General features: G+C 53.1%; 208 protein-coding genes and 12 pseudogenes (2 of these 220 only partly in view). 127 read left to right on the forward strand and 93 right to left on the reverse strand.

Translation table 11 applies throughout. The features are described 5' to 3' along the window. Nucleotides 1–223, forward strand: partial view of a hypothetical protein gene (locus tag K3T83_RS01400; protein ID WP_220201204.1) — the 3' portion only. Its footprint begins 77 nt before the window's first position; the window shows 223 of its 300 coding nt (coding positions 78–300); its start codon lies beyond the left edge, outside the window; it ends in the stop codon at nt 221–223. Between the two features lie 163 nt (nt 224–386). Here K3T83_RS01400 and K3T83_RS01405 read toward each other — a convergent pair whose 3' ends face one another. Further along, nucleotides 387–815 carry a PPOX class F420-dependent oxidoreductase gene (locus K3T83_RS01405; RefSeq protein ID WP_220201205.1) on the reverse strand — a complete coding sequence of 143 codons (429 nt, stop codon included), beginning with the start codon at nt 813–815 and terminating at the stop codon, nt 387–389. 156 nt (nt 816–971) lie between these two features. Between K3T83_RS01405 and K3T83_RS01410 the strand changes: the two genes are divergently transcribed. From K3T83_RS01410 to K3T83_RS01455, 10 genes are all read left to right on the forward strand, one after another. Next, nucleotides 972–1871, forward strand: a complete 900-nt coding sequence (locus K3T83_RS01410; RefSeq protein WP_220201206.1) for a LysR family transcriptional regulator — start codon at nt 972–974, stop codon at nt 1869–1871. An 83-nt stretch (nt 1872–1954) separates the two neighbouring features. After that, nucleotides 1955–2266, forward strand: coding sequence for a hypothetical protein (locus tag K3T83_RS01415; RefSeq protein WP_220201207.1), 312 nt, complete (start codon nt 1955–1957; stop codon nt 2264–2266). Continuing rightward, entirely contained in the window at nt 2241–3095 is an 855-nt protein-coding gene (locus tag K3T83_RS01420) for an IS630 family transposase (RefSeq protein WP_220201208.1), read from the forward strand. The genes K3T83_RS01415 and K3T83_RS01420 overlap by 26 nt, the downstream gene beginning before the upstream one ends. Before the next feature lie 319 nt (nt 3096–3414). Beyond that, on the forward strand, nt 3415–3666 hold the full coding sequence (locus K3T83_RS01425; protein ID WP_220201209.1) for a DUF5348 domain-containing protein: 252 nt from the start codon (nt 3415–3417) through the stop codon (nt 3664–3666). A 117-nt stretch (nt 3667–3783) separates the two neighbouring features. Beyond that, the gene (locus K3T83_RS01430; protein ID WP_220201210.1) at nt 3784–4185 is read left to right on the forward strand and encodes a PleD family two-component system response regulator; all 402 of its coding nucleotides are present in this window, start codon (nt 3784–3786) and stop codon (nt 4183–4185) included. 18 nt (nt 4186–4203) lie between these two features. Further along, entirely contained in the window at nt 4204–4887 is a 684-nt protein-coding gene (locus K3T83_RS01435) for a response regulator transcription factor (protein WP_220201211.1), read from the forward strand. 17 nt (nt 4888–4904) lie between these two features. Continuing rightward, on the forward strand, nt 4905–6539 hold the full coding sequence (locus tag K3T83_RS01440) for a sensor histidine kinase (RefSeq protein WP_220201212.1): 1635 nt from the start codon (nt 4905–4907) through the stop codon (nt 6537–6539). Further along, entirely contained in the window at nt 6523–6882 is a 360-nt protein-coding gene (locus K3T83_RS01445) for a response regulator (protein ID WP_220201213.1), read from the forward strand. Before K3T83_RS01440 ends, K3T83_RS01445 begins: the two co-directional genes overlap by 17 nt. A gap of 210 nt (nt 6883–7092) precedes the next feature. Next, nucleotides 7093–7674, forward strand: coding sequence for a TetR/AcrR family transcriptional regulator (locus K3T83_RS01450; protein WP_220201214.1), 582 nt, complete (start codon nt 7093–7095; stop codon nt 7672–7674). Nucleotides 7675–7736: 62 nt separating this feature from the next. Next, entirely contained in the window at nt 7737–8198 is a 462-nt protein-coding gene (locus K3T83_RS01455; protein ID WP_220201215.1) for a DUF1440 domain-containing protein, read from the forward strand. On the opposite strand, the gene K3T83_RS01460 is transcribed toward K3T83_RS01455, so the two are convergent. Beyond that, complete coding sequence (locus K3T83_RS01460; RefSeq protein WP_220201216.1) at nt 8180–8386, reverse strand: hypothetical protein; 207 nt, start codon at nt 8384–8386, stop codon at nt 8180–8182. The two genes, K3T83_RS01455 and K3T83_RS01460, sit on opposite strands and share 19 nt — an antisense overlap. A 274-nt stretch (nt 8387–8660) precedes the next feature. Here K3T83_RS01460 and K3T83_RS01465 point away from each other — a divergent pair, with 274 nt between their 5' ends. Further along, nucleotides 8661–9068 (forward strand): VOC family protein, encoded by a 408-nt coding sequence (locus K3T83_RS01465; protein WP_220201217.1) that lies wholly within the window; start codon nt 8661–8663, stop codon nt 9066–9068. Between the two features lie 281 nt (nt 9069–9349). Here the strand turns inward: K3T83_RS01465 and K3T83_RS01470 are convergent, their stop codons facing one another. The 4 genes from K3T83_RS01470 to K3T83_RS01485 form a co-directional block, all read right to left on the reverse strand. Then, nucleotides 9350–10528, reverse strand: a complete 1179-nt coding sequence (locus tag K3T83_RS01470; RefSeq protein WP_220201218.1) for a cytochrome P450 — start codon at nt 10526–10528, stop codon at nt 9350–9352. Nucleotides 10529–10584: 56 nt separating this feature from the next. Further along, nucleotides 10585–11454 carry an ABC transporter permease gene (locus tag K3T83_RS01475; RefSeq protein ID WP_220201219.1) on the reverse strand — a complete coding sequence of 290 codons (870 nt, stop codon included), beginning with the start codon at nt 11452–11454 and terminating at the stop codon, nt 10585–10587. A 61-nt stretch (nt 11455–11515) separates the two neighbouring features. Further along, nucleotides 11516–12373, reverse strand: a complete 858-nt coding sequence (locus tag K3T83_RS01480; RefSeq protein ID WP_220201220.1) for an ABC transporter permease — start codon at nt 12371–12373, stop codon at nt 11516–11518. A 5-nt stretch (nt 12374–12378) separates the two neighbouring features. After that, a complete protein-coding gene (locus K3T83_RS01485; protein WP_220201221.1) occupies nt 12379–13392 on the reverse strand; it encodes an ABC transporter ATP-binding protein in 1014 nt (337 codons plus the stop codon). Nucleotides 13393–13552: 160 nt separating this feature from the next. On the opposite strand from K3T83_RS01485, the gene K3T83_RS01490 reads away from it, so the two are divergent. Together K3T83_RS01490 and K3T83_RS01495 are read left to right on the forward strand one after the other, a co-directional pair. After that, nucleotides 13553–14257: a TetR/AcrR family transcriptional regulator gene (locus K3T83_RS01490; RefSeq protein WP_220201222.1), complete on the forward strand. Its 705-nt coding sequence runs from the start codon at nt 13553–13555 to the stop codon at nt 14255–14257. A 385-nt stretch (nt 14258–14642) separates the two neighbouring features. Then, the gene (locus K3T83_RS01495; protein ID WP_220201223.1) at nt 14643–16226 is read left to right on the forward strand and encodes a Na+/H+ antiporter; all 1584 of its coding nucleotides are present in this window, start codon (nt 14643–14645) and stop codon (nt 16224–16226) included. Here K3T83_RS01495 and K3T83_RS01500 read toward each other — a convergent pair. Next, a complete protein-coding gene (locus K3T83_RS01500; protein ID WP_220201224.1) occupies nt 16167–17666 on the reverse strand; it encodes a DUF2254 domain-containing protein in 1500 nt (499 codons plus the stop codon). The genes K3T83_RS01495 and K3T83_RS01500 overlap by 60 nt on opposite strands. Before the next feature lie 692 nt (nt 17667–18358). On the opposite strand from K3T83_RS01500, the gene nhaA reads away from it, so the two are divergent. The 6 genes from nhaA (at nt 18359) to K3T83_RS01530 (ending at nt 25302) form a co-directional block, all read left to right on the forward strand. Further along, entirely contained in the window at nt 18359–19723 is a 1365-nt protein-coding gene (nhaA, locus tag K3T83_RS01505; protein WP_220201225.1) for a Na+/H+ antiporter NhaA, read from the forward strand. Nucleotides 19724–19796: 73 nt separating this feature from the next. Beyond that, on the forward strand, nt 19797–20219 hold the full coding sequence (locus K3T83_RS01510; RefSeq protein ID WP_220201226.1) for a hypothetical protein: 423 nt from the start codon (nt 19797–19799) through the stop codon (nt 20217–20219). 239 nt (nt 20220–20458) lie between these two features. Next, nucleotides 20459–20905, forward strand: coding sequence for an HNH endonuclease (locus tag K3T83_RS01515; protein WP_220201227.1), 447 nt, complete (start codon nt 20459–20461; stop codon nt 20903–20905). A gap of 427 nt (nt 20906–21332) precedes the next feature. Further along, nucleotides 21333–22571, forward strand: a complete 1239-nt coding sequence (locus tag K3T83_RS01520) for a cation:proton antiporter (protein WP_220201228.1) — start codon at nt 21333–21335, stop codon at nt 22569–22571. Continuing rightward, entirely contained in the window at nt 22561–23139 is a 579-nt protein-coding gene (locus K3T83_RS01525) for a tetratricopeptide repeat protein (RefSeq protein WP_220201229.1), read from the forward strand. Before K3T83_RS01520 ends, K3T83_RS01525 begins: the two co-directional genes overlap by 11 nt. A 582-nt stretch (nt 23140–23721) precedes the next feature. Then, nucleotides 23722–25302, forward strand: coding sequence for an ammonium transporter (locus K3T83_RS01530; RefSeq protein WP_373324570.1), 1581 nt, complete (start codon nt 23722–23724; stop codon nt 25300–25302). A gap of 278 nt (nt 25303–25580) precedes the next feature. Here the strand turns inward: K3T83_RS01530 and K3T83_RS01535 are convergent, their stop codons facing one another. From K3T83_RS01535 to K3T83_RS01585, 10 genes and pseudogenes are all read right to left on the reverse strand, one after another. Beyond that, nucleotides 25581–26552, reverse strand: a complete 972-nt coding sequence (locus K3T83_RS01535) for an alpha/beta fold hydrolase (protein ID WP_220201230.1) — start codon at nt 26550–26552, stop codon at nt 25581–25583. Beyond that, complete coding sequence (locus tag K3T83_RS01540) at nt 26536–27081, reverse strand: SRPBCC family protein (protein ID WP_220201231.1); 546 nt, start codon at nt 27079–27081, stop codon at nt 26536–26538. Before K3T83_RS01540 ends, K3T83_RS01535 begins: the two co-directional genes overlap by 17 nt. Before the next feature lie 563 nt (nt 27082–27644). Further along, complete coding sequence (locus K3T83_RS01545) at nt 27645–28889, reverse strand: FAD-dependent monooxygenase (protein ID WP_220201232.1); 1245 nt, start codon at nt 28887–28889, stop codon at nt 27645–27647. A 181-nt stretch (nt 28890–29070) separates the two neighbouring features. After that, entirely contained in the window at nt 29071–31248 is a 2178-nt protein-coding gene (locus K3T83_RS01550; RefSeq protein WP_220201233.1) for a sensor histidine kinase, read from the reverse strand. Between the two features lie 39 nt (nt 31249–31287). Continuing rightward, nucleotides 31288–31962 carry a response regulator gene (locus K3T83_RS01555; RefSeq protein WP_220201234.1) on the reverse strand — a complete coding sequence of 225 codons (675 nt, stop codon included), beginning with the start codon at nt 31960–31962 and terminating at the stop codon, nt 31288–31290. A gap of 235 nt (nt 31963–32197) precedes the next feature. Beyond that, nucleotides 32198–32881: a hypothetical protein gene (locus tag K3T83_RS01560; RefSeq protein ID WP_220201235.1), complete on the reverse strand. Its 684-nt coding sequence runs from the start codon at nt 32879–32881 to the stop codon at nt 32198–32200. Nucleotides 32882–33354: 473 nt separating this feature from the next. After that, nucleotides 33355–33822: a winged helix-turn-helix transcriptional regulator gene (locus K3T83_RS01565; RefSeq protein WP_220201236.1), complete on the reverse strand. Its 468-nt coding sequence runs from the start codon at nt 33820–33822 to the stop codon at nt 33355–33357. 148 nt (nt 33823–33970) lie between these two features. After that, nucleotides 33971–34852: an SDR family oxidoreductase gene (locus K3T83_RS01570; protein ID WP_220201237.1), complete on the reverse strand. Its 882-nt coding sequence runs from the start codon at nt 34850–34852 to the stop codon at nt 33971–33973. Between the two features lie 67 nt (nt 34853–34919). Continuing rightward, nucleotides 34920–35615: pseudogene (locus K3T83_RS56080) on the reverse strand (transposase). A 273-nt stretch (nt 35616–35888) separates the two neighbouring features. Further along, nucleotides 35889–36656: a transposase gene (locus K3T83_RS01585; RefSeq protein ID WP_220201240.1), complete on the reverse strand. Its 768-nt coding sequence runs from the start codon at nt 36654–36656 to the stop codon at nt 35889–35891. Nucleotides 36657–37550: 894 nt separating this feature from the next. Between K3T83_RS01585 and K3T83_RS01590 the strand changes: the two genes are divergently transcribed. Beyond that, complete coding sequence (locus K3T83_RS01590; protein WP_373324390.1) at nt 37551–37961, forward strand: transposase; 411 nt, start codon at nt 37551–37553, stop codon at nt 37959–37961. On the opposite strand, the gene K3T83_RS01595 is transcribed toward K3T83_RS01590, so the two are convergent. Continuing rightward, nucleotides 37941–38774, reverse strand: coding sequence for an alpha/beta hydrolase (locus K3T83_RS01595; RefSeq protein WP_220201241.1), 834 nt, complete (start codon nt 38772–38774; stop codon nt 37941–37943). The two genes, K3T83_RS01590 and K3T83_RS01595, sit on opposite strands and share 21 nt — an antisense overlap. A 306-nt stretch (nt 38775–39080) precedes the next feature. On the opposite strand from K3T83_RS01595, the gene K3T83_RS01600 reads away from it, so the two are divergent. Then, nucleotides 39081–39926 (forward strand): phytanoyl-CoA dioxygenase family protein, encoded by an 846-nt coding sequence (locus K3T83_RS01600; RefSeq protein ID WP_220201242.1) that lies wholly within the window; start codon nt 39081–39083, stop codon nt 39924–39926. 705 nt (nt 39927–40631) lie between these two features. Here K3T83_RS01600 and K3T83_RS01605 read toward each other — a convergent pair. From K3T83_RS01605 to K3T83_RS01615, 3 genes are all read right to left on the reverse strand, one after another. Beyond that, on the reverse strand, nt 40632–40775 hold the full coding sequence (locus K3T83_RS01605) for a hypothetical protein (RefSeq protein WP_220201243.1): 144 nt from the start codon (nt 40773–40775) through the stop codon (nt 40632–40634). A 106-nt stretch (nt 40776–40881) separates the two neighbouring features. Then, nucleotides 40882–41592 carry a response regulator transcription factor gene (locus tag K3T83_RS01610; protein ID WP_220201244.1) on the reverse strand — a complete coding sequence of 237 codons (711 nt, stop codon included), beginning with the start codon at nt 41590–41592 and terminating at the stop codon, nt 40882–40884. Beyond that, nucleotides 41589–42902, reverse strand: coding sequence for a sensor histidine kinase (locus K3T83_RS01615; RefSeq protein WP_220201245.1), 1314 nt, complete (start codon nt 42900–42902; stop codon nt 41589–41591). Before K3T83_RS01615 ends, K3T83_RS01610 begins: the two co-directional genes overlap by 4 nt. Nucleotides 42903–43135: 233 nt before the next feature. Between K3T83_RS01615 and K3T83_RS01620 the strand changes: the two genes are divergently transcribed. The 6 genes from K3T83_RS01620 (at nt 43136) to K3T83_RS01645 (ending at nt 48215) form a co-directional block, all read left to right on the forward strand. Then, nucleotides 43136–43537 (forward strand): hypothetical protein, encoded by a 402-nt coding sequence (locus tag K3T83_RS01620; protein WP_220201246.1) that lies wholly within the window; start codon nt 43136–43138, stop codon nt 43535–43537. A gap of 192 nt (nt 43538–43729) precedes the next feature. After that, nucleotides 43730–44620: an alpha/beta hydrolase fold domain-containing protein gene (locus K3T83_RS01625; protein WP_220201247.1), complete on the forward strand. Its 891-nt coding sequence runs from the start codon at nt 43730–43732 to the stop codon at nt 44618–44620. Nucleotides 44621–44684: 64 nt separating this feature from the next. Then, entirely contained in the window at nt 44685–45932 is a 1248-nt protein-coding gene (locus tag K3T83_RS01630) for a serine hydrolase domain-containing protein (RefSeq protein WP_236064780.1), read from the forward strand. Between the two features lie 17 nt (nt 45933–45949). Next, the gene (locus K3T83_RS01635) at nt 45950–46636 is read left to right on the forward strand and encodes a DUF998 domain-containing protein (protein ID WP_220201248.1); all 687 of its coding nucleotides are present in this window, start codon (nt 45950–45952) and stop codon (nt 46634–46636) included. A gap of 54 nt (nt 46637–46690) precedes the next feature. Continuing rightward, a complete protein-coding gene (locus K3T83_RS01640) occupies nt 46691–47515 on the forward strand; it encodes an alpha/beta hydrolase family protein (RefSeq protein ID WP_220201249.1) in 825 nt (274 codons plus the stop codon). A 316-nt stretch (nt 47516–47831) separates the two neighbouring features. After that, a complete protein-coding gene (locus tag K3T83_RS01645) occupies nt 47832–48215 on the forward strand; it encodes a cupredoxin domain-containing protein (protein WP_220201250.1) in 384 nt (127 codons plus the stop codon). A 267-nt stretch (nt 48216–48482) separates the two neighbouring features. Here the strand turns inward: K3T83_RS01645 and K3T83_RS01650 are convergent, their stop codons facing one another. The 4 genes from K3T83_RS01650 to K3T83_RS01665 form a co-directional block, all read right to left on the reverse strand. Continuing rightward, the gene (locus K3T83_RS01650) at nt 48483–49586 is read right to left on the reverse strand and encodes a sensor histidine kinase (RefSeq protein WP_220201251.1); all 1104 of its coding nucleotides are present in this window, start codon (nt 49584–49586) and stop codon (nt 48483–48485) included. Continuing rightward, nucleotides 49583–50263: a response regulator transcription factor gene (locus K3T83_RS01655; protein ID WP_220201252.1), complete on the reverse strand. Its 681-nt coding sequence runs from the start codon at nt 50261–50263 to the stop codon at nt 49583–49585. Before K3T83_RS01655 ends, K3T83_RS01650 begins: the two co-directional genes overlap by 4 nt. A gap of 116 nt (nt 50264–50379) precedes the next feature. Next, nucleotides 50380–51096: a cysteine peptidase family C39 domain-containing protein gene (locus K3T83_RS01660; protein ID WP_220201253.1), complete on the reverse strand. Its 717-nt coding sequence runs from the start codon at nt 51094–51096 to the stop codon at nt 50380–50382. Nucleotides 51097–51200: 104 nt separating this feature from the next. Beyond that, a complete protein-coding gene (locus tag K3T83_RS01665; RefSeq protein WP_220201254.1) occupies nt 51201–52301 on the reverse strand; it encodes a M15 family metallopeptidase in 1101 nt (366 codons plus the stop codon). Nucleotides 52302–52571: 270 nt separating this feature from the next. On the opposite strand from K3T83_RS01665, the gene vanH reads away from it, so the two are divergent. The 6 genes and pseudogenes from vanH (at nt 52572) to K3T83_RS01695 (ending at nt 58089) form a co-directional block, all read left to right on the forward strand. After that, nucleotides 52572–53570, forward strand: a complete 999-nt coding sequence (gene vanH, locus K3T83_RS01670; protein ID WP_220201255.1) for a D-lactate dehydrogenase VanH — start codon at nt 52572–52574, stop codon at nt 53568–53570. 15 nt (nt 53571–53585) lie between these two features. Continuing rightward, nucleotides 53586–54665, forward strand: coding sequence for a D-alanine--(R)-lactate ligase (vanA, locus tag K3T83_RS01675; protein WP_220201256.1), 1080 nt, complete (start codon nt 53586–53588; stop codon nt 54663–54665). 30 nt (nt 54666–54695) lie between these two features. Further along, nucleotides 54696–55091: pseudogene (locus tag K3T83_RS01680) on the forward strand (GNAT family N-acetyltransferase); the annotation flags it as partial. 75 nt (nt 55092–55166) lie between these two features. Then, nucleotides 55167–56591 (forward strand): UDP-N-acetylmuramoyl-tripeptide--D-alanyl-D-alanine ligase, encoded by a 1425-nt coding sequence (locus tag K3T83_RS01685; RefSeq protein ID WP_220201257.1) that lies wholly within the window; start codon nt 55167–55169, stop codon nt 56589–56591. A gap of 78 nt (nt 56592–56669) precedes the next feature. Then, the gene (locus tag K3T83_RS01690; protein ID WP_236065095.1) at nt 56670–56966 is read left to right on the forward strand and encodes a hypothetical protein; all 297 of its coding nucleotides are present in this window, start codon (nt 56670–56672) and stop codon (nt 56964–56966) included. Between the two features lie 64 nt (nt 56967–57030). Next, nucleotides 57031–58089 carry a D-alanyl-D-alanine carboxypeptidase family protein gene (locus K3T83_RS01695; RefSeq protein WP_220201258.1) on the forward strand — a complete coding sequence of 353 codons (1059 nt, stop codon included), beginning with the start codon at nt 57031–57033 and terminating at the stop codon, nt 58087–58089. A 95-nt stretch (nt 58090–58184) separates the two neighbouring features. Here the strand turns inward: K3T83_RS01695 and K3T83_RS01700 are convergent. Continuing rightward, a pseudogene (locus K3T83_RS01700) lies at nt 58185–58668 on the reverse strand (nuclease/transposase family protein); the annotation flags it as partial. A gap of 226 nt (nt 58669–58894) precedes the next feature. On the opposite strand from K3T83_RS01700, the pseudogene K3T83_RS56085 reads away from it, so the two are divergent. After that, nucleotides 58895–59032: pseudogene (locus K3T83_RS56085) on the forward strand (IS5/IS1182 family transposase); the annotation flags it as partial. Between the two features lie 526 nt (nt 59033–59558). Further along, on the forward strand, nt 59559–60005 hold the full coding sequence (locus tag K3T83_RS01705) for a DoxX family protein (protein ID WP_220201259.1): 447 nt from the start codon (nt 59559–59561) through the stop codon (nt 60003–60005). Between the two features lie 133 nt (nt 60006–60138). Here K3T83_RS01705 and K3T83_RS01710 read toward each other — a convergent pair whose 3' ends face one another. Further along, entirely contained in the window at nt 60139–60837 is a 699-nt protein-coding gene (locus K3T83_RS01710; protein WP_220201260.1) for a B3/B4 domain-containing protein, read from the reverse strand. Nucleotides 60838–61502: 665 nt separating this feature from the next. Here K3T83_RS01710 and K3T83_RS01715 point away from each other — a divergent pair. From K3T83_RS01715 to K3T83_RS01725, 3 genes are all read left to right on the forward strand, one after another. Then, a complete protein-coding gene (locus tag K3T83_RS01715; RefSeq protein ID WP_220201261.1) occupies nt 61503–63395 on the forward strand; it encodes a hypothetical protein in 1893 nt (630 codons plus the stop codon). Between the two features lie 714 nt (nt 63396–64109). Beyond that, entirely contained in the window at nt 64110–64442 is a 333-nt protein-coding gene (locus K3T83_RS01720; protein WP_220201262.1) for a hypothetical protein, read from the forward strand. A 31-nt stretch (nt 64443–64473) separates the two neighbouring features. Continuing rightward, a complete protein-coding gene (locus tag K3T83_RS01725) occupies nt 64474–64875 on the forward strand; it encodes a transposase (RefSeq protein WP_220201263.1) in 402 nt (133 codons plus the stop codon). 23 nt (nt 64876–64898) lie between these two features. On the opposite strand, the gene K3T83_RS01730 is transcribed toward K3T83_RS01725, so the two are convergent. The 3 genes from K3T83_RS01730 to K3T83_RS01740 all read right to left on the reverse strand — a co-directional run bounded on the left by K3T83_RS01730 (nt 64899) and on the right by K3T83_RS01740 (nt 69473). Further along, nucleotides 64899–66128 carry an anaerobic sulfatase maturase gene (locus K3T83_RS01730; RefSeq protein ID WP_236064782.1) on the reverse strand — a complete coding sequence of 410 codons (1230 nt, stop codon included), beginning with the start codon at nt 66126–66128 and terminating at the stop codon, nt 64899–64901. A 6-nt stretch (nt 66129–66134) separates the two neighbouring features. Further along, nucleotides 66135–67505, reverse strand: coding sequence for an MFS transporter (locus K3T83_RS01735; RefSeq protein WP_220201264.1), 1371 nt, complete (start codon nt 67503–67505; stop codon nt 66135–66137). Nucleotides 67506–67634: 129 nt separating this feature from the next. Continuing rightward, complete coding sequence (locus K3T83_RS01740) at nt 67635–69473, reverse strand: sulfatase (RefSeq protein ID WP_220201265.1); 1839 nt, start codon at nt 69471–69473, stop codon at nt 67635–67637. A 206-nt stretch (nt 69474–69679) separates the two neighbouring features. Between K3T83_RS01740 and K3T83_RS01745 the strand changes: the two genes are divergently transcribed. Next, nucleotides 69680–70696 carry a LacI family DNA-binding transcriptional regulator gene (locus K3T83_RS01745; RefSeq protein WP_220201266.1) on the forward strand — a complete coding sequence of 339 codons (1017 nt, stop codon included), beginning with the start codon at nt 69680–69682 and terminating at the stop codon, nt 70694–70696. A 91-nt stretch (nt 70697–70787) separates the two neighbouring features. Here the strand turns inward: K3T83_RS01745 and K3T83_RS01750 are convergent. After that, nucleotides 70788–70940, reverse strand: a pseudogene (locus tag K3T83_RS01750) (IS6 family transposase); the annotation flags it as partial. A gap of 261 nt (nt 70941–71201) precedes the next feature. On the opposite strand from K3T83_RS01750, the gene K3T83_RS01755 reads away from it, so the two are divergent. The 3 genes and pseudogenes from K3T83_RS01755 (at nt 71202) to K3T83_RS01770 (ending at nt 74047) form a co-directional block, all read left to right on the forward strand. Further along, on the forward strand, nt 71202–72278 hold the full coding sequence (locus K3T83_RS01755; RefSeq protein WP_220201267.1) for an alcohol dehydrogenase catalytic domain-containing protein: 1077 nt from the start codon (nt 71202–71204) through the stop codon (nt 72276–72278). Between the two features lie 146 nt (nt 72279–72424). Then, nucleotides 72425–73587 (forward strand): annotated as a pseudogene (locus tag K3T83_RS01765) (IS3 family transposase). A gap of 154 nt (nt 73588–73741) precedes the next feature. Next, a complete protein-coding gene (locus K3T83_RS01770) occupies nt 73742–74047 on the forward strand; it encodes a helix-turn-helix domain-containing protein (RefSeq protein WP_220201269.1) in 306 nt (101 codons plus the stop codon). Nucleotides 74048–74117: 70 nt separating this feature from the next. On the opposite strand, the gene K3T83_RS01775 is transcribed toward K3T83_RS01770, so the two are convergent. The 3 genes from K3T83_RS01775 to K3T83_RS01785 form a co-directional block, all read right to left on the reverse strand. Then, nucleotides 74118–74333, reverse strand: coding sequence for a PLDc N-terminal domain-containing protein (locus K3T83_RS01775; RefSeq protein WP_220201270.1), 216 nt, complete (start codon nt 74331–74333; stop codon nt 74118–74120). 425 nt (nt 74334–74758) lie between these two features. Next, nucleotides 74759–75145, reverse strand: a complete 387-nt coding sequence (locus K3T83_RS01780; protein WP_220201271.1) for a VOC family protein — start codon at nt 75143–75145, stop codon at nt 74759–74761. Nucleotides 75146–75524: 379 nt separating this feature from the next. Beyond that, nucleotides 75525–75887: a hypothetical protein gene (locus tag K3T83_RS01785; protein WP_220201272.1), complete on the reverse strand. Its 363-nt coding sequence runs from the start codon at nt 75885–75887 to the stop codon at nt 75525–75527. Nucleotides 75888–75912: 25 nt separating this feature from the next. Between K3T83_RS01785 and K3T83_RS01790 the strand changes: the two genes are divergently transcribed. From K3T83_RS01790 to K3T83_RS56090, 4 genes and pseudogenes are all read left to right on the forward strand, one after another. Next, nucleotides 75913–76059, forward strand: coding sequence for a hypothetical protein (locus K3T83_RS01790; protein ID WP_220201273.1), 147 nt, complete (start codon nt 75913–75915; stop codon nt 76057–76059). 155 nt (nt 76060–76214) lie between these two features. Further along, nucleotides 76215–79367, forward strand: coding sequence for a winged helix-turn-helix domain-containing protein (locus K3T83_RS01795; protein ID WP_220201274.1), 3153 nt, complete (start codon nt 76215–76217; stop codon nt 79365–79367). 174 nt (nt 79368–79541) lie between these two features. Beyond that, entirely contained in the window at nt 79542–80999 is a 1458-nt protein-coding gene (locus K3T83_RS01800; protein WP_220201275.1) for a glycoside hydrolase family protein, read from the forward strand. 226 nt (nt 81000–81225) lie between these two features. Then, a pseudogene (locus K3T83_RS56090) lies at nt 81226–81802 on the forward strand (cytochrome P450). Between the two features lie 137 nt (nt 81803–81939). Here K3T83_RS56090 and K3T83_RS01815 read toward each other — a convergent pair. After that, on the reverse strand, nt 81940–84597 hold the full coding sequence (locus K3T83_RS01815) for a LuxR C-terminal-related transcriptional regulator (RefSeq protein ID WP_220201277.1): 2658 nt from the start codon (nt 84595–84597) through the stop codon (nt 81940–81942). A gap of 340 nt (nt 84598–84937) precedes the next feature. Then, nucleotides 84938–89905 (reverse strand): eCIS core domain-containing protein, encoded by a 4968-nt coding sequence (locus K3T83_RS01820; RefSeq protein WP_220201278.1) that lies wholly within the window; start codon nt 89903–89905, stop codon nt 84938–84940. 378 nt (nt 89906–90283) lie between these two features. On the opposite strand from K3T83_RS01820, the gene K3T83_RS01825 reads away from it, so the two are divergent. Together K3T83_RS01825 and K3T83_RS01830 are read left to right on the forward strand one after the other, a co-directional pair. Beyond that, entirely contained in the window at nt 90284–90598 is a 315-nt protein-coding gene (locus K3T83_RS01825) for an ArsR/SmtB family transcription factor (RefSeq protein ID WP_236064783.1), read from the forward strand. Continuing rightward, nucleotides 90595–91011 (forward strand): SRPBCC domain-containing protein, encoded by a 417-nt coding sequence (locus tag K3T83_RS01830; protein ID WP_220201280.1) that lies wholly within the window; start codon nt 90595–90597, stop codon nt 91009–91011. The genes K3T83_RS01825 and K3T83_RS01830 overlap by 4 nt, the downstream gene beginning before the upstream one ends. Nucleotides 91012–91281: 270 nt before the next feature. On the opposite strand, the gene K3T83_RS01835 is transcribed toward K3T83_RS01830, so the two are convergent. After that, nucleotides 91282–94077 (reverse strand): winged helix-turn-helix domain-containing protein, encoded by a 2796-nt coding sequence (locus K3T83_RS01835; RefSeq protein WP_220201281.1) that lies wholly within the window; start codon nt 94075–94077, stop codon nt 91282–91284. Nucleotides 94078–94553: 476 nt separating this feature from the next. Here K3T83_RS01835 and K3T83_RS01840 point away from each other — a divergent pair, with 476 nt between their 5' ends. The 5 genes from K3T83_RS01840 (at nt 94554) to K3T83_RS01860 (ending at nt 98515) form a co-directional block, all read left to right on the forward strand. Beyond that, nucleotides 94554–95513 (forward strand): NADP-dependent oxidoreductase, encoded by a 960-nt coding sequence (locus K3T83_RS01840; RefSeq protein WP_236064784.1) that lies wholly within the window; start codon nt 94554–94556, stop codon nt 95511–95513. Nucleotides 95514–95607: 94 nt separating this feature from the next. Then, entirely contained in the window at nt 95608–96510 is a 903-nt protein-coding gene (locus K3T83_RS01845; protein ID WP_220201282.1) for an SDR family oxidoreductase, read from the forward strand. A 135-nt stretch (nt 96511–96645) separates the two neighbouring features. Then, nucleotides 96646–97041, forward strand: a complete 396-nt coding sequence (locus K3T83_RS01850; protein ID WP_220201283.1) for a RidA family protein — start codon at nt 96646–96648, stop codon at nt 97039–97041. 94 nt (nt 97042–97135) lie between these two features. Next, nucleotides 97136–98083: an NADP-dependent oxidoreductase gene (locus tag K3T83_RS01855; protein ID WP_220201284.1), complete on the forward strand. Its 948-nt coding sequence runs from the start codon at nt 97136–97138 to the stop codon at nt 98081–98083. Nucleotides 98084–98188: 105 nt separating this feature from the next. Beyond that, entirely contained in the window at nt 98189–98515 is a 327-nt protein-coding gene (locus K3T83_RS01860; RefSeq protein WP_220201285.1) for a rhodanese-like domain-containing protein, read from the forward strand. Nucleotides 98516–99069: 554 nt separating this feature from the next. Here the strand turns inward: K3T83_RS01860 and K3T83_RS57720 are convergent. Then, nucleotides 99070–99231: a P-loop nucleotide/nucleoside kinase family protein gene (locus K3T83_RS57720; protein WP_220201286.1), complete on the reverse strand. Its 162-nt coding sequence runs from the start codon at nt 99229–99231 to the stop codon at nt 99070–99072. A 201-nt stretch (nt 99232–99432) separates the two neighbouring features. Between K3T83_RS57720 and K3T83_RS57100 the strand changes: the two genes are divergently transcribed. Beyond that, complete coding sequence (locus tag K3T83_RS57100; protein WP_268963424.1) at nt 99433–99567, forward strand: hypothetical protein; 135 nt, start codon at nt 99433–99435, stop codon at nt 99565–99567. A 278-nt stretch (nt 99568–99845) separates the two neighbouring features. Here the strand turns inward: K3T83_RS57100 and K3T83_RS01870 are convergent, their stop codons facing one another. The 6 genes from K3T83_RS01870 to K3T83_RS01890 form a co-directional block, all read right to left on the reverse strand. Further along, complete coding sequence (locus tag K3T83_RS01870) at nt 99846–101066, reverse strand: DUF4268 domain-containing protein (protein WP_220201287.1); 1221 nt, start codon at nt 101064–101066, stop codon at nt 99846–99848. 427 nt (nt 101067–101493) lie between these two features. Next, on the reverse strand, nt 101494–101616 hold the full coding sequence (locus K3T83_RS57105; RefSeq protein ID WP_268963425.1) for a hypothetical protein: 123 nt from the start codon (nt 101614–101616) through the stop codon (nt 101494–101496). Nucleotides 101617–101784: 168 nt separating this feature from the next. Then, on the reverse strand, nt 101785–102663 hold the full coding sequence (locus K3T83_RS01875; RefSeq protein WP_220201288.1) for an SDR family NAD(P)-dependent oxidoreductase: 879 nt from the start codon (nt 102661–102663) through the stop codon (nt 101785–101787). A gap of 63 nt (nt 102664–102726) precedes the next feature. Continuing rightward, nucleotides 102727–103368: a TetR/AcrR family transcriptional regulator gene (locus K3T83_RS01880; RefSeq protein WP_220201289.1), complete on the reverse strand. Its 642-nt coding sequence runs from the start codon at nt 103366–103368 to the stop codon at nt 102727–102729. Nucleotides 103369–103843: 475 nt separating this feature from the next. Next, complete coding sequence (locus K3T83_RS01885; protein WP_236064785.1) at nt 103844–104278, reverse strand: DUF4240 domain-containing protein; 435 nt, start codon at nt 104276–104278, stop codon at nt 103844–103846. Nucleotides 104279–104370: 92 nt separating this feature from the next. Beyond that, complete coding sequence (locus tag K3T83_RS01890) at nt 104371–104904, reverse strand: hypothetical protein (protein WP_220201290.1); 534 nt, start codon at nt 104902–104904, stop codon at nt 104371–104373. Between the two features lie 401 nt (nt 104905–105305). Between K3T83_RS01890 and K3T83_RS01895 the strand changes: the two genes are divergently transcribed. From K3T83_RS01895 to K3T83_RS01920, 6 genes are all read left to right on the forward strand, one after another. Then, nucleotides 105306–105449 (forward strand): hypothetical protein, encoded by a 144-nt coding sequence (locus K3T83_RS01895; RefSeq protein ID WP_220201291.1) that lies wholly within the window; start codon nt 105306–105308, stop codon nt 105447–105449. A 401-nt stretch (nt 105450–105850) separates the two neighbouring features. After that, complete coding sequence (locus K3T83_RS01900) at nt 105851–106408, forward strand: helix-turn-helix domain-containing protein (protein WP_220201292.1); 558 nt, start codon at nt 105851–105853, stop codon at nt 106406–106408. Nucleotides 106409–106441: 33 nt separating this feature from the next. Beyond that, a complete protein-coding gene (locus K3T83_RS01905; protein ID WP_220201293.1) occupies nt 106442–107599 on the forward strand; it encodes a pyridoxal phosphate-dependent aminotransferase in 1158 nt (385 codons plus the stop codon). A 558-nt stretch (nt 107600–108157) separates the two neighbouring features. After that, nucleotides 108158–108568: a transposase gene (locus K3T83_RS56095; RefSeq protein ID WP_236064786.1), complete on the forward strand. Its 411-nt coding sequence runs from the start codon at nt 108158–108160 to the stop codon at nt 108566–108568. Nucleotides 108569–109370: 802 nt separating this feature from the next. Beyond that, a complete protein-coding gene (locus K3T83_RS01915) occupies nt 109371–109532 on the forward strand; it encodes a hypothetical protein (protein WP_220201294.1) in 162 nt (53 codons plus the stop codon). A 417-nt stretch (nt 109533–109949) separates the two neighbouring features. Then, nucleotides 109950–110939, forward strand: coding sequence for a PLL family lectin (locus K3T83_RS01920; RefSeq protein ID WP_220201295.1), 990 nt, complete (start codon nt 109950–109952; stop codon nt 110937–110939). A 183-nt stretch (nt 110940–111122) separates the two neighbouring features. Here K3T83_RS01920 and K3T83_RS01925 read toward each other — a convergent pair whose 3' ends face one another. Next, nucleotides 111123–111398: a hypothetical protein gene (locus K3T83_RS01925; RefSeq protein ID WP_220201296.1), complete on the reverse strand. Its 276-nt coding sequence runs from the start codon at nt 111396–111398 to the stop codon at nt 111123–111125. A 735-nt stretch (nt 111399–112133) separates the two neighbouring features. Beyond that, nucleotides 112134–112910 (reverse strand): TetR/AcrR family transcriptional regulator, encoded by a 777-nt coding sequence (locus K3T83_RS01930; RefSeq protein ID WP_220201297.1) that lies wholly within the window; start codon nt 112908–112910, stop codon nt 112134–112136. Between the two features lie 139 nt (nt 112911–113049). Between K3T83_RS01930 and K3T83_RS01935 the strand changes: the two genes are divergently transcribed. Both K3T83_RS01935 and K3T83_RS01940 read left to right on the forward strand, forming a co-directional pair. Continuing rightward, nucleotides 113050–113523 (forward strand): nuclear transport factor 2 family protein, encoded by a 474-nt coding sequence (locus K3T83_RS01935; protein ID WP_220201298.1) that lies wholly within the window; start codon nt 113050–113052, stop codon nt 113521–113523. A 629-nt stretch (nt 113524–114152) separates the two neighbouring features. Then, complete coding sequence (locus K3T83_RS01940; RefSeq protein ID WP_220201299.1) at nt 114153–114407, forward strand: hypothetical protein; 255 nt, start codon at nt 114153–114155, stop codon at nt 114405–114407. On the opposite strand, the gene K3T83_RS57110 is transcribed toward K3T83_RS01940, so the two are convergent. Beyond that, complete coding sequence (locus K3T83_RS57110; protein WP_268963426.1) at nt 114404–114538, reverse strand: hypothetical protein; 135 nt, start codon at nt 114536–114538, stop codon at nt 114404–114406. The two genes, K3T83_RS01940 and K3T83_RS57110, sit on opposite strands and share 4 nt — an antisense overlap. Nucleotides 114539–114796: 258 nt before the next feature. On the opposite strand from K3T83_RS57110, the gene K3T83_RS01945 reads away from it, so the two are divergent. Further along, nucleotides 114797–115999 carry a cytochrome P450 gene (locus tag K3T83_RS01945; RefSeq protein ID WP_220201300.1) on the forward strand — a complete coding sequence of 401 codons (1203 nt, stop codon included), beginning with the start codon at nt 114797–114799 and terminating at the stop codon, nt 115997–115999. A gap of 234 nt (nt 116000–116233) precedes the next feature. On the opposite strand, the gene K3T83_RS01950 is transcribed toward K3T83_RS01945, so the two are convergent. Next, nucleotides 116234–116452 carry a hypothetical protein gene (locus tag K3T83_RS01950; RefSeq protein WP_220201301.1) on the reverse strand — a complete coding sequence of 73 codons (219 nt, stop codon included), beginning with the start codon at nt 116450–116452 and terminating at the stop codon, nt 116234–116236. Further along, nucleotides 116449–116784, reverse strand: a complete 336-nt coding sequence (locus K3T83_RS01955; RefSeq protein WP_220201302.1) for a hypothetical protein — start codon at nt 116782–116784, stop codon at nt 116449–116451. The genes K3T83_RS01950 and K3T83_RS01955 overlap by 4 nt, the downstream gene beginning before the upstream one ends. Before the next feature lie 89 nt (nt 116785–116873). Here K3T83_RS01955 and K3T83_RS58600 point away from each other — a divergent pair, with 89 nt between their 5' ends. Together K3T83_RS58600 and K3T83_RS01960 are read left to right on the forward strand one after the other, a co-directional pair. Next, nucleotides 116874–117125 (forward strand): PAS domain-containing protein, encoded by a 252-nt coding sequence (locus K3T83_RS58600; RefSeq protein WP_444544558.1) that lies wholly within the window; start codon nt 116874–116876, stop codon nt 117123–117125. A gap of 30 nt (nt 117126–117155) precedes the next feature. Further along, nucleotides 117156–119438, forward strand: coding sequence for a PAS domain S-box protein (locus K3T83_RS01960; protein ID WP_444544559.1), 2283 nt, complete (start codon nt 117156–117158; stop codon nt 119436–119438). Between the two features lie 467 nt (nt 119439–119905). Here the strand turns inward: K3T83_RS01960 and K3T83_RS01965 are convergent, their stop codons facing one another. After that, the gene (locus K3T83_RS01965) at nt 119906–120184 is read right to left on the reverse strand and encodes a hypothetical protein (RefSeq protein ID WP_220201303.1); all 279 of its coding nucleotides are present in this window, start codon (nt 120182–120184) and stop codon (nt 119906–119908) included. Between the two features lie 32 nt (nt 120185–120216). On the opposite strand from K3T83_RS01965, the pseudogene K3T83_RS57725 reads away from it, so the two are divergent. The 21 genes and pseudogenes from K3T83_RS57725 to K3T83_RS02060 form a co-directional block, all read left to right on the forward strand. Then, a pseudogene (locus K3T83_RS57725) lies at nt 120217–120342 on the forward strand (VOC family protein); the annotation flags it as partial. A 307-nt stretch (nt 120343–120649) separates the two neighbouring features. Beyond that, nucleotides 120650–121804 carry an NAD(P)/FAD-dependent oxidoreductase gene (locus K3T83_RS01970; RefSeq protein WP_220201304.1) on the forward strand — a complete coding sequence of 385 codons (1155 nt, stop codon included), beginning with the start codon at nt 120650–120652 and terminating at the stop codon, nt 121802–121804. Between the two features lie 607 nt (nt 121805–122411). Continuing rightward, nucleotides 122412–124625 carry an AAA family ATPase gene (locus tag K3T83_RS01975; RefSeq protein ID WP_220201305.1) on the forward strand — a complete coding sequence of 738 codons (2214 nt, stop codon included), beginning with the start codon at nt 122412–122414 and terminating at the stop codon, nt 124623–124625. 16 nt (nt 124626–124641) lie between these two features. Further along, a complete protein-coding gene (locus K3T83_RS01980) occupies nt 124642–125496 on the forward strand; it encodes a Pvc16 family protein (protein WP_220201306.1) in 855 nt (284 codons plus the stop codon). 26 nt (nt 125497–125522) lie between these two features. After that, nucleotides 125523–127481, forward strand: coding sequence for a phage tail sheath subtilisin-like domain-containing protein (locus K3T83_RS01985; protein ID WP_220201307.1), 1959 nt, complete (start codon nt 125523–125525; stop codon nt 127479–127481). A gap of 34 nt (nt 127482–127515) precedes the next feature. Beyond that, on the forward strand, nt 127516–127956 hold the full coding sequence (locus K3T83_RS01990; RefSeq protein WP_220201308.1) for a phage tail protein: 441 nt from the start codon (nt 127516–127518) through the stop codon (nt 127954–127956). A gap of 1 nt (nt 127957) precedes the next feature. Next, entirely contained in the window at nt 127958–128323 is a 366-nt protein-coding gene (locus K3T83_RS01995; RefSeq protein WP_220201309.1) for a hypothetical protein, read from the forward strand. An 8-nt stretch (nt 128324–128331) separates the two neighbouring features. Beyond that, a complete protein-coding gene (locus K3T83_RS57730; protein WP_373324571.1) occupies nt 128332–128466 on the forward strand; it encodes a DUF6760 family protein in 135 nt (44 codons plus the stop codon). Next, entirely contained in the window at nt 128463–129629 is a 1167-nt protein-coding gene (locus K3T83_RS02000) for an eCIS core domain-containing protein (protein WP_220201310.1), read from the forward strand. The genes K3T83_RS57730 and K3T83_RS02000 overlap by 4 nt, the downstream gene beginning before the upstream one ends. Before the next feature lie 8 nt (nt 129630–129637). Next, entirely contained in the window at nt 129638–130267 is a 630-nt protein-coding gene (locus K3T83_RS02005) for a CIS tube protein (RefSeq protein ID WP_220201311.1), read from the forward strand. Continuing rightward, nucleotides 130264–131892 (forward strand): phage baseplate assembly protein V, encoded by a 1629-nt coding sequence (locus K3T83_RS02010; RefSeq protein ID WP_220201312.1) that lies wholly within the window; start codon nt 130264–130266, stop codon nt 131890–131892. The genes K3T83_RS02005 and K3T83_RS02010 overlap by 4 nt, the downstream gene beginning before the upstream one ends. Nucleotides 131893–131919: 27 nt before the next feature. Next, nucleotides 131920–132282, forward strand: a complete 363-nt coding sequence (locus K3T83_RS02015) for a hypothetical protein (RefSeq protein WP_220201313.1) — start codon at nt 131920–131922, stop codon at nt 132280–132282. A 15-nt stretch (nt 132283–132297) separates the two neighbouring features. Further along, entirely contained in the window at nt 132298–132690 is a 393-nt protein-coding gene (locus K3T83_RS02020) for a GPW/gp25 family protein (RefSeq protein WP_220201314.1), read from the forward strand. A 2-nt stretch (nt 132691–132692) separates the two neighbouring features. Then, a complete protein-coding gene (locus K3T83_RS02025; protein WP_220201315.1) occupies nt 132693–134867 on the forward strand; it encodes a putative baseplate assembly protein in 2175 nt (724 codons plus the stop codon). A 24-nt stretch (nt 134868–134891) separates the two neighbouring features. Beyond that, nucleotides 134892–136547, forward strand: coding sequence for a phage tail protein (locus K3T83_RS02030; RefSeq protein ID WP_220201316.1), 1656 nt, complete (start codon nt 134892–134894; stop codon nt 136545–136547). Nucleotides 136548–136576: 29 nt separating this feature from the next. Continuing rightward, on the forward strand, nt 136577–139222 hold the full coding sequence (locus tag K3T83_RS02035) for an autotransporter outer membrane beta-barrel domain-containing protein (RefSeq protein ID WP_220201317.1): 2646 nt from the start codon (nt 136577–136579) through the stop codon (nt 139220–139222). A 47-nt stretch (nt 139223–139269) separates the two neighbouring features. Further along, the gene (locus tag K3T83_RS02040; RefSeq protein ID WP_220201318.1) at nt 139270–141045 is read left to right on the forward strand and encodes a hypothetical protein; all 1776 of its coding nucleotides are present in this window, start codon (nt 139270–139272) and stop codon (nt 141043–141045) included. Between the two features lie 27 nt (nt 141046–141072). Further along, on the forward strand, nt 141073–143220 hold the full coding sequence (locus tag K3T83_RS02045; RefSeq protein ID WP_220201319.1) for an autotransporter outer membrane beta-barrel domain-containing protein: 2148 nt from the start codon (nt 141073–141075) through the stop codon (nt 143218–143220). A gap of 28 nt (nt 143221–143248) precedes the next feature. Beyond that, nucleotides 143249–143533, forward strand: coding sequence for a hypothetical protein (locus K3T83_RS02050; protein WP_220201320.1), 285 nt, complete (start codon nt 143249–143251; stop codon nt 143531–143533). A gap of 65 nt (nt 143534–143598) precedes the next feature. Then, a complete protein-coding gene (locus K3T83_RS02055) occupies nt 143599–144756 on the forward strand; it encodes a M14 family metallopeptidase (RefSeq protein WP_220201321.1) in 1158 nt (385 codons plus the stop codon). Between the two features lie 34 nt (nt 144757–144790). Beyond that, a complete protein-coding gene (locus tag K3T83_RS02060; RefSeq protein ID WP_220201322.1) occupies nt 144791–146965 on the forward strand; it encodes an eCIS core domain-containing protein in 2175 nt (724 codons plus the stop codon). A gap of 41 nt (nt 146966–147006) precedes the next feature. Here K3T83_RS02060 and K3T83_RS02065 read toward each other — a convergent pair whose 3' ends face one another. Further along, a complete protein-coding gene (locus K3T83_RS02065; protein ID WP_220201323.1) occupies nt 147007–149526 on the reverse strand; it encodes a tetratricopeptide repeat protein in 2520 nt (839 codons plus the stop codon). Nucleotides 149527–149864: 338 nt separating this feature from the next. On the opposite strand from K3T83_RS02065, the gene K3T83_RS02070 reads away from it, so the two are divergent. Then, nucleotides 149865–152780 carry a tetratricopeptide repeat protein gene (locus K3T83_RS02070; RefSeq protein ID WP_220201324.1) on the forward strand — a complete coding sequence of 972 codons (2916 nt, stop codon included), beginning with the start codon at nt 149865–149867 and terminating at the stop codon, nt 152778–152780. A 592-nt stretch (nt 152781–153372) separates the two neighbouring features. Next, on the forward strand, nt 153373–153567 hold the full coding sequence (locus tag K3T83_RS02075) for a hypothetical protein (RefSeq protein ID WP_220201325.1): 195 nt from the start codon (nt 153373–153375) through the stop codon (nt 153565–153567). On the opposite strand, the gene K3T83_RS02080 is transcribed toward K3T83_RS02075, so the two are convergent. Then, nucleotides 153564–153860, reverse strand: coding sequence for a hypothetical protein (locus K3T83_RS02080; RefSeq protein ID WP_220201326.1), 297 nt, complete (start codon nt 153858–153860; stop codon nt 153564–153566). The genes K3T83_RS02075 and K3T83_RS02080 overlap by 4 nt on opposite strands. Before the next feature lie 197 nt (nt 153861–154057). On the opposite strand from K3T83_RS02080, the gene K3T83_RS02085 reads away from it, so the two are divergent. After that, nucleotides 154058–155368, forward strand: coding sequence for an MFS transporter (locus K3T83_RS02085; RefSeq protein ID WP_220201327.1), 1311 nt, complete (start codon nt 154058–154060; stop codon nt 155366–155368). A gap of 210 nt (nt 155369–155578) precedes the next feature. On the opposite strand, the gene K3T83_RS02090 is transcribed toward K3T83_RS02085, so the two are convergent. Beyond that, on the reverse strand, nt 155579–155815 hold the full coding sequence (locus K3T83_RS02090; protein ID WP_220201328.1) for a hypothetical protein: 237 nt from the start codon (nt 155813–155815) through the stop codon (nt 155579–155581). Between the two features lie 410 nt (nt 155816–156225). On the opposite strand from K3T83_RS02090, the gene K3T83_RS02095 reads away from it, so the two are divergent. After that, nucleotides 156226–156768, forward strand: a complete 543-nt coding sequence (locus K3T83_RS02095) for a dihydrofolate reductase family protein (protein ID WP_220201329.1) — start codon at nt 156226–156228, stop codon at nt 156766–156768. An 88-nt stretch (nt 156769–156856) separates the two neighbouring features. Further along, entirely contained in the window at nt 156857–158293 is a 1437-nt protein-coding gene (locus K3T83_RS02100) for an MFS transporter (RefSeq protein WP_220201330.1), read from the forward strand. Between the two features lie 9 nt (nt 158294–158302). Here K3T83_RS02100 and K3T83_RS02105 read toward each other — a convergent pair whose 3' ends face one another. Both K3T83_RS02105 and K3T83_RS02110 read right to left on the reverse strand, forming a co-directional pair. After that, nucleotides 158303–159358, reverse strand: a complete 1056-nt coding sequence (locus K3T83_RS02105) for an RNA polymerase subunit sigma-70 (protein WP_220201331.1) — start codon at nt 159356–159358, stop codon at nt 158303–158305. A 280-nt stretch (nt 159359–159638) separates the two neighbouring features. Next, the gene (locus tag K3T83_RS02110) at nt 159639–160148 is read right to left on the reverse strand and encodes a nitroreductase family deazaflavin-dependent oxidoreductase (protein WP_220201332.1); all 510 of its coding nucleotides are present in this window, start codon (nt 160146–160148) and stop codon (nt 159639–159641) included. Between the two features lie 38 nt (nt 160149–160186). On the opposite strand from K3T83_RS02110, the gene K3T83_RS02115 reads away from it, so the two are divergent. Next, entirely contained in the window at nt 160187–160345 is a 159-nt protein-coding gene (locus K3T83_RS02115) for a hypothetical protein (protein WP_220201333.1), read from the forward strand. A gap of 24 nt (nt 160346–160369) precedes the next feature. Here K3T83_RS02115 and K3T83_RS02120 read toward each other — a convergent pair whose 3' ends face one another. Both K3T83_RS02120 and K3T83_RS02125 read right to left on the reverse strand, forming a co-directional pair. Beyond that, nucleotides 160370–161296 (reverse strand): NmrA family NAD(P)-binding protein, encoded by a 927-nt coding sequence (locus K3T83_RS02120; RefSeq protein WP_220201334.1) that lies wholly within the window; start codon nt 161294–161296, stop codon nt 160370–160372. Nucleotides 161297–161481: 185 nt separating this feature from the next. Then, on the reverse strand, nt 161482–162018 hold the full coding sequence (locus tag K3T83_RS02125) for a GNAT family N-acetyltransferase (protein WP_220201335.1): 537 nt from the start codon (nt 162016–162018) through the stop codon (nt 161482–161484). A 65-nt stretch (nt 162019–162083) separates the two neighbouring features. Between K3T83_RS02125 and K3T83_RS02130 the strand changes: the two genes are divergently transcribed. Further along, entirely contained in the window at nt 162084–162362 is a 279-nt protein-coding gene (locus K3T83_RS02130; RefSeq protein ID WP_220201336.1) for a hypothetical protein, read from the forward strand. Here the strand turns inward: K3T83_RS02130 and K3T83_RS02135 are convergent. The 5 genes from K3T83_RS02135 to K3T83_RS02155 form a co-directional block, all read right to left on the reverse strand. Further along, a complete protein-coding gene (locus tag K3T83_RS02135; RefSeq protein ID WP_220201337.1) occupies nt 162357–163082 on the reverse strand; it encodes an SDR family NAD(P)-dependent oxidoreductase in 726 nt (241 codons plus the stop codon). The two genes, K3T83_RS02130 and K3T83_RS02135, sit on opposite strands and share 6 nt — an antisense overlap. An 18-nt stretch (nt 163083–163100) precedes the next feature. Continuing rightward, the gene (locus tag K3T83_RS02140) at nt 163101–164051 is read right to left on the reverse strand and encodes an LLM class F420-dependent oxidoreductase (protein ID WP_220201338.1); all 951 of its coding nucleotides are present in this window, start codon (nt 164049–164051) and stop codon (nt 163101–163103) included. A 275-nt stretch (nt 164052–164326) separates the two neighbouring features. Further along, nucleotides 164327–165124 carry an SDR family NAD(P)-dependent oxidoreductase gene (locus K3T83_RS02145; protein ID WP_220201339.1) on the reverse strand — a complete coding sequence of 266 codons (798 nt, stop codon included), beginning with the start codon at nt 165122–165124 and terminating at the stop codon, nt 164327–164329. A 242-nt stretch (nt 165125–165366) separates the two neighbouring features. Continuing rightward, complete coding sequence (locus K3T83_RS02150; RefSeq protein ID WP_220201340.1) at nt 165367–165765, reverse strand: ArsR/SmtB family transcription factor; 399 nt, start codon at nt 165763–165765, stop codon at nt 165367–165369. Nucleotides 165766–165850: 85 nt separating this feature from the next. Continuing rightward, nucleotides 165851–166297, reverse strand: a complete 447-nt coding sequence (locus K3T83_RS02155; RefSeq protein WP_308441706.1) for an SRPBCC domain-containing protein — start codon at nt 166295–166297, stop codon at nt 165851–165853. Between the two features lie 736 nt (nt 166298–167033). On the opposite strand from K3T83_RS02155, the gene K3T83_RS02160 reads away from it, so the two are divergent. From K3T83_RS02160 to K3T83_RS02200, 9 genes are all read left to right on the forward strand, one after another. Next, complete coding sequence (locus K3T83_RS02160) at nt 167034–167315, forward strand: helix-turn-helix transcriptional regulator (RefSeq protein ID WP_220201341.1); 282 nt, start codon at nt 167034–167036, stop codon at nt 167313–167315. Between the two features lie 613 nt (nt 167316–167928). Beyond that, a complete protein-coding gene (locus K3T83_RS02165) occupies nt 167929–169020 on the forward strand; it encodes a LacI family DNA-binding transcriptional regulator (protein ID WP_220201342.1) in 1092 nt (363 codons plus the stop codon). A gap of 28 nt (nt 169021–169048) precedes the next feature. Beyond that, nucleotides 169049–169870, forward strand: a complete 822-nt coding sequence (locus tag K3T83_RS02170; RefSeq protein WP_220201343.1) for a sugar phosphate isomerase/epimerase family protein — start codon at nt 169049–169051, stop codon at nt 169868–169870. Between the two features lie 64 nt (nt 169871–169934). Next, entirely contained in the window at nt 169935–170696 is a 762-nt protein-coding gene (locus K3T83_RS02175; protein WP_220201344.1) for an SDR family NAD(P)-dependent oxidoreductase, read from the forward strand. 1 nt (nt 170697) lies between these two features. Beyond that, nucleotides 170698–171426, forward strand: a complete 729-nt coding sequence (locus K3T83_RS02180) for an SDR family oxidoreductase (protein WP_220201345.1) — start codon at nt 170698–170700, stop codon at nt 171424–171426. Between the two features lie 116 nt (nt 171427–171542). Further along, nucleotides 171543–172829: an ABC transporter substrate-binding protein gene (locus tag K3T83_RS02185; protein ID WP_220201346.1), complete on the forward strand. Its 1287-nt coding sequence runs from the start codon at nt 171543–171545 to the stop codon at nt 172827–172829. A 19-nt stretch (nt 172830–172848) separates the two neighbouring features. Next, nucleotides 172849–173781 carry a carbohydrate ABC transporter permease gene (locus K3T83_RS02190; RefSeq protein ID WP_220201347.1) on the forward strand — a complete coding sequence of 311 codons (933 nt, stop codon included), beginning with the start codon at nt 172849–172851 and terminating at the stop codon, nt 173779–173781. Next, nucleotides 173771–174667, forward strand: a complete 897-nt coding sequence (locus K3T83_RS02195; RefSeq protein WP_220201348.1) for a carbohydrate ABC transporter permease — start codon at nt 173771–173773, stop codon at nt 174665–174667. The genes K3T83_RS02190 and K3T83_RS02195 overlap by 11 nt, the downstream gene beginning before the upstream one ends. A 47-nt stretch (nt 174668–174714) precedes the next feature. Next, the gene (locus K3T83_RS02200; RefSeq protein WP_220201349.1) at nt 174715–175749 is read left to right on the forward strand and encodes a hydroxyacid dehydrogenase; all 1035 of its coding nucleotides are present in this window, start codon (nt 174715–174717) and stop codon (nt 175747–175749) included. Nucleotides 175750–176018: 269 nt separating this feature from the next. Here the strand turns inward: K3T83_RS02200 and K3T83_RS02205 are convergent. The 3 genes and pseudogenes from K3T83_RS02205 to K3T83_RS02215 form a co-directional block, all read right to left on the reverse strand. After that, a pseudogene (locus K3T83_RS02205) lies at nt 176019–176237 on the reverse strand (DDE-type integrase/transposase/recombinase); the annotation flags it as partial. Nucleotides 176238–176774: 537 nt separating this feature from the next. Continuing rightward, nucleotides 176775–177731 carry an EamA family transporter gene (locus K3T83_RS02210; RefSeq protein WP_220201350.1) on the reverse strand — a complete coding sequence of 319 codons (957 nt, stop codon included), beginning with the start codon at nt 177729–177731 and terminating at the stop codon, nt 176775–176777. Nucleotides 177732–178096: 365 nt separating this feature from the next. Further along, complete coding sequence (locus tag K3T83_RS02215) at nt 178097–178654, reverse strand: cysteine hydrolase family protein (protein WP_220201351.1); 558 nt, start codon at nt 178652–178654, stop codon at nt 178097–178099. Between the two features lie 300 nt (nt 178655–178954). On the opposite strand from K3T83_RS02215, the gene K3T83_RS02220 reads away from it, so the two are divergent. The 4 genes from K3T83_RS02220 (at nt 178955) to K3T83_RS02230 (ending at nt 181249) form a co-directional block, all read left to right on the forward strand. Then, nucleotides 178955–179875 carry an MmyB family transcriptional regulator gene (locus K3T83_RS02220; protein ID WP_220201352.1) on the forward strand — a complete coding sequence of 307 codons (921 nt, stop codon included), beginning with the start codon at nt 178955–178957 and terminating at the stop codon, nt 179873–179875. Between the two features lie 550 nt (nt 179876–180425). After that, nucleotides 180426–180560: a hypothetical protein gene (locus K3T83_RS57120; RefSeq protein WP_268963429.1), complete on the forward strand. Its 135-nt coding sequence runs from the start codon at nt 180426–180428 to the stop codon at nt 180558–180560. Nucleotides 180561–180709: 149 nt separating this feature from the next. Continuing rightward, complete coding sequence (locus tag K3T83_RS02225) at nt 180710–180943, forward strand: serine hydrolase (protein ID WP_220201353.1); 234 nt, start codon at nt 180710–180712, stop codon at nt 180941–180943. 126 nt (nt 180944–181069) lie between these two features. Further along, entirely contained in the window at nt 181070–181249 is a 180-nt protein-coding gene (locus K3T83_RS02230) for a hypothetical protein (protein ID WP_220201354.1), read from the forward strand. A 311-nt stretch (nt 181250–181560) separates the two neighbouring features. Here K3T83_RS02230 and K3T83_RS02235 read toward each other — a convergent pair whose 3' ends face one another. From K3T83_RS02235 to K3T83_RS02245, 3 genes are all read right to left on the reverse strand, one after another. Next, nucleotides 181561–182949 carry an aminoglycoside phosphotransferase family protein gene (locus K3T83_RS02235; RefSeq protein ID WP_220201355.1) on the reverse strand — a complete coding sequence of 463 codons (1389 nt, stop codon included), beginning with the start codon at nt 182947–182949 and terminating at the stop codon, nt 181561–181563. Between the two features lie 67 nt (nt 182950–183016). Continuing rightward, the gene (locus tag K3T83_RS02240) at nt 183017–183370 is read right to left on the reverse strand and encodes a hypothetical protein (RefSeq protein WP_220201356.1); all 354 of its coding nucleotides are present in this window, start codon (nt 183368–183370) and stop codon (nt 183017–183019) included. Between the two features lie 269 nt (nt 183371–183639). Next, a complete protein-coding gene (locus tag K3T83_RS02245; RefSeq protein ID WP_220201357.1) occupies nt 183640–184038 on the reverse strand; it encodes a hypothetical protein in 399 nt (132 codons plus the stop codon). Nucleotides 184039–184346: 308 nt separating this feature from the next. Here K3T83_RS02245 and K3T83_RS02250 point away from each other — a divergent pair, with 308 nt between their 5' ends. Together K3T83_RS02250 and K3T83_RS02255 are read left to right on the forward strand one after the other, a co-directional pair. Then, on the forward strand, nt 184347–186908 hold the full coding sequence (locus K3T83_RS02250; protein WP_220201358.1) for a PAS domain-containing sensor histidine kinase: 2562 nt from the start codon (nt 184347–184349) through the stop codon (nt 186906–186908). A gap of 50 nt (nt 186909–186958) precedes the next feature. After that, nucleotides 186959–187159 carry a hypothetical protein gene (locus tag K3T83_RS02255; protein WP_220201359.1) on the forward strand — a complete coding sequence of 67 codons (201 nt, stop codon included), beginning with the start codon at nt 186959–186961 and terminating at the stop codon, nt 187157–187159. Nucleotides 187160–188152: 993 nt separating this feature from the next. On the opposite strand, the gene K3T83_RS02260 is transcribed toward K3T83_RS02255, so the two are convergent. The 6 genes and pseudogenes from K3T83_RS02260 to K3T83_RS57740 form a co-directional block, all read right to left on the reverse strand. Then, nucleotides 188153–192958, reverse strand: coding sequence for a cation-translocating P-type ATPase (locus K3T83_RS02260; RefSeq protein WP_220201360.1), 4806 nt, complete (start codon nt 192956–192958; stop codon nt 188153–188155). A gap of 179 nt (nt 192959–193137) precedes the next feature. Further along, nucleotides 193138–193533: a hypothetical protein gene (locus K3T83_RS02265; protein ID WP_220201361.1), complete on the reverse strand. Its 396-nt coding sequence runs from the start codon at nt 193531–193533 to the stop codon at nt 193138–193140. Nucleotides 193534–193536: 3 nt separating this feature from the next. Continuing rightward, nucleotides 193537–193779 (reverse strand): hypothetical protein, encoded by a 243-nt coding sequence (locus K3T83_RS02270; RefSeq protein ID WP_220201362.1) that lies wholly within the window; start codon nt 193777–193779, stop codon nt 193537–193539. 510 nt (nt 193780–194289) lie between these two features. Further along, nucleotides 194290–194606 (reverse strand): annotated as a pseudogene (locus tag K3T83_RS02275) (DDE-type integrase/transposase/recombinase); the annotation flags it as partial. A gap of 43 nt (nt 194607–194649) precedes the next feature. Continuing rightward, a pseudogene (locus K3T83_RS58605) lies at nt 194650–194703 on the reverse strand (hypothetical protein); the annotation flags it as partial. A gap of 81 nt (nt 194704–194784) precedes the next feature. After that, on the reverse strand, nt 194785–195093 hold the full coding sequence (locus K3T83_RS57740; RefSeq protein WP_373324393.1) for a tetratricopeptide repeat protein: 309 nt from the start codon (nt 195091–195093) through the stop codon (nt 194785–194787). Between K3T83_RS57740 and K3T83_RS57745 the strand changes: the two genes are divergently transcribed. Continuing rightward, nucleotides 195088–195393, forward strand: a complete 306-nt coding sequence (locus K3T83_RS57745; protein ID WP_373324394.1) for a hypothetical protein — start codon at nt 195088–195090, stop codon at nt 195391–195393. The two genes, K3T83_RS57740 and K3T83_RS57745, sit on opposite strands and share 6 nt — an antisense overlap. Nucleotides 195394–195489: 96 nt before the next feature. On the opposite strand, the gene K3T83_RS02295 is transcribed toward K3T83_RS57745, so the two are convergent. The 5 genes and pseudogenes from K3T83_RS02295 to K3T83_RS02315 form a co-directional block, all read right to left on the reverse strand. Further along, the gene (locus tag K3T83_RS02295; protein ID WP_220201367.1) at nt 195490–195879 is read right to left on the reverse strand and encodes a fibronectin type III-like domain-contianing protein; all 390 of its coding nucleotides are present in this window, start codon (nt 195877–195879) and stop codon (nt 195490–195492) included. 74 nt (nt 195880–195953) lie between these two features. Further along, a pseudogene (locus tag K3T83_RS02300) lies at nt 195954–196691 on the reverse strand (glycoside hydrolase family 3 protein); the annotation flags it as partial. A gap of 112 nt (nt 196692–196803) precedes the next feature. Beyond that, nucleotides 196804–197418, reverse strand: coding sequence for a maltose acetyltransferase domain-containing protein (locus K3T83_RS02305; RefSeq protein ID WP_220201369.1), 615 nt, complete (start codon nt 197416–197418; stop codon nt 196804–196806). A 77-nt stretch (nt 197419–197495) separates the two neighbouring features. Then, nucleotides 197496–198986, reverse strand: a complete 1491-nt coding sequence (locus K3T83_RS02310) for an MATE family efflux transporter (protein ID WP_236064788.1) — start codon at nt 198984–198986, stop codon at nt 197496–197498. A 125-nt stretch (nt 198987–199111) separates the two neighbouring features. Further along, complete coding sequence (locus tag K3T83_RS02315; protein WP_220201370.1) at nt 199112–199861, reverse strand: sugar phosphate isomerase/epimerase family protein; 750 nt, start codon at nt 199859–199861, stop codon at nt 199112–199114. A 187-nt stretch (nt 199862–200048) separates the two neighbouring features. On the opposite strand from K3T83_RS02315, the gene K3T83_RS02320 reads away from it, so the two are divergent. Beyond that, nucleotides 200049–200933 (forward strand): AraC family transcriptional regulator, encoded by an 885-nt coding sequence (locus K3T83_RS02320; protein WP_220201371.1) that lies wholly within the window; start codon nt 200049–200051, stop codon nt 200931–200933. Between the two features lie 590 nt (nt 200934–201523). On the opposite strand, the gene K3T83_RS02325 is transcribed toward K3T83_RS02320, so the two are convergent. Both K3T83_RS02325 and K3T83_RS02330 read right to left on the reverse strand, forming a co-directional pair. Continuing rightward, on the reverse strand, nt 201524–201832 hold the full coding sequence (locus tag K3T83_RS02325) for an SDR family NAD(P)-dependent oxidoreductase (RefSeq protein WP_236064789.1): 309 nt from the start codon (nt 201830–201832) through the stop codon (nt 201524–201526). 297 nt (nt 201833–202129) lie between these two features. After that, the gene (locus K3T83_RS02330) at nt 202130–202663 is read right to left on the reverse strand and encodes a nuclear transport factor 2 family protein (protein ID WP_220201372.1); all 534 of its coding nucleotides are present in this window, start codon (nt 202661–202663) and stop codon (nt 202130–202132) included. A 236-nt stretch (nt 202664–202899) separates the two neighbouring features. Between K3T83_RS02330 and K3T83_RS02335 the strand changes: the two genes are divergently transcribed. Beyond that, the gene (locus K3T83_RS02335; protein ID WP_220201373.1) at nt 202900–203784 is read left to right on the forward strand and encodes an MmyB family transcriptional regulator; all 885 of its coding nucleotides are present in this window, start codon (nt 202900–202902) and stop codon (nt 203782–203784) included. Nucleotides 203785–203895: 111 nt separating this feature from the next. Here the strand turns inward: K3T83_RS02335 and K3T83_RS02340 are convergent, their stop codons facing one another. Continuing rightward, the gene (locus K3T83_RS02340) at nt 203896–204645 is read right to left on the reverse strand and encodes an SDR family oxidoreductase (RefSeq protein WP_220201374.1); all 750 of its coding nucleotides are present in this window, start codon (nt 204643–204645) and stop codon (nt 203896–203898) included. A gap of 169 nt (nt 204646–204814) precedes the next feature. Between K3T83_RS02340 and K3T83_RS02345 the strand changes: the two genes are divergently transcribed. Both K3T83_RS02345 and K3T83_RS02350 read left to right on the forward strand, forming a co-directional pair. Further along, nucleotides 204815–205759: an AraC family transcriptional regulator gene (locus tag K3T83_RS02345; RefSeq protein WP_220201375.1), complete on the forward strand. Its 945-nt coding sequence runs from the start codon at nt 204815–204817 to the stop codon at nt 205757–205759. Nucleotides 205760–205774: 15 nt separating this feature from the next. Beyond that, nucleotides 205775–206080, forward strand: a complete 306-nt coding sequence (locus K3T83_RS02350) for an AfsR/SARP family transcriptional regulator (RefSeq protein ID WP_220201376.1) — start codon at nt 205775–205777, stop codon at nt 206078–206080. Nucleotides 206081–206225: 145 nt separating this feature from the next. Here K3T83_RS02350 and K3T83_RS02355 read toward each other — a convergent pair whose 3' ends face one another. After that, a complete protein-coding gene (locus K3T83_RS02355; RefSeq protein WP_220201377.1) occupies nt 206226–207023 on the reverse strand; it encodes an ISAs1 family transposase in 798 nt (265 codons plus the stop codon). Between the two features lie 309 nt (nt 207024–207332). Between K3T83_RS02355 and K3T83_RS02360 the strand changes: the two genes are divergently transcribed. Both K3T83_RS02360 and K3T83_RS02365 read left to right on the forward strand, forming a co-directional pair. Continuing rightward, nucleotides 207333–208415, forward strand: a complete 1083-nt coding sequence (locus K3T83_RS02360; protein ID WP_220201378.1) for an amidohydrolase family protein — start codon at nt 207333–207335, stop codon at nt 208413–208415. A 17-nt stretch (nt 208416–208432) separates the two neighbouring features. After that, the gene (locus tag K3T83_RS02365) at nt 208433–208843 is read left to right on the forward strand and encodes a Rieske (2Fe-2S) protein (RefSeq protein ID WP_220201379.1); all 411 of its coding nucleotides are present in this window, start codon (nt 208433–208435) and stop codon (nt 208841–208843) included. A 346-nt stretch (nt 208844–209189) separates the two neighbouring features. Here the strand turns inward: K3T83_RS02365 and K3T83_RS02370 are convergent, their stop codons facing one another. The 3 genes from K3T83_RS02370 to K3T83_RS02380 form a co-directional block, all read right to left on the reverse strand. After that, nucleotides 209190–209615 carry a DinB family protein gene (locus K3T83_RS02370; protein WP_220208149.1) on the reverse strand — a complete coding sequence of 142 codons (426 nt, stop codon included), beginning with the start codon at nt 209613–209615 and terminating at the stop codon, nt 209190–209192. 302 nt (nt 209616–209917) lie between these two features. Beyond that, the gene (locus tag K3T83_RS02375) at nt 209918–210460 is read right to left on the reverse strand and encodes an AAA family ATPase (RefSeq protein ID WP_220201380.1); all 543 of its coding nucleotides are present in this window, start codon (nt 210458–210460) and stop codon (nt 209918–209920) included. A gap of 449 nt (nt 210461–210909) precedes the next feature. Continuing rightward, entirely contained in the window at nt 210910–211644 is a 735-nt protein-coding gene (locus K3T83_RS02380; protein ID WP_220201381.1) for a class I SAM-dependent methyltransferase, read from the reverse strand. Nucleotides 211645–212137: 493 nt separating this feature from the next. Between K3T83_RS02380 and K3T83_RS02385 the strand changes: the two genes are divergently transcribed. Then, complete coding sequence (locus K3T83_RS02385) at nt 212138–212629, forward strand: DUF8810 domain-containing protein (RefSeq protein ID WP_220201382.1); 492 nt, start codon at nt 212138–212140, stop codon at nt 212627–212629. Nucleotides 212630–213075: 446 nt separating this feature from the next. On the opposite strand, the gene K3T83_RS02390 is transcribed toward K3T83_RS02385, so the two are convergent. Further along, nucleotides 213076–213576, reverse strand: a complete 501-nt coding sequence (locus K3T83_RS02390) for a ClbS/DfsB family four-helix bundle protein (protein ID WP_220201383.1) — start codon at nt 213574–213576, stop codon at nt 213076–213078. Between the two features lie 375 nt (nt 213577–213951). Beyond that, a complete protein-coding gene (locus K3T83_RS02395) occupies nt 213952–214920 on the reverse strand; it encodes an aminoglycoside phosphotransferase family protein (RefSeq protein WP_220201384.1) in 969 nt (322 codons plus the stop codon). 287 nt (nt 214921–215207) lie between these two features. Here K3T83_RS02395 and K3T83_RS02400 point away from each other — a divergent pair, with 287 nt between their 5' ends. From K3T83_RS02400 to K3T83_RS02445, 10 genes are all read left to right on the forward strand, one after another. Further along, a complete protein-coding gene (locus K3T83_RS02400; RefSeq protein ID WP_220201385.1) occupies nt 215208–215621 on the forward strand; it encodes a DUF6262 family protein in 414 nt (137 codons plus the stop codon). 158 nt (nt 215622–215779) lie between these two features. Further along, nucleotides 215780–216604, forward strand: a complete 825-nt coding sequence (locus K3T83_RS02405) for a MerR family transcriptional regulator (protein ID WP_220201386.1) — start codon at nt 215780–215782, stop codon at nt 216602–216604. Between the two features lie 281 nt (nt 216605–216885). Then, nucleotides 216886–217749 carry an SDR family oxidoreductase gene (locus K3T83_RS02410; protein ID WP_373324572.1) on the forward strand — a complete coding sequence of 288 codons (864 nt, stop codon included), beginning with the start codon at nt 216886–216888 and terminating at the stop codon, nt 217747–217749. Nucleotides 217750–218449: 700 nt separating this feature from the next. Next, a complete protein-coding gene (locus tag K3T83_RS02415) occupies nt 218450–219496 on the forward strand; it encodes a hypothetical protein (protein ID WP_220201388.1) in 1047 nt (348 codons plus the stop codon). Nucleotides 219497–219852: 356 nt separating this feature from the next. Continuing rightward, nucleotides 219853–220839: a hypothetical protein gene (locus K3T83_RS02420; protein WP_220201389.1), complete on the forward strand. Its 987-nt coding sequence runs from the start codon at nt 219853–219855 to the stop codon at nt 220837–220839. A gap of 283 nt (nt 220840–221122) precedes the next feature. Then, nucleotides 221123–221785: a TM2 domain-containing protein gene (locus K3T83_RS02425; RefSeq protein ID WP_220201390.1), complete on the forward strand. Its 663-nt coding sequence runs from the start codon at nt 221123–221125 to the stop codon at nt 221783–221785. A gap of 576 nt (nt 221786–222361) precedes the next feature. Continuing rightward, nucleotides 222362–223522, forward strand: a complete 1161-nt coding sequence (locus K3T83_RS02430; protein ID WP_220201391.1) for a DUF8189 domain-containing protein — start codon at nt 222362–222364, stop codon at nt 223520–223522. 659 nt (nt 223523–224181) lie between these two features. Next, complete coding sequence (locus tag K3T83_RS02435) at nt 224182–224844, forward strand: AAA family ATPase (RefSeq protein WP_220201392.1); 663 nt, start codon at nt 224182–224184, stop codon at nt 224842–224844. Continuing rightward, the gene (locus tag K3T83_RS02440) at nt 224841–226814 is read left to right on the forward strand and encodes a LuxR C-terminal-related transcriptional regulator (protein ID WP_220201393.1); all 1974 of its coding nucleotides are present in this window, start codon (nt 224841–224843) and stop codon (nt 226812–226814) included. Before K3T83_RS02435 ends, K3T83_RS02440 begins: the two co-directional genes overlap by 4 nt. Nucleotides 226815–227077: 263 nt before the next feature. Beyond that, a complete protein-coding gene (locus tag K3T83_RS02445) occupies nt 227078–227728 on the forward strand; it encodes an FHA domain-containing protein (protein WP_220201394.1) in 651 nt (216 codons plus the stop codon). On the opposite strand, the gene K3T83_RS02450 is transcribed toward K3T83_RS02445, so the two are convergent. The 5 genes from K3T83_RS02450 to K3T83_RS02470 all read right to left on the reverse strand — a co-directional run. Continuing rightward, entirely contained in the window at nt 227725–228009 is a 285-nt protein-coding gene (locus tag K3T83_RS02450; protein WP_220201395.1) for an ATP-binding cassette domain-containing protein, read from the reverse strand. The genes K3T83_RS02445 and K3T83_RS02450 overlap by 4 nt on opposite strands. A 179-nt stretch (nt 228010–228188) precedes the next feature. Then, nucleotides 228189–228869 (reverse strand): DUF998 domain-containing protein, encoded by a 681-nt coding sequence (locus K3T83_RS02455; protein ID WP_220201396.1) that lies wholly within the window; start codon nt 228867–228869, stop codon nt 228189–228191. 107 nt (nt 228870–228976) lie between these two features. Then, entirely contained in the window at nt 228977–229513 is a 537-nt protein-coding gene (locus tag K3T83_RS02460; protein ID WP_220201397.1) for a dihydrofolate reductase family protein, read from the reverse strand. 121 nt (nt 229514–229634) lie between these two features. Then, entirely contained in the window at nt 229635–230384 is a 750-nt protein-coding gene (locus tag K3T83_RS02465) for a DUF998 domain-containing protein (RefSeq protein WP_220201398.1), read from the reverse strand. Between the two features lie 284 nt (nt 230385–230668). Continuing rightward, on the reverse strand, nt 230669–230686 hold the final stretch of the coding sequence (locus K3T83_RS02470) for a winged helix-turn-helix domain-containing protein (RefSeq protein ID WP_220201399.1). Its footprint extends 2754 nt past the window's final position; only the last 18 of its 2772 coding nucleotides appear in the window; the start codon falls outside the window, past its right edge; the stop codon is at nt 230669–230671.

Genomic DNA, 230686 nt, shown 5'->3' on the forward strand with positions numbered 1-230686 from the left:
AAAAGGCGGTGGGATGCTCGCAAGTTTTTTTGCAGGGCAGGTCTTTGCAGGCTTCTCCGATCAGCTTGTGATCTCGTTGTTCGTGAGTAATGCGCTCTTTTTTCTCGTCTTGCGCATTCCACATACCCTTCATGAATACATCCTCTCGCCAACTGTTGCCGCTGGAGAAACCACTGCCCATGCTGTTAGTGCTATCGGCGGTCGTTTTGCCAACACACTCTAAGTACAAACGATCATAAGCGCTTTCCGGGTTTCCGCTCAAGTTGTTCAATAGTACTGGTCTCGCTGATCAGTTTGATACAGGTTGGGAGAAGAGAGGGAAGTGACAAATCCCTCTCTGTTGGAATTCTTGCAAGAGATGCCAGGGACACTGGTCCCTGGCATCTCTATTTTTCGTGTACCTTGCGACTGGAAAAATCTGTTCTGGCTTGACCAGGTTGAACGGTGTCGCTGCTCAAACCAAAAGAAATGATCCGTGTAGGGAGAATGCGCAACATCTCTGGCGAGAAGGTTTCCACAATCGCTTGACCGCCTTCCAGCAGTGCTTCAACTGTCCCACGTACTTCGATCATCCGCGTTTGCCCAGAGGGCAAAACATCATCAACAACAAAGGCCACACGCCCATGACGGACTGCATCACGATACTTCTTGGTTTGTCCCAGATCATGTCCGCCAATATCAATACTGTTTTCATCAGGGTTGTAGTGAAAGGTCACGGGTATCACATGGAGTTCTCCCTTCTCGCTGACGGTTGCCAGCCTGCCGAGGCGCTGACTTTGGAAATAGGCTTGTTCTTCTGTGGTAAAGGTGCTCATTGGTTGTTCTCTCTTCTTTCCCATCAAGACTTTTCATCTCGATGTTCCTCACTTTTTCCTGGTCTCTTCCCAGAGACGGTCAATTGCCAGGAGTATACCGGATCTGCTACAATGCACGCAAATCATCTTGACCATACCCTTATGAAAGTTGCCCATATGAACTTCTCACAACTTCAGTGTTTGGTAGCGCTTGTCGAAACAGGAAGCTTTACTGAAGCTGCCTATACGCTCGACTTGACGCAATCGACGGTGAGTCACGCCCTGGCTGCCCTTGAAAGCGAGTTAGGGGTGACTCTCCTGGAACGCAACCGCAAAGGGGTGGTCGCACTTACTCCCGCCGGTCAAAAGATCATTCCGCGTGTGCGTGCGCTCCTGGCACAGGCCGGGGCCATTGAACAAGAAGCACAAGTGCTTCGTGGCGAGATTTCAGGAAAACTTCGACTGGGGACCGTTCACTCCCTGTGTCCAGAGATCCTTGCCAGCATCTTGATGCGTTTTCGAGCCTTGTATCCCGAGATTGAAGTCGTCCTCTTTGAAGGCACCATGCAAGAGGTGAGCGAGTGGCTTGGAAACAGTGCCATTGATGTTGGCTTCGTGTTCCATTCCGCGTGTGGAATTGAGAGTACACGGATTGCGACTGACGAGTTATGTGTGATCGTTCCAGCAGGGCATCGTTTCCATACAGAAAACGCCGTGCATCCAGGGGAACTGCGTGGAGAAGAGTTGATTCTGGCAAAAGCTGGATGCGCATCTCAGTTGATGGAGATGAGGAGCTTTGAGATGAGCAGGGCCAGACTGCATGTCCGTTATCAAGCCAGCGACAGCGCCACCATCGTGGCAATGGTCCGCGAAGGTCTTGGCATCACGCTTTTGCCGCGTATGATGCTTCCGCGAAAGCTTGAAGGGGTCCTGGCCCTTCCGCTCAATCCTGCGCAAGATGTGCCGATTGGACTCGCCGTTCGCGAGCGTTCCACAGCCTCCCCAGGAACGCAGTTATTTGCCCAGGTGGCACTGACTTGGACGCAAGAACAGGCGGCATCGCTTCGAGAAATATAACGCTATTGCAAGCTACCGTCCATTTTTCCGAGTTTGACGAGGCCACTGAGAAAGGATAGGCTGGGTTTGGGAGGTAAAAGTCCATGCGAGGTCCCAAACCCGCTTATCCAATCGCGTTAACCGTCGAAGAAGCCCAGCAGCTTCAGCAACTTGTGCGAGCTCATCGCACCCCACAGACGCTGGCAATGCGAGCACGAATTATTCTGACAGCCCATGCCCATCCCGAACAGAGCAATCAACAGATCGCCGAAGCGGTGAGCACCACAGATCGCACGGTGCGTGCATGGCGCGGGCGCTGGGTCAAAACCCATTCCCTGGTTGATGCGCCTCGCAGTGGAGCCCCGAGGCGTTTTTCCCCCTCAGGTGCGCGTGCAAGTCACAGCCATCGCCTGTAGCTTGCCCAAACAGGAACAGGTGCCGCTCTCGCGCTGGAGCCGGGCTGACTTAGCTCGACGCGTCGCCCAAGATCCCACCCTGCCTCACATCTCGGCCAGTACGGTGGGTCGCTGGCTCAAAGCCGAACGGCTTCGCCCCTGGCGCTATCACGCCTGGCAGCACATTCATGATCCTGTCTCCTTCTTGCAACGAGCTCGTCCGGTCTTGCACAACTACGGCCAGGCCCAAGCCCTTTTGCGCCAGGGTATTTGGCTGCTCAGCCTGGATGAGAAAACGTCCATTCAAGCACGCGAGGGCGAGCAGCCTCCTCGTCCAGCGCGTCCTGGCAAGCTGGCGCTTCACGAAGCGCGCTATCATCGTCGTGGCGCACGACATTTGTTTGCTGGACTCTCTGTGGCTGATGGCAAAGTCTACGGAACCTGTCGAAGCCGCAAATGCTTTGTCGATTTCCAAACGTTTGTGCAACAGAAGATCATTCCCGAAGCGGCCCGTCGTCAGGTGCATACCGTGATTTTCATTCTCGACAATGGAACCACGCATGCCCCCAAGCGGTTAGAAGGCTGGCTCCGCGAGCAAGAACGTGTCGGTCAAGAGCAACTGCACTTCCAGGTACATTGGTTACCGCCTAATGCCTCCTGGTTGGATCAGATCGAAATCTGGTTCAGCCTGCTGCAACGCAAACATTTGCAGCCCAATCACTTTCCCAGCACTGACGCTCTGGAAGCTTCTCTTTATGAGTACATCGCTTACTACAACCAAACAGCCAAACCGATCAAGTGGACCTACACTGTTGAAAAGCTTGAGCAGAAACTCGGAAAGCACTTATGATCGTTTGTACTTAGGTAAAAACACACATGTTGTCTTTTCGCCACGAGATCTCTTCGACCGCCCCGTGGGTTTTGCCAATATCCCTTTACCATTTCTTTACTCTCTGCTTGTATACTGAGCCTCAACGGGATCATGTTTCCTCTGCGTGTGTGCTGCTGAGCAAAAGGAGCAAGACGATCTGGCTGCCGAATAAGGAGTCCTGATACAGCCTCCCAGATGAGAAATGCTTCTTTTGTAACCTCTTCTTCTACGAGATAAATAAAATGGTCTGATTGGGCACACATAAGACATACCATAACACTGAGGGGATTGTATAGATATGCAGGGCAGTGATTGGTTCTCTGGAGTTATTATCTGTACAGATGAATACCAATGGTTAGAGATCAGTGGGTCTCCCTTACAAATGAATGAGCAGATCGAAATTGCTGTGATGGGCTATTGGATTACAGGCTCCATCCAGCGAGATGCTGGCGGCTGGTACTTACTCACGGATGATGAGGTGGGCATTCGTTTGCGCACCGGATTGCGAGCGCGTCGCCCTCTGTTTCCTCCTTCGGCTCTCGTGGAATGATTCCCGTATCTTTTTTGAAAAGAGGGAACGAAGATGGCATTCTTCTGGAAACGCTTTTCTGAGAGGAGAGTGTTCTCTCTCCTAGTTACCGTTATGGCTGAATTGCAAGGAGCTTTTATGTTACACTCTCACGAGTCCTTTTCGCAAGAGAAGACGCGATCTCTGCATTTGATCTTGTTAGTCACAACTGATGTGCAGGTCGGCTCGTTTCTTCAACAAGTGATTGATAGAGAAACAAGACATCGTGTTCTTCTTGCCTTCCACGAACAACAGGCGTTGCGGGTCGTCGAGGAGGTCAAACCTGATCTGTTTCTACTTGATTATGAGCTGGTCGAAAAAAGCGGCTTTGCACTGTACGAGCAACTCCATACCGCAAGGAGATGTGCAGATATTCCTGCTTTTCTCAGTCCTTTGAGGAAGCGTTTTGCTCGTTATGTGAATCTTCCATCTCTAGAAGCGAGAGAGCTGTCATCTGAACTGGAGCGTTTTCTCTCGACGCTCGAAGAGTTGCTGGTGTAATGTGAGAGCGAGGAAGCTATGAAAAAGCACATACTGGTGGTAGAAGATGAACAACCTATTTTGCAATTTCTCCAGCGTGGCCTAAGCTATAAAGGGTTTGATGTGCTGACGGCAACGGCCGGAGCGGAAGTTCTTTCCCTGGTTGCCATGTATGGACCGGACCTGGTGTTGCTCGATATTCTCTTACCTGATATGAGTGGCATTGAGGTCTGTCGGGCGCTTCGCGTTGCTGGAAGAAGGAGCTTACCGATCTTAATGCTCACTGCCAAAGACGAGCGGAGCGATAAAATTCTGGGGTTAGAGAGTGGAGCAGATGATTATATCACCAAACCTTTCGATTTTGAAGAACTGGTCGCACGCATACGAGCAGCCCTACGTCGCGTCGAACGGACAGAGCATCTCTCAGTGCCCATCGAGATCGGGGATCTGGTGATTGATCCGGCTGAACAGAAGGTCTGGCGAGCAGGAGAACCGATAGCTCTCACCAGGCGCGAATACGAGCTACTCGAACTGCTGGCGCAGCATGCTGGTCATGTCTTAACGAAAGGACGGATTTTTGAACGGATCTGGGGCTATGATAACGAAGCTGGTCTTGAAGTCATCAAGGTCTATATTAACACACTGCGTTCCAAGCTAAATGCGGGAGGGAAAGCGGATCTTCTCCATGTAGTGCGCGGCGTGGGCTATCTACTCAAAGCGTGAAGGAGAGGAGAAGGATCATGACAAGGCAACTGTGGGCCATCTTTCGCGCACTTGCTCATATCAAGGCCCCTCGTTCCCTGCGGGTGAGACTGGCGCTCTGGAATGTCCTGATTCTCCTGTTGACCCTGCTCCTTCTTGGTGCCGTCGTCTATACCGTTGTGAGCTACAATCTGCAAAGCAGCCTGGATAAACGGCTGCTGACGCAAGGAGAAAAGCTGCAAGGAACAACGCGCATCTGGTTGCTTACAGGACACCCAATCAATCGGGATTTATTTGAACAACTGGCACAGGGCATGCAGCAGGATGAGTTTAGCAGCGATGATTTGTATATTAAGCTCTTTGATGTCAACACAGGAAAACCGTTGCAGTATTCTCCCAATTTGCAGCAAGTACGTATCCACTACACCCAGGAGGATTTTGAGGCCGCTGTTCACGGGCAAACCTTGTGGGCCACCTATCATGATCGAGCAGGCAATGCCGTACGGATTGTGACTATGCCTGTCCTCAACCTCGATCATCACCCAATCGCTGTGGCTCAGATCGGTCGATCTCTCGATGGAGTGCATCAGGTAGAAGTGTTGCTCGCGCTTGTCCTGTGTCTGGGAGGTGTATGCGCCCTGCTCATTGCCTATGCCATGAGTTTTGTGCTGACCAGCAGAGAGGTGCGGCCTTTAAGCTTGCTCAGTGCCCAGATGCGCACCTTGAGTGTGGGAGGATTGGGAGTCCGTCTAGAACCGAAAGGGCAGATGAGGGAAGTGCAACTGTTGACAGAAGCCTTTAATCAGATGTCCCAACGCTTAGAGGCCAGCTTTACCCTGCAACGCAATTTTGTGGCCGATGTCTCCCATGAGTTACGAACTCCTCTGACGGCACTTCGTGGACAAGTTGCGGTCTTGCTGATGAATCCGGACCTGGACAGCGAGGTCGGCCGTGATGTGCGACAAATCCACGCGGAACTGATCCGCCTCTCCCATCTGGTCAGTAATTTATTAGAGATGGCTCGGGTAGATGTCGGGATTATGCCACACGTCGCAGTTGAGAGCGCCCAGCGGGTGGAGTTGGATCTGCTGCTGGTGGAAATCGCGCGTCAGGCTAGATTTCTTAGTCAGCAGGTCACGGTGGAATTGGGGCAATTGCAACAGGTGTGGGTCAGAGGAGAAAGAGATCTCCTCAAGCAGATGCTGCTCAATATTGTCGATAACGCGCTGGTCTATACCCCCTCTGGAGGGCACGTGCGATTAGAAGTTACAGAGATTGAGGATATTCCGTTGGACGTGCAAGATCAGCAGAATGGGTGCCAGCGGCAATGGGCGATGATCTGCGTCACAGACACAGGTCCTGGGATTGCCCCCTCGGATATGCCCCATATTTTTGAGCGTCATTATCGTGCGGGATCAACCAGGTCACGAGGGAAGCTGGGAGCAGGCATCGGACTCTCGCTGGCACGCCTGTTTGCACAAGCGCATCAGGGAGAGATTACGGTGGCAAGTGAGATCAAAAAGGGAAGCTGCTTTCGTATCTGGCTGCCTTTCTCTCACGAGTCGAGCGAAACATCACATCTTAGGGAGGAGCGTATTGATGGGACAGCAACAGGGATTTGCACAGAAGGCTCAGAGAACATCGAGGAAAGAAATTGTGATCGTCGAGCGTGATGATGCCATTGCTGACTTCCTCCAAGAAGTGGTCTGGCAAGCAACTTCATGTAAGGTGTTTCGTGTCTCTACAGGAGAGCAGGCGCTTCGTATTGTGCCGCAGTTGTGCCCAGACTTGCTCATCATTGGCTTCCAATTGACTGATATGACTGGCATCGCCCTCCACGAGCGGCTTCATGCCATCGAAGAACTCTCCTCACTTCCAATGCTCCTGCTCAGAACCCATCAACTCTGGGTCCACAATGAACCCACGTCTTGTTTCTCGATTGAACATCCCTTTGACGTTGATGTTCTTCTTCAGACGATAGCGGTGGTCCTGGGAGACGATATCTGGATGGCATAATTTGGTCGTTCATTCTTACGTGGAGAAGGCGGCTTAGCATTTAGTCCTTTTTTGGGAAGTACTACCCTCTCTTTGTGATTATTACCGTCTTCTAACGAAGCCCCGATAGACTAAGACGGATGGTCATTCCTCTCAAATGGCCGCTTGACAAATCCGCCTTTTCTGCTTATTCTTATTCCAGAATACATATTCTGGAATAGGGAGCCAACCATGCCACGCAACAAAGAATTTGATCCCCAGGCGGCCCTGGATCGGGCGATGATGGTCTTCTGGGAGAAAGGCTTTACCGAAACCTCCTATGAGGATCTGGTTCAGGCCACCGGAGTCAACCGTTATGGGCTTTACAGCACCTTCGGCGACAAGCAGGAATTCTTTCTCAAAACGATAGATCACTATGCCAACACCACCATCACTGTCATGTTAGGGCCGATGGAGCGGTCAGATGCCTCAACACCAGCGATTAGCCAATACTTTGCGATGCTGCTCAACCGTCTGGGAACGCCGCAAGAGCACTTGGGATGTTTGATTGGCAACAGCGCGGTGGAGATAGCTGCACCAACCGAAGCGCTCGTTACACGGATGAACCATCACTTTGAGCGGATGCGGGCCGCCTTCAGGAACGCGCTCCGGGGCGCGCAAGAACGCGGCAAGATTTCCGTCGATCTGGACGTTGAAATGTATGCCGACTATCTGGTGGGGGTAGCCATGGGGTATGTGGTCTGTGTCCGGGGCGGCATGAAGGCCGAGCAGGTGAAGCGATTCATCGAGGTTGCGCTCATTCAACTGAACTGAACCAGCTTTTTTTTGAGGATATCAGAATTGAAATTCTGATTTATTGAAGGTAAAGGAGTTACATGATGATGTTTTCGGAGGTATTTATTGCTCTCGTGGCGGGCCTGGCCGGGACAACCTTGATGACTGGCATGATGCTTGGGGGGACACGAGCCGGGCTGCCCGCCATTGATGTACATGGGATCTTGGGCTATATCACCCGACCAGATCGCAGAACGGCTCTCGGCTACGTGATGCACTGGGCATTGGGAGCTGGCTTTGCCATCCCATATGTGATCGCGTTCAAGATCTTTCCAGGCAGTCCTGCCCTCCTCGGAGCGGCATTTGGCGTGGTCCACTGGCTGCTGGTTGGCGGGATGTTCGCTCTTGCGCCGATGGTTCATGCTGGTATGAGGGCTGGCACGGTCAAGGAGGCTGGCGCTTACATGATGAAATCGCTCGGCGTGATGGGTTTCTTCGGTGGGCTGATCGGACACATCGTTTTCGGGGTGACGGTTGGCCTGATCTACAGCTTGTTGAGGTGAATGAAGGAGTCAGGCGAGGCTCTCACATACTTGCCTGGCTCCTTACAACTCGGTCCTCTTCGCTCACCCGCAATATCAAGCCTGCGATGATCACTTTCCGGTCGGCTGAACTGCTGATCGGCGGGCAGATGCAACCGGCGCTGGATCTCCGGCTGCTTGAGTCCCGCGTATTGCTGGGCAGTTCGCACCTAATATGTCCACAAAGCCGTTAAAAAGCTCGTCGAACTGTTTATATTCTTTTGCGAAATTATAAGCCATCGACTGTTTTTGATAACCGACAGACGGCTCATGCTCACATGAAGTGAGCCGGATTATTTGAGCGGTGATTTCCACCCCACCTGTTGAAAAAGCCGCTGCGCTGTTGACATACTGTTGTCACTCGTCTAGGGTAGACTTCTCGTAAGAAAGCAATCAAGAGCCGCTGACGGGACAACGCCTCAGCATGGAAAGGAAGAAACGTACATGACAAAACTTCTCGGACCAGATTTTTTCAGCTTGCAGGTGCGCAACCTCTCCGCCTCGCGTGCATTCTATACCGAGGTTTTGGGCTTGTCTGTTGATGAGCGCTTCGACACTGCCGACTTTGTCCTCTTCGATACCAACTCGGTTCCCTTTGGTCTGAGTGCAGCAAGAATACACTTGGATGAAGCACCTTATCCGGGATGGGGTGTGACGCTCTGGATCGACTGCGATGATGTCGATGGGTTGCATGCCACATTGGAAGCGAAAGGTGCTCTCATCATCAAGCCGCCCTCTGATGGTCCTTTTGGGCGCAACTTCGTCTTTGCTGACCCCGATGGCTATCGCATTACGGCCAATCAGAACGCCTGGAATCGCTTTCCATTAGGCGGCAGGCAAGATGAGCAGTAGAGAAGCACTCGCCTGCCGTCTCGCAGCGCAGAGGTGCTGGTGCTACCTCACGTTTGATTGACAAGCACACCATTCTGCGACTGGCAACAGAGAGCGGGAATGCACCATCATTCCAGTTCTCTGCTGTCCATCACCCAATGTAAAACGCCTCTACGCACAACAGAGTACTGCCGACTATGTCGATGTCGTCTTGGCTGAATATACTCAACCGTTCAACAAAGGAGAGTCGTAAGGGCGACGAACAGCGGGATTGAAGCACCGCTGAATGGGCCTCTCTGGATTCATATGCCCCTCTTTTCTGCTTCTGTATCGAATTGCACTGGCAAATGCTTCAGGCCAAACACGAACTCCCCCTCAAACAGCTCTAGTGGCTTCTCCCGGATGACACGCACGTTGGGCAACTGCTGGAGGATCATTGGCAGAGCCACCATCGTTTCCATGCGCGCCAGCGGTGCTCCGAGACAGAAGTGGATGCCACGCCCAAAGGCGAGATGCCGATTCGGCGAGCGGGTGATGTCAAAACGCTCCGAGTCAGGAAACACCTCGGCATCCCGGTTCGCCGAGGCCAGCCAGGCAAAGACCAGCGTCCCTGCTGGGATCGTAGTGCCTGCCAGGCGCACCTCAGTCCTGGTCATGCGCGTCAGACGCCAGAACGGCGAGGCAAAACGCAACACTTCCTCGACGGCCCCAGGCAGCAACTCCGGCTGCTTGCGGACCTGCTCCAAAACGTCTGGATGCTCATCAAAGCAGCGGATCGCCTGACTGAGCAGATCGGTCGTCGTCACATGCCCGGCGACGAGGAGCAGCTTGCAGAACTCGATCACCTCCTCTCCGGAGAGCCGCTTGCCATCGGTCGAGGCTCGCAGCAAGACGCTTATCAGGTCGTCAAGTGGTGCGTGCGTGCGCTCCTCTAATAGCGCTATAAAGTAGTCCTGCATCTGTGCGTGGACCTGTCCGAGACGCTGGATTTCTTGCTCGTCGGGCTGAAACAGCCGGGCATCCGAGAGTTGCTGACCGAGCAGTCCATCGGCCCAGCGCTTGAACAGCGGTTGATCAGTCGGGGATACCCCTAACAGTTCAGCGATCACCGTCACGGGCAAGGGATAGGCCAATTCGGTGACGATATCCATCTCGCCCTTGTGCCGCGCCTCATCCAATAATGCTTGTGTGATCTCGGCCACGCGGCCTTTCAGGCGCTCAATTGTGCGTGGGGTAAAGGCGCATGTGATCAGATTCCGATAGGAACGATGTTGGGGTGGGTCCATCCCCAGAATGCTGTTGCACACGCCTTGCGAAGGAAACGAGCTAAAATCGGTAATGACGCGCTCAACCTCCACGTAGCGGAAGACATGAAAGGCTCCACTTTGCTCATCCAGCCAGACCGGCTGGGTCGCACGCATCTGCTCAAACCAGGCATAGCGTTCCTGAACGTCATCCAACGTTGAAAGTGTGTGTCCCATCGTATACTCCTTTTTCCCTTTTTTATGCATGAAGCATTGTAGTCTCCATACGCTTCTTAATATTGGCCCAGCGTGCCCAGGCGTTTCGCCATATGCTCACAGCAGCGAAAAACGATGATCCCCAGTCCCAAATAGGCGAGAGCATTCCCTATCAGCCAAAAGATGGTCCCATCGCTGGCCAGCGCCCCAAGGGAGCTTCCTGCCAGCAGTGTTTGCTGCAATCCCGCAATTCCTGGGGTAATAGGAAGGAAGCGTGCAATGATCGCCATCCACTGCGGCATGTGGGAAGGCGGGACGAACACCCCGCCGAAAAGGAACACAACACCCTGCACTAGTTCCTTGAGGATCTCCAGGCGCTTGAAGCGCAGGGTTAGCCCACCTACCATCAAGGAGTATCCAACACTCCCCACGACCAGCAGGATCAAGGGCAACAAGGCCGACAGCCGCAGAGGGATCGTCACCGGGACGACCAGGCGAATCAGCAGATACATCAGGACAGAGGTGATCAGCGCTTCCACGATGGATGCAACTGTCAGCCCCAACAGCAGCCCCCACGAAGGGAGTGGGCTTAGATACATCTGTTCGAGCGTCCCACTCTGGATTTCACCCAGCAGCCCCCAGAAGAGCCGGTTCGTTTGCATATGAAAGAAGAGGTAGCCGACGAAGCCGAGCAGCAACGGGGCAACGGCCACCTGGTGGAAGCTGCCTTTTCCCTGGGCAAACGTAATGACCAGGAAAAAGAGGCCGAAGGAGATCATTTCGAGCAACAAGGCGACTTTGCCCCGCCACAGATCGATCAAGCCTTTCGCGACCTCGTTGCCCAGCATGATCCTGAGCTTCTGGATTCCTATCTTTGCCTGGTGCCTGCGAGGCGGAAACGCGCCAGATAGGTGAGACGGCACCACATCGAGTCTCTTCGTGTCCATTAGTTAACTCCATACATTTCACACTGGCTCATGGGCCATGTCCGGGCCAGCTCTTCTTCCGCTAATGAGAGATGCCTCGTCGAAGCGTTCGCCGATCATTCAGCAAGAACACGAGCCAGCCCAGCGCTAAAAGCCCAACGGTGTAGACGATGAGCCACGGCAGGGTGCCATCAGCCCAGATAGCAGCCAACGACTGCTGTTGCAGAACCACCTTATCTGTGGCCTGGATGCCAAGCGTGGTGGGCAGGAAGCGAGCCAGCGCCTGTATCCAGGTGGGATACCAGGCCAGAGGAATCAAGGTTCCGTTGAGCAGGAAAATCAGTCCATTGAAGAGCGAGACGATGACCCCGGTCTGAGGAAGAGCGAGAGCCAGCCCCCCGAGCAAAAGCGCAAAGCCAATGATATCGACGATGGTCAGGGCAGCAGGCAACGCTCCCGCGAGCCTCAGCGGAATATGTACTCTCAGAACCCAGCTCATCAAGACGCCAATGATGGTGGTGATCACTACCCCTTCGAGCATCAGAACCACCAGCCGGCTCACGAACAGAGCGACAGGGGCAAACGGACTGAGGTGCATGTGCTCAAAGGTGCCGCCGTTGACCTCTTCACGCAGATCACCCACGAATTTGAAGGTCGTGACGAAGAGCAGTGGATAGGCCAGGAAGGCCAACAGCGTGGGGAGCACACGGGCTTGCTCGATTCCGCCATTTCCGATGAGGAATTGCAGGAGTGGGTAGAAGATGACCAGGGCAACGAACTCTGTGAGGAGGACGGCGCGATGTCTCCACAACAGCCACAGGCTTTTCTGCATTTCATTGAGCAGTGCGCGTGCCGCCGACACGAATCGGGGGTTGCCTTTTCTTGCGCTCTTCTTGATCGCGTGGATCTCCTGAGAAGACAGGGAGGTGGTTGGTCGCATCGTGTTTATTCCTCCCCGAGAATCTGAACAAAGACATCTTCCAGGTCCGGTTCGACTGGCTCAACGGCGAGCAGTGGTAGCCCCTGTGCGCGGCAGGCGGCGAGCAGATCATAGAGCTGGGCCTGATCGGCGATTGGCCCACGTATGCGGCTGCCTCCCTCATCTGAGGTGACCGAGAAGCCGTCGAAAAGGCGCGAGGCGAGAGCAGTGACGCTTCCCCCCAGACGGATCTCTATGAGATCCTGGCGAAAGCGAGCAAGCAATTCGCGTGTCGGCAGATCAGTCACGAGCTTTCCCTGGCGAATAATGGCCACACGATCACAGAGGTCTTGCGCCAGATTGAGCTGGTGGGTCGTGAGCACAATCGTCTTGCCCTGCTCATGTGCAAGTTGTGCAACCCACTCTTTGACTGTGCGTGCCGTCTGCACGTCCAGCCCGAGCGTTGGCTCATCGAGCAGCAGCAGTGGTGGGTCGGTGATAAGGGCTGAGGCAATCGCAACCTTCTGTTGCATCCCACGGGAGAAGCCGCTCACGGCCTGGTGCCGCTGTTCCCAGAGATCAAGGGAGCGCAACAGGAACTCGGCACGTGGGGCAATCTCCTTGCGGCGCAGTCCCTTGAGGCGTCCAAAGTAGAGCAAGTTCTGCCAGGCAGAGAGCGACCAGTAGACGTTGCGCGCTCCCTCCAGGACTGCTCCAATTTGCTGCACTGCCAGGGACCGCTCTCGCGCCACATCCACGCCTCCGAGCAACACGCGCCCGCTCGTCGGCGTCACCAATCCACAGAGCATTTTGATGGTCGTGGTCTTGCCTGCTCCATTGGGTCCCAACAACCCGAGCACCTGACCGACTGGCAGAGACAGGGTGAGGTTGTCAACGGCGTGAACCAGCATCCCCTTGCTTCGGTGGTAGATTTTGCTCAACGTGAGCAACTCGAATGCAAGCGGTTGGGGAGAATCCTCTTTGGGAGTGGACTTCTGATCTGGAGACTTTGCACTGTCCAGTCGATCGTTCCTGGTCATCTGAAACATAGTTCCTCCTTTCGCCCTCTGCGGCAATGTGGTACAATCAAGAACGCTGTATGTCTACACTGTAGACTAAAATACAGTGTAGACATACATTGTAGATTTGTCAAGAGGTGATCCTGCTATTGGTCTTGCAAAGAGGAGGAACAGTGCAATCATGACAGAGAGAAGAGAAACCGGGGAACCTGAGCGAGAGTCAGAGGAAATGGCACGTCAGCCGCTCACGGGTGAGCGTATTCTGCACACAGGTTTGCGATTGATCGATCAGCAGGGGTTGGAAGCCCTCACCATGCGCAAACTTGCGAGTGAGTTGGGCGTAGATCCAATGTCACTATATCGTCACTTCAAAAACAAAGAAGCCCTGCTGGATGGTGTCGCAGACATACTGTGGGGAGAAATTGTATTACCAGGGAGGGAGACTGGCTGGGAAGCCTTGCTCCGCTCCGTCGCCACCTCACTGTATGCCCTGGCTCATGCCCACCCCCGCGCCTACACCCTCTTGTTGAACCGCCAGATCTTGCCACTGAGCATGCTTCAACTCTCCGATGCCATGCGTGGGCGGCTCCAACAAGAGGGTTTTGAGCGCCAGCGCGCAGGAGAGGTCATCTGCGCGCTGTTCTCTTACGCGATTGGGTACGCAATGGTCGAGTTAGCCACGCTGCTGCCGCCGTCAGCAACACACGCAGAGGCGGAATCCATGACCGACATCACACGCCTCGCACACCTCATGCAACGTCTCCCTCGCGAAACACCCGCCCATACGGTAGAGGCTGCATATGCGTTGACCACGTATAAAGCAGATGCCCAATTCACCTTCGGCCTGGATCTGATGTTGATGGGTCTGAAATGCAAGGCGGGGTGATCCAATCGCTATTCTATTAGAAGGGTCAGAGCATACAAATCTGAAAACTGTACGCGAAAGTTTGAGTACTCTGACCCCATCTCCTCTCGATCTAAGCCTCTCTCAAGGAAACGCCGCTCTTCAGGCTTGCTACGACTTCACTTCTTGTTCAGTTAAACTCGTTGTGTCACCCTCCATGAGGTGCCTCCCTGATCCTCTTTCCGCGTTACCGCTAAGGATTGACATAGTGTCAAAGTCAAGAGACCTGCTCTCCACTTTTCATGAACACTTTACAAAGCAGAAACCTCACAATGGGGTGTGCTGGAAGTTTGTGGGCTTGAGCCGTGAGAGCATGCCGGCGTATACTACCGGTATATATTTTCTGAGAAAAGGGAAATCCCTCCTGATGACGGCAACCATAACACTCACGCTGGGTCTGCTGGTGGCAACGCTCGTCCTGGCAAGCCTGGCGACTCGTTTCCGCGTTCCCTACGCCATTCTGCTGGTGCTTGGGGGCGCACTGCTCGGTTTGGTCCCGGCTCTTCCTGAGATTGACCTGGACCCGGAAGTGATCTTGTTCCTGTTTCTGCCGCCCCTGGTCTACTCCTCGGCCTGGCAGACTTCCTGGCGTACCTTCCGCAGCAATTTACGTCCGATTCTGTTGTTGGCTGTTGGCCTGGTCCTCTTCACGACTGCCTGCGTAGCGCTGGTGGCACAACTGCTGCTCGGGCTCTCCTGGCCGGTGGCCTTTGTCCTGGGCGCGATCCTCTCACCGACCGACGCAGTGGCTGCCAGCGCCATCGCCCAACGGATGCACCTCTCAGCACGGGTGGTCACCATTCTGGAAGGGGAAAGCATGGTCAATGATGCGACCGGGTTGGTCGTCTACACGTTTGCGGTGGCGGCTGCCGTGAGTGGACAGTTTGCACTGGGGGAGGCGCTCTGGCAGTTCGTCCTGGTGAGCGCGGGTGGACTGGCGATAGGCTTGCTGGTGGGATGGCCGCTGGCCTGGCTCCACAGTCATATTGACGATGCCCCCATCGAGATTACTATGACCCTGCTCACCCCATTCGCCGCCTATCTGTTGGCGGAAGCGGCACACGTCTCAGGGGTACTGGCAACCCTGTCGGCAGGATTGTATTTGAGCCGCCACTCCTCGCGCTTCTTCTCTTCCACTACCCGCCTGCAAGCGAATGCCGTCTGGAACGTGCTGGTCTTCCTCCTCAATGGCCTGCTCTTTTTGTTAATCGGGCTGCAACTGCGGCACCTGCTGGCAACGCTCCTCGATGGCTCTGCGATGAGCATTGTAGGGCAGGCTATCCTTATCAGTCTGACAGTGATCCTCGTGCGCCTGCTATGGGTCTTCGCTAGTGCCTACCTCCCTCGTTGGGCATTGTCTGCCGTGCGCGCCCACGATCCCTATCCCAGCCCTCGTGGTCTGCTGGTGGTGGCCTGGACGGGGTTACGGGGAGGCATCTCCCTGGCAGCGGCCCTGGCCTTGCCGCTCACCCTGACAGGGGGAAAGGACTTTTCGGGGAGAGAACTGCTGATCGCGATCACCTTCGGGGTTATCCTGGTGACGCTGGTGGGGCAAGGACTGAGCCTCATTCCCCTTATTCGGTGGCTTGGAGCAACGGCTGATGACACCGCAGAACAAGAACGCCAGCGCGCCCGACTTGTAGCCGCCCGATCCGCCCTCGCTCGTTTGCGGGAACTCTCCGGAGAAGCATGGGTTCCCCAGGACCTTGTAGAGAGCATGCGCTCTCGCTATGAGGAGAAGGCTGCCCATGCCAACGAACACCTGGATGGCACTCTCCTGCCGCAGGAGGACACCTTCCTCACCTACCAGCGGCTCCAGCGCGAGATCATTGCAGCTCAGCGCAGCGCCGTGATTCGCTTACGGGATCAGGGGCAGATTGATGATGAGGTGCTACGCGCACTCGAACGGGAATTGGACCTGGAGGAGCAACGCTTTGCAGGTCAGGAGTAATGTGAGCCACCTCCTCTCCACCTCATCCTTTGGAGGCAGCAGGTGGCAAGAGCAGCCTTGCATTGAGACAGAGGTTTGCTCCCCGGCCCGGATCTGCTCAGAGCGAACACCTGTGAGCTGTTCGACCTGCTGGAGATGCTGCTCAAGCAAGGAACGGTCGTGCTGGGTGCGTGCGTCCTGGATAGCAGGGCGCGCAATGGCTTGTGCGAGAGCACCCAGGACAGGTAAGCGCTCTTGCCCTTGCTGGGTTGCGATGCGAGCCACCTGCTCCAGGGCCATCAGGAGTGCATTGGCCACCCGGGCATTGGTCGTACTGACACGCCCAAGTTCGACGAAGGCTTGCAGATATTCATGAAAGGTTCGGGTTCGCATGACCAATAGACTGCTGCCATCACCCAGGTGGTGAATGGCTGAGGGGAGGGTGCGGTGGGCAAGATGCTCGAAGATCGCTTGCAAGTACTCGATGCAATTGACGGCGGTGGTCGGATCGTTGACCGCCGGGGAGAGTGCACGTAAGGCGATATCCGTCAGTTGGCGGATCCCGAAGGCGGCATCCTGCACGATATCGCGTTGATTCACGACGACGACGCTGCGCCGAATGATCGAGATCGTGGCGTGTTCCAGTTCGCGCGGCACCCAGACATGCGCAATGCTCATCTCTGGGGTCACGAAGTCGCCGGGGCAGACGACCAGGTGCAGGCGTAGCCCCGGCCCAAGCCGTGTCGCAGCTCGCTGTAAGTGGTGGAAGGCGATGGACTGAACGTAACCCGAACGGGTGGGAGTGATCCGCTCGGGAAGGGCAGACGCTTCCCATTGTTCGAGCAAGATCGTCTCATCCTCGCCTGGGGAGCCGTTGCCCCAGGTGGGATAGAGGTGATCGATGGCTTGCATCGTTTCTTTGGCCAAGCGTGCGGTGATATTGTAAATTTGAATGGATTCGGCGGTGTGGTGAAAGAAGAGGAGTAAGAGCAGCAGGCCGAGGAAGGAGAAGCCAATGGCAACCGTAATGCTGATCGATGGGACAAATCCGGCATAACCTGACTCTGGCTCTCGCACGGCGGTGAGGACCAGCAAGGCATAGGCAAAAATGCCGAGAAAGCTCCCGGCAACGCTCTGAGTGAGGCGATCAGCCAGAAAGCCGCGCAAAGCTCTAGGAGTGTATTGACTGGTCACCAGTTGGAGCGTGACGATGGTAATTGAAAAGACCAGGCTCAAGGCAGCGATGAACGAGGCGGCGATAGCCGAGAGCATGCCGCTGGCCGCCGTCGCATTTCCGTTGAAGAACAGCGGTAGATGAGGGCTACCCACAGCATGATCGAGCCAAATGAAGAGCAGGCTTAACAACGGACCGCATAGCGCAATGAGTCCCGGGACGAGCCAGAAGCCGTTCACCACATCCAACCAGCGGGTTTTGATGGTCGTGAGTAGAATGCCCAACACATTTTCCTCCTGTCTGCGCATACAAGCTTTGAGGGTAACACGGGTCTGCACCTCCTGCGGATACAGCGGCATCGCTGGTGGGTGGCACTACCAAATCCACTTTCTTTAGCAGTGGTTCTCCCATCTTGTTCGCTCTGCCTGCCTTCCTGCTTGCGCATGATCTCTCCTGTTCTGATGAGTACCAGCCTCGCCCAGCGATCCAAGAGCAACAGTGAGCAGCAGCGGTGGCGTGTCGGACCACGAATGCTCTCTTGCTCATGTCCATCATGCGATAAGAGAGGCAAGGCGAGCAGCAAAAGCAGTCAATTTCTCTTGTCGCATCATAGGCATCTTTTGCTATGGAGGAAGAGGGTGTCGGCTCCTGGAGATGGGCGCGCATTGCTTCGTCGCTACTCAGGCCTGCTCGGTGCATACGCTCAGTAAAGAGCCTGTTGGGAGGTAATACAAGAAAGCCATTTGCACTCTTTCTTGGTGGTTCTCCATCTGCGAAAACAGAAGGGGCCATCTTGCCTTTCGGGAACCCACCACAGGAATAGATCCGCGCATCCCTCTTGCCAACCCCCCTTTGTTGCGAGTACAATAGAGCCTGCAAGGTGAGACGCGTGGCGTCTCACCAGGAGCGCCGGGAAGCCTGGTCGGCATCTGGTGCTTTTTTTGTGCCTTTTTTCTCTCCCGCCGAAAGGAGATACATCATGAAGACCCAACATCAGAGGAGCCAGAGCGCCCAGAACGCTCGGATCACGCGCCTGATCCTGCGTCCCTTCCAGGAATTTGTGCAGGCAGAAACGGCTAGTGGTCTGCTCCTGTTCATCTGCCTCCTCATTGCATTTCTCTGGGCCAACTCGCCCTGGTCCGCGAGCTACGCTCACCTGCTTGAGATCCACCTGACCATAGGCGTCGGGAGCCTCCTTCTGGACCATCCCCTGCATACCTGGATCAACGATGGCCTGATGGCGATCTTCTTTTTGCTGGTGGGCCTGGAACTCAAGCGGGAGGTGTTGGTTGGGGAACTCTCTTCGCCACGCCAGGCCACCTTGCCTCTCCTGGCCGCAGTGGGTGGGGCGCTCTTCCCGGCGATGATCTACCTCATCTGGAATGGAGGCACCGGCGGCGCCCGAGGGTGGGCTATTCCAATGGCTACTGATATCGCTTTTGCCTTAGCGATTCTGACCCTGATGGGTCGTTCCCTTCCGCCCGCCCTCAAGGTCTTTCTCAGCGCATTAGCAATTGCTGATGATCTCATTGCGGTGCTGATTATCGCCCTCTTTTACACGCAAGGACTCAACTGGATGGCCCTCGGTGTTGCGGGGGTCGCGGTCACAGGGTTGTTTCTGCTGAGGGGAATGCGGCAGCACCGACTGTTACCCTATGTGCTGCTCGGCTTCCTTCTATGGGCTGCGCTTTTTCACTCTGGGGTCCATGCGACCATTGCGGGCGTCGTGCTGGCATTCCTGCTGCCTGCTCGTTCCCGACTGGATCTGCCGACCTTTGTCGCGCAGGCACAAGCGTTGCTCTCTGTGGAGGCAGACGCTGTGCCCAGCACTCAACCACGACGATTGTTGGACGAAGAGCACCAGAGCGCGGTCCATGCACTCGAAACGGCATGCGAGGAGGTCCAGGCTCCTCTCGGGCGTATGGAGCACCTATTGCAGAGAAGTGTTGCCTTCGTCATTGTCCCGCTCTTTGCCTTTGCCAACGCTGGAGTTCACCTGGAAGGAACCCTGGATCAGCTCTTGACCCCTGTGAGTCTGGGAGTGGCTCTGGGGCTGCTGATCGGCAAGCCCATTGGGATTGTCTTCGTCAGTTGGCTGCTCAGTCGCTGTGGCCTCGCCCAGTTGCCAGAGGGGGTCAACTTCCGGCATCTGCTTGGCGTGGGGATGCTGGCTGGCATCGGTTTTACCATGTCCCTCTTTCTGGCAGATCTGGCCTTCGAGGACATCCAACCCCAGTTATTGACGCAGGCGAAGCTGGGTATTCTAGCGGCTGGCGTGCTTGCGGCGGGTCTGGGTGCACTGATCTTGCGGCTGCAACGGTCAGGACGGCTTGCCTCGGGCTGAACCTGAAACGTCGGCATCTCCCATACAAGACAGGGAAATGCACCTCTCGTGACAAACGAAAGGATGATCGTCTATGCCGATACCGGCCCTGGAGGGGTTTCTGATCCTCTTCCTGGTGATTGCGCTGCTCACCATCTTTGTGACGCAGTGGATTGCCGTGCCCTATACGTTAGGACTGGTGGTCGTGGGACACCTCTTGAGCATGGTGGGGCTGCTTCCAGAGGTTCATCTCACCCCGGAACTGGTGCTCTTTGTGTTCCTACCTGCCCCCTGCTCTTTGAAGGAGCCTGGTCGATGCGTTGGGATCTCATGGGTCTGGGCATCGCTGGCAGTACTCATGACTGCCTTACTTGCCTCTCTTTTTGGCTATCGTCACGTCATGGGGATGACCCTCACTCTGTTCGCTGTAGTGACTGGGGAAATCGCAGCGAATCTTTTCGTTTTACCTTTCACCCTCTCACCTTCTCATGTGTTCACTCAGCTCCCTTCCTTATAAACGGCACTCGCTATCGTCTCTGCTGCTTTCTTTTCCCTATTCAGAAGCGGTCGTCTCATTTCTTTGAAGGTGTCTGGAGAAATTATCCTTTCTTGTCAATTGCTTTATGTATCTTTTTTCTATAGGTATTTTTCCCGCCCTTGCACACAGACCCATCCATCAGTAATATGAAAAGAAGAAGAGTTCTCTCTTCTCGTAGAAAAGGCTGTCTGTGTTGTACTTGGAGGATAAAGTACTTCATGCTCGCAGAACAGGAACAATTTCTCCTGCACCTGGCTCACGTGATCTCTCAACAGGAGAGGAAGGTGGTGAGCAAGATCCGCGAACGTGCAGGCACAGAAGAAATGTATCTCATTTTTATCCGTGAATATGATCGTGTTCGCGGACAAATCATTCGAGCGCGCTACATCCGAGCTGAAGCCACCTTAACCCTCCCTGAGTGGTTGAGCATTCTGGCCTATTTTCAGTGGCGCTGCGCCTATTGTCAGAACAAGCCTTTTCAGGTCATGCATCATCTCATTCCCCGTCCACAAGGAGGGACGAGCGTAGACAACTGCGTTCCCGCTTGCTATCGCTGTCTCAAATTAAAAGCGCCTGATGATACCTGCATACAGGAGTATCTTGCCACGCTCAAACCACGCTCGCATTCCTGTGAACACACTCTTCTTCATGAGGAGACGTCGTAAGGACGAAAGGATGGAAGATGGAACACATCGTGTGTTCTTTTTGCTCAACAAAGAGAAGTAGAGAAGTGAGGAGGATTTGCACGTGTTCACCGTTGCTTCCTGTATGGATACTTTGCACAATATTTAGCTGTTTTTGAGAAAGTTTGTTGCGATTTTTGTTGGTTTTGAGATAATTATCGGGACTATGAGTTTTTATTTAGGCAAAACATACAAATCATGCCTTTCAATTTGTGATAATTCGTCTGTTCTTTTTTGCTCTATAGGTTTTTATACTAAAAAAGAACCACTCAATCAATACAGCGTTGTTTCTTCAATGGCCCAGTGACGGGAAGCCCTTTCTACATGCTGTTTTCTTTGCATACTCATAGGCGAGTCATGCATTGACTCTCTATTGGCTCTCATGTATCTAGAGCAGGAGTAATGATCCGTGTCTGTTCCATCATTTCTCGCCTTGACCGCATGTCTGCTTCTGGTGGCGAAGGGAGCAGGCTGGCTCTGTCAGCGCGTGCGCCTTCCCTCCGTTTTAGGGCAACTGCTGGTTGGTGTCCTTATTGGACCGTCGTTTTTGCATCTGGTTGCCCCTAATGAGCTCATCAGTTCGTTTGCCAATATCGGGGTGATTATCCTTATGTTCCTGGCGGGCATGGAAACCGATATGCAGCAAATGCGCCAGGTGGGAGTCGCGGCGTTTGTCTCGGCCTCGCTCGGGGTCATTGTTCCTTTTCTTGCTGGCACCTTTTTTTCGCTCGCGCTTGGCTATACACTTCCGGTCAGCCTGTTCCTCGGAACCCTGCTCACCGCGACCAGTGTCAGCATCTCAGCACAAACATTGAAAGATTTAGGCAAGCTCATTACCAAAGAGGGGGCAACCATTCTTGGGGCGGCCGTCATTGATGATGTGCTCGGGTTGATTGTCCTCTCGGTCATCCTGGCGTTTACTCTGGGACAGAACCCGACCTGGGGCATTGTCAAGATGCTGCTTTACTTCCCTATTGCCTATCTGCTTGGTCACTACGGTTTCCCGTTGCTCTCGCGCTGGCTGCCACGCCTGCTGGCCCTGGAAGCACGCATTGGTCTGGTACTGGCTCTCGTCTTGCTTTATGCCTGGTCCGCTGAGTCGCTGGGTAATGTGGCGGCCATCACTGGAGCCTATATCGCCGGGATTCTGGTCAGCCGGACCGACATGAAAGCGTGGGTTCATGACGGCCTCTCCAAATTGGGCTATGCCTTCTTTATTCCGCTCTTTTTCGTCTACGTTGGCATCGAGGCTAATTTCAACAGTATCGGCCAGATCGCCGTTTTGCCCTTGCTTGCCTTTATCGGGGTGGCCCTCATCACCAAAGTTCTCGGCTGTGGTGGAGGAGCACTCCTGTGTCGTTTCCGTCCTCACGAAGCCCTCGTGGTGGGTGTGGGGATGATCTCACGGGGCGAGGTTGCTTTGATCACCGCCACTATCGGGTTGCAGACAAAATTGATCGATACCTCTCTCTTTTCGGTGGTCATTCTGATCACGCTAGTGACTACGTTGGTGACACCTTTATTGCTCAAGCTCACCTATCTGCTTCCTGCTCACCAATCGTTCGACGATCCATTGTCTGCACTGAGTGAGCAATTGCTTCCTGGCCAGGAAGCGGTGGCATTGCAGGAGGAAAACCATGTCCACTGATCTGCTTGATGAGGGCTACGCGTGTTTGCGGCGCGGCGATCCCGAGGCGGCGCTCCGTCGTTTCCACAAGGCCATCGAGTCCCAGCCAACAAATCCCCAGGGCCATTTTGCGAGGGCCATGGCCTACCTGGATCTGGGATTGGGCGACAAGGTGATGCAGGCGCTCGATGCGACTCTCCAGGTTGATCCCACCTATGCTTCTGCTCGCGCCTTTCGTGGCATCGAACTGCTCAAGCGCTATGCTATTGATGCGGCGCAAGACGAATTGCAGCACGCGCTGCACGATGCGCCCACCAACTTACTTGTTCATCTCAAATATGCCGAATATTATTATCGCCTCGGTTTTTACCCCAATGCTGTCACCATGCTGGAAAAGGGGTTGAGCATACCTCACGGTGCTAATGAGCATCTGGTGGCAATGGCAAGGCAACTCCTTACTCAGTCCCGTCAGAAATGTAAAGGTCTTATCATCCGGCAGCCACCTGACCCACGACGATGGTTTCATCTGTTTGATCGCTTTCGACCAGCGCTGGCGAAGCGGGTGCCAACATCGCGTGAGGTGAGCTAAATTATATTCCATCATCTCTTTCTTTAATTGAATAAGGAGAGAAAGGACGGTCTTATGGCGGTCTATCTGTTAGTTGGATGTTTTTTCATCCTGATGTTGGTACGTATCGGTCTCCCCTTTGGCGTTCCGGCCTCCGGGAAACCTGTCACCTCCGTCGCCCTCTCGTTCCGTGAGCGCTTGGTGTTGCATCGTACTAATATGTATGCGCTGGGCGCGCTCTTGCTCCTGGCGGCCATTGGTCATTGGTTCTCATTACCAGTGGAAGTTGCTTGTATTTTCCTCGCCCTCGCACTTGTCAACCTTCCTATACGCTATCATTTCACCTCTGAAGGCATCGCCTGTAATAACGTGTCCTTCCGTCGGTGGAACGAATTCTCTTACGTTGGGGTGCACGGGGGACGCCTCACCTTGATGCCTCGTGCAGGATATGCTCCCTTGAGGCTGGTGGTGTTAGCTTCTCGCCAGAAAGAGGTGCTGCCCACGTTCCAGCGCTTCTTGCAGGTGCGTCACGAAGCTCCTCCTCCATCGGCCCTGGCGCTCTGGTTCCGCCGTCGCGTGCCAGCCCTCATTCTCAGTGGCCTGATGCTCTTTACCTTTGCCGTCGTGCTCAGTTCGTGTGGGGAAAACGCCGATCCCAGTGGTCTTTCCACCGCCAATCAGAGCAATCTCACCAAAGTCTCTGCCAATGGCACACCGATGACGCAGCAAGACCTGGATGCAGCTAAGACGAAAGAGCCGTTTGCCTACAACCTGGCGCTGCTGGTCGATGAAAACCGACTGGGCATCAACCTGACCTGGACGCTGGTCACTGGCTATCTGGTCATGTTCATGCAGGCAGGTTTCGCTCTTGTTGAGACGGGTCTCTGTCGCGCCAAAAACGCCGGGCATACGATGGCGATGAACTTTATGGTCTACGGCCTGGGCATGATCGGCTACTTCATCGCAGGTTTTGCTTTCCAGTTTGGCGGTATTGGCCTGGCTGGTGTTCCCAACCTCGGCGGGTTAGCGGCTCTCACCAACGAGGTGACGATCCCCATTGGCGGCGTCAACTGGGGTCTCATCGGCTATAAAGGCTTCTTCCTCAGCGATGGCACCTATGACGTGGGCATTGCAGTGATGTTCCTGTTCCAGATGGTGTTTATGGATACAACGGCCACCATCCCAACCGGAGCAATGGCCGAGCGCTGGAAGTGGTCGGCTTTCTGCGTCTACTCGCTGTTTGTCTCCACATTGGTCTATCCCGTCTTTGGCAACTGGGCCTGGGGTGGTGGCTGGCTCTCACAGCTTGGGTCGGTCGGTCTGGGCAAAGGCTATATCGATTTTGCAGGCAGTGGCGTGGTGCATGCCGTTGGCGGTTGGTGTGCGTTGGCTGGGGCGATTGTCCTGGGACCGCGTCTGGGCAAATTCAACAAAGATGGCAGCTCCAATGCGATCCCCGGACACAATATGGTGCTGGCCCTGCTGGGCTGCTTTATCCTGGCCTTCGGCTGGTTCGGCTTTAACCCTGGTAGCACGCTAGGAGCTTCGACCAACGGCAGCCTGCGCATTGGTTTGGTCGCTGTGGATACGATGCTGGCTGGTGCCTTTGGCTCAGTGGCGGCGATGATCTATACCTGGGTGACGGGCGCGAAAAAGCCGGATATTGGGATGATGGGGAATGGCTTGCTCGCCGGCCTGGTTGCCATTACCGCTCCCAGTGGTTATGTCAATCCAATCTGTGCAGCCATCATCGGAGCGATTGCTGGCGTCATCGTGATTGTGGCGGCAGGCTTTGTGGAAAATGTCCTCAAAGTCGATGATCCAGTCGGCGCGGTCGCGGTTCATGGCTTTAACGGTCTTTGGGGACAATTGTCGGTCGGCCTGTTTGCTGATGGATTGGCAAACTATGGCGGCTTACAGGTCAAAGGATTGTTCTTCGGCGACGCAAGCCAGTTGGTAGCGCAGATCATCGGGGCGGTCGTCTGCTTTGTGTATGTCTTTGGCATCTCGTGGGTCTTCTTTACGCTCTACAAGCGCTTCTTCGGCCTGCGTGTCTCCGCTGAGACGGAACTGGCAGGACTGGATATCCCTGAGATGGGCAGCCTCGGCTACAATCCCGACGCCGAACCCTACGCGCTCCCTGTGGGCGAGGAAGGAATGTCGGTCGCGGGTGCTGGCGACTAGAACGCGCAAGCACGCCTTCCTTTTCTGAACGTTGACCACCATTGAATCAGCTACTCAATGGTGGTCAATGGTGTTTGTCCTTCCTCAAAAAGATATCCGGCGGGGAACTGACGAAACATGCTCTATGAAGTGATGCCGCGCCACGTCGTCAGCGCACTGGGGAGAGAAGCTCTCCAGTGTGTTCATTGACGCCTCCATTTTTTGAGCACATCTTGAGTCCTTTCCCTCCTAATTCAAAAACACTTTTGAGTCTGAAGAGGGGAGGAGATTTCTCCTCTTCAGGCGTGCAGGAACGCTCGCATGGTAGCCTGAATCTCCTGATCATGCGAACTAAACCACATCAGATGACTCTCAGCCTCAGAGACGAAAAGTTGCGTCTGAGGGACATGGTTCTGCACATACGTCGCGTGCGATGCATCAACCAGACCATCATATTTGCTGGTGATGACGAGAAGCGGAGCAGTCACCTGGCTAAGATCTCCACAGTGGTGATGAATATCATGGAGAAATCCTGCTCCTGAACGTGAAGCCTGTAAAAAGGTCAGGGCTGCTCGTTGCCGCTTAGGGCCCATTCTTGCCATCACCTGATCGAGAGGCAAACAGGTGAGACCTCTCATCATACTTTTGAGTGCAGTTTGTGGCGCAACTCGTCCCCATCCTCGAAAAGCGGCCCACATCACTCGTTCCAGCAAGGGATTGAAGAACACATAGGTTCCCAAGCGGATCACGCCGCTGGCGTACCTCCCATCTACCGCTGCATTCTGCAAGATCACTTTGCTCACGCGTTGTGGATACCGACCTGCCAACTGCAAAGCGGTTGGTCCAGCAGCGGAGATTCCTACGACGATCACCTGATCCAGGTGAAGGCAATCAAGCAAGCTCACCAGCGCATCGGCGAAGGCTTCAGCCGTTTTCCCGGTGGAGGAGGGCGTCCTGCCATACCCAGGTCGTGAAGGGACAAGCAATTGGTAGCCTAGCTCTCGAAAAAAGGTCTCATGTCCCAGTGGTGAATGGCAGTTCGTATGTCCACCGTTCAAGACCAGCACGACAGGACCTTGCCCCACACGTCGATATTCAATCAATCCTTGCTTCGTTCGGGCAAGATGACTCACCTGTTCTGCCTTTGCCTTCCCATCGCCCAGACCTCTTGATGGCAGGAGATCTGGGTCATCCAGCAGGCAAAACCAGGCTCTCTGAGCGCGACGTGCAGCAACAAGCGGGGTCTGAATGGGATCAGGATATGCTGTCATAGTTACATATTCCTTGCGTTCGTGCCTGCTCAAGCGATGTAGCCTGTTTTTCAATCGCTCTTTTGAGAGCGTTAAGAGTGCTTTGAGCGTCTCGTGTAATAGTATGTTTTGCGATGACATTAAATACTTTTGCCTTGAGAGACGTGGTTGAATAATAATGCCGAAATTCCACTTTTGTCTCATGTGAAGCCAGAGGAGTCAACCTCGTTTCAACCAGATAATCTGGAAGCAGTTTGGTCATCCCCATAGTATCTTCAGAGAATGCCGTGACGATCCTTTCCAGGGGAACCACTTCGAGATCTTTCTCGACACACATATGTTTCCCATCGTTGAGGTGGCATCTATAGGCAACCTCCTGCTCTCTCTGATGTTTCCCTGAAATGAGGTCTACCCTCTTGACCCTCGGATGATACTCAGCAATCTTCGTCAAATCTTGCCCAAATGCCCAGACGATTTGGAGAGGGGCATGAATCACGACCTCTTGTCTGGATTGAAAAGGAGGAAATTCCTTCCTCTGAGGATGCTGCATCGTTGTGTTCCTTTCTCCGCGAGAGAGGCTGCGAAGCCTGCCTTGCGGCGAACTCCTTCAGAGACGCTCTTATCTTTTCCTCTCGTGGTTGAACAAACAAGCATTTATTTGAACGGTGATTCACTACAATGATAACTCATTCAAGAAGATATATCAAGTTGGGGCGGGATTCACTCATGCTGGAAGCTACCCGTTCGCGGCAGGGTTCAGAACGCCAGGGTCGGCATTGCATCGCGTTCATTTTGCTGACGTGATGGTGAGGAGAAGCATTCTCTACGTGAATACTTGACCAATAACTCTAGAGTCGTGTGGACCTCCTCTTCCCGCTCTTGCTCACGCCTCTTCTTCTTGTCCTCGATCTCAAGACAGGTGCAACATAATACCCTATTCTTTTTTGTCTGCCGTCACAGAAAAGGTTGGAGGATCAACCCCGACCTGATGACGGTGGACCAGCAGACTGGACTTGACCCTGAAACATAGCTCTCCGTCATCTCCTTGTTTCGCCTCGCGAGAACAGAGACGCAAACGTGGCCGGCTCATCCATTCCATTGCTCTCTATTCAGCTACTCTTTATCTCCTGGCGGGAGACGGGGATCAGCGGTGCGGGAGCGAATCGGCGATTCTCCCGGCAGATCTGGTTTGGCATCTGACACAGGCAAGATGCTCGGTGCAAATAACTGACGGCGCAGCAGGCCACCAAACGCCTCGCGGAAGAGCACTTTCAGCATCGCTTGTTGGACGAAGAGACCCAGGGGACTGCCAGGCAAAAAGGATTTGGCAAAACTGCGCCCACTCTTTTGCTGCTCCAGCACATAGGCAGACATTTGCTGTTCGTAGCGCCGAAACGCTTCCTGGTAATCAGCGGTATCGTGCAGCGCTTTGGCCAACAGATAGGCACCTCCCATCGCCAGGGAGGCTCCCTGCCCAGAAAGCAGCGTGGGGCAATCGCAGGCATCTCCGACCAGAGCCACGCGGCCTTGATGCCAGGTCCGCATCTGTATCTGGATCACTGCATCCATGAACACAGAAACCTCCGGGTCAACATCAGAGAGGAACTGCTCGGTCAGCCAGCCCATGCTTGCGAACACCTTGCGTAAGTGAGAGAGCCGCTGCTCGCGTAGCACATGCTCAGGCTTTGGTGACTGGTACATGAAAAACAAGAGGAGGTCGTCCGTCTGTGGCGTGCAATAGGCCGCAACCATGCGTCCCGGTTCGTTATACATCTGAAACGTCTTGCCAATGCCGTAGCGGTCGGGAGTCGGGTAGCAGGCAATGGTGTAGCCCAGATACCGGCTGAATTGCTCTTGGAGTCCGAAGACCAGGGCACGTGTCTTCGAATGGACGCCATCGGCCCCGATCAGCAGATCGAAGGTTTCGGTCGCTCCATCATTGAACGTCACCTCCACCGTATCCGGATCAGCCTCAATGCACTCGATCCAACGGCCAAAGCGCACCTCAACGCTCCCTTCCAGCGCTTCATAGAGCACTTCTTCGAGCGTCTCATGCATCAGTCCCATGTATTTTCCCTCGGTGAGCTTCCGAATAAGTCGCATATCCAGTCTGGCAATAGTCTTGCCGTCCTTGTTCACGTAGACGAGTGCCTCAAAAGGAATTTGCCGAGAGCGCAGTTGGTCGAGGAGTCCCATGCGGGAAGCCACGTCGTAGCCCGTACCAAAAAAGTCAATCGCGTAGCCATCACGGCGAATGGTGTTCGCCTGTTCAATTACCACTGCTGGGATATGATACTGCTGTAGCCAGTAAGCGAGCGTGAGGCCAGCTATGCCGCCTCCGGAGATTAAGACGCGCATGATCACATCCTTTCTGGCTGCTTCACCAGATCCAGCAGCCAAGTATGAACCAAAGGCCAATCCATTCATTGTTTTCTGCTTCCAGTATAGGAGATGCCGCGTCCCACTGTCATGAGCACCCGTCCCGGTTTTGTCCCGAGGGCTGTCCTATCTTTATAGCATGGCAGCCATCGGCATCGATCTATGAGACACTGCCTGGAGGTGAGAATGGGGAAGAATCTGCGGCCACGCCAAGTGGGAAGGTGACCCGGACCGTTGTACCACCAGAAGGGCCTCGTGCAATACCACACCTTCCTCCCAGTTCGACCGCTCGTTCGCGCATCGCCAGCAGTCCCACACCGATGCGATGGTCATCGGCAATGCCCTTGCCATCGTCGCTCACCTCTAGAGTCAAGACGCTTTCTTGCAGGCACAGACGCAGGAAACACCGCTGGGCTTCGGCGTGGCGCACGACATTGGTCAGCGCTTCCAGGGCGATGCGATAAGCAGCCACCTCGACCGCTGCCGGAAGCGGCGGAAGGCACTCTGGAACCTCGACAAGGATCTGGAGCCCCTGGTGCTGAGAGGAAACCGCCTGCTCGCGCAAGGCCGAGAGCAGGCCCAGTTCATCGAGGGCTGGCGGGCGCAGATCATAGACCAGGCGGCGGATCTGAGCGAGGGTCCCTTGTGTCTGCTGTCGCACTTCCTCCAGGAGCCGATCCGCACGCGTGCTGTCCCGAGTGAGCAGGTTACGGGCAGCATCGATTTTGAAGGTGAGACTGGCCAGCGTCGGCCCCAACCCATCATGCAGGTCGCGGCGCAGGCGGCGGCGTTCCTCTTCTCGTGCGGTCACGAGCCGTGTCCGCGACTGTTGCAAGTCAGTCGTCAAGTGCCTCAGTTCAGCAGTCAGGCGCACCGCCTGTACGGCGACCGCAATCTGCGGAGCCAGGTCATGCAGCAGGCGCAAGTCGGCGGGCGTCAAGGGCTCGCCTCGCGCCCGTGCTGCCAGCCAAAGATCGCCCATGTGTTCGCTTTGGGCCACCAGCGGCAGGCGCACCAGCGCCTCTCTACTTATTTCCCCGGTGGAGGCGGCAAGAACATCTTCTCCTTGTTGCCTGTAGGTGATGGCGACAGAGGGGAGCTTGAGCGCCTGAGCAACAGTCTGCACAATGGTGGGCAGGAGGCTGTCTGTGGCCAGCGTGGCTTCCAGACGGTTCGAGAGCCGAGCAAGCACGCGATAGGGCTCGTCACGCTCCCCAAACATCAGATGATTGACGGCCCGTTGCAGACGCTGGTGCAGCGGTTGAACGAGTACTGCGACCAGTCCAGTGGCCAGCAGCGACAGGAGCAGGCTGCCCAGTACCGACAACAGCGTACCCAGCCCAACGACCACCAGTAGATAAAGCCCGATGATGCTCGCAGTGAGTAACCCGTAGACCAGGGTCCGGTTGATGAGCAGGTCGATGTCCCACAGCCGGTAGCGCAGCACCGCCACGCCTATCGTGATGGGAACAAGGAGCAAGACGAAGGGAAAGGTCACTTCGCTCAGGATGGCATAGAGAGCCTGAGCAGGACCAGGTTGGGAGAGTGCGGGCCAGATGAGCGGAGGCAGCAGGTTGGCGGCATCGAAAAGTGTACCCATCAGCATGCCGAACACCACCCATTTGGTCTGTTGTCGCTGGATAGCAGTGGAGACGCGTCGATAGCGGTAGAGTTGGGCAAAGCCACAGGCAAGAAGCATGCAGAGGAGAAGAGAGGCGAGCAGCAGCGGAGGCCAGTGGACCAGAGAGAAGGGCGAGGTGGATGGCAGGAAGAGTGGCACTTGCCATGCCAGGTAGGCCAGGGTCATCCAGCGCGTCCAACTGGGGACAAAACGCCCATCAGGGAAGAGCGCGAAAAAGAAGATGACCGAACTGAAGGAGAACAGGCGCAGCAGAGTGATGCAGACTCCTAAGGGGGAAGTGAGGCCAACGACACGGGAGAGTACCGAGAAAGCGGGGGAAAGACTGACCACCAGCATCACCAGGAGCAAGGCAATGTAGAGCGCCATCCAATCGTCGGACCTGCGCCAGAAGATCAGCAGACTCACGGCAATCCAGACCGGGGAGAAACAGGTGATCAGCGTGATGTTGAGCGTGGCATAGGGACCGGTAAGGAGCAGATAAAGGGAGACAAAGGTATCATAACCACTGACCACAGCAGGCATCGCGAGAAGATGGGCGTAGGCCCCTTGCTGGAATCCGTGGAGCTGGACATAGTACACGAGCACCCCCGCCAGGTAGAAGCCGCAGAAGATCAGCACCAGTAGGATCCACCCCCATCTGGCAAGCCGCAGACGTGTCCCAGATAAGCGGGTATCGGCGGGGGGTAGCGAAGACATGACGAGGGACGTCTCCTCTGGCAATGCTTCCTGGTCCACTTACAAATCCTCCGAAGGAAACTGCCCCAATCCGGCGGTCCAGGCCGCACGCATCGCTTCGGCCCGGTCGGCCACCTGCAACTTGCTCAAGATGTTGGAGACGTGATTGCGCACCGTCTTGGGGCTTAAGATGAGCTGGACCGCAATCTCCGCATTGGACTTGCGCTGTGCGATGAGGGTGAGGATCTCGTATTCCCGCTCCGTCAGTTCTGGGAAGAAGTGGGTTGGGCCACTTTTTCCTGTAGGCTGCATGCTGCTGAAATAGTGTGTGAGACGTGAGGCGACGGCCGGACCAAAGATGGCTTCGCCTCTGGCTACCGCGCGAATGGCACGCAGTGTTTCCTCCTGCACAGCTCCCTTGAGCAGGTAGCCACGCGCTCCGGCGCGGATGGCAGCGAAGACCGACTCGTCATCCTCGAACATGGTGAGGATCAGAATGCGGATGTGCGGACTGGTCTGGAGGATGCGCCGTGTGGCCTCAATGCCGTTGGTGCCTGGCATTTTGATGTCCATCAGGATGAGGTCTGGCTGCAAGGCTTGCGCCTCTTCGATGACCTCGGTGCCGGTCGTAGCCTCACCAATCACCCGCGTATCTGGGACCGATTCCAGCAAGGCGCGTAGCCCGTCGCGAAAGAGTGGATGATCATCGGCAATCACTATGCAAATTGGCTCCATACCTCCTCTTCTTTCTTCCTGTTAACCCGTCGCGCTGGTCAGTCACACACACCGGATATGCAGGGGTCTCCGTGTGTTCCCCAGTTCTTCTCACCGCTCGCACCGGAAAACGCTCTTCCCCAGTTGCTCGCATTCTTTCTTCCTGTCTGGTTGTTTCTATGACAATTGTACATCATCATGGTCCCTCTGTCCGTACTCCTTTACGAGTGTGATCCCAATTGCGCGGAGGCAATCCCTATCGAATCTTGCCTGCCGCTATAGCTATGACAACGGCACCAATTCCCGCCACGATCACAGCGCCTATCCACATCTGCATAGCAGCCAACCCCGCGCCAATTATCCCTCCCACTATTCCCAACACCCAGTCGAGAAGCCGCACTATTTCATCCGCTTCTTTCTCTGTCCTTCCTCTTGCGACCAACGTCCACTTCAGGAGGGTACCCCCATCCACCATGGGCAAGGGGAAGAGGGCAGCGAGCAAGATCCATCCATGCCCTACCGCCGACCAGGTCGCGAGCTCCCTGATGATTGGATTGCCTCTCGCGACTGCAGAGATCACTGCGCTCAGGAGCAGTCCCAACACGTTGAAAATGGGACCACCTATGGCACGCATCCGATGCACATCAGGTGAAACCTCATTATTCCAATACAGCGTTCGCGGCATACCCGCTGAGAGCCGTATTTCATCTATCGGTGCCCCTGCATAGCGAGCGCTGAAAATGTGGGCGAGAGCATGGCCAAAGTCCGCAGGCGCGAGAAGAAGCACCGTGACAAATCCAATGAGTACCCCTTGCCAGAATCCACGTTCTGGATGCCAAGAGAACCCCAACCAGGTAACGATTCCCCACAGAGCAACGATGGGGACCAAGACCGTTCCCTTGATCTTGACTGGGGTGTCGAAAATGCGAAGTTCGACCATAGTTGTTCCCTTTCTTCCGAAAATGAGACAGGCTGGGCAAGGAAGGACGGCCAGTTGTCCTGTGTATCCGCAACCCAGTGTAAGAGATATCGTGTCTCGTTGTCATGAGGCATTGTCCCGGTTTTGTCCCGATGCCTGTCCCGATTGTGCAGAGGAAGAAGGAAAGATGGCATCTTCCGGCTTTCGAGAGAGAGGAGCGCAAATGTGCAGTGCAGGAAGATTGCGCTCGCCTCAAAGAGTGAACTGAAAAGGTCAAACTGTCACATTTTTTGGAATATAATGGCCACATAAGGTGGGTCTTCCCACGGGTTGCGCAACGAGCTAAGCTCAAGTAAGGAAGTGTAAAGAAGACCATCATTAACCTTGCCTCAGAACAAAAGTCGAGAAGAATGCCGATGTGCTACAGGTTATGCCTCGTTACGCAATCCGTGGGCATTACGAACAGACTCTCACCCTCCCTGGATTGGATTACCTCATTGCTTTTGCGCCTTCCGAGGTGGAAACCACTCTGCGTTCGCGAACAGAAAGCCGCCATGTCGTATGCTGTCAGTTATATCTGATATCACTTGTTCTCTGTCCTTTTTGAGCGCAGCCTCAAGAGTCGCGCTCCGGCCAATGTATACTGGCCCAAAGACATTGCTCCATGACTGGAGGTCGAGCAGTAACGGAATAAGCGCTAAACCTTGCTCCGTTAAAGAAAAAATCTCGCGGCGCTTATCCTTTGGATCGGCAGCCTTCGTGAGAATTCCTTGGCATTCAAGCCGTGCTAAACGGTCAGCCAGGATATTCGTCGCAATATGCTCGTCTGATTTCAAGAATTCCCCGTGAGTCCTTTTGCCGGCATAGACAATGTCGCGCACAATAAGCAGCGTCCACTTATCCCCGAAGATCTCAAGTGCGAAGTTAATAGGACAGGAAGACCTGAGTTGATTCTTTTGCATTTGGAACTCCTGTTTTGTTGGATGCAGACCTCTCATCCCCTTTGTTCCTTTGCTATGGTTGAAAAGGATGGAAACACTCGATCCCGCTGAAGAATCAGCCCTCCTCAATGTCGGGCTGATTCTTGTCTATCAAACCGAATGATCGATGTTATGAGTGAGCAGTTTGAATCCCCTGAAATATTTCCACATGCTGTGCAACAAATTCGGCAAATGGAGTTGGCCGGATACCAAACAGTTTCTGTGTCTCAAGGAGAACTTTCGACTCAGAGCCCTTGCATCGCTCACTGTACAGTTCGTTCACTGCATCCGCCAACTGCTCCGGCATACCGAATGAGACGAGTTGCTGTCGCTCCTGTTCAAGGGTGACGTTGACGTAATGGATCGTTCTCCCAAGCGCCTTGGAAAACAGCTCCGCAATATCGTTCATCGTCATCGAGTCAGGCCCGCTTAGCTCATACATTTTGCCTTCATGACCTCCAGTTGTCAGCACGACATAGAATACTTTGACGAGATCGTACACATCGATTGGTGCGATGAACGCATCACCCAGAGGATTGAAGAATGCGTCCTGCGCGATAACTGTCGGCGCATCGAGCAGATACATTTGCATGAAGTGGGCTGGGCGAATATGCGTCCATGTCAGGCCGGAATCTTCGAGGTGTTTCTCGATCTCGGCATGCATGCGTAAAAAGCGGGCCGGACTCTTTTTATCTGGATTGAGGCAGGACAGCTTCACGATATGTCGTACACCCGCCTTTTTGGCAGCATTGATAAATGCTATCTGCGTTTCGGCCATTGCTACCGGGTCCGCCGTCGATAAAAGCACGGCTTTGTCTACGCTTTTGAATGCGTCATCAAGTGTCTCTGGCTTGAGCATATCGCCGACTGCAATTTCAATGTTCGGATCATCTTCAAACATGGTCGCGTGCTTTGCGTCCCTTGTGAGTATGTGTACTCGCTCATGGTGTTTTCGGAATTCGTGAACGAGTGCCGTACCGGTCAGGCCAGTTGCTCCAGGAATGAGAATCATGATGTGCTCCTATTTTTTCGTTTGATGCACTCACTGTAGCATCATTTGTTTGCAAAATGCAAACAAATTATACTGTTATTCTGGCGAAGATGCAACAAAAAACATGAGTCATCCCAAACTTGATACCGCTGGCGAATGAGGGGTACCACTCACTGGCTAAAGCTGGATGGAGGGCGGCAAAGCGCGAGGTCCGCGTTCTTGTCGCCCTTTTCCCGTCCAGAAAAGCATCAAGACGGACCAGATTAATAGCAGCAGCAGTCAACATATGCTGCAAAGCCGTCTTCTCTAAGCCTCGATAGCGCGTCCGGCGCAAACCAAGTGTCCGCACCGCCTGAGAATGGGTCCCTTCAATGCCTGATCGCTGCGCATACAACTAGCGGAACTCCTCCGTTTGTTGGAGGCTTCGAGCCTGTCGCAACGTTTCGTACTCGGCTTGATGACGAACGGCCAGAATACGCGGGGCGCGAGCCGAACACGTGCAGAGGGCACGAGCAGGACAGTCACGACAATCCTGTAAGCCAAAGCGGATAGCGACTTTCGGATGTCCATGTTGGTCCTTGCGCTCGGTCCATTTCACGCTCTGCTTGTCTTGTCGGCAAGTCGCTTGCCGGGCCTCCCAATTGATCTGAAAACAGGCCAGATCATAGCCCTGTGCGGCTTTGGCTTGCCACTGATTGTTGCGACTGACTGGTCCAATCAAGGTCACCTCATAGCGCTGCTGGCTACTGATGAGCCGTTCAGCGTCCACGTATCCAGCATCCATCAGATGGGTCCCTGGCAACCGCTCGGCCGAAGCCAGCGCTTGCTGGATCGCCTCGGTATGTTCGATATCGGTTTCGGTGGCATCCGTCGTGGTGACATGGGTGATCAGATGAGGCAACTCTTCATCACAAGTTTCGCTAAAGTGGACCGTGTATCCAAACCAACTCAAGTCTCGCTTGTGACCATAATGGGCTTCATGATCATGGGGGGATCGAATGGTGAGATGAGCAGGAGGTAAATCATCTTTGTTGCGCAAACGCAAGCGACCCTCATCTCAAAAGAATTGCTGCACCCACATTTTTCGTAAGCCCTCGACTTCAGGCAAGCTTTTCAACAACTGTGGGGCAGACTCGCTCCACACCTCTATCAACAAGCGCAGCCCATCTTGACCAATCTGATCCATGACCTGTTCTTGGTGCCCTTTGGCTCCCGGCCAACGCCACTCTTCTACACGTTGGCTGTAGCGCTCAAACCAGGCGATTGGCACCCATTGTTTGAGCCACTCCCCCTCTTGCTCGGCAAGAGCATTGAGCACGGTTCTGAGTATTTCCCCTAAGAGTTCCAAGCGATTGAGGCGGCGCACTGCCGCCAACACATGGGTTGAGTCGGTGCGTTGGACTCCTCGCTTTTTGATCCAGCCACGTTGTTGCAACTGCTCCACCAGGTGCTCAAAGAGGCGTTGCTCTGCTTCATGAACCAGCAAACGTGCCCGAAATTCACACAGGACCGAGGCGTCGAAGCCTTCGTCCGTTAATTCCAGCCCTAACGCATATTTCCAGTCGATACGACTGCGGACCGCATCGGCTGCTTGCCGATCCGAGAGATCTTCCAGAAATTGAAAGACACACACCAAAGCGAGACGCCAAGGGGCCTCAGCAGGCTGCCCTCGCCGAGCGAATAGATCGGCAAACTGCTCATCGGCATACAGGCTGCCCAACTCATCACGAAGACGGAGGTAGAGATTCCCTTTGCGAAAGGCGGCGCGAGCCACATGAGCGGTTTCTGCTGGCACGGGATCAATGCGATGAGGTTGCATGGACATAGCTTTCTTCCTTCTCTCTGATCGCAGAGCCAATCCTCATCAGGATCGGCTCTCTCGCCTGAATACTCTCCTCTATCCTACCAAAGCTGTCATCCTGTATTCTTTGGTCCCAACATTTCGCCAGCAGTATCAAATTCGAGATGACACATGTTTTCCAGTCCTTGAGCAGTTTTCGAAATCGAGTCACTAACAGCCTCCAGGTGCATTGCCTCATGTTCCGTGATAGGTGGACTGAGCACGAAAGAGGTGAAGCAAGCACAATGGTGAGTCAACCTTGGGAAGTGAATATTCCTTCCAGGAAACATGCATCAAGCAAAAACTTACAGATTTTAAAAAGAGCCTTCCAGCAAACACCCAGGGCTTTCCAATTCTCCCATCTAGCGGGAGTGCAGAGGGCGGCAGCCCTCTGCCGGGGTGCGGGGTGTCCCCGCAAAAACCTTTTTTCTTCTCTTTTGCGCGCCGCCTGCGACGGCGCGCGAAGGAGGGAAGGAAACTGGGGACACCCCAGACCCCGGCAGGGAGACCCTGCACCCCTTTGAGCGGAGAACTGGAAAGCCCTGAGCAAACACCTGTCTCACTTGTTTTTTCTGAAGAAATGGTCTATAGTTGCTCCGTAAGCAGTTTCAGTCACTACCAATCTGCCTCTGCGAATTGACGAACACTTTTGTACGTCAAGGAAATGATGCGGCTGAGGTTGGCAGCGGGTTATGGCAGTTGGTCATGGATGAATGTGCTTGTGAACACTTTTGCAGAACGCGCTCATACTGAAGGCGAGTATGTTAAACTCGCTTGTGGAGCCATTTTATAAGAAGCAAGCGGTGATTTAGCGGGAACGTGCCTTCCAAGCAGATAGTCATCTGGGACAAGCCTCCTTCCTCCAGAGGCGTTGCTCTTATGATGGTGAGGCCAGCACAAAATCGTACGAGAGAGCAAGCAGCCTATCTGGATCAGCTCATACAGAGCAACGAGACCATCGCAGTCGTGTTCAAGCTCACGCAGGACTTTGGCAACCTCATACGCAAGCGCGAGGGGCAGGAGTGTCTGGAACAATGGAAATCAGCAGTGCGGGCCAGTGACCTCGCAGAACTGATGAGCTTTGTCGATGGGCTCGCAGACGATGCTGAGGCTGTCGCGCATGGATGCAGCGAGTCGTGGAGCAACGGGATGGTTGAAGGGTTCATCAACAAAGTAAAGTGGATCAAACGCAGTTCGTATGGGCAAGCTGGTTTCTCGCTGTTACAATGGCGTGTGTTGCTCCATTCACCTCGACGCTCGTCTGCTCGTTTAGACGCGCAGGCTAGATGAACTGATTAGGGAGGTTTTCAGGAACGCAAGCGTCCTTTGAATGATCTCACGTGAACGTGCAACGTTATCCAGGACATCAAAAGCATGTTGCCCGCCTGGATGGGTCATAAAATCGAGCGTCACGTTCTTCGCACTTGCCTCTTTGATGAAGTGATCGGTGGTCACATTGAGGCCAGGGAAATCGAGGCCAGCTTTGGTAATCAACATTGGGGCCAGCTTTGACGCTGCCTCCTCCAGATAGGTCGTTGCTGAAAATTCACGAATCTCATCCTCTGTCAAATGCCAACGAACTTTAAATGGCTCTAAGTCGAGTGGCCCATAATAGGCAACCAGGCACTTCACAAATGAGGGCGTCCCACGCAACGCCGAGCGGATACCAAGAGGCACACCGGCAGAGCAGGCCCAGATAGCCAGTCTTTCTTTATCAATCTGCAACTGGGGAGCCTGTTGACGCACGTGCACCACGAGTTCATCAACGTCGGTGCCAACGTCTCTGAGAGAGGTATGCTCATCAGGAGAGCGATGATTGAACGTGACGGCAATCAACCCACTGGCAGCGATTGCCTGTCCCCATGAGACATATTGCCCACTGTCTTTGATATGTTCTACGAATTCGGCAGGTCCTAGACCATGCACACAAACGACGGCTGGGCGCTGTTCACCATCCAGCATGTCCGCAGGATAGTAGATATCCAGCAGGAGATCTTTCTCTTCCACCGTTTTGTAAACGCGGTTCTTCACGACGTTACATCGTTCCATCCCAGGAAGCTCATAGACAATCCGCTTTTTTAACAACTCATGAAAGTCTGCCATGTTCTACGGGCTCCATTTCTCATTGTATCCAGCATACATTTTTTCCTTGAAAGTACTTCAACACTTTATCAGTGTCTCCAATACTTCTTGAAGAGAATATGATATGTATGGAGTGAAGTCAATGATGAGAAACGTTACAAGGCAGTTGATGAGTTTTAATTTTTAGCCAGAGAGCACACCGAATATGTCCAAGAGCCCATACGTGCAGCATGATATACTGTATCCTGTTGTGAGATTGGTAGAGAGAAGATGTTGGACTTCTTTTCTCAATCTGTTTGAAGGCATTGCTATGAAGGGAGATCATGCATGACTGCTGATATTCATTCCGCTTTACGTCGTCAATTAGAGGAGCGTGGGTATGTGGTGGTACCAAACGTGATACCCAGGGAGAATCTGGAGGCGCTTGTTGCCGATATTTGGATGCACACCGGAGCTATGCCTGATGAGCGTGAGAGCTGGTATCAACCGGAGCGTATAAGATACGCTGGTATGATAGAGATGTACCATTACCAATCGATGTGGAACAACCGGCAACATCCCAATGTGCATCGGGTCTTCAGCGATATTTTTGGTACTGAGAAACTGTGGGTCAGCCTTGATCGTGCCAATCTCAAGCCGCCAGCCGATGTTCGCTACCCCGATTATAATCCAACGGGGTTTATTCACTGGGACACAGACATAGGGAAATATCCCACCATTCCTTTTCAGGTGCAGGGAGTTCTGGCACTAACCGATACCGACGAGAACATGGGAGGTTTTATCTGTGTGCCGGAATTATACCGGGATCTTCCTGAGCGGTTTGCCAGCCTGCCAGAGGACCAGAAAGCGAACAGGAAGCCAGATCTCACCGGTTACTCGGTCACGAAAGTTCCAGCTAAGGCCGGCGATATGATCATCTGGCATGTTCTGCTGCCTCATGGCAATGGGTACAACGATTCTGATCGGCCCCGCCTGGCCCAATATATCACGATGTCACCTGCGCAAGAGCAAAACACTGCGATACGCACACAGCGTATTAGCAGTTGGCGCAACAACACACCGCCACAGTCGCGCTATTTCCCTGGTGATTCACGAAAAATAGAAGAGCAGCGCGAACCAGCTCAACTTACAGCACTGGGCCGCAAGCTGATAGGGCTGGATAGTTGGGAATAACAAATAGGATATATATATACTCTGTCAGCACGACTCACATCTCGCATTCCTGTGGTCGTGCTGTACCAACGAAGTGATGGCACTCAGATATCGCTGTGACATCGTTTTTTCAGGAGCAGATGAATGCTGTCGTAGCACTCATAAAATGATCAGCTAGAACCGCTCGTAACTGGCGCGTAACCGTCGAGAGCAAGCTTGCTGGACACCAGGGACAGGACACTCTTGTTGGCTGCCTTACGACCCCTGTTGTGGAGTGGTAAGCTTGCTCCTGGTCGGGCATGCACGATGCAGCGAGATGTGCAGCGATGTTTTTAAGCCGATCCTATGCTTTGCCCATAGAGAACCTGATGAGGCTTCCCCTTATGTTTGCGGTAGGCCCACCAGTACCAACCTCCGCGTTTGTGTCCAGCTTGTTCGCACCGCACCATAAGGTTGCCTATTGTACAAGGTCTGCCCCGGTCGAACCTCCTGTACTGGACAAACACGGCGTACCTTGACGTTACAGCCTCAGGACAAAATGCAGGCCCTCCTGGCTGCACGCAAGTGAGAGAGCACAGAGGAGTTCAAGGCGGCCTGCGGCTCGATGTGGTAGATATCCTGATCGAACAGGACATCCTTCAACGAGAGCAAAGAGACGAAACACAAGCCTCGCAAGCTTTGTCTCCCGATATGCACGTTTTTTGACATATCGGGGAATGGGAAGCATTACCTTCCCGTTGGAAGCGTAGCCTTGAGAACATTCCGCAGCGCCAATGGTGGTCGGCCAATGAGGCGAGCAAGTGTTGGGTCGACGTTGGCAAACTCGCCTTGCCTGCTGGCGGCAAAGTACCCGAGATACATGTTCGCCATCGACTCAGGGCTACCTTGAGCGACTAAGCGTATACGGGTACACACATCGACGCGTGGTTCGATTATCTCCATTCCTATGGACAAATTGACAATACCACTTATTCCTTTATCCGTTTCGTCTGTTGTCGCTGTTCATCATCGTCGCTTCCCGTTGCTGTGGCAGGAACCCACGTTCAAGAGCCACAGCAACGGCAGATGCGCGGGAGTCTACCCCCAGTTTCAGAAAGATATTACTCAGATAGGTATCTACGGTGCGCCGCGTCAGTCCTAAACGAGCGGCAATCTCTTTATTGCGTTCGCCGCATGCGACTCCCGCCAGCACCTCTCGTTCCCGTTCCGTCAGTTCAAAGGGGCCAGGATTGCGGGGAGGCGAGGCTTTTACCGTCGTGCGTGGCAACGCCTGGAGAAGACGTCTAACGGTCCCAGACTGCAAAAGTGTGTCCCCTCTTGCCGCAGTCCGAATGGCATCAAGCAAGGTGTCAAGGTCACAATCCTTGAGCAAATAGCCACAGGCACCCGCCTGCAATCCACGCAGAACCAATTCGTCATCGTTATACGTTGTCAGGATGACCACAGCGATCCGGGGCCAGGCATGGCGAATCTGTTCCAGAGCTTCCAACCCATCCATGCCTGGCATACGGATATCCATCAAGACGACATCAGGCTGGAGTTCTTCAACCAGGCGCAAGGCAGAAGCGCCATCCGCAGCTTCCCCCACGAGAGTAAAATCATCGGAGACGGCCTGAAACGTCATCTGCAACCCTTTGCGCATCAGCGGGTGATCATCAGCAATGACGACACGAATCTCCTTGCTCATCTCAGTGCCTCCTCGTAAGATATAGGAAACTGGAGGTGAAGTAAGGTTCCTGCCCCTTTTGCACTGCTAACCTCCATCTGTCCTCCAACGAGACGCATGCGCTCACGTAAACCCAGAAGCCCATAGTGGCCTGTTTGAGCTGGCACCTCAGGAGGAGAAAAGCCGATGCCGTCATCATGAATATCGATGGTGAGCACATGTTCATTCTCTGCTGTACAAATCCAGGCTCGATGGGCCTGAGCATGGCGAGCGATATTCGTCAGTCCTTCAGCGATTGCTCTGCATACGTGTTCGTATAATGGTAGCGGCAATGCTTCAAGCGCCTCCAGATCTGCGGCGCAAGGTATACCTGTCGCCGTGATAAAGCTCTCGATCTCTTCTTGTATCATCTCGATGAGCTCACTTGGAGTCGCAGTGGTGCTCCGTAAATCATCGATCGCACTACGGGCTGTCGTGAGGGCTTCACGAGCCGAGGCTGAAGCTTCCTGGACAATCGCCTGCGCCTGCTCAGGACGTTGATGTGCCAGATGCAGGTTGGCAATATCAAGTTGGCGGATCAATCCAGCCAGGCTTTGGGCTAAGGTGTCGTGGAGTTCGCGCGCCATACGCTGGCGTTCCGCTCTCAGGGTCAGTTCTTCAAGTTGCGCCGTCGCCTCCTGGAGTTGCCTATGGGTCTTCTCCAGTTCTACATGAGCAGTTGCAAGCTGCGTATGTGAGCGAATCTGTTGCGCATACAAGATCAGATAGCCGACGACGAATGGCAGCAGCGCAGTATAGTCGGTTCCGCTCGCTACTCTGACCAGAAAGTTACCCCAATCTCCATACTCCCATGTCCAAGAATTCCAGAGAAGGCTCAAGCTGAAGAGGAGCAGAACTCCACCAGCCACCGCCAGGACGAAGCGTGTCTGACGAGAGAGGCTGAGGGCCTGTAGCGCGAGGACCAGATAGAGATTACTCACCACGTTGTTTCCCTGTGTTACCAAACTCAGCAGCAATACAAGGCCGCCTTGCAGCAGAAAGTAGAGCCAGGAAAAGCGATGGGGAAGCCACCCTCCCAGGCTCATCCAGAGTCCCCCACCATACAAGAGCATGAGGGCGGTGAACATGAGAAACTGCCAGGGATTGATGGCTTGCAGGGTGAAAGCAAGAGCCTCTGGAAGCATGCAGAAGTTCTTCGGCGGCGACCCATACAGGCACGTGTCCACGTGTTTCGGGAGGTTTGAGAGCAAGAGGAGTTCCCAGAAATAGACCAGGATCATCCATATCAGAAACAGGCGGCGCAGTGGTTGCTTTATTTGCGATGCGTTCATGATGCTCTCCTCAAAAATGGTGCCTGGCATCGCGTGCTGTGCCGCGAGTGCTGGTGGGACATGCCTACACCTCTCCCAAGTATACCATGAGTCTCTGCCAGGGACACCGTGCATTCTACGATCGTATTACGATAGTATTTTTGGCGCCCTGCCCGGCGAAATTACAATCGAGAAATACCTGATGGCGACGCAAGCAAAAGCGCTTAGACTGAGGAGTGTGAAAGGAGTTTTCTATGTCACTTTTTATGCGAATCCTTATGTGGGCAGGACAGCTTGCCGGGATAGGAGCAGTCACACTTGGGTTGCTGCGCTGGTTTTTTCATATTAGCTTTCTTGAGATTCATATGCTCTTTGGTGTATTGGTCACTCTTGCACTGCTGACCGCAGGGAGCGTTGCCGTATTCACCGGGAGGCCCAGAGCGTTGGGAGTCATTGCAGTTGTCTTTGCCCTCATTGTTCCAGTGTTTGGTGCGACCCAGATGCTGATTCTCGTGGGAGATTTCCACTGGCTGATCCAGGTAGCTCATCTGCTAGTTGGGGCGACCGCTGTTATCCTCATCGAGAGAACATGTAAACAATACATACAAATCAAACAGAAAAAGGCCACAGGCAAGGAAACGGTCCAAGCCTCTTAAAGAGATCACCTCGTCTTCACCAACAATGGACCGCTTCCAGTTTGGGGGCAAGCCATCGGACTTCTTCAAACGTAGCCATCTCATTCAAGTCCGTCCGCTTGCGAGGAGTATGAATGAGATGGCTAAACCGAGATCATTGTGAGAAAGGAGATGGCAAGTCGTTCGCGAGAATGACCTTGTCTATCGAAAAAGATGAGCATCCAAAACGTGCTTGTGAAAGCGCTTCTGCGGCTCATCCGCAAGCCAATCTATGCCTCAGAACAGACCTTACGTCAACACATTGCCCGTGCGAGAAAAAAGGAAAAAGGCGACCCTCCACCAAGCGTGCAGCGTGCCTGCCAGATCGAGAAGGACTCCTGGCAGGGGATAACATGCTATACTCTGCGACCTTTCTCCGAGAAGGGGGCCAATGGGCATGTGCTCTACTTGCATGGAGGTGGCTATCATGGCGAGATGGTTCCTCAGCGCTGGCAATGGCTTTCCACCCTGATCAATCGGAGCGATGTGACCGCCACGGTTCCGCTCTACCCTCTGGTGCCTGAACATACCTATCGAGACACCTATCCCTGGCTGTTTGCTCTCTACCAGCATCTATGTGACACCCTGCATCCAGAGAATCTGACCATCATGGGTGATTCAGCCGGTGCTGGGATGGCGCTGTCGTTGGTACAACAGGTGGTCGCGCAAGGGCTCCCCCATCCAAAGCAGACCCTCTTACTGTCTCCCTGGGTGGACCTCGCGCTCCAAAATCCTGCCATCCGCCAACGAGATCGCTCCGATCCCACGCTCACTTCTGCCGGATTGCTGGTCGCAGCGCGCTGGTGGGCAGGAGGTGATGATCCAGCATCTCCAGTGCTCAGCCCCATTCATGGCTCCCTCGCTGGGATTGGTCCTCTGCTCATAGCTGTCGGGACAGATGAGCTTTTCCTTCCCGATACCCTCCTGTTGCGGGAACGAGCACGAGCCGAAGGCGTTGATCTGGAATTCATTGAGAAAGAGGGCCTGGCCCATCTGTTCATGTTTGCGCCAATCCCCGAAGCCAAACCGGTGGTTGATCGCCTCGTCGAGCGCCTCAAGCACTAGGCTCGATGTGGTAGAAGCGCTGCTGTCTTCACCCTTTGTCGTCCTTGATAAGGAGTCAAAACATATGAACATAAGAACTAGGAGGAAAGAGATGATGAAAACAGGAAGTTTGTCCAGGGCGCGGCTGGACCGTTTGCGCACGAGCATGACGGGCTATGTGGAGCGCGGTGAGGTGCCTGGCATGGTTACGCTGGTGAGCCGACACGGCGAAATTCACGTCGATGCCGTGGGCACAAAGTCGCTCGAGGCTCCTGACCCGGTGCGACGCGACACGATCTTCCGTATCGCCTCCATGAGCAAGCCCATCACAGCGGTGGCGACCATGATCCTGGCAGAGGAAGGCAAATTACGCCTGGATGATGCGGTCCAGAAGTGGCTGCCCGAACTGGCGAACCGCAAGGTGCTCAAGCGCATCGACGCACCGCTCGATGAGACGGTGTCTGCGCACCGTCCCATCACCGTGCGTGATCTGCTTACCTTTACCATGGGCTTTGGACTGCTGTTGACCCCGACAGAAGCGTCTCCCATCCTGCAGGCTGCCGCCGAGCTTGAGATCGGCATGAAGCCGCCTCGACGCCAGCTAGAGCTTGATCCTGATACGTGGATCCATCGTCTGGGCAGGCTGCCGCTCATGGCCCAACCCGGGGAGCGGTGGCTCTACGGGACCGGGGCCGATGTGTTGAGTGTGCTGATCGCCCGCGTCTCTGGTCAGCCGTTGGAGACTTTCTTGCGCGAACGGGTCTTCGAGCCTCTGGGCATGAAGGACACCGGTTTCAGCGTTCCTGCTGATAGGCTTGACCGGCTGGCAAGCTGTTACGTCCTCAACCCGGGGAGCGGGACCCTCCAACTCTTTGACGGGGTTGAGCAGAGCCGATGGAGCCATCCTCCCCTCTTCCCGTCCGGTGCCGATGGGCTGGTCTCGACCATCGATGACTATCTGGCCTTCGCTCAGATGCTGCTCAACCAGGGCCGGTATCGCGAGCGTGGCAGCGAGCGTATCCTCTCGCGGTTCTCGGTTGAGGCGATGACCACCGACCAGTTGACGCCCGCACAGAAAGCGGTCTCCAGCCTGCCTCTGCTTCCCGGCTTTTTCGCGACGCATGGTTGGGGCTTTGGTCTTTCGATGGTGACCAGACGGGATGATCTTGCCTCGGTGCCAGGCCGCTATGGCTGGGATGGTAGCATGGGCACCTCCTGGTTTTCCGACCCCAAAGAAGATCTGGTAGGCATTCTGCTCACGCAGCATGTTGTCATGGCGCCCGATATCTTCCGTGATTTCTGGACCTTGACGTACCAGTCCATCGACGATTGAAGCAAGGAGAACAACACATGAAAATCTCAACACACAGCGCTGGTTCGCAGTCTGCGCGGTCGGTGGTGATGCAACTGCTGCTGGCGTGCGGGGCCATTGGTCCGCTACTCAATACGGTGGTGATTCTCGTCCTTGGGGCCACACGTCCTGGCTATAACCCCTGGCGCATCCCCGACAGCAACCTCGAACTAGGAGTGGGTGGGTGGATGCAAATCAGCAACTACATCGTCACCGGAGCGCTGCTGCTCGCTTTTGCCATCGGGCTCAGGCTGCGCCTTTGCACCGGACGTGGTTCCACCTGGGGACCCATCCTGCTCGGCATCTATGGCCTCACCTTCATCGGAGCCGGGATCTTCGTGACCGACCCGGTGCTGGGTTACCCACCCGGAGCGTCAAGCGCGCTCACCGTTCACGGAATCCTTCATGATCTCTGTGGCCAGCTTCAGTTTATCTCACTGAGTGCGGCCTGCTTCGTGCTGGCACGACGCGATGCTGCCGATCTTGCTAGGCGCAGCTGGACCTGGTATACGGTTGCCACTGGTCTGTTGGTCGCCGCCTCTGATGTCTTCTTCTTCCTCACCGGCGCGTTGAACGGACCAGCAGGACTCATTGAACGGATTGGCATTATTGGCAGTTGCAGTTGGATCGCTCTGCTAGCAGTCCACTTGATGAGTAGACCGGTCCCACGGGTGTCTGTCGAGTAAATAGGCCAGCGCAGTCTTGGTGAAGGCTGCCTGCTTGAAAGAGGCTATCGTCAGATGCTCACCTTTCAAGTGGAGAAGCTGGTCTCCCACGGCTACATCGTCGTAGGCATCGATCAGCCAGGAGTTGCCGCAACGGTGGTGTTCCCAGATGGACATCAAATAGCCTTAACCGGGCTGCTCCCTCAGGTGAATGCCCTGGTTGACCAGAGTATCAGTCCAGCCGGAGAAGCGCCGCAGTTCAACGGCCAGACGTTCAAGGACGGGATTATCCCCTATTTCGCACAGGATGTCAGCTTCACGCTTGATCAGCTTGCAGCCCTCAATACGAGAGACTCGAAGGGCATCCTGACCGGGAAGCTAGATCTAGAGCATATCGGTGTGTTTGGGTTCTCGGCCGGTGGTATGGTGGGTGCCGAGGCCAGCAGATCAGATCCACGCATCAAAGCCAGCCTGCTCGAAGATGTGGCGATGCCCGCTGATGTGGTGCATTCGGGCTTACGACAGCCAGCCATGTGGATGACTCGACCTGCTGGTTCTATGCGGCTCGAAGGACGGCAAAAAGCGAGCGACTGGACAGAGAACGTTATCGTGCAAACTCAGACCACGATGCGCGAGGTGTATAGCAGCTTGCCAGCAGATGGCTACTTCGTGCAGATACCCGGCACGTTCCACGTCGATTTCACTGACGCTGGCTTTCTCTCGCCGCTGTTGCCGACCGTCGGCCTCAGCGGTCCGATTGGGAGCCAGCGGGCGCATGAGATCGTCAATGCGTATTCAGTAGCATTCTTTGACAAATACTTCAAAGGCAAGTCGGAAGCGCTGCTTAATGGGCCAACGACACGCTATCCTGAAGTCATCTTTGAAAAGCGTCAGTCATAATCCGCTATCGTAGGTTGTTTGGGAAGTTCTAGAACAGATTTACGTACGTCTTCATCCTGAAAGTGAGCAAAGCTGTTGCAGCCAGCAGACGGCGTGAATAAAACTGATCATTTGCTGCTGCAAATTTTCTGTGACGAGTCAGATCACATGGATGAGCTTGAGATGCTAGCTAAACGATATTGATCTAACGGGTTACGATCACTACCTTGCAGGCCATGTCAACTTCGCTCGTTGAGGCCCATGAAGAGAGCAAATTTACACAAAAACCATCAGTGTTTCAGGTTATTTACCACTAGCAACGCTAAGGGGAAAAACTATGCAGAAGAAAGCACTCCTCATTTTGTTCTTATGTAGTGTCGTCCTTTTTACTTTCACCGCTTGTAGCACTAGTGGGGCAACCAGTAATGCACCCGGCACTGTGCATATGAGCGATACCGCCTTTACACAGTCTACTGTCACAATTAAAAAAGGCGAGAGCATCACTCTGATTGCCGATACCTTTACCACGCAGATTATCGCCAATGGAACCTGGAAAAAAGCTACCGCACAGCCAGCTAAAGAGGCGGGCGCGCCCGCAGTAAATAATGTACAAATTGCTAGCAACAGCTCAGCATCTATTGGCCCCTTCACAACCGCCGGCACTTTTCACCTCTACTGTACCGTTCATGTAGGAATGGAGCTCACGGTAGTGGTCCAGTAGCCATAACATCAAACAGAAAGAGAAAAACAAGTCATATATGAATACATTGCAAATCACACAAATAGCAAAGCGTACCTATTGCCCTTTTATACGCGCATCCTACATGTTATATGTCGCAGCAGAAAGAAGAGGAGAAAATTGGGGAAGCGTCAGAACTGAAACCACGCAGATTTATAGAAATATTTCAACATTCTCAACTTTTGGGTTATTATAGGAACGACTAAACATTTGATAGATTTCATTGCTCCAGGTCGCTGGATACGATAACTATGCACTGATTTTTAGTACGAACATTAAGCCAGGGTGACCTGCTACGGCGGTTATAGCCCAACCTTGGCTCTCGGCTAATTCTCTTACAATTGCTAAGCCGAGTCCAAGGCCACCTGTTGTTCTGCTGCGAGACTTATCTACTCTGTAAAAACGTTCGAACAGATAGGGTAGGCTTTTGGCCGGTACACCCTTGCCGTTGTCTGAAAACAAAAGTTTGTGTGCAGCGGCTTCAATGGTGACTTCTGCCGCCTGTGAATAACGCAAAGTATTTTGCATGAGATTCGTAAGAATCTGTTGAAGTGCGCCACGGTTTGCATAGATTATATAGTCCTCTGCGATATGCAGCTTCGCAGTTATTCCTTTTCGCTTGAGATCGAGGCTAAAGTGATTAATGAACTCCTCACAGAACTGTCTCAAGTGTATATCTTCGGGTTCACCAGTATCAGGCATGCGGGCTTTTGTATATGCATCCAACTGCCGTACTAGCTCCGCAAGCCGTTCAGCCTGTTCCTTTAGGATGGCTACTCGTTCCTCCGTCAGAGGATATTTGCCTTCATGCATAGCAGTGAGTTGCCCGATCATCGTAGTCAGTGGCGTATTCAGCTCGTGCGAGGTATCTGAAACCAGGTCTTTGCGGAGCTTTTCCTCGTGCCGTAATCGATGTATAAGATTGTTGAACCTCATAAAGGCTTCGTCAAATTCACGAATGCCCATTGACCGTAGCTGGACTTTATAATTGCTTTGTTCCAGGGAGGCTATGGCCTCGTTAAATTGGCGCAACGGCCGCCGTACGAAACGCGCCGCAAGCAAACCAAGTACGATGGGAGTGCCGAGCGCAATCAGCACATATATAGCAAGCGCAGCCAAGGACCCTTTTGTAGTAAAAGCATTCAGGAATGCCCTACGCATAAGTTCGTTTGAAACAGGGATTAAAATGAGTGTAATTGGCCCTGATGCAAGTATAAGCGCAGCAATACGAGTGCTTAACCGGTTAAATAGGCTCCTTTTAAAGAGCCCGAGGATGGCCATGACGATGATAGCGACGATGACAGCGAGAGTAAAGATATATAAAGGGAAGAAGTAGAAATCCAGACTTATCATTTCTCTGGTTCTCCGATGAAGCGATAGCCGCTACCGAATACTGTTTCTATAAATTGTGGATTTTTCGGATCTGTCTCAATCGACTGGCGCAGTGCTTTTATGTGGGCATCAATGGTGCGGTCATAGACAAAATGACTTGAGGGATCGCTATAAATCTGGTTGACAAGTTGCGCCCTTGAAAGTACCGCGCGAGGATGGGAAGTAAGCGCCAGCAAGAGGTTGAATCGCGTCGTGGTAAGCGTGATAGATTTACCACCCTTCATCACCGACATGGTTTCAGGATCGATAACCAGACCCTTAAAGTGTCGTCGCCTTGTCCTATCGTGTCTGCGCAGGAGCGCTTGCACGCGTGCAACTAAGACGTTTGGGTTGAATGGCTTTTTGATATAATCGTCGGCGCCCATGGAAAGCCCTTTGACCTCGTCTTCATCACTATCGCGGGCGGTGACTATAAGGATTGGCATGGTGGAGGTCGTTCGGATAGCTTTACATACATCTAGCCCGCTCATTTTTGGCAGGTTAATATCAATGATTGCGAGATCGGGTTTATACTCCTCAAACAGTTCGACCGCAGTTTGACCATCTGCCGCCTCGATTGTTCCGTATCCAGCACCGCGCAGGTACGTCACTTCAAACTCACGAATCAGTGCCTCGTCTTCAATAACCAAAACTTCCATATGCCTCGTGTACCAACTTATTAATCTTTACAATGATAAGCGTAACTGCAAGTTGTGAAAATGATATGAAACGGTGGTGCCGTTTGTCAACAGCGAGGAGATAGCGCAATCGAACTTCATTCGTTTTGCTCATCTGACGACCAAAATGCAAACCCTCTCCCGGCGAAGGCTGCAGCAAATCTGTCATAGGGAATCACGGCATTTTCCTGTAGCTCTGGAAATCTTCCAGATGAATTGTGAAGCAGAAGCGTTTGACATCCCTGATTTGACCATTCAAACCCATGCACAAGGACCATATGTCCCCCTTTATGGGTAATAGGAGTGTCATTGCGTTTACCAATCTCGTCGCTCACGGAAGCAATAACGAGCGCACCTGTAAGAAGCAAAGAACAGATATTCTCAATAGAGAGAGCCTTATAAACTTGTCCCTTGAGGCCATAGGACTGTCCTATATTTACTAATGGTTGATAGATCCATCCGAACTCGACTAACTCGCCCTGTTCATGGCGAATGATGTATCCACCAGCAGCAAGACCTTGCTGAATAAGCTCGAACATGCTTAGAGGTTGTTTCGACCTCGTCAGGGTTTCAATACACATTTTTAAGCAAGCAATTGCGCAAGACCGAGAACACCAAAAACAATACTCTTCAACGTCTTCAGCTCCAAACTCACGCCAACGTGGATCTTGTCTTGCATCAAAATGCTCATGACCATACGAATGAATAAGTTCAGGACTGGCAAATTGTGCGGAGTAAGGGATTTTTCTGGGAAAACAATACCTACCAGATAAGGACACATTATCTGATGTGCCAACTAACGTATTCCATTCCATTTTTGAAGCTACAACCTCTCATCTTTTATTTTCTAGATAGATCTGTGATTTCAACTTATAGAGCCGTCCGCACTACATGCCGCCAGCAAGTAAGGATGATAGGACTAGGCTTCTGATGGTGCGATAATCTCTGCGGGCCAATCTTCCACCAGTTTTGGGTCACCTGTTGCGCGAATGGCAGCCAAGATTTCAACTTGTAGGGCTGTTCGCGCAACAGCCAGATCTCCTTCTCTCTGCAGCCTCAGCGCCTCCTGACGAATTTTAAGACGTGTATTTTCATGTGCTCTATTGCTTTCATCAAGACCCACAGCCCCAAAGGTTGCGTAAGCGAGTCCGGCAGTAGCTGCTCCCGCTTGAGACTCGGGTGCGTTGAAGTGCCACCATTCTGCAAAGTAGGGCTGGAAGCCAGCCTGCGTCATAATCCCGAATAGTAATCGACGATTGTTGCAGGCCAGCATATCTTTATCTGTCAAGCTCTCCCCGGCGGCAGTTTTAGACTTATAATATGACTCATAATATGCCAGAGCGGACTTTTCGCCCCCATGATCGAATGCAGTACCAAAATAGAGCATTTTGGCATGGCGTCTCATGGTTGCTGATCGCCGCATTTCCATGCCAACCCGCTTTGCAATATTGAGATGAACATCGGTAAGATGGGAATGGATTTGAAGCAACTCCTCTTCATGCGCCTGGTCAAGTTTTACAATCGCAACATCTACCGACCCACCAGTATTATGTGGAGAAGGTCGAGTCGAAGCCATCGATGGAAGCGAAACATATTTTTGGGTTTCAGACTCCAGTGTCTCGTTGTCCATATCTGGATATTTTTCTCTGAGTTTTTGCTGATAGAAATCATGAAGCGATTTCTGCACCTGATAAGGCCTGTAAGCGTCGAATACTAGCAGATGATGACCAGATGGCAAGAGTTGCTCCGCGACTAATAAACGATGAACGACCGACTGACGGGCAAAAAGCGTCAGCAAACTACCCTCTAATTTATTTCTATTCTCTGCATAAGGCGAGTTACTATGTTCACCAAAATAGAGAGAGGACGTCATTAAAGTTTCAGCCTCCTGCGATAATGGCCCTAATGGGATTAATGGATCGAGGCTGTCGTCCTCTCTGATAGGAATATCTTTCCACCCTTGAACCTGACCGGCGTCGAGAGGAATTTCTGGATATACTCCATTTTCGACTGTAACCATGAAACGTATGCTCCTTAACCATAAACGTATGCTTCTTCTATCCACTAGGATGCCGTTTAAGTGTGAAAATGATATGAAATTTCCATTTAGCCGTACTTGATGTTGTAAATTTCAGACACCATCCAACTATCGGGATGGTGTTATTTCATATCATTTTCACAACTTACAGCTACACTTACCATCGCAAAGATTAAGAAGCAGGTCGTCTATGAAGCGTTTTTTGATTGGCTAAAACGTAAGCAAAAAAGCTTGAAACAGGGTGCATAAATCATGACAAAAATGGGAATTACAATTTATGGATGCGGGCAGGACGAGGCCGTTTTGTTCCGAGAGATGGCGCCTCGCTTTGGCATTATGCCAACTATCACAGCGGCACCGGTATCTGAAGCCAATATTGAACTAGCATTTGGGAAGCGATGCATCAGCGTCAGTCATAAAACTCAAATCACACATTCCATTCTGCGTGCGCTTAGTCAAGCCAGCGTAGCATACATCTCCACAAGAAGTACTGGATGTAACCATATTGACGTAGATTTCGCGCAGAGCGTTGGCATCTCTGTTGAAAATGTCGTGTATTCGCCTGATAGCGTGGCTGATTACACACTAATGCTGATGCTGATGGCGGTGCGAAATGCAAAATCCACTATCAGCCGTGCAGATATTCATGATTTCAGATTGAACGATGTACGCGGGAAAGAATTACGCGACATGACCATTGGGGTAATTGGAACAGGACGCATTGGCGCAGCAGTTATGAACCGGTTGCGGGGCTTTGGCTGCCACATAGTAGCCTATGACCATCATCCCAAAACCTCTGCCAATTACATTCCTCTTGATGAATTGTTACAGCAGAGCGATATTGTAACACTCCATACACCACTTAACGTGGACACAGACCACCTCTTGAATCGTCAACGTATCGAGCAGATGAAGTACAGCGCATTCATTATCAATACTGGACGCGGTTCACTTCTTGATACCGAGGCTCTTATTCCAGCGTTGGAAAGCGGCAGATTAGGCGGTGCGGCGTTGGATGTCCTCGAAGGAGAGGAAGGAATATTCTACGCTGATTACAGAAACAAACCCATTGAAAGCAAACTGTTGTTGCGGTTACAAAAATTACCGAATGTGCTTATTACTCCGCACACCGCCTATTACACAGACCACGCCCTGAGAGATACTGTTGAAAATACTCTTATCAATTGCCTGAAATTTGAAAGGAGACCATCATGTCTGGGGACACCACCCAGCACCAAAATGGTCATTTAGAGAGGAGAAAATAGCATGGATAGGTTGAAAGTCGCAATTCTATTCGGAGGCTGTTCCGAAGAACATCCCATCTCCGTTAAATCTGCGCAAGAGATCGCAAAACACCTCGATATCGAAAAGTATGAACCGTTCTATATTGGGATTACGAAGAGCGGTGCTTGGAAGTTTTGTGACGGCCCTGGCGAAATTGGAAAAAATTGGGAAAACAACAATTGCCGTCCGGCTATGCTGTCACCGGACAGAAGCGTACACGGATTGCTTGTTCTGGAAGAGGGACAATACAAAACGATCCGTCTGGATGTGGTGCTTCCCGTTCTGCACGGCAAACTCGGCGAGGACGGTGCGATACAGGGTTTGTTGGAGCTTTCCGGCATCCCTTATGTAGGGTGCGATATCCAGAGTTCTGCTCTGTGCATGGACAAATCCCTTGCTTATCTCGTCGCTAGAAACGCGGGAATTCCCACGCCGAATTTCTGGATTGTCACGGCGAACGAGGACATTGACGCCGACCAGCTTCCTTATCCCGTCGTTGTAAAGCCAGCCCGTTCGGGTTCATCTTTCGGCGTCAGCAAGATATCTCGAAAAGAAGAATTGCTGAGCGCAGTGGAAACCGCAAGGCAGTATGACTCGAAGGTGTTGATCGAAGAGGTTGTCGTCGGCAGCGAGGTGGGATGTGCGATCTTGGAATCTAAAGACGGGAGCGGTCTGGATTTGATTGTAGGCGAGGTAGATCAAATTCGTCTCTCTCATGGCTTCTTCAGAATCCATCAGGAGAATAATCCTGAAAGCGGTTCCGCAAACTCAACGGTAATCGTTCCCGCTGACATTTCGGCAGAGGCGCGCTGGCTCGTTCAGCAGACGGCAAAAGCCATATATCGCGCCCTGGGATGTAGGGGACTTGCGCGGGTGGATACGTTCCTGACGGAAGATGGAAAAGTAGTGCTTAACGAGGTGAATACTTTTCCCGGTATGACTTCATACAGCCGTTATCCGCGAATGATGGCGGGTGCCGGGCGGCCATTGGCCGAAGTGATTGATCGGATGGTATCGTTTGCATTGAACGGGAAAGACGATGAAAGGGCGGGCCACAGATAATGATTAGAACGGCAAAAAAAAACAGACGCGGAAGAAATCGCAAGGCTTTCAGCCCAACTTGGTTATTCAACAACAATAGAGCAAATCAAGTCGCTCATTGATCGCTTCATATCTGACAAAGATGCGGCTATTTTTGTGTACGAAATTCCAGAGAATCATCTCGCCGGATGGGTCCACATTTTGGGGAAACATTTACTATATGCTGAATACGCCGAAATTGGCGGCCTGATTGTCGATAAAACCTTTAGAAGACAGGGAATTGGTTTCCAATTGATGAAAAAATCCGAACAATGGGCGCGAGAAAACGATTATCACGAAATAAGACTCCGATCAGGAGATGAGCGAAAAGAAGCTCATAAATTCTACAAACACATTGGATACACAAATATCAAGGCACAACAATCATTTGCACTCAAACTAGCATGAGTCCTTAAAAACGGCATACACGTAACAAGCAAATTTATATCTCAAACCAGGAGAGTTGGAAAGGATATCATATACATGTTCACTCTCAATGACATACTACAAAGCAACACCGATCAGATCTATATCCAGAGTAGTACAACTCTCGATCCCACTCTGGTCTTCCGCTCGGCCCATCATGACAGCCGCCTGATCACACCTGGCGACCTCTTTATTGCTCGCAAAGGAGCAAACAGCGACGGCCACCACTTCATTGCTGCTGCTGCTCGTGCAGGCGCGCTGGCCGCTCTTTGCAGCACACCAGCTAACGACGTGCCTCCCGACTTCCTACAGATCATCGTCCCCGACGTTCTTACTGCCCTTCACGCCACAGCACGCGCACGCACTCAACGTCAGAAAGACACCGTCCGCATAGGCATTACCGGAAGCAATGGTAAAACAAGCACAAAAGATGCGGTGGCCGCCGTGCTCAGCTATAAAGCCCCCACCCTTAAAACCTATGCATCATATAACCACGAGCTTGGCTATCCCATCACACTCCTCCGCCTGGAGCCACAACACCGCTACGCCGTACTGGAGATGGGCGCTCAATGTGTTGGCGAGCTAACCTCGCTCTGTAATTCCATCGCCAACCCCCACTGGTCTATCATTACCACTGTTGGTGCCGCTCACCTTGAATACTTTGGCACACAGGAACGCGTCGCCATCGCCAAAAGCGAACTTGTGCAGGTTCTCACCCCTGACGGTTTCGCCATTCTCAACTATGACGATGAACTTGTTCGCGCTATGGCAGCGAAAACGCAAGCGCGCATTCTCTACTATGGCACAGGTGAAGGGGCTACGGTACGCGCCAGCAACATCGGTGGTGATACCCTCTTCGGGCATAGCTTCACGCTGCACTATCACGATCAACAGCGGCCCGTTCAGCTTCGTCTTCCTGGAGAACACGGTATCACCATCGCCCTCGCTGCGGCAGCAACTGGCTGCGCGGCAGAGATGTCACTGGACGACATCGCCTCGGCCCTGGAAGATCTCTCACCCACACCAGGGCGCTGCGAAGTCAAGCCCGGCCCCAACAATAGTATCCTCATCGACGATAGCTTTAACGCCAATCGCCAGTCGATTATCGCCAACGTCAGCGCTATGCACAATACAAGCCAGGCTCCCAATGGGAAGCGCTGGGCCATTCTGGGCGATATCTTCCAGCTAGGTACCTACGCACGCGCCGAACACTCCACTTGCGGCTCCTCTCTGACAGGTCTTGTGGACTATCTAATTGCCATCGGTGAGCAGGCCCGTTTCTACGTTGAGGGCGCTATCGCCTCGGGTATGCCAGAAAAAAACACCTACTATTTTAGCGCTGACGTGAACAACAGTGCGGAATTAGAAGCCGCCAAACGTGTCGCCGCCGATCTCCTCAAGCATGAGGTACGACCCGGCGATCTCGTACTCCTTAAAGGTTCACGCGGCATGCAGATGGAAACTATGCTTGCAATGCTCTAGTCTAAATATAGAGAAAGAACCCTGGTCCTGTGACATGACCAGCAACAGGAAAATAAACAAAAAATCCGTATAGGTCTCATTTTCGGTGGCCGCTCAGGAGAACACGAGGTTTCTCTTCATTCGGCTGCTTCCATCTTAGCAAATCTGGATACAAAGAAATACGAGGTGATTCCCAGAGGAATCGCCAGAGAAGGTACATGGCTCCTTGACGTGAATCCAGATGAAATGCGAGCACTTGAAGAGAGGGCAGGCAAACGAGCAAATAGACAACCTGGTCAAGCGGTTGTACTTGCAGGAGATGCGACTGTCCATGATTTACTGACCCTTGAAAGCGGTAAACCGGAATATAAAAAACTGGCCTGCTGTATAAACTGAATATATCCGGAAAGGTTGGCGCGCGGTTGCATGTCTCTATCCGCGCCGTCATAGGGTATATCCTATGGTAAAACGTCGTCTGTTCTGGTTGTCCCTAATGCTGCTGGCATTGGGGGCCATCTTCCTCGCTCCGTTGCTGGGGCTTGTGCGGGTCAGATTCGCCTGGGCGGGCGAACCGGCGATCCCACCTGTCTCTGCCCCGGTTCTCACACCTCAGGTCTCACCACCATCCGTCAGCGCTGCCTCAGCCTTTCTGCTCGATGCCGACAGCGGCAATACGCTCGCTGATATCAACGGCGAGCAGGAACGAACGATGGCCAGCACCACAAAGATTATGACGGCTCTCGTCGCTTTGCAGCGAGGCCAGCTGGATCAACTGATTACCGTTCACGAGGATGCCATTCAGGAGGTAGAGCAGAACGACGGCAGCAATGCTAGTCTGAAGGTCAATGAGCAGCTGACCCTCAGAGATCTGCTCTATGCCCTGCTGCTGCCCTCTGGCGATGACGCAGCGGTTGCCATCGCCGATGGCCTGGCTGGCTCTCCGGCGGGCTTCGTCCAGCTGATGAATCAGGAGGCGCTGCAGTTGCACCTCACCCATACGCATTATGGGAACGTCGATGGCCTCTTCTCTGACAACCACTATACGACAGCGCACGAGCTGGCCTTCCTTGCGCGCTATGCCCTGCGCATGCCGCTCTTCGCCCAGATCGTGCAGACGCGTACGTACCAACCGCTCCCTGCCGACACCCACCAGGCGCATCGCTGGGTGAATACGAATAACCTGCTCTGGACCTATGCTGGCGCCACCGGTGTCAAGACCGGCTACACTGGCGACGCCGGACCCTGCCTGGTCTTCTCGGCGACGCGCGGCGGCCATCACCTGATCGGGGTCGTCCTGAATACCTCTACGGATGCCAGCCGCTTTAGTGATGCGCAGAAGTTGTTGGACTGGGGCTTTGGTCTGCCTATACGCCAGCCAAGAGTGAGGCCGTCTCATCTCTTGCCCATCCGGAATGTGCTGTTTCAGGCAGTGCCCACGGGCAACGGATCAAACGTCTCCCATACTCGAGGAAAGGAAGGATGTGGTCTTGACCCGGAAAACTGGAGAGGGGAAACTTGAAGAGTGGATGTTCTCCACAGAAGGAAAAGAAGATGCCAAAAACACAGCAAACCTTTACGCGGGAATTCAAGCTGAAAGCGGTCCAGCTTGTGAAGATCTGCCCGGCGAATGAGGCGGACCCGTTTGATCTGCTGTATCGGAAAGGTTTCGATGTCGCGGGTACCAACGAGCCGGAGCCGCCCGATGTGGCAGCCATCGGTGAAGCTGATATGCCTGCCATCAGGTTCAAGCCTCCATCCTGTCTGCTTATACTCGACTGAGCGACAATCATGCTGAAATTGCGGATAGCCTTTTTTCCCCCGGCTTGTGATTGCGGCAATTGTCATAGAAGCGAGAGATCGCGCCTGGGCCACGATCAGCAGCAGCTAGCCGGGCCTGCGAGTTGAGGGCTTTGGCAAAATCATACGCTTTGGCAAGCTCAGCGCAGTAGCATTGCAGATCGTTTCTGTTGGTGCTCCTCGTCTCCATCCACAGACGCACACACTTGTTCCTGATGAACTGGGTGATGCGAATAGCATCCTCGATGGCATGATACTGGCGCTGGGTTCCATCCACCTTGTACTCATACACGCATGGCATGATCGACTCTGGCCTTCCCCCTTCACTTCTGATGCATGTATGCTAACGCTTCTATCCTCGCCTGTCAATCGAAATATCTCTATATTTGGATGACCGTTCTTCTCCTTTGTTCGCCTTTCTCCTTGCAAGGCCAATTCATCCCTGCCTTCAAAAGAGCAGGGCTTTCCTGGCCCATGTTGTGTAAAATGTGGGTAAGAATCCGCCTTCCAGGACTGGCAGTGTGCCCGTTGATACCTTGGGCCATCTCTTGTCTTGGCGCTGCTTGGTTACCCCCGCCAACGTGCAAGATCGAGCTCAAGTGGGAGAACTGGCAGCAGCAGTGCAAGAAGCCACTGGGCTGTCGGTTGAGCTTGCCTCTGTCGACGCTGAACGGCTTCTCGCAACGGTCGCTGGTTTTCATCTGGTAGTTTTTGCTGTGCTTATGCACCCTCAATGGATTTCCATATCGAGTCCCTAACAGGCTCTAGAAAAACAATAGGTAAGGTTGATCGTTCTGCCCCAAGCAAATGCTGTTTTTATACAAGACAACACCTTTCAGATGAGCCATACTAACTGTAGTTGAGAAAGAAAGGTTCTTCGGTGCACCTGATAGAAATGTATACACTTGTCGATTCATTGGGCCGATAGTCTTCAATAACAACAGAATCCCTACTTGAAAGGCGCAAAAAGCACAACTCAATGTTTGTAGCCCTCGACGGCGTCATCGAAGATCCGGGATGGTCGCTCCAGTGTGTCGAGGAAGGGCGAGCGAAGTATAAGTATGAAGAGCTTTTTTCCCATGACGCTCTGTTGCTAGGGCGGAAGACCTATGAAGGTTTTGCAGCATCCCGGCCCAACTATGCTAAGTGCATGTTGTCGAGTATGAGAAGGAACCAGGAAGGAGAATGACAATGGGAGATATTTTGAGCTCTCAAGAGGCAGCTGAGAGCGGGAAGAAGCGGGACCGGAAGGCTATGGTGATCTCGGCGGTGTTGTGGGTGGTACAGGTAGTGGCGGCAGCGCAGCTTTTGACAGCGGGGGGCTTTAAGCTGTTTGGAACCAATGAGATGTTGACACAGTTTTATTCTGGGATGCCCAACGTGTTTATGCGTTTTATTGCGGTATGTGAGATCCTGGGGGCGTTGGGGTTGATTTTGCCGGGGATGGTGCGAAAGTGGCGGTGGTTGACGCCGCTGGCGGCTTGTGGGTTATTGGTGATTCTGATTGGTGCGGTAGTCTATACGGTAGTGACGGCCGGGTGGGGTTGGGTGCTATCGCCGTTGATCGTGGCGATTTTAGTTGCGGTGGTGCTGTATGGACGAAGGGCGTGGGGATTGGATGCGATCAAGAGGGGGTAGCATTCTGCATTTCGATCACCGAATAGTGGAAGTGAATCCCTTTATGGTACTTCTTCGTTTTCCTTCTTGCTTCTCGAAACGTGGGTCGCCGGTCTGTGAGCGACCCGCGTTTTCAGGCAAGATCCAGGTTGCTTTACGCCAGTGCTCCCAGTATTTCTATGCTGATGGTGCAGTCGGGGGCCACGTGTCGCAGATGAGAGGCCAGGGTTTCTCCGGCAGCCTGAAGCTGATCCTTGGTGTAGGGAGCAAGGCTATCCAGCACGAAGTAGGCATGCCGGGTGGCCTCTGTGAGTTGGGTGCGTTTGCACTGCCGCCAGTTCCAACGCCGACAGGTCACGCCTTCCGCATCGGCCCAGATGATCTCGCCCTTGTCTGGATAGGTAACTGTCTCCTGCCCTTCGTGAAACACCACAAATGGCTCCGTCCCTGTGGCCGGGGTGAGCGCAAGCTCGCTCGCGAGCTTCGTCCAATCCTCACCACCCACTGGAAGCAGATGCTCCAGGCTCATCGCATTGTAAATATCCACCACTCGATTGATCGCTGGCAGCTCATTGCCCTTCAACACGCGTTTGAGCAGAGCCTCTAACGAGCAAGGAAACTTTTTGGGATTCGAGCCGAAGCGTCTGTACGCCTCGCGCCATGCCTGGATGTGCGGCAGCTTCGGCAGATCCTCCAGGCTCAGGCGCTCACGCAGTTCCTGCTCAACACGTCTGAGCAGAACCGTACTGTATTCATCTGATGGCCCATTGGTTAGATTTTCTGCGTAGAGAAGAAGTCCACTATATTGCGGGAACTGTTGCAGAACGTCTGGATGGATTGATGCACGATACAAGAGGGTTTTCCTTTCTTCTGGTCACTTCAAACGGATAGTCTCGTTTGAAAGCTAGAGGTCTTGCTTGTCAGTGTAGAAAACAGTGGCGAGAATCGCAAGTCCCTTTGCCAGTTTGTGTAAACATTGGGGTGAAGTTGGTCAGGGCTTTCCAGTTCTCCGCTCAAAGGGGTGCAGGGGTCTCCCTGCCGGGGCCTGGGGCGTCCCCAGTTTCCTTCCCTCCTTCGCGCGCCGCCTGCGGCGGCGCGCAAAAGAGAAGAAAAAAGTTTTTTGTGGGGACACCCCGCACCCCGGCAAAGGGCTGCCGCCCTCTGCACTCCTGCTAGATGGGAGAATTGGAAAGCCCTGGCACCTACATGCTCACGCTTGACATACATAGCTCAGCTTGGTATCATGCTCCCGGAGCACAAGGAGTTCCTTTTACCATCTTGTGAAGATACTTACTCCTCGCTCCATGAGCAACAAAACCTGGGAAAGAAGTCCTCTTCACCAAATAGGATTTGCCCCTTTCCCCCTCACGCTCATAGAATAGAGCAGACGGCACAGGCGGTTCCTCTTCCTTGGGATTCGCAGGTCGGGGGTTCGAGTCCCTCCACTGGCTCCGGCTAGTGTAGCTCAGTTGGCAGAGCGGCGAGCTTACCGCCCGCCGTTTCCCAGAAAGGGGTGTGATGGAGTCTGCGATTCGTCTATTCAAGGCGCTGCCAGTCGAAAGCAAACAAGGGAAAAGAGACGAAGACGTGCTGAAACAGACGATCAGCAGAGGCTTCCTCTTCGCCCCTGAAGTCCTCTATCACTACCCCGATACACCCCAACTCGTCAAACTGGTAGACGATGCCTATGGTCGTTCCCCAGAGCAACTCAACCAGACTTTCCACAAGTCCTGGACCAAGGTTCGGGACGCCTCCATCGAACAATTGGTGATCGAGCAGATCCTTCATTACTTCACGACCTATGGCTTCGAGGCGCTCGGGATCTTCGACCAGGACACCGTCTATGTTCCTAGTGAACAACTGAACGTCCCTGAGCTTGAAGAGGGCATCCGGCTGGTCGTGATCCGTGGCTACACCAGGAGTGAACTGCAAGAGAAACTCTTGGGGGTGCTGAGTTCGGGTGTCGCTCTGCACGAAGAGACCGTTCGCGACGTGTTGGATATCGCTCGTTTCGTTGGCCTCTCCGATGAGGAGATTGACCGTGTACGCAATAAAGAAGTCATGGCGGCCCTCTATGACACCCTCGGCAGGGTGCCGGCCAACCCCATAGAGTTCCTGCGCTACGTGGTCTATCGGGCAACGAGCAAGACACTGCTGATCAAGAATCAGGCATCGATAGCTGCCATCAAAGAGCGTGACAACCTGGATCTCCTCGACGCCTTCGCCCGCTATGAACAGGAATTTGGCCTGGCACGGCTGGCCGAGATCTTCTACCGCTTTAAGCCGCTGTTTCTGGCGCTACGAACCAACAGCCAGCTGAAACAAACCATTAATAAGATCCGTCGTCTGGCCGAGCATCACCACCAACCCATGTCTGAAGACACACTCAATGTGGTGACAGCGCGACTCCGGCATAAGCAACGTCCATTGGACAACCGTTTCTTCCACGCACTGCAAACGGCTTCCCCGTTCCGCAAGATCAGGCTGGCATACGCATTGAAGTTCCGGACGACTGCTGCCGACTCGATTGTCTACCGGATACGCAATGGGAAGTCGTATGCAACCGCATTCGATTTCTCCAACCAAGCTGGCGCACAAGAGGCATACGAGGTCGTACTGGAGTCGCTCACTAGAGATATCGCGCAGCGGGTCGAAGGCAAGACCATCTTCATCCCGGCAGGGATCACCTATGGCTTGCCGGCCACCGAGAAGCAGTTTACGGGCAATTTGCCCTCGGGAACATCCGTCGCCTTGACACAGGATATGGTTGTTGGCATTCACTGGGAGAACGTCTCGGGGAATCGTATTGACCTCGATCTCTCCCTCATCTCGCCGGAAAGCGGCAAGATCGGTTGGGATGGCAGCTCTAGAAGCGAGCAGAAGGATATTCTGTTTTCAGGAGATATGACGGATGCACCATCACCACACGGAGCCTCCGAACTCTTCTACATCAGCCAACAGGCACGAGGCGTCTTCATCCTGACCGTGAACTACTTTAACTACCACCCAACCAGAGACGTTCCCTTCAAGATCCTCGTTGCTCACGAGAAGCCAGTACATCCTACCACCCACTACACGGTAGACTCCAACAACATTATAGCGCTCTCGCGCTCAACGATGAAGGCCAAACAGAAGACCCTGGGCATCCTCGTCGCCGATGCATCTGGTTGCACATTTTCCTTCGCCGAATCGGACCAGGGCAACTCCAGAAGCGCTCGCGGCGGTGGGTACACGGAGCAGGCGCGAAAGTACCTGCTACACTACTACACCCACTCCATTGCGCTCAATGATATCCTGGCCGCCGCTGGTGCAAAATTCGTCGATTCGGCAACTGAGGCCGACATCGACCTCTCGCCCGAGAGCATAGACAAGACGACCATCCTCAATCTCCTCCAAAAGAAGGCAGAATAGAAGCAGGTCTCCCTGCCTGAAACTCCTCCACCACTTCAGGAAAAGAGCCTCATCACCTCACGCCTCGCTGCTCCGTCTCACATACGATGGGACACCTCTTATTTTCCGATGTTGGAAAAATAAGAGGATTCCTTGCTGCGCCCATAATGTTGTTTATCTAGTAATCCGTCGTTTTTGCGCCAGGATACCAGTCGCTAAATGCCGAGAACCCTTCTTCACGAAAGAAGGAACTATCAAATTATACAACCGAGCGCAGGAACCCCCGGTGAATCAGCCAGGGGGTGTTGACTAAGCTTAGACAGTTTAACACCTATTTATCCTAGTTAACGAGATGGCCTCTGGGGCAGTTCACGTAGCTGCTACGCAAACACATTGCTCCCTGTGCAACCAGAGGCGTGGTGTATCTTTCTTTTGAGCCAAAGAACATATGTTGTCCCATTGAGAACTGATCCCGACAGTTCACCACACCGCATATGACTATACGAATAATAAACAAGGCAGACCTTGATCTCTTTTCTGCTCTTGTCACAGTGGTCACCTTGATGATGCTCTCTATGACTGAGCCTTCCACAAGAGGAGATCCTTCATCTCCTCTTCTCATCTTGTTCGGACTCCCACCGAAGTTTGGCGCATTTTCCATCAAACCAGTCCATGTACGCTCCGGACCGGTAGTGTCAGAACTGAGAACAGAGAAACTCACCAGGGCGCTATAAAATGATTACTCCTGCTCATCCCTTTTGCTATGAGGCGGTTCAGCGTTTAGTGAAACAAGGACTTTCGCATCGTGCCATTGCCCGCGAGCTTCATATGCATCGAGAATCGGTGATTCGCTATGCAAAAGCCGATTGCTTTCCCGAAAAACCTGAACGCCCAGTCTCGCCGGGTATCCTGGCTCCCTATGAAATCTACTTGCGCATACGTTTTCTTGAAGGAGAGCGCAATGTGCTTGGCCTCTTCCGAGAAATCGTGGCACGTGGGTACACATGCTCACGCATGACGGTAGAGCGGTTTGTGCTTCAGGCTTCGCGCAATGGAACAGCAAGGTAGAGAATTTGCTCAAGGAGCAACAACCAAAGTAATGACGCCACACCGCGTGGTTGGGTTCATGCTGCGCCAAAGGGAAGAACTGTCCGTCGAAGAAAAGGTGGCTCTCAATCAAGCCTGTCAACTCCATCCCTACATCAAACGTGTCTATGTCTTGTTTCAGCTCTTCATGCAAATGCTTCGAGACCGGCGGCGTGAAGAGCTGGATGAGTGGTTACAAACCGCTTTTCACGCAGGCATTCCTGAACTCCGTGCATTTGTCAACAAATTGCGCCAGGATCAAGAAGCGGTGCAGGCAGGTCTCGTTCTCAAATGGAACAATGGAGTCGTCGAGGGCCATGTCAATAGCCTGAAATTTTTGAAGTGCAGCATGTATGGACGTGCCAACTTTGACCTGCTTCGGTTGCGAGTATTGCATCATCGAAAGTGGGCATGAACCAGATTTTTGGGGGCACTCCACTACAAAGCTGTCATTACATCTGTCACAGGACGCCCTTGCCGTATCAACGCGCTCATCAGCTTCATCGGCGCGTCTACATGGCTAAAAAAGGCTTTGTAACCAGCACAGAGATAGTTGAGTCCTGGTTCTCCGTCAGGTGTCTGGATGAAGCGATCTTTAGGGCAGCCTCCATGACAGGCAAAAGCCACCGGACACTCCCGACAATAACGGGGCAGCGCCTCTCGCTTCGCGAGGCCGAAAGCGCGCTGCCTGACCGACCCGGCCAGTTCAGCAAGAGGGATGATCTGCATATTTCCCAGGAGGTAACCAGGCTCAACAAAGTGATCACAAGCATAGACATCGCCATTGTGTTCCATCGCCAATCCCTGTCCACATGTCTCGTCAAAGATACACAGCCCTGATGGTTCTCCTAGCCAGATCGCCAGCGCGATATCGAACATCTGTACAGAGACCTGTCCAACGTCGCGCCGAACCCACTCGTCGAAGACCGTGTTCAGAAAGTGTCCGTAGGCTTCCCCATCAACCGAACGTGGGCTAACCTGCGTTTCCTCCTGAGAGCCGGTCGCAGGCATACGCTCGACAATAGGGAGAAATTGAATATATCGCGCGCCCACTTCATCACGCAGAAAGCGGTAGACTGCTAGCGGATCATCCACATTGGCGGTGTGGACACAGGTCAAGACATTGACCTCGACCTGATGCTGTTTGAGCAGGGACAGCCCGGCCATGACCCGATCAAAGGTTGGCTGGCCACCCTTATCAACGCGGTAAGCGTCGTGCAACTTACGCGGCCCGTCGAGGCTAAGTCCGATGAGAAAATTATGTTCACGAAAGAAGGCGCACCAGGGATCATCCAGGCGCGTTCCATTCGTTTGAAGAGCGTTGAGAATACGCATGCCTGGCCGGCGGTATTTCTGCTGCAATGCCACAGCTTTGCGATAAAATTCCAGCCCCATCAAGGTTGGCTCTCCTCCCTGCCAGGCAAAAACCACCTCGGGCACCCATTGTGCAGCGATATACTGACGAATATACTCCTCTAGCAGTTCGTCGCTCATACGAAAACTTGCCCCAGGATAGAGTTTTTCCTTTTCCAGATAGAAGCAGTAGCTACAATCCAGATTGCAAAGGGAGCCACGTGGTTTGACCATCACTTGAAAGGCTGGCGGGATCATCAAAGATTTATGACCAGTTCCGCCTGCAACCAGCTCATGTTTGCTTAACGCTCTCATGGTTTGTTATGCTCCTTCTCTTGAGGCCTGCTCCTCTTGAGGAGCCTGGACCTTTTGTACATCAGGCCAGTAGGTTCGGTATAAGAAGAAAATAACTGCTGCATTGACGAGCATGACCACCACCAGGACGCCGAAAAAGACCGGCCTCAAGCCAAATTGCTGTCCTAGAAAGCCCGCGAACAGGTTATAGATGGCCCAGGTCGCCGATTCGACAATCGAGATCATCACCGCAAACGCAGCACCACGTAAGGCTGGTGGAACCACTGAATAGACAATGGGGCGATTGATGCTGGGGTTCACTCCCTGTAAAAAGAACAGCGCGGAGAAAAAAGCGATCAATAGTCCTATACTGCCTCCGTTGAGCAGGAGAAAACCGAAAGCCACGAGAGCAAAGAGTGTCTGGGCTAATTGGAGCAGCACCACACGCCCTCGTCGCTGGCTGACTTTGCCGAGTTGGTCAACGAGAAACCCTCCGACGAAGTTGCCCGCAACATATCCGAGAAAGCCTGTACCATAGATCAGTGTGGCCTGCGCGGTCGTGTAATGAAGAACAGTTATGAGATATACAACGCCGAACGACTGGAGGAGCAGATGTCCGCTGAGCATACGTGAAACCAGCATCAGGATATAGCTTGGAATCGTGAAAAGCTGCTTCACCTCGCTCCACTTTAAGGCAGAGACACCGGTATGGCGAGTCATCGCTCTCTCAATCGCTGACTCGCTCGCGCCTCGTCCAGGGTCGTAGACGCTGACCAGAATGAGCAGCCCGGCCAGTCCCATCATAGCGCCCACGATATAGTAGCCAACTTTCCACCCATGCGGAATATTTGCAAGCTGGCCCAGGAGCGGAGTAGTGAGCGAACCGGCCAGACCCAGCACGCCATACATGAAGCCTGTTGCGCGCCCTCGCTCTGTATCAACAAAGAGATCGCCCACCATTTCAGTAATAATGGGTTGTGCTGCCACTGTACCAATTGTGGCGATAATGAAGAGAATCAAGTACTGCGTAAAATTCTGTGAGAAGCCCATTGCAGCAGTCCAGAGGCCGAAAATAATACTTGTGCCCGCTATAATCGCTTTGCGGTTGTAGCGCCGGGCCAGAAGCGTCCAGAGCGGGCCAAAAATCGCTGCGATGATTTTGCCCAGGGCCGTCAGGATGCCGAGAGCGGCCAGGCCTAGCCCCAGGTCTTTACTGATCAACACAAATAAAGTGCTGACAATTCCCGATTCGTTGTTGTCCGCGAACAGCGCGAACGTCAGGATAGTATTACTGAGCCAGCGCCGTTTCACAGGTACGACAGAGATCTCCGATGCCAGCGCCGGGGTGAAAGCCACGCGATTGCTGTTATCAACGCCATCAATGATTCGATCTGACATAATTTCACTCCTTTGATGAAATGCCTGTTTAACGTACTTGTAAACGTGTTTCTTGTGCAGGCATGACGACTTTCCATCTCTAGCGCCACTGCCAGAGATGACGCGAAAATCATGGCTCTCGCCAGATGGTTATGCTTTCCCTGGTTCTTCCTCCCTGGTTTCGCTCTCTGAGAAAGGTTTCGCACTGGCATTCGTCCGGGCTGCCAGATCGGCGGCAAAGGCTGCTAATCGTTCGGGCGAGAAGATGCCAGGCACAAATCCGGCGGCTTGTTGCGGCGAGACGCTCTGCATTATTTTTTTGAAATCAGGATGCTCAATCAGCTCGGAGAAGTGCTGACGTAAGACGGCTTCTCCTGTTGGCAAGGCCATGATCTCCCGAAACGGCAATGTGAGATAGATTGCTCCTGGACCGGTGTAAGCTGCGGTAGCCCGTTGTTTGCATAGAGCTTGTTGAACCAGTTCATAGTGCCGGGCACACAGAAGATACTCATACGTTGCCTTGCCCTCAGCTGGTAATCCCAGGCGCTCGAATTGCTCACGCGGCGCATCATTCCAATGCATCCACTCAACGAGAAGACCGATCATACGTAACTCAACTTCATCGTTGATTATAGGATGTTCCTGCGTAGGATCAGTCGCGAGGTCAAAAAGCATGGTTCCAAAAGTATAGGCGCTGGTATAGGAGCGTCCGGGAATCTTCAAAGGACGGACGCCTTGAGTGAATGAGAAGGTTTCGCTCAAGCTGATTTCCTGGAGTTCGGAGACGGCAAAGCGACTGCGCATATGCGTGGGCATCAGGGTGTATTCAAATAATGGCATATTGTCGGGGCGTATCGGTGCTCGCATATACACATAGCGACCATCAGTGACGTTCACATGTCCACCGAATATTCCGAAAAGCCCTGCTGGACGGGCTGGAGTATCCAGCGCAACTCGCTCACGCAGGGGCATTCCCTGCATACTTTCAGGAATAGGAATCTGGAAAAATTCGAGCAAGGTTGGAGCGAAATCAATCCACTGAACCAGACTATCCCTCCGCGCCCCAGATGTGCCATCGCGTGGATCCCAGATGAAGAGAGGAATATGCGCTAGTTCACTATACCAGGGCTGCACGCTCTTGGCCCACCAGTCATGCTCACCCAGCAAAAAGCCGTGATCTGTACCGACGATGAGCAGAGTATCACCCCAGAACGCCAGTTCGTCCATCGCGTTGAGCACCTGACCCAGATAGTGGTCACACATACTGACCAGGGCCGCGTACTCGTAGCGTATGTGCTCGACTTCCTCGGCTGACTGGGTGACTGGTGCATAGTCGGGCCAGTCAAAATGTGGTCCGCTATAGTGATGAGGGTAGAGCGCCTTATAGTGCTGCTGGGTATAAAAGGGTTCATGAGGATCGAAGGTCTCAATTTGCAGAAACCAGTTATCCTGGCTCTGATTGGTGCGTAGAAATTCCAATGCGCGACTGAAGACCTGCGCCTGGGGCATATCCTCTTCGCGTTGCAGGTAGTGTCGATTCACCCAGTCCTGCCGCCACAATTCTCCCCGCATGTTTCGCGGACTCTCAGGCATCTCAGGATTGGCAACCTGACCTTTCCACGGATCGCCTTCCTGACCACGTACAATCTCCCAGGTACGATAGCGTGTATGGTAGGTCGCCCCTCCATCTTCCCAGTAGTGCGGGTGATCGCTCACCAGATGGGTGTAAACGCCGTGTTGCGTAAGGAGTTCTGGCATCGATTCGTCAAAAGGTTCCAGTGGCCCCCAACTGCGGTGGAGAAAATTATAGCGCCCGGTATGCAGTTCGCGTCGTGCTGGCATGCAGGGCATACTGCCGACGTAGGCGTTGTCGAACGTCACTGCGCGCTCTGCCAGACGACTGAAATTGGGAGCATGGACCCAATCGCACCCATAAGGCGGAAGCAGACGGCGGTTCAACGTGTCAAAACAGACAAAGATCGCTTTCATAACGTCCTCGTTTCTCACATCCTTTTCTTCTATTGACACGTGTCAATAGAAGAAAGTATACCCAGGCTGGGAAACGATTGTCAAGGGAATCATCATAGCGATTGGTGATCGAAATGATAATCAGCCTGGCGCGTAAGGAAGACCTATGCTATCATAGAAGAGAATAGACACAATTGATCAGTAAGAGTAAACGAGGAACATCCTTCATGACACCAGGTCATCGTCCCCCAACCAGCTGGGATGTAGCTCGTCGGGCAGGGGTATCACGCACCACCGTTTCCTATGTCCTCAATGGAACGTCGCTTCCCATCAGCCAGGAAACACGCGAGCGTGTGCTGACTGCTGCTCGTGAACTCAATTATCATCCCCAACCTTCGGCACGGGCTTTACGCAAAGGGCGCAGCGATGATATTTATTTTATTCTCGACCGTCCACTCACTCTTTTTCTCAGCGCTCTCACAAGTGTTCTGCAACAGTGTGCGCGAGAAAAAGGCTACACACTGGCTGTCTACTTCAATAACATCGGCCCGCAAGAAGCGCGGCAAGATTTTCTTGTGCGTCTTTTCTCTCAGCGTCCCTTTGGCATTGTGACAATGCCGGGGAGTTTGACCCAGGATGACATTGAGCTGGCAAAAAGCAAAGGTGCGGGTCCCTGTGTTTCTATAGAGCAGGCGGGATCGTTGTTCTGGACACCGGAAGAGGAGCCTGGATATTTGATTGCTCGGCATTTGATCGAACGCGGGCATCACCAGATCGGGGTGATCGTCCCACAAAATAGATATTTGAGTTATACAATTGAAGCGCGACTGGCAAGTATATATGCTGCCCTCGAAGAAGTGAAGCTGCCTGCTCCACAACCCTTCTCAATCGAAGAAATCACGCTGGAAGAGGCACGCCGGATCGCCCGACTCCTGGCCGGTGACTCCTCCCGGCCCACCGCCCTGTACGGTTTCAATGATGAGTATTGTTTCCATTTGCTGCGAGCCTTCCGCGAACAGAACCTGCGCGTGCCAGAAGATATCGCGCTGGTAGGTTCGGATGACACTCCTTTTTGTGAACTCACGACTCCAAGCCTGACCTCTATACGCCAGGATATTGCTGGAATTGGGAGATATCTTATTGATCTGGTTGAGCATCTGGCGGCTACTGATGAAAATAACGAGCGAGAGGGGCAGTTTGAGCCAATCCATCCACCTCTCCTGATCCCTCGTGAGTCCAGCTAAGGCAATCCGGTTCATTGACCCTCAAGAAAAGGGGGTATTGTAAAAAATCTGAGGAAAAGAAGTTGAGGGCAAGTAGCCCTCTCAAACGTTCTTAGGCGGCCGCTCCAAACAGCTTGGCAACCAGCTCGACTTGGCTTCTCACATCCCCTTTTTCCACTCCTTGCAGTTGCCCTTTCCGTAGCATGTTCATCACTTCGAATCCTTGGAGGGTTCGCCAAGCCGTCTCAAAGGAGAAAAAGCCCAGGAACTCCATCAAAGTTGATGGAGTTCCAAATTCCAGTTTGGCTCCTGACGCATAAAGTCCCGTTTCAGCGAACTTATCTGTCAAATTACAAGTTCCATTGGGATAGATTTGGAAAAGGAAGTCGAGGAGAAATGGTTATCAATGATTTGATAAGTCTTCCATAGGTATCCAGTCATCGCATATCATAGAAGCAACCGGGCGATGTGAAAATGACGCCTGGTAGGTAGAACAACTATGAGCCAGTAGAAAGGACTGACTGGAATGGCAGAAACGATGCAAGCAGTTGTGTGCTATGGACCCTACGACTATCGAGTAGAAGAGGTTGCCAGACCTGAGCCGGGACTGGGCGAGGTGCTAGTGAAGGTGGGGGCGGCGGGCATCTGCGCCAGCGACATGAAGTGTTATACGGGCGGAGCCATGTTCTGGGGAGAACATGGCTCCGGCGGCTATTGTGAAGCTCCGGTAATTGCAGGGCACGAGTTTGCGGGCCGCGTCGTTGCTCTGGGAGAAGGAGCCGCCGAGCGACATAATATAGCTTCCGGCGATCATATTGTGGCAGAGCAAATTATCCCCTGCACCGCCTGCCGCTTCTGCCAGCGCGGGCAGTACCATATGTGCGAGCCACATGTAATATTTGGTTTTAAAAGCAGGCGTGCCGAAGGCGGCATGGCGGACTATATGATCTACCCGGCCAAAGCGCGTATTCACAAAATCGACCCGCGCATCTCAGCACGAGAAGCGGCATATATCGAGCCGCTGGCATGCGCCATTCACGCGGTACAACGAGCCGAGATTCAGCCGGGCGACGTTGTAGTCGTAGCGGGCGTTGGCAATATTGGCCTCTGTATGCTCCAAGCCGCGAAACGCTACAATCCAGGGGCGCTCATCGCGATAGATACCAAAAATTATCGCCTGGAACTGGCTCGAAAATTGGGCGCAGATGTCGTGATCAATCCACAGGAGGAAGATGCCGTTGCCCATATCAAACGGCTAAGCGAAGGGTACGGCTGCGATGTGTATATCGAGGCGACGGGGAGCGCTACTGGTCCACAACAGGGATTAGCGATGGTGCGTCGTCTGGGTACGCTCGTCGCCTTTAGCGTCCTGAACGAGCGCGCAAGCGTCGATTGGAACCTGGTGGGTGATCAGAAGGAATTGACCATACGCGGCAGCCATCTTGCCCCTTACTGCTACCCGCTAGCAATCTCCAGCATTGCTGATGGCTCAATTGATGTCAAAAGTCTTATAAGCGCCGAGTTTCCGCTGACCGACTTTGCTCAGGCGATGGAGGCAGCGAGAAGTGGAGAGAACTTGAAAACACTGCTCATTCCACGATAGGTAGAGCAGCCAACCATTCCAATGGTTCTCGGCCCAGGCCTGGAGCACTGATCTCCCTATGCCTAGTACATTGAGGTTGGTCTTGACCCAGAAAAGTGTGGAAGGTAAACTAGAGAGAATGGACTTCCACAGAAAGGGAACAGACCATGCAAAAGAAACAAAGGACATTTACACGAGAGTTCAAGAGAGAAGCAGTCCAACTCGCAAAAACCAGTGGAAAGCCGATGATCCAAATTGCAAGGGATTTGGGCATTGCTGACAGCACGCTGCATCATTGGTGTAAGGAGTTTGACGAGCATGGGGTGCAAGCATTTCCTGGAAGTGGGCATCAAACACCTCAAGAAGAAGAAATGAGACAATTAAAGAGAGAAAACGAATTATTGCGCCAAGAACGTGATATCTTAAAAAAAGCGCTGGGCATCTTCTCGCGCGGCCAGCTCTGACCTTTCCTTTCATTGCAGAGCAGAGCCAACACTATGCCATCACGATGCTCTGTAAGACCCTTGAGGTGTCGGAGAGTGGCTACTATGCCTGGAAAAATCGAGAGCCTTCCCAGCATTGTCGAGAAGATGCCCGTCTTGCCGCCGAAATTCAACAACTGTTCCTGGAGCACAGAAAGCTTTATGGGAGTCCACGCATTCATATGCTGCTCAAAGAACGAGGGATCAGCACAGCTCGCAAGCGAGTTGCACGTTTGATGCGTGAGCTGGGCTTGTCAGCGCTGCCCAAACGGTCGCGCAAACCGACAACGAAAAGCGACCCTCATGCTCGTTTTGCTCCTAATCTCCTCCAACGAGAATTTCACGCGGATGCACCCAATACGAAGTGGGTCTCGGATACCAAAGCCGTCGAGACTGCTGAGGGGTGGCTGTATCTGGTCGTGATCCTGGACCTCTTCTCGCGCATGGTGGTCGGCTGGGCGATGGGGACATCGGAGGATTCGGAACTGACTGAGCTGGCTCTGCGTATGGCGGTAGCGCACAGGCATCCTGGATCTGATTTGCTTCATCATTCTGACCGAGGAACTGAATTTACTTCCGAGCGGTATCAGGCAGCTTTGCGTGAGGAAGGCATTGAAGTCAGCATGAGTCGCACTGCAAATTGCTGGGATAACGCTGCAATGGAATCGTTCTTCGCTACTCTCACGAAAGAGTGTACCAATCGAATACGCTTCCAGACAAGGCAGCAAGCTCGTACAGCCATTTTCGAGTATCTCGAATGTTTTTATAATCCCATTCGTTTGCATTCGACATTGCAGTATGTCAGTCCGCTTGCTTTCGAGCACACTTCCGAAAATAAGATGAGATAACCTCCCAGTTTATCATCTACATTTTTCTGGGTGAATTCCAGGTCGAAATAGATCCATGAGAGAATTAGGAGGAAAAAGCCAGGAAGAACGAACATGCCAAAACGGGCAAGCCAGGTCAAGCTCAGTGAGAGAGAGCAACAAAGAATGGGTGCAGATGAGCAGGCGTCATCGGAGTGAGCAGCAACAGGCATTGAGAGCGCGCATCGTATTAGCTGCTGCACAGGATTATACAAATGCACAGATTGCGCGGCAGCTCGCGACTCATGTGGATACGGCGCGGTTGTGGCGTGATCGTTGGGTCAGCCTACAAGGGATGGATGAGGACACGCTCAGTGTTGCTGAGCGCTTACGCGATGCGCCCCGACCGGGAACCCCACCACGCATTACGGCTGAGCAATGCTGTCAGATCGCTGCCCTCAGAGCCCTCGCTCTTTTCTTCTGGAAAAGCTTGTTCGGCTGAAGCAACTCATCCCGGCTCCTTACCTCAGAAGCCTTTCCTCCATCCTCTGGTTGCGCGTCAAGGCAGGTGGCTAGATGGACGCGTTGCGTATCTTGTGCTCAGAGCGTCCCAAGCAGTAATAGAGAATTGCGCCAAAGGGGAGGAGCAGGAACACCAAGCCCCATATGACCTGGCTTCTGCTATCTAATGCTTTATTGAAGAGATAATCGATGAACATCCAGAGCCAGAACGCCAGGAGGAAAAACGACAACAATTGCAAGATAAAAAAGGCATAATAGAAAAACATGATTTTCCCCTTCTCAATCTGTTTTTGTCGAGATATGAGTTTGCTAGTTCACCAGTGATGGCATCGCTTTTTGAGCATTGGTTGATCTTCTCATTCTATCAGATTCTGCTTGTTTGTACCACTATCCCTTTGAAAACCCGGCCGCGCAATTGAAGAAGGCCCAAGCATCTGAGCTGATTGGCCCGCACAGGGAATGTCGTCCCTTCCAGGCTTCCTCCACCAGGTATCTTTTCTCCGCGATACTCCTTGAGCTTGTCTCACTTTCCATGTGTTGCCCTCAAAAAGACTCAATTTCTGTGAATCATGGAGTGATTTCTCCCTCAGTGTACTAGCTTCCTCTGTATGCAGAGGAAGCTGGAGACAGAAAAAACTTGAGGTGCTGTCAACCAGCGAACACAGGACAGGAAGCGCTGTGTCCCTGCCCGTTAGGTGGCCGAACCATAGGGACGAGTGAGGATTTCCAGGCCGTGCCCAGTTGGGTCGCGGAAGTAGACGCCCGGTCCGCCGTGATTGGTATTGATGCGACCGGGCAGGGTCGCCTGGGGATCAGCCCAGTGTTCGATCCCATCTTGGAGGATACGCGCATAGATCTCGTCGAAACTCCGGTCATCGACGAGGAAGGCGTAATGCTGCATCTGGATGTCGTTGATACCTGGTTCAGCGAACTGGAGGAAGACGCCCTCGTCCAGCCTGACCGAGACGAATGGTCCCCAGGCGGTTGATTCGGGAAGGCCAAAGAGGCGCGTGAAGAAGGTTGCCGAGACGTGCCGATCTCGGGCGGCAACGATCGTGTGGTTGAATCTGATAGACATGTCTGTCCTCTCACCGTATGGCGCCTCCATGTCTGACGCTGTCCGCCACCGACACGCGACGCTCTTTCTATGATATCATCCTCACTCAGGCAAGAGCAAATGAGGGGCGAAAAGGGCAAAGGGGCGCCACGCGGAGCTGCCAGCCGGTCCGAACCGCATGATGGCTCCTGAGAGGCGAGCGTTAGGCGCTCTGGAGGCCAAGAAAAGCGACAAAGGGATCGGGAACGCGCGATCTGCGTGATCGTCACCTGACACGCCGATGGAGCACGCCGATTGCGAGCCAGGCGCTCTTGAAACGTGAGGCGATAGTGCGCACGTTGCACGCGGGAGATGACCTCAGGCAACGAAGCAGGTGGAGGAGCAAGAGACGGATGAAGCTCTACCTCCAGGCGCTGGGAACGCACCAGTTGGATGCAGATAGAGTGCCACCACGTCGGCAGTCGTGAAAGCGGTTGGCTGCAGGTTGGTCAAGAAGAGTTCGTAGACCAACTCCATCGCGCGTCACGCCAATCCGGCTTTTCGTTGCCCCTACTGGATGGGTAGCAATCACCACGCGGTAGCGCGGTTCGCCACTCTTGTCCAGGGGCTGATCGGGGCAATCGTAGAGGGTGCGCACGATCCCGCTTTCGGTTGATCGGGGGGCAGCGAAAGCCTCGCCTGGATCGCGGCTTGATCCAGGATGCGATAGTCTTTGCCGCGCGTGACGTAGCCACGAGATCGGGGAGAACCGCTTTGGTGCCATATTGGCCATCTAGGCGCACAATCGCGTGAGACGTGGGCAGATGGTAGGCACGCAGGTAGCTTCCGATCGCGGTCAGCGCCCAGCGCAGCTCAACACGGTACTGCCCGTTGCCCGCATTGCCAAAGGTGGCCAGCCACTGGTGGGTATGAGCCAGCGACTGGCACTCGCTTAATGAGATAAGGCTCTCTGCTATGTGTGTCAAAACCGTTCCTTTGCTGAAACTTCCCCCTCCCTCTATTACCTAAATACGATTTCTGTGCTATATTTTCGAAGAAACAATGAATTAGGTAATATATTTCAACACGCTTTCTTACCTAAGGAGCTTGCATGCCCAAACGAAGGCTTTCTCTCATACAGTGGTCGAAGTCTGCGCACGCCTATGAACTTTCGGGGAGCGAGAGTTCTGCTCTCGGTGAAATCATCTCGGAGCGTTCTGCTTGGTTCGCATGGTTACAAGATATCTCTTCCTTTGCCTTCCAGAGTCAATCTGGAGTGCATTATACCGTGCGTAAAGAACATGTCCAACGCAACGGACCCTATTGGTATGGCTACCGCTCTTTCCATGGGCGAACCGTCAAGCGCTATGTGGGTCGGACTGCTGATCTCTCTCTTGCGCGCTTAGAGGAGGTGGCTGAGCGCTTCACCGATACCACCCCTTCTCATATCGATCCCTCCACACTGCCTTCTTCCCCCTTGCCATCTGCTCCTCTGCTCGTTTCCAGGTTCCGTCCGCCTCGTCTTCCACCTGTCCTGGTCGAGCGAAAGTGTCTGTTTGCTCAGCTTGATGCCTGGCGCTCACGGAAGCTCACCTTGCTCTGGGCGCCAGCCGGTTTTGGCAAAACCACGCTCGTCAACTCCTGGCAGAGCAAACAGAAAGATCGTCGCAATGGGTCTCATATCGCATGGGTCTCACTGGAGGCCAAAGACAATGACCCGACGCATTTCTGGCGTTCTCTTATTAGTACCTGTCAAACCTGGCAGCCAGGGATTGGGGAAACGGCACTCGTGCATCTGCAACGGGTTTCTGTCCTTGAGCCGCCACTCGCGTCTGTCCCTCTGGAACTCCCTCTGACACTCTTTCTCAATGACCTCGCGCATCAGGTGAGTGAGGGCATCTTGATCCTGGATGACTACCATAGCATTGTGGAACCTCGTGTTCATGAGACTCTGGTCTTTTTCATTGAGCATCTTCCCGTCCATATACATGTAATGATCTTAACACGAGATGAGCCAGCCCTTCCCCTCGTGCATTGGCGCGCGCACGGAGACATCCAGGAACTCTCTAGTACTGATCTTCGCTTCTCGCAAGAGGAAACAACCCACTTTCTCCAAGAGACTACGGCATCTGCATTTTCAGAGCAAACGATTACACAGCTCGACACACTCTTGGAAGGATGGGCTGCCGGTCTGCGCTTGCTGGTGTTGGCCGGGCAACTGACACGGGAAGGTGTGGAACGTCACCTTTCTACCCTCAATGAGGGCCAGCCCTCTGGCACCTTTCGTGGCCAACTGCTCGATTATTTTGTCAGTGAAGTGCTTGTTTCCCAACCCGAGGCGCTTCAGCTCTTTTTACTACAGACAAGTGGACTTCCCCGCCTGACGGGCCCTCTCTGCGATGTAGTTACCGACAGGCATAACAGTGCTGCGCTTCTGGAAACGCTCGAACGCGCTGGCCTCTTTCTGGAAGCACTGGACGAGGCGGAACTGTGCTATCGATATCATTCTCTTTGGGCTTCAGCCCTGCGCATCGAGGCTAGCCAACGTCTAGGCGAGGAGGCACTGCATGCCATCTCAAGACACGCGAGCCGCTGGTACGAGCAGCATGAGCTGGCAAGAGAAGCCATAGAGACGGCTCTGTATGTCCACGATGTGGAACGTGCAGGAGTGTTAATAGAAAGCTTTGGCGCAAGCGGACAGCGCTATGAACTGCAAACCCTACGAGGGTGGCTGGAACAGATACCGGACATGGTGGTGCATGCTCACCCAGCTCTCTGTCTCTACGCTGCTCTCACCTTCCAGTTTCAGGAGGCGGGGCCGACTCCTCCCGGAGCAGTCAAGGGACGCATCGAAGAACTGCTCCAAAGAGCCGAGGAAGGCTGGCAAAGCCTTGGGAAACTGACCTGGGTTGGTCTGTCCTTCGCCTTTCGAGCGCTCATCGCTTCACTTCAGAGGTCATACTCTCAGGAGGCAGTGGAGCATGCCACGAATGCCCTGAGGTTGCTCGAAGCCAGAAGCTCAGATGATGTTGACGATCTGCGAGCGACTATACTGGAGTGGCGTATTATCTGCCTGGGAATTATCGAGTCAGCCGCTTTGCATCAGGGACGCTTTGAGGAGGCCAAACAGCTTCTGCAGGAGGCGCTTACATGCAGCCAGGAAAGTTCCAACAGGCAGTTCCTAGGCGAAATCAACGTGAGGCTGGGAGAGGTCTCTATGGCCTTGGGCAAACTCCTTCAGGCGAGTGAGTATTATCGACAAGCTCTCTCTCTGGGACAATCGCAGGAGAACAATGAGGAATGCGTACGGGCGTTGCTCGGCCTAGCCCAGCTCTCTTTCGAATGGAACGATCTGAAGACTTCAGAACAGCAAGCAAGTGAAGTGCTGGAATTGACGCAAAAGGTGGAAAAGGCAGGCAGCGAGCAAGCCGCTTATCTACTTGCGCTTCTCTGTTCTGCACGGGAGCAGAATGCCGCAGCCTTGCTCCAACTTGCCGCTCTCCTGGCTCGTCTGCAAGCTACGCCAACGCAGGATACCCGGGAACTATTCTCTGAAGCTTTGGCTTTGCAAGCTCGCCTCCACCTGGCAACCGGTGATTATCTGGCGGCACAGCGCAGTTTCACGCTGTTGGAAGACTCAGCGGAGGAGCGTTCCTTTGCCCAACAGATGATGGTGAATATCCTCCAGGCGCGTCTCCAGATGGCGCAGGGAAAGGTGAATGAGGCTGTGTTTCTGCTTGAGCAGCTGTATCAGGTGGCTCAGGAGAAGCAGCATCTGCGCAGCCAACTCGAAATCCAAATGCTTTTGGCGTTAGCTCAGGCTTCCCGCAAGCAGAAAAACGAGGCCCGCAAATGGCTCCAGCAGGCACTCTCCCAGGCACACAACGAGGGCTTTCTCCGCATTTTCCTCACCGAAGGAGAGCCCCTGGCCCACTTGCTGCGGTCTCTGCTGCCTGGCATTCGTGAGAAAGCCCTGCGTTCCTATGGACAGACGATCCTGCGCGCCCTGACGAGAAGACCCGAAGAGGCGCTCTTCCTCTCTCCCTCGTCAGTTTTCGGTCGTCCGCCGCTTGAGCGGCTCTCCCCACAGGAAAAACGTGTCTTGCGGCTCCTGGTCGCCGGCTGGAGCAACCCCGAGATCGCCAGAGAACTGGTCATCTCTGTCAACACCGTCAAGGACCATGTCAAACACCTCTACGGGAAGCTGGGCGTCAGCAATCGCCTGGAAGCCTATGAGGCGGCACGCCGCCTGGACCTGTTCTAATCCCACGCTCCTTCCACGCTTTCCTTTGCCTTGAGAACCACCCACAAAACCACCTCCCCGGAGGATGTGCCTCATCTGGCTGCCCATTATACTTCCAGCAGGTGCTTGAAGAAGCGCTCATATGTAGCCATAACGAAAAAATGTTATCACCCCATAACCGAAGGAGTATAGTATATGAGCCAAGAGAATAGTGCTCTCAAAAGAGCACTAGGAAGCGAGACGCACCCTGGACAAGGTTCCCCGCTTGGCATCGTGCGAGGACCACTCTATGGGCACCTGGGAATCAAAGCAGACGTGTTCATGCCGCAGGTCCATCAATTGGGAGCGCACCTGGTCAGGCTCTTCCTTTTCTGGGACCAGATCGAGCCAGAGCAGGGACACTTCGTCTGGGAGGCCGTTGACACCTTGCTGGATCAACTGGGGCCGTCCGACGAAGTGTGGATCACCCTCAATACGAGTTCTAAGTGGGCCACCAGGCATGCAACCACTTTCCAGCCGCCGTCCCCGGCCCTGCATCCAGAGGAGTTTGAGCACTTTGTGTTGACATTGGTTACTCATTGCCAGGGACGGGTGCACTATTGGCAATGCAATAATGAGCCAACCAACCCCCTGCTCTGGGAAGGGACAGCTGCCGACTACGCCAATCAGCTCAAGGTCTTCTCGCGTGCCGTCAAAGTTGCCGATCCTAATGCCATCGTGGTTCTTGCTGGCGCGGTTGATGCCTTCCATTCGTCAGCCGACTCCCAGAACCCTGACGCGCAAGCGGAGCACGCCTTTTTTGATCATCTGCTGCAGGAAAGCGCTAACGACTTCGATGTCTTCGATCTGCATCTGTATGGAGACCACTATGCTATCCCAGCAAACATCGAGGTCGTCCGTCAGAAAATGGCTGCTCTGGGCCATCAGAAGCCCATCTTCTGTGGTGAGTACAACGGTCCGAGCTTCTTCAATTTCGCAGAGAACCTGCCCATATTGCAACGGCTCTTTGAGCGGATGCTCGCATACCCACAGAGCGACTCGCAGGCACAGGCGGCACAGAGCGACGCGGTAGCCGAACTGTACGAACAGATGGCCACACTGCCGCCACAAGTCCAGATGTTTATGGAGGGTTGTCCTGCCGAACTGGAGGAGAAACGCCATAGGATCAACTGCCGCGAAGTGGTTTCGCGTTGCCTGCTTGCCCTTTCCGGAGGCGTCCAAAAAATGCTCTGCTGGAATCTGGCGAACGAGAAGGTTGATCGCGCCAACCTGATGCATCTGCTCTTCGACAAGCATAAGCTGTTTGATTACGAACGGGGCGCGTTCAAGCAGCCCTATCCGGCGGCAGAGACGCTCCGCCGAATGGTCGATGCGCTTGGAGATGTCGAGCGCGTGCAGCGGATCGACCTGCCCGAACACCCAGGCATCTACCTGTTTGAAGTGCAGCGGCGTGAGCAAGGTCTGCTGTTTGTCATCTGGGAGCGGCGCGATGCCCTTGCAGGCGAAGACGATCCTGCCACACCCGTGTCGTGGCAGTGGTCCTGGTCACAGGCCCAGGCGATGGATGTGTTTGGCGAGGCCATTCCAACGCAGGTGCAAGAGGGCCAGATACACCTTGCGGTCTCCCTCACGCCTGTGTTTATCGAGCCATAAGGGATGAATCGCCCAAAAGATTTTTGAACGGGAGAGACAAACGTTAAATGGAACAGGCTCCGTGCTCATCCGTGAACTAGTACGCCGACGAAGCCTGAGCTGGTCGCGAATCGTCGTCCTCGCGCTGGCCTTTGGGGTGATTGAGGAAGGGCTCGTCACACAGAGCTTGTTCAATCCCCACTTTCCTGGGATTGGCTACCTGGGAACGTATGGCCGCTGGCTCGGTGTGAACTGGTACTGGTATGAAACCACTGCCACCGTTTTAACCTGGCTTTGGTGTTTGTTGGCACAATATCCCCAGGTTGAGGAACGTTTGCACAAGGAACTGGATGATGTCCTGGCTGGACGACTACCAACAGGAGCCGACCTGCCTCGACTTCCATATCTCCGGTTAATTCTTGAAGAGACCTTGCGGCTCTTGGTTGGAAATGCGCAAGGCCAGAGAAGCCGACGAACTTGGGGGCTATACAGTGCCGAAAAATACCATCCTCATCTGGAGTCCCTACTTGCTTCATCGGCACCCAGATTTTTGGGTGCAGCCAGAGCGATTTGACCCGGAACGGGCCAATCTGCCTACCTCCTTGCATCAACAAGCCAGAGAAGCCGACACGTGGATTCCATTTGGGAATGGGCCTCACCGCTGCATTGGGCAGCACTTTGCTATGATGGAGATGACTTTACTAGTGGCAACGATCGCTCAACGTTATTGTCTTCTTCTTGCGCCTGGATATCGACCAGAGATTGAGCCGTTCATCACTCTGGGAGCGCGACAGGGATTGCCAATGCTCAAACAGCGCCGATAAACAGGGAATGTATGCCGATGAGAAGAAGGTTCCTGATGATGGAACTCCTTTTCATGGAGTTTCTGAAAAGAAGTATAGAAGCTCCAGCACGTTGGTGCAACCCCGAGGGAAAAGGTGAGCCAACCAAGCGCCAGTTCTCAGACGAGATGGCGCTCGATGGCATGGCGTGTGGCCGCGCTGCGTGATTTGACCCCCAACTTATTGAAGATCGAAGCGACATGGGTGTTGACCGTTGGCAGGCTCACGACCAACTGCCTGGCTATTTGGGGATTTGTCAACCCTTCAGTTAGCAAAAGTAGCACTTCCATCTCCCGCGCAGTCAGACCAGCGGCAGCAGTCACAGCATGGCACGCTGGCATAGTAACGGATGAGCGTACTGAGTCCGGGGTAGGCATGAGAGCCATTGCTGACGGCCACGCGGTCAGAGCTTGTTCAGAAGTCATGCTTCGTCCCTTGGCCCAGGCCGTACGCAAAGCGTGTTCACCTGCGCAACTTTGTGCCAGTGCCACTGCCTGCTCATAGGCATGACGATGCACTGGAGGCAGAGGAGCAGAGATTGCTTCTCGCAGGTGTTCGGCTGCTCCCCAGAGATGTCCCGCCCACAAGGACTTCTGGACACTATCTTCTTCATTGGCCTGGGCGATCACTGCCGCCGCCAATTCTTCCAGACAGGAGGAGAGGAACTCTTTATCGCCGATCTCTTGTACCATTGCCAGACAGGTTTCATAGAGCCTACGCGCCGTGGCGTAGTCACGTTGAGCCAGGCTCAACCCTGCCAGATAATACGTCCCCCTGGCGATGCCCCACGGGCTTGCCAGCTCCTTGCGCAATTGCAAAGCCTCCTCCAGATGGGATCGGGCGGTGATCTCGTCTCCCCCCTGGAGCGCCAGCAGGCCTGAGTAGCTCAGGGCAGCAGCAATCCCCTGCTTGTATCCGACTTCTCGGCTCAGTGCGAGACATTCCCTGGCCAGGCTCTGTGCTCTGGGTGGATCGACCTGCGAGAAATACAGGCAGCGTATCAGGCGGACGAGGGCATAGAGCATCCCTTGTTTATCCCCTTGCGTTCTAAAGAGAACCAGCGCTTCCTCGGCCAGGGTACGTGCTCTGGCGAAGTGTCCCTGGCTGGCGGCTCCATAGGCCTGGGCTGCCAGAGCATACGAACTTCCAATCTGATCGCCCACCTGCTGGTAGAGCGCGAGCGCCTGCTCGTACAAGGTGCGTGCTCTAGAATAATTGCTCCTGTCCTGAGCGGCATCGCCCAGCAGGAACAAGGACAGAGCCATCCCTCGGATATCACCCATCTGCTGGTAGAGCGCCAGGCTCTCACTGCTCAACTCCTGGGCCAACTCATACTCATCGCGCCAGATCGCCAGCCGTGCGGCCTGATTGAGTGCCCGAACACGCACTGTCGGATTCCCCCGGTGTTCTGTCTGTACCCAGTCTAGCCAGCGATGCCCGTCACTGACATGGCCGCGTATATACCAGAACCAAGCCAGGCTCGTTCCCAGGCGCAACGCGTGCTCGATCTCCTCCTCCCCTCCGGTCGTTGCATAATCAAGCACCGCTCGCAGGTTCTCCTGCTCACGGTCCAACCGGTTCAGCCAGATCACTTGTTCAGAACCCTCCAGATGCGGCTCGGCTTGTTGCGTCAGGGACAGGTAGTAGCGTGCGTGGGCCTGTTGTGCAGCAGCGCGCTCCCCACCCGTTTGCAAGCACTCCAGCCCGTACTCACGCACCGTCTCCAACATAATCAGGCGTGGTTCCCCATCAGGCTGCTCCACCTGGCACAGCAGGTGGTTCTCCACGAGCAAACCTATTTCATCCAGAATGGTGTTTGGAGCAAGTCCTGCGGCCTGCGCGAGCACCTCGGCAGCCTGGAGCGTACAGCCGCCAGTACAGACCGCAAGCCAGCGGAAGAGCTGCTGCCCCTGAGAAGGCAAGAGGTGATAGCTCCACGCAAGTGTATCGCGCAAGGTCTGCTGGCGAGCAGGGAGATCACATGGGCCGCCAGTCAGGATTTCCAGACGACGGGATAGGCGTGCTAGCAGGGCCTGTGGCGACAACAGTCGAATCCGTGCGGCAGCCAGTTCTATCGCCAGAGGAAGACCATCCAGGCGTACGCAGATCTCAGCAATGGGGCGTGCATTGGCCTCTGTCATTTGGAAATCTGGCTTGATGGCCTGCGCACGCGCGACGAAGAGAGTCAAAGCCGCGTACTGCGAGAGGGCTTCACGGGTTTGCCGGCGCTTGAGATCGGGCAGAGGTAGAGGAGACACAGCGAACTCGTGCTCCCCGTAGAGCCGCAGCGGGGCACGGCTCGTGACCAGGATAGTGAGGCGCGGGCAAGCGACCAGCAGATCAGCAAGCCTGGGAGCGGCAGAGAGCACGTGCTCGAAGTTGTCGAGCAGCAGTAGCAGCGACTGCCCGCCAAACACCTTTTGGAACTCTTCCAGGATCGAGCGAACACTGCCATCTCTAAGCCCAAGCGCTTGAGCAAGAGTTGGGAGCACGAAGGCAGGATCGCGAAGTGCGGCCAAAGGCACTAAGCAAATTACATCCGCAAAGCCTGCTGTAAGGTCATGAGCAAGAGCAGTCAAGAGTCGTGTTTTGCCAACGCCTCCTGGACCGGTGAGGGTGAGCAGGCGAAGATCGGGACGACGCAGCAGGGCAGAGAGTGTAGCGTGTTCTTGCTCACGTCCTAAGAGGGGCGTCATTTGCCCAGGCAGGTGGGAAGAAGGCGCTTTATCAGTCCCAGGGACGGGGCAGAATTGCAAGGTAGAAATTGTATATGTCATCGTCGATAGTTCTCCAATGTCTTTGCTCTCATCGCACGAGATTAGGGAATGGTGGTAGTAGAGATGACAATAGTACATCTAGGGTTCGTCCTACAGAGACAGTCACAATGATTGGAAATGGACACACATCAGATAAAACACACAATGGATGAGAAAAGTTACAGGCTTCCCCATGTTCTTCTACCCCTGGAGGATAAATCATTTTCCTCTGTAGGAGCAATAAAGACGCAGAGGAACCTGACACCAATACTAACATTGGCGTCAGGTTCCTCTCCTGATACGTCGTAGTAGAATGGACCCTCAAACAAAGTGCTAACAATGCCAGAGTGACCGAAATGATCTACTCGTTGTTGTTTTTGAACATCCAGAGCGTGCCTGCACCGGGCCGATAGGTGATAAGATGATCCTCCAGGCCAGTGTGGTCGTGGTCGAAGGTAACCAGCCGATCACTTCCAACCCGCAAATCATAGCCTCCGATGCCGCTGTCCGACTGGTAAACGATCGTGAAAGTGTTGTCGCCCTCATTCCTCAGCATCCAGATTGTGCCTGCTCCGGGTCGATACAAGACAAGGTGGTCTGCACTCCCACTTCCTTCGAAGTCGAAGGCAAAGACTTGATCGTCGGAACTCTTGAGGTCGTAGCCCCCAATGCCTCCTCCTGATGCAAAGACGTTACGGAAGGCTCCATCGTCATTTTTTACAATGTAGATCGCCCCCCCGCCTGGGCGGTAGAGCACGAGGTAATCCAGCTTGCCACTGTGCTCGTAGTCGAAGGCGAACACACGGTCGCTGGAAACCTTGAGATCATAGCCGCCAATGCCACTGCCTGATGTAAAGACGTTACGGAAAGTCCCATTGTCATTTTTCACAATGTAGATTGTGCCTGCTCCTGGGCGGTAGAGCACGAGGTAATCCAGCTTGCCGCTGTGCTCGTAGTCGAAGGCGAACATACGGTCGTCGGAACTCTTGAGGTCGTAGCCTCCGATGCCAGACCTTGACTCAAAGACACTGTGGAAGGTGTTACCATCATGCTTCACGATGTAGATTGTGCCTGTTCCTGGGCGGTAGAGCACAAGGTAATCGAGTTTACCACTATGCTCATAATCGAAGGCGAACACACGGTCGCTGGAAACCTTGAGATCATAGCCTCCGATGCCACTGCCTGATGCAAGGACGTTACTGAAGGTTCCATTGGTATGCTTCACCATGTAGATTGCGCCTGCTCCTGGGCGGTACAAGGTAAGGTAGTCCAGCTTGCCACTGTGCTCGTAGTCGAAGGCAAACACCTGATCGTCGGAACTCTTGAGGTCGTAGCCTCCGATGCCAGTTGTTGTTCGATAAATCGGGGAGAATTGAGAAGGATTGTGTCCCAATATCCACATTATCTGTGCGCCCGGTCGATACAAGGCAAGATGGCCTGGTTTACCACTGTGGTCGTAATCGAAGGCAAGCACCTGGTCAGCCGCATCCAGGAGGTTATAGCCGCCAATACCGTTGCCTGATTGGTAAACGGACGTAAATTGTCCATCACTGTTCAATAAGATCCAGATCGTGCCCGTTCCTGGGCGGTACAGGGTCAGGTAATCAAGCTTGCCGGTTCCCTCAAAGTCGAAGGCAAACACCCGGTCGCTGGAAACCTTGAGGTCGTAGCCGCCGATGCCACTGCCTGATGCAAAGACGGCCGTGAAGGTGCCACCATCATTCTTCACGATGTAGATTGCTCCTCCGCCCGGGCGGTAGAGCACGAGGTAATCCAGCTTGCCATTATGCTCAAAGTCGAAGGCAAACACCCGGTCGCTGGAAATCTTGAGGTCATAGCCTCCGATGCCAGTTGTTGAACTGTAGACAGAAGTGAAAGTGCCACCGTTGTTCTTCACAATAGAGATCTTGCTTGTTCCTGGGCGATAGAGCACGAGGTAATCGAGTTTGCCACTGTGTTCATAGTCGAAGGCAAACACCCGGTCGGCTCCATTGTCGAGACTATAGCCCCCAATACTGGTAGAATTGTAGATGGTGGTAAAGGTATTACCAGTATGCTTCACGATGGAAATCAGACCTGTTCCCGGATTACCTGTTCCTGGACGATAGAGCACGAGGTAATCCTGATTGCCACTGTGCTCATAGTCGAAGGCAAGCACCTGATCAGCAGCATTGTTGAGGGGAAAATTCCCGATGCCATTAGTTGTCTGATAAACAGGTAGAAACTGTCCTTCTATGTCATCATTGTGCTTCAGAATCCAGAGTATACCCTTTCCTGGACGATAGAGCACGAGGTAATCCTGATTGCCACTGTGCTCATAGTCGAAGGCAAGCGTCTGGTCAGCCGCGTCTTTCAGATCATAGCCGCCGATGCCATCTGAAGATTGAAAGACGGGCGGAAATTGTTCTGTTGTCGAGGGGGGAGGAGCGTGCAGAGTAACAGCGTAAGCGTAGCCATGCACTCCTGCGAACATCGTGCTCTCGTCGTTGATGAGCATACGTGTTTCATAATCGCCAGTACCGACAGTGCTGCTGAGGAGCACACGACGAATAACCTGTCCATTTGCCGGATCGATACGATACACGTAACCATAAGATCCGGCGAGGAGTTGACTATTAAAGCTCAGCACATTGACAGCAGCATAGCGATTATCAGCAAGATTCGCGGCCCACATTGTCCCCGACCAGGTATTGAGATCGACGCCGTAGACGTAGCCATGAACGCCAACGAAGAGCTTCTGTCCGTCCGTGGTGAGCCGTGTTGTATAGTCTCCCACCCCAATAGAGCCTGTTACAAGCAAACTGTGTTGTACCTGGTCCTGGCGGGGATTGAGTTGATAGACATACCCATTTGAACCGGCATACAGGCTACCGTTGGAACTGAGCACATCGACAAGAGTATAGCCAGCATTGGGTAAACTGGTACTCCAGGCAATCCTTGACCAGCTACTCAGGTTGACACCATAGACGTAGCCATGCATACCGATGAAGAGAAACTGCCCATCTGTCGCTAAACGGGGGGTGTAGTCACCTGTGCCAATGCTGCTCAGAGTCAAGTTTTGCGTAACTTGACCATTCGCTTGATTGAGTTGATAGACATACCCATTGGAGGCGGCGAAGAGACTGGTATTGGAGCTTAGAACATCGACAATTGTGTATCCAGCATTGGGCAAACTGGTACTCCAGGCAACCTTCGACCAATCATTCAAATTGACACCATAGACATAGCCATGCACTCCGACAAAAAGCATTTGTCCGTTGGTAGCAAGGCGCGTCTCATAGTTGCCAGCGCCGACCGAACCTGTCACGAGCAACTGGTGTAAAATGGAGCCGTTTTTGGGGTCAATTTCGTATATATACCCCTGAGAGGCTGAAAACATGCGGCTGTTATAGTTCAAGACACTGGTGACAGCAAATCCACTGTTCGGCAAACTGGCGCTCCAGGGGGAAGTGAGGTCTTGATCCTTTGAGACGGCATAGATGCGAGGGTTAGCCAGGCCCACGATGATATCGTGCACCTCTGGAAAGATCTCATTATTGCAGTAAATCTGCTGTGTATCATTCCACTTTTCCAGACTCAGCATTTGGTTAGTACTATCACGGACGGTTGTGGGGAAGCGATTGCGCAATTGCTGAGTCGTCACGTCGGTCTTCCCACTTGCCAGCAGATCCAGGATACTCTGTTGAGACTGTTGAGCGGTCTCGCTGGTGATGCGCGTCCCATCGCCTCCGTTCGCCCCGCTCAATAGAGTGGCGTCACCCCAGATTTCGTATGCGTTGGGGTGGGCAATCGAGCCGACCCAGAGGGATTTGGCATTGTAGTTATCGTGAATAAGGCTGCTAGAGGATTGTGTGATCAGGCTCCCCATGAAGGTCAGGTATTGCTGATAGACGGCATCCAGTTTGGATGCTCTTGAGAGAAGGCCTGTTGCCTGTAGGCGCTGCGCGTATGTTGGTTGATCTTCAACGGTTTGCGGGTCATTGGATAGCCCACTATAGTCAAGGTTGTAGAGCTGACGCCCGGATAATCCCGGTTGGAGATTGGTCGTCAGAGACTTGATAATATCCCAGTCGGCAACAAGCAGGGTTTGTTGCGTTGCCGCCCATTCGATGAACCACTGCATAATCAAGTTTTTGTTGACCAGATGTCCGGCGGCGAAAGAGTCTTGCAAGAAATGGTCGGCGTAGCCGTGATAGACCCAGGCCTGGTAGGTAAGGCGGATACGCTCATTGGGATCAGAGGTCTTGTAGGCACGCAGGGCCAGGTCGCGGGCGATCAAGTAGGATGACTGCCAGCGATACCACGAATATGGGGCGAAATGGCAGGCGTTACGAGCCAACAGACCTGTGTAATGGTCCTCGCCCCTCAAGCCCAAACCCTGGGTTAAGGTATCGACGGCCTGGGATTGTAGGAGCTTATCGATGAGACTGGGCACGTTCGGCGAGGGAGCATAGACGGAACCCTGAAATTTATCATTTACGTTTTTGCCGAGCAGCTTATTAAGCTGGATATAGCCCTCCTGTCGAATGTACTGTAACAGAGGGAGAAGAATGTTTTGGGGCAACGTATCGATAGATGAGGGGGTAGAAACATAGTCGGGCAGAGCATTAAGTTCTCCATAAGTGACGAGCAACCCGCTGCCAGACAAGGTTAGCGTTCTGATCCAGGGGCACTGCTTATTGATCTGGCTCTCTGTCACGCTTTCCGGGTTCTGATGCCAGAGCCAGAGCAGATCTATTTCGCGCTGGAGGATCTCAGCACGTTGAGTGCCGTTGGTGGAAATGGCATACAAATCATTAGTTGGAACATCTCCCAGGGCACGATGCTCAAAAGAGTCATGGCACTGGATGATGAGAGGATGAGCGGTACTGCTATGGCGAGAGACTAAGGCTCTACTGTCCAGGCCGGACGCGATGCTCACAGGCTGGCGCTCAACAACCTTGTTGGCAATAACCTTTGCTTCGTGTTCCCACTGATCGCCCGGTTGCCCCAGGACTACATCATCCAGGACTGTTTGAGGGCCAACCTGACCCAGCGCTTGCTGGATGACATGAGACATCTCGTGCGCTAAGAGCCGCACCCCTTCCTTTGATTGAGGCTGATACGCACCAGAAGCAAAGAAAATGTCTCTACCACAGGTAAAGGCATCAGCGTTTAACGTGTGGGCAAGCGCGTTGGCCGCCTCCCCGGTATGCACCCTGACGGCTGAGAGGTCCAGGCCGAAACAGGCCTCCAACGTCTGCTGGATGCCTTGATCAAGGCTCTGGCCGCAAGATCGCGCCGCATTGATACGCTGCTTCAACTCACCTATTTTTGTTTTTTCAAGCATGACTCGTTCTCCCTGTTTCGTGATTGCTCCACGTTTTTATGGTAAAAGCGTTGAGGCGCATCCATCGCCCTTTGCAGGTGATTGGATTTGGACACCTTTTTACAGCGCTGTCCAGAAGCCTGGAGTCCTCTCAAGGCTAGCGTCAGAACGCTCCCTAAAGATAGATCCCGTCCGGTTGTTATTTCCAGAATGAGGACTCAATTTTTCTGGCCACCACTATAGTCTATTCAGAGAGGGCCAAACAGACATCATATGAATGAATGATGTTTGAGAACGAATCAGATATCATAAGAATGCATGAGGTGAACAAGCAAGAGCCGTTCTTTCCTCTTAAGCGTTGACTTAATTAAGCAGTTACTTTATAATATTGGCATGGATATGTTCGTTGCACTTGCAGATCCAACTCGAAGGTCCATTTTAGAACTGCTCGCCAGCAGCGGCGAGTTATCCGCGACTGCAATCTGTGAGCACTTTTCTGTCAGCCCACAGGCAATCTCGCAGCATCTCAAGGTATTGCGCGAGGCAAATCTGGTGGTGATGGAAAAACAGGCGCAAAAGCGCCTCTATCGCCTCAATCCACAGGTGCTCTCCCAATTTGAGGTCTGGGTACAACAAACGAGGCAGCGATGGAGCGAGCGCTTTGAAGTGTTGGATGCAGTCCTTGAGCGCGAAAAACAGAAGGAAGAGAAATGACCAACCAGAACGAAACAAAGATTCATGCGCAGCCAGGTCACCAGGAGATCCTCATCACACGCGAATTCGACGCGCCACGCGAGCTTGTTTTCAAAGTCATCACTGATCCGAAGCTTCTACCGCAGTGGTGGGGACCGCGCTACCTTTCAACTGAAGTGGATAAGATAGATATGAGATCCGGCGGTCAATGGCGCTTTATCCAGCGAGACACTGAGGGCAGGGAATATGCGTTCTCCGGCGTGTATCACGAAGTCCTTGCCCCAGAGCGGATTATTAATACCTTTGAGTTTGAAGGATTATGGGAGCAAGTCATCAAATGGTGTGTGGAGGAAGGACACCAGATTTATCGTTTACGTCGTGGGGCGACATTTCGTTTCTATGTTTTACCAGCGTCTTGTTCACTTCAGCCCTAGTAGAGAAAGGTACTTAGTATGTTAGACGGCATCATTTTACTTACGTGGGTCTTCCTACCGTCTGCGTGGCAAAGAACCGGTCTCTCTGATGGCAAAACCCGATCTTTCCGTTGTTCCAAGTAATGGAAAAGCGTCAGTCTGATGCCGGGTTTTAGACCGGAATTCCGCCTACTTGACAGCCAGAATTTACAGAGCGCGACGGATGGTTCCTGCGACGAGCCAAAAAGAGACCCATGAGTCACATTTTCCATGAAGTAATGCGTGGAGGCTTTATGATGCTGAAGAGAGCAGGCCAAGAATACGGGCCCGTATTGCTGCTTGTGTGCGATTGGTCACTCCGAGTTTGCTGAGAATATTACTCACATGGTGTCTGGCCGTATCATTTGAGATCGCCAGCGTTTCTGCAATCATCTGATTAGAGGCACCTTGCGCAACCAGTCTCAGCACTTCGTATTCCCGCGCGCTCAAAAGGTCGAGCAACGGCGAACTTACATCTGACTGCTCCTTCTTCGCTTGCCTCATCTGTACTTCATGTGCATCATCGAAGGCGGTCAGGAGCGTCTCCAGATAGGAGATCGAGTCTCCCTGGTGTCCTTGTTTTTTCAGTCGGCCTAACAGATCTGCCATCTGGACCCCCTCGTCCACAAAACAACGGATGTAGCCTTCGGGAGCTGCCAGATTGACTGCCTGGGCAAGCGTGGCAAGAGCCTCCTGGCTCTGTAGACGCATCTGGTAAGCTTGGGCTTGTAACAACCACATTTCCAAAACATGGGCCCACCGCCCCGTCGCCTTCGCCCGCACGATCAACGGTGCCAGCAAAGCCAGCGCCCTATCAGGTTGGGACTCGGTAAGCGCTATTCTGGCAAGCGAAACGCCCTGCCGTTCTCGTGCCAACGGGGACACCAGCGGTTCTTCCCGTTCCAGATTCTTAGCCCATTGCCTGGCTCGTTCCAGATCCCTACACGCAAGCCAGAAACGAACCTGATCCACATTACTGTAGAGCGCATAGCAATACGGCGCCGGCATCCTTTTCCAGGAGTCTTCCAGCAATTGATTTGCCCTGGCGGCTTCTTCTAAATCTCCTCGTGAGAGTGCGAGCTTCAACAAAATAGTGTATCCCAGCGGCAACAGAGCGGTGATTTCAGCCTGTTCCCCAAATTGGATTGCTTGCTCAACGAGATGCTGAGCTTCCTTGAGCCTGTTCCATTCACGCAGGATATCTGCCTGACGGGCATATGTCCAACAGACAGTAACTGGCAAATGCCCATCTGGAGTTTGTGCCCGTTGAATGGTATGCTCAGTAAACTGCCAGGCGTCATGCAATCTGCCAGCCATAGTAATATCCCAGCTTGCCCTTGTCAGACAGATGTTTGCAAGAGCAGTATCTCCTTCAGCTGCCGCGGCTGTATTTCCTGCTTGCAGCAACTGAATAGCAAGTTCGAAGTGCCCCAGAGATAAAGCGGCCAAGGATTGAGCGAAAGTAACCTGGACATGAGCCGCTTGTTGCTGCTCAACAAGATGGGTGAGAGCCTCATTACAATAAGCCCGCGTGGCTCCTGCATCACCATCATAGAAGCCTACGACCACAGCCTGCAAGGCAGCAATCTCGCCCAGAAGACGAGTCGAGGCCTCTGGCTTTTGTGCTGGCGTAATTCCCGTAGCATTTTCCTCCCTTGCATGGAGAACCGCCCACGCCATCCTGGCATCGCGCAGCCAATCTTTCGTGATACGAGAAGGAGTGTTCCAAAATAAAGCATGAGTATATGCCAAACACAAACGCGGTCGCGTACGAACAACATCAGGAGGCAGGTGTTCGATCCAGAATGGGGCATTTAGCCGACTCCAGATGCTCTGGCTCGGAATGCGCTCGATAAGCTCTGTTACCCTGGACCACTCTTGAATATAGATAGCATGCTGGATGGCCTCGTTCTCATAAAGATGGCTGTCGTACCACTGACTGGCCCGTAGGTTCAGTATGGAAACATTGTCTGGGGAGATTTGCTGTAGACGATGACGTAACGCCTCGGCAAACAGGGGATGGTACGTATACCACTGATGCTCTTCATCGAGCGGGCTGAGAAACAGATTGGCGTGTTCCATTTCCTCCAGGATGGATTGACTGTCCTGTTGCTCTAACACTGCATTACACAGGGCAGGAAATAGACGGTCCAGAATTGAGGTTTGCAGCAGGAAATTTTGCACTCTGCTTGACTGCTGTTGAACCACTTCATCCAGCAGGTATTCAAGGATAGCACGCTGGCTTCCATGGAGCTCATGGAGCAGATCTCTTGGGTTCGATCGTCCCCGCAAGGCAAGTGCTGCCAGGTGCAATCCCGCGCACCAACCCTGTGTGCGGGATTGCACCTCTTGCATATCCTGCTCGGAAAAGCGAAAGTCCACTGCCTTGCGGAGAAAGATCGTTGTCTCCTCCTGCGTATACCGTAGCTGTTCGGTCCGTAATTCCTGGATCTGCACACGTGCCCGCAGCCGGGCAAGCGAGAATGGGAGGTTTGCGCGTGTGGAGAGAACCAAGCACAGGGTAGGCGGAAGGTGCTCAACGAGAAAAGAGATGAGAGCATGAATGGTTGGTTCGGTAATCTTGTCATAGTTGTCTAGAACCAGCACCATACGTTCGCTACACTGGGCCAGGTTATTGATCAAGGCCGTGAGCATTGCTTGCCATGCTGGTTGGGACTCTTTTTGCAAGAACGTCAAAGGGAGGGCAGAGATCCCCGACTTACAACGTTCTAGAGCAGCCAGGACATATATCCAGAACTGGGATGGTACGTTGTCGCATGTATCGAGAGAGATCCAGGCCGTGTGCGGATCATTGGGTCTGAACATACGAACCCAGCCCGAAAGTAGGGTCGTCTTACCAAAACCAGCAGCAGCGGAGACAAGAATGGCCTGACTTTGAAGTCCAGCATCAAGCAAAGCAGTGAGACGGGGACGGGCAAAATAGGTGCCTGGGAGTGTAGGAACAAAAAATTTGGCTGCCAGCAATTGGTCGAGTGGTCCCTGTGTGGGGAACCTACTCGAGCTGTCTCCGTAGTTTGCACTATCCATGGTCGCCCCTCCTTCCTGACTTTGATTTTTTGCACTGCCCACTTTTACTGCTGGGAAAGAAACCACTCTTCAGAGTATTGTCCCCTAAAGTTCGTTCAGGTGTCAAGATCTTGCTGACGTATTCACCCAGATCCCTCCAGAAGCCAGGATTATCAGACGCATGGTAGGATGGTCGATACCACTTTTGTGTGGATTCCTTACTGGCATGCCTGCCGTTGGAAACACCCTTTTTGGCCCATGATTTTTTCGCCTCCTCGCGGTACACTGACCGAGATCATAACAAAGCAAGCCAGGATAAAAATGGCCTTACGGTCAATGTGCTTTTCTCACAACGTACAGAAAGCTTATTTCGGATGCATACAATTCTTCTCCATACAAAATGGCAGGCACCCACGCTCACGTATCCACCTACGCCTCGTGTTCGCCCGCTACATCGCCTGGCTCTCTTTCGATGATCGCAGAAAGGAGAGAAAACAGTGATAGACAAGGAACAACGCATGCAAGCGATCGCCATTACCGCCTTTGGCGGCCCTGATCAACTCAAGCTTGTGGATCTGCCTGTGCCATCCTGTGGCCCAGAGCAAGTCCTCATCAACGTCCAGGCAACCGGCGTCGGGATGTGGGATGTGAAAACGCGGCAAGGAAGCATAGTATTAGAAGGGCAACAGTTTCCGCTCGTTCTTGGTTGGGAATCAGCAGGGATCATTGCAAAGGTGGGAGAGGCAGTCACGGGACGGGATGTGGGAACCCACGTGATCTGCGCGACATACCAGGTCGGCATTGGTCATTATGCTTCTGCCGTGGCTGTCCCTGCGAATCTCATCGCTCCAATGCCTTCCTCGCTCGATGCCCTGCATGCATCAGCCCTTCCCATCAACGGGCTAACCGCTTTCCAGGCGATTTTCGAACAGCTGAAGATCCAACCGGGAGAAACGCTCTTGATTACCGGTGCGGCGGGAGGAACCGGCACGCTTGCTGTCCAACTGGCTGCGCGCGTTGGAGCACACGTCATGGTCACAGCAAGGAACGAGCACCACCCGTACCTTCAGCAACTGGGAGCAAGCGAGCCCATTGACTATACGCAAACGGACTTCGCGGAGGCTGTCCACGCGGCTCATCCTGAGGGCATCGATGCGGTCCTGGACTGTGTTGGGGGAGAGACAGCGGCAAGAAGTATGCAGGTGATACGCGAGAGGGGACGGCTCGTCAGCATTGTCGACCTTGAGCAGGTGACACCCACCCGTCATATTGACACGCACGTACTCTACTTCCGCCCTGATGGACGACAATTGGCCGAACTAACGAAGCTGGTGGACCATGGTCAGTTGACGGTTCACCTTGATCAGGTGTTTCCCCTCGGAATGGCCAAGTTAGCTCATGAGCGACTGGAGACGCGGCACCATCAAGGAAAAATCGTGCTCGATGTATCAAGATGAAGACCCTCTATGGTCAAATCCTAAAAAACCATGAGAAGGTATTGTCCACACGACCGAAATCCTAACCGTACGTTTATTAATGGAGGATTTTCCCATGAGAGTTTTTGTTACTGGCGCGACCGGTTTTATCGGCTCCGCCATCGTCCGCGAACTGATCGAGGTGGGCCATCAGGTCCTCGGCCTAGCGCGCTCAGATGCAGCTGCGGCCTCGCTTGTTGCCGCCGGCGCACAGGTGCATCGTGGTTCCCTCGATGATCTTGACAGCCTGCGCAGCGCAGCGGCTGCATCCGACGGCGTCATCCACCTCGCGTTTATCCACGACTTCTTCGCGGACTACGAGGGCGCTGTGAACACGGATCTGCACGCCGTCCAGGCAATTGGGGCAGCGCTCGAAGGCTCCGGCAAGCCGTTTGTGATCACCTCGGGAACATTGATGCTCACATTCTTTCTCCCGCAAGGGCGTCTCGGGACGGAAAAGGACGTGGCCGACGCCGGGTTGGTCGCCCCCCGGGTCGTAGCGGAGAACACGGCGCTCGCTCTCTCCCGGCGCGGCGTGCGCTCATCGATCGTGCGACTGTCCCCCTCGGTTCACGACACAAAAAGAGGCGGCTTCACGCAGACCATGGTCGCTATCGCCCGTGAGAAGGACGTCTCCGGCTACGTCGGCGATGGTTCTAACCGCTGGCCCGCTGTGCACCAACTCGATGCTGCTCGCTTGTTTCGCCTGGCGCTGGAGAAGGCCCCAGCGGGATCGGTGCTGCACGGAGTCGCGGAAGAGGGCGTGCCGACCCGCACTATCGCCGAGGCGATCGGTCGGCATCTCAATCTCCCGGTGGTCTCCATCGCTCCAGAGGACGCGGGCAAGCACTTTAGCTGGCTCGGACCCTTCTCCTCAAGAGACAACCCGACGTCGAGCGCGCTGACCCGCGAGCTGCTGGGGTGGCAGCCAGTACACCCCACGCTGCTCCAGGATCTCGAAGAAGGGAACTACTTCTAGAATAGGATCTATTGGACCGATAAGAAGATGACTCGCATGCCGATGTTGTTTGAGAGAAAATGTCCTTTGAAAGGAACGTTGAGCTTTCTCGCATATGCTCTCAAATCGAGATAGGGATAACCAAGGAGACGAAGAATGAACACAATCCACAATATAGGGGTGGCAGCGCAGATTGGTCGCGGCAATGATAGCTACAGTGATGGGGTAGAGGTCCCAGGTAATGCTCGCTGGTTGTATGTGTCCGGAACGCCAGGCATCAAGCTTGATGGAACCATACCAGAGACGATTGGGGAGCAGACCAACCAGGCCTGGAAGAATATTCTGGCAACTCTGGAATCCGCTGGCATGGGGATAGCCGATATCGTGAAGGTCAACCAGTATCTGATTCACGCGGAGGATAAATCGGCCTATATTCAAGTTCGAGGCCGTTACCTGGGTGGGTTTCGTCCAGCAGGCATGTTTTCTGTGGTTACCGAATTGATTTACCCGGAAATTCTCGTTGAAGTTGAGGTCATTGCGGCAAAAGCGTAAGAAAGCCAGAGCCAACAGAGAGCCATAAAAAAATACAAGTGTGGAGATGAACGCTGAGGCTGCATATGTACGTTTTAAAGGAGACATGTAAGAGATGAAAGCTATTCGCCTATATAGTCAGAGCGGACCCGATCAATTTGTGTTCGAAGATGCACCGAAACCTCAGCCAGGAGTAGGAGAAGTCCTGATTCGTGTCCATGCGACAAGTGTGATGTGGCAGGAACCTACCTGGTCGGAAACCTGGCAAACACCGGCTGGTATCGAACGTCAGCATCCCATACCAGGTCATGATGTTTCTGGCGAGGTCGTTGAAGTGGGACCCGGCGTCGCTGGTATAGCCGCAGGAGAGGCTATCTATGCGCTCACCGAATCCTGGAGGGATGGCGCGGCTGCGGAGTACACGATCGCACGCGCGACTGATGTGGCGCCCAAGCCACGAACCCTTGGGCATATACAGGCAGCCGGAGTCCCCCTGGTTGGACTGACAGCATGGCAAGCGCTTTTTGAGCACGCAGGGCTTACCAGTGGGCAATCTCTTCTCATTCATGGTGCCGCTGGTGGCGTAGGAAGCATGGCGGTTCAAATGGCAAAGTGGGCTGGTGCCACTGTGATCGCGACAGCCTCTGCACGCAATCATGAATTCCTACGCACGTTGGGAGCCGATGAGATCATTGATTATACCACCACGCGTTTCGAGGATGTGGTGCGTGATGTTGATATAGTGCTTGATACCATAGGCGGTGAGACAGTAGATCGCTCCTGGCGCGTTCTAAGGAAGGGCGGACTGCTCCTGAGTGTGTTTAGCCCCCCATCCCAGGAGCAGGCTGCCGCCTTTGGTGTGCGTGAGCTCTTTTTTATCGTCAAGCCCAATCGAGAACAGCTCATACACATCGGGGACCTGATAGATACAGGCCAGCTCCGACCAATCATCGAGCGGGTCTTCCCTCTCTCAGAGGCATCCCAGGCGTTTGAGCAGGCCCTACAAGGGCACACGCGCGGAAAAATCATTTTGCGCGTAGAGGGCGAGGAAAAGAGCAATTAAAACGTCTCTCGTCCTGCTCAAGCCACAGTGATACATGAGAATACCATTGAGGAACAAATCGAGCAGGTACAAGCAGCGAAGTAAAACGTGATGAAGGAGAAAATATTGAGAACCATTGACCATCAAGAGCTGAAACAGAAAATGGACCACGATGAATCCTTTCGTCTGGTGATGGCTCTGAATGAGTGGCAGTACCAGATGAAACATATTCCTGGTTCCCTGTACTTCTCCACCATCCAGGGCGCGCTGGCCGAGCTTCGCAAAGAAGACGAGATTGTCGTTTACTGCTCCGACCGAACCTGTATTGCCAGTACCGCTCTCGGTAAAGTGCTTGAGAACCAGGGCTATACCCAGCTGCTGCACTTTGCCGGTGGACTGGCCGAGTGGGAACAGGCAGGCTATCCATTAGAAGGCAGGGATGCCAAGGCCTGATCGTGTTAGCATCAGTAGCCTGTAAATTCGTGTCGGGGGTCTCCAGAAAGGAACAAGCGAAAAGCGTGAGAAGAATGAGAAGCAACGAAACTGCCCATCTTCAGAATCTGACCAGCTTCCTTTTTTATTGTCTCAGTAGCTGTTACACCCTCAATATGTATCCGTTTCAGTCAAATCCAAACAGAACGTGCCAGAAGGGCGTCACATGACTGGAGATGAGTGGAGTCAACTCGCGAAATCCCCTTTTTGAAGTGAGAAAGCCACTCCAGAACCTGTTTCAGGAAGGGTAAAAAAGACATGTCTATGGCCCATCTGACGATAGCCATAGACATGTTTCCCCCTCTCTATATCTCGTGATCTGCGATTTCTTCGGCCATTGTTTTGTATTTTGAGAAGCTCAGCTCTCGATCAATTGCAGCGCTTCGTCCCAAGAAATGGATAGGCTCCATATAGAAATATGGCAAATTTTAGATGAATGAGAAGCATGGTTTTCCGCAAACTCATCTTCCGCGTTGCATTTATCATCTTGCTGATGTAGCAAATTGGCGATCCATTCAATATCCATCGATGGTAGGATCGTTTCCAATGAAACGAATTGACCACTCATCCTTCGTGATTCTGACTGCACCTGTTTGTTCTTCTAGCTTCTTTGCAAAAGTCGTTTTACCAGCACCGATACATCCACAAATGAGATACACGAGAGGTTTTCTTTTCATACACGTTATTCTACCAGGTTCTCAATCAAATGAAGAAACTACGCACAGGCGTTGAGGCTAAAAATAGGTGCTCGCCTCCCCAGGATTCGAAATGGAAGCACGAACAGACTCTAGCTCTCGACCCGTCACAGCCCTCTTGCACGACTTCCCACCTGCTGCAAGCACGCGGCGAGATGCTCTCGATCCTGATGATGAGAACGGTTGAGATGGCGTTTTGATGAGGAACATGCGTATCATCTCACTCAGCCTGAAGTCGCTAGATACCTCATTCAGACGACGAAGGAACTGGCCGAACTGCTCGGGATCTCCCTGGACGAGTGGACGCACAATGGATAAATTCCGTACGAGAGCGAGGAGAGCGCCTTACACGCTTCCTCGTCTGGTCTCTCTTCATCACTGTTGCCTGGACACTGATGACGCTTCTCCTCGTCAAGACGCTGAGCCTGGGTTGGTCGCCCTGTGAGAGAGAACCTCTTCAAGGCTAGTAATTGCGTTTCAAAGATTATTTATGATAAGGCAGGGAAATTACGATGAATGCTGTTAACTTAAAATGAAAGACAAGAAGAGCTTTTATGAAATCAATATGGCTCTTCTTGTATACATGCCGAAATCTGCTATAAGCCTTTTATTCGGGGTTGAAAAACATCGACAAATTTGAGCATCGTCTCTACTGCCCATTCTTTGACACCCTCTAACTCGTCTGGTGGATCTGTCACCTTTGCTGGATGGGTAATCGAGACCCGGCAAGCTTTCCTCGTATCTAAACGATCCCAATTGAGAGCCATATTCAACTCATTCTCAATAGCAAACTTCTGCTCGGCTAGTTTGTCAAACAATTTTTTGCTTTCTTTCGCGTCAATATACAACTCAACTCTCAGATCATGAGATCTCAGTAACACCCAACCAAAATGGAAGCCAGATCGACCGCCGCTAAACGACCAATGATACTCAGGTGGTATTTTTTCAACATTTGTAATTCCTGGACGTGCTTTTTTCAGCCGCTCCAACAAGTCAGCAAAAAACAACTGCCAGAGTACTGTATTTGTGCGGCGAAATGTGACATGCCGAGAACTGATATCCACATCTCGAACTTGCCAGCCAACTTCAAGCCATGCTAATGATTGAGGATCATTGAGATAATCATTTGACCACCAGCTCTCATGGGCATATGCTGTAGAGGGAAGGGAGCTTTGTAACAGCCCCTCCATATCTTGAAAACTGACTTGTATGTCACTCTTCTTGCTATCTTCAACCTGTTTGAGGAAAGCATGAAGACCCTGTCCATTGGATGGATGAGCTTGAGGTACATCGTGAATCACTTTTGGTCGTATGGAAATCCAATAACGAACTTGTTCCAAATCATGGCGCTGTATAGGATTAAGACGCATCTTAAAATGGGCCAATTGATTGCGGATCACTCTGATTTGGTCCATCATGTTCATAAAGAGATCCTTTGGAGCGAGATATGGTTCAAATAAAGGCCAGTTTTTTTCGTTGGTGACAAGTCTGATAGAATCCCCGAAGCTTAACCTATCAAATTTGCTCTTTGGTCCAAACTCATGAGAAAGCGCAATATTTCTCTGCTCCCCTTCTGGTAGCACGGCTTCAATGTAATTGCGTAAGGTGATCTCGATATCCTCTACCTGAACAAGCCCTCCTGTCACGTCCCGAAAAAAATGAGCCATATCGTAATCTGTCAGAATACCAATCGGTTTTTTGTCGTCAACAACCACAACAGCATATGCTTTTTCAAGTAACTCAAGCGCTTTAAAAATATCTTCGCTGTGTGGAAGTGTTGCCACTGTCGCTTGACAGTGATCAACGGTCAGATTCAAGAGAGGGACGCTATCATGAATAAGAGGACGTTTAAATCTGCGTCAACTGACTCGTCCCGAAATCGCTCGTTACGTAGTGGAGACGGCGAAGGAGCTAGCCGACCTGCTTGGCATCTCTTCCACGCTAGAGATAGGCGAGAGCGAAGGCTGAGCCGAGAGCGAGGAGGACGTGTCAGGCGCTCCCTCGCTTGACCTGCATGGTTTGAAACTGCGGCAACGACTGTGCGCTTCCTGATGGGTTCATCGTTCAGTTGCGAAAATCGCCTCTGTCACTCCTCGAAGGTCTGCCGCTCCTATGGAGTGTCAGTCTCTGGTAACAATCGCTTCGTCGCGAAACGTCCATTGCTCTTCCATAGGAACCGTGCAGGGCCAACAAGATATACTCGTTTTCCCTCTTCTAAGCACGGGGAGCAAGCAAACAGGAAGTTTATGCCGTCGTTCTGGTTGCTCGCTCTGCACCAAGCATGACCAAGCCCGTCAAGAGCGCTTCTCTACTGCTCGTCTGGTCGAGAAACGGCTGAGTGCCAAAACCGTTGGTTTCCTGTGACAAACAGCAGAGGGTTGCTGGAATGATGCTATGCGCAGCAATCCTCTGCACTCAGATGACGACTGACTCATCAAAGGTGAACACCATCGGGGTGTGGTGTGGGTCAGGAGTCCCTGAGTGTTGTCAGCGGAAGCCACGAAGGTCACCAAGTGGTGGCTGTATAGTTGCGCATCAGACCGACAGCAGGGTGTTTCTCACGCCTGCGTACCTGCTGAGCAGGCGGCGTAAAGACGCCACATGCGTCTCGTCATACGTCAACTTCTGACGCTTCTCAAGGTCCTGCGGCTTTGAAAAGAAGGAGCCGGAGATATCCTTGAGCGCTGGATCGCTGGCAAGCGCCACGATATTCGTCGCGGACTGCGTAGGCGTAATCCCAAAGAAGTGAAACATCACGCCGCCGATCGCCCTGGCAAAACCGGGCTGCGCACGAGTAATGCCGGTATCGCGGACCAGACCCGCGACAGCGCCATTGATGGCTGGTCCGCTCGGATGGTCGGCTGCGTACATCTGTTCATAGAGCACGCACGCTGACTGATTCTGCACGATCGCGCGCAGAGTGCTGAAGTTCTTTTCGAGCGAGGGGTCGTCCTCGAACAACTGCGGCTTCTTCGGTGCATTCGCGCTGACGAAGACCACACGGCCATCCTCGGACTTTGAGAGTTCCGGCGTCAATGCCTCGGTGAGGAGATAGCGGCCCAGGAACTGCGTCGCCCAGCCTTCTTCCAGGCCATCGGCGCTCACCTTCCTTTTGGTGCCGACTGTGCCCATCGAGTGAACCAGCGCATCCAGCCGCCCGCCCAACTGCGGCCTGAGGGTGCGGACAAACTGCTCGATGCCGCTGAACAGCATCACATCCAGTTGCAGAAATGCGATCCCCCCCGGGCAGTAGGGCCGAAGCCGCGTCACGGCGTCCGCGCCCTTTTCGGCGTTCCGGCCCGCGATCCAAACCTTGTAGCCCTTCTTGCCGAGAGCTGAAGCTGTGGCCAAACCGACGCCGCTGTTGCCACCTGTCACCACGGCAGTCCGCAACATGCCCTTCTCCTCACTCATGCTGAGATCCTCCTTAAAAATGAACAAACAGACCGAACGAATGATCGGTCTGAGATAAAAAAATTAGCGTGCAATCGCATCCCAACATGCTTTCGCTGTCTCCGTCAGTGTGGCATCAGAGAGATGCACCTGACCTGCATGGACGTGCTTCGCCAGTCTAAGCGCTGCGCCATACGTCAATTCGCTGATGATTATCAGAGGTAGATCCTTGATCAACCCCTGGACACGCAAGTCCACGATCAAACGATAGAGTATTTGCACCTCTCCAGGAAGATCGTTCTGTGTACAGAAACGCTCGATCAGATCATCGAGCGGTGTTCCCTCTTCTGGAAGGCGTGCATCCTGTGATTTCACCCTGGGCACGCTTTCATACTGCTCCAAAAACGCCATTTCCTGTCGGTGGGCAAGCCCATAGCGAAAAATGGACAACCAGAGCGTTTGAAAGCGCTTTGCCAGCGGTTGAGAAAGATCGTCAGCAGCCACAATAGCGTGGGTCATCTCCTCTTTGATGCGCCAATAGAGGGTCTGGAGCAGGTCCTCTTTACTTTCAAAGTGATGGTAAATGCCTCCCGCACTGGCTTTGGCGCGCTTGGAAATCAGCGACATCGGTGTATGTTGCAGCCCATGCTCTGCGATCAGTTCCAACGCTGCCTCTAAGATGGCCTCGCGCTTCTCTCCCGAATGTCTGGGGTCTTCCTCAAACACACGATGCTCCTTTCCCACACACGCGTCAAGCAGTGACGCGGGGAAGAACCAGGATGAGTATCTCTCACCGCTGGGATATCGAATGATTATTCTGTTTATACTATATTCCCCTGCCATGTGCAAGAGGGGAGTGGGAGCGCCAGGGCTTTCCAGTTCTCCGCTCAAAGGGGTGCAGGGTCTCCCTGCCGGGGTCTGGGGTGTCCCCAGTTTCCTTCCCTCCTTCGCGCGCCGCCTGCGACGGCGCGCAAAAGAGAAGAAAAAAGGTTTTTGCGGGGACACCCCGCACCCCGGCAGAGGGCGGCAGCCCTCTGCACTCCCGCTAGATGGGAGAATTGGAAAGCCCTGTGGGAGCGCAGGTGAGCTTGTTTCCACGGGTATTCACAGCAACAGATCTGGGTTAAAAAGAACTGAGCAGTCTCATCAAACGACCGTTTTTTGACACTCCATAATTCAGCTTTTTTCCAAGAACTGCCCCTCAGAGCGTTGAGAAGCAAGCCCACAATTTGGGACAGGCTTGCGCGACAGCAACATCATCGGTGATCAGATGTATCTCTTCCCTTGTCAAACTCGGATACTTCAGACGATGAGGAGAGGGCATCTCTTCACCAGTCTTTTCGTGATAGACGTGCTGCGCGAGAAACAGGATCTCTTCGCATTCAAAATCGCCCTCAGGAAGATCTCTCTGATGAGAGAGGATTACATCAGCCAGGGTGTCGGGATCATTCACCGCCTGTGAGAAAACGGTGGCACCCTGAGCAATGAGCCAGCCGCGAAAATACTCAAAGCCGTCGTCAGAACATCCCCCATTCATCAAGTACGCGGCTGCCCACAGCAGGGGACGGTAGGATTCGGAACACAATTCGTCAACGATGTGAGCAAAGCTTTGAAGTTCTTCTAAAGATAGGTGCAAGAGCTGTTCTCTGAGAAGCGCGATCTGTTTCTCCTGACCACTATGCCTCTCCTCTTATGTTTTCTCAATCAAATACCAAAATGCTGAGCGGTTCATCTATTTCTCTCCATCTTCTGAAAACGTTTCTTTTTTACTTTGAATTGCTCTTCTTTCTCCAGTGACATTTTCTGGAAGCAGAGGAGCAAGCGAGGAGCACCAGTTGCGCGGGAGGGCCTGAGTTTTGCCGATGTGAGTGGAGCCATCTGGCGAGATGCATTGCTGCCCTTTCCGCGTGTCCACTCCCAAGCGTGTTGAATAACTCGTTTCCCACGATACGGCTCTCCAGTGACGTACCCCTGGTGGGTGGACTCGTATGTTCGCAGGTGTCCGGCTCCGAGCAGTTTGAGCAGTTCAAGACGCGCAGGTCTCTTCCAAGCAGAAGAGCGCCTGCTTTGTCGTGCAGCTTCCTCAAGCGGGTTGATCCTGCTGGTGGCTGCCCACAGCAGGAAACGATCAACAAAGATGATGCAACTTACTGGTCGTTGTGGCAAGACATGTGGGACCTTTGAAATCAGAGTGGGCAAGCCCAGTTCCTGACCACGAAGAAGATGCTGAGCTGCCATACCTGCTCCCTTGTGTTCTGTCACCGTCACGCATTTCCTCTTTTGTCTCTTTCCGAATCAACATGTAGTAGTCCTCCGCATCTTATCCACACTATATCCACATCTGGCTCTGCGATTGTTTCTTGCCCCGCAGAGCGGGAGGTGGCACTATTGGCACACTCCAGGGTGTTCTCGTAGGGCGAGAGGCAGTTAGCAAGCTCCTCTCGCTGTTCACGTCCTCCTGCCATGCAGGAGGGAAGAATACCTCTTCCCTCCTGCATCCTCTCACACATTTGGAGAAGGGTGTGTCTTGGCCCATGTTCATCAGCAGCCTGCCTTTGACGCAAGAAGCGCAAGGCAGGGTGGTTCGCGGTGGACGCCGCCACAGGCTGACACTCCAAAAAAACAGCAGGAAGAGCAGAGAATATATAGAGAAAATTATAAATATGTTGGGATGGCGTTTTGAGGAGGAACATGCCTATCATCTGACTCGTCCCGAAGTTGCTCATTACCTGATTGAGACGACGAAGGAGCTGGCCGAGCTACTGGGGATCTCCCTCGTTGAAAGGAGAGGCGAGAGCAAAGACTGAGCCAAGAGCGAGGTGAGCGTCATATGCTCCCTCGCTGGTATTGTCAACTTCATTTTTACTCTTGATGAGCTTTCCCCAGCGCGGCCTTTTTCATTGGATCAAAAGGTTCTTTCTGAGAAAGAAAAGAGGGATGGTATTCCACTTTCACGCATTGCTTTTCCCGTTTCCTCTCCCATTTTGATGAAGTTGACAATACCCTCCCAAGCGACCCTTCCCAAAGTTGAGGTATTTTTGGTTTCCCTCTGGGAGTATACCTTCTTACAAACAGATCTGCACCCTCCTCTTGGCGGTGGACTTCCCGTTGCTTATCTGCAACGGAGGCTGGAGATCCTTTACTTCTCCTATTTCGTCTTGCATAGTTATATATTTGTCTATTATACTAGACGAAAGGGAGGTATTCCATGAATGCGATTCACATTCGAGTGGGACACAACTTGCACCGAGTAAGAAAACAAAAAGGGCTCAGCTTAGAAAAGGTCGCAGATGTCACCGGGGTGAGCAAAGGTATGTTGCATCAAATCGAACGGGGCGAAGCGCAGCCGACAGTAACCACTCTCTGGAAAATCGCTACAGGGCTGAACATTTCGTTTTCCTCTCTTCTTAAAGAGGATGAGGCTGTTGTATCTGTCGTCAAGCCACCAGAAACACCAGATGTAACAGAGGACAATGGAAAGTGCAAAGTATTTCTATTGTTTCCTTTCGATCCACAGACACGTTTCGAAATCTTCACCATTGTCTTGAGCCCAACAGGAAGTTACGTATCTTCTCCACATAATAGTGGAGTTCAAGAATTTATCACGGTGACTTCAGGTGAATTTCATATGCAGATTGGAGACGAAATGTACACACTACCGGCTGGACACGCTATACGATTTGCTGGGAATGTTGTCCACAAGTATATCAATCAGTCAGATAACGATGTCATCCTACAGGTGGTTATGCATTATTCAGAGCCTTAATCCTCAAGAATTGCAATCAGGAGGAACAAGACCATGTCCGTTACACGCCTTACTTCTATCACCTCGATCGGCGTCGAGCAGATGGGGGATCTCGCTGACAGTCTTCAAGACCCTGACGTACTACGTCTTGAAAATCTCGATACTGATCTGCGCCCGCCACAAAGCGCGCTTGATTTCACGAAATTAGCAGTGGATGACGATAACGCTAATAGTTATCTCCCCTTCTTTGGCCTCGATACTCTCCGCCAGGCTGCTACTGCCCTCGTAGAACGGCAGTCAGGTCAGCGGTATGACTGGAAGAATGAATGCATTATTACGGCAGGTGGTCTGTCTGGTATTCTGAATGTTCTCCTCGCAGTCCTGGAACCTGGAGATGAGGTCTTAATGACTGATCCGATTTATGTAGGACTGATTAACCGTGTTCGCCTTGCAGGAGGAGTGCCACGTTTTGTGCCATTGATCCCATCGCATGATGGTTGGCGGTTAGATATGGAAGCGCTCTCAAAAATAGACTCCGGGCCTGTAAAGGCTGCATTGCTCATGAGTCCCTCGATGCCCACAGGTATAGTATTCAATCAAGAGGAATGGGAAGCATTAATTGCCTTTTGTCAGCGCGCCAATTGTTGGTTAATTGATGATTCGGCTATGGAGCGTATCCTCTATGATGGTCGTCGTGTCATTCATCCTGGATCTTTTCCTGGCACGCGAGAAAAGGTGATCACTGTCGGTGCTGCTTCTAAGGAATATCGTATGATTGGATGGCGAGTAGGCTGGGTCGTTGGTCCCGCGCCTATAGTTGCCGATGTTGCCCGCGTCAGTATTTCAAATGTCGTCTGTCAGACAGGAATTGCAATGGGTGCCGTTGCAAAAGCCATAAATGATCCTCAAGATGGGATCCAAAACTGTGTTATGGAGTGGCAACAACGTCGTGATGTGTTGCTGGAAGAGTTGCATAAATTGCCAGTCATCCCTCCCCACGGCGGCTGGTCGCTGCTGTTGGACGTTTCCAAATTGGGATTTGATAGCGCAACGGCATCAAAACATCTACTAGAAAAAGGCAAAATTGCAGCGACTCCGATGAGAAATTGGGGCAGTAGAAACAGTGATAAGTATGTGCGATTTGTATTCGCTAACGAGCCTGTTTCTCGACTGAGAGGAATTGCAAGGCGTATAGAAAAAGCACTCTCCTAACCCTGCTTCTTCTCTAAATATGGTCTGAATATGCTAGAAACAGTTTCATGAAGTGGTTGCCGAGGGCGGATGAGCCGATGCGGGAAGTGGTGGGTATTGTCAACTTCATCAAAATGGGAGAGGAAATGGGAAAAGCAATGCGTGAAAGTGGAATACCATCCCTCTTTTCTTTCTCAGAAAGAACCTTTTGATCCAATGAAAAAGGCCGCGCTGGGGAAAGCTCATCAAGAGTAAAAATGAAGTTGACAATACCACCGCAGCATTTCGGAAACAGGGACCGGAGAGCCGGATGACATGGAAACGGTCCAGTCCGGTTCGGGAAAGGGGTAGCGGAAAAGGCCCGTGAGGGACCTCGCCGGTATCCGATTTCATTTGGAGAGGGGCCGGTCAGAAAAAGGAGCAGCAATGTCACCTTCGCTGGCTGGCTACCCTACCCCGATTCGTTGTACCAGGAAAAAAACGCCCGCGACCGATTGCTGATCTGGGCCTCGCAAGAGAAACAAGCTGCCACCTGGGCCATCGGGTTGTCTTCACGAGGTATGGTGGTCTCGCTTTGCTTTGCCTCGCACTCGTGGCTGGCAGGCCAGCGATGATCCTGTTCGTCTGGTGGAACAGACCTGGCAAAAGGCCGATCCTGATGCCAAAGCCCTGGCGTGTTATGGCGTCCTGTGGCAACGAGGTTCCCTCAAGGCTCCCATCGGCGACCAAATGTCCTTGCGCTTCGTCGACGGGCGTCCGGTCAGTGACATCACGACGCAGTTTCTGGACTGGTGCTGCACTGAACTGGAGCATCAGGGCAAAACGGCGTGGCTGCTCATCTGGGACAACGCTTCCTGGCATGACAGGAAGGTGGTGCGCACCTGGATCAGAGCACAGAACCAGCACGTCAAGAGCGAGGGCAAGGGTGTACGTCTCCTGCCACTGTTCCTGCCCAAACAGAGTCGCCTTTCTCAATTCTACCCGGCCTAAGTGGGTTCATAGCAAGCGTGCTGTCGTTGAACCCAATGGGCTGCTCACAGCCAAGCAGTGAGCCGAGCGAATGTGCGCCTCATATTGCTGTTCGTATGAAGCTCATTTCTCCATCCCGGAAAAGGAAATGATCCGAGATGGAGCCTGCTGAAGCGATGAGACCACGTCTTTTTGTCCGCGAACCGACCGAAACCACCCCGACTGTCGAGGGGATACGACGGGGTAAGACCCCCTAAAACTCAATGGTATGTCCTTTTTCTGCGGCTTTCTGCAGTCGCTTCAGGTCGTCGGGATCAGGGCGCAGAGTCGTATTCCCACATCCTAAACACGTGCAGGCATAGAGCTGGACATCAGGCGTAAAGAACCCAAGGGAAGAGAGAGATCTCTGGCTGAAGACTTGATACACTCGTCGCTCTACATTGAAACAAGACTCGCCGCTTTCCGCACTCTGGGCATGGTGGTAGCTCCATGGATGATCCTCCTGAACTTTCGTCGTGTTCATTGATGACTTCCACTCAGTCTAACGCGTATCAAGCCATTGGATCAAAAGCGCCTCATCTGTTTCGGAGGAGTGAAAAGCGCAACAAGAACTTCCACGCTTGCTCCACACCTCTTTCGTTCATTCGCAGACAAGATTCGGTGAAGTAGCCTCCATCCCGGATCATCTCTTGAGAATGCACTAGCTCGCAGAGAGACGGCCCTGCTCCGTTTGGCGTGCCACCTCTGAGAGGTGTCGCTCTTGAGAGCATCCGGTAAAACTGTCAAACTAAAAAAACAGCATGAAGAGTAGAGAGAGCGCGAGATGATCATTATAAAGGAAGAGGGATGCTCAGGATGGCTCCTCATCGCTGATCACGTGCTCTCGACCCGTCAGCAGCCCTCTTGCGCGACTTCCCACCTGCTGCAAACACGTAGCGAGAAGGTGGCTGTCTTGATGATGAGAACGGTTGAGATGGCGTTTTGATAAGGAGCATGCAGATTGATCCATAAACAAGAGATAATCACTCTTTCACACCTTTCACAAGCTCATTGCGAATTGACCCACTGGGTGACGTTGGACTCGCCTAACAAGGACATGATAAACCCATCAGTGTACGTTCCCTTCTAACCCCTTCCCCGCCATTCTACTAGATCGTGTAACTGGCTTCTAGCTCGGATCAGGTAGTTTGACAGATGTGTTCTGGCTGATCATCGGCTATACTAAGATCAGCTGATGCAAGAAATGCAAAAGCAACAGTGCCTGATTTGTAGACAAACAGTATTACTTATAACATACGATGATGTTCATATGCAGGTGAATTTTTCATGATTTCAATCATCTCACAGGAAAGTCACCTTCTTTAATGAAAAAGCATTCTACATCAGCAGAAAGGATCTTTCTATGCACGATACACGAATACGCCTGGACCTTATGGGAAAGGCTACCTCTCGTCGTCGCTTTGTGAAGGCGGCGGTCCTGATGCCAGTTGTTGGAGGGTTAACGGTCCCCTCCTTGTTGGCTGAGCCGATCATCGCTCATGCCCAAACCCGAAAAAACGGCGTGGCACGCCTGGATGTCTTTGCGCGTGGGTCAGATGCGTCGCTACAGCACAAGTGGTTCGACAATGGGTGGTCGAACTGGGAAACCTTGGACGCCTCCCTCTTGTCTGGAACGGACCCTGCTGCGACCTCCTGGGCTGTGGGGCGGCTCGACGTCTTTGCGTTTAACTCAAGTAGGGCGTTGCAGCACAGGTGGTTCGATAATGGAACCTGGTCAGGCTGGGAAAGCTTGGGCGGCACCCTCGCGACCACATTTGGGAACGGACCCGCTGCGGCCTCCTGGGCCGCAGGCCGACTTGACGTCTTTGCGCTGGGTACCAATGGGACGCTACAACACAAATGGTTCGATAATGGAGTGTGGTCGAACTGGGAAAGTTTAGAGGGTTCCCTCTCATTCGCACCCGCTGCTGTCTCTTGGGGTCCAGGACGGCTTGACGTCTTTGCGCGAGGCACAGATGGGACGCTACAACACAAATGGTTCGACAATGGAGCTTGGTCAGGCTGGGAAAGCTTGGGAGGCACTCTCCCGGTTAATTCCGGCCCCGATGTGGCTTCCTGGGCTGCAGGACGGCTTGACGTCTTTGCGTCGGGTCCAAATGGGACAGTGCAGCACAAGTGGTTCGACAATGGGTGGTCGAGCTGGGAAAATTTGGGAGGCACCCTCTCGTCAGGACCCGCTGCGACCTCCTGGGGTGTGGGGCGGATCGACATCTTTGGGCTTGGCTCTGGGGATAGAACGCTGCAACACAAGTGGTTCGATAATGGAGCCTGGTCAGGCTGGGAAAGCTTAGGCGGTGACCTGCGAACCGGACCTGCGGCAGTGAGTTGGTAGCCAGGAGGTTCCGAAGAAAGGTGTTTATGCGAATGAACGTGTACCGTACATTTGAGGCGTGTCTGCGCGGCTTTTTTTGTTCATTCGCATAAACATGCGCTGAAAGAGACCATCTACTTACTCCGAGAGCCATTCAAAAACAACGGAGAAGCTTCTCACATCACGTATAGAGGAAACCCCATCCTATGCTGCCGGTTGCATGAGCTGCTTAAAAGGCGAAATCCGTATCTGAGCTGGTGGTTCACTCCAGAGCCAACCCATGAGCTGCGTGCTATGAATGGCCGGAGCAATGGCAATACGACTAAGATGGGTTTTACGAGACGAAAGTAGCGTGAAGGCCGTAATTCCGTCGAACCGTGTTCCCTGTGAATACATCCCTTCGATCCCTGCTCGATGGCGATAGGTCTCTTCGAAAGCCTTAGTGCTTTCCCATTTGCGTGCGGCAAGAAAAGCTGGCATTGGTCTTGGTCTATGTTCATACAGTAACCTGCCTCCTACGTCAAAGGCAGGCTTGTGGTGGAAGCCAATACAGGCCGTCACCCCAGAAAAACAGCACGAAGAGCAGAGAAAGCGCGAAACGATCAGCACGAAGCAAGAGGGATGCTGAGCTGAGTCTGTGTTCTCAACCCATCACCAGCCCTCGTGCGCGACTGCCCACCTGCTGTAAGTGCGTGGCGAGAAGTGGTCTGTCTGGATGATGAGAAAGATGGGGATGGCGTTTTGATGAGGAACATGTGTATCATCTGACTCAGCCGGAAGTCGCTAGATACCTGATTGAGACGACGAAGGAACTGGCTTATCTGCTTGGCATCTCCCTGGCTGAGTGGAGAGACGAGAGCGAAGACTGAACCCGGAGCGAGGAGGGCGTGTCAGGCGCTCCCTCGCTTGGTCTGCCTTGCTTCCTTCCGCTTGTGTTGTTGCCCCCCTCAGAAGACTCAAGCCACATCCCCACAGGTCAATCGCTCAGTCGCGAACCCAGCTCTGCAACCCTTCTCGAAAAGCGCCAGCCAGAGAAGCCTGTGGACCGTGCCGCTTGCGAGAGGTTCATCTTTACGAAGAAGTATAGCACATCTAGGAGGCATCTTTTTAGCCTTGCTTCTCATACATCAGCTCCAGAGGCGGTGCGAGAGGATCGGCTCACCAGCTGCACAGCCCCACGGGTTGCGCAATGAGATGCGTTTTTGGGCTGAAAGGTCACCATTCTCTCTCGTGATTGGCATGGGAAGCAGCAGCGTAAGTGGCAATCCCTTCCAACAGTCGCGTGAGGCCAAAGAGGAACGTTTCATCTGAGGAACGTTCTTCTTCAACCAGAGCCAGCGCCAGGTGCGGATAGCGTCCACTCGCGATAATCTGCTTTTGCACGTAGGGGCTCACCTGTTGTTGCCACTCCTGCTCACTGAGTCCCGTTCGGCGTTGGGCTTCGGCTTCACCCATTTCGCGCAGAACAAACCCCACAATGTAGGCATTGAACATCTCCAGGAGACTTATGCAGGTCGTCATATCGAAGCCCGGTTGACTCACGATCTCAAGCAGATAATCGGTCTGTTTGAGCGCGTTAGGCCCCAGGACGGCACGACGACCAATCAGAGAGGCAAACCAGGGATGACGGTGCATCATGGCTCGTTTCTGCACAGCGATCTCTTGTAATTGGGAACGCCAATCTCGTGGTCCAGGCAACGGAACAGGCACTTCGGCATAGACGGCATCAATCATCAGATCAAATACATCCTCTTTGCGTTCGATGTAGCCATACAGGGCCATCGCGCTGACCGAAAGTGCAGCAGCAATGCGCCGGGTGGAAATCGCGTCGATGCCCTCGGTATCCGCCAGCGAGAGGGCAACCTGGACAATCCGTTCTCGCGAGAGCGCTGGCCGAACAGTGCGGGGGCGCTCCGGTCGTGCCCAGATCAGACCTGCGGCTGGTTTCGGAGCCGATGATTCTCCAGGATCATGGTTGACTTTTCTTTTCATCGCTGTTAGTATAGCATGTATACAGTGTATAGCAAAATATACACTGTAAGGATGGGGAAATATTCTCACGATACCTCACAACACTTCCCGCGCGTTTCGCCATGATTGGCGCTAGCCTAAAAAGGAGAGAGATCACGACATGAACGGCAAGGAACACCTCTGGTTTGATCGACTTGAGATCACAGAGTTGCTCAACCAGTTCTTTCGAGCACTTGATGAAAAAAGCTTCGACGAGACAACCATGAGCAGAATCTTTACCACTGATGCGAAAGCTGTGCGACCAAACGGAGAGGCACGGGTTGGTCCACGGAGTATCGGAGAGAGCCAACGTCAAAGTTTTGTTCGATTTCGAGCCACGCAACACCTCGTCAGTGGTCACGTTACCACGATCAACGGCGATGATGCCGAGGTACGGGCTAATTTAGTTGCGATGCATCTTTGGGCAGATGGCAATGGCGACCCAAATGCTCTCGAAAGTTATTTTTTAGCTGGCAGTGTCGTGCAGGCCAAAGCAGAAAAGACTTCATCTGGGTGGCGGATCAGCGAGCTAGTGGTGCGGAATACGTGGCGCACAGGTTCAGGCTTTGCGAGCATTCTGAACACTGCTCGCTGACTGAGCCTGCGGCATGGGGCGAAAAACGAAGGTGTCCTCATCATGACCTGTTAGATCGTCACTCGACGCGCGTCTATCCGCTTGCCTCGCACTTCGCAAGCTTTTCTGGCGTACCTTTGCAATTTTATCTGAGAAACGTCAGTGTTAAGAAGGTGCAGAAACACCCACAGGTTGCGCAACGAGAGGCACATGTTGCTGAAGTGCCTCCACAGGTTCATTCAATGCACACGTTTGTTCCTGGCAAGGGAGGAGAAAGACCTCTGCCGCTCTCGGAAAGAGGAGAGCCAGGAAGAATGCTCTCAAGCCAATGGACTGCTGAGCTACATCTCGTTGCACAACCCGTGGGCCATTCTACACTTGAGGTGCAAGCTGAACACCGCGTGTTTCACCCGACCTTCGCCTCACCGTCCCGATCATCCACCACAACTCATACAACCCATTGCGCTCGGTTCGTACCAAGCATGAGGGGTCTAATTTACAAGATATCGATGGAAGAAGCCGCAGTGGGGGCGGCATGGCCTGGAGACGAAGCCTCGATTTCCAACATTCAGATCAAATTCCCACCCTTCGATGTAAAATCGGTCCACCCTTCAGTGAATTTACCATAAACAGCTAGATATGGTGATTCGGTGCAGCCTCCTCCTCTGGATCGAGAGGCGGCCAATCACCTGGCGGCCCAGGTGCGAGCCGCACTTGCGGCTGCCGGGAAGTATGGAACAACGGAGGTGCTCCAAGAAAGCTCTGCGCAGCACTGGGTGGTCCTCTTAGTGTGGGAAGATGGACTGGATATCGACACAGGCCGTCATACAGAAAACACAGCCGGAAGAGCAGAGAGAGCGCAACACGATCAGCACGAAGCAAGATGGGATGTTCAGGATAGCTAACCATCGCTAACCGCGTACTCTCGACCCGTCACCAGCCTCTTGCGCGACTTCCCGCCTGCTACAAGCACATAGCGAGATGCTGTCGCTCGTGATGATGAGAAATGTTGAGATGGTGTTTTGATAAGAAACATGCTTATCATCTCGCTCGTCCCGAAGTCGCTCAGTACGTGGTTCATGTGACGAAAGAGTTGGCCGACCTGCTTGGCATTTCCCTCGTTGAAGGGAGAGGCGAAAGCGAAGATTGAGCCGAGAGTGAGGAGTGCGTGTCAGGTGCTCCTCGCTTGGCTTGCATCGTTGTAGAACTCTCTTTGGGAATATGTTACGTTATGAGAGATGTGATATGTCTTCTGTTTTAACTAGTGTCGAAAAAGAAAGAGAAAGAGGGAAATATGCAATTGCCATCTTTCGTGAGAAATTTTTCTCTTCCTCCATTAGCGTGGCATCATGCGATGCGCGATTGGAGCAAGAGAATGCGTCAGAACCAACCCATCTGGTATGACTCCTCATTGGGAGGTTGGCGGCTTTTTTGTTATGAAGATATCGTGCGTGTGCAAAATGACTATCAAACCTTCTCTTCTGAGCCATCGAACGGAGGATCATTCAGCATTATCGCTCTCGACCCACCGCGACACCGCCAGCTTCGCTCGCTGGTCACACCTGCTTTCTCGGCACGCACTATCCTGCAGCAGACTCCTCGTATCCAACGCATTGCGCGTGAACTGCTCGAAACTGCGCTGGCGCGAGGTGCCATGGATATGGTAGCAGATTTTGCCGTACCATTCCCCATTCTGGTGATTGCGGATCTCCTTGGCTTGCCGCCGGACAACTGGCAACGGGTGAAGGAATGGACTGATACGCTGATCAATCAGTCTTCTTCCGAAGTTGCGCAACGGTCAGGAAGGAATGCTTCATCAACTCTTCCACTTGATGAAATCTCTAGAGTCCTGGCTCAGGCAACCCAGGACCATCACCAGCAGCCTCGCGAGAGTCTCCTGCGTCTGCTGCTCGCTGCAGAAGTAGATGGGCAACGTCTGACGGAACAGGAATTACTTGGCTTCTTTCTCACCTTGCTGGTGGCAGGGAACATCACGACCACCCAATTGTTGGGAAATGCCATCCTGTGCTTTGATGAAAATCCAGAAGCCTGGGAGCAGCTACAACGGGATAGATCGCTCGTGGCAAGTGCGGTCGAGGAAGTCTTGCGCTATCTCCCGCCCAATAGGGGGACCGGAGGGAGCCGTACGATTATCGGAGGACGTAGAGCGACCACCGACGTTGAAATCTGCGGGCAGTTGATTCGTCGAGGGGAAGAGGTCTTTGTGACCACCATCTCAGCCAACTTTGACGAACACCATTTCTCGGATCCTGATCGCTTCGATATTGGCCGTATGCCCAATCATCATCTCTCGTTCGGCCACGGCATCCATTTTTGCCTGGGGGCTCCGCTGGCGCGTTTAGAGACAAAAATTGCCCTGGAACTTCTGCTCGATCTGCTTCCCAACTGGCGCTTGCTCCACAATGTTCCTTTAGAGCAGATCAGGAATCATATCGTCTTTGGCGCACAACGCCTCCCTCTCGTTTTCTCAACATAATTCGTCCAGAGGCTGGTTGCCTCATGAGGAACAGCCCGTTGAGCGTGTTTGCTTCCCCTGCTTCCTGTCTGCTTTGTACAGGAAGCAGGGAAATACCGCTCACAACGGTGCCTTTGGGCGCACGCCACAATGCTGGCCTGGGTTCTGGCTCGTAGAGAGTCGGCCCTGTTCCGTTGTCCATGCCACGTGCAGGGTGGGGTGGCTCGTGATGGACACCAACCAGGGCCGTCACGATCACGCAAAAACAACAGGAAGAGCAGAGCGCAAAACAATCAGCACGAAGCAAGAGGGATGCTCAGGATAGCTCCCCATCGCTGAGCCTGTGCTCTCGACCCGTTCGTCAGCAGCCCTCTTGCGCGACTTCCCGACTGCTGCAAGCACGTGGTGAGAAGTGGTCTGTCTTGATGAGGAGAACTGTTGAGATGGCGTTTTGAGGAGGAACATGCGTATCATCTCACTCGTCCCGAAATTGCTCGTGACGTGGTTTCTGTGACGAAAAAGCTGGCCGACTCGCTTGGCCTCCTCTGCGGTGGGGTGAGGACTTCTGACTCAACATCCGCTGGTGTGAACGCTACCTGAACAATAAGTTCTCCTGGTTGTTGCGCACCTTCTGCAAGGCCCCAGCACCACGGCGTCTGATGACGGCAAGAGGCGTTCATTGCTATGACGGTCATCATCCTGCTGGCTGCACGTGCGATCCATATTCTTTCGTGTCTGGTCTCCAGATGGACGAGCGGTTCACGGACATCCCACCGTACAGCTTGCTTCTTTCTCGAAAATATCACATCATCTCACTAGATTGGCTTTCGGGTAAAGCAGGTACGCATCGTTGCTACCAGGGATGGGGACACGTGAAAGGGACATGGAGCACACTATGTCGAATACAACACCGATCAAGCGTCTCACCCCTGTGGCGAGCGAGACGCTCCTCTCCATTATGGAGACGCTTCCTGGTGCCTTGTTTGTCGTCGATGACACCGCGACAATTGTCTATGCCAATACGAGCGCACAGTCCATCATCAGAGCCACACGAGAGGAATTAGTAGGCAAGCCCTTGTGGCGCGGTGCTCCCCACCTGGTGAGTATCACGCTCTACCAGGCCATCCAGAAGACCAGACAAACCTGAGCACCAGTCGAGGTGGAATATCGTTCTCCCGTGAAAGATACCTGGCTGCACGTCCAGCTTGCGCCGACCGTCGACGGACTCCTGTTACATGTCCATGAGAAGAGCGAACCATTGCCTTACCAGGAGACAGTGTTCCCAGAAGAACAGCTCACCACTGAGGTCCTGGAGAAACTCTATGTGGGGGTTGGCGTGCTCACGCCCGAGGGGATCGTGTTGGAAATCAATGACGCCCCGTTAGCAGATGCGCAGGTCCGACGCGAGGAGGTGATTGGCCAGCCGTTTGCCGAAACCCCCTGGTGGACCCCTTCTCCAGCCAGTCAAGAGCAGCTCCGCTCCGCCATCACACGCGCAAGCTTGGGAGAAACGGTGCGCTTCGAGACCCTGATTCACCCCAGGGAGGGGATGGACCTGTACCTTGAGGCCACGATTACTCCTCACAGGGACGTGGATCAGCGTGTCTCCTACCTCGTCTATGTCGGGACTGACATCACCGCACGCAAGCGAGCTGAAGCAGACATCCACGCCCTGATCGATGCACTGCCCCAACTGGTCTGGACCTCCAGACCCGATGGGTATGTCACCTACCACAATCACCGCTTGATCAACTATCTGGCGATGACCCCCGAACAGGCCGAAGGTGCCGGCTGGCTGGCTGGCGTGCATCCTGATGACCAGCAGCGTGTGTGGGAGGCGTGGCAGACTGCTATCCAAACGGGGAGGCTCTATGAAGTAGAACTGCGCTTGCAAGACGGCAGGAGCGGAACCTATTGCTGGTTTCTGACACGAGGCGTACCCCAGCGCAACGCCCAGGGAACCATCCTCTATTGGGTGGGGACCTGCACCGACATCGAGGGGCAGAAACGGGCGGAGCAGCAACTCAAAGAAAGCCGGGAGAACTTGCGCGTGCTGGCCGAAACGGTGCCACAACTCGTCTGGGTGGCACGACCCGACGGCTGGCACGAGTATGTGAACCAGCATTGGCGTGACTACACGGGGTTGACCCCTGAGCAAGTACAAAGCGACAAAAGAGCGTATCTTCAGTTTATTCATCCCGAGGATCGTGAAAGCAACCGAGCGGTCGTACAGCGTGCTCTGGACACGGGAACCATGTTTGAGCACGAAGAGCGGCTGAGAAATGCTCAGACCGGGGAGTATCGCTGGTTCTTAGTTCGCGGCATGCCGATGCGCGATGACACAGGCCAGATCATCAAATGGTGTGGCACCTGCACCGACATCGAAGAGCAGAAACGGATTGAACAAGCATTACGAGAGAGTCAGGAACGCACAAGCAGCTTGATGAACTCCACCATTATTGGGGTCACGATCATCGAAGGGGAGCAGATCATAGACGCCAACGACACCTTTCTGCGCATGACCGGCTACGACCGTGACGACCTGCATGCCGGGCGTCTGAACTGGATGCGTATAACCCCTTCAGAATATCTGGCTCGCACCTTAGAGGCCCATCAGGAACTCTCCAGCCACCAGTCGATGACGCCCTATGAGAAAGAGTATCTGTGTCGAGATGGCAGTCGCCTTCCGGTCCTGGTGGGCGGAGCCATCTTAGAGCATCACCCACACCAGGCGATCGCTTTTGTACTGGATAATTCGGCACGCAAGGAACTGGAACAACGGAAAGATGACTTTATTAATATGGCCAGCCATGAACTGAGGAACCCCCTGGCCGCCTTGAAACTGCAGACGGCCATGTTGCGCAGGCACTTGAACAAGCAAGGCATCCACACGGCGGCTTCGGCTCTTTCCACGATAGAGACCCAGCTCAACAAGCTCACTCGGCTGGTGGAAGAGCTGCTGGATGTCTCCAAGATGCAGGCGGGGAAGCTTGAGTATCGGCGGGAAACGGTGGATTTGGATGTCCTGCTGCGAGAGATCGCCGACGCTATGCAGCATTTGCATCCTAGCCATCGCATCCTCCTGCAGAGGGCAGTGCACGCCAGTCTGCTCGGGGATCGAGATCGGCTCGGGCAGGTGTTCAGCAACCTGCTCAGCAATGCTATCAAGTATTCTCCTGATGCCACCACCGTCGAGATGGAGCTCTCCGCCACTGAAGAGACGATCAGAGTTCGGGTGACCGATCACGGTTTGGGGATCCCACAAGAGCAGCGCGACAAGATTTTTGAGCGCTTCTATCGGGTGACTGGCACCCAGCAGAAAGCGATTCCAGGTCTGGGCATGGGGCTCTACATTGTGACCGAGATTGTCAAGCACTATGAGGGAACCATCTCGGTGGACAGTGCCGTCGGAAAAGGATCGAGCTTTACGGTCACCCTTCCCAAGAGCAGGGATGCCTGACCAGATGACAACTCACCCGCCACGCAGATCGAGGTAATGTTTATGGGATCTTAAACAAGCAAGCAATTTTGCTGGCGAGTTTCCACGGAAAAGCTATCTTTGAAAATCTTTGCAAAGCGTCTCCCAAAGCTGCTTGCTTTCCCTTCTGCTTCTCTGGTATCGTTGCACCAGTTATCCGAGCGATGATACACAGCAAGGCAGACCAAGCGAGGGGCATGCAAAATGCCCTCCTCGCTCCGGGTTTAGTCTTCGCTCTCGCCTCTCCCCCAGCAAGGGAAATCCCAAGGAGTTCGGCCAGTTCCTTATTGGTGTAAGGAGTTTGACGAGCATGGAGTGCAAGCATTTTCTGGAAGCGGACATCAAACGCCTCAAGAAGAAATGAGAAAATTAAAGAGAGAAAACGAATTATTACGTCAAGAACGTGATATATTAAAAAAACTTCATATAGAATTTCTCATCTTGATGAGTTAATCGCTAGGGAACCGAATTTCTCCATAGGATCTTGGTTTCGTCGGTTGGTAATGCCCCTGGCGATGCTTTCGATGGATCTCTGGATCATAGAGCTGTGGTTCGGGAGGTAAGACTCCCGGAGGTGCCTGACAGAGCAGTTCGTGATCTTTCCTGAGTAACGCATAGATGACCGAGAGCATCTGTCCGGCCAAGCGCCCAATGACTTTCTTGCGGCCAACCAATCTCCGAGTGCGTTCGTCTAATCGACACTTGCGAGCGATTAAAGCATCATACATTTCCTTCCAATCTGTATCCCATTGAATAGCTGGCCGATCCCCAGGCGACCCTGCCCGGTCACATCAATACCAATCACGGCGGACGGGGCGTCTACTTCCGCGACCCAACTGGGCACGGCCTGGAAATCCTCACTCGTCCCTATGGTTCAGCTCCCTAACGGGCAGGGACACAGCGCTTCATGTCCTGCGTTCGCTGGTTGACAGCACCTCAAGCTTCCTCTGCATACACAGGCGAACCTTGAGCACCAGTACAAATGTCTCCGGGCAAACCACGCCATATCTCGTTTTTTGCACCAACGCTCTGTCAACTGACACCTCATCGCGCAGCCGGAGTTCTCTTGACTCTTCCCTTACAGGAGGGTGTACTCTCTCTCAAGGTTTGCACCTCTCTACAACATATCTTTTGCTTTTTTCTCAAGCCTCTCAGGCTGAGAAGTGTATTCTCTCAAAGGAGAAGGCCCTTCTATGTATGATGTGATTATTGTCGGCGCTCGCTGCGCTGGCGCTCCAACCGCCATGCTGCTGGCGCGCAAAGGCTACCGTGTGCTGCTCGTCGATAAAGCGACATTCCCCAGTGACACAATGTCAAGTCATTTCCTCCAGACACCAGGAGGGGCCTGCCTGAAGCGATGGGGCCTCTTAGAGCGGATCACTGCGACTGGGTGTCCTGCAATCAGGAACAAGACTCTCGACGTTGGGCACGCCGTGTTCACCGATGCAGTTCTTCCCGAAGATGGCGTTGCTGCTTGCTATGCTCCCCGACGCATCCTTCTTGATCACATCCTGGTCAACGCTGCTGTCGAAGCGGGAGCCCACTTGTGGGAAGGCTTCCACGTGCGCGAATTGCTCTGGGAGGAAGGGCGGGTGACGGGAATACGCGGGTTCCATGGTCGCGGTAAGGCAATCAGCGAGAAAGCGGCGCTGGTAATTGGAGCCGATGGGAAGCGTTCCATGGTGGCGCGAGTTGTCCAAGCTCCTACCTATTCGGCTTTGCCCTCCTTGACCTGTGGCTACTATACCTACTGGAGCGGTGTTTGCCTGCAAGGACAGGAAATCGCCCAGCGTGATCATCGTGCGGTCATTGCATTTCCTACTAATGATGAGAAGATTGTGGTCGCTGTTCAATGGCCGCGTGAGCAGTTCGATGCTGTCCGCCACGATATCAGCGGTCACTTTCTGGAGACTCTGGAGCGATGTACTCCTTATCTTGCGGCGCGGCTACGAGCTGGCGTGCAAGCGGAGCGGTTCGTCGGAACTGGAGATCTCCCGAATTTTTTCCGCCGCTCTTCTGGGCCTGGCTGGGCACTGGTTGGGGACGCAGGGCATTGCAAAGATCCTATTCTGGCACATGGGATGAGCGACGCCTTTCGCGATGCCGACCTCCTCGCTGACGCAGTCGAGAGCGGTCTCTCCGGCGAATGTTCGCTTCAGAAGGCACTGGCCGACTATGAACAACGACGCGATGATGCCGCGTTGCCCCTCTACGAGCTCAACTGCCAGATGGCAAGGCTTGAAGCCCCCTCTCTATTCGTGAACAGACATATGGTTCCCAACACGCAAAAACAGAGGGATAAAAAAGGCGTTACTACATGCAATAACGGCGTGACATTGAAACCATAACGAGTAGCTGCCTCTATTGCGTTTTCTATCTTTATTGTGTATAGTTATTCTATAAGAGCCCTCAGCAACCTATCCTCGAAATTTGCATTGCCTCACAAAAATCTTCCAAAATCTGGCTGAGAAGCCCTCTCTTCTCTGGTTCTTGCTTTGAAGCCGCAAGCCGGTTTCAAGCGCGTTGAGGAAGATTTTGCTAAGGCATGCACTTCCCGCGCTGAGTGTTAAAATTGGTCACATTGTGTTGGAATGGGCCTCTGAAAATAGCCCGCGCTCCTCCTAACATTTTGGGAATAAACCAGAAAATAGCTTTTAGCTTGTCTGGTAGAATTACTAGGTATTTCCTGTGAGTCATGTACCAGAATCTTCTCGTGAACAGATGATAGAATCAGGTATTTTTACAAGTGTCTTTTTCCCTTTTCTCAGCTATACTTCATGACAGAGATCCGGGATGAAAAGCTTATGCTGCATATTTATCTTTTTAAAGAGTACAGCATTATCAATCCTAGCAGTGTAGCGATTGCAAGATAAACACCTAAAAAATATGGATCTTATTTAATATATGTAGCTACATATATTATAAAATAATATAATAAAGAAAGTGTTCAAATTCGTGGAAGATTTTACGGCTTCAGTCCGAATTAACGCGCGGAAAGCTAATTGGAGTGCGCTGCTAACAGGGCTGCAACATCTGGACAGCCTGCTAGAACAGGCATGTCTCATTGCGCAGGATGTATATGGATCGCAGAAAATTGCTGATCTTTTTCGAGGGCTTCATATCAGCCATACCGAGGTGGAACAACTTCTGGGCGTCTCGCCAATGGCTTCCTTACTCTATGTGGAGCCGTTCCGATTGAAGCCATACCCCACGACCGATGACGAGACAGAACCGTTGACGTGGCTTATCAATGAGTACGCGCTCTCTCTCTTTGACGTTGATGCACTGATGATTGCTCTGGCTCCCGAACTCGATCTACGCTATGAACGGCTCTATGCTTACTTGCAGGACGATGTCACCCGCAAGCGGCCAAGTGTCGATTTGACGCTCAACCTGTTAAGTGCTACTACTGAGGACAGACTGGCAAACCTTGCTCGCTTTGCCTCAGATGCCCCCCTGATCAAACATGGCCTGTTGCAGCTCATCCCTGAACCATCTCATATTCAGCCTTCCCTGCTGGCACACTATCTCAAGCCAGATGAGCAAGTCGTTCGTCTCCTGTTAGAACTGCCAGGTGTAAGTGCGTCGCTTGCCAGTTTTGCCAGCATCCAGCCGCCCGAACTTCAGAGTAGCGACGGCGCAGAGGAACTGTTGAGCGCACTCACGGTCCTGGTACGTCAGAGCCTCCCGGCAGGCTACGCTCTAAAGCTGTTTTTCCACGGGCCGAGCGGCGTTGGAAAACTCAACACGGCAAAGGAACTGGCGGCAAGCATACACAAACCTCTGCTCATCGTCGATCTATCGAAAATGGTCAATTCAACCCGAGACTTTGACGAAACATTCAAGCGTATCTTTCGTGAGGCTCAGTTCCAGAACGCTCTGCTCTACCTGGCGAACCTCGATGATCTCGGTCAAGATGAGCAAGCTCTTCGGGGTCTGTTGACGAATCTGGCAGCAAGCAATGTTCTCGCCATACTTGCGGGTACACAGCCGCAGTTCCCTGTTCTGCCACAAAGTAACTACCATACAGGGGAGGTGATCGCCATTCATTTTCCCCCTCCCGCTTTCGCGCAACGCCAAAGCTACTGGTGGGACTATCTGGGAAATAACGCACAGAAGCAGGTTGTTGATGATCTGGCGGCACGCTTCCGACTCACAGGTGGACAGATCCGCGATGCTATAGCCTCGGCGCGCAACGCTGCTCTCTGGAGAGCCATAACACAATCTTCTACGTGGGAGACAGCACAAGAAGATACGCTGCCACGTATACAGCCCACACGTGAGGATCTGTTGACTGCTGCCCGCGAACAGTCGCGCCACGGTATAGAGGCGCTGGCCCGTAAAGTTGAGTCGAACTATACCTGGGACGATATCGTCTTGCCTCACGACCAGTTAGTTCAGTTGAGAGAAATCTGTAACCAGGCTCGTTATCGTCACATCGTCTATGACGAATGGGGTTTTGAGCGTAAGCTGCATCTGGGAAGAGGTCTCAGCGTCCTCTTCTCCGGCCTCTCGGGTACAGGCAAAACGATGGCGGCTGAAGTTCTCGCTCATACCCTGGCCCTCGACCTCTACAAGATCGACCTATCGCAGATCATCAGCAAGTATATTGGAGAGACCGAAAAAAACCTGGATCGCATCTTTCAGGCGGCAGAGGGCACCAACGCTATTCTCTTCTTTGACGAGGCTGATGCGCTCTTTGGTAAACGCTCTCAGGTTCATGATGCACACGACCGCTATGCCAACATTGAGGTAGGATACCTGCTGCAAAAACTGGAGGAATACGATGGGATCGTTATCCTTGCGACCAATTTGCGCAACAACATGGACGAGGCATTTACTCGCAGACTGAGATTCATTGTCGAATTTCCCTTTCCTGATGAGCCGTATCGCGGCTCCATCTGGCGCAAGCAGTTCCCCGCCGCCGCGCCCCTGCATAAGGACATCGATTTCGATTTTCTGGCGCGGCAATTCAGAGTAGCGGGCGGCAACATCAAAAACATTGTTTTAAACGCCTCTTTTCTGGCGGCCAGCGACGAATCCTCTATTCATATGAAGCATCTCATTCTGGCGGCCAGGCGCGAGTTTCATAAAATGGGCGTCATCTGCACCGAGGCCACGTTCGGTGAATACTTCGCGCTCATCACCCATGAGCATGCAACCAGGTAGGAGCAGTCAGATGATCATGAGCAACCTTTCCGTGATTAGCGATCTTGATAGAACGCTGGAGCAGTTATTCCTGGTGGAGTTTGGGAATCCGCTGACGTTTGATCTCAGCTTTGCGCTGCCCAACAGGGACTTTAGGCCGCTCTCTCAAACCAGAAGCACACTCAACTGTTATCTGTACCAGATCAACGAAGATCGAGAACTGCGCAATGTTGAGCCTATCCTGCGTCGTAACGCAGATGGGAGTGTAGACAAGATTCCCGCTCCAGTGCGCGTGAACCTGTCATACTGCATCACGGCCTGGAGTCCCGCTCAGCCCACACCCGGCGGCGGACCGGAGTTGGATGAGCATACCCTGCTCAGCCTGGCGCTACAAGCGCTCCTGAAATATCCCTTGCTGCTTGCCCCCCTCCTCCAGGGTTCGCTTGCCGGTCAGGAGCCGCTACCCTATACAACAGCCATCCTGCCCGATACCAGCAAGGCCACCAGTGACTTTTGGACTGCCATTGGTGGAGAACTCAGACCATCGCTGGAATACAAAGTCACTGTTGCGCTTCCCTATCAGCAGCCCACAAGTGGTCCAATAATCACGACAATGGGCCTCGACCTGTCAGGTGATCAAACACTTTATAGCATCGGAGGCTCCATATGGGACTCGAATACGCCACCCAACCCTGTCGCTTCCGCCTGGGTGCGCTTGTCCCAGACCGGACAAACGTATACCAGTGACGAGAACGGTCGTTTTCTCATCGAACGCATATCATCCGGCAACTATACCCTGACCGTACGTGCGGTCGGCTTTCAAGAAGGAAGTCTTGCTATCAACGTGCCTGCGCAGAGCGGGAATTATGACATACACCTTCAAACTCTATAAATTTTTATAACTGAAGAGGAAAAGACATGGTAAATTACACGACACCCGGCGTTTTCATTGAAGAGGTTCCAGCAACCGGACCTATCGCAGGAGTTGGCACCAGCACAGTGGCCTTCATCGGCCCTACGCTGTTCGGACCTACCAACGTCCCAACCAGGGTTACGAACTGGACACAATTCAAGACACTTTTTGGCGACTATCCTGTTAATCCTGCGCAAAGATTCTTCACCCCTTATGCGGTGAATGGCTTCTTCAGCAATGGTGGGGCAATTGCCTACATTGTACGCGTTGGAACTTCCCAGACGGCAAAACTTAATCTCAACGACCGCGCCAGCACTGGATCTGCTGCGACGCTCGTGGCGACAGCACAACGCGATGGTCAGATCGGCAACACGATCCGAGTCGAGGTACTCAACTCCCAGATCGTCGATAGCTCAAAAAGTGCGGCTGTTCAGAAAGCTCGCGCGGCTGTTTCCTCAGCCTCCGCAACTACCATCAACTTGCAAAACGCATCTGACGCGGCTCAATTTCGCAGCGGGGATAGCGTCACTATTGAAGGAAGCACCGAGAGAGTACTGGTCAACCAGGTGTCAGGTAGCCAGCTCATACTGGCAAATACTCTGACGGGAACATACTCATCTTCGGCGTTCGTACGTATAGCTGATCTGGTCGTGAGCCAGAAAACTTTCCGTATTCAAAACAGTGCAGGCATCGAACCGGGCAGCGTCATTACCCTGGCGCAGGGTTCAACCCAGGAGGCACATCTTGTGGCAAGCCTGGTGAACGGCTTCGTGACGCTGGCCGATAATGGGCTGACCAACGCCTTCCAGTTGACGCAAGGGGCGGCAGCGGTTGCAATAACCACAAGCGAATTTACCCTGAACGTCACGCAACCATCGGCACAGCCTCCGGTCTCCGAACAATTCCTTAACCTCTCGATGGACTCAAGGCATAGTCGCTACTTTGGGCGCATCATTCAATCTGCGCTAGTCAACGTAACGCTGCCTTCAGTGCCAAACACGCAAACACCGCCCAATAACATCCCGGCACCGCTGGCTCCCACCTTTCTCTCTGGCGGCGTTGATGACCAGTTGGGCGCAGTAAACGAAACACACTATCAGAACGCACTCACCTCTCTCTCCGCCATCAAAGACGTTGAACTGGTCTGTCTCTCTGTACGCGACGGCATCGATCCAACATTACTCAGCACCATCCAGGTAGATGCGGTCAGACATTGCGAACAGATGGGGGATCGTTTCGCTATTCTTGACGCTGCTCCGAGGTCAGATGCCAATAATCTGAGTACGCAGGTCGCCGCGCTTGCCTCTGTACGCGGTTTTGCTGCGTTCTATTATCCCTGGCTGCTCATCAGCGACCCGATGGGTCCAACTGGCAGCGAGACCATGCTGGTTCCCCCATCGGGACACCTTGCAGGCATTTACGCCCGTAGCGATAGTCAGCGCGGCGTTCACAAGGCTCCGGCCAACGAGATCATCAACGGTGCGCGTGGCCTGGCTGCCTTACTCAGCGACACGGACCAGGGTTTGCTCAACACTATTGGCGTCAATGTGCTACGTGTCTTCCCTGGTCAGCCGCCTGTCGTATGGGGCGCGCGCACAACCGCGCCGCAAGACCAGGTAGCCTGGCGCTATATCAATGTCCGCCGCCTCTTCATCTTCGTCGAGCAATCGCTGATCGAAGGGTTGCGCTGGGTCGTCTTCGAGCCTAATGATCCAAGCCTGTGGAAAAAGCTGGAACGGACCGCTAGCGAATTCCTCTCGCGTGTATGGCGTTCCGGTGCGCTCTTCGGCAACAAGGCGAGCGATGCTTTTTATGTCAAGATTTCGGAAGAACAGAACACACCGGCAGTGCGCGCGCTTGGGCAGATCATTATCGAAGTTGGAATTGCTCCCGTCCGTCCCGCCGAATTTGTCATCGTACGTATTGCCATGTCAGACGGCGCAGCTCAGACCAGCGAACAGTAAATACAAAGCAATGTAATAAGAAAGAGAAACGTTCATGACACAAACAGCACAGAGAGTCGATCCATTCCGCGTGTTTAACTTTCTCGTGGAACTGGACGGGATTGCTCAGGCCAGCTTTATCGAGTGCTCGGGCCTGGGAACAACGACCGAGGTGATCGAGACGCGTGAGGGCGGCGATAACACAACTATGCGCAAGCTTCCTGGCAAGACGACCTACACCGATATTGTTCTCAAATGGGGGTTGACCAACTCAACTGAACTGACCGATTGGCGGCAACAGATCATTGAAGGCACCGTCGTGCGCAAAAATGGCTCGATTGTTGTCTACGATCTGACCAACAACACCGAGGTCGCACGTTGGAACTTCGTCAGCGCATGGCCCTCTAAATTTGAAGGGCCAGCCTTTAATGCCAAAGGCAACGATATTGCCATCACTACCCTGACGCTGTCGCATGAAGGAATTACGAGGGTATAGGATGTTGAGCATAGAACACGAGTTTGAACTGCCCAGAGGCTACGTTGACAAAGAAGGCAATTTACACCGTCAGGGTGTGATGCGCCTGGCAACTGCCGCCGACGAGATTTTCCCGATGAGAGATCCGCGCGTGCAGAATCTCCCGGCCTACCTGATCGTGCTTCTGCTTTCGCGCGTCGTAACCCGATTGGGCAAATTGACCCAGATTAATCCAGGGGTGATCGAGGGGCTCTTTGCCGAGGATCTGACCTACTTGCAGAATCTCTACAACCGCATCAATGGCCTGGCAACACAAGGGAGCACACAACGCTGCCCCCACTGTGGGCATGCCTTCGAGGCCGAGGTTCCCTTCCCGGGGGGATCGTAGGCTACCCTCTGGAACAGGTCTACCAGGAGGTAGCCTATCTGGGATCGCGCCTCCACTGGACGCGCGAAGAATTGCTCAGTCTGGACCACGTTGAACGGCAGCGCTGGCTTCAGGAACTTATCACACTGGAGGAAGCACGGTGAACTCAAGAAATGTGGAAGATACAGCACCCCGCGTTGGTGGCTCTACCACAATTGGCAGGCAAGGGAAGGCGGCGGAAACCAGAGCTTTCCTGATGCGGCCTTTCTCCACGCATGGAGAGCGACTGGCTCATGCGGCCCGCGCTATCATCAGCCGCAGGATTCCCGCTTTTCCCTGGGTACAACCGCTGGAGACAATTATAGCGCATCTGGCCTCGCTGCCAGCGCCCGCGCAGGAACGTTTTCAGCGTATTGAAGCGCAGCCTCACCCGCTATCCTTCCAGCAGCTGCCGAGCGCTCAAGCCACCAGTTGGTCGATGGGAGGTTCATCACGAACCTCTCATCCCGGAGGAATGAACTGGCAAATTCCCCCCGGATCTTCCATTCCGGGACCGTCAACACCGGGACAAAGCGAGACGCAGGCGGAAAAATGGCCTCTTCTCCCATCACCTCGGCCAGTGAGCAGTTCATTACAGGCCTCCCATCTGGAAGAAAAGCATTTGTTACCGCCCTCCATTGCAGAATCATTCGCGGCAAAACAGAGCAACACGTCTGAGGAAGGACAATCTCTTTCTTCCTTGCTCACACAGCAATTGCAGAGTTTCGTTGGGCCGGGCACAGAAGCTATTCGCATCCATGATAATATCGAGAGCGATGCGCTGGCACAGGCCAGTCAGGCCGATGCTGTCACGCTAGGTTCACACATCTTTTTTCGGCAGGGTCGTTTTCGCCCCCAGGAGGATGAAGGGTTTGCATTACTGACTCACGAGGCGCTACATGTCGTGCGGGCCATGCAGCCGGGTATTGCCTGGCGGCGGGCCACTCAAGCGGGTATCCAGGAGGAAGAACAGGCAGCCAGCACTATTGAAAGCAGGGCACTCCATGCCAGGCGCGATGTAACAGGGAGAGCGCGCGCGCCATCTACATCATTACAGGTGAAATCGGCACCTGTAAAACCGTTTATACCACAGCATATGGCACACCAGGCCGTCAATGCCTCGACTCCCGCTCAACAACCTATGAGGGCATCAATCGACCGGGCACTTGAAAATGGTGAACGTGCGCAATCGATGTCAAGCGTGATGCCGAACATGGATGAATTGAAGCGCACACTTTACCGAGATCTGATCAGACAGATCAAAGCAGACCTGGAGAGAGGAGGTTAAAGAGTACCGTGGCACTCACCAATCTGGCAAAAGCCGTCATCATCAATACCGTTACAAACGAGAAGATCACCGTCATGTATAATCCCGAAGAATTCAAGCTCGACCAGGGCAACAACTTCGCGGAGGTAGGCATTCCTGGACTGAATGCCCCGCCAATCCAATACATACGCGGGCGTTTACGTACCCTGACGATGGATCTCTTCTTCGATACCTATGAAAGCCAGCAAGATGTGCGTCTGCGCAGTGGGCAGATCGTCAATCTGCTGAACACTCTCCCTCAGACGCAGGCCCCACCTGTGCTTCTGTTCACGATGGGTCGTTTCAGCTTCGAGTGTGTGCTGGTTGACGCGGGCCAGCGCTTCACCATGTTCTTACGCGACGGAACCCCGGTACGCGCAACACTATCGGTGCGCTTTCAAGAATATGTGCGCGTCGATATTACCATACAACAGAGCAACGCTCCAACGCCACCCACGCTCCAAAATTTTGCTGAGGGGCAAACCTTGAGCGAACTGGCGGGTACGCAACTCGGAGATCCCGGACAGTGGCGTCAGATCGCTGAAGCCAACAATATCGATGATCCATTCCATATCCCACCCGGCACACCACTCATTATTCCGAGAGGAGGTAAGTCATGATCGAGACGTTTTATGCTCCGCGCTTTGATATCCGCATTGCTGGCTCCTCACTCTCTGCGAACGTGAGCAATCAGGTCATAAGTGTGACTTTCGAGGGGGATCTGGATATCGCAGCCATGTTCACTATCACCCTGCGCAATCCCGACAACCTGTTTCTTGACTCGGCGCTCTTCGATTTTGGCACGAGGGTTGAGATTCATATAGGGTATGGCAACAACCTGCGCCCGATGATGCTGGGAGAAATTACCTCGCTCGAACCATCATTTCCTGAAGGGGGGGTGCCAACACTGAGAATATCCGGCTACGACCTCTCCTATAGGATGCGCAACAACCAGATCGACCGCGTATTCGAGAATGTCACGGATAGCCAGATTGCAACACAAATTGCAATTGATGCAGGTCTGATACCGGTGGTCGATGCTTCATCTATCTTCCATCGAGAGAAGTTGCAACGTTCCGGCAGTGACATGGCGCTACTCAAAGAACTCGCCCAGGCTAATTTCTTTGAAGTATATGTCCAGTGGGATACGCTCTACTTTCAGCAGCCACGTCCGCAGACCGAAGTTATCACGCTGGAATGGGGCAAGAACCTCTCCAGTTTCTCGCCTCGCATCTCCAGTGGTAGTCTGGCAGGTACACAGGTAGTACGCAGCTATAACGAAGAACTGGCCCAGACCATCGTAGCCTCTGCTGCCGCCTCTGACTTTGACCCGGATACCTTGCAGGAGAGGCTAGGTAGCTCAGCCCTGGATTTGCTGTCCTCTCTAGGTCGCCGCCTCATTTACAATGAAAAAGTTGCCTCAACCTCCGATGCGCTCACTGTCGCTAAATCAGCCATGCAAGAGCTTCTCGACGGACTCTACGAAGGATCGGGCAGTTGTATTGGTATCCCGGAATTGCAAGCAGGTCAGTATATTATCATCCAGGGAGTCGGCAAGCGCTTTAGCGGCACCTATCGCATCCGCAAAGTAACCCACACAATTGATGAAGGAGGGTATCGTACTAACTTTGATGTCACGCAGAAGAGCGGTGCCAGCCTTTTGCCTATGTTGCGCAAATCATTGCGAGAAACTCCCTCTCCCAACCAGTCCAGACAATTCTATGGCGTGGCAATTGGCAAAGTGACACAGAACAATGATAAAGACACTGGCCTCCCAATGGGCCGCGTCAAGGTATCCTTCCCTTGGCTCTCCGAGACTTCCGAGAGCGGTTGGGTACGCTGTGCAACGCCTATGGCCGGTTCGCAAACAGGCGTATACTTTTTGCCCGAAGTAGGCGACGAAGTGCTGATCGCCTTTGAGCAGGGCAATCTGTCTTCTCCTATTATCATCGGGAGTTTGTGGAACGCAGAAAAGCATCCACCAGCCAGCAACACAGACGGCCAGAACAATATTCGCCAGATCAAAACCCGCTCCGGCCATACCATCACGCTTGACGATACAAAGGGCAGCGAGAAAATTGTCATCGGCGACCAGGGCGGCAGCAGCATTACCATGAATAACGATGGTAGCGTGACTATTAATGCAAAATCCGACATGACAATTTCGTCGCAAAACGGCTCAATTACGCTACAGGCGACTAATGGGAATATTATATTGGCTGCTCGGGAAGTCGATGTCCAATAGGTCTAATAGATAAAAGGCGAGAAAAATATGTCAAACCCGAATGTACTCACTATTGCTAGCACCATCGACTGTCCTCATACAGGACAAGTGACTTTTAGCACTGATATCAAACATAAATTGAAAGTACAGGGAAACCCGGTGCTGTTAAAATCCGATATTGAGAATGCGCCTGTATCCGCTGCCTGCACAAATCAAGATAATCCTCCATCTACACGCAAATGCACAAAAGTCTCCAGCGTCACGGGAGGAGAGTCTACAAAATTGAAGGTTGGCGGCGTGCCGGTAATACTAAGCACGGTGACAGGCTTCACTGATGGTTTTCCACCATTACCCTCTCTATTGACGGGCATCACTCCGGTTCAGAGCAAACTGGTAGTAGCGGTGTCATAGAGGAGAAAGGCATGTGTGGTGAATAGCAACTTTTTTGGCAATGGCATTGGCTATCCGTTACAAATCGGCACGAGTGGAAACATACGTGAATCAACCGGGGTACGCAGAGTTGAGGAATCCATCCACATCATTCTGGGTACATCGTTCGGTGAGCGGGTGATGCGGCCTACCTTCGGCTGTAATCTCAAAAGTCTGGTTTTTGCACCCAACAACGAGACGACAGCGAACCTTGCTCGCTACTACGTTCAGCAGGGCTTGAGTCAATGGGAGCCGCGTATTGAGGTCTTAGATGTACTGGTCGAAAACGACAATTCGAACGGCCTGCTGCTCATCGAAATTCATTACCGCCTGCGGACAACACAACAAACACATAGTCTGACTGTTCCTTTTTCTCTGGAGGCACCGTAATCATGTTAACTTCAAATCGAGGACGTATTCAGCCGCCGGATCTCGACGACCGTACCTGGCAGGATCTGGTCGATCAAGCAGTGGCGCTTATTCCCCGCTATGCGCCTCAATGGACGGACTTTAGCCCCGGCGATCCGGGCAGGACGCTCATCGAGTTGTTCGCCTGGCTGGTCGAAGGCCTCACATACCGACTCAATCGCGTCCCTGAAAAAAACTATATCGCGTTCCTGAACCTGCTCGGCATTACTCGTGATCCAGCGGTCCCGGCGCACACCTTCCTGACCTTCAAGACCCAATCATCGGTCACTACCCCGGTTCTGGTGCCTGCGCGCACACATGCCCAGACACAGGGAACCGAAACCGAAGCACCGATAGTGTTTGAGACCGACGAAGATATCAATGTTCTGCCGAGCAATTTGCAGACAGTATTGCTTGTTGCCAAACCGACTACCGCAGTTGCAACCTACACAGATATCACCAATTCGCTGGCGAATGCGGTAGTGAGCGGTTATCCAGTGACCTTGCCTGGTGCGGCCAATTCGACCACATCAGCAACGCCTGTTCAGCTTTTTTTGGGTTTTGATAAACCAACGACACAACCTATCCAGTTACGTATTCAGCTCTCTCAGCCCGCCCCGGTAACAATCAGCGGAACCACCACACAGCCGCAGGTAACAGCTTCGTGGGCATTCTCAACAGGCACGAATGAACCGTCAAGCTGGACGGCTTTGACAACCACAGGAGCCACACCGCAGGTAGCTGATAACACGAATGCCCTGGTGCATGATGGCGTGATTTCGCTCACAATCCCTGCGACCTGGGGCAGTCAGGCCCCCTCGGCATGGGCAACAGTTGATCCGTCTCCTGGGAATAGCGAAATCCAGAACGCGCTTTTCTGGATCAGTATCACGCTCATCAATGTCATCCCGGCGACTACGACACAAGCGCCATCGATACAAATAGGTTTCAACTATATCCTGTTCAACGCTGTATCGGCTCGCAACGCCCTGACAATCACCAGCCCGGAAACACTTGGGCAAAGCGATGGCACCACGCCCTTTCAGATATTCCAGTTGAAAAATCGCCCACTCTTTAAGCGTCCTGGCACCGACACGCCCTATGACCATCTAACAATCCAGGTGAATGGTGCGACATGGACACAGGTTGACGACTTCCTGCCAGGTCCGGGCAACGTGTATCGCCTCAATCCCGTCACGGGCGAAATCAACTTCGGCAATTACAATACAACGCAGGCACAGCCTGGTACACATGGCACCATTCCACCAACGGGAGCGCAAATTACGGCCACGACTTATCGCTACGTAGCAGGTGGAACGTCGGGCAGTGTTGGAGCGGGAAAAATCAATGCTCTGTCCGTTCCAATTTCCAATATTGCCAGTGTTACCAACCTTGCTGCATCCTTTGACGCCGCTGACGAGGAGTCCATCGACGATACGTTACAGCGTGCGCCGCTGGAGTTGAAGAGCCGGGATCGTGCTATCACCGCAGAAGATTATGAAGTGCTTGCCAGCGAGGCGAGCAATGAAGTCGCCATCGTTCGCTGCCTGCCACCACATCTGCATGACGATAGGGAGGCACACGGAGCATGGAATGTTGGAGATCCCTGGACGTTCGCTGGCATCAATCGCGCCCCGGGCAACGTCAATGTCATCATCGTACCCAACCAGGGAACAGGTATTCCCCGCCCCACTCCGAGCAAGGATCTGCTGCAAGAGGTACAGGCTTATCTCGATAAGCGGCGTACGCTCACCTCTGCTTTACGAGTGAGCGGGCCATACTACCTCCCCGTTGCAGTTACGGTAAGTGTCAGCGTGTGGAGTAGGGCCATCACACAAGGACTCATCAATAGCGAAGATGATGTCAAAACAGATATGCAAAATAAACTTCAAAACTATCTGCATCCTATCTACGGGGGTCTCGATAGAAATGGATGGCAGGTAGGACAGAGTGTGTTTATTGCCGACCTCTTCAAGGCAATTATGCCAGATGAAAATCTCGGCTTCATTACATCTCTGACGATGGTCGCGGAAACACCAGCCTATACACCTTCGACGCGTCCCACTCAACCCCCAGCATCACAGGTATGGGTAAATGTGGCTGAATATGAACTCGTTTGCTATGGAACATCCAGCGCGATTACTGCCACAAGAATTTAAATGAGTAGCAAGCAGGAATAAACGATGAGCGACGAAAATACAATGAGCAGCTACCTGCGCTATCTGCCGCCTGTACTCTGGGCGGGTGATTCCCCGCTGCTGGGGCAGATATTGCGCATCTTTGAAAAGATGTTGACTGGTATCGACGATGGTCTCGTCCTCCAGCATGGCAACCATACCCACCTGGCTATCGAGGAGGTGATCACTCGCCTGGATCAGCTTTTTGATCCCTGGCGCACGCCCCCTCAATTCCTGGACTGGCTGGCCTCCAGCGTGGATCTTACCTTCCCGACCGTCTGGGATCCTCAGCAGCAACAGGCGGTTCAGGTCTGGGACGAGTACCTGCGCCGCAAGGCGATAGCTCAGATCGTGCAAATTTACCACACGCGCGGCCTCAAAGAAGGTCTGAACAGGTATCTCAATCTTTATACTCTCGCTGACAAGCGGCCTCGCATCGCTGTGGATGACAGCAGCAGGATATTGTTCACGAATCCACAACCTGGTCGTTTTGCCCAGGTAGCAACGCTGGTAAGCCAGGGACCATATCCTAATGCTGACAGTACACTCAACCTCGATGGACTGGTCTCGCCCAGTTGCATCGCGCTTGCTCCAGATGGTAGCCTGCTTGTCGGTGATAACGGTACGCCTTCTAGCTGGTCAACGAGGGTCACTTCGGGCATCTGGCGTGTGTTTCCAACAGGGCAGTACATGTCAGATGCTACTACTGGCAAACCACAACGTCTGTGCCCCAGCGCAACGTTCTTCGGGCCGATAGCTGCGGCAACTGACAACGCTTCCACAAACTGGCAAATCTACGTGCTGGATAACGTCTCAAACCCGAACAGTATTGCCCTGTATCAAATCTCCTCAACGGACTTCACAACAGCCACCGTCCGCGCTAAAGTGAGCGATCTGGTGGGAACCACTAACCCTGCCACAACGCCATTTACACCTATCACGATGGCATTTACGAATGGTCATCTGCTCATTCTTGATCGAGGCACTGCCCCTGGTGTACCTGCCGCCCCCCGCATCATTGATGTGCAGGTCAGTCCTTCGTTTCAAGTTAACCTCCCGCCGCATAAGCTTAACACCGTTGTAGAGCCTCTCTCTATGACCGTCCTTCCCAATGGCAACCTGCTTATCGGAGACGCGCGCTTGCAGAATACAGCACAACCTGCAAATATTGTGCAGGTCAATCGCGGCACCGACAACTGGATAGAAACAGATGTAGTATCGACCAATCAGAATCCTCTCATTGCTCCTGTAGGAGTCAGCCGCCAGGACGATACCCATCTTTACGCGCTGGATCTGGGCCTCAAGCCCTTTCTCTCCACTTCGTCTACTCAATTTCTGCGCATTATGGCCGAGGCCGCCGTCGTCTATAGCATTGATCTGCAACAGCAGCAAGTCATACGCGCCACCGAACTGGGTGCGCTGGTGCATCCAACGGGCATGGTCCAGGATGCACTGGGAACACTTTATATTGCAGATCAGGGTGAGCAGTCTACGCGTGTCTGGCGAGCAACGCCTCACGAGTTCGGCGTCGTCATCCACTTTTCCTCGCAGCGACCAACCACTCAGCATGATCGACGCCAGATTCAGCAAAACATCAGTGATATTGTCAATCAGGAGAAACCTGCCCATACCAACTGGACGATGTTTAACACTACAGTGTAATACTTCTCTCAAAGAAAAGGAATGACATCATGCAAGATCAACTGTCAAATCAAACAGGAAGTCAGGTTGTGGGCCAGACTTTTCCACAGCTTCAACGCATTAACTATAGTGCCGACCTCGGAGTTCCCCGTGACGGCAATCCAACCTACCAGGAAAGCTCCACAGACATGGAGCAGCATTATCAACCGTTGGAACGCCTTCACGGCGTTGGTCTTCACGGGTGGGGTATCGCCGCAGGCTTGCAGGTAGCCTTCACTCCCCATCAAACCGGAGTCACGGTGCGACCAGGTATCGCCCTGGATAGCCATGGACTCCACATCCTGCTCGTTGCTCACGGTCAGGCCGATATCGGCCTGCAAAGCGATGGTCCTGGAGTTATACCACTCGTACCAGTCAGTGAGCAAGGGGTTCTCGTACCCACGGATACCTTGACTGGCGATCAATTCCTGGTCATTCGCTTCTTTGAAACCGTCGATAGAGCGAATTTCTGTACGCATACCCCCTGGGTGCATTTTGTCACGCCCGCCGATTTGCCCACCGATGGGAGCAGCGTTATCCTGGCAAGAATGGCCTTCGATAGCGGTTCCAACAAGGGGCAGGTTCTTGCCGTTTCGCAGAACGTGCGACAAAGTGTTCATAGGCACATTGAGCAGGCGCATGAGTTCATGACTCAAGGCCCGGCTGTAGTTACTGGTCTCAGTGTCTCAGCAACACCGAATAGCCCGGGTATTACTGTGTCTCCTGGCCTGGCTCTTGACAGCGCCGGTCGGTACATCTCTCTAAGCAGTGGAGGTCAGGCCGAGGTTGGACTCAACGCCGACGCACCAGGAGCCGCTCCAATGCTCGTTAATGTGAGTGATAGCGGCGTGCTTATTCCTACAACTGGTCTCACAGGATTCAAAATGCTCACGATCCAGCACTGGGAAACGCCCACCACCGTCACCCTTCCTATTCCTCCAATCACGCAACAGACGGCTCCATTTAGCTTCCGCTACACTCCTCGGTTTCAATTTGTGGACGAATTGAGCCAAACCTTCGACCCACCTAGCGTCGTCCTGGCCTTTGTCACGTTTGGCGCAGATGCTTCCGGTTCGGTCACAAATCTGACAGATGATGATCGAGGTTCTACAGTGCTTGAAGCTGGTGGGATTTTTCTGGTAAAGAACATAAACTCTGGTCAGTCTATCTCGACCGGAGCAGCAGGAAGTATCGGCCCTCTTCCCAACGGCCTTGCGCTCACCGTTGCTAATACCAGTGATGAGATCCATATGCTTAGCAGCGATAATGGACAAAACCTTGCGAAGATCTCGCTGGATGCTAATAAAGTTGTCGCCCGGAGTTTGGATCACAAAGAGACCGTAGTTATCAACAGCAATACAGGGGACATCACCAGCACATCCCTCACCACGGGGAATGTTACCAGTAGCTCTTCTACCACAACCAATCACACTGCCGAAACCATCTTTCTAGCGAACTCAGGTGTCGTAAAAGGTTCCATCCACGCCATAAAAACACCCGGCAGCGGCCTTGCACTCACTGTTCCCAATACCAGCGACGAGATCCATATGAGTACCGACCTGGGACAAAACATCGCTAAAATCTCGCTCGCCGCTGAGAAAATAGTAGCCAGACAGGCGAATGGCAGTGTCGAAAGCATCGTTATCGACAGCGAGGCCGGTAATGTCACCGGCACCTCTCTCACAGCCAAAACCATCTCTATCACGAATCCAACCACTGGAACCCCGGGCGGTACTATCAGCCGCGATGCCAACAGCCTTTCGCTCACCACTCCCAATACCAGTGACGAGATCCACTTGAATACAGGAAACGTGGCTATCAGTAACTCACTCTCTGTTACCGGCCCTTTCACTGTAAGTAACACGCTCACTGCAAACGGAAATGCATCGGTGGCAGGCACGCTCAACATCGCCGGAAACACATCAGTCAATAATGGCTCGCTCAACGTCGCTGGTAATATCAGCACAAGCAACCATCTTTTCGCAGGGAACACGTCAGTTAATGGCTCGATCAGCATCAACAATTCTGTTTCTGCCAACGGGAATGTTGCTATCGGGGTAGTAACCCCACGCACTCAATTACATGTCCTGGGAAGGATCTCAACCGGGCTGGATTTCTCTTCGGCAGGTGCAATTACATTTTTCCCGCCCGATGGTCTGGCCTGGTTTCACATCGATAATGGCCCGGCTGGTGGACGGCCAACGGGACGGTTACGCTTCTCCTTTGGAGGGAATCCAGGCGATAATGAAGTAATGAGCATCGACCAGGGGAGAAATGTAAGGGTTACGGGCAATTTTTCCGTGAGTGGTACGAAAAGCTTTGTCCAGGATCATCCCACTGACGAGACAAAGCAGATCGTCTATATCTCACTGGAAGGCGGTGAAGCCAGTACATATATTCGTGGAACGGGTACACTCATCGATGGCAAGGCTGTTGTTGATCTGCCGGAGCATTTCAGGCTTGTAACACATAAGGAAGGTCTGACTGTACAACTTACTCCTCGCGGTGAATGGTTGCAGTTATACGTTGTGGAACTGAATACCGCGCAGGTCGTTGTACGCGAAGCGCAGGGCAAAAATGGTGAGTTTGACTACTTTGTTCAGGGAATTCGAGAAGGGTATGAAGATCACCAGGTAATCCAGGAGAAAGTTTATTAAAGCACCTGTGTTTCTTCACAAGCGATGAAGATATCAGGAGGGAGAGCATGCCCGACTTCGCACAAGAGCGTCAGCCACAAAATTCCGCCTCCACGAGAGTTGCCCAGCCAGACCGGGCAACTCCTGAAGCGGATGCTAGCCAGCACCCTCTTAGCCGTTTGCAGCACACCATCGGGAATCAGGCAGTGCAGCGCATGATACAGACACATAAAGAGGATATAGTCACAATTCACTGGCCCGAGGACGAGGGTGAATTCTTTCGCCGCCTGGTTGCGGCACTCGCGCGAAGTCAAGGATTTCGCGGAGTAGACTCGCCATTCACGGCGTTTTACTATTCAGCAATTGATTTTCACCGCTCCTACGCTCCACATATCAAGGCAGGACAACTCATTAAGGTCCATGTTTCGGCGATTTATGATCCTGACGATTCCAACAAGCCGGGCTTCTCGCATATCTCTGTCATGCTGGCGGAAACAGGCACTACGCAGCATGCTGCATCCGCGATCCAGCCCGAAACAGATACTCCAGGAGCATCGCAAGCCGCGTCTCAACAGATGACCCATTCGCCACAGGATACAGGCGTACCCACATCTGCGAATCCCACCATTGACTCTACTGCGCGCATGTTGGCTGACTGGGTGATGAGTATGTATCAACACAATGTAGGCAGTGTCCGAATGACTATCACCTACGACGGCAAAATCGTATTACCCACCTCAGAGCAGGCTGGTAATGTGCAACGGCAACATGAAGGGGGCAAGGTTGCCTTGAGCGAAGCACGTGCGTTCGCTGCAATTACCAGATATATCAACTGGCTGACCATGTCTGGCCTCCCTGGGGAAGCCGAGATAGAACTGCTTCTGGATAACAAACCTACCCTATTGAGATACCAGAGGCGCGAACTGAGCGCGAAGCCTGCAATCCGGCCTGCTCCTATTCCGCGAGTAGTGAGCAGAGACAGTCAGGATGTGAAAGCGATTGAGAACGAGATACGGAGCAAAGAGAAGAGCCTTTACAACGTGGGCCAATCGTTGTTGAAACAGTCCGATCCATTTACATTGCGTAATCTCCCCTCTCTGGCGGCTGGAATAATTATACCGGCTGCGGTGGGATATGCCATAGTGAACTTTGACGAACTGGGTCAATTAATTCAGATCCAGCGTTTCAACGATTTCGGCGAATTACTGGATGTGGAAGTGGTCGCAGAACAGGAGACACTTCTGGATTCTGAGGGTGCGCAGGCAGCGCCAAAACTATCCCCCGGCCCGGAACCAGTGGAACTACCAGCCGCTACCTCATCCACAAAAGCGCCCGTTCCCGGCAATACGCCTGAGTCTGTCTGGGTACAGCTCAAGAATGGGAGTATTCGTGAATACCATCCATCGGAGGTGCAGGGCGATCTAGCACAAGGTGCTGAAGTCTCAACTGCTGAAGGCAGGGGAAGGGTGGTCAGCCGGGGTGAGCCGCCACATTCGCGTCAGGTGGTTCATCCCAGATCTCTTAAACCTTTACTTACGCCCGAAGAACTCAATGAACCTGTTACACTGAGAAAAGGTCTTTCTGGGGAGATGAGGAGATTAACCTCAGAAGAAAGGGATGGAGCTATAAAAATACGGACGATACTTGATCGTGTGCGACATGGTGAACCAGGAGCCATGCAAGAGTTAGCAGGGTTAAGGCCACACGAGTTAACGGGTGATTTGAAAGGTTGGTATGAAGTAGATCTGTTACCCGAGAATCCTGGAGCTTTAAATCAAATGCGCCTGTTGCTTCGTCAAGGCAAAGATGGCGATTTTGAAGTAAGGCTACTTCAGATGCATTGATTAGCTATATGTATAAGGAAACACATCATGCAAGATCAACTGTCAAATCAAGCAGAAAGTCAGATTGTCAGCCAATCTATTCCACAACTCCAACGTATCACCTATCGTCGTGGCGATGCAGTTATCCGTGACGACGAAACCAACCCTACCCTCACAGAAGTTGCTACAGATATGGAGCAGCACTATCTGCCATTGGAACGCCTTCACAATGTTGGTCTTCACGGGTGGGGTATCGCCGCAGGCTTGCAGGTAGCCTTCACTCCCCATCAAACCGGAGTCACGGTGCGACCAGGTATCGCCCTGGATAGCCATGGACTCCACATCCTGCTCGTTGCTCACGGTCAGGCCGATATCAGCCTGCAAAGCGATGGTCCTGGAGTTATACCACTCGTACCAGTCAGTGAGCAAGGGGTTCTCGTACCCACGGATACCTTGACTGGCGATCAATTCCTGGTCATCCGCTTCTTTGAAACCGTCGATAGAGCGAATTTCTGTACGCATACCCCCTGGGTGCATTTTGTCACGCCCGCCGATTTGCCCACCGATGGGAGCAGCGTTATCCTGGCAAGAATGGCCTTCGATAGCGGTTCCAACAAGGGGCAGGTTCTTGCCGTTTCGCAGGGTGCGCGACAGGGAACAGGTGGACATGTTGAGCAGGCGTACGATTTCAATATACAACGCCCGGCTGTGCTTGGAGGTCTTACTGTCTCAGCAACGCTGAATAGTACCGGCATCACAGTGTTTCCCGGGCTGGCTCTCAATGCCATTGGTCAGTACATCTTCCTGAACAGTGGAGGTCAGGCTGAGATTGGTCCCAATGCCGACGCGCCAAATGCCACTCCTATGCTCGTTGATGTGAGTGATGACGGCATACTTATTCCTACGGATGGCCTCACAGGGTCCAAAATGCTCACGATCCAACCCTGGGAAACGCCTGCTGAACTCACTCTCCCCATCCCTCCAAATACCTTGCAAACTGCTCCCATGCGCTTCCGCTACACCCCCCGGTTGCAATTGGTAGATGCATCGGACTTTACCTTCGTTGGTGCTAACGTCATCCTGGCCGGGATCACCTTTGGGAGCGGAGGTGTCGTTACGAGCTTGAACGCAAATGAGCGTTTTGGCTCTGCATTGAGTACTGGCGGCTTTCATGTCCTCAAAAACACAGTTACCTCTCCGTCAGAAAATAACCTGAACGTCCTGACAGGAGAAGTCGGGGCCATCGTTCCTATGAGTAATGGGTTGGCTCTGACTGTTTCCAATGCCGAGGGCGAAATCCATTTAAATGCAGCTAGCGTGCAGATTGGTGGGGATCTCGTGGTGGGTGGTGGTATCACGACGAGCAGAGATATAACTGTAGAAAGTGCGGTGGTGAATGATAGTCTGAGTGTTGGAGGCACTACTGTCGTTCAAGGAGCGCTGAATGTTGCCGAAATACTCAATGTCACCACAGAGGCCCACATCCTGGGAGATACGAACCTGGAAGGTGCATTGACGGTGGCGGGTACAACCACTGCCAATGGAAATGTGACGGCAAATGGCTCCCTCACCGTCACAGGTCTTACTGTTGCTAATGGAGATTTAACTACCAGTAAAGCTTTAACCGCCAATGGTCCTATCATAGCTAACGGGGGGATAACTACACCAGGAGATATAACAGCCACTCAAGTTAGCGCAGATTTTGCAGTTCAAGTCGGCGGTGGCCCCCTTTTTGATGGTCGTATTAATGTATATCAATCAAAAAGTACAACTCCTGCCATCAGGCTTATGACTGACAATAATGGTGGGTCAATAACAGTTAATGGGCCGATTTTTAAGAACGGTGGAGGCTTCATAATTCCTCATCCACTCTTCCCGGAGCAGAAAACCCTCACGCACTCCTTTGTCGAATCGCCGGATATGAAAAATATCTATGATGGCATCGCTATCCTTGATGGAAAGGGAGAGGCGACCATTGAGATGCCAGCATGGTTTATGGCCCTTAACAGCGATATACGCTACCAGCTTACCTGCATTGGCGACTACGCCCCTGTCTATATTGCTCGCGAGATGCAAGACAACAACTTCACCATTGCGGGAGGACGACCTGAGATGAAGGTTTCCTGGCAGGTCACAGGAATTCGACAGGATACATGGGCCAGAGAAAATCGGTTCAAAGTAGAAGAAGATAAGTAGCAAAATAAACAGAAGGAGAGAAAATCGAATGCCACGCTATCGTATCACAATTTCTGCACCAAACAAAGAAGCAGTCGCAGACCTTATTCGTAAGCATCGGATCAATGTTTTTGATCATGGAAGACAAAGCCCTGAAGATGGCCCCTACATTGTCGATGCTCTTGCGGATGACGCTCAAATGCGCCTGCTGGAAACCCAGGGCTACAAGGTTGAATGCCACGAAGATGTAGATGAAGCAGGGAGCCATCGCCAACGGGAGGTTAGTCGAGAGAATCGCTACTTGCGCCAACAGGATCAGGAAAAATCACACTGAGTTTGCGCAACGTACGTAGAAACTTTCATACACTTTAGATACTCATCAATAAGGAGGAAAACATTATGCCGTATCTCAACGTAGACGAGGTGGAATCGGCCCTGGTTGTGGTCTCCAGTCCACCCAATGATTCGTTTATTCAACGCATTCCGCTTCCCCATAAGACCTGGGAGAAGCGCAGCGTCAATGCGATTAAAATTGGCAATGGCGCTGGCTCGGAGCGTACCGGCGTCTACTTCCTGGGGGGTGTCCATGCCCGTGAATGGGGTAGCCCTGATATTCTCATCTTCTTCACTGAGCAATTGGCCCAGGCTTACCGTACAAATAGCAGCGTGACCCTGGGTGGTAATACCTTCACCGCCGCGCAAATACAGAGCATTGTGAATACTCTGGACATCTTCATCCTACCCCAGGCCAACCCGGATGGACGCCATTTCAGCATGACAACTGATGCGATGTGGCGCAAGAATCGGCGGCCTGCTCCTCCAGGCAGGAAGGGCCATCGCAACTGCGTTGGAGTAGATATCAACCGTAACTATGACTTCTTGTGGAATTACCCGGTCTACTTCAGTGCTGAAGCACCGATTACCAATTCTACGGATCCTTGCGACTATCAGGTCTACATTGGTCCTGCTGCTGCCTCCGAGCCAGAAACGCAGAATGTCGTGTATCTCATGGAGCGTTTCCCGCAGATTCGCTACTTCATCGATATACACAGCTATGGTGAAGATATCCTCTACTCATGGGGCGATGATGATGACCAGAGTAGTAACTCCGCGATGAACTTTCAGAATCCGGTTTACAATGGTCTGCGTGGCGTTGGTGGCGACACAGCCTACCAGGAATACATCGATGCGAGCGACAAGCGGCTCTCTATTGACCTCGCCAATGGCATGAAGAACGCCATTCAAGCTGTGCGTGGACATACCTACACCGTTGAGCAGGCACGTTCGCTCTACCCAACCGCCGGGACCAGCGATGACTATGGCTACAGTCGCCACATCGTGGATAGCAGCAAGAGCAAGATAGTATCGTTTGTTGTGGAGTGGGGCAGCCCTCAAAATTCCACTCCATTTCACCCACGCTATAGCGAGATGCAGCAGATCATTCAAGAGATAACGGCTGGACTGATCGAATTCTGTCTTGGCATCATAGCAAGACAAGCGGGTCTATTAGCTGAGGTAAAGAACGAATCTCGTCCAGGTAATTCGAGAAGAACATGAAAACCATCAGCCAATTTAAGAAAACATGTGAATTATGCAAAAACAACATCAATCACAACCATCTCTAGTCGCCAGAGTTGCCCGGTCTGACCGGGCAACTCCTGAACCGACGCATCAGGAGCATCCTCTCCTGCAATTGCAGCACACCATTGGGAATCAAGCGGTGCTGCGAATGATGCAGGTACATGCTGGAGAACAGGAAGGCAGGTCCGGCTCACCTCCTGATGCAGGGATCATTCAGAAGAAATTGACGATCAATGAGCCGGGAGACGCATTTGAGCAGGAAGCAGATCACATTGCTGAACAAGTGATGCGCATGCCCGAGTCACAGGTACAACGCTCCTGTACCTGTGGAGGCACATGTCCCGAATGTCAGGCAAAGCCATCTGCTCACGAACAGGAACATGTGCAAACAAAGCGCATTCAGACCACTAATACAGAACAAACCATAGCGCCACCTATTGTACATCAAGTACTGAACTCTCAGGGTCAGCCGCTCGACCCGGAGACTCGCGCCTTTATGGAACCACGCTTCGGCCATAACTTTTCGCAAGTGCAAGTGCATACTGGTGCGGCTGCCGAGCAATCGGCGCGGGAGGTGCATGCGCGAGCCTACACAGTGGGAAATAATGTGGTGTTTGGCGCAGGACAGTTCGCACCTGAAACGTCAGAGGGACAGCGATTGTTAGCTCATGAGCTGACGCATGTGGTGCAGCAGTCAGAGGCACATCGAGGATCTGGTCCGACTCTATCAAATATTGTTCAGCGTCAGCCAACGCAATATTACGAAAAAAGCGAAAGTGATGTTGCAGAATCAATTATCGAAGTATTGCAACAACCCAATCATATTGCTGGTCTCAATGTTGATCCGGCATTTGAGATCTTGAACCCATATCCCCTGTCCTTCCAAATGCGGGTTTTGGCGGACCTCTATGATCGAAACTACTTTCATGGACTCCTCGGTTATCTCGCGTCTGGAACAAAGGCGAACGATAAGCTGATTGTCGCTATTCGACTTACGCAATGCCAAAGAGACCCGAACCTTCTCACTTACGAAGATGTCCTGGAAGCACAAAAGTTCCTCAAATACTATGTCACTTTGCCATCTGAGCTTAAACCTCTGTCTGAATGTCTCGAACGGGAGCGTGTCCGACTGTTTGAAAATAATGAACGAATGCATTCTCACTACGAAGCGCAACAAGAAGAAGAACGCCAACGACGAAAAAAGCAACAAGAAAATAACCGTTTTGCTGCTGCTTTTGAACCGGGCTCCAAGTCCTGTACTCTGAAAAAGGGGGTGATGACATGGCACCTGTACCCTGCCTCGCCCTCAGGTGTGGCAGGTCAAAAACAAGCGATACAGATCAAGTTCTTGCCCGATTTGCCGTACTGGGGCAAGACAGTCACCTTTCTCCAGACACTGCACGAGGAGGAGAAAGACAACAAAGTTGAGACCATAGTGGATATTGGAGTGAATGCGGAGGCATTCCGTCCGTTTTATGGAGCAGACTGGTCTGAAGTGACAAGGCAATGGGTGCCGGGAGGCGAAGGGGAGGAGAGAGGTTTCAGAAGCCAACCGAGCAGTTCCGACGATCCTGCCGCATACATGTTCGATGAGCCTGAATTTTATCCCCCACGTCATGGCAGAGTTTTCGAGAGCGTGGCAATCGTGTTAGAGACCAGAGAAATACTAGGTGCGCTTACATGGGGTGTGGGTAACGTTCCAGCTTATGCTCAACAACCGAGTTGCTCTGATATGGCGTCCGCCACCTTCCATAACACTATGGAGAGGTTCTACACACCTAAGAGTCCCACAGCAGGGTATGGTAGGGAAAACTACGACCTGATTTTCGAGGGATTTGCGCCCAATGATGCCACCTTAACTGTCGAACAGAAGAAACAACTCGATCCTATAGCGGCAGATGCCAAAGAAATTATTAATAAAAGCAAAGGTGATCCGAAGAAGGAGATGAAAGCAAAGGGCAGCCTGGTCATAGGCGGATTCGGCGACTCAGTAGATACAGATCCTATGGCGGCTTCGGTACTGCGGACCCAGGTGGTTGCAAATTACCTCCTTAGTAAAGGCGCTCCAAAAGAGATTCTTGATTTGCGACCTTTTGGTACGGCATGGGCGCTCTATGAAGTGAACACGAGCAAGGCTCAGGAAGGTCGCAATCGTCGCGTACAAATACGCCTATTCCGCCCATAAAACCAGGAAACGGGTCGGAGTAGCAATAATGTAAATTCATATTAGAAAAGCTGGTTCACAATCGCATAACGAGTGGCGGCGCTCCGTGAAGACACCTCAAGCTTGCGGTAGACGGAGGATAGATGGAAACCGATGGTGCGGGGACTAACAACGAGATGTTTTGCAACCTGAGCATCAGTCAATCCCTGAGCGACCAGGCGCAAAACGTCTCGCTCGCGTGGCGTTAAATCGTTGTGCAATGATTGAGAAGGGAGGATTCTCATCGTGGGCTGCTTCTGCATTGGAGGTGTTTGGGTCACTTCCGTAGCATAGGGACGTGCAGCCTGCAGTGGGGATAATACCTGTCCCTGCTCCCATGCAGTTGCAAATCCCTGCTTGCCTAGCGCATCACGCAGCCTGGTTATTACCTGTTCGCGTTCATCTAGCTCAATGGAAGACTTCCTCACCATATCCATCGTCTGGCGTAAAGCCTCTGCAGTACTCAAAAGATGTACAGCCCAGAGCAGCTCGTTCTGGGCAAGAGCAACTCTCGCCATCTTCTCCAGGTATACAGTGAACACCCAGCGGTCATCGAGCCTCAGGATAATCGACAGACTTTCCTTATAATACTGACATGCTTGCGCGAAATCGCCCGTTCTATAGGCAATTTCCCCCAGGGCACCCAGAGTGTGCGCAATGCTGCGCTGATCTCCTAGCTCTCTGCTAGCCGCCAAACTCTCCTCCTGCAACATATGAGCGGTTGTAGGGTCGCCTTGCAGGAGCGATACCCATCCAAGAATATTCAGCGCTGAAGCAATATTATACTGATCGCCCAATTCTCGGGAGAGTTCCAGGCCTTCTTCGATCAAGAGGCGTGCCATCTGAGCATCTTTCTGAAAGAAGGCCATCGCAGCAAAACCGTAGAGTGTTTCGCTGCGCGTATCCTTGCACTGATCTTCCAGAGCAATCTTCAGGCTCTCTTCATAACACGCACGCGCCGTATCCGAGTCCCCACGCATCCAGGCAATATAACCTGATCGATAAAGCGAACCTGCAATGCCAGCTCGATCATCCACTGCGCGAAATATAGCCAAGCTTTCTTCCGCCGCAGCCGTGGCTATAGCGAAATCCCCTTGATAACGGGCGAGAGTAGCCAGAATACACAGTGCCCTGCCTCGGATTGAAGGGGATACTCCCAGGCTCCCCTTCACGGCCCGTTCAAGGAGATCTCGCCCCTCCTTCACATGCCCTCCTATGATCCAAAACCGCTCCAGTGCCTTACCCAATCGCAGGGCCATCTCTGCTCCAATGAGCGTCCCATCCTCGCCTTGAGCGATCAGAAAGCAGAGCGCTTCCCGCAGATTACTATGTTCTAGCTGCAAGCGCTCAAGCCAGCGTCGCGGTTGAGGCCCCTTCAACGCTGGCTCCGCCTCCTCTGCCAGTTCCAGGTAGTAAGTAGCATGTGCCCATTGGAGTGGTAACTTCTCCCCGATAAGGGTGAGAAGATGCACTCCGTACTCGTGAAGTGTTCTCAGCAGAAAGAAACGAGGCTCTTCTGCTTCTCGCATTGAACGGGAGAGCATACTTTTATCAAGCAGAGATGTTACTCCTTCTAGAAGCAACAACTCCTGTGGGTATCCGGCTAGCCTCCAGATCACTTCCAAAGCTTGCAGCGTACAGCCTCCCACGAAGACGGAGAAAGAGCGGAAGATTTGCTGCTCTTCAGGGTTCAAGAGACGATAGCTCCACTCCAGAGTATTTTGGAGAGTCTGTTGCCGGACAGGAGCATTTCGCATTCCATGTGTCAATAGCTCCAATCGATGGTCAAGTCGCTTCAATAGCGCTTGTGGTGTGAGTATCTTCAGGTGGGGAACTGCTAGCTCAATTGCCAGAGGGAGTCCATCAAGCCGGACACACAGTTCAGCGATAATGGGGCTGTTTTCTTTAGTGAGCATGAAATCGGGCAGAAACGCCCTGGTTCGCTCCAGAAAGAGTGCGATTACAGGATAGTGAAGAAGCTCTTCACTATCTGGCAGGCAAGCAAGATCGGGAAGAGCCAGCGGAGATACCTGGAAGACATATTCACCTGATACGTGCAGGGCTGCGCGGCTGGTAACTAAAAATTTCAGTTTAGGGCAAGCCCCTAGAAGAGCTGCCAGGGCTGGAGCCGCACCTGCCACCTGCTCAAAGTTATCCAGCAACAGCAGCAAATGCTTCTCCTTGAGAAAGGCTTGTAAGTACTCGAGTATCGGTTGACTGCCCAGTTCTTGCAATCCTAGCGCCTTCGCGATGGTGGGAAGAACGAGTTCAGGATCATTCGTCTCTCCAAGAGAAATGAAGCATACCTGCCTGGTACAGTCCTCATTCAACCGGGTAGCAATCTGCAAGCTGAGGCGCGTTTTTCCGACTCCACCGGTCCCAAGAAGGGTGAGCAGCCGCACCTCTGGACGGCCAAGCAAGGAACACACAGCAGCGATGTCTTGCTCACGCCCGAAAAATGAGGTTAATGGGACAGGTAAAGAGTACCGATATTGAGATGTTGCCGCATTTTCTCCGCGAGCAATAAGAGATATCTCCTGCATGACGAGTCGTTCTCCATAGCAAGATAGAGCGGTATCAGGAACCTTCCTGGACCTTAAACATTTCATTGGATACGAGCGACGAAATGCACCTGCAGAGGAAGATCAATCCGTATTTCAGCGTACTCACTCGTTCCTCTTCTGTGCATATGACCTCTCTATTATACTTAGCCATGTATCCTTCTCAAAAGATCGTTAGGGATCGTTCAGGGATCGTTTGTATGTAAAAATGAATCATTGCGCTCGTTCATTAGCTAACAAGTACTCTTCGATATTCGGTTATATCCTGTTGTGATATTCGCTCATCATCTTGAATGAAAAGAAAGTGAACAGGCTTTATTATGCGTGCATTCGATGGCATCCATAGAAATAATCAATTGCGACAAGAACGATATCGGCTCAATTGGCGTCAGCAGGATCTGGCGGAGCAGCTAGGAACGACGGTGGTTACTGTGAAACGATGGGAGCGAGGTATCCAACAGCCCAGCGCTTATTTTCGTATGAAACTCTGTACCCTCTTTGGCAAAAGCGCCGAGGAACTGGGATTGCTCAATGGGATCTCATCGCCCCAGGCAAACATGCAGGAGCACGGTTCGGAAATAGGGCCAGACCGTTCCTCTCTGAGAGATGCACCTGGGATCTGGGTGATACCATATCGGCGTAATCCGCATTTTACCGGGCGAGAAGAGCTGCTGGACAAGTTGATCCAGCAGCTCGCACTGGCACCATCGGAACCGGTGACGGCGACGCGGCAAGCGGTGCTGAGTCAGCCGCAAGCCATACAGGGACTCGGTGGCATTGGCAAGACACAGATCGCCCTTGAATACGCCTACCGTTCTCGCCAGCAGGGACGTTATACCCACACCTTCTGGATCAATGCCGCCAACGAAGAGGCCATCATTACCGGTTTTCAGACAGTAGCAGCACAGCTTCCTGGCTTTGCGGTCAAAGACGAGCAGAAGCAGGACAAGCTTATCGCCGCCATCCTGCGCTGGCTAGAACAATGTCCTCACCCCTGGTTGCTGATTGTGGATAACGCCGATGACCTTTCGCTGATCCAACACAGACTTCCGACGCAAGGGCGGGGAAGCATCTTGCTCACCACGCGTGCGCATGCAGTGGCAGCCCTGGCCAGCGCCGTCGAAGTGGATCAGATGGGTCTGATGGAAGGCACCCACTTTCTGCTCCATCGGAGCCAGCGGCTACAGGCGAGCGAGGAGGAACGCAATGAGGCCAGCAATATCGTGATCGCTCTGGATGGCTTCCCCCTGGCACTGGACCAGGCAGGAGCCTACCTTGAAGAAACCGAATGCAGCTTTGGCGACTACCTTCGGCTCTATGAGCAGCATCGTGCCAGACTGCTAGCTCGTCGAGGCAGACAGACGACATCTTATCCTGACTCGGTTGCCACCACCTGGGATCTCTCCTTTCAGCGAGTTGAGCAGGCCCATCCTGCGGCAGCTGAACTGCTCGAATTGTGTGCCTCTCTCGCCCCCGATCACATTCCCGAAGAACTGCTCACCGAGGCGGCAGCACAGTGGCCCCCCGTACTCCAGGAGGCGGTAGCGGATCGGTTCACCTTCAATGAGCTGATTGAGGCCTTGCTGGCCTTTTCGCTGGTCAAGCGACTGGCTCCTGAGCGTCTACTGAGTGTCCATCGGCTCGTGCAGGCCGTGCAGTTGGATCGCATGAAGGTCCAGGTACAACGCGCCTGGGCACAACGGGTGGTCCATGCTCTCCATACACTTTTTCCGGTTGATCCCAAAGGGGAGGTTACAACCTGGCCGCTGTGCCTGCGCTACCTGGAGCAGGTACAAGCCTGCAACAACCTGATTCAGCAGCATAGCCTCCAGATACCCGAGGCCGCAGAACTGCTGAACCGGGCCGGTGTCTATCTACGGGAACACGCCTCCTACAGCCTGGCCGAGCAACTCTTTCGACAGGCGCTGGCTATCGCTCAGTCGTTTGGGCCTGAGCATCTGCTGGTGGCAGTCTCCCTCAATAACCTGGGCCTCCTCTACTGGGAACAAGGTCAATACGAACAGGCCGAACCCTCGTTGCAGCAGGCTTTGCATATCTGGGAAAAGATTTTGGGACCACACCACCCTGAAATTGCCCTTCCCCTCAACAACCTGGGCCTTCTCTACAGTAAACAAGGTCAGTACGAACAGGCCGAATCCTTGTTGCAACGGGCTTTGCACATTCGAGAACTGACCCTGAGTTTAGAACATCCTCTGGTGGCCACCTCCCTCAACAATCTGGCTATCCTCTTCTGGCAGCAAGGCAAGTACGAGCGAGTGGAACCTTTGTTGCAACGGGCTTTGCATATCTGGGAACAGGCCTTCGGTGCTGAGCAGCCTCAAGTTGCTGCCTGCCTCAACAATTTGGGCAACCTCTACTGCAAACAAGGTCAGTACGAACAGGCCGAACCCTTGTTGCAACGGGCTTTGCATATCTGGGAACAGACCCTGGGCGTTGAGCATCCTCAGGTTGCCCTTCCCCTCAACAACCTGGGCAATATCTACAGACTGCAAGGCAAATATGAACAGGCCAAACCTTTGTATCAACAGGCATTGCACATCTGGGAACAGACATTGAGTCCACACCACCCTGAAATTGCTCATTGCCTCAACAATTTGGGCATCCTCTCCCGGGAGCAAGGTCAGTACGAACAGGCCAAACTCCTGCTGCAACGGGCTTTGCATATCTGGGAACAACAGCCTTTGGGTTCCCAGCATCCTGAGATGGCCGGTCCGCTTGAGAATCTCGGTCACCTCTCCGTTGAGCAAGGCAGGTATGAACAAGCGGAGTCTTACTATCAGCGAGCGTTGTCCATTCGAGAACAGACCTTCGGTCTACAGCATCCTCGTGTAGCCGAGCCGCTCAATGGGCTAGCCAATCTCTCACGAGAACAGGGCCAGTACAAGCAAGCGGATGTCCTCTACCAACGTGCTCTCTCGCTGCGTCAACAGGCTCTGGGTTCAGAGCATCCAGAGGTTGCAGAAACGTTACAGGATCTGGCACGGCTTCGGCAGATGCTGCACCAGGATGCAGAAGCATGCTCGCTCTACCAGCAAGCTCTGGCAATTCGCGAACAGATTATGGGAGTCCACCATCCTAAGACGTGCGAGACGCGTGAGCGCCTGCAGGCAGTGCTGAACACATTGGGCAAGACGCAGGAAGCTGTAACGCTTGAGGAAGCGCCACAGGATCATGTGAGAGGGGAACGTGAGCACTCCACGCCCCGGCAGCCATGAGATACCAGGCGCAATCAGCTGACTTCTTGCACAATCAAAAAGCTCAAGATGGTGTGACTCTTGAAGCGTCAAGAGGTCAATTTGGATATCCTAGAGGTCTGGCTCACATCTGGTAAAGGATGTGCTTTTCTGAAGATGGCTCTCATTTTTCTGCACAGGTGAAAGAAGGGCCAAACCGCTCTGCCAGATGTGCTTTCACCAGGATTGGGGCAGTCCTCTTGACCTCGAGGGAGTAGCCATATAGCGCTGCTCCCTCGAGGAACACGTGGGAAACAGATTGGGGTGCAAGCCCAACGGGTCTTGCTCAGCAGCAGACTGCGCCAGCGTATCATCGGGCGTTGGGGCCCCAGAGTCAAGAGATCCTGGAGCAACTCGTGACTGCCACCGGGTATGCATACAAATATGCTCAGTGGTTCTCAACCATATCGAGGAGGTCTTTGCACCGCCAACAGCACTTCGTCGGCGCTATGGGCGAGAGGTGGAAGAGGCCTTGGTACTGGCATGGAACACACTCAATCGAATGTGCGCAAAATGCTTGATCCCGTTCCTACCACCCCTTCTCGAAACCTTGAAGGAGCAGAGGCATCTTGAGTTGAACGAAGAACATCGTCGTTTGCTCCTCTCGATGAGTGCGACCACCGCTGACCTCCTTCTTCAGGCTCACCGCTCTACTCCCCCACGGCTTTTCGACCACCAAAGCGGGTTCCCTGCTCAAACAGCAAATCCCGATCCGCACCTTCGCTCAGTGGGACGAAGCCACACCTCTCGTCTCCCGCTGCTCATCTAGGCGAGGTGCAGTGGGAGACGATGATGGGAGTAGGATTGCGTCTGCCAGCCAGGCGCGAATTGCTCCACCAGATGGCAAAGAAGTGGGAGCAGTTCAACGCCCTGGCCCAAATCACAGGCTCCACCGCAAATATGCACAGGAAGGACAGCCGATAGGGTTGCAGGCACGCCCACGAAACTCAGGAGCAGAGGGGCAAGAGGCCCCGGTGCCGGTCTAAGATGCCTCCCATCGGAGCTGTACTGAACAGGCCTGATCCATTTTTGCCGACATTGGTCGAAGCGTGAGAGCAGCATGGGCATCTGCTCCTCACGGATGGTGCCGCGAGCAATGGTTCACCATCCACATCCCGCCTCTGGGTGGCTCCATCTCCTTTCCTGGAGATATTCTGGATGAACCCCTGTTTTCGTTTCCGGTTTTGTCCCTGCCGCAAAGAATAGAGAGGTAGATAACACTTGCAAAATGCAAGTTATTTGTGAAAGGATCAGACGCAATGAAGACAGCGGTTCTCGAGCACGAACAAGTGACCCGGCCTTTAGAGGACGTTTTTCCCATTGCTCTTTCTGATGGAACAGGTTCTGCAAAAGCGAAAGCGCAAGTCAGAAGGAAAGAGCAGTCGGTGACGGTTGCTTTAGGTTTCTTGATCGGCTGTGTAACGTTGATGATGACGGGCTTTTCGGTGATTCTTCCTGTGTTTCCCCAGAGATTGCAGGCGTTTGGACTTGGAGCGGGAACACTGGCATTGATGGAGGGCGCGTTTGGATTGGGCATGTTTCTTTTCAGCACCCCAATGGGCACCTTGTCGGGACGCGTTGGGCGCAAGACGATCCTGTTTGTGTCGCTGGCAGGCTATATTGTGACGAATCTGCTGCTGGCATTCGTGAACGTGCCCCTGCTGTTCGTGCCTATTCGGTTCGTGGAGGGGGCACTACTGGCAGGGGTGGGACCGGTCGCCATGTCGATGATCGGCGATACGGTTCCAAGCGAGAAACAAGGGCGCTGGATTGGTCTGATGACGACGGCTCAGGCGGTGGGGATTGCACTTGGCCCGGGCCTCGGCGGCTATCTGTATCAGGCGCTTGGCTTTACCGCTCCCTTCCTGCTCACGGCAGGGGTCGCCCTGGTAGCGACTCTGTTGACGATCTTTCTGGTCCCTGAGACCCTGCCAGAGCAGGTGCGCCACCAGGTGCGCCAGCGCAAGGGACAGCGTGGCGCAAAGGGGCAGCAGCCCAAGGAGCGGCGTTTCTCCAGTGTGATCGTGCTCGTGCTTCCCTTTCTGGCCATCGATTTCGGCATGATTTTTACCTATCCGTTCGTGTTCCCGCAGTTCCCTTTCTTCTTCGAGAAGATGTTGCACTACAGCGTAGCTCAATATGGAATGTTGTTCAGCATCTATGGAATGGCCCTGGCGATCTTCCCCTTCCTGCTGGGGCGTCTCACGGAGAAGCTGTCGAAGAAGCCACTCATTGTCATTGGCTGCCTGCTCTTCAGTGCCCTGATTGTGGTTGTGCTGCTCGCCCCGAGCTATCCGCTCTTGCTTGTCGGTGCGGCTCTCGCTGGATTGGGGAGTGCATTGGTTGAGCCTGCGATGGGCAGCATCTACCTGGCAGCGACCAGCGATGAGAATCGCGGGCAGATCATGGGGATGCGCGGCTCTGCCATCTCACTGGCAGTCATGCTCGGACCTCTTGCTCAGGCAGTCATCGCCCCCTGGGGCACTCCGCAGATGACGTTCGCAATGGGGACGGTGATCTCACTGGCGATGGCGGCGATGGCATTCTTCCTGCTCAAGCGGGAGCAGTAGGCACCAGCAACAAAGGGTCCTCTCCCTATGAGGACCTTTTTGCTGCTCCAAAGAAGTGATAAAAAAGACGCTCCGCACCATAGGTCAGGGGTGCTCCCTCTGCCTTCCCAGGACGTGGCAAGGGCACCAGGCGCGTTCGATCTGGCACCTGACCGACCGAAAACCCAAATTGAGCAAAGATCTTGCCTGGATGCCCACAGCTCATAGGCTTCAAGGCGACCGTTCCGATTGCCTGTACGCCCCTCGTTGGCTCGCTCCTCTCTGAAGAATGGAAGTCTGCCCGGATTGGGCAACAAGCAGCATGCCAAGACAGATGCTCACCAGTATGCCTCCCAAAGCCAGATGGTTCCGGGAAGCAGGCTGAACAATAAACCCTCGTTGGTCTCCTCCCAACACAACGGGAGGATCATGACCTCGACGAAAAGGAAACAGGGAGTGTCGTCTCATGCCTGATCAGTTGACTCCTCCTTTCTCAAGATCCAGGGACGCAGGAAAAGGACGTTCTGACCACCGTGTTCAGGCCAGTGAAGAGAGTATACGCGGATCAGGCCGCCAAAAGAGGTGTCTTGTGTGAACGGAGAAAGAGAGGAATGAGCGATTCATCGTATGATGAAGCAATAAGCGAAAGCCAATAAAAAAGAGAGAGTCACAACGATCAGAAGTGAGAGGCTTCCGTAGTAAGGGCATTTGAAGCACCTTCTCTCTGTTTGCCTTTTTGAGAGACCAAGATCAGAGCACTCTTTTTCCGATATGTTCCCTTCATTTGCGATGAGTTTTGGGTCAACTTGGTGTCCTATCAGTGAAAGGTGATGAACACCTCTTGCACATCTCGTTTGAAAAAGAAAGGACACCATCTTATGCGCAACATTCTCGAAAGTACTCTCGTCTCGTTAGACGGCATCTACGCCGGAGCAGCCATCTCAAGATTTGCTGAATACCGCGACGACGAGGCGTATATGCGGGACGGATTGGACCAAGCGCTCTCCTGTGACGCACTATTGATGGGCCGCACGACGTACGAGAACTTTACGAAGATTTGGCCCAGACGCACCGATCCGTGGGCTGACAGGATCAATGCCATGCCCAAGTATGTCTTCTCGTCAACGTTGGAAAAAGCCGACTGGAACAACGCAACCATTGTTCGGGGCGATGTAGTTACTGAAGTGACCAAACTCAAGCAGCAAGAAGGGCACAATCTTCTCATCTATGGGCATGGCATTCTTGGAGAAACATTGCTCAAGCACCACTTGCTCGACGCCCTCAGTCTCTTGATCTTTCCGCTTGTTCTTGGGCAAGGGAAGCAACGCTTCCGCCAGGATGAAACCGCCACATTGAAGCTGGTTGCAACCAAGAGCTTCTCGAAAGGTATTGTCAAGCTCACGTATGGACTACATTCTTGACCAGTTATGCGGATCTACATTTGATTCCATTTTTGACAACCTGCTGAGCTTTTCTTTGGATAAGAAAACTTAGAAAGAAAACATTATCATGCAAGAATCTCGCCAAAAAGCAAGGCAAACCTGGATTCTGGTGCTTGCCTCAATGGCATCATTTATGGTCTCGCTTGATGCTCTGGTCGTCACGACTGCGCTGACTACCATTCATCGGGATCTGGGTGTTTCTATCGAGGCGTTAGAATGGACCGTGAACGCCTATACCCTGAGTTTCGCGGTGCTGCTCATTCCGGCTGCTGCCCTGGGGGACCGCTTCGGGCGGCAGCGCATGTTCGTCGCAGGCCACCTCCTGTTTGTCGGAGCATCGGCAGGCTGTGCGCTGGCTCACACCATTGGCTGGCTGATTGCAGCACGCACGGTCCAGGGATGCGGTGCCGCTCTGGTACTCCCGCTCGCGCTGACGTTGCTGAGCAACGCCTTCGAGCCTGTGCAGCGGGGGCGGGCACTGGGAATCTTTGGTAGCATCAGCGGACTGGCTCTGATCGCCGGTCCGGTCGTCGGAGGGTTTATCGCTCAAGGTCTGGCCTGGCAGTGGATCTTCTGGCTCAACGTGCCTATCGGCCTGCTCGTCGTCATACTTGTCCTCTTGCGCGTGCAGGAAAGCTTCGGACCGCGCACCCCGCTTGATATCGGTGGTCTGCTGAGCGTTTCGGGTGCCGCCCTCGGGCTGGTATGGGGGCTGGTGCGTGGGAACAGCGCTGGCTGGAGTAGCTTTGAGGTCAAAGCCTCGCTCACCACTGGAGTGCTGCTAACCGTCATCTTCGTCGTCTGGGAACTGCGTGTTCCCACACCGATGGTGCCAATGCACTTCTTCCGCGCTCGTGCCTTCTCTGCGGGCAATGCGGCAATCTTCTTACAGAGCGCAGCGCTGTTTGGTTCCATTTTCTTGATAGCGCAGTTTTTTCAGATGGTACAGGGGAACGGACCGCTGGGTGCGGGTCTGCGCCTGCTTCCCTGGACCGCAACACTCTTCGTGATCGCCCCATTGGGCGGTGCCCTCGTCAACCGGGTTGGCGAACGAGTCCTCATCGCTGGCGGACTCCTCCTGCAAGCCCTCGGAATGGCCTGGATTGCCCTTGTTACAGCGCCCAGCCTTCCTTACGTGGAAATCGTTACGCCGATGCTCATCGCTGGCTGTGGCGTCTCGTTAGCCATCCCCGCCATGCAGAATGCCGTGATCGGCGCGGTGAACGCAGGCGACATTGGCAAAGCTTCCGGCGCGTTCAGCATGTTCCGTCAGCTCGGAGGAGCATTCGGGGTCGCGACCCTGGCCGCAGTGTTTGCTGCGACCGGAAGTCTCGGTTCTGCCCAGGCTTTCAGCAGCGGCTTCGCGAACGCACTAGAGGTCGCCGCTGGCCTCTCACTCCTGGGAGCGATTGCTGGTCTGGTGCAGCCCGGCAGGCCAACCAAAGCAATTGAGCCAGATGAAAGTCAAACTGCCGCTACGCACGAAGAAGCGCTGAGCCTGTAAAACCAATCATCATGCTTCTTGGCCTCCCGCTTCCCTTTCAATGGTGGACGGGAGACCAAAAGCGGTGAAACTGGCAACATCCAGGAACGCAACGATACTGCTGATCTGTTCACCTTCTACCCCCAGGACCCACAGGCCAGAGAGCCGATAGCTCTCTTCCCCAACTTCCCGCCGATAGAGTCCGAAAGCCGGGCAGCCATTGGCATGCGTTGGCTGCAACCGCCATTGTCTGCCGGGAATGAAGACCCGAAACTGGAGCAGTGTAGCAATATCCATTCGTCCGGCAACCCAGGCAGGAAATGGTGGCATAGTCAGCCACGCATCTTCACGTAGCAGCGCCACGAGACCTGGAACATCCGCCTGCTGCCACAGGGTCATATAGCGATCAAGCAGGTTTTGTAATTGGGGGCGAAGCTGCACAACCGAAGTCTCGCTCCCATTTTCTTGATAGTGCTGATGCAACGTCTGTCTGGCTCGCTGCAAAGCGGAGTTCACGGCAGGAACGGAGAGGTCAAGCCACTCAGCCACTTCGGCGGCCTTCCACTCCAGCACCTCGCGCAAGAGCAGAACGGCCCGCTGGACAGGAGTTAAGTGCTGTAATGCAACCAGAAAAGCCAGGCTGATTTGTTCTTGCCGCAGCGCCTGATCTTCGGGATTGCTGTACTGATCGACAAGCAGTTCGTCGGGGAACGGCTCCAGCCAGACTGGCTCCTGCACAAGGCCGCCAGACTTGCCAGGCGGAAATATATCACCAGGTTTGCTGGGCGAAGAGAGGTCTGATGGCAGAGAGCGACGCGAAACGCTTCTGAGCCGATTGAGACAGAGATTGGTGGCGATGCGGTAGAGCCAGGCCCGATAGGATTGTGGGCTGGTAAGGGTCGCACGTTTCTCCCAGGCACGCAGGAGCGTTTCTTGCACCTGATCTTCGGCATCAGAGAGCGAGCCGAGCATTCGATAACAATGGACGAGCAGTTCCCGTCGATATGCTCCCGCAAGGGTCTCGAAGGCTGCCTGATCGCCAGCTTGAGCGGCCAGCACCAGAGCGATTTGGGGCGAAACGTTCATCAAACTCTCTTTTCCTCTCATTTCATGCGAAGTCGGCTCAAATACTTTTCACTCTCCCGTCTTCGCATGATAGACCCGTTTGTCCTTCGGCGATGCTCTCAAGAAACGAACCAGCCTGTTGAAAAAGTCATTCATGGATGAGCATATCCAATTATAGCACGGCCTATGAATGAGCTCATACAGAGGGGCTATGTTTCCTCAGCCGCATTTCGTGGAGACCTGCTTCAGGATCGACGCTTCTTTTTCCCTCCCTCTCAGATCTTTGAGCAACGCTGCAACATCAGGAGATCCGATCCAAGACCACGACCGGGATGATTCGCGTCGTGTTGCTCTGATACGCGGCAAAGTTCGGCATGATGGCCGCGTGCGCATTGAACAAACGGTCTCGCTCGCTTCCTTCTACGACTGATGCTCTGGCCTGGAAGCGCTCTGGCCCGACCTCGACAGTCACGACCGGGTTGGCGACTAGGTTGCGATACCAGGCTGGATGTTCCGGCGCGCCCAGTTTTGCTGCCAGCACGACATAGCGGCTGCCATCGCGCGTATAGGTCAGCGGGGTGACGCGGGCCTTGCCACTACGCGCCCCTCTGGTGGTCAGCAAGAGCATCGATGCCCCTTTGAACAAGCCCTCAACTATCGTCCCGTGATTGGCACGAAACTGGTCAATCTGCGTCTGATTGAGGCTGTTCCATTCCTCACGGGAAAAACGCTTCCCGGTGGAACTTGTGAACTGGTCAGTCTGCCCCTGACTTAAAGAGTTTGCTTCCTCGGTTGAGTCATGCCCAGCCATGATATTCCTCCTGATGAGAAATGATAGATCTTTTGTCCTTGTCGATAAAAGGTGTGGTCACACTCGCCCTCCCAGGCCAATCCTCCGTCTCCATGAATCGCCTCGCCCCTCATGTAGGAAGCGTCGGACGATGCCAGGAAGGACTCTGCGCTCGCCACTTCTTCCGGCTTGGGAAGCCGGAAGAAGTGGCGCTGTAGTGCTCATCCGATCCCGGCGTTCCTTCAGACGGCCTCGTTCATCCGCATCGAGGCCACCTCGACGGCTGGCTTGATCACTTCGCGTGAAAACTCCAGCAGCGAAGTCCTCGTTGTGGTCTCAGTGCTGCGCGGTTCGGCGGGATCAGCGCGGCCCGCAGCCTGCTCGGTGTACATTTCCATGATGTACTCGACAAAAGAACCTGGCATACCGGCATCAAGCAGCCCTTGCTTGACTTGATCAAGGGGCATCTGGACATACTTCACCGGACGCCCGATCCCTTCGCCAATGATGCGCGCCATGCTTGAAAAATCGAGGTCTTCTGGTCCGTGGATGCCGGTGATGCGAAACCCGCTCCAACGCGTATCCAGCAGCGCTTCGACCACCTTCTCTCCGACATCACGCGCGGCGACAATCGGGACCTTCTTGGCGGGATCGAACGGACCAAAGATCGTTCCCTGAGCGGCAATCATGCCAATGTGATTCAACGCGCTCGGGATGGTAACGAAGTCCTCCATGAAAATGGCCGCGCGCAAGATGGTCACGTGTGGGGCTGCTGCTTGGAACGCAGTCTCAATAGCAAGATGCACCCCAACTGGCCCGGCTCCCGGCCCGTGTTGTGCCCCCCAGGTGGAGAGGACCACCACGCGCTTCACCTCATGGCGCTTGACCGCCTCTGCTGCGGTCTGCGCCGCTCGTGCTGACCAGTTATGGTAGTCTGGATGAGGTATTGTTGGGGTCGCCCAATACAGCGTATCGGCGCCGTTCAGCGCGCGATCGAGCACGGAAGGGTCGTCGATCGATCCTTCCATCAGGGATGCACCGTGTGCGACCAGGTTGGCCACCTTTTCTGGGTGACGGCTGATGATCACCACCTCTTCTTTCGTCTGGAGCAACTGATCGGTGACGAGCCGTCCGACATTTCCCGATGGCGTGTTGATTACAATTCTCATAGGTATTTTCTCCTTTCGTCAGTTCTGCCAGATCTCATACACACCGTGATGTTCTTTGCACCTGGTGCGTCAAATGCCGTATTCTGTCCTGTTTTTGGCTCATGTGGGGACGGATCACTCTAATCAGCGCATCATAGAGCGAGGTGTCTCGCTGGCGCTCAGCTTCTGCTCCCCAGGATGGGCCGTCACCAGGCAATGTCGCTGGTCGCTTTCGCAGGCAATTCCAGGCGCCAGATCTCCTGCACAGGTTTCCAGCCGCAATAGCGATAGAAGGCGCGCGCGTGTTCATTGCTCGTGGTGACGTACAACTGCATACGCTCGGCTTTCCGCGCGGCAGCCCAAAGCCGGGCCTCGTCCATCAGACGCCGGGCCAGGCCCGTGCCACTGTACGCGACGCGCACATACAGCGCCACCAGTTCCACCCAGGAGCGATGGCGAAACAGCGGGGAGTCCAGATGGTTCTCCAGCATGATCAGTCCCACAGGTTTCTTCCCCACCCAGGCCAGGAGCCAGAGTGAGGAGGACTGCGAGCAGGTGCGCCGAAACTGCTCTTCAAGCACCTGCCGCCAGTTCTCGGCTAGCGTAAAGCGTGCATCCAGTGATGCATTCTGCTGATGCAATTCCCTAAACAGGGTTGCCACGGCCTCAAAATCCGCCTGGCGCGCAGGAAGCAGATGGGGCTGCACTTGTACGCCTGGCACTGGAGAGTACTGCAACGTCATACCTTTTCTTCTTTCTATGGTCAAGTATCCAAAGATGGAAAGTGTACGCAAAGAGAAGCGCATGTTTGGCTACGCTCTCATTGAATTTCAGCGCCGAGGAACTTGAGCGACAGTTCCCGCCGCGCAACGGCAAGCGCCCGCTCTCTCTCAGCATGAATCGCGGTGCAAGCGCTATACCTACCTCAATTCATTCATGGCTCATTCTTTCAGGAAAAGACTATCCCGCATCTTTCCCGGCCGGCCGGTTGACCAGTTTACCTCTATTCATGCAACAATGTTTGAGCGCAGAGACGAACGGCATCAATGATACAGAGTGCTGGGGCAGCCTGGCAATTTACTCATGACTTGTCCACTTCTACAGCTACGAGGGTTGCACTCTGGCGCTCAAGCTCCTTGACAGCACCGCTGCGCCAGCTCTCTGCCAGGGACTCAGACGCGGGGTCGGGAAAGATTTCTTCCTCTCCCTTCTCCAACCCGTCGAAGAGTGCTCGCGCAACGGACTCGGGAGAGGCTTTCGGGGCGTCCAGGGATCGGGACATCTCGGTATCGATGGGTCCGGGGAGGACGGCATGAACGCTGACGCCCTGTCCAGCCAACAAAGCGCGGAGTGATTGGGTCAGGTTGAACGCGGCTGCCTTTGCGATGGAGTAGGGCGGAACGATCGGCAAGGCGGCCAGAGCAGCCATAGATAGGACATTGACGATGGCTCCCTGAGAACGAGTGAGGAGCGGCAGGAAGGCCTGGGTCATGTCGTATGTGCCGAAGAAGATGACGGCGAGATGCTCTTCGATCGCGGTCCGATCGTTCACGTCGAAAGATCGCGCTATACTGGCATTGTTGATGAGGATATCAACAGATGTGACCTTCTCGACCGCTTCCTGAATGTGGGTCGCGTTTGTTATATCCAAGGTCAAAGGGGTGACACGCTGATCTGTATAGTCCATTGGAATACGCGCACTGGCATACACCCGCTTGGCGCCTCTCCTCAAGGCTTCCTCAACCAGTGCCTTCCCAAGGCCGCGATTGGTACCTGTGATCAATATGGTTTTGCCTGTGATGTTCATACGATTTTTTCTCCTTCTTTACCTATCCTTGATGAAAGCACTAGCAAACTGACGAACCGTGTCCATCTGCATTGCATCAGGGAGCGCGATGATGAGTTCCTGGACACCAGCGGCCTCAAAGGCAGCGAGACGCTCTCTGATGGTCTCTATGGTGCCGATGGGACCATAGGATCTAATATCTGGGAACACGGCATTCGCCCATTCTGGGATCTGATCTTTGGCCTGCTCATCGGTCTCAGCAATGAGGCAGAGGGTCAGGGCTGTACGATGAATGCTCTCGTAGTCTCGTCCAACAGTTTTGCAATGCTCTTTGAGCACTGCAAACTTGTGTTCGAGTGTCGCAGGATCACCGATCAGATTACATACATCGCCATACTGTGCCACCAGCTTGAGCGTCATCTGCTCCCCACCTCCACCAATCAGCAGAGGGATATGTGGGCGCTGCACTCCTTTGGGTTGATTGATCGCACCCCGAATCTGGTAATAGGTTCCCGCGTAAGTGGCCTCCTCCTCTCTCCACATCGCTAGAATGACCTGCACCGCTTCTTGGAGCTGGCGCAGACGTTCGGGCGCGCTAGGAAACTCGTAGCCATAGGCTCGATACTCGGATTCGTACCAGCCCGCTCCGATGCCAAAGGTGAGTCGTCCATGCGAGATGACATCGAGGGTCGATGCCATCTTTGCCTGTAGAGCCGGGTTGCGATAATTATTTCCTGTCACCTGTTGGCCGATACGCACTCGCTTCGTATCACGAGCCAGCGCGGCTGTCAATGTCCAGCACTCAAAGAGCATTTCCTGAGATGGCGGAGCCGTTATAAAATGATCTCCCACCCAGATCGAATCATAGCCCGACTGCTCAGCTGTCTGTGCCATTTGGCTCAGCATTTCATACGCGTCCACCGGGTTCTTGATATCTGCCAGTTCCTGAGCCGCTCCCTGAGGAAGGAGCAGACCATATTTAAGAGACATACTTTACATATCCCTTTCTCTATCAGCAATGTAGCCCTATAAAAACAAACATCTTTTCGATAGACAGAGCATACCTCTGCCTGCTAAACTAATCTATGTTCGATTGGCTTCAATACTTGTCTGATCCTCTCAAAAGAGGAGAAAAGCATGGATGTGCTCACCGCTATCCTCCATGCACTCCAACTGCAAGGGTAGATCTGCACGCAGGAAGGTAGAGACTCTCTATTTGAGAGGCATCTTTTCCTTCTTTTCTTCAATGAAGCCGATACTGGATACTAATCGGGGAGGAAGCCGCAGCTCAGATTGGCGACCGTGGCGGTCATGGCACTGGCCTGATCAGAAGCGAGAAAAGCCGCGACATTCGCAACTTCTCCAAGCGTTGGGAGGCGCCGCAGAGGAGTCATGCCTGCGAGTTGAGCGGTGAACTGTTCTTGGGACATGCCAACGGCCTTGCCTTGCGAACTATTCGCCTCGTGAATCGTTTCAGTCTCCGGGATGGCGTTTGATCGCAGGCCAATGACACGGATGCCCTCTGGTCCCAGTTCAGCCGCAAGACCTCGGGTGAGGGCTTCGACTGCCGCCCATGCTGGTGCCATCCCTCCTACAAGGGAAGCGACCATACGAGCAGGGGTCGCAGTGATCGTCAAGATCACACCTGTTTTCTGCTTGATCATGTAGCGCGCTGCCGCCCTGGCAGTGAAAAAGGTGGTCTGCGTGTAGGTTGTGATCGGAAGGGCGAAATGCTCTGCCGACAGATCGACGAGTGAGATCCCTTGTACTTTTTGCTGAGGAATTCCAATGGCGTTGATCGAAATGTCAATGCCATCAGCCTTCTCTGCCACCATGCTCAAGTGCTTTTCAACTGCCTGCTCATCGAGCGCATCGACTAGAGCGGCAGAAGCTGTTCCTCCTGCATTAGAGATCTCTCTGGCCACCGCCTCGACCGGAGCAAGACGCCGACCTACCAGGAACACCTTTGCCCCCTCACGGGCGAAGGCACAGGCAATCGCGCTACCAATAGCTCCTCCTGCTCCATAAATCACTGCACTTTTGTTCTCAAGTAACACATTCATTCTCCTATCTTTTCTCTGTTGAAAGAAATGCCTTTCCTTTTGGGCATATCCTTCCTCAACCGGAGTTGGGGCATGCCCAATGGGAAAGACAGCATCGAGGATGGGTAACATCTGGGACATGCTCATTCACCACTAATCCATTGGACACGCGCTTCGTCCTGAGGAACCGGCTTTCCTCTCTGCGAAATGCTCTGTGTGCCCAGACGTTTCCGCTGGTGCCATGCTCTCTTGCTTCCACCGGACTATGGACTCTTGGACTCCTCGTCCTTTCGTGTATTCGCGCTAGCATTGGTTCCTTGCTCCTGCGCGGAGGATGTGTCTGGTTCCTCAAGCAGATAGCTCTGTAGGGCGGCCAGACGCTGATCCCATTGGGCTGAAATTTCCCCAATCCAGGTCGTGATGGTCGAGAGCACCTCGGGCCGTGGCACATACTGCCGCTCCCGACCCTTCTCGCGAGCCGTGACGAGACCAGCCTGTTCTAAGGTCACCAGATGCTTGATGATGGCTTGACGCATGATGGGCAAACGGGTGGCGAATCCTGCTGCTATCCCTGAGCTTTCTTCGCACAAGTGTTGCAGCAAGAGACGACGCGTGGGATCAGCGAGCACCAGAAAGACTCGCTGTGCACGTTCATCAGTCATCACTCGTTTCTCCTCTCCATCTTTGCGAGATGCTCTGATCCATCACCTCCAACACGCAAGACAAACGGTCAGGGCCGGGTTGTCGCTACACGACTTGCTGGCTCTGCAGGTACGCACGCAATCCGTTGAGGCACTCTTGCCAGCCATCCTGATTGTCGCGATAGGCTTCCTCTGCTGGAATAGGCTGGGGCGGGGAAGCAAACCCCGACTCAACCAGCGTCAAGAGGGTTCCTTCGGCGCGTTCTTGCAGGGTAATGTCCACCAACGTACTGGGTGCGGTGGCAAACGTGAGCCTGGGATGACTCACCGCGTAGGAAGGCCAGCAAAAGGCAAAACGCTGCGGCTCCTCAATGACCTCGATCCTGCCCGTATACGGGCAGGGTTCATTTTCCCAGGTAAAGTGGATGGCACCACCGACGCGAAAATCCATAGCGCTCACGACCCCAAACCAGCGGGCAAGCTGTCCTGGTTTCGTGACGGCATCCCAGACACGATCACGCGGAATGGCAAAAGTATGGTTCGTTCGATACAGTCAGAAAAGGTCTTGGGGTCTCCTCTCAAGTAACGCAACATGTGTATGTCTTGTTGTATATAGGCAATCCTTAAGTTGCCTATCGAGAGTATACCAGAAAAAAACACAAAAGGCAACTTATAGGTTGCTTTTTAGGAGGTGTCAGAAATAAGAGCAAGATTCGAGAAGTGTGGAGGTGGGTCTTTTGGAAGCGATTCTCTTCTGCCATGATCTCGTCCTTTAGAGTATTTGAGAGGGGAAAAACGGAGAGACCTCAAATCGACCGTAGCCTCATATACCAATTTAGGAATAGCCAAAGGGAAAACCCAATCTGGAGTACACTGATGAAAGCAGCAGGAGTGCCTTTCTATGCCTCTGGGCAGAGCTACTCTTCAACGGTACAGGTCTGCTGCATCCAATACGCTGATGATTTTGACTACTTGAGACCGAGATACCTGAGCTTCAAAGCGATTTGCTGAGACCTCAAAAGACCCGGTTTGAGCGTGATTCCTGCTCAAATCGCCTCCAAAAAAGGGTTGTGATAGGGTGGTATGATATACTGTCATTTTCACCCCCCTAAACACTATTCTTCATAATCTAATATAATTCCTGATTTATCTTATTACATAGGCATTGCACGTCAAGGACAGAGGAGCAATGTGCCGAGAGCAACGTCGAATAATGCCGTTCTCTTTTCCCTGTTTCTCTGAAATACTCAGAGTACGAGACAAGCACAGGGAAAAGAGAACATAACAAAATGTCCAATAGCAAAAGAAATATACAGATCGCTACAGATAATAGAAAGCTTATATTCTCCAGCAATGATCCAGAAAAAGAGGATGAAGAACAAGGCGAGCCAACAGTCTCTTCCCCCAATTTACTGACGATGAAGCAAGTCACCAGCCAATTGCAGCTTTCACGTACCACCATTTACAGGCTGATTGCACGTGAACAGTTCCCCATACTCCACTTTGGGCGAGCGGTACGGGTTGATCCAGCAGCCCTACAGCACTGGTTGGCGCGACGTACAAACCATTGAACTCGCTTCGGGATGAGCGCGAGCAGAGCAAGGGTTCATTCATCAATAAGAAAGACGTTCATCCGGTTTCTATTTCTCACAGTTCCATACGCTATCTCTCACGTAAATCAGCACCAGAGCTGGTTTTTGATACTGCTACCTCTTTACAATCAGAAAGGATAATGTACTATACGAAATACTGTTGTGCTACGAGGAACTTACGGTATCAATCAGGCTGTGAATGTTCTTCCTGCCCAACATCGACAATTTTGTATGGAGGAAGACAAGTTCTACTGGCAGAGGTTCACTCAAAGGTGGTTGCAGACCTCCTGGGCCATAGCACCATTAGTCTTACACTCGACACCTATTCGCATGTCTGACCATCTATGTTAGAGTCGGCAGTAGATTTGCTTGACCCTCTGTTAGCACAACAGGCGAAATAAGCTGTCAAATTGACCAGATCCCAAAACGAGCATTAGCTCAAAGCAGGTCTTGACAAGGGGGAAGATCTTCGGGTACACTGTTGTAAATCGATATACTAAATCGATATACTAAATCGATGCACTACCCTTCACCGGCTAGTTCAGCAACTTCTGTCTTATGATTATAAATTTTGATGGAGCCATTCGGTGATATGTCTGAAAATGTAAGCGTTTACGACGTTGCTCGCCTGGCAAAGGTTTCTCCATCTACCGTCTCGAATGTACTCAACGGACGACTAGACCGTATGCGCCCGGAAACAACTGAGCGAGTGATGAAAGCGATGGAGCAGCTTGGCTATACTCCTAATCAGCTTGCACGTCAGCTTAAAACCGGTAATGTACCCATGATCGGGCTTATTGTTCCCTCCGTTGCTAATCCATTCTGGGGCGCAGTGGCTCGCAATGTTGAGGAGGTCGCCCAGTCATTGGGCTATCAGCTCCTGCTCTGTAATGCCGAGCGTGATCCTGAGCGTGAGCAACGATACGCCGAGGCGATGTGGTCTTCTGGCATACGCGGAGTGATCTTTGGCTCATCACCGCTCTCGTTTGATCACCTTGTTCCACTGGCGCATAGAGGATTGCAAGTGGTCGCGTTCGATCGTCAATCGCAAAGCGCCGACCAGGTAGTAGTTGATAGTATCGGCGTTGACAATACACTGGGAGCGCGCCTTGCGGTCAATCATCTTCTCACAGAAGGTCATCGACGAATTGGTTTTCTGTCTGGTCCTATTCGTACCGTTAGCCGCCTGGATCGCCTGGCTGGATATCAAGCAGCTCTCAAGAATGCTGGAGTTGAACCTGACCCCGCTTTGATCTGGGAAGGTGCTTCCGTTAGCGCTTTTGGTGACATCGAGGGGGTCGAGATGGGCCGAGCTGGAGCACGTACACTCCTTAGCCGTCCAGAACGACCAACTGCACTCTTTACCGTGAATGACATGTATGCCCTCGGCGCATATGCAGGCGCTCGCGATCTCGGACTACACGTTCCTGAAGACGTATCAGTAATTGGTTTCGACGATCTTGTCCCCCTGACCGAGATCTCTGTACCAATGCTGACCACCGTACGTCAGCCCTTACCACAGATGATGTGCGAAGCGGTGGAGTTACTGATAGGTCGGCTCTCGAAGTCGCGCACAGGGCCACCTGAACACGTGGTCATAGAACCAGAACTCATTGTTCGAGAATCAACGGCCAGTCCCATCAGCCACATCGCTGTTGATACACTGACCATCAATAAAGAATAATTCTATTTCGAGCTGAAAGGAAGAGAATATGCAATCGGTCTTGTTCACCAAACTCTTTCACAATCACAGCATCTCCGAAGTTGCCGAGGCTGCGAAGGAGCTTGGATTTGATGGCATAGATCTACTCATCCGCCCGGGTTTCCAGGTGGAACCAGCCCGGCCTGAAGCTATCCCTGCCGCTATTCGCACATTAAAAAACGCTGGCCTCTCTGTGCCGATGGCAACAACCGACCTCACCGATCCTGCGCAAGACACAACAGTAGAACGCTTGTTGCAGACATGCGCAGAAGAGGACGTACGACTGATAAGACTGGGCTATTGGAAGTATGATCCTCAGAGAGGATATCAATCTTGCTTCGATACTGCACGTCGCGATCTTGATGCACTTGAAGTATTAGCACGTAAGACGGGAACAACGCTGCTCATACAACTACACGGCGGAACCATCCATAGTTCAGGCCCTTTAACAGCGGCATTGCTTACAGAACACGACCCCAAATATCTTGGAGCCTACTCCGATCCCGGCAACCAATCGGTTCAAGAAGGACGTGAGAATTGGCGTCTGACGTTCGATCTCTTGCAACCCTGGCTCCGTTGTATCGGCGTGAAAAATGGCGGTTGGTTCCCGGTCAAATATGCTCTTGATGGAAGCGGTCAACGCCGTTGGCAATCTGATTGGATGGGAATTGCTGATGGTATGGTTCCCTGGGACGAGATAATCAACCATCTAGCGGCTACAGGCTACAATGGTCTACTCTCCTTCCATAGTCATTATGAGGTTCCATTTGCTCAAGTGCTTGAGCAAACACGCACTGATTTGCAATTTGTACATCGCCTTCTCGCCAAATAGCACACGCTACTGGTTAAAAAGAAGCTACGACAGTTCATATATTAGCAAAATACAGAGGGATAATATGGATTTCGCATTACAGGGACAGAGAGTGTTAGTAACTGGAGGTGCCTCCGGTATTGGTCGTGCCATAGCCGAAGCCTTTGGCAGATGTGGAGCGCATGTCGTTTTTACTTATTTTTCCAGCGAAGAGGCTGCTGCTCAAACGGTTACGACCATCGAAGCCTCTGGCGGCAAGGCACTGGCCCTCTACGCCGATTTGACCCAGGAAGCTGAAGTAGCCCATGTGATTTCAAGAGCAGTTGAGCAATTTGGCGGTATAGATGTGCTTGTTGCTAATACCGGCGGATTGTTACAGCGCAGCAAAGTAGCGGATTGTTCCCTCGAACTCTGGAATCAAGCACTGGCGGTCAACCTGACGAGTGTTTTCCTGTGTTGTCGAGCTGTACTGCCACATATGGAACGTGCCGGTCGTGGCTGCATTATCACCATGAGTTCTCTCGCCGCTCATGATGGTGGAGGTGCAGGCTCCGCTCACTACGCAGCATCAAAAGGTGCAGTTCTGACCTTTACCCGCTCCCTGGCAAAAGAGGTTGGGCCTTTGGGCATCCGTGTGAATGGTATTGCCCCTGGCTTAATTGCCACTCGCTTCCATGACACCTTCAGCACTCCAGAGGGGCGCCAGGCTACCGTTAACCGCACCCCCCTACACCGCGAGGGGCTGCCAGAAGATGTCGCGGGTATAGCGCTTTTTCTGGCCTCTCCCCATGCCTCGTTTATTGCTGGTGAAACGATAGAAGTCAATGGTGGACAGGGGGTATTCTAAGATGACTAATCAATATGATCTTGCCTCACAGGTAGTTCTGATCGCAGGCGCGAGTAGTGGGATGGGCAAAGCTACCGCTCTGGCTGCTGCTGGCGCTGGCGCTCGTCTCATTATTGCCGCCCGTAATACTACTGAGCTTGAAAACGTACGCTCCTCCATTGAGGGTAGTTCTGTCGTTGCCGTGCCTACCGATCTCACAAACCCACAAGCGGTACATCATCTGGTGGAAGTTGCTCTCAATCAATATGGGCGCATCGATACCATTGTGAACAGCGTCGGCACCAACATCCCTCGCCGGGCAATTGATGAACTGACACCCGAAAGCTGGGCAGATATGGTGGCGATCAATCTGACCACAGCCTTCAATCTTACTCAAGCCATTGTACCCGTTTTTCGTCGCCAGAAAGGAGGTCTCCTGATCCATATCTCTTCCTCAGCAGCTCGCAAACCGGATCGTTCCGGGGTCGCGTACCAGGCAAGTAAAGCGGGCGTTGTTGGCCTTGCACATGGCACAATGGAGGAAGAGCGCGAGCACGGTATAAGGACAACCGTTATCTTCCCAGGCCTGACCGATACGCCTCTGGTGCTCAAGCGTCCAACCCCACCATCACCTGAGATACTGGCACAAGCTTTGCAGCCCGAAGATGTCGCTGCCGCCTGCCTCTTCGTGATGACATTACCTGCTCGCGCACATGTTCCAGAACTCGTTCTCTATCCAAGCCGTTCTTGAGCTTACCTGGGGCAGAAAGGAACAGCAGATCACTGAGAAAATTGATTTCCACGTAGCTAGTTTCCATGTAGGTTACACACTATGCTCACCGGATAGGGAGAAAGGTCTCTACTAGAATGCTAAGCAAGCAAAATGAAATTTCTCGACGAGATGCCGTCAAGATCCTCGGCGCTGGCACGATAAGCCTGGGCCTCCTTGCCTCCTGCGGCACTTCCACCACATCAAGTTCGGGTAAACCGCAAGGAAATGTTACCGTCTGGTATTACCCCTTTGGCGATGGGGTTGAACAACTTTATGCTCAGTTCGTCAAAGAGTTCCAGAAAGAATATCCCGACATCAAAGTCAAGATGCAGTTGCAACCCTGGGATAATCGCAATCCCAAAATACTCTCTGCAATAGCGGCAGGCCAGGGGCCAGATGTATTTTATATCACCACCGATCCATTGATACGCTTTGCGGAGGCCCATGCGATAGCGCCTCTTGATGATCAGCTCCCCAAAGGTTTATGGGATGGCATCGTCAAATCAGCAGCTGATGAAGTCACTTACAAAGGTTCACACTGGTATCTCCCACTCTGGCATGAGTTACCAGTATGGATGTATGTACCTTCATTGTTTGAGGAGATCGGCTGGGACCCCAAGAAGCCTCCCGCCACGTGGGATGATATGCGTCAGGTCTGTGAAAAGGCGCAGCAGAAAAATCTTGCAGGGTGGGGATATAACGCGGCTAGCGTGACCCTGAATGATACATTTTACCCTTTTCTCTATCAAGCAGGTGGGCGTCCATTCAGCCCTGACGGCAAACATGCCGCTTTCAATGACCCGGCTGGCGTAGAGGCCCTGTCCTTCATCGCTGATCTCTTCAAAAATAACTGGTCGCCAAAGGCGTACATGAGTCCGATGAGCACTTCAAACGAAAGCCCCTTCTTCCAGAAGAAGCAGATCGTTTCGATTCAGTACAAGCAGAACACATTAACCAATGCCCTAAAAAACTTTTCTTCGCTCAATGTACAGGTAACGCCAGTCCTCAAACACAAAGAGCAATGGGGCTTCGGCGCACTGGCAGGTTGGGCTATGTCCAGTAATGCGCAAAACAAAGAGGCCGCCGCTGCCTGGCTTTCTTTCCTTGCCCGACCAGAGATCACGCAGCGCCATTGCGAGTCTATCGGGGATATGCCCGTTGTTCAGAAAGCCACAACAACGATCTTCCAAAATGCCCCGATGCTCAAAGCGCTCAATGTAGAGCTTCCTTACACCTTTGGCGAGCAGAAGAACAAGTACGGGCGTGATATCATGCCGCTGGTGATTCCTGAAATTCAAGCAGCAATTATCGGGCAGAAGACGCCGAAACAGGCTCTTGATGCTGCTGCCAGCAAAGTTGATGCGTTATTAGCGAAGGGTTAACTAGCGGGATGACAATGCTATGTCAGATATCAACATAAACACTACTCTCAACACCACGCAGATCGTTGCGCGCTCTCGACGTGCGCAACGACGCCGGCAAGCGTTGATCGCCTATGCGTTCCTTGCCCCAAGCCTGGTCATATTCCTGATCTTTCGCCATTTGCCTGCTCTTGCCAGTCTTATTCTAGGTTTCTTCGACTGGTCCATGCTGGCACCGCCTCAGTTTGTGGGACTCGATAACTATATCAATCTGTTTCACGATGCGGTTTTCTGGCGTTCGCTTGGTAATACTGCCCTGTTTACAGTCATGACTGTACCAACTGATATCCTGATTTCTCTGGGCCTGGCGCTGCTCATCAATCAAAAATTACCAGGAATGCGTATCTTTCGCATGGCTTATTTCATTCCTGTCGTTACAGCTACCGCTATCGTTGCGGTTGTCTGGCGCTGGCTCTATCAGCCTTCGGGCCTGATAAATGAGGTGTTGCAACTTTCCGGCCTTTCTGCCATTAACTGGCTCTCCGACCCCCGCTTCGCTCTCCCCGCGATTGCGATTATGGCCGTCTGGAAGCATGTTGGCTTCAATATGCTTATCTTTCTGGCGGGACTTCAATCGATTCCCGCCGAGATTGAAGAGGCAGCTCATATCGATGGGGCCGGACGCTGGGCGACCTTCAGCAGTGTCATTTTGCCACTGCTCAGGCCAGTAATCTTACTCGCAGTCATTCTTACCACCATCGGCTCATTCCAGGTCTTCGATGCCGCCTACGTGATGACAAATGGTGGCCCGGTCTACGCAACGACAACGCTGGTTTTTTACGCCTATCAACAAGCTTTCGACCAGTATTCTATGGGATATGCAGCCGCCATTGCATTCGTGTTGTTTGTGATCATTCTGGTGATATCTCTACTCCAACGGCTGATCTTGAAGGGAGATGAAGATGTCTACTAAGCTTCAGGTCTCAGAATCAACGACTACCCCACTATCCGATCTGTCAGGTGGTAACAGGCCGCGACGTACCCACGAGATCATGTTGAGCATTCCTGTCTACTTGCTTTTGATAATCATCGCCGTCGTAATGGTCGCTCCCTTCGTGGCGATGATCTCAGTTTCCTTGCAAGCAGGCAACAATGCCGCCATCTTCCCTATCCAATGGATTCCTTCCGCACCAACGCTGAGCAACTATATCAACATCTTTCAGACTTCGGATATCGCCCGTTGGTTTCTTAATAGTCTGATCGTCGCAGTTGTCGGAACTCTCCTGGCAATCTTTACCTCCACAACAGCCGCATATGCCTTCGCCCGAATGAACTTTCCATTGCGCAGGGTGATCTTCTGGTCGTTTCTGGCGATGCTTATGATCCCTTCACAGGTGACATTGATCCCCGAATACTTGCTCTTAGCCAATCTACACTGGCTCAATAGCTACCAATCACTCATCCTGCCCGGCATCACCAGCGCGTTTGGCACATTTATGATCCGCCAGTATCTGCTCGGTTTGCCTCGCGATTTTGAGGAGGCAGCTCGTATTGATGGAGCATCAGAGTTTCAGGTCTATGCCCGTATCGTACTCCCTATGCTGACTCCCGCAATCGCTACGCTTGCCACAATCCAATTTCTCAATTACTGGAATGAGTTCCTCTATGTACTGGTCGTGACAAGCGATTCGGAAATGCGCACCTTGCCCGCTGGCCTGGCAACATTACAGACTCCTACCAGTGGTCTACCAGAGCTGCTCGCAGGTACGACTATAGCTATTGTGCCAACTGTCATCGTGTTCCTCCTTCTCCAACGCTACTTTGTGCGCGGCATTGTCATGTCCGGCCTGAAAAGCTAAACAAGGGAGAACTAGTAGTATCGTCGTAAACGAGAGGAAAAGCACCAATGAACAACAAAACTGATGTGAAAGAGCAAATACAATTGCCAAAAGTGTCTATCTTGCTTACCCCCGCCATGCGCGCACAGATACTTTCGCCTGAAGCAGAGCAAGAACTTAGCAGTATTGCCTCTGTCATCGCTCCGCGAGGCCAGACGTTAACGGTCGAGGAATTGCCCACTCTGGTAGATGGTGCGGTCGCCTGCGTGACTGGTTGGGGAACGCCTCCCTTGAGCGATGAGCTACTTGCCAGTTATCCAGGCCTGCGGCTCGTTGCACATACCGCCGGGACTGTTCGTCGTCTCGTCTCTTTATCAACTATCGAAAAGGGTCTGCGATTATCACATGCCGCCGCAATTATTGCCGATTCTGTTGCTGAGTTCGTAATCTCACAGGCCCTTTTATGCCTGCGCCAACTCCATGAGATCGACCGTGATATGAAGGCCGGTCGTGCCTGGAATACTATTCGCGATCTCTATCCAGGCCGATTACTGGGCAGCAAAACGGTTGGCGTCGTCGGAACAGGACGGGTTGGACAAGCCGTTATTCGCCTGCTTGTTGCCTTTGGTTGTCGCGTGCTCGCTCACGACCCTTATCTCACAGCTGAGCAGGCCGCTCAACTGACGGTTGAGTCTGTCAGTCTAAACGAGTTGCTGGTACGCTCTGATATTGTCACACTACATGCACCGGTTCTCCCTGAAACCACTGGTATGATCGGTGCCTCTCAACTAGCACTTTTGCACGAGCATGCCATTTTTATCAACGCGGCTCGTTCGGCCCTGGTCGATGAAGATGCCTTGCTCAACACGCTGCAAAAAAAGCGCATTGTTGCTGCTCTTGATGTATTCAATAAAGAGCCATTGCCACTTGATAGCCCTTTCCGTACGCTCCCAAATGTCATCCTATCACCCCACGCAGCAGGCCATACGATTGATACACATCTACGCCAGGGGCAGGCAATGGTCGATGAGGTGCGACGCTTCTTGCGCGGTGAACCTCTACGCTATGAAATCACGGCATCAACCTACTCTATTCTGGCCTGATTGATGATAAGCGCTGACTGAAAAACAGGTCTATACTTTCAATTCACTCACTTGGGAAATGATGAGCGTGATGCTGGTTGGCATTATGGGCAGAGCATCGCCGGGAAAGTGGCTGGTGGCGATAGAGACATTCTGGATCTCTTCGCACCCGCCACGTTTCGAGACTTGTCAGCAATAAGTTGTTGTAAATTCTCTTTCCCTCTAATAACGGTTGTGTTGCAAGAAATTGCAAAGGAAGAAAACTGGTGTGATGATCCTCAGCATCGTTCTTACACTGCCACTCCAAAGAGCGTGGCAACGAATATCACCTGGCCTCTCACTTCTCCTTTTCCCACCCCTTGTACTTGCCCTTTCCGTATGATGTTCATGATCTCGAAGCTTTGTAATGTTCGCCATACCGTCTCAAACGAGAAAAAGCCCATCCCAGGCTTGGTGAGCCGTTTCATGAACCGATGATCTTGTTCGATCACATTGTTGAGATAGTTCACTTATCTCTATTCCACGTGATCAGGCAGAATTCCAGCGGTTTTGATGCAGATTCTGAAGGAATAAGTGAACCAGGAAACTAACAAAATGGGGAAGAAGGCTTCTCGACCGACACAAAACATCGCTAGGACGGTGTACATAAGGGTTGAGCTATGATATATTACGAATATAAAAGACTATTATAAATATTTACTGCAAAGAGTGCTACGAACCATCGATGCCAGAGCCAGTCAAGGCGAGGTCACAGCAACCTTCGCCGTTTCAGTGGTTACCATCAAATGCTACCTCAAACAGCGACGAGCCAAAGAGAATTCCAGGGCGGCCTGTGTGGTGAAAGGAGCAGCGAGACCTCGCCCATCTGCTCGCCTAGTTAGAGGCCTAACGAGGGAAGAGCCTTGCAGGCTCTTCAAAGCTACGCATAGGAGAGAAGTTAACACAGCCTCCATCATGCGTATCAGGCAAAATCTTGGCTGGACCCGAAAAAAGTTGGATGACGAGCAAGCGAGTGGAAGAAAGCAGTACATGCTGTCTGGCGTATTTCAGGAGACAGTGTCATTCTCGCGCCTCTGAAAGAACGATGATCCGCCTGATGCCATCACGATGAGGACGAGTGCTATCACAGCTCGCAAGCTGGCTGTCTCTCCCAACACGACGAAGCCGATGAGGGCCGCAATGGCTGGCTCCAAGCTCATCAACACCCCAAATGCTCGTGCAGGAAGTCGTCTGAGCGCTTCAAACTCCAGTGAAAAAGGAATGAGAGTAGAAAGGATAGCCACGCCGACTCCCAACAAGAGTGTTCTGGGATAAAGCAGTGCTTCTCCTCCATTTGCTACTCCAAGTGGAATGAGAGCGAGCGCGGCTACGCTCATACCGAGCGCTAACCCGGTTCCACCAGAAAACGCCTGTCCCATCCGCACCGTGAGCAGGATATAAGCCGCCCAGCCAGCACCGGCTAAGAGCGCCAGCCCTATCCCCAACGGATCAATCACCATGCTGCCTATGGGAGCAAGTAATACCAAACCGGCGGCCGCCAATCCCACCCACAAGAAATCAAGCCGACGACGTGATGCTGCCACAGCGACCCCTAGCGGGCCAAGAAATTCCAGTGTGGAGGCAATGCCAAGCGGGATACGTGCAATGGAAGCATAAAATGCAGCGTTCATCCCGGCAATCGTCAGCCCGTACAGGATGATCAGGCCATACTCTGCACGACGGTAAGCACAGAAACGCGGACGCCAGAACACCACAAGCGCCAGGGCCGCAAAGCTACAGCGCACCAACACCGTTCCACTGGGGCCGATTTGTTGAAATAACCCTTTAGCAAGGGCCGCACCAAGCTGCACTGAGATGATAGAGAAAAGGACCAATACAGGTGGTGGGACAGATGCAATGACACTCCGATGCTGACGAGATTGGGGGACAAGACGCCCCAGCATTCTCACGAGATTCCATTGAGAGATCACCGGTACTTCGTAGAAACGAATTTCCTTGCTCATTGTTTCCTCTTTCAATTGTAACTGTTTCGCCTCAGTGTAGCACCAATTCGTTGCATCTGGCACTCGTACCAACTTCAGTACAAAGGATTGGCGTTACACCGGCAGTTCTAGCACGTCCTGCGCCTGCAACTGTGGGTCCAAACAGGCACTCACAGGAAGCTTGGCCCCCAGGATATCAACCTTCTCCATGACCAGTGATCCTTCGACAAACAGGGCGTTCGCTCTCGACGCTTGAGCAAGGATTACGAAATGCTCACTGAAAACAGCGAAGGCATCGTCTCTCTTGCCTCGATTCAACGGCTTCTCAAGCACCTTGTTCCCGCTACTTCATTTTCAAATGCGCTCTAGGGAAGAGTCAAATTTTATTATGCGCTACGTAGCTGACTTCGCCACTCTGTTGAGGATAGGACATCGGCGTGCCTTGGAAACACTTTCTCAGTGAGGATGCGGTGTACTTCTTCATCGCGATCTGCACACAGATCGGATAATACTGTCAGTATGTAGTCTTTGTCGACTGCTTCACGGACTGTTGAAAGCACGACACCGCTTGTCGATATGCCACTGAGAACCAGGTGGTCTATATTTTTTGCTCGGAGTATTATTTCAAGATCGCTTCCGGGAAACGCGCTCAATCGACGCCTCGTTACAACGACATCCGTTTCTGTGAGTGGCAAAACGGGTATTGGGTTGACCAATGCGTCGGCAGTCCCGGTATCACGCAGAGCACGGAGTCCTTTGCTGCGAAGATTGAATTCCGGCATGTTTGGTCGAAAACCTACGACGACGTAGATAACTGGGATATTGTTTGCGCGTGCAGCATCAATGGTTCGTTGTATTTTTTGTAAATACTCCTCTTTATTGGCTAGTCCGTCCACCATGGGACCTTGGATATCCATGACAAGGAATGCGCTATTGTTTTCCATGTCTATCACCTCTTCTCATTATGTGCATGTGCACGAGATGCCTGAAACCTGCATGAATGTGAGCTTGTCTTACGCGCCTGAACAGCTCTCGCTCATTGGTAGGTGAAGCGACGGCACGGTCCTCGACGATCAGAGCCTCTTCCAGGCAGTCACGCGCATTTGGCTATGTTCTGCTCACAGGGAAGAGTATACTAGGGAAACAGTGTTGTACCAAGTGTAAAACTACACCTGGATTGGCAAGAGACCGTCCCGCCTATTCGCGGATCGGGTCTCTCCCAGTTCCACAAGCCTGAGAGAGGTATGATGAACATCGAACCTGACGCTTCTCACACGCCAGATGTGCTGCGTGATATCCTGGAGGAGATTGAAGTCCTGAGGATGAAGAGACAGGAAGAGGGAAGGGACCGTCCTCATCCCTTCCACAAACGGTTTACGCAGCAAGAGTTAACCGATGAAGCGTGTCCCACCTATAAAAATTTGCTGGTTGGGCGCTCGCAACGGATTCCCAGCCGCCAGACGTTGATGCAGATCGCTGATTATCTCGAATGTAGCATGGAAAGCCGCAACAACTTGCTCTTGGCTGCTCGTTATCTCCCTGAAAGTCTCGAATTGGAAGGAGACGCGCTCAGGCTCACATTAGAACAGGCCAGGCAGTTGATGGAAACACTCCCCTATCCAGCCATGCTTGTGACGCACCGCCTTTCAATCGAAGCTCTCAACGAGCCTTTCCAGCGATTCTTTGCGTTTCCTCCACTCATGGCACTTCCACGAACACAACGCTACGTCCTCCCCGTCTTTTTTCGAGAGGACTTGCCGATCCGACAACGTTCGAGCTTTAATGACCAGGCAGTCAAAGCCTGGCAAGCTGGGGTATCTCGCGGCATTGAGCTCTTTAAGCAAAGCAATAGGCTCTACCAATTTGAACCGTGGTATCATGAATTGGTCAAACAGTTTTGTGCCGTCGCCGATTTTCGTCGGTATTGGGAACGAACGCCTTCACTGTTTGATCAGCATGATGCCCCATCAAAGCTGCTTCTGGGGAGAAATGCGACGACGGAAGAATGGTTGCCGATAGAGCTTCAGCATATTCGTATTTCGGTCTGCAGCCACATGTATCCTTGTATTATGGCACTTCGCCCTTTGGATGATGCTGCCCGTTCCGTCTTTGCATCCCTGAGCAGTGCTCAGGGGTCGCCTTTCAATGCTGTGGGTAGACGCTAATCCTGAAGAGGAGGGGGCCACGTTCTCCCCCTTCAACCTCGTTGCGCATCCCATGAGACAGAACCTTCAAGTAAGCAGGGTTAGCCCTCTGATGTGAGCACTGGGACACATCAGAGGGCTAACTGCTTCGCATCCGGGGTATCGCCAGAGAAGAGTGTAAATAACGACGAGATCTACACCCCTTTGATGCGTCGTCGATCTCCGCCGGTCTCTCGCCATCCACGAATAAACCGTCTGAGGACCTCACGGTGAGGTCCTGCATCTGCGCCATCACGCGCGGCATGGACCCAATGGTAATTGGGGTGGAGTTCAGGTTGTTGGAACCTTCCGCAAGGGAACAACCAGATCCATCGAACCTCTCAGCGTTTTTTGGCAGGAGAAGACAGCATACTCCTCAAGATTTCACGCTAGCTGCTCCAGGATATCCTCAAAGGGCCTTTTGATACCATGGGGTCATTGCAGCGAGCATAGACATTTCAACAGCTTGCGGCATCTGACCTTCCTTCTGGTCAACGGTTGATCGACGAGAGCGAGGGAGAACACTCTGTGGATGATGAATATCTTCAGCAAGCTGGCGCACTATCACCCCGTTTTTGAACAGGAACAAGATGCGCGTCCCTTCGCCCAACCCAACTACACGCGTCCTAGCCAGAACGCCATTATGCTGGCCTGTAGGCCGGTTTAGGTAACGAATAGGTGGAAAATATCGGGTCATTTTTTCTTACAACACTATCTGCAACAGCTTTACCGTTTTTGATTGGCTACGTGAGAATAGCCTGGTGCGAACACTTGCAATTTGAAAGTCAGATCATACTGACAAGGAGGAAAGAAACGATGAAAACTGGAGGTTTATCCAGGGAGCGGCTGGACCGTTTGCGCACGAGCATGACGGGCTATGTGGAGCGCGGCGAGGTGCCTGGCCGCTACGGCTGGGATGGCGGCCTGGGCACCTCCTGGTTTTGTGACCCCAAAGAGGATCTGATCGGCATTGTCCTCACCCAGAGCCTCTACCCGCTCGATCTCTTCCGCGATTTCGGGACCCTGGCCTACCAAGCCATCGACGATTGAAGCAACGGGTTCGGCTCTGAAACAAGGTGGACATGCTCATCGTATGGCTCAATCTTCAGTCACGATCCAGGATTACTCCGGAACCCTCGCCTTTGACGCCTTCCTGGATGGGAGAAGTGGCGGCTTTTGCGGAGGCTGCTCACCCATGAGGGCCTCCTGAAATCCATCCAGGAGCAGGTGCGTTTCGCCCGCGCTCGCTTCGGGAAGTCAGATCTCATCGATTTTGTCGTCGTGCTGATCGGCTATGTGGTGTCTGGTAAATCGACACTGTTGGCTTTTTACGAACGCCTCGCTCGCCTTCGCTGAGCCCTTCATAGCCCTGTTTGGCCGAGATCGGTTGCCTCATCGCTCGACTCTGTCTCGTTTTCTTGCCGCCCTTGATCAGGGGACTGTGGAGGCCCTCCGTACACTCTTTCAGAAGTATCTGCTTGTACGCTTGCCATTTTCCTTTTTTAACTGCAGGGAGGATGCCTGGAGGTAAAACCAGCGGCACGCTCAATCTCTTCAATAAGTTCGAGATCCATCTATGCGTACACCTGCTCGGCTTGGGCGACGCCCTACCTGGAACAGGGAATACCGCTCGCTCGCACGGGTACAGATCTCCTCTTGGTTTGTACTTACCTCTGTTGATCTATCAACTCGAAGAGGCTTCTCAAACAATCAAGGAGGTGCTCTTGCTCCCCAAGGATATCCCATGCAAGAGCGCTGTGAGCATGATGGATCTGCTGACGATGCCCAAGCGCGCCACAAAGGGCTGCTAAGGGATGGGCCAATGTCAGAGTAGCACGGAGGTGCTCTAGAGGCGCGTAATCACTCCACACTTCGAGATAGCTCTCACAGAGGATCTTCCGAGCAGGCTCTTCCCAATCGCTGAGAGGGACCCAGAGGCTCAAAAAGGGATGCGTCCCCCCAACAAATCCTGCCCAATCGAGCAAGATACATCCTGTCTCCTGCACAATGATGTTGCCACGGTGAAAATCCCCATGATGGACACTTGCCGGAATGCCCAAATGTGCCAAGTCTTCGCACGAAGACTTCAGACGGGGGGCAAGACGCAGGAGATGATCCTGTTCTTCCTTGGTCAGTGGATTCCGCGCTCCTTGCAGCAACACTGGAAGTTCGGCAAACAATGGATCGATGTGTTCTGCTAATGACTCCAGCCGCCAGTCATGACAGCCGAGCGCGAGCAATTTCTCCATATGCGAGGCGATGTCACGCTGCATCAGCGCATAGGTTTGCAGTAGGGTTTTCCATCGGGGGAGATAGTCGAGCGCATTGGCATTTGGCGGCATTTTTTCGCCTGCAACGGCTTTCGTCAGGAGCCAGCGTTGCTCTTCATGGACAGCAAGCACCTGTGGGACGAGTGTGGGGTGCTGTGCTGCAAGCCACTGAGTGAGCAGGGGTTCATGCGCATCTGCTGGAGGGACAGCCTTGAAATACACCTCTCCAGTTGTTGTCGGCACGCGAAGAATGGATGAGAGAAACCAGGAACGTGTTTGCTCAACTGGTCCTGTCACAGCCAACTCTTGCCGTTGGAGTTGCGTATGAATCCAGCCCGACGCCTCTTCAAACCATCCATCGCATGTCCAGGGAAGCCTAGCCGCCTCCGAGGATGGTGTCTGCCTCAGCCACGTTTCAAGCAGCAGGCGATGTTCAGGGATGACGAAAGTGAGCGTTTCAAGGATTTCATGTGAAATCCAAGCTCCTTCGGGAGGCGCGGTCCATTCTGAATCGTGATTACTCATCACAAAAACGCTGCTGCCATGCTGACCGACTTCTGGAAATGGGCTCACGAACAGGCATTCCCGCACGGTGACGGCGATGCCAAGGAGGTGGGAAAAAGCGGCATTGACGCGAAAGGCGTCGCGCCACCTCCCATCGTTGGGGGAAAGGAGAACAGTCGCCTTCGGTAACGTCCAACCGTCCTCACTTCTCAAGAGGAAAACGGCTGGGGTGATGGGGTGGGGAATGATGGCATAGTAATCGTCAAACCGGGTGTCTGACATCAATGGTCTCCTTCCAAAAAACGAGACGGAGGCTCATGGAGAAGAAAGTTGCGTCAAACAGCGGTATCTACCCTCCATGCTCTTGCTGACTAACCTGTTCAACAAAGCTCCGGTAGGGTTCTAGCTCTGCCAGCTTTGCCTCTAATTCTACTACGCGTGCATCTTGTTGTAAACACGCATCAGCCAGATTCGCAAGTTGTCGCTTCAGATCCTGGACCCGCTGTTGCGCTTCTCGTAAGCGCTTCACTAATTGGGGCTTCTTGTAGTTGAGCAACGGATCACGAGACGAGGGCTGTGAGGATCTGGTCTCAACAGTTTTTCGTTGGCGAGAGCAATGTTGCTTTTTCTTCGTGAGGTAGGTGCTGTTGGCGCGAAAGAGGGTGATAGCCTCCTCATTGCGAACATACGATGAGTAATGCAAACCACATTCTGCATAAATATTTTGCGCCGTGATATCCTGCTTTTTCTCCCTGAGTGACGCAATTGCGGTACGCAGACGCTCAACTGTCTCTTACTTGCGCACTTGTGGTTGACGCGCGGAGGCCAGCCAGTTGCTCCTCAGAGTAGGGATGCGGGGAGCGGCTCCGGCGCATCTTAGTTTTCCTCTTCATGGCCCTCCTCGATTGGAGCATGTGGGGATGGCAACGTCTTGAAAACTGGAATGTAGCGTCCAGCAGCTTCCTCAGACCGCTACATGCGCATGACAGTGATCGTATCATCCAACAACTGGACCTTGATACAAGCTTGTCGCGCATCAATGGTATTCCCCTGAGCCTCGAACACTTTGACCAGCTCCGCATATGATGCTCGCCAGGCGAGGGCTACGCCCAGCTTCCCCGGATCTTCTACGTGGTACGAACATCCTAAGCAAAGAGCACGATCTGTCCCACGGGGACAGAGGCCAGGACACCTACAATTGCCTAACACCGTTGGATGCAGTGTATACCACTGATCATAGACTGCCTGCAAATCGGCATTTTTCTGCTCAAGATCTCGTGGTAAGGGAGCTGTCCGCAGAAGCGCACGATCAAGCTCCTCCTGCTCGTCGAGATCTGCTCGAATGATAGCGAACCGTTGCTCCTCTGTCATCTGAAAGTAATAGTCAGAAACTGCTGAAAGAGAGGGATCAGGCCCAGTCAGTTCTTGTAACCGATGATGCAGGAAGAAATGCGCAATCGCTTCTGGTGGGACATGGTGATGACGCGGCTACCATTCGAGAGGGTGATCATCGCCAGCGTTGCCCCGAAACAGACGAGAGATTTCCTCAGGAATATGGTGGCACAGCTTGCTTGTTCTCAAGATAGAGTACAGTATTTCTTGCTACTTCTAAGTGTTAGAGCAGGAACGCGTCTTCGTTCTCAGGGATTGGGATAGATGAAAGGGATAACTAGCACACTATGTCTCATACAAAGCAGACCGGACGTCTCACTCCTGCACCCAGTGAGATGCATCTCCACATTCTTGAGGGCCTCCCCGGCGCCTTGTTTGTCGTCGATAACGATGCGACGATTGTGTATAGCAATGCAAAAGCACAGGCCATCACCGGAACGTCGCCAGAGGCATTACATGGGAATAGCTTCTGGAATGGTGCTTCTCAACTGGTGAGTACTGCGCTCTACCAGGCTGTGCAGAAGACCAAACAGACCCAAGAACCAACTGAAGTGGAATATGTGTCTGCCACTACCAACAATTGGCTGCACGTCTCTCTCTCGCCTACAGACGCAGGCCTCGCGATCTTTTTTCAGGACCATCTGGACCCACCGCACCTCCATGACGCCTTGAGCCTGAACGAACAGATGTATCGGGGTCTGTTGGAAAGCTTCGCTGACGGAGTCACGATCCTGACCCCCAACGGGTTGGTCCTCGACATCAATCAGCGTCCCCTCTCCGATGCACGCTTGCGGCGGGAGGAAGTAGTGGGCAAGCTGTTCACCGACCTGCCTGCGTGGTCCTATGATTCTACTGTTCAACAGCAATTGCACTCTGCAATTGCGCGAGCCAGCCGGGGAGAAACCGTGCGCTTCGAGGCCAGAATCCGTCCACGAACCGACCTGTATCTGGACATTTTGATGACGATTACCTCACATCGCGCCGCCGCTGGGCAGATCGAGTATCTCATTTGTGCAGGTCGAGATATCACTGAGCGCAAGCACGCCGAAGACGAACTACGGGCGCTGGTGGATGCGCTCCCCCAATTCGTTTGGATTGCAGAACCTGATGGGGCAATCACCTACAACAATCACCGCTTGATCGACTATCTGGCGATGACGCCCCAACAGGTCGAAGGGACTGGCTGGCTGTCTGGCGTACACTCCGACGATCGGCAGCGAGTGTGGGAGACATGGCAGCTATGCGCTCGAGCAGGGATACCCTATGAAGCGGAGCATCGCTTGCAAGACGGCAGAAGCAATACGTATCGTTGGTTTCTTGTCCGAGGCGTACCACAGAAGGATGCACAGGGCACGATCTTGCGCTGGGTGGGAACCTGTACGGATATCGAAGAGCAGAAACGGGCCGAAGAGCGGATCAAAGCCAGCGAGCAGGATTTTCGCCTATTGGCCGAAGCGGTGCCGCAGTTGGTGTGGACCATGTGGCCCGATGGTCGTCTGGAGTACACTAATCAGCTCTATCAGGAGGTAACACAGGCCAATTTGCACCTCGAAGGGGACGAGATATGGCGTCAGTTCGTGCATCCTGAGGATATTGAGCGAACGTTGACGCTCCGGCATGAAGTGCTCAAAAACGGAAAGATCTACGAGAACGAGTACCGCCTCCTGGACGGGCGGACGGGAACGTATCACTGGTTTTTAGCGCGTGCCCTCCCCGTCCGCGATGAAGCGGGCCAAGTCATCAAGTGGTTTGGCACCACCACTGATATCGACGAGCAGAAACGCCTGGAGGAAGCTTTGCGTCAGAGTCAGCAGCAGACGAATGCCTTGATGAACTCAGATATCATCGGGATGAACGTCGTCGAGGGGGAGCAGATTGTGGATGCCAACGACACCTTTCTGCACATGACCGGCTATACGCGAGAAGACCTGCGGGCCGGGCGCTTGAACGTGCTGTCTCTCACAGCGCCAGAAGACCGGACTCAGGCCCGGCAAGCCTTTGAGGAACTCGCCAAAGAGCAGGCGTTGACGCCCTATGAGAAAGAGTATCTTTGTAAGGATGGCAGTCGCCTTCCGGTCCTAGTAGGGGGAGCCGTCTTCCAGCATCACCCGTTGCGGGCGGTTGGCTTTGTGCTGGATAATTCGGCGCGCAAGGAACTGGAACAGCGCAAAGATGACTTTATCAGCATGGCCAGTCACGAACTGCGCAATCCACTCACAGCTTTGAAGTTACAAACTACCCTGCTGCGTCGGCAGTTCACCAGGCAAGGTATCCTGGATCAGGCTTCAGCTCTTGTCAACATGGAGAGCCAGATCCACAAAATCACCCGGCTGGTGGAAGAGTTGCTGGATGTTTCCAAGATCCAGGCGGGCCGACTGGAGTATGCGTGGGAGCCAGTCGATCTTGATGCTCTGCTACGAGAAATCGCCGAGACGGTGCAGCAAACGAGTCCCGGACATCGCATCCTGGTGCAGAGTGTGGCACGGGCCACCGTGACCGGGGATCGAGATTGGCTGGGACAAGTCTTTACCAATCTGCTCAGCAATGCCATCAAGTATTCTCCTGGCGCCGAGACAGTCGAGGTGGATCTATGCGTCTATGCCGAGACGGTGACCATCCAGGTGCGCGATCATGGCCTGGGGATTGCACGCGAGCAGCGCGACAAGATCTTTGAGCGGTTCTATCGGGTTGCGGATCCCAGGCAGAAGGCGATCTCTGGCCTGGGCCTGGGCTTGTACATTGTAGCAGAGATCGTCACACATCATGGGGGAACCATCACGGTGGAGAGCGCCGTCGGGAAAGGTTCGACCTTTACCGTAGCTTTTCCCAAAGAAAAGTCAGGGTCCTAAATTGTTCTAGGACAAGGGGTTTTCTCCGACGCCTCCACGGGAACGGTGTGGTGGAGGCTGCTTGTTCGCCTGGATGCGCGGCAGATGATGGCGCGATCTTCGCCGTATGGCTTTTCCGTCGTTGCCCACTGCTGCGACGCTTCGGCGAAGGCATAACCAATAGCATCATAGAGCGCAGTGCTATCCAGCGGCCTGTAGTTCTCAGTGGTCAGCGCTGGCACCTCTGCGAGCGGCAGGTTAGCAAAGAGTGACTTAAGCTGAAACTAGAGGAGAAACCTCTTCCCTTCGCTCACTTCTTCCGTTCTTCACAATTTTTGCAACACTACCCCTGAGATTGCACTAGCTTATCACGGCTATCTCTCGTCAATTTTACCCTCTAGGACTTCACTCAATGCAACCTCAGAAAGCAGAGAGAAAATAGGCCGGATGTATGCTGCATCCGGCCTATTTTCTCTCTGCTTTTATACCATTATGCAAAATTTACCTGTTGTGTTCTACGATAACTCTCGAACAGAGCCGAACCCGCACTCATCACTAATTTTACCAGCATGCTCACCAGACAATCCACCAGAACATTCAGCAAAACCTTTGACACGAAACTCCAGAACATGGCTCACATCCTTTATAGTAAGTATGAAAAGACACCAACTGAACGGTATCGATAATTGCAATTTCTCTTATCTCTATCTTACTGGTTGATTGTTAAATCAATATTAATGTTGAGTAATTAGCGAGTAATCTTTTTGTCGAATTATTTCTAATACAGCATGATAATATTGAGTTTATCTATATGATATCTATTTTTACATAATATACCAACTAGAGTATGGGAACTATATTCTTAAATCATTAATCACTTACGCCATGTTTTCATAACCTGAATGCAACCCGCTTCGTATTATGTGCGAACTAAATATTATTTTTCAACATATAAGTGTTTTTTGAAGTGATGCCTGCTATTCTTGTAATATTTATTACTGCTGTAATGTAATTACAAAGAGCGGCGAATCCATCCTTTGGTAAGGGCCGGATTGCATCCCGCCCGATTGATCTCTGGGCGGGAGATGGTAGGCGGCCTGCGAGGGGATGAATCGGGCGTCACGGAATGAGGCCCTAACCGGGAGGAGGGATCTTCACTCCTTCGCGATTAGGTTTGACAGAGTAGTAGCTCCGCGATAAATGGCGGAGCTACAAATGTGTGAGGTGTCGCCAGAGTATTTTATTACACTCGCATAATAGAGCCCCTATATAATTTTTCGCGCGAATAAAGGAGCGGCCAATAGACGGCTCAATAGAACAGCTAGTAACGATCCTCCTCCGATGAGCAGCCATCCGATTGGGGAGGGCATGACCAAGCTGAAGAACTGGCGTAAGGGGGGTATAGTAAAGGTTGCAACCAGTACTGCGAGGGAGCCAGCGACCGCGCCAACCACCGATTTCGTCAAGCCTTCTGTTGATCGCCCTGTATCAAGGGTTTGAGCAAGTTGGGTGGTCGCAACGCTGGCGTAAGCTACCGCACGAGCCTCAGCCAAGCCTCCTGTGCCTAATGTGAGCATATACGACGCCAGCGACGGAATCGCTGTGGCGATGGCTCGGTTCAAGATCTCATTGCGCAACGGTCCTCCAAGCGCCGCAGCCCCTTCGCGACTGAGGCCAGCCAGATTACGATGCTCAGGTGGTTGGAGCGCGACCGCCAGAGCAGGCAAAATGTCGGTAATGGCATTCATGGCAAGAATCTGGCGTGCTGTAAGTGGAGCGCCTATACCCAGTAAACTGGCACCCACAATCAGACCAAGCTCACCGAGATTGCCACCCAACAGGAGAGCAAGTGCACGGCGAATGTTCCGCCAGAAACTGCGCCCTTCAACAAACGATTCGACCAGGGTGGAAAAATCGTCATCGGTAATTACCACATCGGCGGTTTGACGAGCCACTTCGGTACTACCTCCTCCCATAGCAATGCCGATATCCGCCAGGCGGAGAGCAGGCGCATCATTAACCCCATCACCTGTCATCGCTACCGTGTGGCCTTGCCGTTGTAAACTTTCAATGATACTTAGCTTATCGAGCGGCGTCGCTCGGGCGATGATCACAGCTTGTTTCAGACGCTGATCCAGTTCGTCGCCTGATAGTTCTGTAATATCGGTTGCCGTTAGCACCTCGCCTCCATTCTTCAATAGGCCAGCCTCCTGCGCGATAGCCCACGCCGTCGAGGGGTGATCGCCAGTAATCATAATGACGCGCACACCAGCATCGTGGCAACGCGTCACAGCTATACGTACCGTCTCACGCAAAGGATCACTGATGCCGACGAAGCCAAGCACTGTCAACCCCTGTGGATCATCAAGCTCTGTTTCGCTCGTACCCTCTGCCACGACCAACACACGTAATCCCTGTTCCGCATACTGTAACACGCGTTGAGCGAACATGCTCCGAGTTGTCTCATCCAGATGCTGCTTCTCACCGTTTTGAAGTATCCAGTGGCAGCGAGGGAGCAAGGCTTCCAGTGCTCCTTTCAAATAGAGCTTCTCTTGTGTACGTGTGGCGTGAAAGGAGCGGGCAGGATCAAAGGGCAACTCATCTTCATGCAGCACCTGGAGTTGTTTCTCCAATCCAGCCGCAATGGCCCCCTGGATGACTGCCACATCTGTCGGGTGTGATGCAGCACCTGGAGCGTCAGGAGAAGGACTGGCAAGCGCTGCTGCTAACAAGATATGACGGAGCGGTGACGATAATTGCTGGGTAGTCTTGCTCTCATGATCGATGTCAGCCACAAGATTCAGTTGAAGACGACCCCTGGTCATCGTGCCGGTTTTATCAGCACAAGCCACATCGACGCGTCCCAGGGCTTCTACTGCGGAGAGACGGCGCACCACGGCTCGCTGGTTGGCGAGACGACGGGCCACTCCAGCTTCACCAACTTTAGAGAGCAGTGGCAGCCCTTCAGGAACAGCAGCGATGGTGACGGTTGCGCCCAGGGCCAGGAGCGAGGCGAGTGGCTGCCCCCACAGCAACCCCATACCAATCACGATGGCTCCTCCTGCGATAGACAGTGGTATCAGCGTACGTAGCATACGGCTCAGGCGTATTCCAAGTGGGCTCGTCTCTATGTCATTTTGGGAAAGGGCTGCACGTGTTGCCCCCATGCGTGTCTCCTTGCCCACCGCTACCACAACAGCCTGTCCACTCCCAATAGCGACATCCGTTCCTTCCAGAACGATATGGTTGGTATCATATTTCCCGAAGGCTGCTTTTGCTACAGGCAGCGATTCGCCGGTCAATGCGGCCTCGTCTACTTCAAGGCCCTGAGCGCTGATCACGCGAGCATCTGCAGCGATACGATCACCGGGAGCCAGCATCAATATGTCGCCAGGGACCAGTTCGGTAGCTGGTATCATCACTGCCTGGCCGTCACGTAGTACTCGTGCCTGGGTAGTACTAAAGCGTTGAAGGGCCTCTGCTGTTTGATCTGCTTTCTGTTCTTGCCAGGAACTCATTGCCACACTCACGAGAATCGTGGTTCCAATAATCACCGTATCGCCTACCGCTCCAAAGAGCAGCGAGATGCCAGCGCCAGCGGCCAGTATACCCATAAGAGGTGAGAGCAGTTGGTCGAGCACTATTTTGAGCAAACGATTCTTATGTGCTTGTGGAGTCGATGCATATTGTCGTCCTGCGGCTTGCCTAGTGGTCAGGCCATATTCCGTTGTCTGAAACTGGTGTAATACCTCTTCTACACTTTTCCTTCCCCAGCGCTCTGGTCGGGGATCGATCAGGCTGGCGATCGTCGATGAATGGTGCTCGCCCCCACGCAAGCGCAACCATCCATCGGCAATAGCGATTAATGCGCTGATATAGATGGCTCTGGAAGCCATGGCGATCCCTGGAATGCCCCGAATGCCCCAGAGTACGCCGACAATGTTAGAGATTGTTGAGAGGCCCACCGCATCGCGTACCGTTGTCTCACGATGTGCTGCTGCCTCAATAATTGTAGCAACCGCATTCAGGTCAGGTGCTAGAATATCTGCAGGGGCCCGTAGTTGCGAATGATCGTCGCTCAGGCCAATTGCCAGATCACAGGCCGCGAAGCCAGCCGAAGCTGCTACATTGTCGGAGACAAAAAAGACAATCTGCCCCTCTTGCTGTTTAGCTCGGATCACATCGATCGCGTTATCGATTTCAGACAGCGCGATCTGTGCTCGTTGCGTCATTGCTCTTACCGCAATCTGATCACCGCTACTCAGCAGTGCCAGTTCAATATGATAGCGCCGACACGTCTGGACAAGGTTTGCTACCCCTGATACCAGTTGTGGTCGTAGCGCCAGTAATCCAAGCGGCTGTGAATCTTGTTCATTGCTCAGAACTAGCACGTAATTGCCCTGTTGCCGCAGGTAGCTTGCATCCTGAAAGAGGCTCCAATCTTCTACCGGGCCAAGGGAGTAGCGCACATCACCCAGAGAGGCGTTGGCGGCCTTTCCATCGAAGCTTCCATCGGTTGCTGAAGCAGCATTAGTGTTTCTGAATGCGCCTGTCCAGGGGAAATCAACGGCACTGGCTACCCCAGCAGCATATCTCTGTATTTCTGAACTGTTATGCGCTTCTGAAAGAGGCAAGACCTCCGCAATTTCCAGCCGTTCGCTCAAGAGACGCGCACCATCCAGAAGAACAAGATTGGGGAGGCGAATCGTGCGGCGAGGACGTGTGCCCACGACGGTTGCCCCTCCGCGCAAGACTCGCGCCGCTGCTCCCATCTCTGCACAATCCAGACCAATCGCGGCGGGACGTGGACTGACCAGCAGCAAAGCTGCCAATGTCTGGCTAAAAGAGCGTGTAAAGAGCGCGCTGATCCCAGCATAGACAAAAGAACTAAGGCTGGCAATACGTTGATAGTGATCATAGAGGGTGGAAGCAATTGGTGCAGGGCGCGGATCTGGAGTAAATGCTTGAAAGGATCTATCATCTTGTAGTTGTAATAAAAATGAACTACCATAGAGCCGTGCACCAGGAGGAACGGTGCTGCCTGGAGTCACTGGTAGTGGCATGCCGTCTCGTCCGGTTGCCGTACCGGTGCCTTCTAATACCTTTGCCGTCAGTGGGGTGCGTTCTCCATACTCCAGATGTATAGTAGCGTCGGGCTGTACAGAAGGGGCGTGACTTGCCCGCTCCTCATGGTCGCGCCAGGCTGTGCGTCGAGCCAGTACCTCGGTAAGGAGTCGCAGGGATTCGATGCCAACGACTGCCAGACCCAGCGGACTCTCTGCCAGGGTGAGGCTAAGAATTCCAGGAATATTGAAGAGTAAATCAGCGGCTGTACGGCCTAAAAGTTTACGCAGACCGTAGCGAAGTGGAGGAATGCCTTGCAAAATACCAATGATACTGGCAACATTCAAGGCGGTATTTGCACCGGGGAGTGGCTCGACAAATCCCAGGAGGCGACGCGTCGCAAAGAAGCCAAGGCCCAGCGTTGCCTCAATGGTCCGGGTCATGCTCTGGATCAGTGGTCCTGGATCAAGCGGATACGCTGGACGGTCCTCTTCTGGCAGTTCGGGTAATTCCAATCCGGCAACATCTGCAATCAGATCATCCAAATTCGCTTCATGCTCTGTAAATTCGACCAATACACGCCCGGTCAGAGGGCTGGCCTGTGCACGTACACCTGGGTGATGTTCCAGGTGCTCTACCACGCGCTTTGCCAGCAGCGGATCACGGTCCATACCACGTACCGCAATGTGAGCACGAATGGTCTGTCCCTGTTTCTCTCGCCGCGTCGGTGGGGGTGCCGGTTGATGATAATGTTGCTCATTGAGCTGTTGAAGATCAAGGGCGTAGAAGGAGTGTAGAAGCGTTTGCTCATTGGTGATGGTCGGGTCAAACGTGATAAGGAGATTGCCTGTCAGCGGGTTGGCCTGGACACGAAAAACGCCCGATTCTTTGCGTACCTGTGACTCTATCTCTTGTTTTCCCCCTCCCGTCCAACCGGGGAGATGGAGACGTATACGGCCAGGAATGGCGTGAAGGATCTGCGGCTTCTCTGCAACTGTTGCACTCATGGGCACACTTCACTTTCTGTGTTCAGCTTTTTAACACCTGAATACAACATATGAGATGATCTTCTACGTCGTATGAGATGTAGAAGTGGTTGGCGGGCAAACAAGTGAAAACCTTCCTCCTCCTGAAGAGGAAGGTACACTTGTGCAGATAAATCTGATCAGCCTTATCCATTGTGCAGTTACGAAGAAGGGGTCTTGGGCTGGCGAACGCTGTGAGCTTCGGCTAAGATATCTTCTGCTTCTTCACGCAAGCGTGCACTTGTGCGGCGTAGTTGCAGGCCCGCAACGGATGCCCATTGGCCGAGACGCTGCTCCATGCTTTGGATCAGGTGCTCTGCTTTCTCCATTGGGGGAGGAGTTGGTTCATTCGGGTGGGCCTCTGGTGGTTGTTCTGCACTTTGGGCTGGCGACTGCTCGGTTCCGTTCACTTTCTGCTGAAGCTGGGTAGCGCGTTGGCGCGCCTTCTGACCGGCGTTCTGCATTAGCGACTTGAGAGATGGACCCATGCCATCCCAGAATTGTTCGGCGCGCTCCACCGCCGTTCGTGATGAAGCACCTTCTGAACTCTGATTCACTGACTAGCCTCCACTTCCTTCTGGCTGACCTCCCGGAGCGGTTTCCTGGGATGAGGCTTGCATTCGTTGAGCGCCCTGTCCGATATTCCTTGCCACGGACGTCATGGCATCACCGGCAATAAATGCGCCAGCCGTCGCATAGACCAGTCCCTTGCGCAACCAGCTACGTCCTCTTGGAGAAAAGATCGCTGCCGCTACGGCTGCTGTCACCGCCACCTCTGGTTGCAGGAAATCTTCAAGATCCATGTTGTTCTCCTATCTTTCATTTGTTCACTTCATGTATGAACAACATAACCCGTCCATGGATCCATCAGAAGCGTTTCATCCTCGCGCTCATGTCCGCGTTGATTTTTTGTCACGGAAAATCCACCTGTTGTACACGGACAGACTAGAAGAAAAGTGACATGTAGAATGTCCGTTCTCCGCTGATGGCATAGCCGACCAGTAAGGCAAGAAAATCGATGGGTTCGTAGCTGCCACAGGGCTTTCCAATTCTCCCATCTAGCGGGAGTGCAGAGGGCTGCCGCCCTCTGCCGGGGTGCGGGGTGTCCCCGCAAAAACCTTTTTTCTTCTCTTTTGCGCGCCGTCGCAGGCGGCGCGCGAAGGAGGGAAGGAAACTGGGGACACCCCAGACCCCGGCAGGGAGACCCTGCACCCCTTTGAGCGGAGAACTGGAAAGCCCTGGTAGCTGCCAAGGTTGTGTTGCAAGAAATCTGGAAGAATGTCCTGGCGGTGAAGCCTCACCTCTTGTTCCGTTTAGGCTGCCACTCCAAACAGGCTGGAGATGAAGGCTCTTTGACGTCTGCTCTCTCCTTTAGCCACTCCACCTCTTTGCCTTTTCTGATCATGTGCATGACCTCGTATCCCTGTAAGATTCTCCATGCCGTCACCAAAGAAAAGAAGCCCATTGCTGGCTTGACGAACCGTTTCATGAAGCGATGATCTTGCTCGATCAGATTATTAACGTATTTGACTTGTCGGAGCTCGACTGATGCGGGAAGCACTCCGCAGGCTTTGAGCTCGACAATAGCCTGAGGGTAAATGGACGAGGCTCCGACTCGTATAAGCGACGGTATACTCAGGATTCAGTTCGAGGGCATGGTGATAGTCAGCCAGCGCCCGTTGATACTCCTTGAGGGAATGGTAGACGCTCCCACGTTTCCGGTACATCGAGGCGTCTTTCGGATTGGTTCCAGCGCCTTGTCATAATCGGCGACAGTTCGCTGATAGTCTTTGAGGTGGCGATGGACATCACCGCGGATAGATATAGAGGTGAGCTGCCAGAGGGGTGAGAGCAATGGCTGCATCAAAATTGGCAAGTGCTCGTTGGTACTCCGCGAGTCTTTCATAGACAAGGCCTCGCCTCGCATACGCCCAGACGAACTGAGGATCAAGCTCGATGACTCGATCAAAGTCGGCCAGGGCTTGCTGATACTTTTTGAGGTGACGATACGCACTCCCCCGAAACGTGTAGGCCTGAGCAACGGTGGGTTCAAGTTCGATACCAAAGCAGCAGAGGCATTTTTGCAAGCCCGTGCTGAAGGGACCGATCCGGTGCAAGCGCTGCTGGACAAAGTGCCTGAACTGCAGCTTCAGGCAACCGTTGGCTCAGCCAAACAGTTTCTGCGCCCAGAAGATCTCGACTCCCTGGATCTGATCGAGTCGCGCTACGTGCCCATGTGCCAAAGTTTGCTCCTCTTGTATCAAGCTCTCGATTTCCAGCCATTTCGGCAGAGTGAGCCATCTTTACAAGCCCTGGAGCATGTCTCTACGCTTGCTAAACATCGCCGAAGGGTAACGGCAAAAGAGCAAAAGGTAAGGAACAATCAGTTCAGTAAACCATCAGAAACTGAACCATGAGTCCTCCATGGAAGCTTTGCCTCTTCTCACGCTACACCGATTGACAGCGTAAGAAGAGGCTGACGTGGCGCGACTTTAAGGAAGCCCTGAAACCTATCAGGGCTTGTTGGTTGGCGAGAGAAACGACCCGGTGCTGTCCTGCACCACAAACTCGGCGTGCAACGAGGCAGTCGAAGCGCCACCGACCCACACATCGAAGATCGACTCATCGAGGACGTAGATCCCTTGTGTCGAACTCCAGTAGCGTCGCGCTACCGCTTCGATCTGGAAGTGGAGGGTGCGGGTCTCCCCTGCTTCTAGTGTCACCCGCTGAAACGCCTTGAGTTCGCGCACCGGGCGGGCAGCACGGCCATACCGCTGGTGCAGATAGAGTTGGGCAACCTCTTCAACGGCTCGCACTGAAGGGTTGTGTACCTCGATGTGTACCTCAAGAGTCTCGTCCAATCCAATCGATGTGGCGTGCAAGCTGAGATCGACGTAGGTCACCTCGCCGTAGGTCAGGCCAAAGCCGAAAGGATACAGTGGAGTGCTCTCCTCTTCCCAGTAGCGTTGGTCGCTGGTGTAATGAGTCGGCGGTCAGCAGCCCCGGGAACACCGCCCGTCCCCACATAGGATGTCATGATGTTGCCCGCTCCGGCCTTGACCGCCGCAGCAAAGGGCGGCAGGTACACATTGCGTAGCTCATTTTCTGAGAGATTCACTTCGTCATAGTCGCGTCCACCCAGGGCGGCACCGTAACCGAGGAAGTGCTTGGGACCTGCTATAATGTGGTCCGGACTGCCAATGCCATCCCCCTGAAAGCCGCGCACCTGGGCCGCAGCCATTTGGGAACCGAGATACGGATCTTCCTCGGCCCCCTCGACGATGCGGCCCCACCGTGGATCGCGGGCAATATCGACCATCGGCGCAAATGCCCAGTGGATACCCACCGCGCGTGCCTCGCGTGCCGCAATGGCCTGGACACGTTCGACAAGTGCCGGGTCCCAAGATGCGGCTAGACCGAGCGGGACGGGGAAGATCGTCCGCAACCCATGAATGACATCGAAGCCAAAGAGCAGTGGGTTACCCAGACGGCTTTCTTCGACGGCGATGTGTTGCAAGCAGTTCGTCTCGGCAGGATCAGAAACAAACAACAGACTGCCAGCTCGGCCAGCGCGGACTTCCGTCTCGACAAGCTTGGTCTGCGCCGACATCCCGGTCAGATAGAAATACTGACTGATCTGCCCAGCCTTCTCTTCAAGGGTCATGGCCGCGAGCAGTGCGTTGGCTTGTTGGAGATGGATCTCATTCGTGCTCATATACTTTTCCCTCTGATGGTCCCTTCACGCATGTCATGGAGTGTTGGACGGATGGAACCATTATTTACTTAGCTCTTCTCTGCTCTGCTTTTCCTTCAAATGGCCAGTGTCGTCATTTCTCAAATGGGCGATCTTTATAATAGTAGAGTTTGTCCCGTTCACTGATTTCGCGTAGCACTTTGCAGGGGTTGCCCGCGGCCACCACATTGGCCGGGATATCCTTCGTGACAATACTGCCTGCCCCAATGACGGTATTCTCACCAATGGTGACGCCTGGACAAATGACGGCTCCGGCACCGACCCACACATTCTCACCAATGGTCACCGGCAGCGCATACATATATCCCCGGTGTGCGGGATCAATGGGATGCCCAGTCACGGCAATTGTGACATTGGGTCCAAACATGACCCGGTTTCCGATGAGAATCTTGTAATCGTCTACCAGGTTCAGGTTAAAATTCACATAGACTCTGTCTCCGAGAAACACATTGGTTCCATAGCAGAAGTAAATGGGAGGTTCTATCCAACAGTGTTCCCCCACCGCTCCAAACATCTCCTTCATCAGTTCCTGGCGCTTTTCGATTTCCGTTGGTCTTGTATGATTAAAAGCATACATCCGTTCTTTGGCGCGGAGTCGTTCTTCGGGAAGTCCTTCGCTCATATCAGTGAACAGTCTTCCGCTGGCGATCCGTTCTCTTTGTGTCAGCGTCTTCTCGTCCTGAGTCATAGTACCCTCTTCTTTCTGTTCCTTCACGTATCTGCCATTGACGAATGGCATCTTCTCGTTCGTTCTTTCCAGGTTCCCTATGCTGTGCCTTCTTCTATAGAGAAATCCCTGGTGATGTTCTTGAGCCAGGTAAACCGTCGATAATGCCGATAGATAAAGGGCATTTTCACGAATTCATCCAAACAGAGCACGAAATACACCAGCATGGCCGGTATCTGAAACACAAAGGCACACAACAGACCAAGGGGGATGGAGACCCCCCACATGACCAGAGCATCAGTGATCAATCCAAAGCGGGAGTCTCCGCCGGCGCAGAATACCCCGACAATCACGGTGGCATTGATGGATTTCCCAATGACGTAATAGGAGTTGATCATCAGCATGATTGCCAGATATCCTGATGCAGTCTCGGTCAGGGGAACGATGTGAAGGAGAAGTGGCCTCGTCAGCAGGATCAGGATACCTCCCGTAGCGCCACAGAGCAACGCCAGTTTGCATAGCCGGGAGGCGTCTCTTCTGGCCTGTTCCAGGCGCTTCTCCCCGATTTCTTTGCCAATCAGGATCGCACCGCCGCTGGCCAGGCCCAAACTCACCACGGCTGCGAGATCGAATACCACGCTCGCTAGCGCATTCGCCGCGACAACATCGGCTCCCAGATGTCCCAGGATAGCTGCATACATGGCAATCGCCCCACCCCAGACACATTCGTTCCCCAGCACTGGTAGGGTATATCGCAAGTAATCCCCGAAAAGCAACGGGCTTCGGGCAAACAGTGCGCGTAGCCTCAGTTGCAACTGAGGAGCGCGTCGTCGGGAGTCAAGCAGGCACCAGGCCAGTTGCAACGCCTGGGCGATTGTGGTGGCGAGCGCAACCCCAACGACACCGAGTTTGGGAGACCCGAGCAACCCAAAGAGTAAGACCGCATTCAGACCAACACCCAGGACCAGGGAAATCGACGTGATGAGGGTACTCACACGGACCCGTCCCGTGCTTCTGAGAAAGCACAGATAGATCTGTGAAATGCCCATCAAGAGGTAGGAGGGGCCAATCAGGCGTAGATAGGATGCACCTATGACGATGAGCGTCTTATCCGACGTAAAGAGCTGCATCAAGAACTGGGGACACAAACACGCAGCGACACAAAAAAGGGAGGCCACTAAGAGCGAAAGCCGCAGGGAGATCCCATAGAGTTTCTCAATCGCCTGGGTATCTCCTTTGCCCCAATACTGCGCCACCAGCATGGTCGCCCCGATGGTGAGTCCAGCAAAGAAGAGATTCAAAATGAACAGGATCTGGCTGGCCAGAGAGACGGCGGAAAGGGCTGTCTGGCTCACCGAACCCAGCATAATGACGTTCGCGGAACTTCCCACAGCGGTCAAGAGATTCTGCAACGCAATGGGGAAAACCAGAGCAAACAAGGTCTGAGAGAAGGCGCGCCTCTCCTCACGTGTGCTGGTTTGTGGTGTACGTTCAAGAGACCGTAGCCCTTCCCTTTTCCAGCGAGGTATCCTGATGATGCGTTTGTCCATAGCATAACCATAGCCCATGCTCATCAGAAGAGCTATCATTTTCTCCTCTGATTCTATAACTATCGTATCTTTCTTGCCGGTTTTGTGCTGGGCGGCCCAAGATTGTCAGGCAGGTGGGTTTGCGCCCCGGCACATGCCCGCGTGCAGTGAGGCCATTCCTCTGCTCATTCGGGCAACATGCGCAAGAATTGGAGTGAACGCTGAGCGCTTTCCAGGGAAGGAATACGTGGTTGATCATTTTCCACAAGAAAGCTCTGGACGCCACTGGTGCGTGCTGCTGCAACAATCTCTGCAATGGGAAGGATGCCTGCTCCGACTTCGGTGAATGTGCGCTCCGGGGTCATATCCTTCAGATGAACCAGCGTGACGCGCCCAGCATGACGTTGCAGATACTCGACGGGATCGACACCAGCAAAGGCCGCCCAGTACGTATCAAGTTCAAACGAGACACTGGCAGGATCAGTTTGCTCGATGAGATAATCAAGTACCAGCGTCGGATTCTCGTCGCTCATAGGTGCGAATTCAAAGTCGTGGTTGTGATATCCAAGGGTCAAACCCCGCGCTTTTGCTTTGCTGCCAAGACGGTTTAAGGTCCCCGCCAACGCGGTAAACGCTTCCATTGTGCGTTGAGAGGGAGGAAGCCAGGGAACGATGAGAGACGGGCAACCGATGGACAGAGCATACGCAGCCTCTTGCTCAAAGCGCTGTTCCAGGCTCTCCAGCGACACATGGGTAGAGAGCGCCTGGAGACCAGTTTCAGCCAACAGCTCTTGCATCTGTGGAATGGAGAGACCACCGTAGCCAGCAAACTCGACCGCTGTATAGCCCAGCTCTGATACATGCCTGAGTGTACCCACGAAGTCTCGTGCCGTTTCATCGCGTACCGTGTACAATTGCAACGCTATTGTTTTCATTTTTAAAACCCTTTATGAACGCCCTCTACAGGCTGGCTTATTTGCCCAACTGCTTCTCATTTTCCTGCGAGGTATCTTGATGATGTGTTTTTCCATACCATAACAATAGTTTATTTCTGTTGGAAGAGCTATCATTTTCTGCTATAATGCTATAACTATCGTATCTTTCTTCAACGGGAGACTGTCTGTGTTCCAGTTAACGATTCGCGATGACCTATCAGAGGCCATTGACTATACATCACCAAACGTGCCGATCCGAGCCGTCCTTGGAACGTTATCCCACTTTCCCAACAAAGCTGCAGTATGTCACTGGCATAGCGAACTGGAGTGTATCATCGTGCTGGAAGGAGAGATGCACTATTTTGTCAATGAACAGGTGTATCGGCTTTCACAAGGGATGGGGATCATCGTCAATACCAATCGGCTGCATTTCGGGTATGGGGTCGATGACCGGGACTGCGTGTTTGTCGTCCTTCTCCTTCACCCTTCCTTGCTTGGGGGAAATGCCTATATCGAGAGTCACTATATCAATCCTTTGCTCTATGATGCCGACAGTGATGCAATCCTTCTGTCAGAAGGCGTGGCATGGCACCGCGAGGCCCTTCACTTGATCACTACCCTGTTTCAGGTAGCTGAGCAACAGCCACCCCATTATGAATTCCAGGTCCACATCCAGTTTGCTTCGCTTTGGTTGCTCCTGTATGAACACACCATTGCCAGAAACGGTTCACAGCAACGCTCCAGCGTGCCAAGCAGCCATCTGAAAGACATGATTGGATATATTCAGAAGCATTACCAAGAAAAAATCTCCTTACACGACATTGCATTAGCAGGCTTGATGTGCCGCAGCAAGTGTTGTCACCTCTTCAAGCAAACGCTCCATCAGACGCCCTTTGAGTACCTGCTGCATTACCGTATCCAGAAAAGTCTCTCACTGCTTGCAGACGGCAATCTCACGATTACCGCCATTGCTGCGGCTTGTGGCTTCAGTGGGGCCAGTTATTATACCGAGGTCTTTCGCAAGATCATGGGCATCTCTCCCAGTGCCTATCGCAAAAGGCAATCGTTGTAATGCTTTCTCTTGACATCAGAAGGCAAATGAGACGACCATAGTGAGGCAGACGAATGCTTGATCCTCCATGGCAAACTGGCCTTTGAGCATGTTCGGGAACGTCGAGAAGGTGGTTGTTGGAGGTTGGTTTGCTGGAATTTTCTCTACAAGCGCATACAACGATACTCTCGCTGAGGCCTGTTCTCTCAAATTTCTCTTCTTCATCTACGCATTTTTTTGTCTCTTGATAATGTGAAACGATAGTATGAGAATGAGCCTGGGAAGCCGTCCTATCGCTTAGCGTTGTTTTTCGTTCCATTCATACTCAAGGGCCGAACTCTACGCTGCTCGACAAAACAGCATAGCCGATATCATGGCTCTTACTGGCTTCAAGAGTCGGGCCACATTCTATAAATATGTCGTCAACGCTGAGAAGCAAAAATAAGGTGTGCCGTTGTTCACCTGACAACGCTTAGCGGGGACAAAAGCAGAGAAAATCTCCCTGGCGAACCCTTAGCGGGGAAAACGGGGGGGGTAAAAATGTCGGGACCCCGCAGTGGCTTCAACAGTGCCTCACGCAGCCAAGTGAACGCGATCTTGACGTCGGTGTGCTAGTTGACAGAGAATGTTTCCCACGTCTGGTACTGGAGCGGACGCATCACAGGGTTGGCGCCTGCGGCCAAGATGAGAACCTCTGGCTCATACTGATCCAGTAGGTTCCACGCCACCGTCGCATCGGTCGCATCCGCGACCTCGGTTCGGATGTTCGAGCTGGTGGCGGCCAGTGCTGCAAGAGTGGATCCAGTCCGGGCGACCGCGACCACTGGAGCACCAGCCTCGGCGAATGTGTGAGCGATTCCACGCCCCAAGCCCCGGCTAGCGCCAACGACTAGAGTGGTCCTGCCTGACAAATCACTCATAACAGTCCTCTTTCTTTGTATAAAAGCTTATTTACAGTCATGCAATCCTTTCATACTATTTACTAGCCTGGTTTAACAGTTCTACGACCACTACTGTAACTTTCTCGATATGCAGAGTATACTCTTGAATAGTGATACAATCTATGATAAATTGTCTCGAATAGTTGTCTGAGCGTCTCAAAAGTAGGGGCACTGCACAGCATGTACGCTTACGTTAAGCTGAGTTTATGAACTGTGCTTTAGTACGGATATACACGAGAGTACGCCAGAGCTTGTCCCTGCTGGTGGGGATGAAAGTCATCTTGTCTTCTCAATGCTCTCCTCCGCTTTCCACAAGCTCCCCGCAGGTAGTGCAGTAACGATGGTAGGATCCCCCTCGAACCACACGGTGTCGATAGTCAGACGGCTGATACGCCACAGCTCTGCGTCGCGAACCAGGCTGGCATCGTAACGGCCCATAAGAAGTGCATGTCTGCTTTGATCGGGACGAGGCCCTTCGCCAGGCGAAAAATGCTGAGCCAGAACGTATGCTTGCAGCGTAGCCCTCTCGCCGCTGATCGTCATGCGCAGGTTGCTCAGAGAGTGGCTGGTGTCCAGAGGACCAAGAACCGCAAGGAGGGTCTTGACTACTACATCGCGAGCTGAAAGGACTGGGAATTGGACCCCGATCTTGCTTGCAGCGGAAGCGAAATCAAAGATGACATCTTCGGTAAAAGCTGATGATAACAGATCTGCATCACCAAGATCCAAACCTGCTGCATAGCGATAGAGAGCATCGGCAATTTCGGTTCGATCATATGCTAGTTTTCCATAATCAAAGGGCGTGTTCATCAAGTTCATAGCTCCTTTTCCAAACGAGAGAGACAAGGTGACTGGAAGCAGAGAAAGTTCCTTCGAGACGAGCGTTCGCACCAACTGCCTCCTTGCTTGATCTCACGTTTCCTGTTTCTTGGGAATAGTATAGTGAGCAAGGAGTGTTTTACCAAGAGTAAAACTACACCTGGACTGGCAAAAGAGCTTTCTGGATCATGTGCCGACATGACCAGTTCCAGAGAGAGGAGAAAGGCATGATTGACAACGAATCAGGCCCATTGGATCCTTCAGATGAGCTACGTGATCTCTTGAGCAAAATTGAAGCTCTACGCACTATGCGCCAGCAGCAAGTGAAGGAACATTCCCATCCCCACCTCAAACGCTTTACACAACAAGAGTTAAACGATGAAGCGTGCCCCACCTATAAAAATTTGCTTATCGGACGTTCGCAGCGGGTTCCTGGCCGAAAGACAATCTTGCAGATTGCACAATATCTCGAATGTAGTGCGGCAGAGCGCAACGACTTGCTCTTAGTTGCACGCTATCTTCCCGAAAGCCTCGAATTGGAAGGGTTTCAACTCAAGGAGGCATTAGAGCAAGCTCAATCTCTCATGGGAACATTACCCTATCCTGCACTTCTTCTCACACATACCTTTGAGGTACAAGCAATCAATGCACTGTTCCTACAGTTTTTTGAATTCCCGCAGTTGCGCTTCATTCCGAGGCATCAACGAAATCTTCTCCATTTCTTTTTTCATCCCAACTTACCATTACGAGCACGCAGCACCTTCAATGAGCAGGAGGTTCTATCCTGGCAAGCTCACGCGTCTCAGTGCATCCAACATTTTAAACAGAGTAACAGATTGTACCAATTTGAGGCGTGGTATCAGGATTTGGTGGAGCAACTCTCTACGGTTGCCGATTTTCGAACCTACTGGGATCAAGATGCCAGGCTACTGGACGAAGCTGATACGCTGTTTAAAGGGGTTCTGTGCCGCCATAGCAGGACTGGCGAACTGCTTCCGATTCGGTTCCGACGTGTTCATATCTCGCTCTCTGATCACAGGTATCCCAGTATTGTGGCGTTTCTCCCTCAAGATGATATGGGGTGTGCAGCCCTGGCGTCTCGCTTTCCGTAATCCTCTTGATGCCAAAAAGGCGAGCGAAAAGACGTTTTCTCGCTCGCTTTGCAAAAGAGGTCGTATGTGATCTCGGACGCACTTCTAGACAGACCTCTTCTACCCCATACGTTAGCCCAGTCCTCCGTCGATGTGAATCTCTTCGCCCGTTATGTAGGAAGCGTCAGAGGAGGCTAGGAAGGCCACCACACTCGCAACTTCTTCCGGCTTGCCAAGCCGCGAAAGCGGCACCGCAGCGCTCATCCGATCCAGGCGTTCCTGCATCCTCTCCGGGCTTAACCCGGCTTTCTGGTAAATGGGGGTCAAGATCGGACCTGGGCTGACCACATTGACCCGAATGCGACGTTCCGCCAACTCAACCGCCGCCGTTTGTGCCACAGCTCGTAACGCCGCTTTGGCTGCACTGTATGCGCTCGTCCCCGGCCTCCGCCAAGGTGGGTTGATGGGAGCCAGAGCGATCAGGATGATCGAAGCCCCGTCATTGAGAGAGGGGATCGCTTTCGTGAGCGTGAAGTACGCGCCTTTCGTATTGATCGCGAACAGCTCGTCATACAAGCTCTCCGATGTGTCTATGAGCGCAGCAAATTTACCCATGCCAGCATTGACGAACAGCACGTCAATTCGGCCAAGTTCCTGTGTGATCGTTCTATACATCTGATCAATATTCGAGAGCTTCGCCACATCGGCTTGCACAGCAAGCACCCTATTGCCAATCGTCCTGGCGGCTTCCTCAAGCTTCTGCGCGTTGCGTCCCACGATGGCAAGCCTGGCCCCTTCTTCATGAAGCCGTTTTGCTGTGGCGAGCCCGATGCCGCTTGTGCCTCCCGTCACCACTGCTACTTTGCCTTCGAATCTCTTCATCGCAAGTCTCCTTCATCTTCTCTTTTGGTGTTTTCCTGTTTCCTTTCAGCGGACTTCCCTGCCCTCTCGATACGCCCGCTTTCCCATAGAGTGTACGCTTGAATGCCGAGACAATCTATGGTATTTTGTCATGAATATGTAAGTAATCGTCCAAAGATGGGAGTATCTCATGGATGCTCTGACAGATGTGCTTCATGCCCTCGAACTCAAAGGGTGGCTTCATTCGCGCATGGAGATGATTCTTCCCTGGCGCTTTGATTTTCTGACCAGTCCAGATAGCATTTTTCACCTGCTCTCTGGCGGTCATGGCTATCTCTCTGTGGAAGGGGAAGCCGCTCCTCGGCGGATAGGGAGCGGGGACGTGCTGCTCTTTCCTTTCGGACATGCCCACTCAATCGGCGATGAGCCTTCGTCTCCTTTGACGAGAACGGTACACCTGGCCTATTCCGCGCATCGAGAGTATCAGGTGCTCCCTTTCGAGGGCGAGGGACCAAAGATGGGGATACTCTGTGGCGCGTTCCATTTTGAGCACCCCAATGATTACCCCTTCCTCCAATGCCTGCCGAAAGTCATTCATATCCCTGGAGAACAAGGACGCATGGCCCAGAGCTTCGCCGAGCTTGTGCAAATGCTGGCACGCGAATCCGGCGAACGTCTGGTTGGCAGGGAGGTCGTGTTGCGACGGCTGACCGAACTGCTTTTCATTCAAGTGATCCGAGTCTGGATCGAGCAGCAAGCAGAAACCTCCACAGGATGGATAGCAGCGTTGCGCGACCAGTCGATCAGCACGGCTCTCGGCCTGATTCATCAGTCTCCTGATCGTGGGTGGAAAGTTGAGGAACTGGCAGAGGCGGTGGCCCTCTCCCGCTCAGCGTTCTCCGCCCGTTTCACCCGGCTGGTGGGTGAGGCTCCCATCACATATTTGACCCGTTGGCGCATGCAGCGGGCCAAACGATTACTCAAGAACGATGTCAAGATCCAAACGATCGCACCGCTTGTGGGCTACGAGTCGGAAGTGGCCTTTCGCCAGGCCTTCAAGCGAGAAGTCGGTATTTCCCCAGCTAGATATCGCAAGCTTGGGGAACCAGTCTCCACGACGTGGGAAAGAGCGTGAAAAGTAGTAACGACTGTGAGCGCAAAGGCACGACGCGCTCCACGAGGAATCTTACTGGAGGATCTGTGGCCTGATGCGCCTCTGGGAGAGAAATACCTCAATGATGCCGCCAATAAGCTCCGTCATGTCCTCTCTTCTGAACAGGGCGGTCTGCTCACCACCTTTGGCACGCATAGCACCAGTGGCTATGCGCTTCCAGATCAAAGCGTCTTGAGGGTGGATGCAGATGAGGCACTCGCCCTGCTCCAAGATGCTGAAGCAGTTGGACGCACTTCGGTCCCAGGGCTGAGGCTCTTGGAGCAGACTGCAACAAAGCGTTAGCCCTGGCCCAAGAACTGGATGACTATGAACTCCGAACGAGGGCAGCCAAAGCCAGGGGCCGCCTTTGGTGCGAAGCTGAGAGGCATCTTCTCCCAGAGTCACGTCTCGGCGGTAAAACGCTTGTCCAATCCCGGCCCACTCCCGCTCAAACAAAGGGTTGAGCAAGGTCGTCGTGCGGATACACCGTTCTTCCAGCCGCCCACTCTCCTGCATCGGCTTGCGGATCAGTGAAAAAAGTCTCAAGATCCTGCAAAAGCGTCGGTTGATTCTTTTTCGCAATGAGGACGTAGTGACCAGCAAAGCGGATCACATCAGCACAGAAGGCTCGTTGCGTGTGCATGGTATCGGCGGTGATGATACGGTCTTTGACCAGGGTGGGAGAGAGAAAGGCGGCCAGTGTGCTGATCTCATTGTGCTTGTGCAGCTCCGCTCGATGAGCCAGCACCACCCCTGCCTGTGGATCATACCACGAGAGGACATGAACGCTTGGCTGATGGGCCGGCTCGTGACCCAGGGTTCCGCGCAGCGTTTTGCCATCGACGGCCACCTGTCGTAATGTCTCTGGAGGCCCTTGGGTTGGGTTCTGTTCAGTGGCTCGTGCTTTGAGGATCACCCCAGCGATGACGTGAGCCAGCGCTTCAGCGTCACAGCCAGCCAGGGCGCGGGTGTAGGTCGCGTTACTGAGAAACTTACGAGGCCAGTCTAAGTCGGCTCGCAGTTCCCTCTCGCGCAGCCTCACCCATTCTACGACTCCCAGAATCGTCGTTTCTCCTGCCAGCTTTCCCAACAGGAGGAGCGTGAAAATGAAAGCTAACGGATAGCGTTTCCCTCGACGTTTGCATCCATCTGGAACGGACTCAAAGGCATAATAGAGCGAATTGGCATCGATTGGTAAGGCTGTTGGAGTGCTTGGCAGCACCGAATCGAATATGGTAAGGTTCATCTTGAGCCTTTTCTCGCTTTTGTAGGAGGTTTATGGTTTTCCTATTCTAGCAAGATTTGGCTCCTTTTGTCTTCTTTTCGGGACTTTGAAAAAGCCCTGGAAAGGGAGTGAGTTGGCTTGACAGAAAGGTCGAGGGAAAGTTATGCTTTTATTATTATCGAAAGACGCCTCTGAAGATTGTGAATGGACGGTAACAATGACGTGATTTCACTTTGCTTCACAGAAAAGAAACCCTGCTCTCCACTCATTCATGCGGACATCGTTGTACCAAATTAGCAAAACCACCGTTGGACACAAGGGAAGACGACTATGAGCCTACAGATTGACAACGTTGTTGAAAGTACAAAATCCCGGTCAGGAATCATCGACTGTGATGTACACCCTTACCCTAAAAACACAGATGAAATTCGCTCTTATATGAAACAGCCTTGGCGAGACCGGTATAGTGGAGGAGGACGAGGCTTCTTTGGGAATCCTGTTCATGGGTCCAGGCTTGATGCCAACCCTCCTCACGGTGGCCCAGCGGGATCTGATCCAGCATTTTTGCAGGAGCAACTGCTAGACAAATATGGCATTGCCCATGCCATTCTTCTGCCACGAGCCTTCTGCAACCTGCATCCAGACCCCGACTTTGGTACGGCCATTGCAGCCGCCTTTAACGACTGGCTCGCGGATACGTGGCTTGGCGCCTATAATGCTCATGGTGTTTTCAAAGGCTCGATCACTATCGCGCACCAGGATCCCCTCGCCGCTGCCCGCGAGATTGAGCGTTGGGCCGGGCATACCCATTTCGTGCAGGTTATGACCGATTCAGGAGCACGCGCCCCATTTGGTCAACGACACTACCTCCCGATCTACGAGGTGTGCGCGAAATACGGCCTGCCCTTTGCGATTCATCCAGGAACTGATGGCATGGGCATCAACATACAACCATCACCTGGATATCCCACGCACTATATCGAATGGCATACCTGTCTCTCGCTCGGCTTCCAGGCTCACCTGGTAAGTTTTATCACCGAAGGAGTTTTTGAGCGTTTTCCAGATTTTCAAGTGGTGCTCGTCGAGGGTGGAGTATCCTGGTTGCCTGCGCTCATGTGGAGGCTGGACCAGGAATATAAAGCGTTGCGCTATGAAGTTCCCTGGCTCAAACGACGCCCCAGTGACTATCTTAGGGATCACGTGCGTATCTCTTCTCAACCGCTAGAGCGGCCTGACAACGACCAGTACCTCCTCCAGATGCTTGAGATGATGGATGCCGAACATATTCTGATGTTTGCCAGCGATTACCCACACTGGGATTTCGACTCGCCCACTCGTGCTTTCCCTCGTCTCCCAGAGTCCCTACGTAAACGTATCTTCCATGACAACGCAGCAGAGCTTTATCACCTATAAGTTGAAGAGGAAGAAACATGATGGAAAAGTTTGCCGTCGGAATGGCCCGCGATTTACCACCAGGAAAGCGTATGATTGTTACCTTGAAGGGGCGATCTATCGGCATCTTCAATGTCGCTGGAACCTATTACGCGCTCAAAAACGCCTGCCCCCACCAAGGAGCACCCCTCTGTGCGGGATCTGTTGTTGGAATGACATTTCCCTCGCTCCCCTCTGGTCCTGATGATTATCTCTACGGACGTGAGGGTGAGATTCTCCGTTGCCCCTGGCATGGTTGGGAGTTCGATATCACCAATGGAAAATCTATTTTTAATCCCCACAAGTATCGCGTAAAAACCTATGAAGTAACGGTTGAGGAAGAAGAACCGCAGATCGAAACCTACCCCGTTACTGTAGACGCCGGGCGCATTATTGTCTCCCTTATGTAGAGAACTGCTAATACCTCTTTCTTCTTTCCATACAGCAGCCCTGAGTATTGTTGTGAGGGGACTGCTGTATGCTTCTATCGATGAAGAAACGGAGAATAAGTATGTGAAAGTACTGATACCAAAAGCAGCTACGTATCCTCCAGACAGTTTTACACCTGGAGAGCCATAACGTCATCATGCTGACGATGAAGAAGGCTATGAAATAGCAACAGCACTCTGGGAGCGGATACACTCCTGCGTTCTGAAATGAAGAAGAGCACGACAATGTGCCAGCTCAATTCACAAGTACATCAGGTAGAACATACTACTCCAGCTATTTTGGTTGAGCTATCCGCTCGATGCCCAATCATGTTTGATGTCCATGCTTCGCTCGTGCGACCGTGGTAAGCGCCTCATCTGGAATACCGTGTTGTCCGAGAAAGAGGAGCAACTGGGCCGCATGTTCCTGTACATGACGCATGGTGTAGAGGTGTAGTTCCAAGATGCTGACGCCCTGCTCCCCCGTCCAGGGGTAGGAGGAGATGGTTTGATGCGCCCGCTCGTCCGTCAGCGCGAAAAGCGTGGCGTGACATGTTCGCCGCGTCGCCGCCAGATAGGTGAGCAGTTCCTCCTTCGTATAGGGCTGTTCAGGTGAGACGGCAGGGTTGCCCTCAGTCCAGAGGAAGAGAGCAGGGGGAGTAAAATCCTCTTCAGGCGAGCCAGAGAGATACAAGTCGAGCCAGAAGAGGGTATGATACGCGATATACCAAAATTCGGAAAACGCTGCTGGAATCTACGGGAGGGGGAACCGTCCGAGGGGGTTCTCCACCAGAACAAAAAACGTGGTAATTGATTTTTGCAATGATTTGAGCGTATGGTAAATAGCGTGAATGTTCGACGATTTTTGAGGTGAGACGTAGGAAATCGGCGCGAATGTTGGGAATCAGGTGCTGGATCGACAGGCAATCCGCTCCAGACCGAGCAGAGATCTCTATAGGGATGGAAATTGGATAAGCAATCAAGAAAAATGGACACATTGTTCGCAGCCCTCTAGCTCAACCCATCCTGCGCCGTTCCCATCTTTTGCAGCAAGATTTATGAGAGTCGCATAGCTCCTTCAACCAAGGTTTTCCTGATCATGGCGACACTCTCGTCAATGGTGTATATGCTCGTATCCAGGGCATGAGACTCATATTGCCCTAAATGAGCAAAGTACTTCCACATCTTCCCCACAATCTCAGGATTGACCAATGCTCCATGCTTTCGTGCTACCGCTCGTGCAACGGTCGTCTGCTCGTCGGGGCGCAGGACGACGAAACGGACATCAAATCCGTCCTGAACTGCCTTCAACCATGGTTCGAAGTACCAAGGACCGATAATCCCATCGACGATGACCTCATAGCCACCTATGGCATATCTGATGGCACTGGCGGTAAACGCTTCAAGAACGAGGATGTTCTGCTCTTGCGCTTCGGGTAACCAGGTGGAGATATACCCCTTGCGAATAGACTGATAAAAGTCATCCGTATGCATGTGGACGGCACGTTCGTAGATCGACTGTTCTGCCAGCCGTCGTGCGACACTACTCTTGCCTGATCCAGGTGGACCAGAAACGATGACGATGGGTGTAGCATTCATTTCAATATCCTCCAATTGAACGTCTCTTGCATGCTGAATGCGCACAGAGAGTTGCTGTATTCATGAATGGAGTATACCGGGGAACCAAACGAAAAACATCGTCTAAAAGAGCGTTGTTTTTTCTGGCAGCCTGCGCCTAAGAGAGGGCTATCGCTTGTTCCTATCCTTCCCTCTCAACCTGTGCCAATTTCCTCTCGCTCGAAGGATGTACGTAATGATGCTTGAGATGCAACCTCATCTGTTTCGCTTCCAAAGGACGGGAGCGGACACTTCCAGATGAAGCTTCCGAATTTCCAAACGTCGAGAGTTGCAATCCGCCTCTGAAGCCGTCTACTCGGACAATCAACGCGTGATTCCCAACATTCGTGCCAAAATCCTACATTTCGCCTCAAAAATCGTCGAACATTCGTGCCATTTACCACTAGAAGCAAACAGTTGTGCTACCTTCCTCAGCGCACGACCCAGCAATACATTGACCCCAGGATTGTGCAGAACGGCGTGGCGTATGTGAAGCCCGCCTCATGTACGAGTTCCTGGACTCTGGCGGCGGTCGCCGTCTGTGGCCGGGACATCTGCTCCGTGAGCCCGGCCACGGTGCTCGCCATGCGTTCGGCTGGCATACCCATCGATTCACCATACTGCTGCCAGGCGCCCTGAAAATCCGCGTTCAATGTTGGATTCGCCATATCAATTTCTGCTGCGTCCGGACGCACGCCACTGATGAGATACAAAGGCGCTCCCGGCTGGAGATGGTTCTTGATGCTGCGCAACAGGGACAGTTTCGCGTCATCCGGGAGGAAGTGCAGCACGTAGAGACAGGTTGCAGCATCAAACCGCGCTTCAGATTCCAGTTGCTCAATGGTGCCCTGCAGGAAGGTCACACGATCCGCTAGTTTGTGCCGATCCACCTTTGCCAGCGCCAGCGCCAGCATCTGCTGCGAAGGATCGACACCGGTGATCTTCCATCCCGGATTGTGCGGGAGGAAGCGCTCGACCTCCGCGCCGCCACCGACACCCACCACCAGGATGTGCAAGTCGGGCTTGCCGAGGGCGCGCAAGAAGCTTTCCGTCAACTGGAACGTCAGGCCATAGCCAATATTCACGCCCCTGACTGTTTGCTCATAGGCGTCAAGGGGCATGGGTGGGTTCTTGTCGAAGTCAACAGGCGTTGAAGGCTGTGTCATTGGGAAATTGGACTCCTTCTATTCTCCTCTTGCGAATCGCGCACGATAGGAGTAGCATGGCTCATCTTTGCACATCATATCACAATCCCACGGGATGCGCGACGGGATGACAACAAACAACCGGTGTGAGCACAGAGGGGCAAAAGATGGGAATACTTGTAAAACAGGGCAAGAGCCTGCCTCATCGCTCTACTGTGAGCGCTACCTTGCAGCTCAAGAAGCTCCCACGACAAAGAAAACACGACAAGTGAGCGCCATCGTCTTCCCTGTTAGAACTTCCCCATCTGTTCCAGCTCCGCCTCAGGCCCGTCTTTTGTTCCTCCTCAAACTATTTACCCGGTTCTGGGGGCTGGCCACGCTCTCGCCTGCGCCGTCAATGGATTCGTGCCTTGCATACACAAACCATCGATCTGACCTTTGGCACTCCTCAATCAGACGATGACCACTCCACTCGCCGCTCATGTGGTGGCATAACTGGCGCTATCTACCGCACATGAAAGATGAAGCTCTGAGTCCGGTAGGTGAACGAATGGAAACGTTACCTATTGCACAACCTTCTGACGATATACGTGCTAAAACAGAGCAGATAATAGCAAAACTCATTGAGATGAAACACACCAACCAACAGACAGGACAACTTCTGCTCGATTGGTTGCGTACTGAATTTGATGTACAGGAACCAGGAAAACAACTAGAAAATGCCATTACGCTGGGCCTCCAGGCATTCGTCAATGAGGGACGCAAAAAGCGTCCTAGAACGGCGAAAAAGCTCACGCCAGCAGCACTCAAAGCATTGCAAGAGGACTATAGTGAACAAATCGGACCTCTTCAGCAGAGCAAGACCGAAGCACTTATGTTGGAACGAAAAGGGAATGATCTGGTGAATAAGGAGATCATGAATGATCTTGCCAAAAGAGAAATATTCGCTTATTGCAACCCAATGGAACTTATCCTTCTTCTCGCACAAAGTTTGAAGATTGATTAGAGAGGATTTGCCCACCCTATTTTCAAAATTCCAGCACAGGCGCTTGTTCATGTTGCCCTTCATTCTTGGTGGGTTCCATCAAATGATTGGTATAAGGATGAAGACTCAAAAGTGAAAAGACGCGCTTATCTTTACATAGCAGGATGGTATATATGACATTGACGACATATCACCTTGAAGGGAACACATCGTGAATTGCAATTCATAACTATTTTCCGCTGCCTTTTGCCAGTAACCGTTCGTCCATCTCTGCTTTATCGGAGAAGCAAGAGAGTGAGCAGAGCAGTGAAGAAGCGAACGGGCCACGTTACCATCCGATGCCTAAAAGTGAGGTTCCCTCTCAGAATACAAGACATAAGAGAAAAAGTCTCCATTCTTTCGAATGGAGATCAAAGAAGGGAAAATACGGGTCTCAAACCGTCTTCAGTTGTGAGGTCTGCACCTGACTAGCTTTTATTCCTCACCTTGTCTAGCCAGGCCTGCATATCCGCCTCATGCTCATCGTGAAAGTGACCGAAGAAAAATGCCCCGTTTAACTGCTCCCCTTCATCCAGCAACCCTACAAGTCGCGGATCTTGGAGATTATCATCAGAGAGCGCATCGACAGCCACTATCAACTGCTCAATGACTTCACGCGAATCGCTCAGCACATCTGCTAGTGGACGATCTTGATTGGCTTCGTAAAACCAGGCATTGATTTCATCGTCCTCCTGCAACTCTTTGGGCCAGTGCGGCGTAAGGTCTACCTCGGGATTCCGTAATGCCTGGATGCGTTTTACCGTCCGGCGTCGCCATTCAGTTAAATGCACGACAATATCCTTGATAGACCAGCCACCAGCGACCTCTGGCTGCGTCATATTGACCTCACCAATATCATTGAGCAACGCTTGCCAGTTAGCATTTTCCTGCTTCAATTCGCTCACAAGTTGGGCTTTGCTAAGAGTCATACTTGTTTTCCTTTCTTTTCATCCGGGCTTCTATGCAAAATATTGCATCAAAACGAGCCCCTTCCTCCCACTTTCCCAGTCTACCAGAAAAAGCGGCAAAAATACGCCCGCTTTCCTCAGAATTTGGCGGGAGACGAAGATTTGCCATCTATTGATGGGCTATGATATACTTCTTATGAGAAAAACTTCACCTCACACCTCTTCAGCCCCACAGTTCACAAAGCGCTTCAAGTTTCATCACCACCTCACAAAAAGCCCATCTCGTCATCTGTGCCATTCCCACTCTGCTATTGACCACTGCGGAAGTTTGGAAATTTGGAAACGGAATTCTAAGATGATTTGATAGATGCGACGAAAATAGAACCAATCGAGGCGCTATGTATCCAGCAAGCATTGTGCGGTTTTGAAAAATAGCTGGCCGTGCTTCCTTGAGCCATAAGCGCAAATATACAAACCACTTGATACTCGCTCGATAAAGCTCCATTCCCAAATGGTGGCTTCATCGAATCCAGATTCCCTGGCGAGGAGCTGGCAGTATTCGTGGGCTAAAGCAAGAGGATCGGCTGCTGCAAGCAGTTCCTCATTCCAGTCGCGCATGACCACTCCAAGATCATATTCTGGCTCGCAGAGGAAACCATCGGGATCAACAAAGACATAGCCCGACTCAGATCCAGTACGTGGAGCATGCACCAGAAGCGCGTTGGCCGAATGGGGGTCTCCATGGACGACGACGCATCGCCCTGGGTCAAAAGCATCCAAGCGCCTGCGCGCAAACTCCAAGGCCTGAGAGACAATTTTCTGAGAGCATGGCCGTTCAAGTTTGCCCCAGAGCTCGCTTATGAGCTGAGCCAGGGTCTGTGCTTTGTACTCCAGGGGGTTCATCGTTTGATCTGCACCAGGTGGGACAAGCCATGCTTGTTGAAGCGTCTTGCACAGCAATGGTATGGCCTGCTTCGGTTCCAAATTCCTCTCTTGCATGGAGGGTCCAAGCTGCTCTAGAAGCAAAGCGCGGCGCTTGTAGTCAAACTTGAACAGGCGAACGTAGCCGTGGCCATCCGCACGAAGAAGCGTGTCTATCTCTTGCTGAAAGTCGTACGGGCTGTGCTGGCTCGGCATAGCTATCTTTATGACTGCATTGCTACTGGCAGTGTTTACTGGCGCTACGTATGCTGAAGTTCCTCCCGAGAGCGGTTGGCCAATGCTCAGATCCCATTCTTGCTCAAGTTCGGCAAGAAGACCAGGGAGGTCTTTGAGCCACTGCCTTGTCTGAGGGCTTGATTGCTCGGCCTTCAGCCGAACTCGCTCAGGTACAACAATGCTACGTGTATGATCAGACCTCGTCATTATGGCATTGTATCGCATGGGTTGCATTTTGCCTAGATCGCAACGTTTGTGCTATCCGAACGCCTGGAGCAGTCGGCTGGCTCTGCATCCCTGAGAGGTGTGACTCAAGAGTTCTAACCTCCGCTGTAGGACGAAATTGTTGAGACTTTGAGTGGTGTTAGGATGCTCAGCGCCTAATACCTGCTTGCGGATAGCGAGAGCCCGCTCTAAATAAGCGAGCAGATGGTGGCGGCACTCACACCACTCATCGCTGCTCTTGAAGCCGCCAGTAGTGAGGAGGAGAAGAGATGACGCGATCCTGGGAAAGGAACATCGACGGCTTGCGAGCATACGCGCAGGAGAAAGCCGTAGAGACTGCTCGTCGAGCTGAGGAGACCATTGCTCACCTCCTGAAAGAGCAGCATGCCGTCAATTTCAAGACCGTCACTGAGACGGCTGGTATCTCTACGGCCTGGCTGTATGGCAATGAAGCACTCAAGCAGCGCATTATGCACCCGTGCTTACAGCAGGTGCCAGCTGTGCAGATCAAAATTCCGCGAAGAGAACAGGCGTCCTCAGCCTCAAAAGATACTATGATTGCTGCTTTACGCCAGCGGATCAAGAAGCTGAAAGAAGAGAATCGTGCGCTCAAACAAATGGTGGAAGTAGCGAACGGACTGCTCTATCAGCGAGAGGGAAAGCTTCGAGAGAGCACTTCTTGAGGGAAGCGGAGGCGAGCCTGGGTCTCGCTCAGATGTGAAGGTGGTATGGAGTTTTGCGCTTTTCGTGTCCCTCTTGACTTTCACCCAACCTGAAGGTTGTATGCTAGTGACAAGCGTTGTTCATCTGGCTGCAAACAGGCTGGAAGAGAGGAAATGAGATGTTAAAGATTCGCGATTTTGCGAAGCTCGCTGAGGTGTCGATGACCACCCTGCGCTACTACGACGAGATCGGACTTCTCAAGCCGATCCATGTCGATCCCCAGACCGGCTATCGGTTCTACACGATGGATCAGTTGCCGCGCCTGCATCGCATTCTGGCGCTCAAAGAGCTCGGATTGGGACTCACCCAGATCGTCGAGCTTCTCTCCGAAGGACTTTCTCCTGAGATATGGCAAGGGATGCTGCGGCTAAGGCGGGCACAACTCCAGCAGCATATCCAGACGGAACAGGAGCAACTCGTGCGCATCGAAGCGCGCCTACGATCTCTTGAGCAAGGCCGTGGTCTGCCGATCTATGAAGTCGTGCTCAAAGCGATCAAGCCGATCACCGGAGTCTCTCTGCGCCTGACGACGACGGAGATGGCGGATCAGGCATATTGGATTGACCCCATCAGTTCCCTGTTGAAGCGCTACGGGGTCACGCCCATCGATCCTCTGCTCGTCCTTCATCCGGAGAGTGAGGATGAGCATACCCTGGGTTCCGTAGAGATTGTCGCACTGGTTGAGGGGAGAGACGCCGATGCCCTGATTACCCAGAGTGAGCGGCTGACACGCTGTGAGTTGCCGGCGGTTCCTCACATGGCCAGTACACTCCATCAAGGCTCTCCCGCGCTGGCGTTCTCGGCCTATCAAGCGCTGGGAACCTGGATGGAACACAATGGCTACACCATCGTGGGACCACGCCGCAAGATTTTTCTGCACCGGAGAGAACAGCTTGACGATGCGCTCACCGAGATCCAGTTTCCGGTCGAGAAAGTGGGGTGAACGAGAGACGGGATGGAACATCTGGCAACAGTAAGGAGAGCAGAGGGAAAGACCCGTTCCGTCAACAGATTCCCTCAGGACAAGATGACTCGCCTGGCGTTCTCGCCAGCCATTGAACGATCCTGGATAGGAGGAATCTGTTTCCTCACCCCCAGAAAGAGAGACAAGTGAGCGCGGTGTTGCCTACACCGCGCTGGCTTGATCGAAGAAAAGATGACAACAAGAGCAACCTTTTGAACAAACAGAATGATGAGTACATGAAAGAGTCACAGGAGGATAGCATGATTATCGTTACTGGAGCCAACGGCCATCTTGGCCGGGCAGTCGTGGAGAATCTGCTCGAACTCGTTCCCGCCGAACAGCTTGGCGTGAGTGTCCAGGACACGGAGAAGGCACGGGACCTTGAGCAACGAGGGGTTCGCGTCAGAAGAGGGGACTTTGACGACGCGGCGAGCCTCGCGCATGCTTTTGAGGGGGCATCGCAAGTGCTCATCGTGTCAGCCCCTCGCCTCGGCGAGCAGGCTCTCCGTCAACATCGGACGGCGATTGACACGGCCAAAGCGGCCGGTGCTCAAAGGATTCTCTATACGAGCCAGATGGCAGCAAACCCAGCATCACCCTTTGCTCCCGCGCCCGATCACGCCGCCACAGAGGCGGCACTGCGTGAGTCGGGAGTGGCCTTCACCGCACTGCGCAATGGCTATTACGCATCGTCTGCCCTCATGCTGCTTGGGAGCGCCACCCAGACAGGGGAGGCGGTCGCGCCAGAGGACGGACCAGTTGCTTGGACAGCCCATGCTGACCTGGCAAGGGCGACGGCGATCACGCTGGCGAAGGGCGGTCTTGACGGGATCACCCCCGCACTCACTGGTTCCGAGGCACTCGACTTAGCTGGTGTTGCAGAGATCGTCTCGGAAGTGACAGGCCGACCCATCCGCCGAGTCGTGGTGTCAGACGAGGAGTTTCGCTCTCGCTTAGTCGCTCAAGGTAGCCCTGAGTCGATGGCGAACATGTACCTCGGGTACTTTGCCGCCAGCAGGCAAGGCGAGTTTGCCAACGTCGACCCAACACTTGCTCGCCTCATTGGCCGACCACCATTGACACTGCGGGATGTTCTCAAGGCCACGCTTCCAACGGGAAGGTAACGCTTCCCGTTCCCCGATATGTCAAAAAACGTGTATATCGGGGGACGAAGCTTGCGAGGCTTGTGTTTCGTCTCTTTGCTCTCGTCGAAGGATGTCCTGTTCGATCAGGATATCTACCACATCGAGCCGCGCGCCGCGCAGTCCACTACACTCACCAACTTCCACCAAGGTAAGAGGAAGTGTTCAAACCAATCTGACTTCCCTGAGTACCTCATGGGCCTCTCTCTTCTTTGTGAGTATATGTAGCAAAGAAGAAAATCCGGTGAGGAGCGAGGCGAGTTGCCTGGCGGTCTAGATTTCTTTCACTGTTTCCACAAGAAGCCGAACTGCAAATTACAGCGATCAAAGCCTGTTTGCAGTACCATCCTGGTTGGTTGTTGACACTACCCACTTTTCTAGCATTGCGAAACGTACGAATATTTCTCATGCAGCAGAGAAGTTGTCAGGGGAGTTCCTTCCTGTTGACCCCCAATCTCAGGGGAAAGTGGGTCCAATATCAGTGCTGTCCCGGATGTGAGACCCATGACGTTCCTGTATCCTTTCCGTAGCAGCGTGGTGCCCATGGCACTACTGGCTTCTGAGGGAGTCGTCCCGTCTACAAGGGGTTCCCAGAAAGGACACTCTGTGGGACTCGCTTCTCCCTGAATGTATTCGAGACTGAAAATGAGATGACTCTCGTGAGGAGAGAAAAGGAGATACTATGAGCCGTTGTGCTCTTTTCCGTTCTAGCTGTCGGCTGGGACTGCCGTCCGTCTGGAGGGTGGGGCTAAGCCTCTTCGTGTTGAGCCTGATGGTGGGCCTCCTGGCTCCTTCGACTCCTGGGTTGGCTCATGCACATGTTCCTCCGGCACGCATCCATATCGATAGCGACGTCAAGTTCTTTCATTTCTTCTCCGCCACAGAGGTAGCGGTGATGGGCAACAATGGTAATCTCTGGCTGGAACATGCCCCCTTCGGCCACGTCCCTCCAGACCGTACCCTGATTCATGGCGGGACCGATGGAGCGGTCCCCGTGAGCTTTCAAGCGATCTCCGACACCGAGTTCCTGGTCCGAGACGTACCTCGGTCTGTTTTTCTTGGGGATTTTAGTGAACTCCTCTTATTCCGTGCTCCTTTCGGCCTGGCCAACTCTACCTCGATCGATGATAATGTTGACGGGTATCAATGGCTCTCCGACACCCAGATCCTGGTGCTGGGGCTGGACAGCAAACTCTGGCTGGAACACGCTCCCTTCGGGCTCGGACACAATCCCCCAGGTCGGCTCCAGGTCGATGGGAATGTCGCCGGCTTTCAAGCGCTCTCCGACACCCAGATCCTGGTGCTGGGTAAGGATGGCAAACTGTGGTTGGAATATGGCCCCTTCGGTCACGTCCCTCCTAACCGTCTCTGGGTCGATGATAGTGTCGCTGGCTTTCAAGCGCTCTCCGACACCCAGATCCTGGTGCTGGGTAAGGATGGCAAACTGTGGTTGGAACATGCTCCCTTTGGTGTCGTCCCTCCAGGCCGGGTTCAGGTCGATGCTTCGGTCGATAGCTTTCGCTTTCTCGACAGCAACACGATCCTGGTGCGGGGCATCGATGGCAAACTGTGGCTGGAACATGGCCCCTTCGGTCACGTCCCTCCGGCTCGTGAACAAATCGATGGGGGTGTCGCCGCTCTCGTCGGTTTTCAGCCGTTATCCGCAACGCTGGTTGGGGTCAAAGGGAACGATAACAATCTCTGGCTGGAACAGGCTCCTTTCGGTTAGAACTCCCGCCCCTGGAAAAAATCACCTTGATCTCGCAGACTGCTGTCAACTGTCCAACTTTCGCTTGCTTGTAGAAGCAGGCAAGCCTAGTAGAGCAAATGTCCATGCTCTAGAGGAGAGGTCAAGGAAATCGTCACGGGCGCTCCAGGCGGAAACGCCCCAATCTCAGAGGGAAGTGGACCAATCTCGGTGATCCCCTGAGATGAGAACTAGGAAGCTCTTGTCTTCTTTCCAGAGAGGAGCCTGATCTCCAGGGCGCTATCCTCAGAATGGACCCCTTGTGGGGCTCGCTTCTCTCTGACAGCATTCGAGACTGACAACACAAAGACTCTCGTGAAGAGAACAAAGGATATTCTATGAACAGTTTTGCGCTTTTGCGTGCCAGCTTCCTACCGGTCTTCATGCGCGCCGGGAGAGTAGGACTTAGCCTCTGTGTACTGAGCCTGGTTCTCTTGGGCCTGGCTCCCATCCCGGCGGCGTTGGCTGCGGCCAAGGTTCCTCCAGCCCGCAAACAGATCGATGCCAACGTGCAGCAATTTCAATTTCTCGACAACACGCAAGGGTTTGTGCTCGGATTTGACAACACCCTGTGGTTAGAGCATGCGCCCTTTGGCAGTGTCCCTCCAGGTCGCACCCTCGTCGATAGGAACGTAGCTGGATTTCAAGCTATCGATGCTACACAGGTTCTGGTCGAGGGAACCGACGAGAAACTGTGGTTGGAGCATGCTCCCTTTGGCAACGTCCCACCGGGCCGCACCCTGATCGATGCGAACGTGGCTGCCTTTCAAGTGGTGCCCAACACGAACCTCCAGCAGATCGAAGTGTTGGGAACCGATGGCAACCTCTGGTTGGAGCATGCACCGTTCGGCCACGTTCCACCACCCCGCACCCTGATCGCCTTCGACTACTTCAAAATCATCTCTTTTCAACCCCTCTCCACTACGGAGACGCTGATTCTCAGTGGAATCGCTGATGGTGGTAGCCTGGATGATGTCCCGACACCCACTGGTGCAGGCAAGATAATCGCGACCAACGTGAGGAGCTTTCGAGACTTCGCAGGTCACCTCCTGGTGCTGGACAACGATGGCAATCTCCGGTTGACGGAGCAGCCTTATGGCAGTTCTTTCCTCCGAATTGATACCAATGTGTCTTGGTATCAATTTATCGACGCGCATGTCTATGTGCAATCCACCAATGGTGATCTCTGGTTGGAGAGTCAACCCGTGCCGAACCGCATCCAGGTAGATGCCAGGGTAAAGACCTTTCAAGCGCTCTCCACCACGGAGGTGGTGGTGCAGGGAACCGATAACAAGCTCTGGCTCGAAGTTGCCCCCTTCGGCTAGGGGACGCTTCCTTCTTTAAGAAGAGAGACCAACTGGATCTGGCAGGCCGGCTTTCACTGCAAAGCTTTTTTTGGCCTACCTGTCCATGCCAGTGGTATCTGGCCCATAATGGGAGGGCTTTGACACTCAACAGAATGGATCTTCTGCCGCGAGTTGATGGCGGCTCGATCAGCCAGAAAAGCCGGCTCAATGCTTTTCTGGTAGAATTACTGATCCATCGGTAAAGGCTCTGGCCCTTTGTCGAGAGGGCTTGCTTTGATATTAACGTAAAAGGAAACGAGATATGTATAATCCAGACTCTACGCCTAATCAACCTCCCTTCTACAATCAGGGTTCGCCGTCTCGGCCCCCTTATCCTCAGGAACCATTCACCGGACCAGGCTCAGGGTACAGTCAGGGTTCCAGACCAAGCCAATTTCTTCCTCCTTCTCCTTATACACAAAGATCAATGCCGGAGCAACCCTCGTTATATAAACCCTACAACCCAGGACAGGACCAGGGACAGCGTAAAAGCTGGTCAACTGCCATCTTCCTCTGCTATTTCCTGGGATTATGGGGTGCCCATCGCTTCTACACAGGCAAGACTGGTACAGCTATTCTGCAACTCTTCACCCTGGGTGGGTTGGGGATCTGGTGGGCTGTCGATTTGATTATGATTATCACTGGTTCATTCACCGATAAGGACGGGCGAGGTCTCTCTTCCTCCACGTATCCGCATATCATGTACAATCCTCGCGGCAAACTAGTAGCGATCACTTTATTGCTCTGTAGTCCAGTTGGACTGCATCGTTTTTATGTTGGCAAAACAGGTTCCGCGATTCTGCTGTTACTCTCCTGCTTCACTACTGTTGGCCTTATCTGGTGGGCAGTCGATCTCATTATGATTATGGTCGGAGCATTCAAGGACAAAGACGGCCAACCTTTAGTTATCCATTGGCAACAATAGTAGTAATACGGCATGTTGATTAGTAGGGACCCTCTTTACCTTGACAGGACGGAATATCTGGGGCCAATTCCTGTTGCAGCCAATTTACTACCTCTCTTTGAGTAAAGGGGTAATGAACTTTTTTGGTTAACATTTTTGACGGATCAGGGCGATTTATTGAACTTTTTCGCTAGCAGATAGTGAACATTGATACGATCAAAAACAGCCAGGCTCTTGGGAGAGATGGCTAGGAAGCAGAATGCATGTGGACGGGGAAAGTACCTATCTCAGGCATTGGAGATCCCTATTTAGTGTGATGCAAAACTCAGGAGAGTATAGGGTGAGTCTCGCTTGCCTGTTCTGCATTCTGACCCCTCCTCCTCACTTTTCCTGACTTATCCGTTGTTGAGTGGTAAGTGAGATCGGAGCAGAACAGGTAAATTTACAGATGTATCTGTCCGTTGCTTGAATTATGCTAGTAAGAGCTATCTCAAGTCATTGGGATGGTAAAAAAAGATGTAATAGAAGTAAAAAGATTTTTATAAAACACTTATCGATTGAGAGAAGAAGTATATCTTTCCAGAAAGGATTTTTTCTATGTTAGTAGAACGCGGGCGATCAGCTCACTACCATGTGGTACGCCTGCTGCGGCTGGCCCTGACGCTGGGAGCGGCCTGGCTGCTCAGTGGGTTCATGGTATTCTTACTCGCGACAGTACCTGCGTATGCCCATACGACCAGTAGTACTTCTGATGCGACCACTGAGCAAGGCAGCACGACGGTCAATGTGAAGACTGCGACTGGCAGTGTGATGCGGCAAGATGTTTTTGCGCGTGGACCAAACAACACCCTGGCGCATCGCTGGAGAACGGTCGGAACGCATACCTGGACCCCCTGGAAGCTGTTGGACCTGCATCTGGCTTCTGCTCCCACTGCCATTCAAAACCCAGACCCTTTCCATAGTCAAGGTGTGATCCATGTCTTCTATAACACCCAGGCTAATAGCGACCACACGTCTTCTATCGAGCGCATAGGCCTTGATCTCAATGGGAATATGGTTTTTCATGAAAACCTGTTCTCACGTCCTTGCGAGCACAGCTTCGGCGGGTTCTGTGCTCCCTCTCATCTCGGTATCATCTCGGCTCCCGCCGTCTTGAGTCGAGGTCAGTTGCATCTGGGTTACTATCACGAGGAGGTCTTTGCGCTTGAAGATGCCCACACGATGGTGCACCGATGGCTGGTAGCAAATGATGGTCGAGGCTATGTCTGGTCGGACTGGAAAGTGCTGAGTCGCGCAAATTACGTGGGCGATCCGGCAGCCATTTCGCTGGGACCAAACCGCATGGATGTGTTTATCCGCAGCACTGACAATCACATCTATGACAAAACCTATAATGGCAGTTGGGGCCTGTGGCAAGATCTCGGGGGAGACTATCAGTCCAGCCCAACGGTGACGAGCTTGGCAGCAGGCAGCATGATGCTCTTTGCACTCACCAACAATACCATTTCTGGCAGAACCTTCTCCAATGGCTCCTGGGGGGCATGGGGCAAGGCCGATCCAACGGGTGGAGCGAGCGGAACGATCGGGGCGAGCCGCGCGGGTTTTAGTGGTCAGGTAGACCTGTTTGTTCCCGATAGCGGTGGTTTCCTCTGGCTCCATAGCGATTACCTCAATGGCAACAATGCCGAGATACAACTGCTTGGTGGTGGTCAGATCACCTCAGCGCCAGCGGCCCTGGTGTGGTCCTATTCAGCATAAACGCTTTTCTAGCGTGGCATCTCATTGGAATGGGGCAAATGATCGCGAGAGCAGCGTTTCTCTCGCCAAATGCTTTTCTTTCTTGAGGTGAAGCAAGAGGAAAAGCATCTGGCCTTATTTATGTGGGATATTCTCCCTTGTTGCAGGATCAGTATACTCCGATTAATAGATGCAATATACTCTCGCTAAGATCCCAAAGCATCAGCAAAAGGGGCAAGGAAGCAGGATTCTGGTCTGCTAAGGTTGCTAAAAACGGCGGTAGAATATATCTGCTCAGTGAGTATGTCAAGGAGATAGTGATGAAATCGTGCGGCACAACCAGTTCTCTCCCCCAATCCGGTAAACTGGCCATCACGCACGACACACATCACCTTCATGTCGAAGAAGACCCATCGGTTGTGACTATTTGCCATTCTCTCCGCAATCACTGCCAGTTTGCCGTCTGTGCGAGTCTTTTTGGCTGCGTGGGCGTGAGGATGCTGCCTCATTTCTCTGATAAGTATGCTTTTGATGAAGAGAGAAACGTATAGAAGAAATCTTTCCCTGTCTCTCATTTTCCTATGGGGCTGACGCGCATCTAGAGTACTCTGCTCGCGTGTGACGCTCCACTTGTGGGAGATCTTTATCTGAAGATCCCTACTTAAGGTGGAGGTAATACCATGAACCTTTTGGAACGTGATCACTGTTTAGATCAGTTGTCGGAACTTTTGTCCATGGCTAGAACCGGCCATGGGCGAACAGTGCTCATCAGTGGGGAGGCTGGCGTCGGCAAAAGCGTGCTGGTGGAACACTTTGTGAGCCAACAGGACAGCACAGTAAGACAGCTCTGGGGAGCCTGTGAAGCGTTATATACTCCTCGCCCACTGGGGCCGCTCTACGATATAGCTTCACAGACTCAGAGTAGCCTATTGACGCTCATGAGTGGTCACACGGAGCGGGCAACATTATTCTCCGTTTTGCTTGATGACCTGCGGCAGAGTCCCCTTCCTACTATTATGGTGTTTGAAGATGTCCACTGGGCTGATGAAGCCACGCTGGATCTGATCAAATTCCTGGGAAGACGCATCCCACAGTTTCCAGTTTTGTTTCTCATCACGTATCGTGATACCGAACTCGGCTTCGACCATCCCCTGTGGTCGGTGATCGGTGATCTGCCGGGCCATGCACTGGCACGTCTCATGCTCTCCCCCTTTCTGAGCAAGCCGTCTGGCGTCTGGCGAACCTTGCCCATCGAACCGCCGAAGGACTCTATGCTGCGACTCTTGGAAACCCCTTCTTTGTCACCGAAGTTCTCGCCAGCGACACAGGAGACGTCCCCATGATGGTACGTGATGCTGTCCTCGCCCGGATCGCGCGCCTCTCCCCTGCCGCGCGTACTCTTCTCGAACTCGCTTCTATCGTGCCCACCCGAAGCGAACGCTGGCTTCTGGAAGCGTTCGTGGGATCGCTCGACGCAGCATTGGAGGAATGCCTCACTGCAGGCATGCTGGAACTTTCTCTCACAGCGGTGACCTTCCGGCACGAGATCGCGCGCCAGGCAGTTGAAAGTACGCTTTCCCCTTTGCGCCAACAAAGGTTACATACCCAAGTACTACAGGTTTTGATCACCCACAGCGAGGAAACTTCCCAGGCAGCGCGCCTGGTTCATCACGCACTTGGGGCCAGCGATGCGGCTCTGGTGGCTCGCTATGCGCCACTGGGGGCAAAGCAGGCGGCAGTGCAAGGAGCACATCGCGAGGCAGCAGCACTGTATGCAACGGCACTACGCTATGCAGATCAATTCCCACCCGAGTACCATGCCGAGTTGCTGGAAGGACGGGCATATGAATGTTATCTGACCAACCAGATAGACGAGGCCATACAGGCACAGTTGGCTGCCTTGCGGATCTGGCAGCAGTGCGATCGACCCGAGGCGATAGGCCAGTCGTTACGCTGGCTTTCTCGCTTCAGTTGGATGCTCGGCAAGCCTGGTGAGGCTGAGCAGTATGCAACGGAAGCGATCCACCTCCTCGAAACGCTTCCGCCCAGCTCTGAACTGGCGAGGGCTTACGGCACCAAAGCACAACTCTTTATGATCGCTGAGGACTACCCCGAGGCGATACTGTGGGGAGAGCGGACGCTCGTGCTGGCCGAGTCCCTGAGTGATATCCAGACCCTGGCGCATGCGTTAAACACTGTAGGAACGGCCCAACTTTCTGCCCAGAATGAGCAGGGACGTATCAACCTGGAACGGAGCTTGCAGCTCGCCCTGGAAAAAGGGTGGGAGGATTATGCCGCCCGCGCCTACTGTAATCTAGTCACATGCGCCATGCGCACCCGTGACTATCCACATGCTGTTCGCTACCTACAGAAGGGTTTGGCCTATTGTACTGAACATGATCTCGATACCTGGAGGACGTACCTGATGGCCTGGCAGGCTGCCGTCAAGTTCGAACAAGGGGACTGGGACGAAGCGGCGTCGGAGGCAAGGTACGTTCTCGACCAGCATCGCATATTTCCCGCAACCAAATTTTGGGCTCTTGTGGTCCTGGGCTGGATACGGGTTCGGCGAGGCGATCCAGGCGGTGTAGCGGTGCTTGACGAGGTTCGCGGTATGGCGCAAGCCTCAGGAGAACTCCAACGGATTGCGCCAGTGGCGGCGGCCCGCGCTGAGACTGCGTGGCTCTCCGGAGACCTGAAGCGCTGCCAGGCGGAAGCACACGAGGGCTATGATCTGGCTCTGGCACATACTGATTTGTGGGCACTAGGTGAACTGAGCATCTGGCTCTGGCGTGCAGGCGAGCTGACGCAGGCTCCGAGACGGGTCGCCGAACCGTTTGCGCGACAGATCGCCGGAGATTGGCGTGCTGCCGCTGAACAGTGGGTGCTCCTGGGTTGTCCCTATGAGCAGGCGCTCGCGCTTGCTGATGGGGATGGCGAGGCCATGCTTACTGCACTCGCGCTCTTGGAGCGGCTGGGTGCTCAGCCCGCCGTGGCCCTGGTACACAGACGATTACGGCAGCAAGGGATTGCAGGGATTCCTCGAGGACCTCGCCCTTCGACCCGTGCGAATCAAGCAGGGCTCACGAATCGGCAGCTGGAGGTATTACAATTGATGGTTGAGGGCCTCTCCAACGCAGAGATCGCAAGTCGCTTGATCACTTCCCCAAAAACCATCGAGAGCCATGTCTCGGCTGTGTTGGCGAAACTGGGGGTGAATTCGCGGGCGCAAGCCGTCCGGGCTGCCTATCACATGGAGTTGCATCCTGGATGGAATTTTCGAGATGAAACGGAACTTCGTCAACTTTGGTGATTCCGAGTAAGGGGAAGTCCCAAATTCGGGGCAAATCCACAGCAGACCAGTCTCAGCATAAGGGTAGAGAAAGACTAATATTGGGGACTTCCCTGATGTAGGAAGCGGGGAACAGAGAGTATCCTTTCCTTGAGAACCTTGTGGAGATCTATCTAATATAAATATAAATTTTTAAATTAAATAGGTCGGTGCTACGAAGCACAAAGTAGTGGGTGGAGCCACTTTCACCAAATAGTGAGCCAAATCAAATTAAGGAAGGAACAATGAGTGCCATACTCCACACGCCATCAGGAAAAGTTATTCTTGGAGTCAAGGTAGTACGTATCGGGAGCGCCTCCTATAATCAACTGGTGTTTCATGATATCAGCGTAGGAAGTCGCCACGCTGATATTCGTCCCTCTGGTAATGGTTATAGCATTGTGGACTTGAGCAGTATATTGGGCACCTTTGTCAACGAGCGACGTCTCTATCCCAATATTCCACACAAACTACATCATAGGGACCGGGTGCGGATTGGCAAGGTCGAGGTTCTCTATGAGAACCTGGAACAATCTTTAGCTGTCCCGACTCTCTATGCTTCTCTCACCTCGTTGATTTCTGAGGGATGCCCACCTACTATCCTGGCCCCTGACAGAGCGGTGCAGTTATCTACACCCACTCCTACTAGTTCAGGAAGCGAGCCTTACCAGAAACAGCTACCACTTCATCAGCAAGGGGATGCAATTCAGGCAGAGATACGATCTGCTTCACATCAGCAGGGATACGCTCAACGGAGTACTACACTCAGGCTGATCAGGTCTCCATCTACGAAAACGCAGGGTCTGATCGTCGTATATGAGAGCATCGTGGCCCTCCTCGGTCCCTTGCTCTCATACCTGAGAGCGCTCTTGAAACGCAATCGGGATACGATTTAACCAGGAAGCATGGAATCTATAGAGTAAAGGCTCAGAAGCATTTTCCGCAAAATGCGCTGGCGCAGCTCACACAAATGCATGTCAGTCAGCGGAACTTCATTGAGCCGAATCACTCCACATTGGGGATTGTACATGCGAAACAGTAGGCGTGTGATGGTCGTTTTGCATCCACCACTGCGTCCCACAATGCCCAGAACCCGCCCCGATGGCAAGTGAAACGAGACATGCTTCAGCACTAGCTCGTCTTTGCTGTAACCGAAAGACACACCCTCAAACGCCACCGAGAGCGCCCCTGCTGCTGGCTGTGTGCCCTTCCCATCTCACGAGCTGAGCGTGTACGCAATATCACCCTGGTCTCCTACGAGGTCCGTGATGATGGAGCTGGGATAGGATCAACTCACTGCACAATCCTCTTCTGCTTTTGTAGTCATCTCCTCGCGCACAATCCTCTGATGCTGTTTCAGACTGAGGTCCGGGTGCGCTCAGCCAACAACTTTGCCGCCATAATCGAGATCCAGATATACCCGTTGAGCATCGTAAATACGAACGCACTCGTTATCCAGAGATGTCCTGTCGAAAGTCCTACAAGAGTGATAAAGCAGAGGATGCCAGAAATCAGCGAGTAAAGTGCCCATCCATGTTTGCGTTGAGCAAAGAAGCGACGGGCAAAGATACAACTAGCAGCGATCAACGCCAAAAATGAGAGCAAACTCATAATCATATGCCCAAAGCCATGCCAGCTCATCGCAGGAGTGGAAATAGGGGTTCCTGGAGGGAAGCCAAGACCGGGATCTGCCGTGAAACACCCTGCCCCGATCATACCCGCTCCGACCATACCAATCAACAGCGGCACCCATCTCCTGTCATAGCTTCCATACAGGGTTTGTCTCATCCCTATCGCGCAGACGACGAACAGCAGGCCGGAGAGCAGGAAAGTGCTGATTTGCAACCAGCCAAGATTTCCATTTTCCAGCAGGCTCAGCACGTGCCGGGTAAGATCAAAACCAGGACGGGTAAAAGCCTGGATCAGGCTCACGACAGCGAAAAAAGGACCTGTGATCACCCCTGAAACCAGGAATGTCCTCGTCCACTTTGTCGTCTTCTCATTGGATGTACTTGCGGGCTTGATAACAGTTTGCATAATGAATTCCTCCTGAAGCGAGTTCTCTCAAGGATGGCTATGCTCTTGCAGGCATCGCATTGATTGCGTTCCTCCAAGAGCAAGAGCCAAGATGAGCGCGTTATTGCTTATTTCCTGATTGGCTCGTAACTCAGGCGAAGCATCCCGGTCTTGTAAGCATGTGAATCAACGAGCTGAAGTTGCATATGATCCCCTTCTGGAAAGATCCGCTTTCCTTTTCCTACCACCAGGGGAGCAACACTCAAGGCGTACTCATCGATGAGGTGCCGCTGCGCAAGCAAGCGGACCAACTCAACGCTTCCATTGACCAGGAGAATCCTACCAGGCTGTGCTTTCAGCTTTGCTATTTCTTCCACGATATTGCCTGCGATGATATGGGAGTTGTTCCAGGTGACTTCCGTCAAAGTGGTAGAAACCACGTACTTAGGGACGCGGTTAAAGATGTCAGCCATGTCTCCTGTCCTGTCGGGCCAGGCTGTAGCCATTTCCTGGTAGGTCTTGCGTCCGAAGAGCATTGCGTCGGTTTCCAGGAGTGCACTTATGACCTCCTGCCCGATTTCCTGATCCATGTAGGGAAACACCCATTGATCTGGTGCTTCCATGACTCCATCCAGGCTTATAATCTCCGATACACGTAGTTTCATCTTATGTCCTTATCCCTTTCTTTATAATAAGTTAAATCCAACCCTTCTCAACAAAGGACCGCACACAGCATAGACTGAGCGTATTGGATTAGTTCTCCCCTGGCCGCATCGTGTGATGGGGCTAGCCAAATTTTTTTAGATCTCTGGCTTGTTTCCCTGATAGGCGCTGGAAGACGAGAACGCCCAGGACCACAAACCAGATATGAACTTCGACGCCCAGGGTGCGTTCTGTCAGGCCTGCAACTCCGGTTTGAAGACCCGCCACAGTAGGCGAGAAGGTCAGAAAGTACAAGATTAACAGCGCTAGCGTCAATGGGCTACCTAGTAGTAGCCAGTTGCCAAACCGTCGAAAGCTCTTGATGCGGCGAAGCGTGATCCCGACGACCACAAAGCTCAGTATCGGAGTTGCACAGGCCAGAAGGAAGCCAACTGTATGAAGCAGGATCGTCTCCAGAGTGAAGAAACCGTCCATTACCATACCTAGTGGTGAGAACGCGAAAAGAACGATGCAACTCCAACGCTCAAAAGCTCCCATTTCCCTGATACCCTGGAAGATGCCAATAACGCCGACCAGTAACAGGAAGCCGCTGAGGACGAAGATTGCATTCATGAATGGTGCTGTGACACCCAGGCCACTGATGGGCTGGCTGATGGGTGAATAGGGCGCGATATGAATACCCCAGGCTGTGTATCCTGGGCTTAGTGCGCCGAGGATGATCCAGCCCAGAGTGAAGAGAACGGGACCCGCAATGGCACCAAGAGCAAGCCACTGGAAGGCATTGGGGGAGACTTTGTTGGCTGGTTTGGCACTGCCACTAGACGGTACTGATGGGATCGTATCGTCGGTAGAGTGGGATGATGTTGTATTCATTTCTCCTCCTTATTTATGTTTTTGATCGACTGGGAAGCGTTTCGTGTCATCCACACAAGAGCAGTAAAAAAGACAAAACCGGAAATTCACGTCGCATGATGTTTTTCTCCGTCTGAGAAAAAGGATACCCTCTCAGCAGGAAGAACACAGTTGTCAAAAGGACACTTTGGGGCTTCATTTTGCGCGGGGTGTGAGGAAGGAGCCAAGTGGCCAAAAGGACACCTTTGGACTATGAGGATCTACGCTTATGGGCGGAAGGAAGCCACAATCGAAAGGATGAGCGCTTAGAGCAGAGATAACTC

The sequence above is a fragment of the Reticulibacter mediterranei genome (assembly GCF_016587455.1).

Bases quoted from the DNA above. Each gene is read 5' to 3' on its own strand.
- K3T83_RS01820 (WP_220201278.1), bottom strand. From the start codon at position 89,905: ATGCTTGAAAAAACAAAAATAGGTGAGTTGAAGCAGCGTATCAATGCG.
- K3T83_RS01450 (WP_220201214.1), top strand. From the start codon at position 7,093: ATGCCACGCAACAAAGAATTTGATCCCCAGGCGGCCCTGGATCGGGCG.
- K3T83_RS01605 (WP_220201243.1), bottom strand. From the start codon at position 40,775: ATGGCGAACATGTATCTCGGGTACTTTGCCGCCAGCAGGCAAGGCGAG.
- K3T83_RS02210 (WP_220201350.1), bottom strand. From the start codon at position 177,731: ATGAGCAAGGAAATTCGTTTCTACGAAGTACCGGTGATCTCTCAATGG.
- K3T83_RS01650 (WP_220201251.1), bottom strand. From the start codon at position 49,586: ATGATAAGTCTGGATTTCTACTTCTTCCCTTTATATATCTTTACTCTC.
- K3T83_RS02050 (WP_220201320.1), top strand. From the start codon at position 143,249: ATGCCACGCTATCGTATCACAATTTCTGCACCAAACAAAGAAGCAGTC.
- K3T83_RS01800 (WP_220201275.1), top strand. From the start codon at position 79,542: ATGAGCCAAGAGAATAGTGCTCTCAAAAGAGCACTAGGAAGCGAGACG.
- K3T83_RS01980 (WP_220201306.1), top strand. From the start codon at position 124,642: ATGAGCAACCTTTCCGTGATTAGCGATCTTGATAGAACGCTGGAGCAG.
- K3T83_RS02365 (WP_220201379.1), top strand. From the start codon at position 208,433: ATGATGGAAAAGTTTGCCGTCGGAATGGCCCGCGATTTACCACCAGGA.
- K3T83_RS02160 (WP_220201341.1), top strand. From the start codon at position 167,034: ATGTCCAATAGCAAAAGAAATATACAGATCGCTACAGATAATAGAAAG.
- K3T83_RS02460 (WP_220201397.1), bottom strand. From the start codon at position 229,513: ATGAAACTACGTGTATCGGAGATTATAAGCCTGGATGGAGTCATGGAA.
- K3T83_RS01410 (WP_220201206.1), top strand. From the start codon at position 972: ATGAACTTCTCACAACTTCAGTGTTTGGTAGCGCTTGTCGAAACAGGA.
- K3T83_RS01740 (WP_220201265.1), bottom strand. From the start codon at position 69,473: ATGAAAGCGATCTTTGTCTGTTTTGACACGTTGAACCGCCGTCTGCTT.
- K3T83_RS02145 (WP_220201339.1), bottom strand. From the start codon at position 165,124: ATGAATGTGTTACTTGAGAACAAAAGTGCAGTGATTTATGGAGCAGGA.
- K3T83_RS01435 (WP_220201211.1), top strand. From the start codon at position 4,204: ATGAAAAAGCACATACTGGTGGTAGAAGATGAACAACCTATTTTGCAA.
- K3T83_RS02010 (WP_220201312.1), top strand. From the start codon at position 130,264: ATGATCGAGACGTTTTATGCTCCGCGCTTTGATATCCGCATTGCTGGC.
- K3T83_RS02070 (WP_220201324.1), top strand. From the start codon at position 149,865: ATGCGTGCATTCGATGGCATCCATAGAAATAATCAATTGCGACAAGAA.
- K3T83_RS02390 (WP_220201383.1), bottom strand. From the start codon at position 213,576: ATGACTCTTAGCAAAGCCCAACTTGTGAGCGAATTGAAGCAGGAAAAT.
- K3T83_RS01715 (WP_220201261.1), top strand. From the start codon at position 61,503: ATGGAGTCTGCGATTCGTCTATTCAAGGCGCTGCCAGTCGAAAGCAAA.
- K3T83_RS01555 (WP_220201234.1), bottom strand. From the start codon at position 31,962: ATGGAGCCAATTTGCATAGTGATTGCCGATGATCATCCACTCTTTCGC.
- K3T83_RS01695 (WP_220201258.1), top strand. From the start codon at position 57,031: ATGGTAAAACGTCGTCTGTTCTGGTTGTCCCTAATGCTGCTGGCATTG.
- nhaA (WP_220201225.1), top strand. From the start codon at position 18,359: ATGAAGACCCAACATCAGAGGAGCCAGAGCGCCCAGAACGCTCGGATC.
- K3T83_RS02465 (WP_220201398.1), bottom strand. From the start codon at position 230,384: ATGAATACAACATCATCCCACTCTACCGACGATACGATCCCATCAGTA.
- K3T83_RS02440 (WP_220201393.1), top strand. From the start codon at position 224,841: ATGATGGTACGTGATGCTGTCCTCGCCCGGATCGCGCGCCTCTCCCCT.
- K3T83_RS01685 (WP_220201257.1), top strand. From the start codon at position 55,167: ATGTTCACTCTCAATGACATACTACAAAGCAACACCGATCAGATCTAT.
- K3T83_RS02420 (WP_220201389.1), top strand. From the start codon at position 219,853: ATGAACAGTTTTGCGCTTTTGCGTGCCAGCTTCCTACCGGTCTTCATG.
- K3T83_RS02135 (WP_220201337.1), bottom strand. From the start codon at position 163,082: ATGAACATCACAGGCAAAACCATATTGATCACAGGTACCAATCGCGGC.
- K3T83_RS02060 (WP_220201322.1), top strand. From the start codon at position 144,791: ATGCAAAAACAACATCAATCACAACCATCTCTAGTCGCCAGAGTTGCC.
- K3T83_RS02455 (WP_220201396.1), bottom strand. From the start codon at position 228,869: ATGCAAACTGTTATCAAGCCCGCAAGTACATCCAATGAGAAGACGACA.
- K3T83_RS01455 (WP_220201215.1), top strand. From the start codon at position 7,737: ATGATGATGTTTTCGGAGGTATTTATTGCTCTCGTGGCGGGCCTGGCC.
- K3T83_RS02175 (WP_220201344.1), top strand. From the start codon at position 169,935: ATGGATTTCGCATTACAGGGACAGAGAGTGTTAGTAACTGGAGGTGCC.
- K3T83_RS01585 (WP_220201240.1), bottom strand. From the start codon at position 36,656: ATGTCCATGCAACCTCATCGCATTGATCCCGTGCCAGCAGAAACCGCT.
- K3T83_RS02330 (WP_220201372.1), bottom strand. From the start codon at position 202,663: ATGAACACGCCCTTTGATTATGGAAAACTAGCATATGATCGAACCGAA.
- K3T83_RS01535 (WP_220201230.1), bottom strand. From the start codon at position 26,552: ATGACAGCATATCCTGATCCCATTCAGACCCCGCTTGTTGCTGCACGT.
- K3T83_RS02325 (WP_236064789.1), bottom strand. From the start codon at position 201,832: ATGAGTGATTTGTCAGGCAGGACCACTCTAGTCGTTGGCGCTAGCCGG.
- vanA (WP_220201256.1), top strand. From the start codon at position 53,586: ATGGATAGGTTGAAAGTCGCAATTCTATTCGGAGGCTGTTCCGAAGAA.
- K3T83_RS57120 (WP_268963429.1), top strand. From the start codon at position 180,426: ATGATGAATATCTTCAGCAAGCTGGCGCACTATCACCCCGTTTTTGAA.
- K3T83_RS01830 (WP_220201280.1), top strand. From the start codon at position 90,595: ATGACCAACCAGAACGAAACAAAGATTCATGCGCAGCCAGGTCACCAG.
- K3T83_RS57720 (WP_220201286.1), bottom strand. From the start codon at position 99,231: ATGAAAAGAAAACCTCTCGTGTATCTCATTTGTGGATGTATCGGTGCT.
- K3T83_RS02315 (WP_220201370.1), bottom strand. From the start codon at position 199,861: ATGAAAACAATAGCGTTGCAATTGTACACGGTACGCGATGAAACGGCA.
- K3T83_RS02395 (WP_220201384.1), bottom strand. From the start codon at position 214,920: ATGACGAGGTCTGATCATACACGTAGCATTGTTGTACCTGAGCGAGTT.
- K3T83_RS01815 (WP_220201277.1), bottom strand. From the start codon at position 84,597: ATGACATATACAATTTCTACCTTGCAATTCTGCCCCGTCCCTGGGACT.
- K3T83_RS02225 (WP_220201353.1), top strand. From the start codon at position 180,710: ATGAAAACTGGAGGTTTATCCAGGGAGCGGCTGGACCGTTTGCGCACG.
- K3T83_RS02360 (WP_220201378.1), top strand. From the start codon at position 207,333: ATGAGCCTACAGATTGACAACGTTGTTGAAAGTACAAAATCCCGGTCA.
- K3T83_RS02425 (WP_220201390.1), top strand. From the start codon at position 221,123: ATGTATAATCCAGACTCTACGCCTAATCAACCTCCCTTCTACAATCAG.
- K3T83_RS02345 (WP_220201375.1), top strand. From the start codon at position 204,815: ATGGATGCTCTGACAGATGTGCTTCATGCCCTCGAACTCAAAGGGTGG.
- K3T83_RS01925 (WP_220201296.1), bottom strand. From the start codon at position 111,398: ATGCCAGCTTTTCTTGCCGCACGCAAATGGGAAAGCACTAAGGCTTTC.
- K3T83_RS01785 (WP_220201272.1), bottom strand. From the start codon at position 75,887: ATGGCACCAAAGCGGTTCTCCCCGATCTCGTGGCTACGTCACGCGCGG.
- K3T83_RS02220 (WP_220201352.1), top strand. From the start codon at position 178,955: ATGATGAACATCGAACCTGACGCTTCTCACACGCCAGATGTGCTGCGT.
- K3T83_RS02335 (WP_220201373.1), top strand. From the start codon at position 202,900: ATGATTGACAACGAATCAGGCCCATTGGATCCTTCAGATGAGCTACGT.
- K3T83_RS01600 (WP_220201242.1), top strand. From the start codon at position 39,081: ATGACTGCTGATATTCATTCCGCTTTACGTCGTCAATTAGAGGAGCGT.
- K3T83_RS02245 (WP_220201357.1), bottom strand. From the start codon at position 184,038: ATGACAGAGGAGCAACGGTTCGCTATCATTCGAGCAGATCTCGACGAG.
- K3T83_RS01620 (WP_220201246.1), top strand. From the start codon at position 43,136: ATGTCACTTTTTATGCGAATCCTTATGTGGGCAGGACAGCTTGCCGGG.
- K3T83_RS01635 (WP_220201248.1), top strand. From the start codon at position 45,950: ATGAAAATCTCAACACACAGCGCTGGTTCGCAGTCTGCGCGGTCGGTG.
- K3T83_RS01475 (WP_220201219.1), bottom strand. From the start codon at position 11,454: ATGGACACGAAGAGACTCGATGTGGTGCCGTCTCACCTATCTGGCGCG.
- K3T83_RS01770 (WP_220201269.1), top strand. From the start codon at position 73,742: ATGAGCAGGCGTCATCGGAGTGAGCAGCAACAGGCATTGAGAGCGCGC.
- K3T83_RS02090 (WP_220201328.1), bottom strand. From the start codon at position 155,815: ATGAGACGACACTCCCTGTTTCCTTTTCGTCGAGGTCATGATCCTCCC.
- K3T83_RS01900 (WP_220201292.1), top strand. From the start codon at position 105,851: ATGAATGCGATTCACATTCGAGTGGGACACAACTTGCACCGAGTAAGA.
- K3T83_RS01615 (WP_220201245.1), bottom strand. From the start codon at position 42,902: ATGAACGCATCGCAAATAAAGCAACCACTGCGCCGCCTGTTTCTGATA.
- K3T83_RS02180 (WP_220201345.1), top strand. From the start codon at position 170,698: ATGACTAATCAATATGATCTTGCCTCACAGGTAGTTCTGATCGCAGGC.
- K3T83_RS02235 (WP_220201355.1), bottom strand. From the start codon at position 182,949: ATGTCAGACACCCGGTTTGACGATTACTATGCCATCATTCCCCACCCC.
- K3T83_RS01405 (WP_220201205.1), bottom strand. From the start codon at position 815: ATGAGCACCTTTACCACAGAAGAACAAGCCTATTTCCAAAGTCAGCGC.
- K3T83_RS01915 (WP_220201294.1), top strand. From the start codon at position 109,371: ATGATCATTATAAAGGAAGAGGGATGCTCAGGATGGCTCCTCATCGCT.
- K3T83_RS02310 (WP_236064788.1), bottom strand. From the start codon at position 198,986: ATGATAGCTCTTCTGATGAGCATGGGCTATGGTTATGCTATGGACAAA.
- K3T83_RS02165 (WP_220201342.1), top strand. From the start codon at position 167,929: ATGTCTGAAAATGTAAGCGTTTACGACGTTGCTCGCCTGGCAAAGGTT.
- K3T83_RS01835 (WP_220201281.1), bottom strand. From the start codon at position 94,077: ATGGATAGTGCAAACTACGGAGACAGCTCGAGTAGGTTCCCCACACAG.
- K3T83_RS02405 (WP_220201386.1), top strand. From the start codon at position 215,780: ATGTTAAAGATTCGCGATTTTGCGAAGCTCGCTGAGGTGTCGATGACC.
- K3T83_RS02340 (WP_220201374.1), bottom strand. From the start codon at position 204,645: ATGAAGAGATTCGAAGGCAAAGTAGCAGTGGTGACGGGAGGCACAAGC.
- K3T83_RS02260 (WP_220201360.1), bottom strand. From the start codon at position 192,958: ATGAGTGCAACAGTTGCAGAGAAGCCGCAGATCCTTCACGCCATTCCT.
- K3T83_RS01745 (WP_220201266.1), top strand. From the start codon at position 69,680: ATGACACCAGGTCATCGTCCCCCAACCAGCTGGGATGTAGCTCGTCGG.
- K3T83_RS02215 (WP_220201351.1), bottom strand. From the start codon at position 178,654: ATGGAAAACAATAGCGCATTCCTTGTCATGGATATCCAAGGTCCCATG.
- K3T83_RS02065 (WP_220201323.1), bottom strand. From the start codon at position 149,526: ATGCAGGAGATATCTCTTATTGCTCGCGGAGAAAATGCGGCAACATCT.
- vanH (WP_220201255.1), top strand. From the start codon at position 52,572: ATGACAAAAATGGGAATTACAATTTATGGATGCGGGCAGGACGAGGCC.
- K3T83_RS02095 (WP_220201329.1), top strand. From the start codon at position 156,226: ATGCGCAACATTCTCGAAAGTACTCTCGTCTCGTTAGACGGCATCTAC.
- K3T83_RS01875 (WP_220201288.1), bottom strand. From the start codon at position 102,663: ATGAGTGAGGAGAAGGGCATGTTGCGGACTGCCGTGGTGACAGGTGGC.
- K3T83_RS01950 (WP_220201301.1), bottom strand. From the start codon at position 116,452: ATGATACGCATGTTCCTCCTCAAAACGCCATCTCAACAGTTCTCCTCA.
- K3T83_RS01720 (WP_220201262.1), top strand. From the start codon at position 64,110: ATGATTACTCCTGCTCATCCCTTTTGCTATGAGGCGGTTCAGCGTTTA.
- K3T83_RS02150 (WP_220201340.1), bottom strand. From the start codon at position 165,765: ATGACTGATGAACGTGCACAGCGAGTCTTTCTGGTGCTCGCTGATCCC.
- K3T83_RS01935 (WP_220201298.1), top strand. From the start codon at position 113,050: ATGAACGGCAAGGAACACCTCTGGTTTGATCGACTTGAGATCACAGAG.
- K3T83_RS01845 (WP_220201282.1), top strand. From the start codon at position 95,608: ATGAGAGTTTTTGTTACTGGCGCGACCGGTTTTATCGGCTCCGCCATC.
- K3T83_RS01705 (WP_220201259.1), top strand. From the start codon at position 59,559: ATGGGAGATATTTTGAGCTCTCAAGAGGCAGCTGAGAGCGGGAAGAAG.
- K3T83_RS58600 (WP_444544558.1), top strand. From the start codon at position 116,874: ATGTCGAATACAACACCGATCAAGCGTCTCACCCCTGTGGCGAGCGAG.
- K3T83_RS01640 (WP_220201249.1), top strand. From the start codon at position 46,691: ATGCTCACCTTTCAAGTGGAGAAGCTGGTCTCCCACGGCTACATCGTC.
- K3T83_RS01425 (WP_220201209.1), top strand. From the start codon at position 3,415: ATGCAGGGCAGTGATTGGTTCTCTGGAGTTATTATCTGTACAGATGAA.
- K3T83_RS01510 (WP_220201226.1), top strand. From the start codon at position 19,797: ATGCCGATACCGGCCCTGGAGGGGTTTCTGATCCTCTTCCTGGTGATT.
- K3T83_RS02025 (WP_220201315.1), top strand. From the start codon at position 132,693: ATGTTAACTTCAAATCGAGGACGTATTCAGCCGCCGGATCTCGACGAC.
- K3T83_RS02305 (WP_220201369.1), bottom strand. From the start codon at position 197,418: ATGACTCAGGACGAGAAGACGCTGACACAAAGAGAACGGATCGCCAGC.
- K3T83_RS02195 (WP_220201348.1), top strand. From the start codon at position 173,771: ATGTCTACTAAGCTTCAGGTCTCAGAATCAACGACTACCCCACTATCC.
- K3T83_RS01565 (WP_220201236.1), bottom strand. From the start codon at position 33,822: ATGCAAAAGAATCAACTCAGGTCTTCCTGTCCTATTAACTTCGCACTT.
- K3T83_RS01825 (WP_236064783.1), top strand. From the start codon at position 90,284: ATGTTCGTTGCACTTGCAGATCCAACTCGAAGGTCCATTTTAGAACTG.
- K3T83_RS02270 (WP_220201362.1), bottom strand. From the start codon at position 193,779: ATGGATCTTGAAGATTTCCTGCAACCAGAGGTGGCGGTGACAGCAGCC.
- K3T83_RS02015 (WP_220201313.1), top strand. From the start codon at position 131,920: ATGTCAAACCCGAATGTACTCACTATTGCTAGCACCATCGACTGTCCT.
- K3T83_RS01795 (WP_220201274.1), top strand. From the start codon at position 76,215: ATGCCCAAACGAAGGCTTTCTCTCATACAGTGGTCGAAGTCTGCGCAC.
- K3T83_RS01735 (WP_220201264.1), bottom strand. From the start codon at position 67,505: ATGTCAGATCGAATCATTGATGGCGTTGATAACAGCAATCGCGTGGCT.
- K3T83_RS02375 (WP_220201380.1), bottom strand. From the start codon at position 210,460: ATGAATGCTACACCCATCGTCATCGTTTCTGGTCCACCTGGATCAGGC.
- K3T83_RS01895 (WP_220201291.1), top strand. From the start codon at position 105,306: ATGTTGGGATGGCGTTTTGAGGAGGAACATGCCTATCATCTGACTCGT.
- K3T83_RS01755 (WP_220201267.1), top strand. From the start codon at position 71,202: ATGGCAGAAACGATGCAAGCAGTTGTGTGCTATGGACCCTACGACTAT.
- K3T83_RS01525 (WP_220201229.1), top strand. From the start codon at position 22,561: ATGTCCACTGATCTGCTTGATGAGGGCTACGCGTGTTTGCGGCGCGGC.
- K3T83_RS01850 (WP_220201283.1), top strand. From the start codon at position 96,646: ATGAACACAATCCACAATATAGGGGTGGCAGCGCAGATTGGTCGCGGC.
- K3T83_RS02080 (WP_220201326.1), bottom strand. From the start codon at position 153,860: ATGCTGCTCTCACGCTTCGACCAATGTCGGCAAAAATGGATCAGGCCT.
- K3T83_RS02055 (WP_220201321.1), top strand. From the start codon at position 143,599: ATGCCGTATCTCAACGTAGACGAGGTGGAATCGGCCCTGGTTGTGGTC.
- K3T83_RS01490 (WP_220201222.1), top strand. From the start codon at position 13,553: ATGACAGAGAGAAGAGAAACCGGGGAACCTGAGCGAGAGTCAGAGGAA.
- K3T83_RS02100 (WP_220201330.1), top strand. From the start codon at position 156,857: ATGCAAGAATCTCGCCAAAAAGCAAGGCAAACCTGGATTCTGGTGCTT.
- K3T83_RS01590 (WP_373324390.1), top strand. From the start codon at position 37,551: ATGATGGTGAGGCCAGCACAAAATCGTACGAGAGAGCAAGCAGCCTAT.
- K3T83_RS02200 (WP_220201349.1), top strand. From the start codon at position 174,715: ATGAACAACAAAACTGATGTGAAAGAGCAAATACAATTGCCAAAAGTG.
- K3T83_RS02430 (WP_220201391.1), top strand. From the start codon at position 222,362: ATGTTAGTAGAACGCGGGCGATCAGCTCACTACCATGTGGTACGCCTG.
- K3T83_RS01905 (WP_220201293.1), top strand. From the start codon at position 106,442: ATGTCCGTTACACGCCTTACTTCTATCACCTCGATCGGCGTCGAGCAG.
- K3T83_RS01660 (WP_220201253.1), bottom strand. From the start codon at position 51,096: ATGGAATGGAATACGTTAGTTGGCACATCAGATAATGTGTCCTTATCT.
- K3T83_RS02125 (WP_220201335.1), bottom strand. From the start codon at position 162,018: ATGACGTTGCAGTACTCTCCAGTGCCAGGCGTACAAGTGCAGCCCCAT.
- K3T83_RS01485 (WP_220201221.1), bottom strand. From the start codon at position 13,392: ATGACCAGGAACGATCGACTGGACAGTGCAAAGTCTCCAGATCAGAAG.
- K3T83_RS01990 (WP_220201308.1), top strand. From the start codon at position 127,516: ATGACACAAACAGCACAGAGAGTCGATCCATTCCGCGTGTTTAACTTT.
- K3T83_RS01995 (WP_220201309.1), top strand. From the start codon at position 127,958: ATGTTGAGCATAGAACACGAGTTTGAACTGCCCAGAGGCTACGTTGAC.
- K3T83_RS01920 (WP_220201295.1), top strand. From the start codon at position 109,950: ATGCACGATACACGAATACGCCTGGACCTTATGGGAAAGGCTACCTCT.
- K3T83_RS01595 (WP_220201241.1), bottom strand. From the start codon at position 38,774: ATGGCAGACTTTCATGAGTTGTTAAAAAAGCGGATTGTCTATGAGCTT.
- K3T83_RS02110 (WP_220201332.1), bottom strand. From the start codon at position 160,148: ATGGCTGGGCATGACTCAACCGAGGAAGCAAACTCTTTAAGTCAGGGG.
- K3T83_RS57110 (WP_268963426.1), bottom strand. From the start codon at position 114,538: ATGTTTCTTATCAAAACACCATCTCAACATTTCTCATCATCACGAGCG.
- K3T83_RS02250 (WP_220201358.1), top strand. From the start codon at position 184,347: ATGTCTCATACAAAGCAGACCGGACGTCTCACTCCTGCACCCAGTGAG.
- K3T83_RS02040 (WP_220201318.1), top strand. From the start codon at position 139,270: ATGCCCGACTTCGCACAAGAGCGTCAGCCACAAAATTCCGCCTCCACG.
- K3T83_RS02355 (WP_220201377.1), bottom strand. From the start codon at position 207,023: ATGAACCTTACCATATTCGATTCGGTGCTGCCAAGCACTCCAACAGCC.
- K3T83_RS01965 (WP_220201303.1), bottom strand. From the start codon at position 120,184: ATGTATGATGCTTTAATCGCTCGCAAGTGTCGATTAGACGAACGCACT.
- K3T83_RS02380 (WP_220201381.1), bottom strand. From the start codon at position 211,644: ATGACACAGCCTTCAACGCCTGTTGACTTCGACAAGAACCCACCCATG.
- K3T83_RS01515 (WP_220201227.1), top strand. From the start codon at position 20,459: ATGCTCGCAGAACAGGAACAATTTCTCCTGCACCTGGCTCACGTGATC.
- K3T83_RS02085 (WP_220201327.1), top strand. From the start codon at position 154,058: ATGAAGACAGCGGTTCTCGAGCACGAACAAGTGACCCGGCCTTTAGAG.
- K3T83_RS01530 (WP_373324570.1), top strand. From the start codon at position 23,722: ATGCTCTTTACCTTTGCCGTCGTGCTCAGTTCGTGTGGGGAAAACGCC.
- K3T83_RS01625 (WP_220201247.1), top strand. From the start codon at position 43,730: ATGAGCATCCAAAACGTGCTTGTGAAAGCGCTTCTGCGGCTCATCCGC.
- K3T83_RS02030 (WP_220201316.1), top strand. From the start codon at position 134,892: ATGAGCGACGAAAATACAATGAGCAGCTACCTGCGCTATCTGCCGCCT.
- K3T83_RS01645 (WP_220201250.1), top strand. From the start codon at position 47,832: ATGCAGAAGAAAGCACTCCTCATTTTGTTCTTATGTAGTGTCGTCCTT.
- K3T83_RS01430 (WP_220201210.1), top strand. From the start codon at position 3,784: ATGTTACACTCTCACGAGTCCTTTTCGCAAGAGAAGACGCGATCTCTG.
- K3T83_RS01945 (WP_220201300.1), top strand. From the start codon at position 114,797: ATGCAATTGCCATCTTTCGTGAGAAATTTTTCTCTTCCTCCATTAGCG.
- K3T83_RS01470 (WP_220201218.1), bottom strand. From the start codon at position 10,528: ATGGGACACACACTTTCAACGTTGGATGACGTTCAGGAACGCTATGCC.
- K3T83_RS01540 (WP_220201231.1), bottom strand. From the start codon at position 27,081: ATGCAGCATCCTCAGAGGAAGGAATTTCCTCCTTTTCAATCCAGACAA.
- K3T83_RS01775 (WP_220201270.1), bottom strand. From the start codon at position 74,333: ATGTTTTTCTATTATGCCTTTTTTATCTTGCAATTGTTGTCGTTTTTC.
- K3T83_RS01730 (WP_236064782.1), bottom strand. From the start codon at position 66,128: ATGAGAGCGTTAAGCAAACATGAGCTGGTTGCAGGCGGAACTGGTCAT.
- K3T83_RS01855 (WP_220201284.1), top strand. From the start codon at position 97,136: ATGAAAGCTATTCGCCTATATAGTCAGAGCGGACCCGATCAATTTGTG.
- K3T83_RS01985 (WP_220201307.1), top strand. From the start codon at position 125,523: ATGGTAAATTACACGACACCCGGCGTTTTCATTGAAGAGGTTCCAGCA.
- K3T83_RS02385 (WP_220201382.1), top strand. From the start codon at position 212,138: ATGAAAGATGAAGCTCTGAGTCCGGTAGGTGAACGAATGGAAACGTTA.
- K3T83_RS01610 (WP_220201244.1), bottom strand. From the start codon at position 41,592: ATGAGCAAGGAGATTCGTGTCGTCATTGCTGATGATCACCCGCTGATG.
- K3T83_RS02410 (WP_373324572.1), top strand. From the start codon at position 216,886: ATGATTATCGTTACTGGAGCCAACGGCCATCTTGGCCGGGCAGTCGTG.
- K3T83_RS01930 (WP_220201297.1), bottom strand. From the start codon at position 112,910: ATGAAAAGAAAAGTCAACCATGATCCTGGAGAATCATCGGCTCCGAAA.
- K3T83_RS02120 (WP_220201334.1), bottom strand. From the start codon at position 161,296: ATGAGAATTGTAATCAACACGCCATCGGGAAATGTCGGACGGCTCGTC.
- K3T83_RS01440 (WP_220201212.1), top strand. From the start codon at position 4,905: ATGACAAGGCAACTGTGGGCCATCTTTCGCGCACTTGCTCATATCAAG.
- K3T83_RS02445 (WP_220201394.1), top strand. From the start codon at position 227,078: ATGAGTGCCATACTCCACACGCCATCAGGAAAAGTTATTCTTGGAGTC.
- K3T83_RS02190 (WP_220201347.1), top strand. From the start codon at position 172,849: ATGTCAGATATCAACATAAACACTACTCTCAACACCACGCAGATCGTT.
- K3T83_RS01655 (WP_220201252.1), bottom strand. From the start codon at position 50,263: ATGGAAGTTTTGGTTATTGAAGACGAGGCACTGATTCGTGAGTTTGAA.
- K3T83_RS02035 (WP_220201317.1), top strand. From the start codon at position 136,577: ATGCAAGATCAACTGTCAAATCAAACAGGAAGTCAGGTTGTGGGCCAG.
- K3T83_RS01415 (WP_220201207.1), top strand. From the start codon at position 1,955: ATGCGAGGTCCCAAACCCGCTTATCCAATCGCGTTAACCGTCGAAGAA.
- K3T83_RS01560 (WP_220201235.1), bottom strand. From the start codon at position 32,881: ATGGTCGAACTTCGCATTTTCGACACCCCAGTCAAGATCAAGGGAACG.
- K3T83_RS02140 (WP_220201338.1), bottom strand. From the start codon at position 164,051: ATGTCTCTTAAATATGGTCTGCTCCTTCCTCAGGGAGCGGCTCAGGAA.
- K3T83_RS02400 (WP_220201385.1), top strand. From the start codon at position 215,208: ATGACGCGATCCTGGGAAAGGAACATCGACGGCTTGCGAGCATACGCG.
- K3T83_RS01780 (WP_220201271.1), bottom strand. From the start codon at position 75,145: ATGTCTATCAGATTCAACCACACGATCGTTGCCGCCCGAGATCGGCAC.
- K3T83_RS02170 (WP_220201343.1), top strand. From the start codon at position 169,049: ATGCAATCGGTCTTGTTCACCAAACTCTTTCACAATCACAGCATCTCC.
- K3T83_RS02415 (WP_220201388.1), top strand. From the start codon at position 218,450: ATGAGCCGTTGTGCTCTTTTCCGTTCTAGCTGTCGGCTGGGACTGCCG.
- K3T83_RS01630 (WP_236064780.1), top strand. From the start codon at position 44,685: ATGAACATAAGAACTAGGAGGAAAGAGATGATGAAAACAGGAAGTTTG.
- K3T83_RS01480 (WP_220201220.1), bottom strand. From the start codon at position 12,373: ATGCGACCAACCACCTCCCTGTCTTCTCAGGAGATCCACGCGATCAAG.
- K3T83_RS02435 (WP_220201392.1), top strand. From the start codon at position 224,182: ATGAACCTTTTGGAACGTGATCACTGTTTAGATCAGTTGTCGGAACTT.
- K3T83_RS01970 (WP_220201304.1), top strand. From the start codon at position 120,650: ATGTATGATGTGATTATTGTCGGCGCTCGCTGCGCTGGCGCTCCAACC.
- K3T83_RS02045 (WP_220201319.1), top strand. From the start codon at position 141,073: ATGCAAGATCAACTGTCAAATCAAGCAGAAAGTCAGATTGTCAGCCAA.
- K3T83_RS01725 (WP_220201263.1), top strand. From the start codon at position 64,474: ATGACGCCACACCGCGTGGTTGGGTTCATGCTGCGCCAAAGGGAAGAA.
- K3T83_RS01550 (WP_220201233.1), bottom strand. From the start codon at position 31,248: ATGTCTTCGCTACCCCCCGCCGATACCCGCTTATCTGGGACACGTCTG.
- K3T83_RS02185 (WP_220201346.1), top strand. From the start codon at position 171,543: ATGCTAAGCAAGCAAAATGAAATTTCTCGACGAGATGCCGTCAAGATC.
- K3T83_RS01545 (WP_220201232.1), bottom strand. From the start codon at position 28,889: ATGCGCGTCTTAATCTCCGGAGGCGGCATAGCTGGCCTCACGCTCGCT.
- K3T83_RS01465 (WP_220201217.1), top strand. From the start codon at position 8,661: ATGACAAAACTTCTCGGACCAGATTTTTTCAGCTTGCAGGTGCGCAAC.
- K3T83_RS02105 (WP_220201331.1), bottom strand. From the start codon at position 159,358: ATGAACGTTTCGCCCCAAATCGCTCTGGTGCTGGCCGCTCAAGCTGGC.
- K3T83_RS01665 (WP_220201254.1), bottom strand. From the start codon at position 52,301: ATGGTTACAGTCGAAAATGGAGTATATCCAGAAATTCCTCTCGACGCC.
- K3T83_RS01495 (WP_220201223.1), top strand. From the start codon at position 14,643: ATGACGGCAACCATAACACTCACGCTGGGTCTGCTGGTGGCAACGCTC.
- K3T83_RS01570 (WP_220201237.1), bottom strand. From the start codon at position 34,852: ATGATTCTCATTCCTGGAGCAACTGGCCTGACCGGTACGGCACTCGTT.